This window comes from Nocardia sp. NPDC058176 (genome assembly GCF_042883805.1).
Lineage (GTDB): Bacteria > Actinomycetota > Actinomycetes > Mycobacteriales > Mycobacteriaceae > Nocardia.
The window spans coordinates 8,806-194,551 of the sequence record NZ_JBHVVA010000009.1; the positions used below are offsets into that span (position 1 = coordinate 8,806).

A 185,746-nucleotide genomic window follows, 5' to 3' on the forward strand; every position below is an offset into this window, starting at 1 on the left:
GAACTGCCGCCAGCGGGCTGTACGACCTGGACTGTTGATCACCAGGCGCTGGTGGTGTTCGCTTCTCTGCCGATGCTTGCATGGGAGCCTGGTGATCAACGGTCCAACTCGTGGCGGACCAGCGTTCGGGCGGACTTATCCCACCGAGAACGTGGCGAAGCCGGGGGTGATTGTTCCGCCGCTGACCGAGGTGAGCACGAGGGCGATCTGGCCGGGGCCCGGTTCGATGACGGCTCGGGGTGGGAAGCCGTGGAGGCCGTCGGAGAGTTGGGCGGCGCCGGTGGTGCCGGTGGTCAGGTTCAGCCATTGGATGTTGCCTGATACCAGGCAGCCCCAGCCGCCCTCTTTTCCGCCGGTGATCACGGCGGTGCCGGGGTGTTCGCCGAGGATGACGACGCAGCCGATCGGGGGGACGTCGAAGCTGCCGTTGGGGTTGCCGAAGGCGGCGGGGGCGATCTGGAAGGGGATGACCACGGGGTCCGCGTGCGCGAATCCGGTGGCGGACAGACCTGCCGCGACGAGTGCCGCCGCTCCGATACCAAGCCTACGAACGAGATTCATCACTGCGAACTCCTGCTGCGCTGAGGGACCCGACCGGACTGTGCCCGAGCATACGCCCGCGGAAAACTGGTCGGTTCGTTCGTGATTGCCCCGATATTCGTGGTCTGGCGGGGGAAATCCCGGCGAATCGGGTTTTGTGCTGGGTTCCGGCGTGAATACTGGACACTCGCAATACTTTTCGGAGAGTGGGATTCAACTGATGTTGTCCGGTCGTGAAATGTCCAAGTCGTACGCTGTGCGCGTCGCCCTCGCCGGGGTGGCCGTGACGATCGGACTGCTCGGGTCGGCGGCACCGGCGGCGGCGCTGCCGGGTTCGGGATCGGCGAGCGGGTCGGCTACCGGATCCGCCAGCGGTTCTGCGGATCTGGCTTCGGGCTCGGCGGCAGCGGCGGGACCGGCGAGCGCCTACCTGACGTGGCAGTCGGCGCAGTTCATCCACAACACGCTGCGCATGCTGCTCTCGGTGCCGATGCGTCTGGGCTAGGCGCTCTTCCACATCTGCTGCCAGCGTTCCGCGGCCCAGTCGCGGACATAGGGACTGACCAGGATCGCGGGCAGCAGCAGCGCGAAGCCCACCAGCATCACCGCCAAGCGCACCCACACACTCAGCTCGACCACCGCGCGCAGCAGCGCGGGCAGGAGGCAGAGTCCGGCGAGCACCACCAGGACGATTGCCGCGAGATTGCGGCCGGGGCCGGCGATCAGCGCGGCACAGGTGCCGAAGCACAGCCCGAGGACGAGTCCGCCGACGCCGACGAAGTAGTTGTCCCAGGCGAGCCAGCTCGGACGGGCAGACCGGTGAGTGACCACGCGCCGCAGCTTAGCGCGATCAGCTGTCGGTGTGCTGGGGTCTCGGCCACGGATTGTCTTCCATCCGTTCGACCGACCGGTTGAACTTGCGCATCAGCCTGCCCAGCTCGGCGATGTCGTCGTCGTCCCAGTCGGCGACGACGGCGCCGATCCCCTTGGCGCGGTACTTCTGTTCGGCGGCCAGCGCGGTCCGGCCATCGGCGGTCGCGCGGATCTTGCGGGCCACGCCACCCTCGGGATCGGGAACCCGTTCCACCAGTTGCTGTTTCAGCATCGCGCCGACCTGCCGGTTGATCGTGGAGATGTCGAGCCGGAACGCTTCCGACAGCTCGCGCAGGCTCAGGGGATCGCCCAGCTCGAGACGGGTGAGGATGAGGAACGCGGAGCGGTCGAGCGCGAAGCCCGGCACGCGGCGCGCGGTCGCCGGGTAGTGCCGGGCGATCAGGTTCAGCTCGAACACCAGGCGGGCGAACGGGGTGTCGTCGACGGAGCCGGAATCGGACATGCGCCCACTATGTCGTGTGGCTCGCCCCGGTGACAAATTGTGTACCATGCACATGCTGTGTACCGTGCATATTCGTGTCCCTAACTGCCGCCGACGTCCCGCCGGCCTCTCCTGAAATCCGGCGTCTCACCCCGGCCGTGCTCATCGCGGTGCTCAGCACGGTCGGCGTCGTCGTCTCGCTCATGCAGACGCTGGTCATCCCGCTCATCCCGTCGCTGCCCACCCTGCTGAACACCTCGGCGTCCAACGCCTCCTGGGTGATCACCGCGACCCTGCTCGCGGGCGCGGTCTCCACACCCATCTCCGGCCGGCTCGGCGACATGTTCGGCAAGCGCCTGGTGCTGGTGGCCAACCTCGGGTTCATGATCGTCGGCTCGGTGGTGTGCGCGAGCTTCTCGACGCTGGTACCCGAGATCGTCGGCCGCTCGCTGCAGGGCGCCGCGGTGGGCGCGATCCCGCTGGGCATCAGCATCATGCGTGACGAACTGCCCGCCGAGAAGGTCGGCGCCGCCATGGCGGTGATGAGCGCGACGCTCGGCGTCGGTGGCGCCATCGGCCTGCCCTTCGCCGCGGTGATCGCACAGAACGCGGACTGGCACGTGCTGTTCTGGACCGCCGCCGGACTCGGCATCGTGTGCGCGGCGCTGGTGCTGTTCTTCGTGCCGGAATCGCCGGTGCGCACGCCGTCGCGCTTCGATTTCGGTGGCGCGCTCGGCCTGTCGATCGCGCTGCTCGCGCTGCTGGTCGGCATCACCAAGGGCGCCGACTGGGGCTGGGCGAGCGCCTCGATCATCACCCTGTTCGCGGTCTCACTGTTCAGCTTCCTGGCCTGGGGCGCCTATGAACTGCGCCAGGCCGCGCCGCTGGTCGACCTGCGGGTCTCGGCGCGCCCGCGCGTGCTGTTCACCAACATCGCCTCGATCGCGGTCGGCTTCTCGCTCTACGGCATGTCGCTGACCTTCCCGCAGCTGCTGATGGCGCCGAAGGAGACCGGCTACGGTTTCGGCCTGTCGATGGTGGTCGCCGGCCTGGCGATGGCGCCGACCGGCCTGGTCATGATGCTGCTCTCGCCGGTCTCGGCCCGGCTCTCGGCGAAGAAGGGCCCCAAGCTGACCCTCGGCCTCGGCTCGGCGGTGATCGGCCTCGGTTACCTGTGCGCGGTGGTCATGATGGACAGCGTCTGGCAGATCATGCTGGCCTCGGTGATCGTCGCCGGTGGTGTCGGCCTCGCCTACGCCGCCATGCCCGCGCTGATCATGGGCGCGGTGCCGATCACCGAGACCGGCGCCGCCAACGGCCTGAACTCGCTGATGCGCTCGATCGGCACCTCCACCTCGGCCGCGGTGATGGGCGTGGTGCTCGCGCACATGACGATGCAGGTCGGCGCGTACACGCTGCCCTCGCGCGCGGGTTTCCACACCGCCTTCTTCATCGCGATGGCGGGCGCGGTCGTCGCGATCGTGCTCACCGCCTGCATCCCGGTCCGCAAGTCCGACTAGCTCAGTCCGGCACGGGGGAGAACACCACCAGCGACCATTCCCGGCGCGGAATGGTGTAGTCGAGCGCGTGCATGGTCATGGTGACCGCCGCGCCCGTCTCCGGGTGCCGGATCCGCTGGACCGGGGAGTCGAGGTGGGTGGGCGCGTCGGGTTCGGTGGTCCAGAACTCGGTCCACTCCGCGCCCTGGGAGCAGGCCGCCACCAGTTCGTCTATCCGGCGCTGTGGCACCACGCCCGGGCTCATCACCCGGAATCCGTAGACGCACAGGTGCACCTGTTTGTGCCAGTCGAGCATCGCCACCCGCGAGCGGGGGTCCAGCATCATCCACTCGAGCAGGGTGGTGCCCGCGTGCAGGCCGGGGAAGTACTGTTCCCAGGCCGCGTTGGCCGCGACGATGTCGAAGGTCGAGTACACCTGCAGGCTGGCCGGGAACGGGATCGCGTCCAGCAGGGAGAGATCGGTGGCGGGCACGGTGCCGCTGGTGTCGGGCGCGGAGTTGTCGTAGCGCGCGGCGTAGGACAGCGACACCAGGTGGTCGCGGAACAGATCGGGCACCTCGAGCACGTCGAACAGGGAGTTGAGCGCCTCCACGGTGGGGGTGCGGGTGCCCTGTTCGATCTTCTGGATGAGGGCGGGCGAGATGCCGGCGGCGGCGCTGAGCGCGGCGCGGGTCAGGCCCGCCGATTCACGGCGATCGCGCAGGTAGCGCGCGATCGAGGCGTGTGGATCGTCCTTCACGGTCGCTCCTCCTGCGCGGTGCCGGTGGTTCGGGACGCCACGGCGACCAGGGCATCGATCCTCGCCACGTTCCTCCGCTGCTCGATGGGACAAATTGGGACAGTCGTCTAACTTGACCGACAGTAAAGCGTTCGCAAAAATTCTCACAGCCGGGCGGGTCACCGCGCCTCGGTGCGCGGACGTCGCCGGAGGGGATGGCACGCACTCAGCTGCGCGCCGAGTGCGCGGTTCGCGAGCCGACACCCGGGTGGCGCAGGGGTCCACCCGGTGGTCGTGCTCCCGCCCGGCCCGCTCCGGCCGATTGTCCCGTGATCCGGGGAACCCGGAGCGCCTCCGGTTCGTCTGAGAAGGTAGAGGCACAACGGAAGTGGGGGGCGATGACGCAGCTTCAGGAAGAACGGACCGGACGAAAAGGTAGATGGATCGCCGGGATCTCCGGCGCGCTCGCGGTCGCCACGCTGGTGGTGGTCGGTGTCGTCTGGTGGCAGCACGACTGGGGCGAGCCGTTTCCCGCGCTGGACAGCGAGTATCTCGACGAACAGCAGGTCGCCCTGGTAGACGTGCTGCGCCGCGAATACGAGAACCCCGGCGACGGCCCGAAGTACGCCGAGGGCGTCCAGGAAGCCTGGTGCGCGGACTTCGTCAGCTGGACGATGCGCGCGGCGGGCAGGCCGCTGGCCAACCCGAACTCCGGTTCCTGGCGCATTCCCGGCGTCTACACGCTGACCGAGTACTACCAGAGCGTCGGCCGGTTCACCCCCGGTGGCGTCGACTACCGGCCGCGCACCGGCGACGTGGTGCTCTACGGCCCGAACAGTCCACTCGGCCAGCACACCAACATCGTGCTGAAGGCCGAGGGCGCGACGATCACCACCATCGGCGGCAACGAGATGGGCGGAATCCGGGTCAGGACAATCACCCCGGCCGAGACGGCCGACCTGGTCGGCTACGGGCGCTTCTGAAATCGATTGTCGCTCAACACAACTGCGGGGAACCTGGACGGCGGTACCACGCCGGTGCCCGTACGATGGGAGGCGGCGGCGCCCGGCAGCGCCCCGGCCGGCCCCTCCGTCCTGCTTCCCCCTCATCGGCAGGACGGGGGGTTGTGCCACCACCTGGGGATTTCCCGGCATCCCGTACCGTGTTCGATGTGCGTGTGAAGGTGAGCGACGAAGCACGTCGAGACAGTCCGAGGTGGATCGAGTACGCCGATTTCGGTGAGCGCTTCGTCACCTACGCGGTGACCGAGGAGCGGATCGCCGCCGCGGTGGCGGGGATGACCGGGCGCGGAGTGCAGATCGGGCCGTTCTCGCTCGGCCCCGCCGGACTGGCCGGATTCGTCGCCGAGGGCACACTGGGCACGCCCGTGGTCACCCGCACGCCCGGTGACGCGCTGAGCTTCGGAGTCCGTATCCCGCTGACCCTGGCGGTGAACGTGGTGCTCGGCGGTCGCAAGCTGGGCCTGGCCGCCGTCGTGGAGATCGGGCTGCGGCTGCACGCCCGCACCGCCCCGCCCCTGCTGGTGGTGATCGACGTGGCCCCGGTGAGCGCGCGCGACGTCAGCTTCACGCTGCGGGCCGAGGCCATCGACACCGCGTGGGAGATGCTGCTCGACCCGATCGCCGGGCTGGTACAGCGCGAGGTCGCCAACCGGGTCAACGCCATCGTGGGCGACCCGAAGGTCCGCTCGGAACGCGTCTTCGACATCGAGGCGATCCTCGACGGCTACCGCTCCCCGCATCGCCACGACACCGTCTTCGAGTGGATCGACTACCGCGAGTTCGGTTTGCGCTTCTTCACCACCATCGTCACCAGGGATCGGGTGCACAGCGTCGTGGCGCAGATGGCGGGTAGCGAGATCGAGGTCGGCCCGCTGTCGGAGGGCCCGCGCGGCGCGGCGACGGTGACCGTGCGCGGCGCGATCGAGCAGCCGCGCGTGATCGATCGCGGACTGGGTGAGCCCGGCGCGCCGCGGGTGTTCGACATGACGCTGCCGGTGGGCCTCGACATCACCGTCGACGTGCTCAAGGCCAATCACTACCGCGCCGACCTGGAGATTCCGCTGGTCCTCACGGCCAGGGCGGCCGAACCGCTGCAGATCGTGATCGATGTGCCGCCGCCCGCGCTCGAGGACATCTCGATGGAGTTCACCGCGAAGGGCCTGCGCGCGGCCACCCTGGCCCGGCTGGCCGGGATCAAGAAGCAGGTGGTGGCGCAGGTGGTCGCGGTGGTCAGCACCGAACTGGCCGATCCCACCGGCCGCACCATCGACGTGGGTGCGGCGATCGACGGCGCCACCTGATCCGATCCGGCGCGGTGAATCCGGCCGTGGCGGCCGTGCGCGCATCCGTGTGACCAATGGTGCGAATGTGGCGTTTGGTTCTGGCGGTTCCCGTGGGGTTGTGGTGAAATGAGTCGCACGTTCTGAGGCTCCCGGCGCGCGAGATTCGGGGAAGGCGCGTCGGGCCTGCCACCTGGTCGAGAAGTCGGGTTGCGCGAAGGAGTCCTGCGATGCGTTCTGTTCCGGTGACCCGGCGAGAGTTCTTCGGATTCGCCGCCGCGGCAGCCACTGTCGGCGTCGGCCTGTCCGCCGCACCGGCCGCGGCCCAATCCTTCGGCACCATGGTCGACTACGCCGCGGGCGTGCCCTCGGCCGCCGCGATCAAGGCCGCCGGGCACATCGGCGTGATCCGTTACGTCTCCGACCGCAGGCCCGGCGCCGAATGGATGGCGGGCAAGCCGCTGCGCGCCGCCGAGGTCGAAGACCTGCGGGCACACGGGTTGTCGATCGTGTCGAATTATCAGTTCGGCAAGGCCGACACGGCCGACTGGCGTGGCGGGCGGGAAGCGGGCAAACGCCACGCCGACCGCGGCTGGGCCCTGCACACCGCCGCGGGCGGCCCCGACTCCGCGCCGATCTACGCCTCCATCGACGACAACCCGTCCCAGCGCGAGTTCGACGAGATGATCGCGCCCTATATCGAGGGCTGGGAATCGGTGCTCGGCGCCGATCTGGTCGGCATCTACGCCAACACCCCGACCATCGATCGCGCCATCCACGCGGGCCTGGGTTCCTGGTTCTGGCAGCACAATTGGGGCACGCCCAGGGGATACGTGCACGGCGAGGCGCACCTGCACCAGTTCGAGATCGACAAGCGCGCGATCGACGGCGTCGGCGTGGACCTCAACCGGGTACTGGCCGAGGACTACGGCCAGTGGTGACCCGCTAGGTCTGGCAGTGGCAGGTCGGCGCGAGCCGCAGTTCCGGCTCGTCGTCGGGCACCACGCGCAGTGCGGTCCTGCTCTCGGGAGCGGCGTGATCGCCGAGCCAGGACAGCAACGACCAGCGCGACAGGCCCGACAGTGCCGAGCCGAGGCTCAGGAACGAGCCGGAGGAAATGGCCGACCCGAACGAGCCGACCGACCCGATGGACAGCACCGACCCGACGCTGCCGATCGACAGCACCGAGTACGCCGACCCGATCGACAGAATCGACCCTTCCGAGCGCCAGGACAGGATCGAGCGCCGCGAACGCCGACTCCGAATCGACCGAGCGTCGCCAGGGGAAACTCGTGTGGTCGCCATGAATTCCGGTCTACCACACCGCACAGTCTTTGAACACGGTGTGCGGTGGCTATTTCAGCGCGGTTCCGGCGGTTCGGCGGGCTGCGGCGCTGAGGTCGGAGCCGTGGTGGGTGAGGAAGGTTTCGAGGCGGGCGCGGTCCTTGCGGCCGATTTCGCGCAGGGCCACGCCGACGTTGGTTTGGACCAGGTGTTCGGGGTCGGCGGCGAGGATTTCGCAGAGGGCGAGCGGGTCGTCCAGGTCGCCCGCGCGGATGATCCAGAAGGCCGCGGTGACGGCGGCGCGGCGATGCCAGCGGTTCGGGGAGCGGGCCCAGTCGAAGAGGATCGCACGTGGCTTGTCCAGCAGGTACCAGCCGACGACGCGGGGTGCGGAGCGATCGATGAAGTCCCAGGTGTCGATCCGGTCGAGGCGCGAGACCCAGAGGTCGTAGAGCGCTTCGCGATCGGTGCCGGTGATGCCGCGTGCCCGGGCCTTGAAGTCGAGGATGCTCACCGCCACCATCCGCATCTCGTAGACCTCGGAATCGAGCAGCCGGTGCACTTCGGCGAGCGGCATCGCGGCATTGGTTTTCGCGATGTCGAACACCGTGCGCATGCGAACCCCGATGACGTCGATCCCCGGATCGGGCAGTCGTTTACGGATCTTCGCCTGTTCGGCCTCGTCCGTCGCCTCGGTCAACGCGGCCAGCACGGCTTCGGCGGTCGGTTCCTGCGCCATCGCCACATCCTCTCGCCGAACAACGAAAACCTCCCCGCGCCTCAGGGCAGGCCTGAAGTCACGGGGAGGTGGGAGAAACTCTAGACCGTGAAGAAGCCGAGGGTCGGCATGAACGAGCAGGTGCGCGGGGCCTCGCCGTCGACCTGCGTGGTCAGCGAACCGGAGACCACGGCGACGACGCGGCCGTGGCCGGTGTTGGCGATGGTCGACAGGGTGGCCGGGCCGTCGGGGTTGATCCTGGCCTCGCCGGTCAGGGTCTGCACCGCGGACTGCCGGGTGTCGAGGTTGAGCCACTGCACGGTCATCGGCGGGTTCTGTTCGGCGGTCGGCGCCTTGGTGCCCAGCGCGGTGAACACGAAACCGGCCTGACCGGCGGCGGGTCCGGGCGGGGGCAGCTGGGCCGGGCCCGGCACCGCGAGCGCGGTACCGACCGAGTCGGCGCCGTCACCGATGCAGCCCTGGCCGATCGTCGGGTAGAGGAACTGCGCGATCACCGGGCCGTCCTCGGGGATCTCCGGTCCACCGCCGCCACTGCCGTCGAGGAAGGTGATGATCCGCTCCAGCGTCGACTTGATGGCGGGCGGCAGGTTCAGCGTGGCCAGCAGGGCGCGGGCCTGGTCGATCAGGGCCTGCTGCGGGCTGGCGATGTCGGCGGGTCCGGCGATCAGTCCGGCGACCGCGGGCGCGAAGGCGGCCAGCGCGTCGACGGGGACGCCCTCGGGCACCATCGGAACGCTGATCGGCGCGGCCTGGGGGGCAGGCGCGGGAGCGGCACTGGTGGATGCCGGCGCGGCGAGCATGGCGCTGGCCGCGATGGCGAGAGCGGTCGTTGCGATCCGCGATCCTCGGCTACGAAGCACTTGTCTAGCCGTCCTTACCTCGGTGTTGCGATGGGACGAGGGTGTCGAGCCCTACATGTCGGGGTCACTCTAAGGACAACGCTGCCGTGTTGTACAGCCGCCGGGCCCGTGGCGGCGCACCGGCCGAATCATGTTCATCGACGCTAGCCCCAGGTGCTGTTACACGTGGGGATGTTGATGCAACTGTTACCGGTGGTGTCGTGTCGCTGCGTGCTGCGCTCTCCCCCGTGCGCGCGGTCGCGCGCGAGGGCCCGGTTAAGGTGATCTCGCATCGCGAAACTCGCCCATACGACGGAAAGCCTGGCATTGAACCGACATCTCCGATGGGCTCTCGCGCTGCTCGGATTGTCCGTGCTCGCCAGGCTGGGCTGGATGCTGTTCGCCGAGAACGGCCTCAATGTCGTCGATCTGCACGTCTACGTCGACGGCTCGGCCGCGCTGCTCACCGACCGGCTCTACGACTTCACCTACGCGGAGGAGACGCCGGACTTCCCGCTGCCGTTCACCTATCCGCCCTTCGCCGCGCTGGTGTTCTTCCCACTGCACTATCTGCCGTTCACGCTGGTGGCGGTCGGCTGGATGCTGGCGACGGTGGCCGCGCTCTACGGCGTCATCCGGATCAGCCTCGAACTGCTCCTCGGCGCCGAGGCCAAGCGGACGCGCTGGATCACCACGGCGGTCGCCTGGACCGCGCTCGGCGTCTGGCTCGAGCCGGTGCGCACCACGATCGACTACGGCCAGGTCAATGTCTTCCTGGTCTTCGGCGCGATGCTCGCCGTGCGCAGCGCGCGCTGGTGGATCTCGGGCACGCTGGTCGGTTTCATCGCCGGCATCAAGCTGACGCCGGCGATCACCGGCCTCTACTTCGTGGCCCGGCGGTGCTGGGCCACGGTGCTGTGGTCGGCGGCGGCGTTCGGGCTCACCGTGGCTGTGAGCTTTCTCATCAACGCGAGCGAGGCGCGCCGCTACTTCGGCACGCTGCTGGGCGATGCCGACCGGATCGGCCCGGTCGGCTCGGTCTGGAATCAGTCCCTGCGCGGGGCATTGAGCCGCATCCTGGGTCGTGACGTGGAGTCGGGGGCGTGGTGGATCGCGGCGGTGGTGCTCACCGCGGTGCTGGCCTTCCTCGCCTGGCGCACGCTGGGGCCCGACGACCGGCTCGGCACGCTGGTCCTGGTGCAGCTGTTCGGGCTGATGATCTCGCCGATCTCCTGGTCGCATCACTGGGTGTGGCTGATCCCGACCGTGCTGTGGCTGCTCTACGGACCGCTGCGCGATCAGCGCGTCGCGCGGTTCATCGCCGGGTTCTGGGTGCTGACGATGCTGGTCGGCGTGCCGTGGGTGCTCTCGTTCGCCCAGCCGACGATCTGGACCATCCCGCGGCCGTGGCCGCTGGCCTGGCTCGGCGCGGTCGACGTGATCGGCGTGTTCGTCCTGCTCGGCTGGTTGATCTGGCACGGGCGCGACACCCTGCGCGCGCAGCTGGGCAAGCGGCGTCGCGCCGCCGAGGTGCCCGCGAACTGACGGCTCAGCCGACGATCTCGTCGATGGTGTGCGCCAGCGCGGTGTCGAGCGCGGTGAGCCCGCCCGCCGAATGCGTACTGAGCGTGAATGTCAGTGTGCGCCAACGGATATCGATGTCGGGATGATGATCGGCCGCCTCGGCCGCCGTGGCGACCTTGCGGACCAGCTCGATGCCCGCCAGGAAACTCGGCGCCTTGACCGTGCGGGTGATCGCGGCACCCTCGCGTGACCATTCCGGCAGGGTGGCCAGGGCGATGGTGATCTCGGGATCGGAGAGCAACGAAGTACCCATGACTCGGTTGTACTCCTGCTCGGGACAGCACGCATCGCCCGACGTCACAGCGGTCAGGCGGCGCGCGCCTTCTTCAAAGCCTTCTTCAGATCCTTACCGCTCACACCGGCGGCCTCGGCCTTCTTCATCCGCATGATGACGACGGGACATTTGAAGCACCGCGTCTTCTTCCGGCAGCACTTTTTCTTAGGCTTGAGGCTCGATACCTTCTTCGCCTTCACCTTGCCCACGCGAGCCACCCTATCGTCAGTACAAAGGCTGACACGTGCGTGCCACTCCGGTACCGGTAGGGTGTAACAGGCCGCGATGCCAGATGAATGCGCGCCAATACATCAACAGCAGGAGGATTGAGGCGTGTCGTCTACACGCGATTTTCGCAACGTCGCCATCGTGGCCCACGTCGACCACGGCAAGACGACGCTGGTCGACGCCATGCTTCGTCAGTCGGGCGCGTTCGCAGAGCGAGCCGAGCTGGTCGACCGAGTCATGGACTCCGGTGACCTCGAGCGCGAGAAGGGCATCACCATTCTCGCGAAGAACACCGCAGTACATCGTCACCACCCCGACGGTTCCGTCACCGTCATCAATGTCATCGACACCCCCGGCCACGCCGACTTCGGTGGTGAGGTCGAACGTGGCCTCTCCATGGTCGACGGTGTCGTGCTGCTCGTCGACGCGTCCGAGGGCCCGCTGCCCCAGACCCGCTTCGTGCTGCGCAAGGCACTGGCCGCCAAGCTGCCGGTGATCCTGGTCGTCAACAAGACCGACCGCCCCGACGCCCGGATCGCCGAGGTCGTCGAGGAATCGCACGACCTGCTGCTCGACCTGGCATCCGATCTCGACGACGAGGCCGCCGAAGCCGCCGAGCTGGCGCTGGACCTGCCGGTCCTCTACGCCTCGGGTCGCGAGGGCAAGGCGTCCAAGGAGCAGCCGGAGAACGGTTCCGCTCCCGCCGCCGAGAATCTCGACGCCCTGTTCGACGTGCTGCTCAACAACATCCCGGCGCCCAAGGGCAACGTGGACGCGCCGCTGCAGGCCCATGTCACCAACCTCGACGCCTCGGCCTTCCTCGGCCGTCTCGCCCTGGTTCGCGTGCACAACGGCGAGCTGCGCAAGGGTCAGAACGTCACCTGGATCAACGCCGAGGGCGCCAAGCAGGTCAAGATCACCGAGCTGCTGCAGACCATCGGTGTGGAGCGTCAGCCGGGCGAGGTCGCCGTCGCCGGTGACATCGTCGCCATCGCCGGTATCCCCGACATCATGATCGGCGACACCCTCGCCGACGTGGAGAACCCGGTCGCGCTGCCGCGCATCTCGGTCGACGAGCCCGCCATCTCGGTGGTCATCGGCACCAACACCTCGCCGCTGGTCGGCCGGGTGCAGGGCCACAAGCTGACCGCCCGCATGGTGAAGTCGCGGCTGGATCAGGAACTGATCGGCAACGTCTCGCTGCGCGTGCTCGACATCGGTCGTCCCGATGCCTGGGAGGTGCAGGGCCGCGGTGAGCTGGCGCTGGCCATCCTGGTCGAGCAGATGCGTCGCGAGGGCTTCGAGCTGACCGTCGGCAAGCCGCAGGTGGTCACCAAGACCGTCGACGGCAAGGTGCACGAGCCGTTCGAAGAGCTGACCATCGACTGCCCCGACGAGTACCTGGGTGCCATCACCCAGCTGCTGGCCGCCCGCAAGGGCAAGATGGTGCAGATGAGCAACCACGCCGCCGGCTGGGTGCGCATGGAGTTCATCGTCCCCTCGCGTGGCCTGATCGGCTTCCGCACGGTGTTCCTCACCGAGACCCGCGGCACCGGCATCGCCAACGCCGTCTCCCACGGCTACGCGCCGTGGGCCGGTGAGATCCGCGCTCGCCACACCGGTTCGCTGGTGTCGGACCGCGCGGGCACCGTCACCCCGTTCGCGATGATCCAGCTGGCCGACCGTGGTCAGTTCTTCGTCGAGCCGGGTGCCGACACCTACGAGGGCATGGTCGTCGGCATCAACCCCCGCGCCGAGGATCTCGACATCAACGTGACCCGCGAGAAGAAGCTGACGAACATGCGCAGCGCGACCGCGGACACCTTCGAGACCATGGCCAAGCCTCTGCAGCTCGACCTGGAACTGGCGATGGAGTTCTGCGCCGGTGACGAGTGCGTCGAGGTCACCCCGGAGGTGGTCCGCGTGCGCAAGGTGGTGCTCGGCGCCAACGAGCGTGCCCGCGACCTGTCGCGTCGCAAGGCGCGTGACCGTGCGGTGAGCAACTCCTAGAAAGTGCTCGACACGATGGGACGGTGCCTCGGTGCCGTCCCATCGTTCGTTTCGCTGGGCTCGCACCAGTGCGGCCAGGACAGAGAGGCACGGTAGAGTGCCGGACGTGAGTTCGGGGGTTCGACGCGCGAAGTGGCGCGCGATGTTTGTGGCGATGACCGCGTCGGTGGTCCTCGCCGGTTGCACCGCGAATCCACCACCGCCGATCGAGAGCACCGATTCGCCCAAGACCACCCAGGCCAAGCCGGGGAAGAACACCGTCGTCGTCGCGATCGACGACATCGGCATCGGCTTCAATCCGCATCTGCGCTCGGACCAGTCGCCCGCCACCAACGCGGTGAGTTCGATGGTGCTGCCCAGTCCGTTCCGGCCGGTGCCGAATCCGGCGCTGCCGGGGGTGGTCGACCGGGTGCCCGACGCGGCGCTGATCGAGTCGGCGGAGGTGACCTCCGAAGCGCCGTTCACCATCACCTACACGCTGCGCAATCAGGCGAACTGGTCCGACGGCGCGCCGATCGCCGCCGAGGACTTCCGGTTCCTGTGGCAGCAGATGATCACCCAGCCCGGCGTGGTGGATCCGGCGGGCTACCGGTTGATCTCGGATGTGGCCTCCTCCGGCGGCGGCAAGACCGTCACCGTGACACTGACCCAGCCCTACCCCGCCTGGCGGGAGATGTTCGCGAATCTGCTGCCCTCGCACCTGGTGAAGGATTCGCCGGGCGGGTTCGCCAGCGGGCTGGTCGACCGGATTCCGGTCTCGGGCGGCAACTTCACCATCAAGTCGGTCGACCGTGGGCGCGACGAGATCCTGCTCGAACGCAACGACCGGTTCTGGGGCACGCCCGCGGCACCGGATCAGATCCTGTTGCGCCGCGGCGGAACTCCTTCGCAGCTGGCCGAGTCCCTGCGCACCGGGGACGCGCAGATGGCGCTGGTGCACGGTGGCGTGGCGACCCAGGCCCAGCTGGCCGCGATCCCGTCGGTGCGGACCACGATCATGCCGCAGGCCCGCGAACTGCAGCTCACGCTCAACGGCCGCTCCGGCGACCTCGCCGATGTGCGGGTGCGCAAGGCGGTGCTCGGATTGCTCGATCCCGCGCTGCTCGCCACGGTCGGCGCGCAGACCGGCGGCTGGGTGGAACCCGCACGCGCCCAGGTACTTCCGCCGTCGAGCCCCGGCTATCTGCCGACCGCGCCGCCCGCGCCGAACACCGAGGAGGCCTTCGCGCTGCTGGCCGAGGCCGGGTTCGGCCGGGCGCCGGAGACCCCGCAGACCGGTTCGCCCACTTCGCCGGCGCCGCAGCCACGTTCGGTCGCGCGCAACGGCAAGGGGCTGTCGGTGCGGATCGGTGCCGTCATCGAGGACGCGACGGCGCTGGCGGTCGCCAACACCGCCGCCGACCAATTGCGCAGTGCCGGAATCGATGCCACTGTGCGCGGCCTGCCCGCCGACGAGCTGTACGGCAAGAATCTCACCGAGTCCTCGATCGACGCGATCGTCGGCTGGGAGCTGGCGGGCGACGATCCGGCCACGGTGCTGGCTTCGCGCTACGGCTGCGAGCCGGTGGCGCCGCCCGAGGCCGAGGACGAGGTGCGGACCGCGGTGGAGGCCTACCGCAAGGCGCCGAGCAATATCGGCGGTGTGTGCGATCCGGCGCTGCAGCCTTCGATCGACGAGGCCCTGCGCGGGATCGATGTGCCGCGGATCCTGGCCGAGGCCGAACCGCGGCTGTGGGAGCTGTCGACGGTGCTGCCGATCGTGCAGGACAACGTCGTCGCGGCGGCCGGGCCGCGGGTGGACGGCGCGTCGCTGTCGGGCGCCATCCAGGTGGGCATCTTCGGTGACACGGCGCAGTGGCGGAGGATCCCGTGACGCGGGCGACCGGTGGCCTGCTGCTCGTGCACGCCCACCCCGACGACGAAACCCTCACCACCGGTGGCACGATCGCGCACTACCGTCGCCGCGGTGTACCGGTGACGGTGGTGACCTGCACCCTCGGTGAGGAGGGTGAGGTCATCGGCGAGCGGTGGTCGCGGCTGATCGCGGCCGAGGCCGATCAGCTCGGCGGCTACCGCATCGGTGAACTCACCGCCGCGCTGGCCGCCCTGGACGCGGGCGAGCCGTGGTTCCTCGGCGGACCCGGCCGCTGGCGCGATTCCGGAATGGCGGGCACGCCGTCGGCGGCGAATCCGCGCGCTTTCGTGAACTCCGGTGACGCGGCGGTCGAGGCGCTCGTCGAGGTGCTGCTGGAACTTCGGCCCCGCGTGGTGGTGACCTACGACCCGCGCGGCGGCTACGGCCATCCCGACCACATTCGCGCGCACGAGATCACCACCGCCGCGGTGGCGGCCGCCGCCGAACGGGGCTGGGACGTGCCGAAGTTCTACTGGACCGTCACCGACGCGAGCCTGCTGCGCGAGCACACCGCCGCGCTGGCCCGCCGCACGGTCGACGAGCTGCCCGGCGCGCTGCCCAAGGGCTGGCGGTTGCCGGTCGAGCCCGAGCTGGCCGCGATGTCGACGACCGGGGTGACCACCGAGGTCGACGTCTCCGATGTGGTCTCGGCCAAGCGGGCCGCCATGCGCGCGCACGCCACCCAGGTCACCGTCGCGCCCAGTGGCCGGGAGTTCGCGCTGTCGAACAACATCGCCCTGCCGGTGCTGCCGGTGGAGCATTTCCGGCTGGTGCGCGGCGCGCGCGGCCAGGTCGGCGCGGACGGGCTCGAACACGATCTGTTCGCCGGTCTCGACTGAGCGCGGTCGGCCGGCTCCGGCCGAATAGACTCGCCCACATGGTGACCGACCGCGAACAGCCCACCGCCGTGCTGCGGCGCCTGCCCGGCCTGCCCTCCCCGCTGCTCTCGGGCCTGATCGTGGCGCTGCTGCTGGTCGACGCGCTGATCACCCTGTTCCTCGAGGTGATGTTCCTGCCGCTGTACCTCGGGGCGGTGGCGTTTCCGGTGACGGCGCTGCTGGCCGCGCCGATCAATGTCGCCCTGGTCTACGGCATGGAATCGGTGACCTCGCGCCTCGGCTTCCTCTTCGCGCCGATCGTGGTGTGGGTGTTCGGGTTCCTGGTCTTCGCCTCGCGCGGACCCGGCGGCGACGTCATGCTCGGCAGTAACGGGAGCACCCTGCTGCTGCTGGCCTGCGGTGTCCTCGCGCCCGCGGCCTATCTGTACTACCGGTCCAACGTCGGGGTGTACCGGTCGAGCTAGGTGCTCGTGGTCGTCGAACTCTGCCACGGCCAGCGCCCGGTCAGCTCGAGTTCGAGTGAGTAGCTGAGGAATGTCCGGACCAGCACGATCAGGGCGAGGACGCCGACGCTGGTGAAGGTCGGCGAGATGGCGACGGTGCGGATGATGTCGGCCGCGACGAGGAACTCCAGGCCGAGCAGGATGGCCCGGCCCAGACCACGCCGGTAGGTGCCGTAGGCCAGTTCGAAGTCCGTACGCCGGACCAACGCGGTGGCGAAGCGGACCGTGCCGATCAACGCGCCGATGACGATCGCCGCGACACCGGCGCCGTCGAGGACCTTGCCCGCTGTTTCGATCACCTCGGTGAACTCCACATCGGGAAGGCTACGCCGCGAGTGCGCTGGGAGTTGGCCGCGTCAGCCGCGCCGCGCGTCGACGCCGTCGAGGATGAGGTCGAGTTCGAGGGTGAACTTCTCCGGCACCCGCGCGCTTGTCGCGGCGGCGGATCGCGCCAACTGCCCGGCGTAGCGCCGATGTTGCCGGCTGACCCACTGTTCGGCGGGTAGTCCGCCGCGGGCGATCGTCATCAGCACCGCGGCCTCGCTGGAGCACGAGCCGACGATGAACCGGAAGATCGCGTCGGCCGCGAGGTCGACCACCTCGTCGGTGATGTCGGCGACCTCGAGGATGGCGATCAGCGAGTCGGTCAGCCGCATCATGTTGGGGCCGAGGTAGCTCAGCGCCGCACTGCTGAGCACCACTGTGATCCACGGGTGCGCCAGCATCGTCGCGCGCACCCCGGCCGCTTGCTCGTGCATCACCGCCCGCCAGCGCAGCGCGTCCGGCGCGGGGACCGGGATCTCGCCGATGACCCGGTCGACGACGAGTTCGAGCAGCTCGTCCTTGTTCGCGACGTGGGTGTAGAGCGAGGTCGCGCCCGCGTCGAGCCGGGCACCGAGCTTGCGCATGCTCAGCGCGTCGAAGCCCTCCTCGTCGAGCAGCCGGATGGCCTCGGCCACGATCTGATCGCGGCTGAGCGGGGACTGGTCACCGCGTTCGTGCGGTGACCTCGTCGTGCTGCCCGCCGCCATCCCTGCCTCCTCGCGTGTGCTGTCCCGGTACATCGGGTTCGGTTCGGGCTCCTGTGGTCTCACCGGTGGCCGAGGCGGCCGGGCGTCACCGCCTCGATGAGGGCGAGTGCCTGGTCGTGGGGGATGTCGTCGACGAGGTAGGCCTTCTTGCCCGCGGCGGTGGCCGCGACGACGCTGGCCAGGCCGGAGCGGCGCTGCCAGAAGGTCTGGCGGACGGTCCAGCCGATGATGCCGGGCGCCTCGAGGCAGTCGCGGTTGCGGTCGAGGCTGCCGCGGCGGGTGATCAGCCAGGTGGGGCCGGTGGTGCCGGGTAGGACGCGGTGGCCGAGGCCCCGGTAGCGGTCCTCGGCGAGGATGGCCATGACGATCGCGAGAGACACCGGGAGAGTCCACGTCCAGCCCGGCAGGTCGACTCCCGTGAACACCAGTACGAGCATGGCGGTGAGGAGGATGATGACCGGCCACGCGGCCTTGGTGTACCGGCGGCGACGGGCGGCCGGGCCGTGCCGATACAGCTCGATCGTGCCGAGCGTCGCCCCGGAGATCGGTTGTGGTGCGGCTGATTCCGTCGATGCCTTCGTCAACGAAGGGCTGGTGAAGGGTGGCGGAGTGTCCCCGGGGCGGCGGCGGGTGCGCAGGAGTTCGTCGAGGGTGCGTTCGACGGCGGTGCGTGGGGCCTGGGGGAGGATCTTCTGGCGTGGGTTCTCGCCGGTCATGATCATTTCCAGCTGGGCGGCGCGGGCCGCGCGCAGCAGGAGGGGTTCGCTGAGGGTGGCGCCGCGGAAGCGGGCCAGATCGAGGGTGATCTGGCGGGTGGTGAACAGGCCGTGGCGCAGGTGCAGGGTGGTGCCGTTGTCGAGGACCCGCAGGCCGAACCAGGTGGCGAGGTACTGCCCGCAGGCGGCCAGGCTGACCAGTGCCAGCGACAGCAGGGTCAGCCCGGCGATGATGATCACCACGACGGGCGTGCTGTCGTCGTCGATGTGCTCCACGGGCGCCGAGGACGAGAGCACGTCGATGAGCCCGTACTGCGCGCCGAGACCCGCGATCGGCGCGATGATGGCGAGCCCGGTCAGCGACAGCGGCGCGTAGCGCACCCAAGCGGCCCGCCAGTGCCCGATCTCCACACCCGACTCGGTGGAGTCGGACGGTGAAACATGATGCGCTACAACGGGGTCGGTCGACCCGGGCGCGTAACTTCCGGTGTGCGCGAGCAATTCGGCGCGCAGCGCGGGAATCCGGCTGGTGTCGAGGGCGTCGAGCTTGAACTCCTCGCCCTTGGCGGTCTGGTTGCCGGTCCCGATCGCGAGCACCGCGAGCCCGAGGATCCGGTGCAGCAGATCGGCTTCCACGTCCACCGACCTGATCCGTGGCCGCGGCACCGACAGCGTCCGCCGCTGCACGATGCCGGTGCGCAACTGCACATGATCGGCATCGATGCGATAGGAGGTGGTGAAGAAGCGCGCCACACCGAACCCGGCGATCAGCACGACCGGGATCAGGCTCCACAGCGGATTACCGCTGGTGGTGCCGACGATCAGCGTGCCGAGCAGCACCGGGATGTACTTCACGATCTCGGTGATCGGATAGACCACCAGCATGCGCGGATCGAGCCGCTGCCAGTCGTCGACCGCCACCGGTGCGCTCAGCTGCTGCTCGCCGGGCTCGCTCACGTCGCGTCCCCGCGGTGCTGTGCCGCGATCCCGGCCAGCCGGGTGACGGTCTGCTCGGCGACCGGCAGATCCAGCGCGCCGATCGTCACCGCACCCGCCGAGGACGCCGTGGTGACCGTGACGGTGGCGAGTCCGAGGATGCGTTCCAGCGGCCCGCGCTCGGTGTCCACGGTCTGCACCCGCGAGATCGGCGCGACCCGCGACTCCTGATCCAGCCAGCCCACCCGGGTGTAGACGGCCTCGTCGGTCACTTCCCAGCGATGCACCGCGAACCGCCACAGCGGCACGACGACCACCCCGAGCACGGCCAGGACCAGCACCGCGAGACCCGCGAGCGCCTGCCAGCCGCGGTGCTGCGCGTCGAGCACGACCCACACCACCAGGCCCGCGCACAGCACGAGCACTCCGATCGCGTTCTCCAACGCCCACAGGAGTTTGGCCTTGGAACTCGGACGCCAGGCCGGTTCGGCCAGGATGGTGGAGCGCGGCAACGACATGAGGCCATCGTGGCATGCCGGGACCGCGAGTTCACCCCCTCGGGAATACGCGCGGTCCCGGGGAGGGTTGTCGACCTACTAGACGACTCGCCTGCCCCGGTCCGGGGCGGGTGACCAGCCAATCGCACGTTCCGGAAGGAAGTAGCGCATGATCGACGGGGTGAGCGACCTTCCGAAGCCGAGCGTTCCGCTACCGCCGCCGAGTCCCGCCGCCATGCGCCGGGCGCTGCGCCGGGCCCGCGACGGCGTCACGCTGAACGTCGACGAAGCCACCGTCCTGCTGCACGCCACCGGCGACGACCTCACCGATCTGTGTGCCAGCGCGGCCAGGGTCCGCGACGCCGGCCTGGAATCGGCGGGCAGGCCGGGCACGATCAGCTATTCGCGCAATGTCTTCATCCCGCTGACCAAGCTGTGCCGGGACAAGTGTCACTACTGCACCTTCGTCACCGTGCCCGGCAAGCTGCGCGCCGAGGGCAAGGGCATGTTCCTCGAACCCGACGAGGTGCTCGAGATCGCCCGCCAGGGCGCCGCGCTGGGCTGCAAGGAAGCGCTGTTCACCCTCGGTGACCGGCCGGAGGACCGCTGGCCCGAGGCCGCGCAGTGGCTCGACGAACGCGGCTACGACTCCACCCTCGACTACCTGCGCGCCGTCTCGATCCTGGTGCTCGAGGAGACCGGCCTGCTGCCGCATCTCAATCCCGGCGTGATGAGCTGGGCCGAGATCGCCCGGCTCAAGCCGGTGGCCCAGTCCATGGGCATGATGCTCGAGACCACCTCCACCCGGCTGTTCACCGAGAAGGGGCAGTGCCATTACGGCAGCCCCGACAAGGACCCGGCGGTCCGGCTGCGCGCGATCACCGACGCGGGCAGGCTCTCGGTGCCCTACACCACCGGCATCCTGGTCGGCATCGGCGAGACGCTCACCGAGCGCGCCGAGTCGATCATGGCGATTCGCAAGCAGCACCGCGAGTTCGGGCACATCCAGGAGGTGATCGTGCAGAACTTCCGGGCCAAGTCCGACACCGCCATGCGCGATTCCCCCGACGCCGATGTCGCCGAATTCCTGGCCGCCGTCGCGGTGACGAGATTGCTGCTGGGCCCGGATGTTCCGGTGCAGGCGCCACCGAACCTGGTCTCGCACAGCGATTGCCGCGCCCTGATCGACGCGGGCATCGACGACTGGGGCGGGGTCTCGCCGGTGACGGTGGACCACGTGAACCCCGAGCGCCCCTGGCCCAACCTCGACACCCTGCGCGAGATCACCGAGGCGGCCGGATTCACCCTGGTGGAGCGCACCTCCGCGCATCCGAAGTACGTGCGGGCCGGACACCCGTGGATCGACCCGCGCATCGGCGCGCACGTCGACGCGCTCTCCGACCCGGCCACCGGTCTGGCCCGGCCCGACGCCATGCCGGTCGGGCTGCCCTGGCAGGAACCCGACGAGTCGTGGGACTCGGTGGGTCGCGTCGACCTCAACACCGCTATCGACACCCAGGGCCGAAACACCGAGAGCCGCAGCGATTCCGGCCTCGACCAGGAGTCGCTCGGCGCGTTCGGCGACTGGGAGACCGTCCGCGAGAACGCCCGCGGTCTCGCCGTCACCGCACCGGCCCGGCTGGACTCCGAGGTCGCCGAGGCCCTGCGCGCGGCCGAGAAGGACCCGGCCGGACTCACCGACGACCAGTACCTCGCCCTGGCCACCGCCGACGGCGCGGGCCTGGAAGCCGTTGCGGCACTGGCCGATCAGCTGCGCCGCGAGGTCAACGGCGACGAGGTCACCTACGTGGTGAACCGCAACATCAACTTCACCAACATCTGCTACACCGGCTGCCGGTTCTGCGCGTTCGCCCAGCGCAAGGGTGATGCCGACGCGTTCACCCTGAGCACCGACGAGGTCGCCGACCGTGCCTGGGAGGCCCACGTCGACGGTGCCACCGAGATCTGCATGCAGGGCGGCATCGATCCCGAACTGCCCGTCACCGGCTATGCCGACCTGGTGCGCGCCATCAAGGCCAAGGTGCCCTCGATGCACGTGCACGCGTTCTCGCCGATGGAGATCGTCAACGGTGCTTCACGCGGCGGCCAGAGCATCCGCGACTGGCTCGCGGCGCTGAAAGAGGCCGGGCTGGGCAGTATTCCGGGCACCGCCGCGGAGATCCTCGACGACGAGGTGCGCTGGGTGCTCACCAAGGGCAAGCTGCCCACCTCGGCCTGGATCGAGGTCGTCACCACCGCGCACCAGCTGGGCATCCCGTCGAGCTCGACGATGATGTACGGCCACGTCGACAACCCCAAGCACTGGGTGGGCCACCTGCGGGTGCTGCGTGGCATCCAGGACGAGACCGGCGGCTTCACCGAGTTCGTCCCGCTGCCGTTCGTGCACCAGAGCGCCCCGCTCTACCTGGCGGGCGCCGCGCGGCCGGGGCCGACCAACCGCGACAACCGCGCGGTGCACGCCCTGGCCCGCATCATGCTGCACGGGCGCATCGACAACATCCAGACCAGCTGGGTCAAGCTCGGCACCATTGGCACCCAGGCCATGCTCACCGGTGGCGCCAACGATCTCGGCGGCACCTTGATGGAGGAAACGATCTCCCGGATGGCCGGTTCGCAGCACGGCTCGGCCAAGACTGTGGCCGAGCTCACCGAGATCGCGAACGGCATCGCTCGTCCGGTGCGCGAGCGCACGACGGTCTACGGTCGAGTGGAGGCGAAACCGGTTCCGCTGCCCCTGTCGATCGGGTGATCTCCGCGTAGAGTTAGGGCAGGCTGACCTGGGGGTAACGTGGGGACTCGGGATATCGTTCCGTGTGGCGGAGTAACCCCGCAGGTGAGGACAGACTAGGAGAACGGCAGTGCCGTACATCATCGCTGAACCGTGCGTTGACGTGAAGGACAAGGCGTGCATCGAGGAATGCCCCGTGGATTGCATCTACGAGGGTGGCCGCATGCTCTACATCCAACCGGACGAGTGCGTTGACTGTGGTGCGTGTGAGCCGGTCTGCCCCGTGGAGGCGATCTTCTACGAGGACGACACTCCGGACCAGTGGAGCGGTTACATCAACGCCAATGTCGACTTCTTCGACGAGCTGGGTTCGCCCGGTGGCGCGACCAAGGTGGGCAAGGTCGACTTCGACCCGGCCTTCATCGCGGCGCTGCCCCCCATGGCCGAAGAATGAGGGTCAGCAGCCTGCTGCCCGACTTTCCCTGGGACACCATCGCCGCGGTCAGGAAGAAGGCCGCGGCGCACCCGGGGGGACTGGTCGATCTGTCGGTCGGCACGCCGGTCGACCCGGTCGATCCGCTGATCCAGGCGGCCTTGAACTCGGTCGCGGACGTGCCCGGCTACCCGACCACGCACGGCACCCCTGAGCTGCGGGCCGCCGCCGTCGCGGCCATGACGCGCCGGTTCGGGATCACCGGTGTCGACCCGGCCGCGGTGCTGCCGGTGATCGGCACCAAGGAACTGATCGCCGGACTCCCGCGCCTGCTCGGCCTCGGCCCCGATGATCTGGTGGTGATCCCCGAGATCGCCTACCCCACTTACGAAGTCGGTGCGCTGCTGGTGGGCGCGAAGCCGTGGCGCGCGGACGGTCTCACCCAGATCGGCCCGCAGAACCCGGCGCTGATCTACGTGAACTCGCCGTCGAACCCGACCGGCAAGGTGCTCGGTATCGACCACCTGCGCAAGGTCGTCGCCTTCGCTCGTGAGCGTGGCGCGATCGTCGCCTCCGACGAGTGCTACCTGGGCCTGACCTGGGAGGGCGAGGCCGTCTCCATCCTCGACCCGCGCGTGAGCGACGGCGACCACACCGGCCTGCTGGCGATCCACTCGCTGTCGAAGACCTCGAACCTGGCCAGCTACCGCGCCGGTTTCGTCGCCGGTGATCCCGAGCTGGTCGCCGAACTGCTCGAGGTGCGCAAGCACTCCGGCATGATGCTGCCGTTCCCGATCCAGGCCGCCATGACCGCCGCCCTCGGCGACGACACCCACGAGGCCCAGCAGCGCGAACGCTACCGCGCCCGCCGCGAAATCCTCCGAAAAGCCTTGCATCAGGCCGGTTTCCGCATCGACTTCTCCGACGCGGGCCTGTACCTGTGGGCCACCCGCGGCGAACCCTGCCGGGTCACCCTCGCCTGGCTCGCCGACCGCGGAATCCTCGCCGCCCCAGGCGATTTCTACGGCCCCCGCTCCCCGGAACACGTCCGCATCGCCCTCACCGCCACCGACGAACGCATCGCCGAGGCCGCCAACCGCCTGGCCTGAGCGGTGCGAGACCGTGGCTCGCGCTGAAGGCTGCCGTATCGGATTCAGGGGAAGTCGGGCGCCTGGGGAGACTGCGATACAACCGGGTGTCGATGTTCCGATGCCGAAGGGGCGGTGAGGTCATGCGAATCCGCTCGCTCGGAGTGGCTGTTGCGGTAGCTGTGGTTGTCCTGGCCGGATGCTCGGGGCCGGGTCGGCAGGCGATCGAACCTTGTTCGTCCGATGAGGTTCTCGACCTGGTTCGGATGAGTGAGTCGCTGGGCTCCAGCGATCGGCTGGTAGCGGAGTTCGCGACGGCGGCGGAGCAGCGAACCGAATCTGTGACCATGGGTGAAATGACGGTGCGGGCGGGATGGTCATCGGGGTGGGACCGCGCGGTGTGGGTGGGTCCTGGTTCGACGGCGGACTCCGTGAATGCCGATGCGGGAACAGACATCGGCTCGAACTGTCTGCAAGGACTGCCACAAGGCGGTTCGGATTCCAACGGCCCGGCCTATCCCACCTACACCCTGTTCGTCAGTCAAGGGGTGCCGGTTCAGGCCGTCATGTGGCGGGAGCCCAATCCTGATTTGCGGATCGGCAGGGCCTACCTCGTGCCGGACTCCGAACTGAAGTACGTCGAGACGATCAGAGCGATGAGCGGTAAGTGATCGCACGCGCCTCGGGTGCCCGGCCGCTGGGTCCGAGATCCGCTGTTGGGCAAGGTGGTCGACTAGGGTCGTAGGGGCGTGGTATTGATCGAAAGGCTCGACACGGATGCACGGGGTGAAGTTCGGCGCTGGCACGGTGTTCGCCGGATATCGGATCGAGCGGATGCTCGGTCGGGGTGGGATGGGGACCGTGTATCTGGCGGCGCATCCGCGGCTGCCTCGGCAGGTGGCGCTGAAACTGCTGAATCGCGAACTGTATTCCGATGACGAGGTGCGCGGGCGGTTCGAGCGTGAGGCCGATGTCTCGGCCCATCTCGACCATCCCGGTGTCGTCACGGTGCTCGACCGCGGGGTCGAGAACGGGCTGATGTGGATCTCCATGCAGTACGTGGACGGCACCGACGCCTCGGTGTTCCGTGGGACGCCGATGGATCCGGCGCGCGCGGTGAACATCATCGCCCAGACGGCGGAGGCGCTGGACTACGCCCACGAGCGGGGCGTGCTGCACCGAGACATCAAGCCCGCCAACATCTTGCTGGCCCCGGCGCGGGACGGTGACCGGGTGGTGCTCACCGACTTCGGGATCGCGCGGCTGCGCGGCGACTCCCGCGAGCTCACCCGCACCGGTGCCTTCCTCGCCACGCTGGCCTATGCGGCGCCCGAACAGTTGTCGGGCGAGACGGTCGATCATCGCTGCGATCAGTATTCACTCGGCTGCACCCTGTTCACTCTGCTCACGGGTGAAAGTCCTTTCCCCGCAGACAATCCCGGTGCTGTCGTGGCCGCCCACCTGACCAAGCCGGTGCCCCGCGCTTCCTCTGACGTCCCCGGCCTGCCCCTGGCCATCGACGCCGTGCTGGCGCGCGTGATGGCGAAGGAGCGGTCCGAAAGGTTCGGCAGCTGCGCGGAATTCGCCCATGCGGCGGCCGCGGCACTGTCGGTTCCAGGCTTCGATCACCTGGTTCTCACCCCTGACCCCGTGTCATCGCCCCGGCCCGCCTCCATCGATCCCGGCGCGCCGACGCCGACGCTGATCGGTCCGCCGCTCGAGATTCCTGGTTCGTCGGCCGACGAGGCGCACACAGCCACCTCGGTCACCGTGACGGACGGCACCGACCCGCGCCTCGGTGGATTCACCCCCGCCTCGACACCGTCCGCCACCTCGGCGCCGCACCCCATGGCCTCGCCGCCCATCGCCGGTTCGCCGCACGCCGCCTCGACACCGTCCGCCGCCTCGGCATCCCATGCGGTGGCCCCACCACACGCCGCTGGTTCGCTGCACGCCGCGTCGCACATAGCCGCCTCGCCGCACGTCGTCGACTCATCGCACCTGTCCGCCGCACCGCACCTCGCTGGTTCGCCGCACGCCGCCGCACCGCACCTGTCCGCCTCGCCGCACGTCGCTGCCTCGCCGCACGTCGTCGGCTCATCGCACCCAGCCGCCGCGTCGCACATCGCAGGTTCGCCGCACGCGGCTGCCTCGCACTCGGCTACCTCGCACGTGGCTGGTTCTCCGAATGCAGCTGCGTCGCACGTGGCAGGTTCGCCGCACGTCGCTGCCTCGCACGTCGCTGCCTCGCACGTCGCTGCCTCGCACGCGGCTGCCTCGCACGCGGCTGTCTCGCCGCACGTCGCGGGTTCGCCGCACTTCGTCTCGGCCCCCCACCTCGCCGGCCCTCCGCACAACGCTGTGTCGGCGCGCTGGCGGGTGCTCGCCGTGAGCCTGCTCGTACTCGCCGGGATCGGGTTCGTCGGTGCGGGTGCCGTCTACTGGAAGTTCGTGCGCGCACCCGCCCCGACCTGGGGTGCGCACGAGTCGGTCGCCGTCGGGTTCACCGAGCTGATCCCCGCGGGCCCGAGCGGTCGCGGCTGGCGCGACGCCGCCTGCTTCGCCACCCCCGCACTGGTGGTCATGCCCGGTGACCCGGTCCCGACCCGGCAGATCACCTGCAACGACGCCACCGGCATCCAGCTCTGGTACACCGAGTTCCGCACCCCCGCCGACGCCGAGGCCTACCTCGCCCGCCACACCGTCCAGGACACCACCCGCCAACTCCCCGGCACCACCCTCACCGCCTACCGCCCCCTCGACCCCGCCGCCCCCTTCACCCTGGCAGCCAGGGAGGTCGGCGACATCCGCAACGAGAACTCGGTCGTCGAGGTCTCCTGGCCCGACCACACCTTCGAAGAGACCCGCGACGACTGGTGGCAACAGGCACCCTTCTGAGCACGGATGCCGCCGAGCACCGCTGCGCGCCGAGCACCGCTGCGCGCCGAGCACCGCTGCGCGCCGAGCACCGCTGCGCGCCGAGCATGGCCGAGTGCTGAGCATGGCCGCGCGCTGAGCATGGCCGCGGGCGGAGCACGGCCGTGGGCGGAGCACCGCTGCGTGCCGAGGCTGGTCGCGGGCGGAGCACCGCTGCGTGCCGAGCACGACTGTGCGCTGGGTACCGCTGCGCGCTGAGGCCCGGCTGCGCGCTTGGTACCGCCGTGCGGTCGACCGGCGAACGCATCGCCACCGCGGCCGGACAACGGCGCAGCGGTGGCGAGGGTGCGTAGGTAGTGCGTAGCGAGGGTGTCACGCGGAGCCGGCAGGCGCCGCCACGCGTGCCGGGGCGGATTACTGGATCCAGACGCTGAGGTAGTAGGTGGCGTTGCCGCGGGTCGGGGAGACGACGATGAAGTAGTCGCCGGATTCGGGGAGGACGGCGCGGTCGTAGCCGGGGAACCACTGGCCGCTGGGGGTGTAGATGTCGAAGGCGGCGTTGTCTTCGACGGAGTTGATGGCGACGGTGATCCGTTGGCCCGCACGGGCTTCCAGGACGTAGGTGTCGGCGGTGCCGCGGACGACGGCGCCGGAGACGGTGGCGCCGTCGGTGCCGGGGGCGAAGCGGATGCGTTCGGGGGATTGGGCGCCCGCGGTGGCGCTGAACGCCGACAGGGCGAAGAGGGCGGCGAGGACGGTGCAGGCGATGAGCAGGGGGCGGAGTGCGCGAGTCATGTCGCCAGCGTGAGCTCGCGTCCTTGTCGAGCGATTAACAACCGCTGATGATCCTGTCCAGGCGGGTTCACGGGCCGCCGCACGTCGACAACCGCGTCGAGCAGGAAGCGGGCACGCGCCGAGCGGCCCGCTGGTCCGGGCGATCTTGGTGCGACGGCGATAGCCTCGGGGTATGGACGCTGTCACGGTCGTTCCGGAGCCGGTGAATGAGCCCCCGCAGTCCTACGCGCCGGGGACGGCGGGCCGGGAGCGGCTGGTGGCGCGGTTGGCGGAGATCGCGGGGGAGTGCGTCGATGTGCCGCTGGTGATCGGCGGGCGGGAGTGGAGCGGGGCGGGGGAACGGCACGGGATCGTCGCGCCGCATCGGCGGGCGCTGGTGCTGGGGACCTACACCGACACCACACACGAGGAGGCCAGCGGCGCTGTCGAGGCGGCAGTCGCGGCGGCGCCGGGTTGGCGGGACCTCTCGTTCGACGCGCGGGCGGCGATCTTCCTGCGGGCCGCGGACCTGATGGCGGGGCCGTGGCGAGAGCGGGTGGCAGCGGCCACGATGCTCGGGCAGTCGAAGTCGGCGGTGCAGGCCGAGATCGACGCGCCCTGCGAACTGGTCGACTTCTGGCGATTCAACGTCTCCTACGCGCGCCAGATCTTCGAGGGCCAGCCGCGGTCGAGCGCCGGGGTGTGGAACCGGATGGACTACCGCCCGCTGGAGGGCTTCGTCTACGCGATCACCCCGTTCAACTTCACCGCCATCGCCGGAAATCTGCCCACCGCGCCCGCGCTGATGGGCAACACCGTCGTGTGGAAACCCGCACCGACACAAACACTCTCGGCGCTGGTGATCATGCGCATTCTGTTGGCAGCGGGCCTGCCGCCCGGGGTGATCAATCTGGTCACCGGGGACGGCAAGAACCTCTCGGAGGTGGCGCTGGCCGACCCGCGCCTGGCCGGTATCCACTTCACCGGCTCGACCCGGACCTTCCAGCATCTGTGGCAGCAGGTCGGCGCGAACATCGGTGACTACCATGCCTATCCGCGTCTGGTCGGGGAGACCGGCGGCAAGGATTTCATCCTCGCGCACCCGTCGGCCGATCCGGAAGCCTTGTCCACCGCCATGATTCGCGGCGCCTTCGAATATCAAGGCCAGAAATGCTCGGCGGCCTCACGTGCCTATGTGCCGCGTTCGCTGTGGCGGGTGATGGGCGAGCAGTTCCTGGACGCCATCAACGAGGTCAGCTACGGCGACATCACCGACCTGACGAATTTCGGTGGCGCGCTGATCGATCAGCGCGCCTACGACAAGGCCGTCACCGCCATCGAACGCGCCAGGGACGCCGGCCTCACCATCGCCGCGGGCGGTGGTTACGACGACAGCGTCGGCTGGTTCGTCCGTCCGACCGTCCTGATCGCCGACGATCCGCGCGACGAGATGTTCCGCACCGAGTACTTCGCGCCGATCCTGTCGGTCTACGTCTACGACGACGATGCTCCCGACGCCTTCGACGTCCTGCTGACCGAAGTGGACTCCGCCGCCCCCTACGCCCTCACCGGCGCGGTCTTCGCCCAGGACCGCGACATCATCGAAAAGGCCAGCAGTGCACTGCGATTCGCCGCGGGCAATTTCTACATCAACGACAAACCGACGGGCGCGGTGGTCGGTCAGCAACCTTTCGGTGGCGCCAGAGCTTCCGGCACCGACGACAAAGCGGGCTCGCCCCTGAACCTTCTACGCTGGGTGGCACCCCGCGCGATCAAGGAAACCTTCGTCCCACCCACCGACTACCGCTACCCCCACATGGATTAGATGAGCGGCTTGCCCTTGCGGTGGCGCCTGCGCATGTCGGCCAGGGTGAGGTTGAAGGGGAAGTTGCGGATGACCCGCGGCATCCGGCCGGAGACCGCGCCGGTGGCTCGCATCAGGCGGTTGAGGCGGGCTTCGTCACGGTCGTTCCAGGTGAGGCCGAGTTCGTCGCGCAGGTGCTGGGGGAGCAGTCCGGTGGTGAACCAGCGGTGGAAGCGGGCGAAGGGGACGCGCAGCGGTGCGCTGAGCATCCGCAGGTCGAGCAGCTTGTCGAAGTAGGCCTTGATCGTGGGGTCGATGCTGGTGCGCGCCAGGTGCTCGGTCCAGTACGCGGCGAACGCCGTGCGATCGGCGGGCCACATCTCCCGTGGCACCTGCAACGTGGTGCCCAGGTAGTGGGCGTATTCGTAGAAGGCGTCGGCGATCGACTCGTCGACGGGGCCGTGCAGGCGGCGCATCACGTCCTCGGAGCCCCAGAACAGGCACGCCGCGACCCACATCTGCAGGTTCTTGTCGAAGGCGTTGTACTTGACCGGGCTGTCGGCGGTGGAGTGCACGTGGCGGTGCGCGCCGTTGACGGCGGTGCGATAGACCGCGCGATCGGCGTCGGTGCCCATCAGGGCCACCGCCAGGTAGGTGAGGGTGGTGCGGGTCCGCTTGATCGGGTGCAGCATGATGCTGCCGCTGTGTACCCGCGATTCCGCGACGCCGTAGCCGACGGGGGGAAGGCTGAGCTGCATGATCACATTGGCGGTCGCGCCGTAGAAGGCTGCGGCACCGTCGATGTGGTCGCGAATGTCGAATTCCGCTGGTTCGGTCCGCTGTGTACGCGACCGAGCGAGGATGGTCATCGTTGACCCCGTTCTCGTCATTGAGAGAGTTATACGTTGAATGTCTCATCCTGTCGCCAGGGTGTCAACGCACGGCGGCGGCCACCGCCGAACCTCGTCGCGTTAGCGTGGACGGATGTCCTACGGTCCGCCGCTGCTGCTCGCCTCGTTGAATCCGATCGCCGTCGCCGCCGGGGCCGACATTCCCGACGCCGTCACCATCGATGATGCCACTTTGTCGCGCAGCGATCTGCTGGGTGCGGCGACTTCGGTGGCCGAACGGGTCGCCCGGGCCCAGCGGGTCGCGGTGCTGGCCGAACCGACCGTGCGTACGGTCCTCGCGGTGGTCGGCTGCCTGATCGCCGGGGTGACCGTGGTGCCGGTGCCGCCGGACTCCGGTGCGGCCGAACGCGAGCACATCCTGCGCGATTCGGGTGCGCAGGCCTGGCTGGGCGTGGCCCCCGAAGGTACTGCGCTGCCGGTGATTCCGGTGCGATTGCACGCGCGGTCCTGGCACACCTACCCCGAACCCGATCCGGCGGCCATCGCCTTCATCCTCTACACCTCCGGGACCACGGGCGCGCCGAAGGGCGTGATGCTCAGCCGCGGCGCCATCGCGGCCGGGCTCGACGCGCTGGCCGAGGCGTGGGCGTGGACCTGGAAAGACACACTGGTGCACGGACTTCCGCTGTTCCACGTGCACGGGCTGATCCTGGGACTGCTCGGCCCGCTGCGGGTAGGCAGCCCGGTGATCCACACCGGCAAGCCGACCCCGGAGGCGTACGCGGCGGCGGGCGGCACCCTGTACTTCGGGGTACCGACGGTGTGGTCGCGGATCGTCGAACAGCCCGAGCTCGCAAGGCAATTGGGCAAGGCACGGCTGCTGGTTTCGGGCAGCGCGCCGCTGCCGGTGCCGGTGTTCGAGAAGCTGGCCGAGCTCACCGGGCAGGCGCCGGTCGAGCGGTACGGCATGAGCGAAACCATGATCACGCTGTCCACCCGCGCCGACGGCGAGCGCAGGCCCGGCTGGGTCGGAACGCCGGTACGCGGGGTGCAAACCCGCCTGCGCGACGAATCCGGCGCACCCGTCCCGCACGACGGCACGAGCATCGGCGGCCTGCAGGTGCGCGGCCCGATGCTGTTCGACGGCTATCTGAACCGCCCCGACGCGACCGCGCTGGACTGGACCGAGGACGGCTGGTTCCGCACCGGCGACGTCGCCGTCATCGATGCCGAGGGCTTCCACCGCATCGTCGGCCGCGAGTCCATCGACCTCATCAAATCCGGTGGCTACCGCATCGGCGCGGGCGAGATCGAGACCGCGCTGCTCGGCCATCCCGCCGTCGGTGAGGTCGCGGTGGTCGGACTGCCCGACGACGATCTCGGCCAGCGGATCGTGGCCTTCGTGATCGCCCGCGAGCCGGGTTCCGCCGAACTCGCCGCCGCGCTGATCGCGCATGTCGGCGACCAGCTGTCGGCACACAAGCGGCCACGTGAGGTCCGTTTCGTCGACGCGCTGCCGCGCAACGCGATGGGAAAGGTCCAGAAGAAGCTGCTCGGCTGACCCGCGCGCCGGTGACGGCTACCGCGGCCGGGTGCGGCTTCCCCGCGCGCTCAGTGCTCGGATCGGCCGGACCAGCGAATGGTAGATCGGCCGTACCGCGCGTCCGGGCAGATAGCGGTGACGTTCCTCCGCCCACACCCGCGCCCGCGGGTGCGCGGCCAGCGGGGAGAACCGGTCGGGATCGGGCGGTGCGCTGGTGTGGAATTCGATGCGGCACAGGTGTTTCGTGTTGACGAAGCCGTATTGGTGTGGGCTCACCAGCCGGATCGGCGCGCCGTGGTCGCTGTCGAGCGGCCGGCCGTCGAGCCGGTCGGCGATGAGCACGTCCTCGGCCAAGGCGTCCTCGAGCAACACGATCGACCGGTAGTCGTCGAGACCCGTGAAGACGACATGGCTGATCGCCGTGCCGGGCGCGAGCAGTGGTTCGATTCGCGCGCGGTAGAGGGCCGCGAACGAGGTTCCCTCCCACCGCAGATCGGTGGCCGACCATCCGGCGACGCAATGGAAGTCGGCGTCGACCTGCCGCCGCGGCAGTGCCCCGAGGTCGGCCATCGACAGTGTGACGGCTTCGGAGACGGCGCCGCCGATCTCGATCACCGGGTCGGCGGGGATCGGTGGCGGCGGGTGGTGGAGGTGGGTGCCGAATCGGGGAAAGCCTTCGATCGCGCGTTGACCAGGGGGAAGTGGCATGCCGACCCTCCTAATATTCGGTTGCGTATATTCAATGAGCGTAACGCGGGGCGATCCGTGCGTCCATGGTGTAGCTGACCACACCATGGATGCGGCGGCCTGCTCCCTCGAAAAGCCGTTCCACCTCGACAAACATGGACGACATGACCGAATCGTCAACTGAAGTGCTCGACGTGGCGCCGAGTCCCGCACCGGCGGCCACCGGATCGGTGCTGCGCGCCGTCGCGCTCGCCCCGTTCCAGGCCAGGACCTGGAAGGAACTCGGCTACCTGATCGCGGCCTACCTGGTCGGTGCCCTCGGGATCTGCTACCTGTTCTTCGGGCTCGGCGGCGGGCTGCTCGTCGCCGTACTCGTGGTCGGCGTCCCGGTGCTCGCGCTGGTGATCCTCGGTAGCCGGGTCTGGGGAACGGTGTACCGGGCGCTGGTGCGCACCCTGCTCGACACCCCGCTGGAATCGCCGCCGCCGTTTCGTCCGAAGCGTGGCCTGATCGGGTTCCTGACCGGGGCGTTCACCGATCTGGCCGCGTGGCGGGCGCTGGCCTTCCTGATCGTGCAGGCGGTGCTCGGCGTCATCGTCGGGTACTTCGTCCTCGTGGCGATCGCCGTCGCCGTCTTCACCGCGATCTCGCCGGTCTTCTGGGCGATCGGGCGGCCGATGAACGTCGACGCCGACGGTGTCGAACGCCAGTCGATGGTGCAGTTCGACGATTTCTACTTCGACACCTGGCCGCGGGTGCTCGGACTCGGCGCGGTCGGTGTGCTCGGCTGTTTCGTGCTGCCGTGGCTGATCCGGGTGGTCTGCCTGGCGCACCGGCAGGTGGCGATCTGGTTGCTCACCCCGACCGACCGGGAGCGGATGGCGCACCTGCGGGAGAGCAGGCGGGTCGCGGTCGAGGATTCCGCCGCCACCCTGCGCCGGGTGGAACGCGATCTGCACGACGGCGCCCAGGCACGGCTGGTGACCATCGCGATGGCACTCGGCCGGGCCGAGGACCGGGTCGCGCGCGGCGACGATGCGAGTGACCTGATCGCCGACGCGCACAGCAGCTCCAAGGAGGCGCTGGTCGAATTGCGCGAGCTCGTGCGCGGAATCCACCCGCCCGCACTGGAACTCGGCCTCGAACCCGCCCTGGAGACGCTGTCCGCACGCTGCGCGGTGCCGGTGGAACTGCGGTACGAACTCATCGCGCGGCCGAGTCCGGCGATCGAGGCCATCGCCTACTTCTCGGTGGCCGAGCTGCTCACCAACGTCGTGCGCCACGCCGACGCGAATCATGTGCTGGTGTCGGTGGTTCCGACCGGTGCCCGGCTCCTCACGGTGACCGTGCGTGACAACGGGATCGGCGGTGCGCCGCGCCCGGATGCCGGAATACCCGGTGCCGGAAGCGGTCTGGCCGGTCTGGCCGCGCGGGCCGGTACGGTCGACGGCACCATGACCGTGGACAGCGCACCCGGCGGACCGACCGTCATCACCCTGACCCTGCCGCTCGTGGAGCCCCGATGAGCGCGCCCGGCTCGTTGCGCATCGTGATCGCCGAGGACAACGCCATCCTGCGGGACGGGCTGGCCGGGCTGCTCGCCGAGCGTGGGCACGAGGTGGTCGCCATGGTGGGCGACGCCACCGACCTGTCGACGGTGGTCGGCACCCACGCACCGGATGTCGCGGTGGTCGATGTGCGGATGCCGCCGTCGTTCACCGACGAGGGCCTGCTCGCCGCCATCGAACTGCGCCGCAAGTACCCGCGAACCGGGGTGCTCGTGTTCTCCCAGTGGGTCGAGACCCGCTACGCCACCGAACTGCTCGCCGACGGTGCCGGCGGGGTGGGGTATCTGCTCAAGGACCGGGTGGCCGATGTCGGGGACTTCATGGACGCGCTCGGCCGGGTCGCCACCGGCGGCACGGCACTGGACCCGGAGGTGGTGAGTCAGCTGATGGGTGCCGCCCGCCAGCAGGACAGTCTGGACCGGCTCACCCCGCGTGAGCGCGAGGTGCTCGAGCTCATGGCCCAGGGCCTGACCAATGCCGCCATCGCCCGCGCCCTCACGGTCACCGAACGCGCCGTGGAGAAGCACATCGGCAACATCTTCACCAAGCTCGATCTGCCGCCCTCGGACACCCACCATCGCCGCGTGCTCGCCGTCCTGCGCCTGAAAGGGTGATTCTTGACCTCGAGCGTGGTCGAGGTCCTACCGTCGAAGTCATGAGCGCAGCACTGACCGCCGAACAGATCGCCTACCTGTCGACCCAGAAGCTGGGCCGCCTGGCCACCGTCCGCCCCGACGGCACACCCCAGAACAATCCCGTCGGCTTCCGCTACAACGCCGACCTCGGCACCATCGACATCGCGGGCTGGAAACTGGCCGCCTCCAAGAAGTTCCGCAATCTCGCGACCAACCCCCACGTCTCCTTCGTCGTCGACGACATCGCCTCGGTCCAACCCTGGCGCGTCCGCTGCGTCGAGATCCGCGGCACCGCGGAAGCTCTGACCGAGGTCGAGTCCTACATCTCCGAAAACCCCGACGCCCTCATCCGCATCCACCCCACCCGCATCATCGCCTTCGGCCTCACCCCGGAACCACCCCAGCTCTGAGCCGGCGACAGCGCGACGGCGAAGGCCCCGCGCTCGGGTGAGTGCGGGGCCTTCGTCGGAACAGGTCAGTCGTTGGCGTGCAGGGCGGCGTTGAGTTCGACGCCGGTGCCCTTGCGGTTGACCACCTCGACGGCGCCGGTGGTGGAGTTGCGGCGGAACAGGAGGTTGTTCTGGCCAGAGAGGGTCGAGGCCTTGACGACGGTGCCGTCGGGGGTCGTGACCTTGGTGCCCGCGGTGACGTAGAGGCCCGCTTCGATGACGCAGTCGTCGCCGAGGGAGATGCCGAGGCCGGAGTTGGCGCCGAGCAGGGAACGCTCGCCGACCGAGATGACCTGGGTGCCGCCGCCGGAGAGGGTGCCCATGATGGAGGCGCCGCCGCCGACATCGGAGCCGTCGCCGACCACGACGCCCGCCGAGATGCGGCCCTCGACCATCGAGTTGCCCAGGGTGCCCGCGTTGAAGTTGACGAAGCCCTCGTGCATGACGGTGGTCCCGGAGGCGAGGTGCGCGCCGAGACGGACCCGGTCGGCGTCGCCGATGCGCACACCGGAAGGCACCACGTAGTCGACCAGGCGGGGGAACTTGTCGATGCTGAGCACGGTCACCGGGCCGCGGGCGCGCAGCTTCAGGCGGGTCTGCTCGAAGCCCTCCACCGCGCACGGGCCGTGATTGGTCCACACGACATTGCTGAGCAGACCGAACTGGCCGTCCAGGCTCAGGCCGTGCGGCGGCACGAGGCGGCGCGAGAGCAGGTGCAGGCGCAGGTAGACGTCGTGCGCGTCGACGGGGGCGGCCGAGAGGTCTGCGATGGTGGTGCGCACCGCGATCACCTCAACCCCGCGCGCGGCGTCGACGCCGAGCAGCTCGGCGAACTCGGCGACCTCGCCCGCCTCGAGCCGCTTGGAGCCGGTCTCGGTGAACGCGCCCAGCTCCGGGCTCGGGTACCAGGTGTCGAGGACGGTCCCGTCCGCGGTCACGTTGGCGATACCGACTGCGCTTGCTCCCTGAATACTCACGGTCCTCATTTTGCCCGTTCCGCGCGCACTTGTGTGCGCCACCCCCTCAACGCGCGAAGGTGCGCGGGCAATCGCCCGCGCACCTTCGTGGTGTTGCCGGATCAGATCAGGGCTGGCCGGTCGCGAACGCGGTCAGCGCGTCCAGGAACTCCTGGCCACCCATCACGTAACCACCGATCACGGCACCGGCCGGAATGGTGATCAGCCACAGGAACGGGATGAACGCACCGATGACAGCGCCGATGACGATGCCGGGCATGTTCTTGTTGACCTGGTACATCAGCCGGTCGTAGGAGCTGATGTCCTTGGCCTCGGCGATGGCCGCGGCCTTCGCCGAATCCTGCGGGCTCATCGACGCGGCCAGCTGCACGGTGCGGCCGTCGGCGCTGATCTTCGGCTCCACCGAGATCGGCAGACCCGCGAGCTCCGAGCGCAGCGGGGTGGAGTCGACGGTGGCGCCGTCCTCGGTCTTGAGCGCGACGGCGGTGCCGTCCGCGGTGACCTCGAACCGGCCACTGTCCACAGCCCAGGTAATGGTCTTGTCAGCCGGGGAGACGGTGGTGTGGTAGTTGATGCCGCTCACCACACCCGAAGTCGCGCCCCCCGAAGCCACTACAGCAGGCTGCTCGGTCGCCACAGCGGGCTGACCGTTGGCGGTGGCAGCGGTAATCCCCACCGCGGCGACGGCCATGAAAACAGCAGTAGTGATCTTTCCGAACTTCATTCTTTGTGAATCCCTCCGTTTTTTCTGCCCCGGTGAGGGCAGCGCGCAAAACCTATCGAATGCCGAATTCGTTGCCGCGCACAGGGGTTCATTGTCATGAAGTCGCAATATTTGCTGGAGTGTGAATGGCGGCGGCGCATCGTACTACGCTCGAGATGTGACTCTCGATTTGCGCGCCGACCCCATTCAGCTGACCGCCGCCCTGGTCGATGTCCCCAGCGTGTCGCGGGACGAGGCCAAGATCGCGGACCTGGTCGAGCAGGCCCTGCGGGAGCAGACCACCGGCTTCGAGGTGCTGCGGCACGGCAATGTGGTGCTGGCCCGCACCCATCGCGGCCTGCCGACCCGGGTGATCCTGGCCGGTCACCTCGACACGGTGCCGATCGCCGACAATGTGCCGAGCAGGCCCGCCAGGGTCGAGGGCCAGGCGGTGCTGTTCGGTTGCGGCACCGTCGACATGAAGTCCGGCGACGCGGTATTCCTGCACCTGGCCGCCACCATCACCGACCCCGCGCACGATCTGACGCTGATCTTCTACGACGGTGAGGAGATCGCCGCCGAATTCAACGGCCTCGCCCACATCGAGCGCGACCTCCCGGAATGGCTCGAGGGCGACCTCGCCATCCTCGGCGAGCCCTCGGCGGGCTGGATCGAGGCCGGTTGCCAGGGCACCCTGCGGGTCCGGCTGACCACCGAGGGGGTGCGGGCGCACTCGGCCCGCGCCTGGCTGGGTGACAACGCCATCCACGCGCTGGCGCCGGTGCTGGCCCGCCTGACCGCCTACCACGCGCGCAAGGTCGACATCGACGGCTGCGTCTACCGCGAGGGACTCTCGGCCGTGCGCGTCTCCGGCGGCGTCGCGGGCAATGTGGTGCCCGATGTGGGCGAGGTGGATGTGAACTTCCGTTTCGCCCCCGATCGCACCGTCGAGCAGGCGATCGAGCACGTCCGCGAGGTCTTCGCCGGCCTCGACCTCACCTTCGAGGTCACCGACTCCTCACCCGGCGCCCTGCCCGGCCTGACCGCGCCCGCCGCGCGCACCCTCATCGACTCGGTCAACGCCCACGGGGGCGGCGGCGTGCGCGCCAAGTTCGGCTGGACCGACGTCTCCCGGTTCGCCGCCCGCGGCATTCCCGCCGTCAACTTCGGCCCCGGCGACCCCAACCTCGCCCACAAGCGCGACGAACACGTCCCGCTCGCCCAGATCAGCGCCGTGACGGCCATGCTGCGGACCTATCTGTCGCGCGGGTGAGATCGACAGCGACCGGCTGCCCGCCGGAACGGACCCAGTAGCGTGGGGGCCATGTCTACCGATTCCGCGGATGAGCAGGTTGGGAAGGTCAAGTCGGCACCGAAATTCCGGGGACCGGTGATGTTCCGGCGCAAGCGCAAGACCGGTGTCGGCACCGCGGACCGGAACCTGCTCGACACGCGGCAGGACAGCGATTGGGTGCACACCGATCCGTGGCGGGTGCTGCGGATCCAGGCCGAATTCGTCGAGGGCTTCGGTGCGCTGGCCGAGGTACCGCCCGCGGTGACGGTGTTCGGCTCGGCACGCACGCCACCCGATCACCCCGAGTACGCGGCCGCGCGCGCGATCGGCGCCGCGCTCAGCGGGGCGGGCTACGCCGTGATCACCGGCGGCGGACCCGGTGCGATGGAGGCCGCCAACCGCGGCTCCTCGGAGGCGGGCGGCTATTCGATCGGGCTCGGGATCGAGCTGCCGTTCGAACAGGGTCTCAACGACTGGGTCGACCTCGGCATCAACTTCCGGTACTTCTTCGTCCGCAAGACGATGTTCGTGAAGTACTCGCGCGCCTTCGTCTGCCTGCCCGGTGGCTTCGGCACCCTCGACGAACTGTTCGAGGCGCTCACCCTGGTGCAGACCCGCAAGATCACCCGCTTCCCGATCATCCTGTTCGGCACCGAGTACTGGTCGGGCCTGGTCACCTGGCTGCGCGAATCGATGGCGACCGCGGGCAAGATCTCGCCCGAGGACCTGGACCTGATCCAGGTCACCGACAGCGTCGAGGAGGTCGTGCGGATCATCCAGGGCGAATCGGGCGACAAGGGTGACATCGAACGGCTCGGCACCGAGGACGAGTGGTGAGCGCGCCCTACTCCGTCTGCGTCTATTGCTCGTCGAGCACCACCGACCCCGACCTGATCAGCCTGGCCGCCCGGGTCGGCACCGAGATCGCCCGGCGCGGTTGGCAACTGGTCTCCGGCGGCGGTCACGTGTCGATGATGGGCGCGGTCGCCACCGCGGCCCGCGCCGGTGGCGCGCACACCGTCGGCGTGATTCCCAAGCACCTGGTGCACCGCGAGGTCGCCGATGTGGATGCCGACGAACTGCTGGTCACCGACACCATGCGCCAGCGCAAACAGCTGATGGAGGCGCGCGCCGACGCCTTCCTCACCCTGCCCGGCGGCATCGGCACGCTCGAGGAGTTCTTCGAGACGTGGACCGGCGGCTACCTCGGCGAACACACCAAACCCGTGGTCGTCCTCGACGCCGACGGGTTCTACGACGGACTGTTTCGCTGGATCGACGGGATGTCCGAGCGCAGAATTGTGGCGCGGGAGGCGCGCGACCGGATCACCGTGGTCGCCGACCTGCCCGCCGCGTTCGCCGCGCTGCGACCGGCCGCGGCCACAGGGGTAGGAGAATCGACGTGAGCACTGACGCCCGCGACACGGTGCGCGTGACCGACCTGGCACGCGCGCTGCCGAGCATGGCCAAGGATGTCCCCGGCATGCTGCGCAACGCGCGCGGAATGCTGGTCGGCCCCAAGGACAAGGCCTCCATCGGCCTGTACTTCCAGCGGGTCGCCCACCGCAGGCCCGATCGTGTGTTCCTGCGGTTCGAGGGCCGTTCCTACACCTACCGCGCGGCCAACAGCGAGGTGAACCGGTACGCGGCAGTGCTTTCCGCGCGCGGGGTGAGCCGCGGTGACGTGGTCGGCGTGCTGATAACCAACCGGCCAGAGACCCTGTTCACCGTGCTCGCGGTGCTCAAGCTCGGCGCCACCGTCGGCCTGCTCAACTACAACCAGCGCGACGAGGTGCTCGCGCACAGTATCGGCCTGCTGAACGCGGTGCTGACCGTCGTCGGCGCGGAGTGCGCCGAGGCGCTGGACTCGCTGCCCGAGCCCGCCGAGAACGTGCTCGCTGCCGAGGAACTGGCCGAAACCGCCCGTACCGCAACCGATGCCGATCCGGCGGTGTGCGCGCAGGTCACCGCGGGCGAGCGGGCGTTCCTGATCTTCACCTCCGGCACCACCGGCCTGCCCAAGGCCAGCGTGATGACCCATCACCGCTGGACCAAGAGCATGGCGGGCCTCGGTGGGCTCGGCGTCCGGCTGCACGGCGGCGACGGCATGTACTGCTGTCTGCCGCTGTATCACAACAACGCGCTCACGGTCGCGCTGTCGTCGGTGCTCGCCGGCGAGGCCACCTACGTGCTCTCGCGCAAGTTCTCCGCCTCGGGCTTCTGGGACGAGATCGCCCGCGAGCGCGCGACCGCGTTCATCTACATCGGCGAACTGTGCCGGTACCTGCTCAACCAGCCGGTGGGGCCCGCCGAGCAGGACAACCGGATCCGGCTCGTCGTCGGCAACGGTTTGCGCCCTGAACTGTGGGACGAGTTCCGTCGCCGGTTCCGGATCGGGCGGGTCGTCGAGTTCTACGGGTCGAGCGAGGCGCCGCTGGCCTTCGTCAACGCGTTCGGCCTCGACCGCACCGCCGGACTGTGCCCGCTGCCCTATGCCGTCGTCGAATACGACGACGAGACCGGCAAGGCCAAGCGCGGGCCCGACGGCAAGCTGCGCCGGGTCTCGCGCGGCGGGGTCGGGCTGCTGCTGGCGAAAGTGAACGACCGGCAGCCCTTCGACGGCTACACCGACAAGCGCGCCTCGGAATCGAAACTCGTCCGCGACGGCTTCAAGTCCGGCGACAGCTGGTTCGACACCGGCGACCTCGTGCGCGATCAGCACTTCTGGCACATCGCCTTCGTCGACCGGCTCGGTGACACCTTCCGCTGGAAGGGCGAGAACGTGGCGACCACCGAGGTCGAGGGCGCGCTCGGGCACGATCCGGGCATCGAGCAGGCCGTCGTCTACGGCGTCGACATCCCCGGCACCGACGGCAAGGCGGGCATGGCCGCGATCACCCTGCATCCCGATACCGAGTTCGACGGCAAGGCGCTGGCCGCGACCGTCTACGAGCGGCTGCCGCTGTACGCGATCCCGCTGTTCGTGCGGGTGGTCGGCGAGCTGGAACAGACCTCCACGTTCAAGAGCCGGAAGGTGGAACTGCGCAAGCAGGGCTACGCGCCCGATGCCGAGGGCGAGCTGTACGTGCTGTCCGGTCCGTCGAACGGCTATGTTCCCGCCTACGACGACTACGCCGCCGACGTCGCCAACGGTAAGGCCCCGAGATAGTGCTGCCCACCTTCTGCGGGCGCCCGGTCGCCACCGACCGGGCGCTGGTGATGGCCATCGTCAACCGCACGCCCGACTCCTTCTACGACCGCGGCGCCACCTTCAGTGACGAAGCCGCGATGGAACGGGTCGCGCGCGCGGTCGACGAGGGCGCGGATCTGGTCGACATCGGCGGGGTGAAGGCCGGGCCCGGCGCCACCGTGGACGCGGCCGAGGAAACGCAGCGGGTGGTGCCGTTCGTCGCGGCGATCCGGACGAAGTATCCCGAGCTGTTGATCAGTGTGGACACCTGGCGCGGCGATGTCGCCCGCGCGGCCGTCGCGGCGGGCGCCGACCTGATCAACGACACCTGGGCAGGCGCCGATCCCGATCTGGTGCACGTGGCCGCCGAGACCGGCGCCGGGATCGTCTGCAGCCACACCGGCGGCGCCGTTCCGCGCACCAGGCCGCACCGGGTGCGCTACACCGACGTGGTGGCCGAGGTGACCGCGACGGTGGTCGCCGCGGCCGAAAATGCTGCGGCGGCCGGGGTGCGCCGGGACGGGATAGTGATAGATCCCACCCATGATTTCGGAAAAAACACCTATCACGGGCTCGAGTTGTTGCGCGGAATCGACGGTCTTGTAAAAACCGGATGGCCAGTACTGATGGCACTGAGTAACAAGGATTTTATCGGGGAGACTCTAGGTGTAGGTCTCACCGAAAGGGTCGAGGGCACACTGGCGGCAACCGCATGGGCGGCCGCCGCGGGCGCTCGGCTCTTCCGGGTTCACGAAGTCGCCGAAACCCGGCGGGTCGTGGACATGATCGCCGCGATCCAGGGCATCCGGCCCCCCGCACGAACTCTGCGAGGTCTGGCATGAAAATCCAACACCGCGAGCCCGCCTGGGCCACTACCCACACCTGGGACACCCCGGACTGGGCGGTGCGTGAACTCGTCGCCGCCAAGGCAGGCCGCACCGTCTCGGTGGTGCTGCCCGCACTGAACGAGGAAGAGACCGTCGCCGCCGTGGTGGCCAGTATCCGGCCGCTGCTCGGCACGCTCGTCGACGAACTGATCGTGCTCGACTCCGGCTCCACCGACGCCACCGCCGAACGGGCACGCGCCGCCGGTGCCGAGGTGATCACCCGCGAGGAAGCCGTCCCCGAACTCGAACCGCTGCCCGGCAAGGGCGAGGTGCTGTGGCGCTCGCTGGCCTGCACCACCGGTGATCTCATCGCCTTCGTCGACTCCGACCTGATCGACCCCGATCCGGCCTTCGTGCCCAAGCTGCTCGGCCCGCTGCTGACCACACCCGGCACGCACCTGTCGAAGGCCTACTACCGGCGCCCGCTGCGCCAGGGCGAGTCCGTCGACGCCAACGGCGGCGGCCGGGTCACCGAGCTCGTCGCCCGGCCCCTGCTGGCCGCCCTGCGCCCCGAACTGGCCCAGGTCCTGCAGCCGCTCGGCGGTGAGTACGCGGGCAGCCGCGAACTGCTGACCTCCGTTCCCTTCGCGCCCGGCTACGGCGTGGAGATCGGCCTGCTGCTCGACACCTACGACCAGCTGGGCATGGACGCCATCACCCAGGTCAACCTGGGCGTGCGCACCCACCGCAATCGCCCGCTGTCCGATCTGGGCGTGATGAGCCGCCAGATCCTCGGCACGGCCCTGCGCCGCAGCGGGGTCGCCGACTCCGGTGCGGCGCTGACCCAGTTCCCGATGATCGGCGGCGAGTTCATCGCTCACTCCACCGAGGTCTCTCTCGAAGACCGTCCGCCGATGAAGACCCTGCGTCCCGAACAGGTCGCGGCGTAACCGAGCCCCGCGACGGGTGCCCGCCGGTACCGGTGGGCACCCGTCGTCGTATTCCCCAGTAGCGCAACACTGTTCGGGCACTCCAGCACCGTGGAGTCGGATATGGTGTGCGCAGTTGCCGGAATGTCGCCAGTGGGGGATCAGTGGAAAACGTTCGACCGACCGTGTACGCCGAGCTGAAACCTCGATGGCGCAAGCGATTCGAGTTCTTCGACGCGCACGGTGCGCCCGCGAGCCGGGAGTTCCAGAACGCGATGCGGCAGAAGCCGTTCGTGGAGCGGATGTTCTGGAACTACAACGTGCTCGCGTTCCTCTTCGGTCCGATCTACTTCCTCGTCCTCGGGATGTGGCGCAAGGCGCTGACGATGCTGGCCCTCGCCACCGCCGTGATCCTGCTGCTCAACGTGGTGGATTTCGCGATGCGCGACGGCGAGATCCCCGACTTCGTCTGGCGCGTGGTCCCGCTGTTCCTCGCGGGCATCTACGCGGCCTCCGCCGACTACGCGTACTACCTGCACGTGGTGCGCCGCTCGCCGAGCTGGAACCCGTTCGAGGGGATCTTCCGCGCCTGAGCCCGCGCGCGGTTCAGCGGGCGTGGATCGGCCCGGTCAGCGCCGAAAGCGCACGCGCCGAGGACTTTCCGCGCTCGGCGAGGATCTGGGCCAGGATCGAGATCGCCGTCTCCTCCGGCGTGTGGGCGCCCAGGTCGAGGCCGAGCGGGCTGTGGACCCTGGCGATCTCGCTCGCGGACAGGCCCGCTTCGCGCAGCCGTCGGGTGCGGTCGGTGTGGGCCTTGCGCGAGCCCAGTGCGCCGAGAAAGCCGATCGAGGGTTGGCGCAGCGCGGAAACCAGCATCGGGACATCGAATTTCGGGTCATGGGTGAGGACGCAGACCACCGTGCGCTCGTCGACGCGGCCCGCGCGCTGCTCGGCCTCGAGATAGCGGTGCGGCCAGTCGACCACGACCGCGTCGGCGGCGGGGAAACGAGCCGGGGTGGTGAAGGTTTCGCGGGCGTCGACGACGGTGACGTGGTAGCCGAGCTGGGCCGCGGCGACGGTGAGGGCGCGGGTGTAGTCGTTGGCGCCCGCCAGGATCATCCGGGCGGGGGAGCGGAAGACCTGGACGAAGGTGCGGGGGCGGGTCGCGGCGACCGGCGTACAGTCCTGGGCTCCGATGAGCCCGCTGTGGCCCGCGGCCAGCAGGGCGGCGGCATCCTGGTCCAGTTCACGCCACGGCGCGCTGTGGCCGGGATACAGGAGTTTCCGGTCGGGCGTGGATTCCAGGGTGGTGGCGTAGGCGACCGGGCGGTACGAGGTGAGCGCGGCGGCCAGCTCGCGCAGGCGGGGCAGATCGGTGTGGTCGAGGCGTTCGACGAAGACCTCGATCTCGCCGCCGCAGGGCAGGCCGACCGCGAGTTCGTCGGCCGCGGCGAAACGCTCCAGGCTCGATCGGCCGTCGAGCAGCACCTGGGCGGCGGTGGTGAGGACCGCCGATTCGACGCAGCCGCCCGACAGCGAGCCGATGATCCGGCCGTCGGTGCCCACCGCCATGGCGGCGCCGGTGTCGCGGGGACTCGCGCCGGTCCGGTCGACGATCCTGGCCAGCGCCACCGGTTGATCGGTGAGTAGATCGAGCACCTGCCCGAGTACATCGCGCATCGCGCACCGGCCTCTCCCCAGTCACCGTCGAGGCGTTGTGACTGTCCTGACCAGCCTAGCTATCGCCGAGCATGCGCGCGCGCCGAGCGCGGGTCAGTCGAGGATCTCGCGCTGCAGCAGCCCCGCGGACACCGTGCCGTCGCGGAAGAAGTCGCGGAAGATCGCGGCCGCGTGGTCGGCGGTGAAGACCTCTTCGGGGTAGACGTAGGTGTCGTCGTCGCCGTGCGGCAGGTACACCGTCGGCAGGCCGAGGCGGTGGCCGGGGAACCCGAGGGTGAAGCGCCGGGTGACGTGATCGACCGTCGTGCGCAGCTGCAGGGTCATCGCGTCGGCCGAACCGGCGCACTGCAGGGCGAGATCGCCACGGGCCGCGCTCACCGCCGTGGTGACCTCGGTGGCGGGCATCGGCTCGGGGAGCACGGTCAGATCGAGCGCGTAGCGCTGGTGGCCGTCCATGCGGCGTAAGGGGCGTAGGAAGCTGTCCACGTCCTCGTGCGGGCCGATGAAGACCTTCAACCGGTCGCTGTAGGTGACCCGATGAGTGGCGAGGATGACCTCGCCCGCGGTCGGTTCGGTATCGAACGAGGGAACGGTCCGTGGATCCGGTGTACCTGCCGCGCGGACGGGCAGGACCCGGCACGCGCTGGCCTCGGGAGACGAGGACATCTGAAGCTCACCTACTCACACTCGGTTACTCGCTAGCAATCTAACCATCGCGGGCGACTTGTGATCCATAACAATAGCGTGATGGAGATCACAAAGTGTGGTTAGTTTAGATCAGACTATGGACGAACGCGGGTCGTAGCCAACCGCGAGTCGGTTTCGTGGCGATAGACCGGGGTGAGCAAGTCCGCGTCGATCGGTTCGCCGGTGGTCCGGTCGTATCGCACGGCGATGAGAACCGAGAACAAATGCGTGCTCGCCCGCTCGTGCAGGGTGGCGAGCCGGGTGGCCAGCAACCGGATCGCACCCAGCGAGCCCGGCGGGTGCAGGCCGTCGATCACCATGACGCTGCCACGCCGGTCGGGTCGGGGCAGGCGGGCCAGGTAGGCGATGTCGTGCGGTTCGGCGCCGCCGGGCCGGTAGACCCGGCGCGCGGCCCGGTCCTCGATCCCGCGGCGGGTGTCGCCCGCCCTGGTGACGGTCCGGCGCAGGCGCGGATCGGCCACCACGAGCTGGCGCAGGCTCGGCGAGAGCTCGGGGCCGCCCAGGATCACCAGACCGTCGCGATTGAGGTCGACCGGCCTGCCGGGCAGGAAGGTCTCCACGGTGGCGGCGAAGCCCAGCTGACGCAGCAGCTCGGCCAGGCGCTCGGCCGCCGCGGGGTCGGGTGCGCCGAGCAGCCTGCCCGCGCGGACCTCGGGGGCGAGGACGGTCAGCGAACCGTGCCCGAAGAACAGCCCCTCGGGGACGGGTCCCTGGGTGCTCACCTGGTGGATGCGCGCGCGGGACAGTCCCGCCGCGGCGCCGATCCGGGCGAACGTCCAGCCGTCGGCATGGAGTTCGCGGATCACGGCGCGCCTGATCCGGGTGAGTTCGTTGATGGTCTGCTGAGCAGCCGCCACCCCGTCGGTGGCCGCCTTGAGTCTCTCGACCTTGTCTTCGATCGCGAATACTCGTGCCACGTCATCGGCCGACATGTGCGAAGTCTAGACAGCTCGACAGCGTTCCGTGTCTATAACGCTTGACATCCAACTGTCTTGCGCCACAAGGGCTGTCATGCCCGGATTGTCGGCAATCACCATCGGGCGAGGTCGTCGCGCCATCTCGACGGTGCGCGATCATGTGGCAAATGACGACCGTGCGGTGTGTTCTGTGGTCAGGTCGCGTCGAAGTCGATCGGGGGGCGCTCGTTGCGGTCGAGCGGCTTCTGCAGCGAGGGCGTCGACGAGGTGTCCGGCATGCCACTGCTGGTGCCGAACAGTTGCTGCTTGTCCGGCACGGCGCTCTCGATGTCGCGCAGCACCGAATCGTCACCGCCGAGCAGATGCTTGGTCACCGCGGCGCGCGGGGTCATGCCGCGCAGCTCGTTCAGCTGGGCCAGCGGCTTGCGCAGATCGTCGAATTCCGGGCCGAGCTCCTGCTTCAGCTGGGTGGTCGCGCCGCTGGCGTAGTCGCGGACCTGACGCAGCGAATCGACAGTCCAGCGGACAGCGCCGGGCAGGCGCTCCGGGCCGAGGATCACGAGGGCGGCGACGAGCAGGATCATCATCTCGCTCCACCCGATGTTGCTGAACACGGATCCAGGCTACCCGGAACGCGCCGCCGCAGCTCAGTCGGATTCGAGCGTGACCGGCACGTCTACCTGCCTGCCATCGCGGATCAACCGCACGTTCACCGTCTCACCGATCTGGTGGGCCTGCACCGCGACGACCAGTTCGTCGGGGTTGGTGACCTCGCGCGCGCCGATCTTCACGACCACATCGCCCTCGACGATGCCCGCCTTGTCGGCCGGGCTGCCCGGGGTCACATCGGCGACCGCGGCACCGCTCATCACCTCGTTGGCGACGGTCTTGGTGCGCGCGCTCAGGCCGATCACCGGGTGGTGCATCTGCCCGTCGCGGATCAGGGCCTGGGTGACGGTGGTCATCACGTCGACCGGGATGGCGAAGCCGAGGCCCACCGAACCGCCGGTCTCGCTGCGGATGGCGGTGTTGATGCCGATCACCCGGCCCTGCATGTCCACCAGGGCGCCACCGGAGTTACCGGGGTTGATCGCGGCATCGGTCTGCACGGCGTCGATCACGGCATTGGTGTCGCTGCCCTCGCCCGCCAGCTTCACCGGGCGGTGCTGGGCGCTGACGATGCCGGAGGTGACGGTCTTGCTCAGGCCCAGCGGCGAACCGATCGCCAGCACGTCGTCGCCGACCTGGACATCGTCGGAGGAGCCCAGCTCGGCCACGGTCAGGTTCTTGGCGTCGACCTTGAGCACGGCGAGGTCGGTCTTGGGGTCGCGGCCGACGATCTCGGCGGGCACCCGGTTGCCGTCGGAGAACTGCACCTGGATGGCGGCCCGGTCGGACTTGTCGGTCGCGGCCATCGAGATCACGTGGTTGTTGGTGACCACGTAGCCCGCGCCGTCGATCACCACGCCGGAACCGGTGGCGCCGTTGTCGCCCACGGTGACCCGGATCGAGACGACCGAGGGCAGCACCGCGTCGGCGACGGCGGCGATCGGGCTGCGCGGGGCATCGATGCCCGAGCTCTGGTCCAGGGTCACCTTGCGTGAGGTGAGCGTGGAGGCGGTCTCGGCGGTGATCCGCCCGACCAGCCCACCGACGAGGGCGATGGCCAGCGCGAGCACGGCCAGCAGGGCCAGCGCCTTGGGCGCGACCCGGGAACCGAACAGCACCTCGCGCGCGGTCAGCTTGGGGGCGACGGGCAGGCGGGCCGCGGGCGCGGTCTCCACCGCGGGAGCGCCGAGCCGGGCGCCTGCCTCGGGATCACGCCACGGGTCGACCGGACCGGCGATGGCGGTGTGCGACCGGTCGGCGCCGGGTTCGCGCTGCAGGAGTTCGTCGGAGCCGTCGGGCCGGGCGAAGGCCTCGGCCAGGACGCCGTCGGGCGGGCGCTGGGTGATCGACTGATCGGCGGGCGTCGCGCCCGGCCGCTGCGGGTCGTGCGGTGCGAACGAACCGGACTGGCCGTTCGGGCGACGGAACGCGCGCGCGGTATGGCTGTCGATGTGGGGCCGGTACACCGGGCGCGGGCCGAGGGTCGGCGCGTCGGAGGGCCGCAGATTGCCTCGGTTGTCCCCCGAATCCGAGTGCTCGGCCGATCCGGAATTCGTCGATTCGCCTGTCACGTCCGTGACTCTACTTGCGCCGCCAGGTTGTCCACCGGGTCGCGGTGAAGGAATCGGTGAGGAAACCGAGAAAAGCCTCGTTACGGCGCGGCGGTTCGGCGCCGGGGAGCTCGGCCAGCGGGATCCGGGTGAGGCTGTCGTGCAGGCTGCGCGGTACGTCGACCTGGGCGGCCCGGCGCAGCGCGATGCGCGCCTGCTGCTGGGCATCGACCTCGGCCGCGCACTCGGGGCAGACCGAGATGTGCTGGGCGGCGCGCAGATACGCGTTCATGCGCAACTCACCGTCGACATAGGCCGCGATCGCCTCGCTGGCCAGATGCTCGGTGGGCTGAAAGCGCGGGGTCCGACCCGAGGCACTGGGTTCCACGCTCATACGGAGTTTTCCCTTCCGACCGACATCAACCGAGAGCCCCGATGACGCCGAACCCGGCATCACCCTGCGAAGGCGTCAGCGGAGTACCGCTGCTCAGTTCCATTATGCGCAAGGTACTCGCGCAATGCCTGCCGCCCACGATGGATCCGGCTGCGCACGGTCCCCAGCTTCACGCCGAGCGTCGCGCCGATCTCCTCGTAGGACAGGCCCTCGATGTCACACAGGACCACCGCGGCGCGGAACTCCGGCGCCAGCGCGTCGAGCGCTTTCTGCAGGTCGGGGTCGAGGCGCGCGTCGTGGTAGGCGTCCTCGGGGGTCGGCCCCTCGGCGGGGACGCGGTCGTAGTCCTCGGGCAGCGCTTCCATCCGGATGCGGTTGCGACGGCGGACCATGTCGAGGAAGAGATTGGTGGTGATGCGGTGCAGCCAGCCCTCGAAGGTGCCGGGCTGGTAGTTCTGCAGCGAACGGAACACCCGGATGAAGGTTTCCTGGGTGAGGTCCTCGGCGTCCTGCGCGTCGCCGGAGAGGCGGTAGGCCAGCCGGTACACCCGGTCGGCGTGTTCGCGGACCAATTCGTCCCAGGAGGGCATGACCGTGCGATCGCCGGTCGCGTCGAAGGCGGCGGTGCCGGTGAGCTCGTCGAGCTGTTCGGCTTCGGCCGCGGCGTCGAGATCGGCGGGGAGAGTGTGGTCGGGCAGTGGAGCGTTCGGACGCGCCGTGTCTACCATCGGGATGGGACACCTCCTACTCGGGACCGCTGGCACGAAACGTGGCGGTCCGGGTCAGCGAACCTTGCTATCGGAATCAACCAGCAACTGTGTGAGGTTGTTCCCGGGTCTCGTGCCCGCCGCGATCGGCTGGCCTTGCGTAGGGCAACTATTTCCTGCCCTGATATGGGTCAGGTGTGGAGATCCTGAGTGGGACCTGAGAATCCTGTCCGGCCTCGAGCCTAAACCGGCCTGCTGGGGAAAAGCAGCAGTTCGGGGCGGGTTGTGACCGATTCGCAAACTCTGGGCAATTTTTCGGACGGAGTACGACACTTGCCCCGATCGGCGCCTTCGCTGAATACACAGACGGTGTCGGTGGCCTAGCCTCATAGCTGTGGCATCGAACGTGGAGCGGAATCTGGCCTATGTGGAGGAGTCCGTCGTCGAGGACGAGGTCCTCCTCGACGCGCGCGAGCGGGCCGTCGAGCTGGGCGCCGCGCCCGTCCCGGCCTCGGTCGGGGCCCTGCTGAGCATGTACGCGCAGATGCTCGGCGCGCGAGCGGTCGTCGAGGTGGGTACCGGCGCCGGCATCAGCGGGTTGTGGCTGCTCGACGGCATGCGCGAGGACGGCACCCTCACCACGATCGACTCCGAGCCCGAGCATCAGCGCGCGGCCAGGGAGGCCTTCCGCACCGCCGAGATCGCCCCCGCGCGCACCCGGCTGATCAACGGGCGCGCCCTTGACGTGCTACCCCGGCTGGCCGACGGCGCCTACGACCTGGTCTTCATCGACGCCGCGCCGATGGAACACCCGCATTACGTGGAGCAGGGCGTGCGCTTGCTGCGCGAGGGCGGTGCCTTCATCCTCAACAACGCGCTGCTCGGCGGGCGCGTGCCGGATCAGTCCCAGCGCGATCCGGCCACCCAGGCGGTGCGCGCGGCCACCCGTGCCATCGCCGAGAACCCCGAACTCACCAGCGTGCTGATCCCGATCGGCGACGGCCTGCTCTGCGCCTCGCGCGGTTAACCGACCCAGATTCCCTTGCCGACGGTGACCACACCGCCGTTGCTGACCGCGAAACGGTCGCGGTCGCGGTCCAGGTCGACGCCGATGATCTCGCCCTCGCCGACCACCACGTTCTTGTCCAGGATCGCGTGGCGCACCACCGCGCCGCGCCCGATGCGCACACCCGGCATGAGCACACTGCCCTCGACGGTGGCGCCGTCGTCGATCACCACGTTCGAGCTGAGCACCGAATTGCGGACGGTGGCCGCGGACAGGATCGAGCCCGCGCCGACGATCGATTCCTGCGCGAGGCCGCCCTGGGCGAACTTGGCAGGCGGCAGGTTCTCGGCGGCGCCGCGGATCGGCCAGTGCTTGTTGTAGAGGTTGAACACCGGGTGCACCGAGACCAGGTCCATGTGCGCCTCGTAGAAGGCGTCGATGGTGCCGACGTCGCGCCAGTAGCCGCGGTCGCGTTCGGTGGCGCCGGGCACCTCGTTGTCGGCGAAGTCGTAGACCGCGGCCTGGCCCGCCGCGACCAGCGACGGGATGATGTCGCCGCCCATGTCGTGATCGGAGTCGGAGTTCTCGGCGTCGGCGCGGATCGCGTCGACGAGCACGCGGGTGGTGAACACGTAGTTGCCCATCGACGCGAACGTCACGTTCGGATCGTCGGGGGTGCCGGGCGGATGCGCGGGCTTCTCCAGGAACTGGGTGATCCGGCCGGACTCGTCGGAGTCGATGCACCCGAAGGCACTGGCCTCGCTGCGCGGCACCCGGATCCCGGCCACGGTGACGCCGGCACCGGAGGCGATGTGGCTGGCGACCATCTGCTCCGGGTCCATCCGGTACACGTGGTCGGCGCCGAAGACCACGATGTAGTCCGGGTCCTCGTCGTAGATCAGGTTGAGCGACTGCATGATCGCGTCGGCGCTGCCGGTGTACCAGCGCGGCCCGAGCCGCTGCTGGGCGGGTACCGGGGTGATGTACTCCCCGGTGAATCCGGACAGCCGCCAGGTCTGCGAGATGTGGCGATCCAGCGAGTGCGACTTGTACTGGGTGAGCACGCACAGCCGCAGATAGCCCGCGTTCACCAGATTGCTGAGTACGAAATCGATCAGTCGGTAGGCGCCACCGAACGGAACCGCGGGCTTGGCGCGGTCTGCCGTGAGCGGAAACAGTCGTTTGCCCTCGCCACCGGCGAGCACGATCCCGAGTACGTGCGGCTGGCTCCTCACATGCTCAAAGTACAGGTCCGCCAGCACTACGGTGGCCCATGCCGACCCGAGGGTCTAATTTGGACCAGTGAGTTATGGCACCGACGGCGACGAGGCGCGGGTGGATCCGCTGCGGGTCGCCATGCTGACCCGGGAGTATCCGCCCGAGGTGTACGGCGGTGCGGGGGTGCATGTCACCGAACTCACGGCTCGGTTGCGGGCGCTGTGTGAAGTGACGGTGCACTGTATGGGGGCGCCGCGTAATGGTGCCGTGGTGCATCGGCCCGATCCCGAGCTCTACGCCGCCAATGCGGCGCTGCAGATGATGTCGGCACAGTTGCGGATGGCCGACGCGGTGGGCGGGGTGGACGTGGTGCACTCGCACACCTGGTACGCGGGACTGGCCGGGCACCTCGCGGCGACGCTGTACGGGATTCCGCATGTGCTCACGGCACATTCGCTGGAGCCGCGGCGGCCGTGGAAGGCCGAGCAGCTCGGCGGCGGATACCGGCTCTCGTCGTGGTCGGAACGCAATGCCATGGAGCACGCCGACGCCGTCATCGCGGTGAGCGAGGGCATGCGCCACGACGTGCTCGACGCCTATCCCGCGATCGACCCGGACCGGGTCCACGTGGTGCACAACGGGATCGACGCGACGGTCTGGCATCCCGGCCCGCCCGCCGGGACCGAGCAGCCGGTGCTGGAGCGGCTCGGGGTGCGCGCCGACCGGCCGATCGTCTCGTTCGTCGGGCGGATCACCCGGCAGAAGGGCGTCGGGCACCTGCTCGCCGCGGCCGCCGACTTCGACCCCGAGATCCAGCTGGTGTTGTGCGCCGGCGCGGCTGATACCAGGGAACTCGAACTCGAGGTGGCCGCCGCCGTCGACGGGCTGCAGCGGGAACGCGGGAACGTGTTCTGGGTCAAGGAGATGCTGCCCACCGAGCAGGTGCGCCAGATCCTGGCCGCCTCGGCGGTCTTCGTGTGCCCCTCGGTGTACGAGCCGCTCGGCATCGTCAATCTGGAGGCCATGGCGTGTGCGACGGCGGTCGTGGCTTCCGATGTGGGCGGGATTCCCGAGGTCGTCGACGACGGCGTCACCGGTCGCCTCGTCCACTACGACCCGACCGCACCGGGCGACTACGAGCGCACCTTGGCCGCCGCGGTGAACGAGGTGGCGAGCGATCCGGACCTGGCCTGGCGTTACGGCGAAGCAGGCAGGGCCCGGGCGATCGCCGAATTCGACTGGTCCCGCATCGCCGAACGCACCGTCGAGGTCTACCGCACCGTCCTCCGTCCTTAGGCCCCGGCCAGCCGTCTCACCGAATCCGGCCGCTCAGCGCACCGATCGCCCGAACCGAAGCCGCCGCACCGAGCTGGACGCTCGATCACCAGGCGCTGGTGGGTAGCGCTTCTCGGCCGATACTCACCTGGGAGCCTGGTAATCAACGGTCCAACTCGACGCGGCTTGTGGTCGTCGGGGCGCCGCGACTTCGCAGCGGCCGTGGTCAAGGTGTGGGTAGGTAGACCGAGACCGTCACCGACGCGGTGACCTCGGTGATGTCCGGGAGTGCGACGATGCGTGGGTCGTCGGCGGGGGTGCCGTGGAAGGCGGACGGGCCCATGGCGATCACCTTGGTGACATCGGTGCGCGAGAGCTTCATCGGGAACTCGACGAGGGTGTGTTCGGCGCAGGTGAAGGTGTCGGCCAGTGAGTCCGCGAGGCGACGGTCCTTGTCGGGGTCGACGCGAACCATGTCGAGCGGGCCGACCAGCTCGCCCAGGTGCCGAGCGGTGGGGGTGACCACGACGAAACGACCACCGGGCGCGAGGACCCGGGCGATCTCGGCGGGGTTGCGTGGAGCGAAGACCGAGAGGACGCCGGTGAGGGTGTTGTCGCGGAGCGGAAGTCCGCGCCAGGCGTCGGCGAGGATCGAGGCCATGCGGGGATGCGCGCGAGCGGCTCTGCGGGCAGCTGGTTTGGCCACGTCCAGGGCGACGCCGAGTGCGTCCGGTGCCGCGTCGAGGACCTCTGCCAGGTAGTAACCGGTACCGGCGCCGACCTCGAGGAACGCACGGGCGCCGGTCGGGGCAGGCTCGGCGCAGGCGCGGGCGGCCGCGGTGGCGATGGGCGCGAAATGCCCGGCGCCCTGGAAAGCCGCGCGGGCGTCGAGCATGTCGGCGGTGTCGCCGGTCATCTTCGTCGACGCGCCGGTCAGTAGTCCGACATAACCCTGCCGGGCGATGTCGAAGCTGTGTCCGTTCGCGCAGCGCAGGCTGCGTTCGGACGACTGCAGGGCGTGGCCGCACTCCGGACAGGCCAGGAGTGCGGCCACCTCGGACAGTGCCGTCAGCTGGTGACGCTCTTCAGTTCGTCACCGAGCGCCGCAGCCTCGTCCGGTGTGAGTTCGACGACCAGACGCCCGCCACCCTCGAGTGGAACCCGCATGACGATTCCACGACCTTCCTTGGTTGCCTCGAGGGGACCGTCCCCGGTACGGGGCTTCATGGCCGCCATCCTCTGCTCCCTCCAGATCTGCGCGGTGGAGTGCGCACCTGTTCTCTGGCCCGCCGGGTGTTCGGCGAGCCACACCGGTCCTATTCTTCCCTATTGCCGTCGCGGGCGGACACCTGAGTACGAAATGTGACTGGTGAGTCGGTTCCGTTCGGGGCGGCTTTCACCCAGCAAACCGCCAGGTGATCGTCGACCATCCCGGTCGCCTGCATGAGGGCATAGGCCGTCGTCGGGCCGACGAAAGCGAAGCCCCGGCGCTTCAATTCCTTTGCCAGAGCAATGGATTCGGTTGTGGTGGCCGGTACCTCGGCGATCGTGGCCGGGCGCGGGCGCGCCGGGGGTGCGAACGACCACACCAGCTCGTCGAGGCCGATCGGCAGGTCACGAGCAACCCGGGCGTTGTTGATCGCCGCGTCGATCTTGGCGCGATTGCGCACGATGCCCGCGTCGGCCAGCAGCCGCGCGCGGTCGTCGGCGCCGAATTCGGCGACTTTCGCGATCTCGAAACCGGCGAACGCTGCCCGGAACGCGGGGCGCTTGCGCAGGATGGTGATCCAGGCCAGCCCGGACTGGAACGCCTCGAGACACAGCCGCTCGAACAGGGCGTCGTCGCCGTGCAGGGGCTGCCCCCACTCGGTGTCGTGGTACTCGCGGTAGAGCTGGGAACCGGTCGACCAGGGGCAGCGGACGAGCCCGTCGTCGGCGAGTTCGGTCACGGGCGGTCCTGTCCCGCGATCACCTGCGCCTGCCACTGGCGCGCCTGGGCCAGTTCGAGCTCGAGCTCGTCGATCCGCTCGGCGAGCCTGCCCAGCGCCCAGTCCACCTCACCGGCCTTGTATCCGCGCACCACCTGCTGGAATCGCAGCGCCCGCACATCGGCCCCCGTGACACCGTGGGCGGGCAGCACCGTCGCGGTCGTGCCCTCCGGCAACGGCCCGAGCTCCTCGGACCGGCCGAACACCGCACTCGCGACAAGGAACAGCATCGCCGCGACCAACCCGACGATGAGCACATAGAGAAGCAGCGTCAGCATGCATCCACCTTAGGTAATACCTCCGACACAACCCGACACCCGATTTCGCAAGGACATGGGTAACTCGCCGGGTACGGGCCAACCCGCCCACCACCCCAGAGCTTGCCGCCGACGCATCCCACCTCGCACCTGAGTCCGGCCTGAATTCTCGGGGAGGCGGACCAGCTCAGAGATGCCTGGTGGTGTCGATACCCAGGGACATGCCCGCGAGGCCGCGCTTGCGGATGGCGAGTTTGTCGGCCACGCCCTGCAGGGCCTTGGCGGCCGGGTTGTCCGGGTCGCCAAGGATGATGGGGGTGCCCTCGTCGCCGCCTTCACGCAGGGCCTGCTCGATCGGGATCTGACCGAGCAGTGGAACGTTCGCGCCGACCGCTCGGGTGAGACTGTCGGCGACGACCTGGCCGCCGCCGGTGCCGTAGAGGTCCATCCGGGAGCCGTCGGGCAGGTCGAGCCAGGACATGTTCTCGACCACGCCGGCGATGCGCTGGCGGGTCTGCAGGGCGATCGCGCCGGCCCGTTCGGCCACCTCGGCCGCAGCCACCTGCGGGGTGGTGACGACCAGGATCTCGGCGTTCGGGATCAGCTGGGCGATGGAGATCGCGACGTCGCCGGTGCCGGGCGGCAGATCGAGCAGCAGCACGTCCAGGTCGCCCCAGAACACATCGGCCAGGAACTGCTGCAGCGCGCGGTGCAGCATCGGGCCGCGCCACACCACCGGCGTGTTGCCCTGGGTGAACTGCGCGATCGAGATCATCTTCACGTTGTGCGCGACCGGCGGGATGATCATCCGCTCGACCTGGGTCGGCTTGGCATCCGAGCCCAGCATGCGGGGGATGGAGTGGCCGTAGATGTCGGCGTCGAGCACGCCGACCGAGAGGCCGCGTTCGGCGAGCGCCACCGCGAGGTTGGCGGTGACGCTGGACTTGCCGACCCCGCCCTTGCCGGAGGCGACGGCGTAGACACGGGTCAGTGAACCGGGCTGGGCGAACGGGATGACCGGCTCGGCCGAGTCGCCGCGCAGCGACTTGCGCAGCTCGGTGCGCTGCTCGTCGCTCATCACATCGAGATCGACCGACACGGCGCCGGCACCGGGCACGTCGGCGACGGCCTTGGTGACCCGCTGGATGATCTCGGTGCGTAGCGGGCACCCCGAGGTCGTCAGGTAGATCTCGACGTGCACGTCACCGCTGTCGGCGATGGCGATGCTCTTGACCATGCCCAACTCGGTGATCGGCTTGCGGATCTCCGGATCGTCGACCTTCGCGAGCGCGGCCCGCACATCCGCTTCCGTAATCACTGGCATACATCCGATGTTAGGCGTGCCCCGATCGGTCGCTGACCCGGGGACGACAGTCCCCGCCCGGCGAGGCGGATTCCTAGTGGATCCGCGGCAGATCCTGTGGCTTCGGGGCCAGGCCGCTCGAGTAGGAGCCCGACCACGCCATCACATTGGCGACGTAGGCCATCGAGTTGTTGTAGCGCAGGATCGCCTTGGACTGCTGGGACAGATCGCGCATGTTCAGGCCGCCGTCGCACAGGTACCGGCCCGCGGTGAGTGCCGCGTCGAAGAGGTTCTGCGGATCGGAGATGCCGTCGGCGTTGCCGTCGGCGGCGTAGCGCTGCCAGGTCTCGGGCAGGAACTGCATCGGGCCGACGGCGCGGTCGTAGCCGCCGATGCCGTCGAGCACGCCGCCGTCGCTGTCATGGATGACATTGTTGCCCGCGAGGCTGCCGTCGAGGACCGGTCCGTAGACCGCCTTGATCGGGTTGCCGTCCGCGTCGGCCTTGCCGAAGGCATGGGTGGACTCGACGCGACCGATGCCGGCCAGCAGCGACCAGGACATCCCGCAGTGCGGATTCTCCACGGCCAGTTGCTCTTCGGCGCTCTGGTAGGCGGCGACCGCGATACCGGGAATGCCGAGCGGCCCCGCGGGGATGTCGGCGGCGATGCGATCACCCGGCAGCGCAACGGTTTTCACGACCGGCGTCGCCGAGGGGGACTGACGCGCCTCCGCATGAGCGACCTCGGCGATGTCGGCCAGCGGCGAGGCGGCCAGCTCGGGCCCGGCCTCGTCGGGATCGATATCGGGCAACAGGTCGTGCTCGACCGCCGCGGTGGCTGTGCTGGTCGCCTCGGTCGAGGCCGCGGTAACGGCGACGAGTCCGGCGGGGACCAATCCGGTCAGTGCGATGAGCGAGCTACGACGAACCGTTGTAGCAGGCTGTTTCCGATGACGACCCACTGTGTGGTGCCCTCCTCAACCGTGTTGGATGAGAAGAGATTACCGCACCCGAGATCTTTTTGTTACCCCTCTGTGATCTGAATTTCGGTTTGATTTCTAGGGAACCGCGGGGGCGGGCGGCAGCGGGATGACGATGTTGAACGGCAGCGTGATCGCGGGCGGCGCGGGGGGCTCGACCGGCGCAGGCGGGGCGGGCTCCTCGGTCGGCGCGATGCCGGGCTCCGGCGTCTTCTGCGGCGCGGCGGGCGCCGGGGGACCGGCCGGGGGCGCGGGCTCCTCCTCGGTCACCGCGGGGGTGCACGCGGCCGCCTCGGTCTGCTCGCCGGGTGCCGCCGGATCCTGCGCCGCCGGGTCTTTCGGTGCCTCGGCGCCGAAGGTCTGCTCGACCGGTGCGCGGCCCGGTTCGAGCGGGTTCGGCATCACCGCGGGCTGCGGGGCGCTCGCGCACGTCTCCGGCTCGGGCGGGGGCGGCGGGCAGAAGATGCCGCAGGGGATCGGCGGCAGGCCGGGCAGGGTGATCATCACCTGCGTCGGTGTGGTGGTCTTCGGCGTGTTCGGCGGCAGCTGGGCCGCCGTCGACGGCGGTGCCGCGGTGGGCGCGTCGGTCGAGGCGGCGAGGACGTTCGGCGAGACCATCGGGGCGCTGCCCGGCGGCACGATCTCGGGCGAGATGGCCACCTGGCTCGGCGCGCCACCGTTGCGATACGCGGCCGACCAGCTCAGCACATTGGCCGCGTAGGACATGGAGTTGTTGTAGCGCAGCACCGCCCGCAGTTCCTGGGCGGCCTCGCGCAGGTTCATCCCGCCCGAACACAGGTACTTGCCCGCCGCGAGCGCGGCGTCGAAGACGTTGTGCGGGTCGGCCGTGCCGTCGCCGTTGCCGTCGGCGGCGTAGTGCACCCAGGTGGTCGGCAGGAACTGCATGGGACCGACCGCCCGCATGAACCCGCCGTCGGCTTCCTTGATGATCTCGTTGCCGGGCAGGGTGCCGTCGAGTGCCGGACCGAAGATTGGGGTGGTCGTCGTGCCCGCGGCGTCGGTGCGGCCGCTGCTGGCGTGCCCGGATTCGATGCGGCCGATCCCGGCCAGCAGGTTCCAGGTGAGCCCGCAGCCCGGCTGCGCGGTCTCCAGCGCGAGTTCGGCATTGCGGTAGGCGGCCAGCACGATCTCCGGGATGCCGAGCGCACCGCTACCGGGTGGAAGCGAGATGCTCTGCAGCGGAACGGTTCCGGCGAACGGCGCCAGGCTGTTCGCCGAGGGGGAGAGGGCGCGCAGCTTGCGCGGCGCCTCCTGGGAGACCGGCAGCAGGCCGACGACCTCGGAGGGGTCGGTGTCGGCCGGGTCGTCGGTGGTGCTCGCCGAGGCGGCGAGCAGGGCCTCCGGTGCGGTCGGCGCGGTGCTCGGGGTCGAGGTGTGCGCCGCCGACCCGGACGCGACGAGTCCTGCGACGACGAGGGCCGACATCGTTATCGGAGCAGAGATTCGCATTGCGGCCACACCCTTTACGTCGAAGCAGCGGCACCGCAGAGTCCCCCCTCCGGCCCGCCCGGAACAACGTGATCCAGGTTACCTACCGGTCAGGTAGTTATAGAGCATTTCCGGTCACTCGTCTGGAGTACCTGGCGAAATGGGGGCGCCGGAGGGTGTTTGACCGGAGGTTTTCTTGCGCGCGACCTTCCGCTTCTTCTCCGTCTTCGGCGCGCCGTCGGGCGTGGTGACCGCGTCGATGCGGTCGAGCACCTCTCTGATCTCCTCCAGTTCGCGGCGCAGGTAGTCGCGGGTGGCGACCTCGCCGACCGCGAGCCGCAGCGAGGCGAGTTCCCTGGCGAGGAACTCGGTGTCGGCCTTGGTCTGCGCCGCGCGGGTCCGGTCCTCCTCGAGCGAGACCTTGTCCCGGTTGTCCTGGCGGTTCTGGGCCAGCAGGATCAGCGGCGCGGCGTAGGCGGCCTGGGTGGAGAAGGCCAGATTGAGCAGGATGAACGGGTAGGGGTCCCACTGCAGGGCGACCGCGAAGACATTGAGCAGGATCCACACGATGACGATCACCGTCTGGATCGCCAGGTAGCGCCCGGTGCCGAGGAACCGGGCGACCCGCTCGCTGAACTTCGCGACCGCCTCGGAGTCCCAGTCGAAGCTGAAGCGCGAGCCCGACGGCGTCTCCAGCCGCTGGCGCGACGGGTTCTTCTCGCTCACGCCGTGCCTCCGGTCGCGGGGATCGACTCGGCCGCCACGGGTGCGAGCGGCGGTGCCTCTTCTTCGCGCCAGTCCTCGGGCAGCAGGTGATCGAGGACGTCGTCGACGGTCACCGCGCCGAGCAGATGGTTCTCGGCGTCGACGACCGGACCGCACACCAGGTTGTAAGTGGCGAAATAGCGGGTCACCGCCGAGAGCGGCAGGTCCGGTGACAGCGGCGACAGATCGGCGTCGACGATGCCGCCGACCAGGTGCGCGGGTGGTTCGCGCAGCAGCTGCTGGATGTGTACGCAGCCGAGGTAGCGGCCGGTGGGGGTGGCGGTCGGCGGCCGGACGACGAAGGCCATCGAGGCCAGCGCGGGGGTGAGGTCGGGGTCGCGGACCCTGGCCAGCGCCTCGGCGACGGTGGTCGAGGGACTGAGCACGACCGGTTTGGGCGTCATCAGACCGCCCGCGGTGTCGGGGGAGTGCGCGAGCAGCCGGCGCACCGGCTCGGATTCCTCCGGGTCCATCAGCGCCAGCAGGGATTCGGCTTCGCTCTCGGGCAGCTCGCCGAGCAGGTCGGCGGCGTCGTCGGGGTCCATCGCCTCGAGCACGTCGGCGGCGCGGCGCACCTCGAGATGGCCGAGCAGGTCGACTTGGTCGTCGTCGGGCAGTTCCTGGACCACGTCGGCGAGGCGTTCGTCGTCGAGGGCAAGCGCCACCTCGATGCGGCGCTTCTCGGGCAGTTCGCGCAACCGGTGCGCCACATCGGCGGCGCGCAGTCCCTCGAACTGCGCGAGCAGACTGGTGACGTCCTGTCCCGGCTTGCCCACCTCCGACGGCGTCAGCCCGCTGACCTGCGACCAGTCGACCACGTGCACCGTCCGCCTGCGCCCGAGCCGCCGGTGCCCGCGCACCGCGACCCGGCCGACGACCCAGTCCCTGGTCCTGGTCTGCTCGATCCCGAGGTCGGTGACATAGACGTCGACGCCGTCGAGATCGGGCAGGTCGGGATCGTGCACCCGCACAGCTGTGTCGACGACCTGGTCCAGTGCCAGCAATTCCCCGGCGCGCTGGGCGAATCGGCGCAGGCTGACGGTCCCGGTGTTGAGCGTGACCATCCCGGGTTCGATCGCCGTGACCCGCAGCATCGGCACGAAAATCCGCTGCCGGGTGAGCAGTTGGACGACCAGACCGTGCACCCTGGGTTGCTGGCGACCGTAGCGGACGGCCACGACGACATCGCGGACCCGGCCGATAGACTCCCCGTCCGGACCCAGCACCGTCAGTCCGGCGAGTCGGGCGACGTACACCCTGGTGGTTGCCATGACCCTCAGGCTAGGCGGTCCGCTACGGCCGGGCACGCCACGCCACGGCCGGTGTGACGAACAACAGGAGGAGCGCCGATGAAGCCCCGCCGTTCGGTACTGGCCGTGCCAGGCAGCAATCCGAAGATGATCGCCAAGGCCAAGGGCCTGCCGGTCGACGAGGTGTTCCTCGATCTCGAGGACGCGGTGGCGCCCGGCGCGAAGGCCACCGCCCGGGCCAACATCGTGGCCGCGCTCAACGAGTCGGGCTGGGGCGCCCAGCTGCGGGTGGTGCGGGTCAACGACTGGTCGACCGAGTGGACCTACGCCGATGTGATCAGCGTCGTCGAGGGCGCGGGCGCCTACATCGATGCGATCCTGCTGCCCAAGGTGATCGACGCCGGTCAGGTGCGGGCGCTGGATCTGCTGCTGACCCAGCTGGAGAAGGCGAGCGGGCTCGAGGTGGGCCGCATCGGCATCGAACCGCAGATCGAGAACGCGCGCGGCCTGCGCGCGATCGACGAGATCGCCACCGCGAGCCCACGGGTGCAGGCGCTGGTGTTCGGTCCGGCCGATTTCATGGCCAGCATCAACATGCGCACCCTGGTGGTCGGCGAGCAGCCCGACGGCTACGACGTCGGCGACGCCTACCACCACATCCTGATGACCATCCTGCTCACCGCTCGCGCGCACGGCCTGCAGGCGATCGACGGTCCGTACCTGCAGATCCGCGATGTCGACGGGTTCCGCCGGGCCGCCGCCCGCACGGCCGCACTGGGTTTCGACGGCAAATGGGTGCTGCACCCCGGTCAGGTCGACGCCGCCAACGAGATCTTCAGTCCCCGGCAGAGCGACTACGACCGGGCCGAGGAGATCCTCGACGCCTACGCCTTCCACACCTCCGCCGCGGGTGGCGCGCGTGGCGCGGTGATGTTGGGAGATGAGATGATCGATGAAGCCAGCGCGAAAATGGCTCAGGTGATTGCTGACAAGGGTCGCGCTGCCGGAATGACGCGCACGACGCGTTTCACTCCGCCATCGCCGGACCAGGAATAGCAGAATGGGACTATGACGAATCCCTTGGGCAACCCGAATCGCGGACGGCAGGCGTTGCCGACGCCGCCGACGGGCTGGCCGGTCGGCTCGTATCCGACCTATGCCGAGGCACAGCGCGCCGTCGACTACCTGGCCGACGGGCAGTTCCCGGTGGGCGACGTGACCATCGTCGGCGTGGACCTGATGCAGGTCGAGCGGGTGCTGTACCGGCTGACCTGGGGCAAGGTCATCGGCGGCGGCGTGGTGTCGGGCGCGTGGCTCGGCCTGTTCCTCGGTCTGCTGCTGAGCCTGTTCACCACCACCGGTGGGGCGCTGGGTCCGCTGGTCGTCGGTCTGCTCGGTGGCATCGTCTTCGGCGTCATCACCACCTCGATCCCGTACGCGGCCACCAAGGGCCAGCGCGACTTCGCCTCGACGATGCAGCTCGTCGCCGGCCGCTACGACGTGCTGTGCGATCCCAAGTCCGCCGAACGCGCCCGCGACATGCTGGCCCGATTGGCCCTGTGAGCCAATGGATGTGGTGAACACGGTCCGCACCGCGGTGCTGGACCACTACGGCGTCGAGCGCGCGCGGATCGACTCGGCCTCGGTCACCTTCCTCGGCCTCGAGCCGATCGAGATCCTGCGCATCCCCGGTGACGGCGCGGTGCACTACGCGACCCTGGGCGGGTCACGGCATCCGATGGGCGATCCGGCCGACCTGCTGGCCGACCCCGTGCGCGGCCCGCGCGCCGAACTGGTGCTGACCCTGCTGCTGAGCGCGGGACCGCAGGCAGGCGTGGCCCGGTCGCTGGGCGTGCTCGTCGCCACGCCGTCGGTGGAAGGCGTTGTGCTGCAAGCCGACGCACTGCTCGACCTGGGAGAACCGCTGTGGCACAACGCGAAGTTCACCGCGGTGCTGCTCGGCGAGAGCGAGGTCCCCGAGGTGGAACTGCCCGACCCCGCCGAGCCGGTGCGCTATCTGAGCGTCACCCCGGTGACCGCGACCGAGGCCGCCTGGGTGCGGGTGCGCGGTGCGCAGGCCCTGCGCGAGGCCTGGGCCGAGGCCGGGATCGATGTGCGTGATCCCGCCCGCGGTGCGGTGAACCTCTAGAGCCACTTGTTGCGGCGGAAACTGCGGAACAGCAGCCCGCACAGCACCGCCATCAGCAGCAGCACCGCGGGATAGGCCCACGGCTGGTGCAGCTCCCACATGATGTCGAAGTTCATGCCGTAGATCCCGGCGATCAGCGTGGGCACGGCGGCCATCGCGGCATAAGCCGAGATCTTGCGCATGTCGGTGTTCTGCTGGACGCTGATCTTGGCCAGCGCCGCGTTCACCAGGCCGCTGAGCGATTCGTCGAAATAGGTGATGTGCTCGGAGACGCTGGTGTGATGGTCGGCGACATCGCGCATGTAGCGCCGGATCTCGGTGGGCACCGGCAGGATCTGGTCGTTGGCCAGCCGCTCGAGCGGCAGCGCCAGCGGGGAGACCGCGCGGCGCAGTTCCACCACTTCGCGTTTGAGCTGGTAGATCGAGCCGATGCCGATCTTCGACGACGGCGTGAACACCGCCTCCTCCATCTCGGCGATGTCCTGCTCGATCGACTCCGAGACCTCGACATAGGAGTCGACGACGTGATCGGCGACGGCGTGCAGCACCGAGTACGGGCCGAAGGCCACCTGGTCGGGACGCTGTTCCAGGTCGTGCCGCACCCCGGCGAGCCCGGTGTGCTCGCCGTGGCGCACGGTGATCGCGAAATGCGGTCCGGTGAAGACCATGATGTCGCCGGTCTCGACGATCTCGCTGGTCGATTCCAGGTCGTGCTCGACGTAGGAGACCGTGCGCAGCACCAGGAACAGGGTGTCGTCGTAGCGTTCGAGTTTGGGGCGCTGGCGGCCCTGCACCGCGTCGACGACGGTGTCCTCCACCGCCAGCGGGTGCAGGCCGAAGATCTCGGCGATGTCGTTCATCTGGGACTCGTCGGGATCGTGCAGGCCGACCCAGACGAAACCCGCCTCGGACTCGCTCGCTCCGGCGAGCGCCTCGCGTGGCGTGAAGTGCCCCGGTTGCCGTTTCCCGTCGACGTAGACCGCGCAGTCGACGATCGCCCGCGCGGTCGGCACGGGGATCCGCGGCAGCGGCGCCGCCGGGCGGCCTGACCCGCGAAACGACGGCATGGACGGCAGAGAGGGCACCTCTGGATGCTACGGGCCCGTACCGTCTCGGTGGACGAGCGCGCGGACGGCGAGACCGCACTGTAAGACTGAGGGTGTGCGCATCGACCTGCATACCCATTCCACCGCCTCCGACGGCACCGATACACCGGCCGAGCTGGTGCGGCACGCCGCGGCCGCCGGGCTCGACGTCGTCGCGATCACCGATCACGACACCACCGGCGGCTGGGCCGAGGCCGAGGCGGCGCGTCCGTCCGGCCTGACCCTGGTGCGTGGCATGGAGATGTCGTGTACGGGCATGGGCGAGGACGGCTACCCGGTCCCGGTGCACCTGCTGGCCTACCTGTTCGACCCCGCCGATCCCGGCTTCGCCGAGGAGCGCGAGCGGCTGCGCGCCGAACGGGTGGCCAGGGTGCGGGCGATGGCCGACAAGATGGTGGCCGACGGACTGCCGATCGATCCCGACGCGGTCCTCGCGGGCGCCGGTCCGGCGGCGGGCCGTCCGCATCTGGCGCGGGCGCTGGTCGCGGCCGGGGTGGTCGACAGTGTCGACGCGGCCTTCGTCGACCTGCTCGCCCCGCACGGCCCGTACTACGCGGAGAAGGTCGACACCCCGCTGACCACCGCGGTGCAGCTGATCGCCGCCGCGGGCGGGGTCAGCGTGCTGGCGCACGTGCGAGCCCGCAAGCGTGGCCGTCTGCTCGCGCTCGACGACATCCGGGTGCTGGCCGGGCTCGGCCTCGGCGGGCTCGAGATCGACCACCCCGACCACAGCGCGGCCGATCGCGCGGTGCTGACCGACCTGTCCGCCGAACTCGGTCTGCTGCGCACCGGCTCCTCGGACTATCACGGGGCCAACAAGACCATCGAGATCGGTGCGTGCGGAACCGATCCCGAGCAGTTCGAGGCGCTGATCGGCAAGGCGAGCGGGGTGCCGGTGATCGCCCCGTGACGCTGGTTCGTGGCATCAGCGGGATCATGGCGGGCGGGGTCCTCGTCCTGCTGTGCGTGGTGATCGGCGCCGCGGTGATGGGATCGCGCCGGGACTTTCCCGGGCCGGGTGCCGAATCGCTGAGCTGGCATGTCGTCGCGGCGCTCGTGGTGGTGGCGGCGCAGCTCGTGGCCGACCGCGGGCGGGGGTTCGCGGCGCTCTCGGGCTCGGCGATCGTTCTGGTCACGACCGGTGTACTGCTTTGGACACAATGGTGGGGTTGATGGCCTCGTAATGGTTGCGGTCGGGTGAACGGTGCCCGAATATTTGTTCTTGTGAGCAGCATCGAGACCGATGTCCTGATCCTCGGCGGCGGGCCCGCCGGACTCTGGGCCGCCGTCTCGGCCGCGGCCGCCGGAGCCAGGGTGGTGCTGATCGACAAGAGCCGGTGCGGTTCCAGCGGCCCCACCGTCTACGGCACGACCACCCTGTGGGACATCCCGGCCGGACCGGCCAGGGCCGCCGCGGTCGAACGCGCGCTGGTGCACGGCGGCGGGCTCGGTGATCCGGCCTGGTTGCACCGGGTCGTCGAGGAGACCAACCACCGGTTGCGCGACTGGTCGGGCACCAGGGTCACCGAGGCCGGTGGCGACCCGCCGCGGGTGCACCTCGACGGCGCGAGCTATCTGCGCAGACTGCGCCGCGGGGCGCTCGAGGTCGGCGTGCGCATCTTCGATCACCATCCCGCGCTGAACCTGCTGGCCGATCCGGCGGGCACGGTCGTCGGGGCCGCGGGCGTCCAGCGCCACAACAGATTTCGGCCGTGGACCGTGCGCGCGGGCGCGGTCGTGATCGCCACCGGCGGCTGCGCGTTCCTGTCCGGCGGTGCCGGTACCGAGACGAGCACCGGCGAGGGCCTGCTGATGGCGGTCGAGGCGGGCGCCGAACTGGCGGGCATGGAATTCTCCAGCGCCTACGGACTCGCCCCGGTGCTGTCGCGGGTACGCCCGCACCCGACCGTCGCGCCGGGACTGTCGATGCGCTTCGCCACCCTCTACGACGAATCGGGCGCCGAACTGCCCGACCGCTACCCGGCGGCACTGTCCGCCATCGCCGACGGCCGCCGGGTCTTCGCGGCGCTGCACGAGGTCCCCGACACGGTCCGGCACTGGCTGAGCCGGCACGGCGCCGTCGACGCCGCGGGCCGGGTGCCGGTGCGGGCGGTGCTGGAGGGCACGGTGCGCGGTGCGGGTGGTCTGGCGCTGGCCGGTCCCGATTGCGCCACCACGGTGCGCGGGCTGTTCGTCGCGGGGGATGCCGCGGGCCGCGAGGTCGTCGTCGGGGCGGCGGGCGCGGCCGGTGGCCTCAGCGGCGCGTGGGCGCTGTCGTCCGGTTCCTGGGCCGGGACGGGTGCGGCCGCCTTCGCCGCGACCGCCGAGCGCGCGAGCGTGGCGCGTCCGCTGGCCGGGGCGGGTCTCGGCCCGCACGCCCACATCGATCCGCGCTCGGTGATCGGCCTGGTGCAGGAACACACCCTGCCGCTGCGGCGCAGTTACCGGCGCAGCGCGGGCAGCCTCGCCGACAGCATCGCCGAGCTGGACACGATGTGGCCGGGCGCGCAGTTCGAACTCGGCGGGATCGGCGCGGGCCAGGTGCGGGCCCGCCAGGCCGCCGCGCTGCTCGCGGTCGCCCGCTGGGCGGGCTACAGTGCGCTCGAGCGCGCCGAGAGTCGCGGCATCCACCGGCGCATCGACCATCCCGAGCCGGTCGCCGACTGGCGGGTGCGGCTGCGCTGTGGTGGGCTCGACGAGGTGTGGGTGCGCCGCGAGGAGCACCGGGAACCGCTGGGCGCCGAGCTCACCGCGACCCGACCGGCCGCGGTGTGATTGTTCACCGGATGTTCCCCCTCAACTGCGAGTTTTCTCTTACGCCTCGGCAATTCGGCGCGGTTACCCTCGATGGATGACACGCGGCCAGATGACATCGGCGACCGGTTTGGCAACTGGTCTGCCGGGCTGGCAGAATGTTGCGGATTCCCTTCCCACGCCACCGCCGGGTTCGGGGACCAAGGTTTCCTTCCGCTTCGCGACGCACCGTCGTAGCCGAGGGCCGACCCGTTTACCCGCCGGACCACCCGTCCGGCTCCGCTCGGCGGATCAGTGCCGCACCACGCGACCCGGACTTCCGGGGAAACGCGAGCGCCTGCGCACCCGATGAGCGTTCTGTAATTCCGTAGTTCCGACATACCCGGCGGTAACCGTCCCCCGGTTGAGCCCGATTCGAGCAGGAGTGAAATCGTGTCACCTGTGACTGACGCACCGAATGCCACCGCGGCGCCCAAGGCCGATGACGCAGCGAGCCTCGCTGCCATCACCAACGACGAGATCTTCGCGGGTCATCTCGGCGGCAAGCTGTCGGTCGAGCTGGCCGCGCCGCTCGAGACCCAGCGCGATCTGTCCATCGCCTACACCCCCGGCGTCGCCCAGGTCAGCCGTGCGATCGCCGAGGACGCGGCGCTCACCAAGCGCTACACCTGGACCGACCGCCTCGTCGTCGTGGTCAGCGACGGCACCGCCGTGCTCGGCCTCGGTGACATCGGCCCGCGCGCCTCGCTGCCGGTGATGGAGGGCAAGGCCGCGCTGTTCAAGAAGTTCGCCGGGCTGAACTCGATCCCGCTGGTGCTCGACACCACCGATCCCGACGCGATCGTGGAGACCCTGATCCGCCTGCGCCCGAGCTTCGGCGCGGTGAACCTGGAGGACATCTCCGCTCCCCGCTGCTTCGAGATCGAGCGTCGCGTCATCGAGGCGCTGGACTGCCCGGTCATGCACGACGACCAGCACGGCACCGCCATCGTGGTGCTGGCCGCCCTCAAGGGTGCGGCCGCGCAGCAGGGCCGGGACATGTCGGCGCTGAAGGTCGTCGTCTCCGGTGCCGGTGCGGCGGGTGTGGCCTGCGCCAACATCCTGCTCGCCGCCGGTGTGCCCGATGTGGTCGTGCTCGACTCCAAGGGCATCGTGAGCACGGGTCGCGACAACCTCAACGGCGTGAAGGCCGATCTGGCCGCGCGCAGCAACCCGCGTGGTCTCGTCGGCGGTGCCGCCGAGGCGCTGGCCGGGGCCGACGTGTTCCTCGGCCTGTCCGCGGGCACGATCCCCGAGGCGCTCATCGCCTCGATGGCGCCGGAGTCGATCGTGTTCGCCATGTCGAACCCGGACCCGGAGATCCACCCCGAGGTGGCCGCCAAGTACGCCGCCATCGTGGCGACCGGCCGCAGCGACTTCCCGAACCAGATCAACAATGTGCTCGCCTTCCCCGGCGTGTTCAAGGGCGCGCTGGACGCGGGCGCCCGCCGCATCACCGAGCGCATGAAGGTGGCCGCCGCCGACGCGATCTTCGGCGTGGTCGCCGACGAACTCGCCGTCGACCGGATCATCCCGAGCCCGCTCGACCCGCGCGTCGCCCCGGCCGTCGCCGAGGCCGTCGCGGAGACCGCGCGCGCCGAGGGCGTCGCCCAGTAATTCGCAGCACCACCGCAGCGCCTCGTTCCCACCGGGAGCGGGGCGCTGTCGCGTTGTCTGGGATCATCGGGCGATGACGACGATCACCGTGCAACTCCCCGACGAGGTCCACGCGCAGCTCACCGCCGCGGCCGCCACCGAGGGTGTCGGGGTGAATGCGGTCGTCGTGTCGGCGGTCCAGGATTGGCTGCACGCCCAGGCCCAGCGCGCCAACGAGCGCGCCCGGGTGCAAGCCGCCTTGGCCGACGACCCCCACCTGCGCGCTCTCCTCGGTGATGAGTGAGGGCAGGCCGTCGATGCCACCGGTTTGATCATCGGTGCCGACCGCGCGGCGGCGTGCGCGACTGTCGTCGGTGCCGCCGAATCTCTCGGCGGGGTCGTCCGCGTCCCTGCTGAGACGGGTGGCCTACTCGGCGACCGGTAGCGCACCGGTGCCGACGATCGACCCGCGCGCGAGCCGTCCCGTGCCGGGCACGCTGGCCCACACGGCTGCGGCCAGGAGCCCATCGAGCGTCAGCGCCCCGGGTGACCTACTTCGCGACCGGCACCACGTCAGTGCTGACAATCGACCCACGGGCCAGCCGTCCCGTGCCGGGCACGCTCGCCCACACCGCCGCGGCCAGCAACCCGTCGAGCACCAGCGCGAGCACCGCCACCAGCAGTGCGCCGACCAGCACCAGGTCGTAGCGATACAGTCCGATGCCGTCGAAGATGTAGCGGCCGAGCCCGCCCAGGTTGACGTAGGCGGCGATGGTCGCGGTGGCGACCACCTGCAGTGTGGCGCCGCGGAGGCCGCCGAGCAGCACCGGCATGGCATTGGGCAGTTCGACGCGGAACAGGATCTGCCGCTCGGTCATCCCCATCGCGCGCGAGGCGTCGACGACGTCGGCGTCCACATTCGCGATACCGGCGTACGCACCGGCCAGCAGCGGTGGAATGCCGACGGTGATCAGCGCGAGCAGCGGCGGAATCAGCCCGAGACCGAGCAGCAGCACCAGGAAGGTGAGCAGGCCCAGGGTCGGCAGCGCTCGCATGGCGTTGGCGAACCCGACCAGCACCGCACTACCGCGCCGGGTGTGCCCGATGACCAGCCCGAGCGGCATCGCGATGACCGCCGACAGCGCGACGGCCAGGAAGCTGTACCAGAGATGTTGCAGCAGACGGTGTTCGACTCCCGACGATCCACCCCAGTTCGCGCCGTCACTCAGGTAGTGCCAGGCGTCGATGAACAGATTCACGCCGGGTCCTCCCGACCGGACAACGCGCCCCGTCGCGCCCCGCCCGCCCACTTGCTCCCGCGCCCATCGACGCGAGTCCAGGGAGTCGCGAGCTTGCCCAGCGCGAAGACCACCCGATCGAAGATCAACGCCAACGCCAGCGTGACGATGATGCCCGCGATGATCTGATCCGGATAGTCGCGCTGATACCCCTGCGTGAACAGCTTGCCGAGCCCACCCACCCCGATCAGCGCGCCCACCGACACCATCGCGATATTGGTGACCACCACCACCCGCAGCGTCGAGACGAAAACCGGCAGCGCCAAGGGCAAGTCGACGGTGAGGGTGCGCCGCAGCCGTCCGAACCCGATCGCGTCGGCGGCATCGGTCACCTCGGCGGGCACGGTGTCCAGCGCGGCGGGCACCGCGATCACCAGCAGCGCGGTGGAATACACGGTCAGCGCGATGATCACGTTCAACGGATCGATCGCCGAGAGCCCGACCAGCGGCGGGATGATCACGAACAGCGCGATCGAGGGAATCGTGTAGGCCAGGCTCGACGCCGTAGTCACGACCTTGCGGGCCAACCCTTTTCCGCGCAGCAACGCGCCCACCGGCACGGCGATCGCCAGCCCGAGCAGCAGCGGCACCAGCGACAGCACCAGGTGCGTCCGGGTGATCGCCATGATCTCGGCGAAGTTGTCGATCAGATATCTCACGAGGTGCCCTGGTCGAAGAACTCCTGATTGCGTCGCGCGTCCTCGGCGGCGCGCTGCTCGGCGAGCCGGGTCAGCACCTCGGTGGCGAGCACCCCGCCACGCACCGCGCCGCCCTCGTCGACGGCCACCCCGATCCCCGACGGCGAGGAGATCGCGGCATCCAGCGCCTGACGCAGATCACCGCCGGGCGCGAACAGCGAGCCACCCGCGGACAGGCTCTCGCCCAGCGGTTTCCCGCCGCGCACCGCCTCGACACCGGTCACATCCACCCAGCCGCCGGGCTTGCCGTCACCGTCCACGATCAGCGCCCATTCGCCCTGTTCGAGCCGGAGCTCGGCGATCCGTTCGGCCGCGACCGTCCGGATGTCGTGCAGCGCGACGGTATCGGCGCTGCGGAACGACAAGCCGCGATAACCGCGATCCCGCCCGACGAATCCCGCGACGAAATCGGTGGCGGGCTGGGCCAGCACCCGCTCCGGCGCATCGAACTGCTGCAGCACCCCGCCCCGCCCGAACACCGCGATCTTGTCGCCGAGGGTGATCGCCTCATCGATGTCGTGGGTCACGAACACGATCGTCTTGTGCAGCTGCGCCTGCAACCGCTGCATCTCGACCTGCAATTCGGCGCGCACCACCGGGTCGACCGCGCTGAACGGCTCGTCCATCAACAGCACCGGCGGATCCGCCGCCAAGGCCCGCGCCACCCCGACGCGCTGCTGCTGACCACCCGAGAGCTGCGCCGGATACCGGTCGGCCAGACCGCGATCCAGCCCGACCCGGTCGAGCACCTCCAGCGCGGCCGCCCGAGCCGCCTTGCGGGATTGACCGAGCAGCATCGGCACGGTCGCCACATTGTCGAGCACCCGGCGATTGGGCAGCAGCCCACCGCTCTGGATCACGTAACCGATGCCCAACCGCAGTTTTACGGGATCGACCGTCGAGATATCGCGCCCGTCCAGCGTGATGGTGCCCGAGGTCGGGTTCACCATCCGGTTGATCATCCGCATCGAGGTGGTCTTGCCGCAGCCGGAGGGTCCGACGAACACGGTGAACGATCCCGAGTCGATCCGCAGATTCAGCTCGCGGACCGCCTCGGTGCCGTTCGGGTAGGTCTTGGCGATCCCGCGGAATTCGATGTCGGACACGGGTTCTCCTAGCCGATGGGGGAGTTGAGCCCCTGCGCGGTGATCCAGGCGAGCGCGGCCGCCTTCGGTTCGATCTTGGCGTCACCGGACACGGCCGTGTTCAGCGAGATCAGTTCGGTGGTGGTGAGCTTGGCCGACACGGCATCGAGCACGGCGACGGCCTTGTCGGTCTTCTTCTCCGCGTTGAACAGCGGCACCACGTTCTGCGCGGCGAAGTTGTGCGCCGGATCGGTGAGCACCACCAGATCGTTCTCCGCGATCGCCTGCGAGGTGGTGAAGATGTTCGCGGCGCGCACCTGCCCGTTGACCAGCGCGTCGACCGTCGCCGGTCCGCCGCCGTCGGCGATCGGGACGAAGTTGGCCTCGCTGATGTCGAGTCCGTAGTTCTTCTTCAAGCCGGGCAGCCCGCCGGGACGCTGCGCGAATTCCGCGGGGGCGCCGAACTTCACCTCGTCCGAATGCGGTGCCAGATCGGCGATACTGGTGAGATTCCACTCCTCGGCCGTCGCGCGGGTGACCACCACGGCATCGGAATCCTCACCGGGGGCGGGCGTGGCGATGGCGAGATCGTCGCCGAGTGCGGGCGTCAGCGCCTTGTTCACGTCGATGGCGGCGGTGGCGGTGGCCTCGGGGTCCAGGTATTGCAGCAGGTTGCCGGTGTATTCGGGGATCAGCGAGATCGCGCACTGGCGTAGCGCGGGGATGTAGGCCTCGCGGCTGCCGATGCCGAAGTTGGTGTCGACCTTGAAGCCGTTGATCCGCAGGACCTCGGTGTAGATGTTGGCCACCGTCTCGGACTCGGGGAAGTTGGCCGAGCCGATGATCAGCGCGTCGCTGGCGCAGTCGCCCTTGGCGGCCAGCGGATCGGAGTTTCCACAGGCGGCCATCACCATGGCGGCGGCCAACGCGACAGCGGCTGCGAGTACCCGGCCTGCCCGCACCGCGAGACGGCGTGCCGGTCGAGGTTGTCCGTGCGGAGAAGAGGTGAAGGTGGTTTTCACTGGTGTCCTTCCGGCAAGGCGGGCAGTGCGCTGTGCGTGCGACGCGGGGGCCGCAGGTACATTCTGGGTGTTCATACTGCCCGCGTCGCGCCGAATTGCGCGGGTTGACCGCAAATACGGGAAGTTGGTGTCGTCGAGGATGGTGCCGGGCGCCCTGCGACGGAGTGCGGCCGCGATACTGGTCGCCACCTGCTCGTTAGCTGCCGTGGCCTGCGCGGATGACGATGCGCGCGCGGTGGTCGCGGTCGGTGCGGATTCCTCGACCGAGTCCGTTCTGCTCGCCGAGATCTATTCGCAGGCACTGTCTCGAACCGGCACCGACACCACGGTCCTGACCGGCCTCGACACCCCCACCGCCGACCTCGATGCCGGCCGGATCGCCGTCCTGCCCGCCCGCAACGGCAGCCTGCTCGACCGCTGGAATCCGTCCGCCGCCGCCCGCGCCCCCGAGGATGTCCTCGCCGCGGTCAATGCCGCCCTGCCCCAGGGACTGTCGGTCTCCGACGCCGCCGACGGCACCGACCTGCGCCCCCGCCTGCTGGTCACCGAGGACTTCGCCACCCGCGAGAACCTGCGTACCGTCGCCGCCCTAACCTGCCCCGAATTGACCGCCGGCTACACCGAACTCCCCGGCCTCGCCCCCACCGCCATCGGCCCCGACCTCGTCGCCGACTGCGCCTTCGCCGCGACCAGCCACTACCCCGACACCGAAGCACTGCGAAACGCCCTGCGCGACGGCCAGATCCAGGTCGGCATCGTCAACGGCCCGCCCACCGGCGAGAACCCCGCCGACCTGATCACCCTCGACGACGAGGACTACGCCCTGCGCACCCAGAACATCCTGGCCCTGCACCGCACCGGCATCTTCGACCGCCGCCAGACCAAGAAACTCAACTACGTCGCGGGCGAACTCACCACCGAGGAACTGATCGACCTGATCACCCAGGTCGAATCCGGCGCCGCCCCCGCGATTGTCGCCCGCACCTGGCTCGACGACCACGGTCTGTAGCCCCCTTGCCCTTTCGCGGCCTTTCCGCGCGAGATGGTTAGATGTCGATGGCAACGACGCGGTACCGGGTGGGGGAGAACATGATCGACAGCACCGGAATCCGCGCGTCCCTCCGCCTCGCCGGGCTCTCGCTCGTCGTCGGCGTGGTCGCGGCCTGCGGTGGGTCGACCGTGCCGATCGACCCGATCGACGCACTACCGCCGCTGTCGGAATTTCCCGCCGGGTATCGCCTGATCGGTGAACCGCGCGAGTACGACGGAACCGAGAAGGTGGACGTCCCAGGGCTGGACCTGGACGTGCGCTACACCGACGAATCCTGCCGGGTACTGATCGATACACCGATCGGCGCCGGCGCCGGTGAATCCGTCTCCAGCGTGCATCGGGCGGTGTATCTGGTGCAGGTCACCGCCGCGGATCTCGACCCGGCCGAGCTCGGCTCCGCTGTCGACCGCTGCGCGACCGTCGAGGGAGAATCCTCCAACTACTCACTCCACATGGCAATCACCAAGATCGATTCCCCGGGCGCCGACACCGTCGGCTTCCGCGCGTCGGGTGTACAGACCGTGCGCAGCCCCAGCGGCACCCTCACCGAAACAGTCGTCGTCCAGGACCGCCTCGTCGGCCGCGTCGGCGAATACGTACTCACCGCCGCGGTCTCACTGAACCCCATCACCGGCACCACCGTGACCGACGACGAGATCGCCGCCGAATCCCCAGTCCTACGCTCGATTTTCGACCAGACCATGCGGCGACTGAGCGGAGAGACCGAGTGAGCATCGAGTCGAGACTCCGAACCATCGCCCCGCACCGTTCGGTTCGCCTGCGCGCAATAGCCGGTGCCGTTGCCATCTCGACCGCGGCGCTGGTGTTGTCGGCATGCGCGGAGACGTCGAACTGGGGGACGATACAACTCGGCGACTGCGGATACTTTGCCGAGGTTCCCGGACCCGAGCCGTGGAAGCTGGAGCACCGCGACTGCACCGACCCCGAGGCTGCGCTGGTCGTCGTGCGCGGCGCGTCGACCGAGAGGTGCGCTGACGAACCCTTCAGCTCGCACCGGATCTCGACGCGAGGCGCGACCCGCAATCTCTGTACCCAGCTGAATGCGCAGGTGGGTGACTGCTATAACGACATCAAGAACCGATACGCGCACTTGGTCAAGCTACGCAAGGTTCCGTGTTCGACCCCACAGGCTCACCAGGTCAACACCCGCGTCGACAGTGACGACTACGGGGTCTGCGACAACGCGAAGCTCGAGTACGGAGAGACAGAGAAGGTCCAGCACAAGCAGCCCCCGGCGTCCTTCTGCCTGCACCGAATCGGAACATAGTCGGCCGTTGGATCACGCGGCGACCCAACGGCCGCTGAATTCGCTACTGCACGTTGGCCGTTGCCGCGGTGAGCTGTGGGGTGATGCGGTCGAGGGCGAAGCGGAGGGACTTCGGGGTGCCCGCGGCGAGGGCTTGGATGGCCGGGTCGTCTTCGGGGAGGCGGACGGCGCGGTCTTCGCGGACGACGGCGAGGGAATTGATCAGGGTGTCGTTCTCGAGTTCGGTGAAGGGCAGGCCGATGGTGGTGAAGACGGCTACCTGGGCGTCGAGGTCGCCGACGCGTTCGACAGGGACCTGGGCGAAGAAGCCGGAGCTCTGCAGCTGGGTGACCGGGGGATTCTGGACGAAGCCGAGTTCGCTGAAGAAGTCGAAACGGGCATCGCCGGCGAGGTAGGCGCCGTAGGCGGTGCCGAACTTGGCGCCGTAGACGAAGCGTTTGTCGGCGAACTCCGGGTGTTCGCTGCGGACGGTCTGCTGCGCGTCGGTGGTCTCGGTGACGAGTGTGTCGGCCTCGTCGCTCTTGCCGAGCGCGGCACCGATCAGTTCGGTCTGGGTCTTCCAGTTGACGGCGTAGTCGCCGGTGCCTTCGGGGGCGGTCACCACGGGCGCGATCTTGCGCAGGTTGGCGGTGATGTCGCTGTCGGCCTTGGCGCGCACGTTCAGGATCAGATCGGGGTCGAATTCCTCGATCTCCTGCATGTTGAAGTCACCGGCGCTCTGCGCGGAGATCAGCTGCGGGGTGGTGCCGACGGCCGCCGCGTCCCACTCGCCGACGCCCTTGCTCGCCTCGCCGAAGCCCATCCAGTCGTAGATGGCGACGGGCGTGACGCCGAGTTCAACCGCGATCGCCCCGTCGGACCAGCCCAACGCGACCACCCGCGGCTGGTCCGGCAGCGAGAAGCCGGGCGTGCTGTCGGGGTTGTCGAACACGTCGTGGGTGGTTTCGTCGGATTGCACGCAGGACGTCGTTGCCAGGATCATGCTCGCCAGCACCGCGACGACCACACTGATGCGTCTTGTCGACATGGGGTTCCTTCCGGGGTTGTGTCGCACGGGTTCACACGTCTTCGGCGGCGCGCAGATTCGCGGTGTCACCGGGCACGCTGTCGAAGCGCACCGCGCCCTGGGCCAGGGGGACGATCAGCGGGGTTCCGGTCTGTGGGTCGGCGATGACCTCGCAGTTCACCCCGAATACCTGTTCGACCAGGTCCTCGGTGATGATCTCGCCCGGCGGCCCGACCGCGATGATCTCGCCACTGCGCATGGCGATGATGTGACTGGCGTAGCGGGCGGCCTGGTTGAGATCGTGCAGCACCGCCACCAGCGTGGTGCCGCGCCGATTGAGTTCGGTGCACAGTTCGAGCACCTCGATCTGATGACCGAGGTCGAGATAGGTGGTCGGCTCGTCGAGCAGCAGGATCGGCGTTTCCTGGGCCAGCGCCATCGCGATCCACACCCGCTGCCGCTGACCACCCGAGAGCGCCTCGACCGGTCGCGTCGACAGCTCCGTGAGCCGGGTGACCTGCAGCGCGAAGTCGACCGCGCGCTGATCGTCATCGGTCCACTGCCGGAACATCTTCTGATACGGGAAGCGCCCGCGCGAGACCAGATCGATGATGGTGATGCCCTCGGGTGCGATCGACTGCTGCGGCAGCAGACCCACCTCGCGCGCGAATTCCTTGCCGCCGAAGGACGCCACGTCGCGCCCGTCGAGCACCACCGCGCCCTGCTGTGGTTTGAGCAGTCGCGACAGCGCGCGCAACAGGGTCGACTTGCCGCAGGCGTTGGGTCCGACGATGACGGTGAACGAGCCGTCCGGCACGACGACGTCGAGATCGGCGATGACGGTGCGCTCGCCGTAGCCGACCCGCAGGCCCGTGCCGGTGAGCCGCCCGGTGGCGTTGCTGGTCATGGCCTGGCCTTTCGGGACTGGGCGAGCAGGAGGAACAGCAGGTAGATCCCGCCGAGCGAGGTGGTGACCACGCCGACGGGCAGCTGGGTCTGCGGCGCGAGGATGGTGCGGGCCACCGCCTCGCTCGAGACCAGCAGCGTCGCGCCGACCGCGGCCGAGGTGACCAGCGGGATGCCGGGACTCGGGGTGATCCGCGCGGCGACCTGCGGGGCGACCAGGGCGACGAAGGCGATCGGCCCCGCGATCGCGGTGGTCGCCGCCGCGAAACCGACCCCGATCACCAGCAGGACCAGCTGGGTGGACCCGGTGTCGACGCCCTTGCTGCGCGCGGAGTCGGTGCCGAGCTCGAACATCCGCATCCGGGGCGCCACGATGATCAGCGCGGGGACCAGCACGGCCAGCGTCACGAACACCGGAATGGTGTCGGTCATGGTCAGATTGCGCAGGTTGCCCATGCCCCACGCGGCCGCAACGCCCGCGTTCTGCACATCGGCGGTGGCGACCAGATATCCGTTGAACGACAACAGCATCGCCGAGATGCCGATGCCGACGATGATGAACCGGTAGTTGCCGGTGCCGCCGCGCATGCCGAGGAAATACACCGCCACACCGGTGAGCAGACAGCCGATCAGCGCGCCGATCGTGGCGCCGCCGGAGCCGAGGCCGAGGACCAGCATCGCCACCAGCGCACCGGTGTTGGCGCCGGTGGTGAAGCCGATGATGTCCGGGCTGCCCAGTGGATTGCGGGTGATGGTCTGGAAGATCGCGCCCGACAAGGCCAGTGACGCGCCACCGAGCGCGGCGGTCACGACGACCGGCAGCCAGGTCGCCACATGATTGGCGGGCGCGCCACCGAGCTGGCCGGTCAGGACCCGGATGACCTCGAAGAAGCCGAGTCCCGGCGTGCGGGTGGTGCTCGCGCCGAGCGACCAGATGCCCACCGCCGCCGTGACCAGCAGCAGCGCGCAGGTGATCGCCACCGAGACGATGTCCACCCGCATGCTCAGCCCGATCCGGGGCACCCGCAGGAAGCGCACCCGCTTCGGCCAGCGTGCCGACGCGACGGGGATCGCGGGCGTCACCATTGCGATCCCTTCTCCCGGCGGGCCAGCCAGATCAGCACCGGCGCCCCGAGGAACGCGGTGACCATGCCCACCGGCAGTTCACTCGCCGTGGCGACCCGGGCGATCAGATCCGAGCCCACCAGCACGATCGGTCCCACCACCAGGCACAGCGGGATCATCCACCGGTGATCCGGCCCGACCACCATGCGCACCGCGTGCGGCACCATCAGCCCGACGAAGGTGATCGGCCCGACCGCCGCGGTCGCCGCACCACACAGCACCGTCACGACCACGAACCCGCCAACGCGCACCCAACGCACCGGCACACCGAGCGCGCTGGCGCGATCGTCGCCGAGGGCGAGTGCGTTGAGATAGCCCGTCAGTGCCAGCGCGCCGATCGAGCCGAGCAGCACCAGCAGCCAGGTCGACGAGAGCTGGTCCCAGCCGCGCCCGTCCAGGGTGCCGATCAGCAGTCCGCGGATGGTGTCGAAGGTCTTGGGGTGAATCATGGTGAGCGCGAACGCGAGTCCGCTCAGCGCCGAGGCGATCGCGACACCGGTGAGCACCAGCTTGGCCGGACTGGCCCCGCCCACGCCGCGGGAGCCGACGAAGTACACGAGCACCGAGGCCGCGAAGGCCCCACCCAGCGCCCACCACGTGTAGTCGGCGCTGGTGGCACCCACCAGCACCGACCCGAGCACCATCGCGAAGTACGCGCCCGCGTTCACCCCGAGAATGCCCGGATCGGCCAGCGGATTCCGCGTCAACCCCTGCATCACCGCTCCGGCCACCCCCAGCGCCGCCCCCACCACCGCCGCCAGCAGTGTGCGTGGAATTCGCTGCTCCCTGATCACCCCGAGCGTCGTCGGATCCCCCTCGCCGAACAGCGCCCCCCACGCCTGTCCCACCGTGAAGTCACCACTGCCGACGAACAACCCACCGGCCAGCAGCGCGACCAGCAGAACCACGAGCGATACCAGCACCACGGTCCGCGACAACACCGCCCGCGGCGCGGTCATGGTTGCTTGGGACACGGCGGTTCACCCTCGATTCACAACGCTCCGGTTGGTGGCCGAGGACACGGTGCCACCGCTGCCGGTTAGCTTAGCCTCAGGTTAGCTACCGGCACCAGAATTCCCGGGCGTGTTCTGCTTCGGAACGCACCGTTCTCCGTGTTTCCGCCGTCCGGTCGGTCCTGATCGGTGCAGAATCTGTGGCTCTGAAGTTGTTAGGGGTCAACGGATCTGGTTGGATCCGTGCTGGATCGGCTGTACCTGCAGCGAACCAGGCTTGGACGGAGATTCGGATGCACCCGGTGAGCCCGGAACAGCGGCAGCAAATGCTCAACATGGCTGTGAACAGCGAAGTCGCTCGAGGTGCTCAGGTTTTGGAGATGAACCAAACCTCTGCCGTGCTCTCTGAGGTCGATGCCATCAATCACGTCCTGCACCTGATGATAACGGTGTTCACCTGCGGTTTCTGGGTGCTCGTGTGGCTCCTGGTTGCAGCGACTGCGCGGCCCCGATCGTTTCGGCTGACCGTTGACGAGTTCGGAATTGTTCAACGATCGAGTTCGCCCAAGTTGGTGACGGCCGGCGGCTGGGAACCCCACGACGGCCTGTGGTGGCGGAGGCCGACCGACCGGCGGTGAACTCGCCGCGCGGTTCCTCTGGAACACCCAGTCCCTGCCTAGCTGGGAATTTCGGGCGAGAGCGGGCGAGATCGGCCCGCGATGCTGTGGGTTGAGCGGTGTGCCATTCTCGGGCCATGTGAAAAGCGAGGATCTGGGCGGTTGTCACGGCAGCGGCCCCGATCGCCTTGCCGCTGCTCGCGATCGGCGTGGTTGCCCTCGGCGGCGCGGTCGTTGGGTTCGATTCCGAAGGGCTGGTCTGGTACTGGGTGTTCGTGCTGATGTTCGGCAGTGTCGTGTTCGTTCCCGGCATCGCGGTGACGCTCGTCGGCGCGGCCCGGCTCGGGCGTCGCGGCGGAACCACCACCACCGTCATCGGTGCGGTCCTGCTGGCCGTCGCCGCGGTGCTGATGATCCTGGCCGGTTTCGAAGACGCCCATCTCGGCGCCGAGAACCCCGATCTTCCGCGCATGGTCGCGGTCCTGTCGATGCCGGAAACGGTCGCGTTCTCGGTGCCGTACCTGCTCGTCGTCCTCAGCGTTGTGTACGCCTGCTGGCACTTGGTCGTGGCAGGCCGGTCGCGCCCCGAGACGGCGCCGGTGCCTTCCTAGTCGTTCGGGACGGTCTTGCCGACCTCTGTTCCACTCCGTATATTCCTACTGGAATATTTGGTTCGGAACATGGTGGAGGTCGGTGTGGGGCAGATCGGGCGGGGGAAGCTGACGCCGCTGGCGATCGCGGTGTTGGCGCTGCTGGATGAGCGGCCGATGCATCCGTATGAGATGTATCAGTTGCTGATCGCGCGGCGGGAGGATCTGCTGGTCAAGGTGCGGCCGGGGTCGCTGTATCACGCGGTGGCCAGGCTCGCCGACGAGGAGATGGTGCGGGCGGAGGGGACGGAGCGGGCGGGGAATCGGCCCGAGCGCACCACGTACCGGATCACCGAGGTGGGGGTGGACGCGCTGCGGGGGCGGATCGGTGAGCTGTTGCGGGCGCCGGTGCAGGAGTTCCCGATCTTTCGGCTGGCGCTGGCCGAAGCGCATTCGCTGCCCATGGAGCAGGTCGTCGAGCTGCTCCACGAGCGGGCCGGGCACCTGAATCAGGACCTAACCGATATGGACGCGATGCTCGACTGGACGCGGGCGCGGGAGATGCCGCGCCGGTACTGCGTCCACCTCGAATACATCCGCGCCACCATCGGGGCCGAGCTGGCCTGGGTCGAACAGTTCGCCGCCGAACTCGGCAGCGGCGCCGTGGCGTGGGAGGAGTTCGACCCGAGCACCGGTGAGCGCCTCACCGACCACAACATCGCCACCCACGAGTGGCCCGCCGGTGACGATCCCGACGCCGTGCCGCGGCCGCGCTGGGCCACCGGAACCGACTCCCGCCTTCGATAGGAACGAATTCGATGACCACCCAACGTAATCCGTGGCTGGCGCTGTTCGCGCTGGTGGTCGGCTTCTTCATGATCCTGCTGGACATGACGATCGTCGCCGTCGCCAATCCGGCGATCATGACCGAGTTGAGCACCGACATCTCCAGCGTCATCTGGGTCACCAGCGCCTACCTGCTCACCTACGCGGTGCCGCTGCTGGTGACCGGCCGCCTCGGTGACCGGTTCGGCCCCAAGAACATCTATCTGATCGGCCTGGCGATCTTCACCGGCGCCTCGCTGTGGTGCGGCCTGTCGGGCAGCATCGGCATGCTGATCGCCGCCCGCGCCGCGCAGGGCATCGGCGCCGCGCTGATGACGCCGCAGACGATGGCCGTGATCACCCGCACCTTCCCGCCGAACAAGCGCGGCGCCGCGATGGGCCTGTGGGGCGGGGTCGCCGGGCTGGCGACGCTGGTCGGGCCGATTCTGGGTGGTGTGCTGGTCGACAGCCTCGGCTGGGAGTGGATCTTCTTCGTGAACGTGCCGGTCGGCATCATCGCCTTCGCCCTGGCGGTGTGGCTGGTGCCCGCGCTGCCGACCACCGACCACAAGTTCGACTTCGTCGGCGTGATCCTCAGCGGGGTCGGCATGCTGGCGCTGGTGTTCGGCATCCAGGAGGGCAATGCGCAGGACTGGTCGTTGCGGATCTGGTTGCTGATCGGCTTCGGCGCGGTCATGCTCGTGGTGTTCGTGATCAATCAGTCCCGCAACACCGGCGAACCGCTGGTGCCGCTGAGTCTGTTCCGCGACCGCAACTTCGCGCTGTCGAACCTGGCGATCGCCGCGATGGGCGCCGCGGTCACCTCGATGATGGTGCCCTCGTACTTCTACCTGCAGGCGGTGCGGGAGATGTCGCCGACCAGCTCGGCGCTGGTGTTCGCGCCGATGGCGCTGATGACCGGTTTCACCGCGCCGTTCATCGGCAAGTTCTCCGACCGGCTCCCGCCGCGCCTGGTGCCGACCATCGGCTTCGTGCTGTTCGCCGCCTCGGTGTTCGCCTTCGCCGAGCTGATGACCCCCGATTCCTCGATCGGGTTCTTCCTGGCGGCGGCCGCCGTCGCCGGTCTGGCCAACGCCTGCATCTGGGCGCCGCTGGCCTCGACCGCCACGCACAATCTGCCGGTCGCCAAGGCCGGTGCGGGCGCCGGTGTCTACAACACCACCCGTCAGGTCGGGTCGGTGCTCGGCAGCGCGGCCATCAGCGCGCTCATCGCCGCCCGGCTCACCGCCAACGGTCTCGGCGGTGGGGCGCCGATCGGCGAGGGCACGGCCACCGGGCCGCTGCCCCCGCAGGTCGTCGACGAGTTCAGCAGTTCGCTGGCGCAGTCGATGCTGTTGCCCGCCGCCATCCTGGTCATCGGCATCATCGCCTCGGCGCTGTTCGTCGGTCACGGGAAGTCCGGTGCTGCCAACGCCCCGGAGCGGGCGAAAGCCGACGCGAGCGCCTGACCTCGTCGCGATCGTCGACCCGGCCTCCCGGTCGGGTCGACGGGGGCACGAGCTGTCCGGCAGCCCGCCAGGGCGAAGTTGGCGGCGCGTCGGGCGCCGTGCGGGCGGCGTGGTCGGTGGCGGTGGGTAGTCTGCGCGGCATGACAGCACGTTCCCTCTCGCGTTTCGTGTCTGCAGTCTTCGTGGCAGCCGCGATTCCCCTGGTCTCGCCCATGCACTCCGCCGTCGCGGCGCCCTGTGCCGATATCGAGGTGGTGTTCGCCCGTGGCACCGCCGAGCCCGGTGGCGCCATCGGGTACACCGGTGTGTCCTTCGTCGAAGCGATCCGCGCGAACGCGCAGGGCCGCTCGGTCGGCGCGTACGGGGTCGCCTACCCAGCGAGCAGCGACTTCACCGACCGGCTCGCCTTCGCCCACACGGTCCTGCAGGGGATCGGCGACGCTCAGCGCCGGGTCGAGTTCATCGCGGCGAACTGCCCCGGCACCCGGATCGTCCTCGGCGGCTACTCCCAGGGCGCGGCGCTGATCGGATTCGCCACCGGCACCGAGGAACCCGACGGCGTCCCCGCGGAATACCGCTCGTACCTGCCCGTGCCGATGGCACCGGAGATCGCCGAGCGCGTCGCGGCGGTCGCCCTGTTCGGCAAGCCCTCGGACCGCTTCATGGCCGACGCCGGTGCCCCGCCGGTGGTGGTCGGCACCCCGTACCGGGACAAGACCATCGACCTGTGCATCGCCGCCGACACGGTCTGCGACGGCTCCCCCCTCGCCCAGCCCAACGGCCTGCACGTCCTCTACGGCGTCAACGGAATGACCCTCACCGCAGCCCAATTCGCGGCACAGCGGTTCTAGGCGACCACACCGAACACCGCGAACACGACCGGCCCGATCGGTCTGGCCGGGGCGTTCGAGCGCCCTCGGGACCTTGTGGCCGACCGGTCCGAGGGCGCGACTCAGTGGCGCAGCTGGGCGATCAGCGCGTCGAGCGAGAGGTCGCCCGGTCCGAAGCAGACGATGACGCCCGAGAGGGTGAACAGCATCAGGTCGTACTCCCAGCCGCCTTCGCTCGCCCAATACGGGCTGCGCCAGCGGAAGATGTGGATCGACATCGTGCCGAGCATGAGCAGCATCAGGCCCGCGGCGGGCAGGGGGCTGAGCAGGCCGAGCAGCACGCCGATTCCGCCGAGCAACTCGGCGGTGCCCACGAAATAGGCCAGGGGGAGCGGTAGGGAATTGCGTGTCGCGAACTTGCGCGTATCCGTGAACGCCGTGCGCGCGCCGGCGACGAAGGCCGCGCCGACGACGATCCGGACCAGCAGCAGGAGCAAGTCGTGCGCGGCTGTCGCCATCCGCGCGACGCTACCGGGCGATCCGGGCGGCGCCGCCATCGGTGACCGATTCGTGACGGCGAAAGCGCAGACGGATGGCGGTGTTGAAAACTACACTACGTAGTAGACATTCCCGCTCGGTAGGAGGGTTCCATGACCGAGACGACCACACCGGAATCGACACTGCGCATCGCCACGGGCGTCTTCGCCGTCGCCTTGTTCGTCCACGGGGCCGACCACATGCGCCGGGGAATGAACGTCACCTCGGCACTGGTGAACGCCCTTGGCACCCTGCAGATCCTGTTCGCCCTGCTGACCGTGTTCCTGGTGTTCCGCCGCCATCCGGCCGCGCCACGAGCCGCCATGCTGATCGGCTTCGCCAGCGCCATCGGCTTCACCGTCGTGCACTTGCTCCCCGACTGGTTCGGCCCGCTCAGTGACAGCTTCATCAACGCCCCGCCCGAGGCTCGCGTCATCGGATTCTCCTGGTTCGCCGCCCTGTTCGAGGTCGCGGCCGGGCTCGCCATCGGCATCGCGGGCGCCCGCGCCCTCCGCGCCAGGCAACTGCGTCCAGCCTGACGAACCCGCCGGATCGCCACCTGGACGGTCGATCATCAGGCACTGGTGGTTTTTGCTTCTCGGCCGATGCTTGCGTGAGTGCCTGGTGATCGACCGTCCAACATCGCACCGGGGCGGTCCCGTCGAGGGATCGGGTCAGGGCTGCACGTCTTTGTGGCGCTGGTAGTAGCGGGCGACGCGGGCGCGGTTGCCGCAGCGGGTGGGGGAGCACCACTGGCGGCGGGGGTGGGTGGGGACGAACAGGAGGACGCAGTCCTCGGCCGCGCAACGGCGCAGTTTGCCGATCGCCGGATCGGTGAGGAATTCGGCGGCGGCTTCGGCGAGTGCGGCCGCGACTCGGATGCCCGCCGTGCCCTCGCGGTGTCGCGTCGCGACGACCGTGGCCCCGTCCCAGCCCAGGCGCTGGATCGCGGGGGCGGCTGCCTGGGCTGAGGTGAGGCCACGCAGCGCGGATTCGGGTGGACGTCGGTGCTCGAGGAGTGCGTCGAGCACGGTTGCGGTGTGAGCGCGGACTTCGTGGACCGCCGCGAGATCGGCGGGGGACGGGTCGGTGATCGCCAGGTCCGGGAATCGGTCGGCCTGCGCGGACAGCCAGCTCGACAACGCCGAGGGTGTCGCGAGCAGGTCGGCGCCCAGCGGGCGGGTGTTGACCAGGTCCACGGCGAGGGGTTCGCCGATCAGCGATGCGGTCATCTTCTAATGGTACATCGAAGCATTGACACATTAGTGAGAGTGGGTCTAAAACTAATGCATCAACCACGGATGAAAGCATGTGAAATGAGCGAGTCGCCCCGCATCGAGCATCACACCGTCGACATCGACGGCGTCGAGGTCTTCTATCGCGAATCCGTCCCGGCCGACCCGGAAGCCCCGGTTCTGCTTCTGCTGCACGGTTTTCCGTCGGCCTCGCACCAGTTCCGCACCCTGCTGCAGACCCTCGGCGCCCGCTACCGGCTGATCGCCCCCGACTACCCGGGCTTCGGATACACCAGCGCGCCTGCCGATTTCGACTACACCTTCGACCGGCTCGCCGAGACGATCGCGGGCTTCGTCGAGCACCTCGGCCTGGTCCGCTTCGCCATGTACCTGTTCGACTTCGGCGCACCCGTCGGCTTCCGGCTCGCCCGGCGCTTCCCGGACCGTATCGCCGGGCTCGTGGTGCAGAACGGCAATGCCTACGAGGCCGGATTGTCCGACGGCGCCCGCGAATTCGTCGCACTGAGCCCCGAACAGTCCGGCGCGGAGGACACCATCCGCGGCCTGCTCACCCCGGCGGGCACCCGGGGCCAGTACGAGCACGGCGTCGGTGACCCCGCCCTGCTCGCACCCGACAGCTGGACCCTGGACCAGCACTTCCTCGACCTGCCCGGCCGCAAGAACGCCCAGGTCTCGCTGGCCTTCGACTACAAGTCCAATGTCGCGGCCTACCCCGGCTGGCAGGCCTGGTTGCGCGACCACACCCCGCCGACGCTGATCGTCTGGGGCGCCAACGACCCGTTCTTCCCCGAACCGGGCGCCAAGGCCTACCTGGCCGACCTCCCCGCCGCCGAACTCCACCTGTTCGACACCGGCCACTTCGCCCTGGAGACCCACCTGCCCGAGATCGCCCCGCTGATCGCGGACTTCCTCGACCGGACATGACAAAAGGGCGGTGCCGACGGGGATGAACCCGCCGACACCGCCCTCAGGCGCTACGACTCAGCTGTAGATCTTGTCGACCTCGCCGGCGTACTGCTTCATCACGACGGCGCGCTTGAGCGACATCTTCGGGGTGAGCTCGCCACCCTCCTGGGTCCAGTCGACCGGGAGGATGCGGATCTTCTTGATCGCCTCGGCCTTGGAGACCTTCTTGTTGGTCTCGGCGACCGCGGCGTCGATCTCGGCGATCAGCGCCTCGTTCTCGATCAGCTTCTCGATCGCGGTGTCGGCGGCGACGCCGTTGCGCTCCTTCCAACCCGGCAGAGCCTCCGGGTCGAGGGTGATCAGCGCGCCGATGAACGGCTGGCCGTCACCGACCGCCATCACCTGGCTGATCAGCGGGTGCGCGCGCAGGGAGTCCTCGAGCACGGCGGGGGAGACGTTCTTGCCGCCCGCGGTGACCAGGATTTCCTTCTTGCGACCGGTGATGGTGACGAAGCCGTCGGCGTCGATGGCGCCCAGGTCGCCGGTCTTGAACCAGCCGTCCTCGAACGCCTCGTCGGTGGCCTCGGCATTGCCCCAGTAGCCGTCGAACACGACCGAGCCCTTGAGCAGCAGCTCGCCGTCCTCGGCGATCTTGGCCGCGTGGCCCTGGATCGGGCGACCGACCGAGCCGACCCGGATGAACTGCGGGGTGTTCACCGTGAACGCGGCGGTGGTCTCGGTCAGACCGTAGCCCTCGTAGATGGTGACGCCCGCGCCACGGAAGAAGTGGCCCAGGCGCGCGCCCAGCGGGCCGCCGCCGGAGACCGCGGCCAGGCACTGCCCGCCGAGGGCCGCGCGCAGCTTGCTGTAGACCAGCTTGTCGAAGACGAAGTGCTTGACCTTGAGACCGAGGCCGGCACCACCGTTCTCGAGCGCCTCGCTGTAGGCGATGGCGGTATCGGCCGCGGCGTCGAAGATCTTGCCCTTGCCCGCGTCGTGCGCCTTCTGCTTGGCGGAGTTGAACACCTTCTCGAACACGCGCGGCACCGAGAGGATGAAGTCCGGCTTGAAGTCGCCGAACTGCTCGACCAGGGTCGTCCAGTCCGAGCTGTGGCGGATGGTCACCTTGGAATCGAAGGCGATCAGCGCGACCGCGCGGGCGAACACGTGCGCCAGCGGCAGGAACAGCAGCGTCTTCTGGCCCTCGGAGACGAACGCCGACAGCTCGATGCCGCCCGAGCGCGACTCCGCGTAGAGGTTCGCGTGGGTCAGCTGCACGCCCTTGGGCTTGCCGGTGGTACCCGAGGTGTAGATCAGGGTCGCGGGCGAGGCCGCGCCGACCTGCTTGCGACGCTCGTGCACGACCGAGTCGTCGAGGTCGGCGCCACGCTCGAGCAGCGTGTCGATCGCACCCTTGTCGATCTGCAGGGTCTCGGTGAGCGCGGTCAGCGCGCCCGCCTCGATCTCCTCGATCGTGGCGCGGTGCTTGTCGTTCTCGACGACGAGCACCTTGGTCTCGGAATCCTGCAGGATCCACTTGGCCTGCTCGGCGGCCGAGCTGTCGTAGATCGCGACGGTCACGCCACCGGCGGCCCAGATCGCGAAGTCGAGCAGCGTCCACTCGTAGCGGGTGGCGGCCATGATCGCGACGCGGTCGCCCAGTTCGATGCCGGAGGCGATGAGCCCCTTGGCAACGCCGGTGACGGCTTTCGCGAACTCTGCCGCCGTGACGTCATTCCAGCCGCCGCTGCCGTTCGGGACGTTGAACAAGACCGTGTTCGGCGTCTCCTCGGCGAAACGGAAGACGTTGTCGGAATTGTTCGCGTCGTCCGGGATGGTGTAGGAAGCCGGAACTTCGAACTCTCGCATCTGTGCCCTTCCAGTGGGTTCTACTCGCCAGTAATCTACGACACGTTTGGACGGCACGCGATATCGCCGTCCAAAAAATCTGTCACCAGGACTTATCGTAAGTCGTCGATCGATACGGGCTGGATTGCTTCTCGCAGGAATTCTGCGAGTTCGCTGAGTGCCAGTGCGGCCTCGGTGACCAGCGCTGCCTGTAGTTGCGCGACATGCCACAGACCGCGGGTCTCGGTGAATCGGACATGCACGCCCGCTCCACGCAGTGCTGTGACGAGCGTCGTGCACTGGTTGTGCAGGAGCTCGCTCACATCGACCTGCACGTAGGTGGGCGGCAGGCCGATCAGGTTTCCGGCGAGAGGCGCGTATCCTGCCTCGTTCGCGTCGCCGTCGCCCAGGTACATGGCGGCGCACGCGAGCGACCACGGCCGGTTGATCACCAGATCGCGCTCCCGGTCCGGCACGAGCCGCGGATCGACCCAGGGGGCGATCAGGCCGAGTGCGGCCGGGGTCATCTGGTGTCGCTCGATCAGCCGCTGCGCCAGTGCCAGCGACAGGCCGCCGCCCGCCGAGTCACCGGCGATACAGATCTGGTCGGGCCGGTAGCCCACGTTGTCCACCAGATCCAGGAACGCGGCCTCGGCATCGTCGAGGCCGGCCGGGAACGGGTGTTCGGGGGCGAGCCGGTAGTCCAGCGAGTACACCGCGCAGGAGGTCTCCTGGGCGAGCCGGGCCACCAGCGAACGGTGCGTGGTCAGCGAACCGACCACGTAACCGCCGCCGTGCAGATACAGGATCGCGCCCGCGGCACGCTCCGGCGGGACCGCCCGGGTACGCGAACCCGGGATGGCCGCCTCGGCGATGATCCGCTCGGCCGGGCGGCCGCCCAGCTGCAGGTGCTGCACGACCGAACCGTCGGGCATCAGCTGCAGCAGGGAGACCGCGTCGAGCAGGGTGCGCTGCACCGCGACCGGCAGCCGCGAGTTGAGTACCACCCGGAACACCGGGTCGAGTACCGCGCGGGCGATCGGCAGCGGAATCTTGAAGTCGCGCATGGCGTTTTCCTGGTCCGGTCAGTTCGGCATGAAGCGGCCGTTGACCACGGCCGAGATCCGGTTGTAGCCCGAGGCGAGGAAGCGCACGCTCACATCGAGCACCTTGGCCTCCCAGCCGATCAGCACGCGCGCGTGACCCTTGCGCACACCCTCGGTGATGGTCTGCGCGGCCATCTCCGGGCTGTGGATCGCCAGGTACTTGTCGAACAGCGAGGCGGTGTTGGCGCCGTCGATGCCCTCGGCGTAGGTGGCGTTGCGGGCCACCGCGGTCTTGATGCCGCCGGGGTGCACACAGGTGACCTTGACCGGCGCCTTGGAGATCTTCATCTCCTGGTAGAGCGCCTCGGTGAAGCCGCGCACCGCGAACTTGGCCGAGTTGTAGGCGGCCTGACCGGGCACGGTGACCAGGCCGAACAGGCTGGAGACGTTGACGACGTGGCCGTCGCCGGACTCGATCAGCATCGGCAGGAACGCCTTGGTGCCGTTGACGACGCCCCAGAAGTCGACGTCCATGATGCGTTCGATGTCTTTGAAGTCGGTCTTCACGACGTCACCGTGGTAGGCGATGCCCGCGTTGTTGTACACCTGGTGCACGACGCCGAAGTGCGCCTTCACCGAGTCGGCGTAGACCAGGAAGGCCTCGCGCTCGGCCACGTTGAGGCGGTCGGACTTCACCTGCGCGCCCAGCGCCTCGGCCAGCCGCACGGTCTCGGCCAGGCCCTCGGCGTCGATGTCGGAGAGCGCGAGCTTGGCGCCACGACGGGCCAGGTTCTCGGCCAGTGCCCGGCCGATGCCGGAACCGGCACCGGTGATCACGCACACCTTGTTCGTGAAGTAAGCATCTTTGCTCACTGAGCTGCCACCACTTTCAGATCGGCTTCTGCGGTTGTCGTGTCGTAGGCGGAGACATCGAAATGCTTGGTGAGCCTACGGAATTCGAAGGTGAAATCGGGCCACAACGTGGTGTTGTTGCCGTGCTTGTCCATGTACCAGCTGGCGCAGCCGCCAGTGTTCCAGACGGTCTTTTCCATCTTCTTCTTCAGGTCGACGTTGTAGGCGCGCTGGGCGGCCTCGCGGACCTCGACCGTGCGCAGGCCCAGCTTGTCGACGGTGGCCAGCGCGTCGCTGATGTAGTTGATCTGCGATTCGATCATGAACACCATCGAGGTGTGGCCGAGGCCCACGTTCGGGCCGAGCAGGAAGAACATGTTCGGGAAGTTGGCGATCGTGGAGCCCTTGTAGCCCTGCTGGCCGCCCTCGTCGAACACCTCGGCCAGCGTGCGGCCGTCCTTGCCCACCACGACGTTGTAGGTGGGCGAGTCGGTGACGTGGAAGCCGGTGGCCACGATCAGCGCGTCGATCTCGCGCTCGGTGCCGTCCTCGGTGACGATCGAACCGGCCTTGACCTCGGCGATGCCGTCGGTGACCACGTCGACGTTGTCGCGGTCCAGCGCGGGGTAGTACTCGTTGGAGATCAGCATGCGCTTGCAGCCGATCCGGTAGTTCGGGGTGACCTTCTTGCGCAGCTCCGGATCGCGGATCTCGAACTGCAGCTTGGCGCGCGAGATGGCCTCGAAGCCCTTCATCAGCACCGGGAACTTGGCCAGGCCGACGACCTGGGTCTCGCGGATGGCGTAGATGGCCGAGCGCGACAGTCGCTGCACGATGGGCAGGTGCTTGAAGGCCAGGCGCTCGGGCAGCAGGTAGGGGCGGTCCATGCGCGGCAGCAGCCACGGCGCGGTGCGCTGGTAGACGTCGAGCGAGGCGACCTTGTCGGCGATGGCGGGCACGATCTGGATCGAGGAGGCGCCGGTGCCGATCACGGCGACGCGCTTGCCGGTCAGGTCAACATCGTGGTCCCAGCGGGCCGAGTGGAAGATCTCGCCGGTGAAGTCGTTGATGCCCTTGATGTCGGGCAGTGCGGGCTCGCAGAGCGCGCCGACCGCGGAGACCACGGTGTCGGCGGTGAAATCGCCCTTGCTGGAGCCGATCTCCCACCGCGCGTCGTCGTTGTTCCAGCGGATGCTGGTGACATCGCAGTCGAAGATGTGGCGGTCGAGCACGTTGGCGCGCTCGGCGACGCCGCGGATGTAGGACTGGATCTCGCCCTGCTTGGAGAACGACCGCGACCAGTTCGGGTTGGGGGCGAACGAGTACGAGTACAGGTGCGAGGGCACATCGCAGGCAGCACCGGGGTAGGTGTTGTCCCGCCAGGTGCCGCCGACATCGCTGCCGCGCTCGAGGACGAGGAAATCGCCACGACCCTGCTCGCTCAACCGGATGGCCAGCCCGAGGCCCGCGAACCCGCTGCCGACGATGATCGTCTTGACGTGGCGGGTGCCGCGGTTGTCGACGACTTTGTCTGTAACCTTGCGACTCATGTAATGCAGACTACGGTCTTATTGAGGCGGAGTCAACAGTTATTGAACCAGACTCAGTAGTGGCTAGGATGGCTGACGTGAGTATCAGGAGTTCAGCAGGGACCAAGCGTGTCCGGCTCAGTCCCGAGGAGCGTCGGCTGCAGCTGATCACCCTCGGCGCGGAGATGCTGGCCGATCGGTCGCTCGAGGACGTCTCGGTCGACGACATCGCCAAGCAGGCCGGTATCTCGCGCGGTCTGCTCTTCCACTACTTCGCCTCCAAACAGGAGTTCCACGAGGCGATCGCGCGGCACGTGAGCACCGAGTTCTTCACCGCGATCATGCCCAATCGCGAGCTGTCGCTGTTCGACATGCTGCGCGATTCGATCGAACGATTCGTCGACTACGCCACCGAGCACTCCGCGTCCTACCGCTCCGTGCTGCGCGGGCCGGCCAGCGTCACCCCCGACATGGCCGACTATGTCAACGAAACCCGCGGCGCCATCGCCGATCTCATCGTCAGCGAGCTGCCGCTGCCGCCGGAGGATCCCGATCTCGCGCGGCTCACCCTCGCCATCCGCGGCTGGATCGCGTTCGTGGAGGAAACGATTCTCACCTGGATGGTCGAGAAGCCGATCGGGCGGGAGGATCTGGTCGATCTGCTGGTCGAATCCCTGCCCGCGCTCGCACTGAGTCCGGCGCTGATCGCGGCGCTGCGGGGCTGATCGAGACTGTCTCCGCTGCCGGGTTCAGCGGACGCGCGCGGGCCGGGCCACCGCCTGGATCGCCAGCAGCGCCACCACCGCGACTCCCGCGACGACCACGACGACGATCGGCGTCGGCGCGGACCAGAACACGAGGGTCAGGGCCGCGACCAGCAGCACGCCCCAGCTCAGCGCCCGCGCATTGCGGTCGACGGCGCGCGAGACCGAACCCGCCGAATCCGGGCCGACGTGGCCGAGCGCGGTCGCGGCGCCCGAACGCAGGGCCGTGGCCAGTCGTGACGGACCGGCCAGAATCGCGCCGAGGGTGAGCACGAGCCCGAGCACGGCGACCGCGCGCAGTCCGACGCGCAGGGGGTCGACGAGGGTGTCGAAGAGGGTGCGCGCGACCGCCGGGTCGAGTGGGACCGCGTCCAGATAGCGGTGACGGCCGAAGGCGATCGCCAGCGCGAGCAGGGTCATGGTGCCGAGCAGGACGGCGCCCAGCAGTGCGATGGCCTGGCGTCGTCTGGTCGCCGGGGCGATGGCGATCGCGGCGGTGGCGGTGAGCAGCGCGGCCAGTGGGAGCAGGTCGTCGGCGCGGTCGAGTACGCGGGTGAGCCGCTGGGCCTGCGCGATGCGCGGGTCCTCGAAGACGACGAGTTCCACGCGGGGCGTGGGTATTTCGTCGGCGAGGGTGAAGCCGCGATCGTGCAGCCGGGTGCGGACCTCGGCCGCCACCTGGTCGAGCGGGACCCGGACGGTGCCCTCGGCGTCGACCTCGAGTGGGCCGGAGCCGGTGAGCACGCCGGACACGGCGGTGTGCGCGGCCCGGTTGGCGGTGGTCCACAGCTGGGCGAATCGGTCGCCGCGCACCACCGATTCGGTGGTCTCGCGCACCAGGTCCTCGGTCTGCGCGGTGAGCAGGACCGGCAGGCTGGCCAGCGCGGCCCGCACGCGCGGCGAGGCGTTGTCGGCCCGGTCCTCGGCGAGGGTGTCGGCGAGGTCGGTGGTCAGGCCCGCGACATCGAGCTGGGCCATGATCGCGGCGGTGACGCGGTCGGTGATGGCGTCCTGGACGGTGGGATCGGTGGCCAGCGGGGCCACGGTCGCGACATAGCGCTCGGTGTCGAGCAGCTCCGAGCGGACGTAGCGGGCCGCGACCGTGCCGAGCACGAGGACGCCGGTGAGCACCAGCAGCAGGATCGCCGCCACGAATCGCGCCCGGCTCGCGCGTGGGGACTGCTCTGCGACCATCTGCCCTCCTCGGTGGCAGTGCTGGATCGGCCCAGGATACGACCGTCGGCGGTGATCGCGGCGACCTCGGCGCGCCGGGCGCGTTGCGGGATCGATACCGCGGCTGTGTTAACAGTCCGTGGTGATCTTGCGATCATCGAAATCTGTTGTGCGACTTGATATTTCGTATGCCGAATTGAGACCATTACGGTCGCTAACGACCTTGGGGGGCGGCGCGAATTACCAGGCATGAGTCTGATGAAGAGCACTGTTCGCAAGTCCTCGCTGCGTCGCGCGGGGATCGCCACCATGGCCGCCACGGCCGCGCTGATCGGGTTCTCCGGCCCCGCCACGGCGCTGCCCTCCGATCCCACGGTCCAGTTCACGCCCGCGGTCAGCCTGACCCCCGGCGCCAACTGCGCGGCCATCATCCACGCGTGGACCGTTCCGCAGCCGAAGTCCGGTGAGTTCGGCGTCAAGGTGAAGATCACCCAGACCGGGGACTTCTGCCAGACCTACATGGTCGCCGTGCACTGGCGGAACCTGGACACCGGCCGAACCCTCAGTCAGGCGCACCGGGTCGTGAACGGCGAGCTCCAGCACGCGCCGGACGGTGTGATCACCGGAATGGGCATGGGTCCCGGTGCGGGCCGGGTCGAGGCGTGGATCGTGACCACCGACGAAACCCTGCCCCAGCATCAGGAATTGGAGCACATCTCCGGGCGCGCGAACTTCACCCTCGGCTGATCCCGCCTCAGTCGGTTCGCTTCGGGCGGGCGCGCAGATGAGCGCGCTCGCCCTGCTTGCCGAAGAGGCTGAGGAGTTCGACGGGCTGGTCGTCGACGGCGCCGAACCAATGCGGGACGTGGGTGTCGAATTCGGCGGCCTCGCCCGCGGTGAGGACGATGTCGTTGCTGCCGAGGATTAGACGCAACCGGCCGTTGAGGACGTAGAGCCATTCGTAGCCCTCGTGCACCTGCGGATCGGGCCGGTTGCGCGCGCCGGGCGCGATGATCATCTTGAACGCCTGGATACCGCCCGCGCGTTTGGTGAGCGGGAGCATGGTAAGGCCGTTGCGGGTGACCGGGCGCAGGTGGATGCGGGGATCGCCGGTGGGCGGGGCGTCGACCAGCTCGTCGAGGGTGACGCCGTGTGCCTTGGCCAGCGGGAGCAGCAATTCGAGGGTGGGTTTGCGGTCACCCGATTCGAGGCGCGAGAGGGTGCTGACCGAGATGCCGGTCTCCGTCGACAGGTCGGCCAGGGTGGTCTGGCGTTGTCTGCGCAGGGCGCGCAGGCGCGGTCCGACCGAGTCCAGGGTCGCGTCGAGGTCGTCCATGTCGGCCAGTTTGCCATAACAGCAATTTTGCTTGCCGGTTTGCTGGGTTCGCGTGCACCGTGGTCTTTCGAAGGAGGTCGAGATGACTGAGTTGAACGACAGGTACGACGTGGTGGTGCTCGGCGGCGGGGCGGCCGGGTTGAGCGCGGCGCTCATGCTGGTCAGATCCCGGCGATCGGTCGCCGTGATCGACGCGGGCTCCCCGCGCAACGCCCCCGCCGACGGGGTGCACGGACTGCTGGCGCGCGATGGGACGCCGCCCGCGGAACTGGTCGAGCAGGGGCGCGCGGAGGTGCGCGGGTACGGCGGGCATGTGGTGACCGGCGAGGTCGTGGCGGTCGATCGGATCGACGAGGGTGGCGCGGCGGTGTCCGGTGGCCCGGTCGGCGCGGATCTCGGTGATCCGATCGGTCTGGGCGGGGCCGATTCGGCGCGTCGGTACGGGTTCCGGGTGCGCCTCGCTGACGGCCGCACTGTGCTGGCCCGGCGCGTTCTCGTCACCACCGGTATCACCGATGTACTCCCCGAGATCCCCGGACTGCGCGAGCACTGGGGACACGATGTGCTGCACTGCCCCTACTGTCACGGCTGGGAGGTGCGCGATCGGCGCATCGCCGTGCTGGCGAGCGGGCCGATGTCGGTGCACCAGGCACTGCTGTTCACCCAGCTCAGCGACGATGTGGTGTTCCTGGCCCACACCGCGCCCGCGCTGGGCGCCGAGGACACCGAAAAGCTTGTCGCCCGCGGGGTTCGGATCGTCGACGGCGAGGTCGTGGAGGTCACGTCCACCGCCGCCCGCCTCACCGGCGTCCGCCTGGCCGACGGCACGACCATCGACCGCGACGCCCTGGTGGTGGCACCTCGCTCGAGCATCCGCGCCACGTTCCTCACCGACCTCGGACTCCCACCCCAACCGCACGCCTCGGGCATCGGCGACCACATCCCGGCCGACCCGGTCGGCCGCACCGCCGTCCCCGGCGTGTGGGTCGCGGGCAATGTCACCGAGCCCACCGCCCAGGTCGGCGCGGCTGCGGCGGCGGGCGCGATGGCGGGTGCTCAGATCAACGCCGAACTGGTGATGGCGGAAACCGTCGACGCCGTGGCCGCCCGTCGCACCGCGTTCCCGGCGGGCGTCGTGTCCTGACCGTCCGGCCCGGGGCAGTGGCCGGTCCGCAGTGCCTTCCCGGCCCGGCGGACCGGCTGCGGTACTGCGTCTGATCAGCGCCGATGCCCGCCAGGGCAGGTTCTCGATGTGCCATACTTGGCGATGTCAGATGATCGCCGTACGACGAGCGAGGAACCGATGACAGCGGAACCGATACCACCGGGGGGAAGCCCGCTGGGCTGGCCGGTACCGCCACCGGGGGGATATTTCGCCGAGGACCTGGACCATCTGAGTGAACTGCCGCCGCACACTCAGTTGATCGACGGGAGCTTGGTTTTCGTGAGTCCGCAGATGAGGTTCCATCTGTTCGTCGTCACCTTCCTGCACCTGCAGCTCATGCGTCAGGTTCCGGAAGGCTATGAGGTCGCTCGGGAGATGACGGTGACGTTGGGTCCGCGGCAACGCCCGGAACCCGATGTGATGGTGGTCGATGCGGCGGGCGTGCTCGGCTTGGACCAGACCACGTATCAGCCCGGCGATGTCCTGCTCGCGATCGAGGTCGTCTCACCCGATTCCGTCGTACGCGACCGCCACCGCAAACCCCAGCTCTACGCCGAGGCCGGCATCCCACACTTCTGGCGCGTCGAGAATGTCGACGGTCGCGCCGTCCTCTACACCTACCAACTCGATCCGGCGACCGGAAAGTACTCGACCGCCGGTATTCACCACGGTCGCATGAAGGTCGACCTGCCCTTCGCCCTCGATCTGGATCTCGATCGCGCGATCGATCCGAAGGGCTCGGCGAGCTGACGCCGCGGCTCGGACCGGCTACGGCTGCCGATGACGTTGCGCGGCTTCCGCTTCGGCGAGGACACCGTCGATCGCGGCGGTCAGGTGGGCGCGGGCCCGGGCGGCGGGGAGTTGGCCGACGGTGACGTGCAGGGCCAGGCCGTCGAGTAGCGCCAGCAGGGTGTCGGCGGCGGTGGTCGGGTCGGGGTGGGCGGCGATCATGCCGGCGATGTGGTCGCGGAAACCGCGGCCGTTGGTGGCCAGGGTGTCGGCGATCTGCGGGCGGACCGAGGCGAAAGCCAGGTAGCCGATCAGGCTGCGGGTGTCGGTGGCCGAGTCGGCGTCGGTGGGGAGCAGGGCGGTCAGGATCTGGTGCAGGTCGGGGTCGGGGCCCGCGGTGGCGATGCGGGCAGCGATCCGATCGGCGATGGCACCCGCCGCGTACTCCATCATCGCTTCCTTGCTGGGGAAGTAGTGCTGGACCTGACCCGCGGAAACGCCCGCTTCGGCGGCGACGTGGCGCAGGCTGATGGCTTCCAGTCCGTCGCGGGCGAGTAGTCGCATCACCGCGTCGCTGATCGTCGCCCGTCGAGACTCGTGGTCCACCCGCTTCGGCATCCGCCCATCTTTTCACGATGCGTTCGTATTGCCATAGCGGGTCGCCGCTCTTTACAATGCATTTGTATTGTGAAGGAGGGTTCGATGCGCCCGATCATGCGGCTCGGACGGGGATTCGTCCGGCTCGAAATCGACATCTGGGTGAGCCTCGCGCGGGCGATCACCCGAAGACCCGACACCGACGGTGGCACGCCGATCCGCTACGCGGGCGCGGAATCCGCTGTGCTGTGGGCATTTCTGGTGGTCAGTGCCATCGAGATCCCGGCCGTGCACTTCCTGATCCCGTGGGCGCCGGTGCGGCTGGTCGCGCTGGTGCTCGGCGTGTGGGGAGTGCTGTGGATGCTCGGCATGATCGCCGCGCACCACGTGTACCCGCACGTGCTCACCCGGGAGTGCCTCCGAGTGCGCCACCTGCGCCGGACCCGGCTCGACATCGCGCTGACCGATGTCCGCGCGGTGCGCCACGAGCTGCGTGCCTACGACGGCGGAAAGTCGGTGCAGCTCAGCGGCGTCGACGGCAAGACCGCGGCCGTCGTGGTCGGCAGTTCGACCAATGTGCGCGTCGAGCTCATCGAGCCCCGAGCTTTCACCACCCCGCACGGTGACCACACGGTGTCGGCCGTCGCGTTCTGGGCCGACGATCCCGGTACCGCGGTGTCGTCGATCCGCGCGGCGATCGCGGGTGATCGAACAGGGGCCTGAACTTCCGCCCGTCAGTTCTCGCGGGAAAAGGCTGTGCTGTCGAAGGATTCGAGGCCGGTGACGCGGAGCAGATCGAGCGCCGAGGCGGTCGGGGTGCTGGGCGCCGCGGAGTAGATGATGACGGTCTGGTCGGTGTCGGGCACGTGCATGGCATCGCAGTCGAGGGTGAGCGTGCCCAGGTGCGGATGGGCGATGGTCTTGGTGAGGCTGTACATGGCACTGGACCGGCCCGCCTGCCAGTGCGCCTCGAATTCCGCGCTGCCGGTGCGGAGTTCGGTGAGCAGCCGGGTCAGATCGGGGTCGTCTGGGTAGGCGGCCTTGACCGCGCGCACGCAGCCCACACAGGCCGCGGCATTGTCGTCGGCCTCCTCCGGCGTCATGACGATGCGACCCGTACCGGAGCCGAGGAAACGCTGCCACATGATGTTGCGCTCGCGGGGCGGGATCGCGGAGTAGTCACCGAACAGTGCCGCCGACAATGGATTCCAGGCCAGGACATCGGATTTGGCGGACAGGACCAGGACGGGCAGATCGGCCAGCCGGTCCAGCAGCCGCAGCACGCTGGGGCGGATCAGCATCGGGATGCGGCCCGCCTGCGGTGGCTCGGATCCGGCCAGGCGGTACACCAGATCGCGGTCGACATCGGTGAGCCGCAACGCCCTGGTCAGCGCGCCGAGCACCTGCTCGGAGGGCTTGGGTCCGCGCCCCTGCTCGAGCCGCACGATGTAGTCGACGCTGACGCCCGCCAGATTCGCCACCTCCTCGCGCCGCAGCCCGGGTACCTGCCTGCGTGAACCGCTCGGCAGGCCCGCGTCGGCGGGGGTGATCCGGGAGCGTGCGGTGCGCAGGACCGTCGCCAATTCCGCTCTGTCCACCACTCCATCGTGCCGCAGCCCGCGCGAGCCGGGGTGGTACCTCGAGTCCTATGCCCCGGCGGCACTGGAGGTGGCGCCGGGGCGGCGGGACTCTTGCCCTATGACAACGACGATTGCCCTGGTCACCGGGGCGAACAAGGGGCTCGGTCGCGAAACGGTGCGCAGGCTCGCCGCCCAGGGCTGGCAGGTGTTCCTCGCGGCCCGCGACCGCCCGCGGGGCGAGGCGGCGGTGGCGGACCTGGTCGCCGACGGGCTCGACGTGCGGTTCGTCGAACTCGACGTGACCTCCGACGATTCCGTGGCCGCGGCCGCCGACACGGTGCGGACCGCGACCGGCCGTCTCGACGTGCTGATCAACAACGCGGGCATCGGTGGCCCGCGCACCGCCCCGTCCGGCACCCGCCCCGGCGACCTGCGCGAGGTGTTCGAGACCAACGTCTTCGGACCCGTCCGGGTGACCAACGCCTTCCTGCCGCTGCTGCGCACCTCCGGCCACCCGCGGATCGTCATGGTCTCCAGCGGAGTCGGCTCGATCGCGACGATCACCGACCCGAAATGGGCGGGCCTGCTGCCACCCGCCCTCGGCTACCCGAGCACCAAGGCCGCGCTGAACATGCTCACCGTCATGTACGCGAGCGAACTCGCCGAGATGAAGGTGAACGCGGTCGATCCCGGGTACACCGCCACCGACCTCAACGGGCACAGTGGTTTCCAGACCCTCGCCGAGGGCACCGACGCGATCGTGGCCATGGCGACGGTCGACCGCGACGGACCGACCGGCGGCTTCGCCGACCGCGCAGGCACCGCACCGTGGTGAAAGTGAGCGCCGTGCTCGCCGCCCTGCTCTTGGCACTCGGCGGGGCCGCCTATCTGATGACAACGGAGGACGCAGTGGCACAACAGAACCCGGACACCGTGCTCTCGATCGGCCTGCACCCGAGCGCCGTCGACTACTCGCGCTACCCCGGGCTCGACGAGGCCACCCTCACCGCCCGCATCGCCGCGGGCGAATCCGCCCTCCGCGACGCGGGTTTCGACATCGTCTCCTGCCAGGTCCCCGCCGACCCCGACGCCGCCGAGGCCACCCTGCGCGAGTGCGCCGCGCACGCGAACTTCCGCGTGGCGATGATCGGCGCCGGCGTCCGCATGGCCCCCGAACACACCCTGCTGTTCGAACGCCTGATCAACGTCGCCACCGACCTCGCCCCCGGAATCCGGTTCTGCTTCAACACTTCCCCGGAAACCACCATCGATGCCCTCCGCCGCTGGGTCCAGCCGAACTGAGCACGGGCGACCTTCGACTCAGGTGGGAACAGAAGATCGGCTGATCGGGCAGTCGTGGTGGCCACGCCAGCCACCCGGTCGCGGCGACCAGCGCCAGCTCCTCGGGTCCGGTCGGCCGCCACAGGGTCGTGGTGCGCGGTGGGGTGCTCATCGGTCCTCCTTCTGGAGGCCCGAACCGTAGTCGAGCACGCACGTCCGAGGCCAGAAGATTTCGTGCCATCGCCCCTCCTGTGATGCGCGAGTGATGTAAATTGTGATTCTGCTTACTGATGATACTCAGTAGTATCCCTGGTGAAAGGTAGTTTCCACATGCGCATCGACTTCTCCGGCAGGGTCGCCGGGAGACCATTCGCTTCGAAGCCGACCGGGTGGGTGGCGGCCGCGTGATCGCCATGAAACGCCTTGTCGCCGCACTTCTCGGCGGCGTGCTCGCCGCGGGGCTCGCCACCGGGGTGACGGCCGCGGAGCCGCCCGGCGCATCGCTCGTGCGCACTACGGACCTCGGGCCCGTCCGGGGAATCGACCGCAGTCAGGATTCCGGAACTCACTCCTGGTTGGGGATCCCCTACGCGGAACCGCCTGTCGGGCAACTGCGCTGGCAGCCAACGGTGACCCATCGGCCGTGGACCGATGTCCGCGAGACGACCAGCTATGGGGACGGCTGTGTCCAGCAGGGCAGGATGTTCAGTCCGGCGCCGAGCGGTCCGCATTACGGGCTGGACGTCCGGGATGGCTTGGGTCAACCGGTCGGGGCCGAGGACTGCTTGACGCTCAACGTCTTTCGTCCGTCGAACGCGGCGGCCGATCTGCCGGTCATCGTGTTCATCCACGGTGGCAGCAATGTGGTCGGCTACTCGGCCGATCCCATGTACGACGGCAGCGCGCTGGCGCGCGAGGCCAATGCCGTTGTGGTGACGGTGAATTACCGGCTCGGTGTGTTCGGATGGCTCGATCTGCCCGGCCTCAAGACCGGTGATCCGATCGCCGACTCCGGCAACTTCGGCACCTTGGATCAACTCGAGGCGCTGCGTTTCGTGAACCGCAACGCCACCGCATTCGGCGGTGACCCGTCGAATGTGACGGTGATGGGGGAGTCCGCGGGTGCGGTGAATGTGTGGGCGCTGCTGGTCTCGCCGTTGAGTGCGGGCCTGGTGCACAAAGCGATTCCGCTCAGCGGCGGCCTGCTGTTCGCCGCGCCGGAGAAGGCGCGCACCTACGCCGAGGAGTTTCTCGCCGAAGCGACCGGCGGCGCGTTCACCGGCAGCGGCGACGCCGTCGGCCGGCTGCGCACGATGTCTGCCGAGGACATCGTTCGCGCTCAGATCCGGCGCGGCGCCGTGGTCGGCGATCCGCCGGCGGTGATCCCGGACGGCACCGTGCTGCCGGTCGACTACCACGCCGCGATCCAGGCGGGCAGCGCACGCGACATCCCCATCCTCGCGGGCAACACCCTCGAGGAGGGCAAGCTGTTCGGCTCGGTCATCGGTGCGCACCGGCCCAACGATTACGACCGCTTCACCCTGCAGTACTTCTTCGACCCGGACCAGCCGTCGGAACTGACGGTCAGTGACCTCATCGCCGACGACTTCCTCCCGGTCGACGGTCCCGGTGGGTGGAACGAGGCGGCGCAGGGACTGACCGACGCCATCTTCACCGGAATCGTTCGTGACTCGATGGATTCGCTGCGCGCCGCGGGCAACAACCGCCTGTTCTATTACCAGTTCGCCTGGGATCGGGAGCCCGCCCCGTTCGACGTGGTGTACGGCTCGGCGCACGCCATGGATCTGCCGTTCGTGTTCCACACCTTCGACGAGGGCCTGTTCACGTTCGCCTACAGCCGGCGGAACGAACCCGGTCGGCTCCAGCTGGCGGATCTCATGATCGACAGCATCGCCGCGTTCGTGCGCACCGGCAGTCCCCAGCACGCCGATCTCGGTGTGCGGTGGGACCAGTGGCCGCGCAGCGTGGTCCTCGACGCCGAGGACGACAGCGCGACCGTGCGCCCCGGCGCCTTCAACCCGTAGCCCGGATTCATTGCCGGTTGACAGGCATGTGTGATCTGCGCCATGCTGATACTCGGTAGTATTGCTGGTCAGGAGGATTTCAAGTGATCGAGTTCGATAATCGGGTGGCGATCGTCACCGGTGCGGGCGGCGGCCTCGGACGGGCGCATGCCCTCGCGCTCGCCGCGCGCGGCGCCAAGGTCGTCGTCAACGACGTGGGGACGACCGGGGGTGTGGTGGGTGCCGACAGCCCGGCCGCGCGGGTGGTGGCCGAGATCGAGGACGCGGGCGGCGAGGCGTTCGCGTACCTGTGCGATGTCGGTGACTTCGACAGTGTCGAGCAGCTGGTCGCCGCGACCGTGCAGCGCTGGGGACGGATCGACATCCTGGTGAACAATGCCGGGATCCTGCGGGACAAGTCGTTCGCGAAGGTCTCCCTGGACGAATTCCGCCAGGTGCTCGATGTGCATCTGATGGGTTCGGTGCACTGCACGAAGGCGGTCTGGCCGCACATGGTCGCCCAGGGCTACGGACGAATCCTGATGACCACCTCGGCCTCGGGCATCTACGGCAACTTCGGTCAGGCCAACTACGGCGCGGCCAAGTCCGCCCTGGTCGGTCTGATGAACGTGCTCGCGATCGAAGGTGAGCGCAAGGGGATCCGGGTCAACGCGCTCGCGCCGACCGCCGCGACCCAGATGACCGACGGCCTGATCGACGAGGACATCCTCGGTCTGCTCACACCGGAGTCGATCGCCCCCGGCGCGGTGTTCCTGGTCAGTGAGCGGGCACCGACCAAGACGATCCTCGCCGCCGGCGCGGGCGTGTTCGCCGTCGCGCACATGAAGGAGACCGCGGGCGTGTACCTCGCCGAGGACGCACGCTCGCCCGAGGCCGTCGCGGCGCGATGGGCCGAGATCAGTGACACGAGCGAACAAGTGTCGACCGCGTCGGCCTTCGATCAGACCAAGCGCTACGCCGAGATCGCCTCCGCCGAGATCGGGCTGGCGCTGTGAGGGAAGCCGTCATCGTCTCGACCGCCCGCACCCCGATCGGGAAGGCGTATCGCGGTGCGTTCAACGACACCTCCGGTCAGCAGCTGGCTGCGCACGCGATCACCGCGGCGGTCGACCGCGCGGGTCTCGACGCCGCCGAGGTCGAAGACGTGGTGTTCGGGTGCGCGATGCAGGAAGGGTCGACGGGGTTCAACGTCGCCCGGCAGGCGGCGCTGCGGGCCGGTCTCGCGGTGTCGGTGCCGGGAATGTCGATCGACCGGCAGTGCGCTTCGGGCCTGATGGCCGTCGCGACCGCGGCCAAGCAGGTCATCGCCGATGGCATGGACATCGTGATCGGCGGGGGAGTCGAGTCGATTTCGCTGGTCCAGAACGCGCACCGGAACACTCATCGCACGAGTGACCCGTGGCTGGCGCTGAAGATGCCCGCCACGTACATGCCGATGCTCGAGACCGCGGAGGTCGTGGCCGAACGCTACGGCGTCAGCCGTGAGCGGCAGGACGAGTTCGCGCTGTTGTCGCAGCAACGCGTGGCCTCCGCACAGCGGGACGGACTGTTCGCCGAGGAGATCGTCGCGTTCTCCGGTTCCCGGCTGGTCACCGACGCCGAGACCGGTGAGGTCACCGCCGTCGACTTCACCCTCGAGACCGACGAGGGCAACCGCCCGTCCACCACGCTCGACGGCCTGGCCGGACTGCGCCCGGTACTGGCGGACGGCACTGTCACCGCGGGCAATTCCTCCCAGCTCTCCGACGGCGCGGCCGCGCTCGTCGTGATGGAGGCAGGCGTCGCCGCCCGGCGCGGACTCACGCCCCTCGGGTCCTACCGGGGGATGACGGTGACCGGTTGCCAACCCGACGAGATGGGCATCGGCCCGGTGTCCGCCGTTCCCCGGCTCCTGCGCAAGCACGGGCTCACGGTCGACGACATCGACCTGTGGGAGCTCAACGAGGCCTTCGCCGCGCAGGCGGTGTACTGCCGCGACGAGCTCGGCATCGACCCGGACCGGGTCAATGTCAACGGCGGCGCCATCGCGATCGGCCATCCCTATGGGATGTCTGGCGCCCGGCTGATCGGCCACGCCCTGCTCGAAGGACGTCGGCGCGACGCCCGTTTCGCCGTGATCACGATGTGCGTCGGCGGCGGGATGGGCGCGGCCGGACTGTTCGAAATCTACTGAATCCACTGATGATTTTCCTGGAAGGCCCCCGATGAGTATCGGATCGGATCTCGCGTCGAACGCGTTCCACGCGCGCGCCACCCGCAAAGTGATGTTCAGGCTGCTGCCGGTGATGTGCGCCGCCTACTTCATGGCCTACATCGACCGCACCAATGTCGCGCTGGCCAAGACCAACCTGCAGGCCGACATCGGCATCAGCGTCACCGCCTTCGGCCTGGGCGCAGGCCTGTTCTTCCTCAGCTACGCCTTCTTCGAAGTGCCGAGCAACCTGATCATGCACCGCGTCGGCGCCCGCCGATGGATCACCAGGATCGCGTTGACCTGGGGTGCGCTGTCGGCGGCGATGATGTTCGTGCAGAACGACCTGTCGTTCTACCTCCTGCGATTCCTGCTCGGCATCGCCGAAGCCGGTCTGTATCCGGCGCTGATGTACACCGTCACGCTGTGGTTCTCGCAGAAGGACCGAGCCACGGTCGTCGGCTTCATCTACCTGGCGCCGACGGTGGCCCTGATCGTCGGCAGCCCGATGGGCGGGGCGCTGATGGAACTCGACGGCCTGCTCGGTCTGCACGGCTGGCAGTGGATGTTCCTGATCGAAGGCCTGATCACCATGCTCGTCGGTGTCCTGGTCTGGTTCAAACTGCCCGAGGTCCCGCAGGACGCGAAGTGGCTGACCGCCGAGGAAGCCGAGGTGCTCTCGGCGCGGGCGGCGGCGGGTGCCGGTGATCACGAGACCACGATCCGCGGCAACATGCGCAAGGCGTTCGGTCGCCCGTTCATCGTGATCGTGGCCCTGATCTACATGTTCAACCAGATCACCAATGTCGGCATCGTCTTCAATGTCCCCTCGATCATCGAGGACCTCGACATCCACGGCGCGTTCCTCATCGGGCTGCTGTCCGGTGTGGCCGGGATCGGCGCGACCATCGGTGTCGTCCTGATTCCGATCGTGCACCGCCGCTTCGACAACGAGGTCGCGCTCATCGGGATCCTCGCCGGGGCAACGGCGGTCACCTCGGTGGCGTTCCTGCTCGCGTCGAGCCCGGTCGTCAAGATCGTGCTCATCGCGGTGTCGATGATCTTCGTGTTCGGCACGCTGCCGCTGTTCTGGTCGGTGGCGATGGCCCGGATGTCGGGCCTGATCGCGGCCGCCGGCCTCGCGTTCATCAACACCATCGGCCTGATCGGTGGCTTCATCGGCCCCTACGCCTTCGGCCTCGTCGAGGACGCCACCGGAAACCCGGCCGCCGGGTTCTACGTGGTCATCGCCGCCTCGCTGGTCGGCGTCGCCCTCGCGCCGATGCTCGGCAGCGCCATCCGCCGGGAAGACGCCACGCGCGCCGAGGAAACGCCGACCGCCCCCTCGACGGTCCACTGACCCGACCCAAGGAATCGCTCATGCACGGCCTCATGCAAGACCGACCCCTCTCGCTGCCCCTGCTCATGGACGGCATCGAGACCCGGTTCGGCCGCAAACACGTCACCACCACCGCGGCGACCGGACCGACGACCACCCCCTACCGCGAGGTGGCCGCTCGAATCCGGCGGCTGGCCGGACTTCTCGACGAGCTCGAGGTACCCGCAGGCGCCCGGGTGGGCAGCTTCGGCTGGAACTCGCAGCGGCACCTCGAGCTGTACATGGCCGTCCCGTGCTCGGGGCGGGTGCTGCACACCATCAACCATCGCCTGTTCGCCGACGACATCGCCTACATCGTCGACGACGCCGCCGACGACGTGCTCTTCGTCGACCGGTCGCTGCTCGACGTCGTCGGACCGCTGCTACGCACCTGTCCGAGCATCCGCCACGTCATCGTGATGGACGACGGCGCCGCGGTGCCGCTGCCCGACGACCCACGGATCCACGACTACGAAACCCTGCTCGCCACCGCGACTTCCGTGCCGGACTTCGAGATCCCCGACGAGCGCACCGCGGCCGCGCTCTGCTACACCTCGGGCACCACCGGACGTCCCAAAGGTGTTCTCTACGATCACCGTTCGATCGTGCTGCACGCCATGACCCTGCTGATGAGTGACACCTTCGGTATCGGCGAGAACGACACCGTGATGCCGATCGTGCCGATGTTCCACGTCAACGCCTGGGGATTGCCGTACGCGGCACTGATGTCGGGCGCGAACCTGGTCCTGCCCGGCTCGCTCATGGCACCGGGCCGGCTCGTCGAGGCGATGAGCACCCACCGGGTGACCCTCGCCGCCGCGGTCACGACGATCTGGCGCGGTGCCGTGCCCCATCTCGACACCGTGGACCTGAGCGCGCTGCGCAAGATCGTCAGTGGCGGTGGCGCACTGCCGGTGTCGCTGTCGGCGCAGATCCACGCCGAGATCGGGCTGCCGGTGTCGAGCTCGTGGGGGATGACCGAAACCAGTCCGCTGGTGTGCAGCGCGCGCGTCGCCAGTGGGGGCGAGCCGGACGACACGCTCGCGATCCTGGCCGCGCCCGGACCGCCCACGCCCCTGTGCTCGGTGCGCCTCATCGCCGACGACGGCACGCGGGCACCGCACGACGGGACGAGCCGGGGCGAACTCCAGGTGGCCGGACCGACCATCGCCGCAGGCTATTTCGGTGCCTCGGCCGATACCTCGGCCTTCACCGCGGACGGCTGGCTGCGTACCGGTGACGTCGCCACCATCGACGAGGTCGGCGTCGTCCGGATCGTCGACCGCACCAAGGATCTGATCAAATCCGGCGGTGAATGGATCTCCTCGGTCGAGCTGGAGAACGAGATCATGGCCATGCCCGAGGTCGCCGAAGCCGCGGTCATCGCGGTTCCGCACGACACCTGGGGCGAGCGGCCGGTCGCGTGTGTGGTCCCGCGGGCAGGGACGGAGGTCACCGCCGAGGAGGTGCGGGCGCACCTCGGCGGGCGGGTCGCCAAGTGGTGGCTACCCGATCGCGTCCTGATCATCGGTGAGATACCCAAGACCGCGACCGGCAAGTTCGCCAAAATCGCGCTGCGGGAACAGGTCTCGGCCATGGTGCCCTAGGGCTTCCCGGCTCGGCTCGACGGCCCCGCGTCGGCGAGCCGAGCCGGCATGTCATTTCGCCGGACTCGGCATCAATCCGCCGATGACGATGTCGACGACATCGGCGGCGAGCTTCTCCAGATCCTCCGCCGGTTGCCCCTCGATCTGGTGGAACCAGACGTCGACCGCGTTGAGGCTGCTCAGCAGTGTTCGCGTGGCGAGAGACGCACGGACCTGGCGGATCGATCCGTCGGCAATGCCCTCCTCGACGACCCGCAGAAACAGCTCCTCGTACTCGGCGCGCAAGGTGTTGAGCGCCGCCAGCGCGTCCCGCTGGCGCGGCTTGAGCGCCGCCGACGCTTGCTCCCGCACACCCAGGTGCACCACATGGTGATAGGCGAGATCGTTCATCAGATTCACCACGTGCTGGGTCGACATCGCCAGCAGCCGCTCGAAACCGGTCCCCGGCATGCTCGCCAGCGGCTTCACCTGGCTGCGCACCTGCAGCATCCCTCGCTCGTACGCGGCGAGGAAGAGATCGAACTTGGACCGGAAGTGGTAGTAGATGAGCCCTTTGGTGGCCCCCACACTGTCGGCGATGTCGTCGACAGTCGTCGTACTGAACCCCTGATTCATGAACGCCTCGGCCGCGGCATCCAGGATGCGGCGCTTGATGATCTCCGCCTCGTCCCCGCTAACGGCGGTCATCGCACCTTCTTCCGGTCGGCATTCGTGGAGGCCCTGCTAGCCATACTACTTGGTAGTACCGCGATCGCCCGACAGCCCGCTCCGGCGATCGAGTACACGGCATCCGCCGAGTGCTCTGACCGGGGTACCGGCGGATGTTGTTGCGCGGCCGGTGATTTCGTGATTTGCTGTGCGGTTCCGATTTTCGGAACTGCTTGCAAGAGGAGATCTTTCGAATGAGTTTCATGAGTAAGGCCGGGCTCGCCGTGGCGGCGTTGGGTCTTGCGGCCGGGTCGGTGGTCGGTGCCGGGTCGGCGAACGCGGCGGGCGACCTGTTCGGCGCGATCGGGTTCAGCCCGCAACTGTGGGAGAGCTGGTCGACGGTGAACTGGGATACCGTCGACGGCGCCCGCGCGTCCGTTCTCGACGGCTGCACCGCCGCGGGCGCGGACGACTGCGGCGTCATGGCCACCTGGGCCAACGGCTGCGGCGCGCTGGTGTACAACGATCAGGGCTGGGTGGCCGCGGCCTCGGGTCCTGACCGGAGTGAAGCCATCCGCAAGGCCATCGACCGGCTCTCCGAGGGAGTCCCGGTCGCTCGACTGGCCAACTTCGGGTCCTCCGACCTCAGTGGCACCGAGGTCATCGACGTGGTCTGCACCGCGAACGTGCGCTGACATGTGACCGGAAACGGCGAACGCCGGGTGGATCGTGGTGATCCGCCCGGCGTTCGGCGTTGTGTGCGAAGAACTTACGTGGTCGGTTCGAAGGCCTCGGCGATGATCTCGGCCTGTTCCACGGCGTGGACCTTCGACGAACCCGAGGACGGGGCCGACATGGCGCGCCGGGAGACGCGGCGGAGCTTGCCCAGGTGGTCGGGGAGGACCTCGGGGAGGTTGAGGCCGAAGAAGGGCCAGGCGCCCTGGTTGGCCGGTTCCTCCTGGACCCAGGCGATGTCGGTCGCGTTGGGGTACTTGGCCAGTGCCTCGTTGAGGCGGTACGTCGGGATCGGGTAGAGCTGTTCGATCCGGACGATGGCCACGTCCTCGCGCTTGTGCTTGGCCTTCTCCGCGGCGAGCTCGTAGTAGAGCTTGCCCGAGGTCAGCAGGATGCGCTTGACCTTGGCGGTGTCGCCGATGCCCTGCTCGTAGGTGGGCTCGTCGAACACCGAGCGGAACTTCGACTCGGTGAAGTCCTTGACGTCGGAGACCACGGCCTTGTTGCGCAGCATCGACTTCGGGGTGAAGACGATCAGCGGACGACGGATGCCGTCCAGGGCGTGGCGGCGCAGCAGGTGGAAGTAGTTCGCCGGAGTCGAGGGCACCGCGACGGTCATCGAACCCTCGGCGCACAGCTGCAGGAAGCGCTCGATGCGGCCCGAGGTGTGGTCGGGACCCTGACCCTCGTGGCCGTGCGGCAGCAGCAGCACCACGTCGGAGAGCTGGCCCCACTTGGCCTCACCGGAGGAGATGAACTCGTCGATGATCGACTGCGCGCCGTTGACGAAGTCACCGAACTGGGCTTCCCACAGCACCAGGGCGTTCGGATTGCCCAGGGAGTAGCCGTATTCGAAGCCCACGGCGGCGAACTCGCTCAGCGCCGAGTCGTGCACCGCGAACCAGCCCGGCTTCTCCGAGCCGATGTTGTGCAGCGGGGTGTACTCGTCGGCGTTGATCCGGTCGATGATGACCGAGTGCCGCTGGGTGAACGTGCCACGACGCGAATCCTGACCGGTCAGGCGCACATCGTGGCCCTGATCGATCAGCGAACCGAAGGCCAGCAGTTCGGCGAAGGCCCAGTCGACCTTGCCCTCGTAGGCCATCTCGCGACGCTTCTCCAGCACCGGCTTCACGCGCGGGTGCACGTTGAAACCGTCGGGAGTGTTCAGGAAGGCGTCACCGATGCGCTGCAGGACCGACTTGTCGACCGCGGTCTGCACGGTGGCAGGCACCTTCTGGTCGTCCTCGACGGACTCCGACGGCTCGGGAATGTACTTCTCCAGCTCGCGGACCTCGTTGAACACGCGCTCGAGCTGACCCTGGTAGTCGCGCAGCGCGTCCTCGGCCTCCTTCATGGAGATGTCGCCACGGCCGATCAGCGATTCGGTGTAGGCCTTGCGGACCGAACGCTTGGTGTCGATGACGTCGTACATCTCCGGCTGGGTCATCGAGGGGTCGTCGCCCTCGTTGTGCCCGCGGCGGCGGTAGCAGACGAGGTCGATGACGACGTCCTTGCGGAACTTCTGCCGGAAATCGACAGCCTGCCTGGCGACCCAGTCGCAGGCCTCCGGGTCGTCACCGTTGACGTGGAAGATCGGCGCGCCGATGAACTTCGCGATGTCGGTGGAGTATTCGGTGGAGCGGCTGTTCTCCGGCGCCGTGGTGAAGCCGATCTGGTTGTTCACCACGATGTGGATGGTGCCGCCCACGCGGTAACCACGCAGACCCGACAGGTTCAGCGTCTCGGCGACCACGCCCTGACCGGCGAACGCGGCGTCACCGTGCAGCATCAGCGGCATCACCGAGAAGCCCTCGGGGCCGTCGCCCTTGTCGAGCAGGTCCTGCTTGGCGCGGACCAGACCCTCGAGGACCGGATCGACCGCTTCCAGGTGCGAGGGGTTCGCGGTGAGCGAGACCTCGATCTCGTTCTCGCCGAACATCTGCAGGTACTGGCCGTGCGCGCCGAGGTGGTACTTCACGTCACCGGAGCCGTGGGTGGCCGCCGGGTTCATGTTGCCCTCGAACTCGGTGAAGATCTTCGAGTACGGCTTGCCGACGATGTTGGCCAGCACATTGAGGCGACCACGGTGCGGCATGCCGATGACGACCTCGTCGAGCGCGTGCTCGGCGCACTGGTCGATGGTGGCGTCCATCATCGGGATCACGGCCTCGGCACCCTCGAGCGAGAAGCGCTTCTGGCCGACGTACTTGGTCTGCAGGAAGGTCTCGAACGCCTCGGCCGCGTTGAGCCGGTTCAGGATGTACTTCTGCTGCGCGACAGTCGGTTTGACGTGCTTCTGCTCGACCCGCTCCTGGATCCAGCGCAGCTGGTCGGTCTCGAGGATGTGGGTGTACTCCACGCCGACGTGGCGGCAGTACGCGTCGCGCAGGATCGAGAGCACATCGCGCAGCTTCATCCGCTCCTGGCCGTGGAAGCCGGCCACGTTGAAGGTGCGGTCCAGGTCCCACAGGGTGAGCCCGTGCTGGGTGACGTCGAGGTCGGGATGGCTGCGGAACTTGTCCTTGACCAGGCGCAGCGGGTCGGTGTCGGCCATCAGGTGACCGCGGTTGCGGTAGGCCGCGATCAGCTCGAGCACGCGGGCGCTCTTGTCGACGCCGCGCTCGCTGATGTCCTTGCGCCAGCGGACCGGCTCGTACGGCACGCCGAGGCCGTGGAAGATCTCGTCGTAGAACTCGTCGGAGATCAGCAGGTTGTGGATCGTGCGCAGGAAGTCGCCGGACTCGGCGCCCTGGATGATCCGGTGATCGTAGGTGGAGGTGAGCGTCATCAGCTTGCCAACGCCGATGTCGGCGAGGCGCTCGTCGCTCATGCCCTGGAACTCGGCCGGGTACTCCATGGCGCCCGCGCCGATGATCGCGCCCTGGCCCGGCATCAGCCGCGGCACCGAGTGGACGGTGCCGATGGTGCCGGGGTTGGTCAGCGAGATGGTGACACCGGCGAAGTCGTCGGCACCGAGCTTGCCCTCGCGGGCGCGGCGCACGACATCCTCGTAGGCGGCGTGGAACTGGCCGAAGCTCATGTCCTCGGTGCCCTTGATGGCGGCGACCACCAGCGAGCGGGTGCCGTTCTTGCCCGCGAGGTCGATCGCCAGGCCCAGGTTGGTGTGCGCCGGGGTGACCGCGTTGGGCTTGCCGTCGATCTCGGCGAAGTGGCGGTTCAGGTTCGGGAACGCCTTGACCGCCTGCACGATCGCGTAGCCGAGCAGGTGGGTGAAGGAGATCTTGCCGCCGCGGGTGCGCGCCAGGTGGTTGTTGATCACCAGGCGGTTGTCGATCATCAGCTTGGCCGGGATCGCGCGCACCGAGGTGGCGGTGGGGATGGTCAGCGAGGCCGACATGTTCTTGGCGATGGCCGCGGCGGGACCGCGCAGCACCTTGGACTCGTCGGCGACGGGAGCGGCCTTCGGCGCGGAGGTGGCCGGTGCGTTCGACACCGGTGCAGGTGTGGTCTGCGGCGCGCGGACGGTCGCGGCGGGCTTGGGAGCCGGTGCCGGAGCGGGTGCGGGCTTGGGGGCCGGTGCGGGAGCCGGGGCCGGAGCGGGCTTCGGCGCCGTCGCCACGGCGGGCTTTGCTGCTGCGGGTGCGGCCGGGGCCGCGGCGGGGACCGGAGACTGGTTGTTACCTGTTTCGGCGACCGCGTCGGGTGCGGGGGTGTAATCCGCGAGGAACTCGTGCCAACTCGCGTCGACCGAGGAAGGGTCCTGTTTGAACTTCTGATACATCTCGTCGACTAGCCACTGGTTCTGTCCGAACTGGGAAGTTGAGCTGCTCACAGCTGGTGTTCGCCTCATTTCGTTCTTCGCGCTGCGACGTTTGTGACGTGCCCGGCAGGGGTATCAGCGGATGGCTGCCGATGCGCCCTCACCGAGCATATGCCCAGCGGCATGCCCGTGTTGCTACTGACCCGATCTCCTCAGCTACGACCCGTCACGTGCCGAGACTATTCCCTGTGCTTCGATGCCCGCCGCCCAGAGTCGCGCGTAACGTCCGCCGGCCGCGAGCAGTTCCCGCGGCGGACCGAATTCCACGATCCGGCCGTGCTCGACCACGCCGACCAGATCCGCGCGGGCGGCGGTGGCCAGCCGGTGCGCCACCACGACGGTGGTCCGGCCCCGCGCCAGCGATCGGCTCGCTACCAGCACCGACGCCTCGGCGTCCGGATCGAGCGTGGAGGTGGCCTCGTCGAGCAGGAGCAGGTCGGGGTCGACCAGTTCGGCGCGGGCCAGCGCGACCAGCTGACGCTGACCGGCCGATAATCCACGCCCTCGTTCACCGACCGGTTGGTTCATTTTTCGGGGCAATCCGGCGATCATCGCCGCCGCGCCGACATTTTCGGCCGCGGTGCCGATTTGTACCGGTGTGGCGTCCGGTTGCCCGAATGCAATGTTGCTGGCCACGTCGCCGGTGAACAAGTGAGCTTCCTGGGGCACAATTCCCAGCCGCGACCGGTACTCGGTGAGCACAAATTTACGTAACTCGACCCCGTCGACCCGGATCGCGCCCGCCGCGGGGTCGGCGGGGAGGTCGTAGAGGCGCGCGAGCAGCTTCACGATCGTCGACTTGCCCGCGCCGGTCGGACCGACCAGCGCCAGCGTGGCGCCCGCCGGGACGGTGAACGACACCCCGTCCAGCGCGGGGGCGCTCGCGCCCGGATAGCGGAAGGTGACCTCGTCGAAGTCGATCTGCCCGCCCAACCGGTCGACGTGCACGGCATCGGGCGGATCGGCGGCGATCGAGGACTCGGTGCGCAGCAGCTCGCCGATCCGCCGCAAGCCCACCTTGGCCTGCTGATAGCCGTCGAAGACCTGCGAGAGCTCCTGGATCGGGCTGAACAGCAGACCGAGATAGAGGACGAAGGCGACGAGCGTGCCGGTGGTCGTCGTGCCGTCGGCCACCGCGTTGGCGCCGAGGTAGACCACCACCGCCAGCGACAGGTCGGCCCAGGCCAGCCCGAAGGAGAAATAGGCCGCGATCGCGCGCTGGGCGCGGATGCGGGCGTCGCGGTACCGGTGCGAGTACTCGGCGAAACGGCGGGCCGCGGTCGGCTCGTTGCGCGCGGCCTGCACGGCCCGCAGACCCGCGATGTTCTCCTGGAAATCGGCGTTGACCGCGGAGACCCGCTCGCGCGAGAGGGTGTAGGCCACCGAGGACACCCGGCGGAAGGCGAGGGTGGCCAGCAGCATCGGCGGCACCGTCGCCAGCACGATCAGCGCCAGCGCGGCGTCGATGTAGATCAGGCCGATGGCCACGCCGATCAGGGTGATCAGCGCGACCAGGCCCGTCGCGACGCCGGTCTGCAGGAACGTCGAGAGCGCGTCGACGTCGGTGGTCATCCGCGTCATGATCCGGCCGGAGAGCTCGCGCTCGTAGAAGTCGAGGCCGAGGCGCTGCAGCTGGGCGTAGCTGCGCACCCGCAGGCCGAACAGCACGCGCTCGCCGGTGCGCGCGGTGAGCACGGTGACCGCGGCGCCGACCACCAGCCCGCCGAGCACGAGCCCGATCCCGATCACCGCGGCACGCACGAGGGCGCCGCTGTCGCCACCGGTGACACCGGTGTCGATGGCATAGCGCACCAGCGGCGGGAACGCGATGCCGAGCACGGCATCGACGACGAGCAGCGCGACTACCACGCACACCAGGCCGCGCACCGGGCGCAGCAGGGCGCGCAGGCCGAACCCGGGCTGGGGTGCGCGCAGGTCGCCGGGCAGGCCGGGCGGTTCGGTGGCGGCGGGCAGGGCGTCGACGGCGGCGCGTAGCTCGGGCGTTTCACTGAGGTCGTGCGCCGCCGACATCGCGCGTGATCTGCCCTCGGCGTCGGCCTTGACGGTGGTGGGCGCGGCCGTCACGGTCGGCACCACCGAACCGGCGGGCGCGGGCAGCCGGATGACGCGGTCGGCCTGGGCCAGCGTCGATTCGCGGTGGGCCAGGATCAGCGTGGTCCGCCCGCCCGGATCGGGGAGTCTGCGGAAGATCTCCGCCTCGGTGACGGCGTCGACAGCCGAGGTGGCGTCGTCGAGGACCAGGACGCGGGGCCGGGTGAGCAGCACCCTGGCCAGGGCGATGCGCTGCCGCTGCCCGCCGGAGAGCGTGAGCCCGCGCTCGCCGATCACCGTGTCGTAGCCCTCGGGCAGCGCGGTGACGAACTCGTCGGCGGCGGCCGCGGTCGCGGCGGCCCTGATCTCGGCGTCGGTGGCCTCGGGACGGCCGAGCGCGATATTGGCGGCGATGGTGTCGGAGAAGAGAAAGGGATCGTCGAAGACCACCCCGAGCGCGCCGCGCAACTCCTCGGCCCGCAGGTCGGCCAGGTCGACGCGGGTGCCGTCGGCGCCGACCAGGCTGATCCGGCCCGCGTCGGGGGCGTAGAAGCGCGGCAGCAACAGCGACAACGTCGACTTGCCCGACCCGGCCGGGCCGATCACGGCGACGGTCTCACCGGGCCGCACGGTGAGGTCGAGGTCGTGCAGCACCGGTTGATCGGCCGCGAAACCGAAGCTCACCGCCTCGAATTCGATGCCGAGCGGGCCGGGCGGCAGTTCGACGGGCCGGTCGGGGTCGACCAGCACGGGCGCGGCGTCGATGACGCCGAATACCCGGTCGGCGGCGGCCTTGGTGAGCTGGGCCATGATCACCACCGAGGTGATCGTGCGCGCCGAGGCGGTCATCGTGGCCAGGTAGGCGGTGAACGCGAGGAAGGTGCCGATGCCGATCGTGCCGCGCGCGGCCAGCAGCCCGCCGACGACGATCACCGCGACCAGTCCGGCCTGCGGCAGCGCGGCGACGACCGGCGCGAATCTGGCATTGATCTTCGCCGCGCGCATCCGTTCGGCGAACAGGGTGCGGCTGTGGTCCTCCAGCAGGTCGACCATCCGGGCTTCCTGCCCGAAGCCCTTGACCACCCGAACCCCGGTGACGGTCTGCTCGACGTGTTCGGCCAGGTCGGCCGCGCGCTGCTGCGCCGACCAGGTGGCCGCGTAGAGCCGGGGCCGCAACCGCCAGACCACCGCCGCCATCATCGGGGCGACCAGCAGCGCGGCCAGGGCCAGCGGCGGGCTCAGCCACACCATCACCACCGCCGACAGCACGAACTGCAGCACCGCAAGACCCGACCACGGCACCATCGACAGCAGGCCCTGCACCAGCTGCAGATCGGTGATCGAGCGCGACACCACCTGCCCGGTGCGGATCGCGTCCTGCCCGGCACCGTCGAGGCGTTGCAGCGCGGCCAGCAGCGAGATCCGCAGGTTGTGCTGCACTTCCAGCGACAGCTTGCCCGCCCACAGTCGGCGGGCGAAGGTGGCGATGAACCGGGCCACCGCGAGCACGGCCAGCAGCGCGGCAGCTCCACCGATCACCGAGGTGTCGCCCGCTTGGGCGGCGTCGACGGCGCGTTTGGTGGCCAGCGGTGCGGCGATCGCGACGGCCGCACCGGCCAGGATCGAGAACGCGATGCCGGTCAGCAGCCGCGGATGGCCGAGGCACAGTCGCCAGAGTCTGCGAATCCAGCCCGGTCGGGCGGCGCCGACCGGCACTACAGGTCTCGGGTGCGCAGGTCCCACCAGCCCGCGACGCCGACGGCGGCGGCCCACAGCACCAGCACGACCAGGGCGGCCGGGGTCGGCGCGAACACCTCGGCCTCCTGGAACGAGCCCGCGCTCACCCCGGCCACGGTCGCCGAGACGGGCAGCACGGTGGCGAGTCCGCCCGCGCCGAAGCCCTTGGCGACCACCCAGATCAGCGGTTCGATCGCGAAGGCCCAGCCGAGAATCAGCCAGACCGCCCCGCTGAAGGTGCGCAGCAGCAGCCCGATCCCGGCGCCGAGCACCGCCCAGCACGCGGCCACCAGCAGCCCGGCGGCCAGCACCTCGCTCAGCCGCAGCCCGAATTCGAACTTGCCGCGGCCCGCCGCCAGCAGCACCAGCACGCTGACCAGTTCGGCGACCAGGGCAACGGCGACGGCGATGGCCGCGGTCGCGGCGTATTTCGCGGTGACCAGCCGGTCGCGATCGGGCGCGAAAAGCACGGTCGTCGCCATGGTCTCGCGGCGGTACTCCCCGCCGGTCGCGGCGATGCCGAGCAGCGCGGCCACCACGCACACCGCGCCCATCCCGAGATAGAGCCCGATGGTGGCGGCGCCGGTGGCGGGCTGACCCAGCGGGTCGAACGGCCCCGCCATGAGCGCGGTGACCAGCGTCGCGACCAGTGCCAGCGCGACGGGCGCGGCGAGCAGCAGGCGGTTCGGGCGCACGGCGACGACCTTGCGCGCCTCGGCATCGATACCGGGCACGAGATCGGCGGGCAGCACAGAGGTCATCGAGGCATCCCATAGGAGGTCGGCGCGGGGGCGTAGGCGGCGGGCGCGGGCGTGGTGTGCCGGTGCCTGCGCGGTTTGGTCAGCGAGGCGAGGACCCGGTCGGGGTGGATGGGATCGGCGGCGATGTCGGCGATGCGCACCTTGGCGGCCTCGGCGATCGCCCGGATGGTCGGTTCGTCGGCCTCCGCGACCGCGAGGCGGCCGTCGGGGCGCATCACCGCGTCGGTGAAGCCCTGCGCGGCGAGTGCGGTCGCCAGCGCGATCGAGGGCGCCGCGGCGACCACGAGCCGATCGGGATGACCGCGCCGCAGTTTGGCCGGGGTGCCCTGCCAGACCACGCTGCCCTCGCTCAGCACCACGAGCTGATCGGCCGCCGACACCACGTCGGCGAGGGTGTCGGCACTGACCAGTACCGTGCCGCCCCGGTCGACGTGGCGGCGCAGCAGAGCCTGCAGCCAGCCGCGTTCGACGCCGTCGGCACCGGCGAACAGATCGTCGAGCACGAGCAGCGGGGGATCGGCCAGCAGCGCGGTCGCCAGGGCGAGCCGGGTCTGCTGACTCGGATGCAGCTGGGCGACAACGACATCGGCGAGCGGGCTCATCCCGGTCTCGGCCAGCACCGCGTCCACCCGGCGCCGCGACACCCCGGCGACCGGCGCGTGACACCACAGGTGATCGCGCACCGTGCGTGCCGGATGCAGGCCGCGCGGACTCAGCACCGCGCCGATCGCGGCGGGACCGCGTTCGCCGACCTCGACACTGCCGGTGCCCGCGCTCCGCAGGCCGAGCACGATCCGCAGCACCGTCGACTTGCCCGCTCCCGTCGGTCCGACGAGCGCGGTGACCGCACCTCTCGGCACCGCGAAATCGACCCCTTCGACCGCGCTGACCAGCTCGTACTGTTTGCCGACACCGCGCACCCGCACGGCGTCACCGCGGCCCCCGCTCACTGCTTGGTCACCGGCGCCGCATCGAGCGCGGGGAGCGGATCGGCATCGATCACGTTGTGCAGCGGGGTCGCCCACAGGGCCGGTGCGGGCCCGAAAGCCTTGCGCGCGTTCTCGATCGTCACCTTGCCCAGTGCCCGGTTGCCCGCGCCACCGATCGCGGCGCCGATGCCCGCGGGCAGGATCTTGCCCGCCATCAGGGCCGCCCGCTTGGTGATGAAGCGCTTGATGAACTGTTGCAGCAGTGAGCTGTTGATCGCGCCGAGCCCGGGAACCTTGCCCGCCAGCGCGCCCGCCCAGTTCTTCGACGAGGTACGCAGGCCCTTCTGCACGATCGCCATGCCGGTGTCGCCGAGCACGACCGCGAGCACCATGGCGCGCCGCGCTTCCTTGTTCTCGGGCTCGATGCCGTGGACGTAGGCGCGGGCGAGGGTGAACAGGGCGGAGGCCTCCATGAAGAAGGCGGTCTCCGCGCCGACGGCGCCGAGCGCGGCGACGGTGCCGATCCCGGGGACCGCCGCGGTCGCGCCGACCGCCGCGCCGCTACCGGTGACCGCGAGCAGGTACTGCTTCTCCAACCGCGCGACGATCTGCGCCGGATTCTCGCCGGGATGACGCTCGCGTAGATACGCGACGTAGCGGCGCACGGCGGGCGCCTGCAGCTTGGAACCGGTGTCGAGAACATCGACCACGGCCTTCTCGATCGCACTCTTGAACACGGCGTCGTCCTCCTCTTCGCCCGACGAGTCGAACTGTAGGGCACCGCGGTGCCCGACGACTCATCATGTCAACGAGCACCGACACCCCCGTGGTTCCGCGATGTGGGCGCCATCTCGCGCGCTGTCACGCTGGTCTCGGCCCGGCGCCTGGTTCTACGCTGACCGGATGAGTGCAACGCTGCCCACCCGGTTGATCCGGGACTTCACCGACGCCGGTGCCGAGATCGCGACGATCACCCTGGCCCATCCGCCGCTGAATCTGTTCGATCACCAGCTCATGACCTCGTTGACCGCCGATATCGCCGCGGTGAGCAAGCAGCCGCCACGGGCACTGCTGATCAACGCCGAGGGCAAGGTCGTCTCGGGTGGCGTCGACGTCAACGTCTTCGCGGGGCGCAGTGCCGAGGAGGGCGCGCAGCTGTGGCGCGACCTGTTCGCGCGGATCATCCACCCGATCGAGGCGCTGCCGTGCCCGGTGGTGTTCGCCGCGCACGGCCTCACCCTGACCGCCGCCTTCGAGCTGTCGCTGGCCTGCGACATCATCCTGGCCGCACCGAAGGCGAAGTTCGGCCTGGTCGAGACCGTCGTCGGGCTGACCCCCTCGATGGGCGGCCCGCAGCGGCTGGCCGAGCGGGCCGGTTCGGGCCGGGCCCGGGAATTCGTGATGACCGGTGACCTCTACGACGCGCAGACCATGGCCGACTGGGGCGTGGTCAACGCCATCCACGACGACCTGCCCACCGCGGCCGCCCAGCTCGTCACCCGGCTGGCCGAGGGCCCGACCCGCGCGCACGCGGCCACCAAGCAGATCATCGAGGCGTGGCGCTCCGGCGGTGTGGCACACGCGGATTCGGTCACCCCCGAGGTCTCGGGCGAGCTGTTCGCGACCGCCGACCTGCGCGGCGCGGTGCGCAGTTTCCTCGAGGTCGGACCGGGGAAGGCGACCTATCGCGGCGAGTGAACGCGCTGAGCGCCTGACAGCAGTGTGATCCACGTCATATAGTCGGTGGTGCGGTGCCGCATCGACGTACGTGGAGGTCTTGATGGGTCATACCGAGCGCGAACCGGACGCGACCATCATCGAGTTCCCCACCAACGGCGTGGCCGGGCCGCTGCGGCGCGGCGCCGACGGCGTGCTGCGCTACGGCGATCTCAACCCGGCGCTCACCGAGCTGCTCGATCTGCGGGTGCACTCGTTCACGAATCGGGAGGCGGTCGTCGAGGTCGGCGGCCCTCGCCTGACCTATCGCGAACTGTGGCACAGCGCCTCCCGGATCGCCGGTGGCCTGCAGGATCGCGGCATCGGCTACGGCGACCGCGTCGCGGTGCACATGCCGACCGGTGCGCGCTGGGTGCAGGCGTTCCTGGGCGCGCTGCTCTCGGGCGCGGTGCCGGTCCTGGTCCCCGACGCGTTGCCCGCCGCCGTGGCCGATCGCGTGATCGCCGACAGCAGCGCCGATTTCGTGCTCGGCCCCGACGGCCCGCTGCCCGACAGCACCGCCTACATCGATGACGGTGCGGCACTGGCCGATCCGGCGCTGCTCTGCTACACCGGCACCGCCGCGCGCCAGCCCGTGCCCGCCGGGGTCGAGCTGACCAACGAGAACCTGCTCTCGGCGGTGTCCTCGGTGGTCGGCGCGCTCGGCCTGCCCGTCGACGGGATGCGCAATCTGGTGCTGCTGCCGCTGGCCCACGCCAGCGGGTGCGTCGACCAGTTGCTGCCGACCTTCGCCGTCGGCGGCACGGTCGTGCTCGCGCCGGGCGCGCGCAGCCTCGCCGAGGTACTGCTGGCCGAGCGCATCGACACCGTGTCGGCGACGCCGCGGATCTTCGCCGGGCTGGTGCCGGAACTGCTCGCCCGCCCGGCCGGTGCCGGGGTGCGGCGGATCAGCAAGGCGTGTCATCGCTCCGAACGCGCCGCCGCCGCGGCGCCCGCCACCCTCACCGCGGCCCTGCGCGGGCTGTTCCCCGGTGCGCGGCAGTGGTCGGTGTGGGGCGCCACCGAGACCAGCGGGATCGGTTTGATGGTCGACGACACCGAACTCGCCGATGCCGAATCCACGCTGGGATTCGCGTTCGGTGGCACGGAATTGGCGCTGGCCGGTCCGCGGGCCGACGCGGGTCGCGGCGAATTGTTGTGCCGCGGCCCGAATGTGAGCCGTCGCTATTGGAACGATCCCGGCGCCTCGGCAGCCCGATTCAGCGGTAGCTGGTTCCATACCGGTGATCTGGTGAGTATCGACGCCGACGGTCTGGTCCGCGCCGACCCGGTTCGCCGGGTCAGCGGTTGGTGAGGATCACAGCAATCGGGTGCGCAGGGCTTCGCGGAGGTCGCCGGTGAGGCCGATCGCGGCCAGGTAGCCTTCGGTGCCGCCGTACTGCTCGTGCACGGTGGCGTCGGCGGTGCGCAGGTATTCGGGGTGCACGCCGAGCAGGTCGTCCGAGAGCGCTTCGCCGCGGCCGATCTTCGGCTCCAGCAGCACGCGCAGCGGCGCGACGGCGGCATTGCTGGCCAGGAAGTCGGCGTACACGTCGTCCTCGGTGACGCCGACCGCGCGCAGCAGGGTCGCCACCGCCCAGCCGGTGCGGTCCTTGCCCGCCGCGCAGTGCACCAGCACCGCGCCCTGACCACCGGCGATCGAGCCGGCCAGGCCGGTGATCGCGGTGTGTGCCTCCGGGAGCAGGGGGAACTGCCGGTAGACCTCGGTCATGTGGGCCCGCGCCGAGGTGGTCTGCGCCTCGTGCGGCGGTGCCTCCTCCATCCGGGAGTCGAACGGCGTGATGTGCAGGCGCACGTCATCGGGCAGGGTGTCGTGGCCGATGTGGTCGATTTCGGTGCGGCCACGCAGATCGTGCACGTCGGTCACCCGCAGCTGGCGCAGCATGTCGTGGCCCTGCGCGTCGAGGCCGCTCAGCTGGGCCGAGCGCAGCAGCACCCCGGGGCGGGTCACGGCGCCGTCGGCGCGGCGCAGCCCGCCCACATCGCGGAAATTGAAGGTGCCGCTGAGGGCGAACTGATCGGCAGGAGGCGAGAGAGTCACTTGACCAGGTTATCGGCGACCGCGCGCGGGCCGTGGCCGAGTTGGCACAACGGCCATCCACTGTGCGATGTCCGTTTCGTCGGGTGCCACTGTGCCGTCGCCCACATGCGCGGAAGGTGCTCGGAGCCGACTTGTACAATTGACCAGTACGTGCATTCCGGCATGGGGGTCGCTGGATGTATTGGAATGCGGACTAATTCAGGCCGTATGGTCTGTTTTACACAAGGTCGCATTCGGATAACAAAACAATCTTTCAGTCTGAAAAGGATGGCTGAAGCAGTTCGTGATTCCAGAAAACCTTCTAAGATCGAGCTCGCTGGATAGGTTGAACCATCTATGGCCGACCGATCCGCAGAGCTCGCATCGCCGCGGGCAGCGAAATTTGTTGCCGAGGAGTTGTCGTTGAGCGTCAGTCGTGAACTTACCGAAACCTCGTTGCGACCGGCTGTATGCCGGGCCATCGAGCAAGCCGCCGCGAACTCGGATGCCACCGGGGTGCGGGCGCTGCGGGTGCTGCTGCATGCCGGGATGAGCGCCTACTGGCCGCTGGTGAAGGCCGCGCCCGCCCGACGGGTCGACGCCTACGAGTCCGCGGTGCAGACCCTGCGTGAGCGGTGGTCCTCGCCCTCGGGTGAGTGCGTCGTCGATCCGAACGCCGCCGCGGTGTTCCGGGAGATGGACGAAGAAGCCGTCGTCTTCCTCGGGCTGTGCGCCCGGCTGTCCGGCACCGAATGGCTCGAACCGCTCGACTCCGTGGCCACCTATCTCGTCTCGGTGCTCTACGGCACGGTCCTGCGCTGGCTGGCCGACGGCAACGACGAGACCACCCTCGTGGTGATCGACGACCTGGTCGGCTGCCTGACCCTCAAGGCCGTCGAGGTCTGACACCTGCCGAATACTGGACGACTGACCAAATAGGTGGTTCAGTAGAGGAGTGACCCAGACGACATCGCTGCACGATCTGCACGCGGCGACCGCCGACCTCGACCCGCCGCTGGCCGCGCTCGACCTGGCCACCCTCGATGCCAATGCCGCCGACCTGGTCCGCCGGGCGAACGGTGTCGCGGTGCGCGTGGCCAGCAAGTCGGTGCGCTGCCGCGCGGTACTGGAGCGCGTCCTCGGCGCCGAACTCACCGCGGCGGGCGGATTCGCCGGGATCATGGCCTACTCGCTGCGCGAGGCCATCTGGCTGACCCGTCTCGGCGCCCGCGACGTCCTGCTCGGCTATCCGACGCTGGACCGGGCCGCCCTGGCCGAACTCGCCGCCGATCCGGTCCTGCAGCGCGCGATCACCCTGATGGTCGACGACGTCGACCAGCTCGAACTCACCCGCGCCGCGCTCGGCACCGATCTGGTCCGCCCCCGCGTCTGCCTCGACGTCGACGCCGCCCTGCGCATCGGCCCACTGCACCTGGGCGCCCGCCGCTCGCCGGTGCGCAGCCCCGAGCAGGCCGCCGCGCTCGCCTCTCACGCCGCCCGCTGCGGCTTCGACGTGGTCGGCGTGATGACCTACGAGGCCCAGATCGCCGGACTGCCCGACAGCAACCCCGCCGTGCGCGTGGTGAAGCGGCTCTCGGCCATCGAGATCGGGCGCAGGCGCACCCGGGTGCTCGACGCGGTGCGCGCGGTGACCGGCCCGCTCGAGATCGTCAACAGCGGCGGCACCGGTTCGATCGAGGTCTCCATCACCGATCCCGACGTCACCGAGGTCACCGCGGGTTCGGGCCTGTACGTGCCGACGCTGTTCGACCACTACCGCTCGTTCACCCCGCGCCCCGCCCTGTTCTTCGCCACCCCGGTCCTGCGCAAGCCGACGCCGAGCATCGCCACCGTGTTCGCGGGCGGCTACATCGCCTCCGGACCCACCGGCCCCAGCCGCGTCCCGATCCCCGTGTGGCCCGCCGGGCTGAAACTGCTCGGTTCCGAAGGCGCGGGCGAGGTGCAGACCCCCCTGGCCGGCGGTGCCGAACTCGAGATCGGCGACCGCGTCTGGTTCCGCCATGCCAAGGCGGGCGAACTGTGCGAACGCTTCACCGAGATCCACCTCGTCGACGAATCCGGCACCCGCACAACCGTCCCCACGTATCGCGGCGAAGGCCAGTGCTTCGGCTGAACCCGGCTCAGCGCAGGAGTGCGACCACTTCCTCGTCGGCCAGCTGGTGGAAGTCGTTGTAGGCCATGCCGACTCCGCCGAGGTCTTCGGGCGCCCAGGCACAGACGAGGTCGTCGCATTCGCGTCCGACGCGTCGCACGGCCTCGGGGGAGGACACCGGCATGGCGACAACGAGGCGGTGTGGGTTCTGGGCGCGGGCCACCCGGCAGGCCGCCACCACGGTCGCGCCGGTGGCCATGCCGTCGTCGACGATCACCACGGTGCGCCCGGTCAGTGGAATCGGCGCGCGCTCGCGCAGCACCGCTTGCCGTCGCTCGAGTTCGGCGCGCTCGGCCCGCTCGACGTCGGCGAAGTCCTCCGCGCTCACCCCGGCCCGGTCGATGACATCCTGATTCAGCACGAGCACCCCGCCCTCGCCGAGCGCGCCCATCGCCAGCTCCGGCTGCCACGGCAGACCCAGCTTGCGCACCAGCAGCACATCGAGTTCCCCGCCGATCGCCGCACTCACCGCCGCCGCCACCGGCACGCCGCCGCGCGGCAGTCCGAGCACCAGCGGACGACTCGCCCGTAGGTGTTCCAGGGCCGTGCCCAGGACGCGGCCCGCCGCTGCGCGATCGGGATAGACCATTGCCTCGAACGCTACTCCGCTGACCACGGTCGGCGATACGACCGTGGCTCCCGACAGCTCGCGTCACCACCCGGCGTCGACGCACTGCCGCACTGGCTCGTGCGAGCACCGATGCCCGGCGGCGGCACGGCTGGGACCGGCGGTGCGGGCGTTCAGGGCTCGGTGATCGCGAAGCGGCGCAGCGACAGGCTGGGGTTGGCGGTGCGAACCCTGGCCAGGTGTGCCGGGTCGATCGAAGCCGTGAGCACGCCGGGCTCGTCACCGAGCTGGGCCAGAATCGTGCCCGCCGGGTCGACGATCATCGAGGCGCCCGCACCGCGCGGCGCGCACTGATCGGCGGCCGCGACGTACACCGTGTTCTCGATGGCGCGGGCCCGCAGCAGGGTGGTCCACTGGTCGACCTTGGCCGGGCCGGGAATCCACTGCGCGGGCAGCAGCAGCACGTGCGCGCCCGCCGCCGCGACACGCCGACACCCCTCCGGGAATCGGAGATCGAAGCAGGTCTGCATGCCGAACACCACACCGTCGACGGCGAAGGTCGCGGGCTCCACGAGCGGACCGGCTTCGACCACGTCGGACTCCACGTGCCCGAACGCGTCGTAGAGGTGCACCTTGCGATACACCGCGATCCGCGAGCCGTCAGGCCCGTGCGCGACGAGGGTGTTGCTGATCCGCGCCGCGTCCGGCTCGGGTCGCTCCACCACACCGGCCACCAGGAACACGCCGAATTCGGCCGCCAGCGCGCCGAGTCCGGTGGTGAACGGGCCGTCGAGCGGCTCGGCGATCGCGACCACCCGCTCGTCGAGGCGGGTCACCGCAAACATCGAGTATTCGGGTGCGAGCACCAGTCGGGCCCCGGCCTCGGCGGCGGTGCGCACGTGCTCGCGCAGGGTGGCCAGATTGGCGAGGGGCTCGGTCTCCGGGGCGAATTGGACGACGGCGATCGGCACGGCCGGGGACGGCTGTTCCTGATGCGCTGACCCGTTCTGCAGTTGCATAGGTCTCACCGTATTCACCCGGTGGCAAGGACAGCTACCGCCAGGCAGTAAACTGCTGGTCAATGAGTACCAATGAGGTCGACAGCGTTCCTGCCGACGACGACAGGCACGACGACGGCCCGACCTTCGCCGATCTCGGGATCGATGACCGCGTTCTCGCGGCCATCGCCGATGTGGGCTACGAGTCGCCGTCCCCGATTCAGGCGGCGACGATTCCCCCGCTGCTGTCCGGCGCCGATGTGGTCGGCCTCGCCCAGACCGGCACCGGCAAAACCGCGGCATTCGCGATCCCGATCCTGATGGGTCTGGACACCGCGCAGAAGAAGCCGAGCGCCCTGGTGCTCGCGCCGACTCGCGAGCTCGCCATCCAGGTGGCCGAGGCGTTCGGCAAGTACTCCTCGCACATCCCCGGTCTGCACGTGCTGCCCATCTACGGCGGGCAGAGCTACGGCGTGCAGCTGTCGGGTCTGCGCCGCGGCGCGCATGTCGTGGTCGGCACGCCGGGTCGCGTGATCGATCACCTGGAGAAGGGCACGCTGGATCTGACCCAGCTGCGCTACCTGGTGCTCGACGAGGCCGACGAGATGCTCAAGATGGGCTTCCAGGAGGACGTGGAGCGCATCCTGCGCGATACGCCCAAGGACAAGCAGGTCGCGCTGTTCTCGGCGACCATGCCGGGCGCGATCCGCAAGATCTCCAAGCAGTACCTCAACGATCCGGTCGAGATCACGGTCAAGTCCAAGACCACGACCAACACCAACATCACCCAGCGCTACGTGCAGGTGTCGCATCAGCGCAAGCTCGATGCCCTCACGCGCGTCCTCGAGGTCGAGGACTTCGAGGCGATGATCATCTTCGTGCGCACCAAGCAGGCCACCGAGGAGCTGGCCGAGAAGCTGCGCTCGCGTGGTTTCTCCGCCGCCGCGATCAACGGTGACATCGCGCAGAACCAGCGTGAGCGCACCATCGGTCAGCTCAAGTCGGGCGCGCTCGACATCCTGGTCGCCACCGATGTCGCGGCTCGTGGCCTGGACGTGGACCGCATCTCCCATGTCGTGAACTACGACATCCCGCACGACACCGAGTCCTATGTGCACCGCATCGGCCGCACCGGTCGCGCGGGCCGTTCGGGTCAGGCGCTGCTGTTCGTCGCGCCGCGTGAGCGCCACCTGCTCAAGGCGATCGAGCGCGCCACCCGGCATCCGCTCACCGAGATGCAGCTGCCCAGCGTCGACGATGTGAACGCCACGCGCGCGGCCAAGTTCGGTGACTCGATCACCGAGAACCTGGCCTCGGACAACATCGCGCTGTTCCGCAAGCTGATCGAGGACTACGAGGCCGAGCACAACACCCCGCTCGCCGACATCGCCGCGGCACTGGCCGTCGGTGGGTACGACGGGGACAACTTCTTCATGTCGCCCGAGCCGGAGCCCGCGCCCCGCCGCGAGCGCGACCGGGATCGCGAGCGGGCCCCGCGTCGCTTCGACGACGAGGAGCGCGGTCCGCGGCCGCCGTCGTTCTCCCGCGAGAACGGCGAGGAGCTGGCGACCTACCGGATCAGCGTCGGCAAGCGCCACCGTGTGGTGCCCGGCGCGATCGTCGGCGCCATCGCCAACGAGGGCGGGCTGCGCCGCAGCGACTTCGGCCATATCAGCATCCGCCCCGACTACAGCCTCGTCGAGCTGCCGGCCAACCTGCCGAACGAGACGCTGGAAGCGTTGCGGCGCACCAGGATCAGCGGTGTGCTGATCCAGCTGCAGCTCGATCAGGGTCCGCCCGCGCAGCGGCTGAACTCGCGCGGCCCGCGTCGTGATCGCGAGCCGCGTCCGCGCACGGAGCGGCGCAAGCCGCGTTCCTGACGGAGTCGCGTTCGCCGGGCGGGAAGGTCTGCCCGGCGCGGATGTGCCTGGGTAGCGCGCTGGGCGCTCGCGGCGCTGGTTAAGGTGTTTGCCGTCGGGTGTGCGTGAACACAGGAGGACCGCGTTTGTTCGTGTCCGGTGATCGGGTGGTCGGTGCCGTCGGCGATCTCGCACGCGCGGCGGACTGTGAGTTCGCGCTGCTGCGTGCGATCGACGCCGCCCTCGGCAACCTTCCGGGCGCCCCCGACACCGCACCCCTGCTCCGCGCGCCCGAGCCGTCCACGGATCTGCTGCACCACTTCGGCGAGTCCCTGACCCGCATCCCGTCGCCCGACGCCGCCGGTGCCGACCCGGCCGCCCGGATCGCCGCCCTCACCGCCGCCGCAGAGGCCACCACCGCAGCTCTGCACGCCGGCGCCCCCGCCATTTACGGCGCGGTCTTCTTCGACGGCCGATTCGCCTGCGGGGTCGACCTTCTCGTCCGGTCCGCCGACGGCACGCGCTACACCTTGCACACGGGTGCCCCGACCCCGGTGCGCCCACCGATCACACCGCGAGGTTCGGTCGATCCGCTGGGGTCGCTCGTCGATGTGCCCACCGCGCAGACCGACGGGCCGTCGGGATGGATCACCGACCCGGTGGGTACTGCCTCGCCGGCCGAGACGGTCGCGTCTGATCACGGCGACGACATCGAGGGTCCGGGCTTACCGCCGGAGGACATTCGGGTGTTGCGGCGAGAATTGGCCGCGGGGCGTACGCCGTTCGAGCGGGTCGCCGCGTCGGTGAACGCGATCAAGGTCGACGCGGTGCGGGAATCGCTGTGTGCTCGGCTCGAATTCGCGGCTGCCGCGCGCGCCTTGGCGGCGGCGGGGGTGGCGGTCGATCCGTCGGCGTATCTGTCGGTGCTCGGCGGGGTGCGGCGGGAATCGGCCGGGGAGCTCGCGCCGCTGTACCTGGCCCGGCGGGCGCGGGTGGAGTGGATCATCGAGGAGAAGCTGGCCGAACTGCTGCCGGTGCAGTGGGGCGATCCCCGCTATCTGGCCTGCGGCCGCTGCGCTACCTGTCGTGCCGCGGCGGCCAACGCGCGGGATCTGCTGCTGGTGGCGGGTATTCGCGCCACGCAGCGCGCCCGCCTGCGGGAAGCGGGCGTCCTGACCATCGACCGCCTCGCCACCACGAGCACCCCGGTCCCCGGCCTCGCGCCCCGCACGGTCACCGCCCTGCGCCACCAGGCCGAGATCCAACTTGACCGCGAACGCACCGGCACCCCCACCTTCGCCCTCCGCGACGCCACCGCCCTCGGCTCCCTTCCCGCCCCCACCCCCGGCGACCTCGCCCTGATCATCGACCTCGACCACCACGGCACCATCACCGCCGTCGAACTGTCGACCGCCGACACCGTCGTCTTCCGAACCGCCGCGGTCACCGTCGAACAAACCACCGGCCACGACGCCCTCACCACGGCAACGAGCTATCGACCCGTCGATCCGATGTCAGCGGACACGAATGCCGTCGTCTTCGGATCATCGACCCTCGGCACCGATCCCACCGCCGCCGCCCACCGGCGCGGTGCCACTCCGGCCGAGCACCCAGACGCGGCGCCGCCCCGGCCGGGTGCCGGCCCCGCGCATCCGGACACGCCTGTCAGCCGCGATCGATCCGATGACGGCCGCGACCGGTCAGCCGAGGCGACCGCTGCGGACGGTTGGACCGCGCACGCCGACCTCGGTTCGGCGGATACCGTGCGGAATCGTCCGACGGCCACCAGTCCCGACTCGGTGGAATCGCGTTCTGTGCGTGACGGATTCGGTCCCGAGGGAGCGGACAGGTTCGGCTACCGGCCTGTGGGTGATGTCGAGTCCGTGGACGTGAACGTCGAGCGGTCCGGTCGCGCGGTGAGCTGTCCGCCGATGCACGACGGGGGAGTGCTCGACGAGCTGCTCGACATCATCGGTGAGCATCGGGCAGCGGATCCGAATGTGCGGGTGTATCACTACGGTTCGGGTGTGCGGACCGCGCTGCTGGATTGGGCGGGGCGGCTCGGGACCGGGGCGGATCTGCTCGACGAGTTGCTGGCCGATGGCGCCCTGGTCGACCTCGCGCCGGTGGTGCGCACGGCGTTGCTGATCGGCGAACAGTCCTATGACGTTGCGGGTTTGGCGGCGCTCGTGCCGGGTGCGGCCGGGCGTGCGGCGACGGTGCTCGGGATCCGTGACTGGCTGCTCGATCGGGCCGCCGAGGCCGGGGTCGAGGTGCCGGGCACCCGGTTCGCCGTCGCCGAATCCGATGCGCCGCCGTCACTTCGGCCCGGTTCGCTCGAAGCCGCGCTGGCCGAGTTCGCCGCCGACGCCGCGGGCGATGCCGCCTGCGCCGCCGCGCTCATGGCGGCGATCCTCGGCTATCACCGCCGGGAACGTCAGCCGCGCTGGTGGGCGCACATCGACCGGCTCGGTCATCCCGTCGGCGAATGGGCCGACGCGCCAGGGGTGCTCGTGGCCGAGTGGGGCACCGTCGACACCAAATGGCATCGCACGCCGCAACTTCCGACGATGCGCCGCTACCTCACCCTCACCGGTCGGCTCGGCACCGGCGCCACCCTCACCCCGGGCACCCAGATGGTCACCATCTACGACGGCGCCGCCGCCGCGGGCATGACCCAGACCCTCGGCCGCCGCGCCACCGCCACCGCCACCGTGCTCGGCTGCGCCGTCGACGCCGACTTCGACGACACCGTCCGCCTGGAAGAACTGCTCCCCGCGGGCTGCCCGCCCTACGACGACCTGCCCGCCGCCATCGCCCCCGGCCCGCCCGACGGCGAGGCCGAAATCGAGGCGGCCCTGGAGTTCACCGCCCAGGACCTGCTGATGACGCTGCCCTCGGTCCCCGAGGACGCCGTCTACGACCTGCTGCTGCGCCGCGCCCCCCGGCTGCGCGACGGCCGGGAACTGCCCCCGGCCCACGGCGACATCGCCACCGCCCTCGCCACCGCCGCCGGTGCGCTCGACGCCTCGTACCTGGCCGTGCACGGCCCGCCCGGCACCGGCAAGACCGGCACCACCGGGCGTGCCATCGAACGCCTCGTCACCCGCCATCGCTGGCGGATCGGTGTGGTGGCGCAGTCACACGCGGTGATCGAGCGGATCTTCGACGCGGTCGTGGAGGCCGGGTTGCTGCCCGAACTCGTGGCGAAGAAGGATGTCGCCTCGGTCGGACCGGACTGGTCGGCCATCGACGCCTCCCGGTACCCGCGCTTTCTCGACAACGCGGTCAACGGCTGCGTGATCGGCGGTACCGCAGCCGATTTCGTCGACGACGCCCTCATCGCACCGGGCTCACTCGACCTGCTGGTGATCGCCGACGCGGGCGATTTCTCCCTGGCCGACACCGTCGCCGTCGCCGTCAGCGCGCGCAACCTCCTGCTGATCGGTGACCCCGTTCCGGCCCGCGCGCTGGCCGCGCATTCACAGCCGGTGCAGGTCTCGGCACTGGAATGGCTGCTCGAGGGCGCGCCCACCCTGCCCGCCGAACGCGGCTACTTCCTCGACCGCACCTGGCGCATGCACCCCGCGCTGTGCGAGCCGGTGTCGGCGAGCTGTTACGGCGGTCGCCTGCGCGCCGCTGAAAGCACCACGCGCGCACGCGATCTCGCCGGGATCTCGCCCGGTGTGAGCACCGTGCTGGTCGAACATCGCGGCAGCGCCACCGAATCCGATGCCGAGGCGCGCGAAGTCGTGCGCCGGGTCCGCGCCCTGCTCGGCCAGACCTGGACCGCAGACGGCCGCGCCCACAAACTGCACCCGCACGACGTCTTCGTCGTCGCCCCCTATGCCGCCCAGGTCGCCCGCATCCGAACCCTGTTGGCGCGCGCCAAGATCGAAGACGTCCTCGTCGGCACCCCCGACCGCTTCCGCGGCCGCGAAGCCGCCGTCGTCCTGCTGTCGATGACCACCTCGACCCCCGCCGACGCCCCCTTCGGCATGCGCCCCCTGCTCTCGCGCACCGTCATCCACGCCACCCTGTGCCGGGCCATGTGGAAGGCGATCGTGATCCGTTCGCCGCTGCTCACCGAATACCTGCCGGACACACCGGAGGAACTGGCCGCCCTGGTCGGCTTCCTCCGCCTCGACACCTGACCGGCCCGCGGGGCTAGCCGCCGTTCACGTTGCGCAGCAGCCTGCGCAACCAGTCGGTCGCGGACTGCGGGGTGGCGGGGGTGATGTCGACGTGGCGGGCCGCGTGCAGCAGATAGCGCCCGTCGCCGGTGACATCGATCCACGACAGCACCCCGGTCGGCGCCTCGTCGGCACCCGCGCCGACCAGGATCTGCCCGATGCCACAGCGCGGCCGCTGCAGCAGTTTGCGGACCCGCGCGGCCTCGGAAGGTCCGGCGACGGGCGCGGTCACCAGGTCGCGGCTGTCCTCGCGCACCCTGGCCGCGGGCGCGGACAATGCGGGACCGGTGCCGATCGGGTGCGCCGGCATGCGCGTGAACACCTGGGCGGCGAAACGTTTCGTGCTGCCTACCTGGACATGGACCGGGCCGCCCCGGTCCTCGGCGGTGCCGGGGGCCTGCACGGCGAGCACGGCCACGTCACCGGTGACGGCCCCGAGCATCCGGACCGGCCCGCCGGCCTGTCCGCGCACCTCGACCCGGATCTCCGGCTTGGCCAGCACCCGCAGCGCCGCCGACAGATCGGCGTCGAGGGTGGCGGCACACCAGGCGTCCAGCGCGGGCTGCTGGGCGGCGCGTTCGAGGGTGTCGCGGGCGGACGCACGGACGGCGAGCGGATACGGGATCCGGTCGCCGTCGGTGCGGGCCCAGGCCAGCGCGAACTGGTCCGGGCTGAGATGCCAGTTCACTCCCGCTCTGACCATTCACCGAGCACCGGGGGACTGGTCGGCTCCAGCTTGCCGATCAGCGCGTTCACCTCGTCGGCGGGCTCCAGATAGGTCGGCTCCTCGTCGAGGAATCGCAGGAACTCGTCGTCCTCGTCCTCGGGTTCCGGCTCCGGCGGGGGCTTGCGCGGACCACCCGGCTGCCGTGTCTGATCGCCCGCGGCGAGCGCGCCGCCCACGAGTCCGCCCATGGCGCCGGCGCCCATCCCCGCGGCGACCTCGCCTCCGGCGGCACCGCGCCCGTCCGCCATCGAATCCGTGGTGCTCGCCGCGGTCTCGGTGCCCGATGCGGTGTCGGTCGTGCTCGCCGAGGTGGTCGCGTCGACGGCGGAGCGGTCGGCGGTGCTCGCTGCCGTAGTCGAGTTCGAACCGGTGCCGGGCCCGGTGGCCTGGTTGGGACTCGTGCCCTGCCCGGAGTCCGGTGCGGTGCCGGGGTGTGCGGAGTTGGTTCCGGTACCGCCGCGGCGGTTGCGCGGGTCGGTGGCAGACGGCTTGGCGTAGCCGACCGGAGCTGCCGTGCTGGACGCGCCCGCACCGCTCGTCACCGAAGTGCCCTGCGCGGGACGGCTCGGATCTCCGGTGCGGGTCGAAGTCGCCACAGTGGGGGCGGTTGCTGCCCCGGCCGATGCCGTGGAAGTGCTTGTGCCCGTGCTGTTTCCACTACCAGCCTGGCCACTACCGGCTGACGCCGACGCGGTATCGGGCCCGACGACACCCGGCACGAATCCGGCCGCGACGGTGGCGCCGGGATCGGTCGCCGATGTCGTAGCCGACAGAATCGGATCGCCGGGAATCGTGGTGGACGGCGCGCCACCTACGGCGCCGGGCGCGGTCGATCCAGCGACAGCGCCTGTCACCGTGTCGATCCCGGGGAACGCGGGAACTCCCGAACCGGTCGGCAGGAAGACCCCGGCGTAGACCGACTCCATGGCCTGGACCGCGTCGAGGCGCGCGTTCTCGGCCTGCCGCACGATCGCGGCATTGTCGGCGGCCTGCCCGCTGTCGAGCAGTGCCGCGGCCGGATCCGGTTGTGTGCCATCGGGTTCGGCGATGGCGGCGCGAAGGGATTCCGCGGCGTCGCCCGCCTGGCTGAGCCGGACACCGACCGCGGTGAGCACGTCCGCGATCTTGCGCCCCGCCTGTTCGAAATCGCGCACCGCGTCGGAGGCCTGCTGGGCGGCCGTGCCGCGCCAGCCGTCGGCGATGGCGGCGCGGATCTCGCCGTGCGCGCTGTCCACGCTGTCACCGAGTCCGGTCGAGGTCGTGAGGAACACCTCGCCCGCGCTCGCCAGGGCGGCCGGATCGAGTTGGCCGACGGCCTGGTGGATCTCGGCGTGCGAGAGATTGTCGAAGACCTCGACGACGGACACGTAGTCCGGGTCGGTACGGCCGGAAAGGCTACGCATCGCCCGCACCCGCCCTGTTGATCGCACCGGCCAGCGCCTGATCGCTGTCCTGATAGGCCGTGCCCGCCGCGCGGAACAGGGCCGCGAGATCACGCGCGGCGCTCGCGTACGCGCGCAGCTGATCGAGCGCGTCGCCCGCCTTGGTTTCGAATCCGGTGCGCAGGGCCGCGCCCGAGGCGAGCCCGCCGAACCCGGGGAGCACCGCCGCCTGGCTCAGTACCCGGAGTTGGGCCTCGGCCTCGTCGGCCAGCCGCTCGTAGCGCTGGGCACAGCGCTCGGGCGCGCCGTCGGCGACCAGCACTCCGTCTATCCACAGTCCGCCCTCCTCGACCGCCTGGCCGAGTGCCGCCGTGTTCGGCAGCCCCGTTCGATTCGGTTGCACCGTTTCCCCCTTCGTCGTTCATCGCACCGCGGCGCGTACCCACGCCGCGATGTCGGCCGCCACCCGATGCTGCACCGGTTCGTGCAACAGGTCGTGTCCGGCGTCGGCGTACTCGCGCAAATCTACCGATCGGTGGCGCGCTGTCCATAGCCGGATCGCATCGATGGGTGCCCGCCGGTCATCGATTCCATGCACCGCGAGCACCGAAAGGCCCAGGTCGGGCAGGTTGTCGAGGGCTCGGCGCGGGGTGCCGCAGACGACGAGACCACCCAGTCCACCCGGGTTCTCCGCCGCGACAGCCAGCGCTGTGACCGCACCGAGCGAATGCCCCATCAACACCGGCGCCGCGCCGGCCTCGGACCGAACCAGCTCGAGCAGTCCGCGCGCGTCGCCGGCGAGCTCGGCCACCGTCCCCGGCGCGTCGGGATCCCCTTCACTCAAGCCCTGCCCGGACGTGTCCAACGTCCACAGCTCGATCCCCGCCGACCGCAGCGCCGCGGCGAACCGGTGATAGTGCCCGCTGTGCTGTCCGGTCCCCGGGAGCAACACGATCACCGCCGCGTCGTCCTCGACCGGCCACCGCCGGTAATGCAGTCGCCCACGCGGACCGTCGAAGTAAGGCACCGGCCGATTATCGCCGCCGCACGCGCTGTCGCGCTGTCGGATGTTTCCACGACCGGTAGGGCGCCGCGGTTCCACCGCTGACCTGGTGAGCGGCGAATTGTCGTGTGGGACAGGGGCGGAGCCGGGGCGTTCGCCGAGCGAGCGGAATCGGCGGCGCGACGCGGTGGTGGGTGACGGGCGCATTCCGTCGCCGGGGGTCAGCCGTTAGACTTCGCGCGTCGAACTGGTCGAGCAGAGTCGAGGTTTGTGCATGTTGTCGTTCCGTCGTTGCGTCGCCCACGTTGTCGTCGGTGCGGCCGTCGCGACCACCACGTCACTGGGCACGGCCGTCGTCGCCGGTGCGGAGCCGCTCGCGGCGTGCGGGCAGGCGAGCCAGAACGTCGCGATCCGGTCGACGGTGCCGCTGCTGGACTGGTCGGAGAACTTCGGCATCGACGGGCAAGGGGACCTGTGGGTTTCGCGGGTCATGCGCGGTGAGGTACAGCGCTACGACCGCGCGGGCAGGTTGACCGCCACCGTCGCCGTCGCGGCCCCCGGCGCGGTCCGGCTCGGGCCCGACGGGCTGCTGTACGTGGTCACCGGGAACTCGCCGCTGGCCGGTTCCGGCGGGATCCTCCGCTTCGACCCGGCCGCGGCCGACCCCGTCCTCGAAACCTTCGCCACCGGCTTCCCGCATCCCAACGGCGCCGCCTTCGACGACGAGGGCAACCTCTACGTCGCCACCGGCAACGGCCTGCACCGCCTGCGCCCCGACGGCAGCGAGGACATGGACTGGTGGTCCGCGGTGAGCGTTGAGGGACCCAATGGTGTTGTGGTCTCCGGTGATTCGGTCTACGTCACGGCGAACTTCGTCGCCGACAGCGGACCGGTGGGCCGCGTGCTCCGCCTGTCGCGCACGAATCCGGCGCAGGCCACCACGATCGCCGACCTGACCTCCTTCGGCAGCCTCCCCGACTTCGTCGACGACCTGGTCGTGCGCGACGGCGCCCTCTACGTCACCACCCTCGCCGGACAACTCGTCCGCGTCGACCCCACCACGGGCGCCACCTGCACGGTCCTGTCCACCCAGCCCCTCACCGCCGTCGTCGCCGACCCGGCCGATCCCGCAGCCCTGCTCGCGGGCTCCGAGGAGGGCACCGTCCTTCGCATCCACCCGGCCGACTGAACCAACATCGCGGCGACCCTGCCGTGTCGGTGCCGCACCTGGCCGCGGCGACGGACAGATACGAGGCGCCGACCGGGATCCACCGTGTCGCAGCGGAACGAACTCGGCGTTGCACGAGCTGGACGGCTGATCACCAAGCGCTGGTGGCGTTTCGCTCTCGGCCGATGCTCACATGAGGGCGTGGTGATCAACCGTCCAACATCGTCGAGAACGCGTGCTGTGCTTCTCGCGTGTGTGGAGGCACGCGCTGTCGGCTGAACTCGGGGCGTGCGGACCCGAGGTACCCGTGTGTCGGTATCGGTCGAGCCGCGTGAGCTGGTGGTGGATCAGCCGCCGACGGTGACCGCGGCCGGCGGGGCAGGCGGCGCGGGGGCCGGTGCGGGCGGCGGGGTTTCGGCGGGTGCGGGGGCCGGAGCCGGTGCGGGGGCCGCGCTCTGGGGTGCGGGGGCCTGTGACCGCGGTGTACCCGAGGAGGATTCGCCCGAGCCGGGGCTGGTGCCCTCGGGCTCGGTGGGCGCGGCGGGTGCCTCGGGCACCGCGACCGGCAGGTCGGGGATGACGAAAGTGCCTACGGTGGGCGTCATCACGCAGCGCGAGCCGGGGTAGTCGATGGTGCCCCACATCGAGGCGACCACGGTGCCCGCCCCGCTGTGCACGGTCTTCGACAGTGAGGGCATGTGGTATTCGGTCTGGTCGTCGAGCGGGACGACGCCGCTGTGCCCGGTGTTGATGTTCACCCAGGCCACGCTCAGGCCCGAGGACAGTGGCACGCCGCTGTGGCGGGGGCTGGCGCTGAACCGGATGTCACCGGGGTCGAGGCTGTTCTCGGTGCGCGGACCGGGGCCCTCGAAGGTGGCGGCGGCGATGATCGTGGTGATCGGGCCGTTGCTGCCGCAGCCGAAGGTCGGGGCGGCGTAGGTGAACGGGGTGAACTCCGTGGCGATGTCGCGCAGCGTGTCGGGCCCGACGATCTTGGTGAAGCTGTCGATCGCGCCGACTCCGGCCTTGGTCGCGGCGTCGTCGCCGGCGATCTCGGTGAGCTGGGCGATGCCGTCTTCCAGTGGCGTCGGCGCGGCGCTCGCGGTTGCCGCCAGCAGCGCCAGCGCACCGATGCTCGCCGCGGTGACCGTCGCCGCCCTGCCTGCGATGGATCTGCCGTTCACCCGAAAACTCCTCGATGGCTCCTCGCCGGTCACCCGGCTCGCTTTTGGCAACGTACCAGGTCGTCGGCCGGGTCGCCGAGCTGGCGCCGGTGCCACGCGAACGGTCGAGTGTGATGTAGTCGACACCGAGGAAGGGTAGGTTGCTGACGACGGCTACTAGACGCTGGGAGACCCGTATGAAGTTGGCCCTGTCCCCTGAAGAGCTCTCCTTCCGCGACGAGCTCCGGCACTTCTATCGCACCGAGATCCCGGTCGAGATCCGGGACCGCGTGAAATACGGCCACGAACTGTCCCGCGACGACATCGTCACCGCGAACAAGATCCTCAACGACAACGGTCTCGCCGTGCCGAACTGGCCTGTTGCCTGGGGCGGCAAGGACTGGACGCCGATGCAGCGCCACCTCTGGCTCGACGAGATGCAGCTGGCCTCGGTCCCCGAACCGCTCACCTTCAACGCCTCCATGGTCGGCCCGGTGATCGCCCAGTTCGGTTCCGAGGAACTCAAACAGCGCTTCCTCCCGCCCACCGCCGCGCTCGACATCTGGTGGTGCCAGGGCTTTTCCGAGCCCGACGCCGGTTCGGACCTGGCCTCGCTGCGCACCACCGCCGTGCGCGACGGCGACTCCTACATCGTCAACGGCCAGAAGATCTGGACCACCCTCGGCCAGTACGCCGACTGGATCTTCTGCCTCGTGCGCACCGATCCGAACGCGCCGAAGAAGCAGGCGGGCATCTCCTTCCTGCTCTTCGACGTGAAGACCCCCGGTGTCACCATGCGCCCGATCAAGCTGATCGACGGCAGCTACGAGGTGAACGAGGTGTTCTTCGAGAACGTCCGGGTGCCCGCCGATCAGCTCGTCGGCGAGGAGAACCAGGGCTGGACCTACGCGAAGTTCCTGCTCGGCAACGAACGGACCTCCATCACTGGGATCGGCAAGACCAAGGTCAAGATCGGCCTGGCCAAGGACTACGCGCGCGGCACCAGGACCGGGCACGGCACGCTGCTCGATGACCCGGTGTTCGCCGCGCGGGTGGCCGAGCTGGAGAACGAACTGCTTGCCCTGGAGCTGACCCAGCTGCGCGTGGTCTCCAATTCCGTGGACGGCAAGCCGAATCCGGCGTCCTCGGTGCTCAAGCTGCGCGGCTCGGAACTGCAGCAGGCGGCCACCGAACTGCTGCTCGAGACCGCGGGCCCCGACGCGCTGCCGGTCGACGCCGACGGCATCGCCTCACCCGGCTGGGCCCAGCACACCGGCCCCGGCTACCTGAACTACCGCAAGGTGACCATCTACGGAGGCTCGAGCGAGGTCCAGCGCTCGATCATTTCCTCCACGATCCTCGGATTGTGAGGCGCTGACATGGATCTCGCACTGACCGACGAACAGACGATGCTGCGCGACACCGTGCGCGAGCTACTACACCGCTTCTACGACGGCGAGGCACTGGCCAAGGTGGGCGAGACCGACCCCGGCTGGAATCGCACGGTCTGGAAGCAGCTCGCCGATCTGGGCGTGCTCGGCCTGACCATCCCCGAGGACGACGGCGGCGTCGGCGCGGGCCCGGTCGAGGTGATGCTGGTGCAGGAGGAACTCGGCCGCGCCCTCGCCCCGGAACCGGTGCTCGACGCGGTGGTGATCCCGGCCGAGCTGCTGAAACTGACCGGCAGCGCGGAGCAGAAGCAACGCCTGCTGCCCGCCCTGGCCGCGGGCACGACCCTGCTCGCCTTCGCGCACAACGAGCCGGGCCAGCGCTGGCCATCGACCGAACTCACCACTACGGCGGCGGCCGACGGCGACGGTTACGCCCTGACCGGCGTGAAGAATCCGGTGCTGCACGGTGACGTGGCCGACGAGCTGATCGTCAGCGCGGTGCTGCCCGGCGGCGGCGTCGGGCTGTTCCTGGTCGACCCGGATCAGACCGGCGTGCACCGGCGCGCCTACCGCACCTTCGACGGCCGCCGCGGCGCGCAGTTCGATTTCGACGGCGCCACCGCCACGCTGCTCGGTGACACCATCGACGCGGCCGAGCAGATCGCGCTCGCCCAGGGGTACGCGCAGGCGGCGCTGTGCGCGGAATCGGTCGGGGCGATGGAGGTGGCGCTCACGCTGACCACCGAGTACCTCAAGACCCGCAAGCAGTTCGGCGTCACGCTGTCGAAGTTCCAGACGCTCACCCAGCGCGCGGCCGACTGCTACGTCTCGCTGGAACTGGCCCGCAGCGTGAGCCTCTACGCCACCGCGGCGCTGGCCGACGGCGGCAACGATCCGGTGGTGGCCTCGCGGGCGCGGCTGCAGGTCGGCAAGTCGGCCGAGCACATCGGGCAGGAAGCGATCCAGATGCACGGCGGCATCGGCGTCACCGCGGAGTACCCGGTGAGCCACTATGTCGCGCGGTTGACCGCGATCGGGCAGATCCTCGGCGGTGCGCTCGAGCATCGCCGGGTGCTGGCCGATCGGGTCGGCGAGTACGACCTGCCGGAGCTGTAGGGCTGTTTTGGCGATGGCGCGTGTCCCTCGGGGTGCGCGCCATCGTCACCGCTCAGGCCGATCGGAGAAGTCGGCTCAGCCGACCGGCTCGGTGGCGGTGGTCGTCGGGGTCGGGACGGCGTCGGCGGTCGGGGTGGTCGCCGTGGCGGTGGGCTGCGCGGTGGTGGTCAGCCGGTCGTAGGCCTGAGTCGGGGAATAGCCCGGGTCCTCGGTTTCCTCGGTCTCCTCAACCGGCGGGCTGGTGCGCGGGGGAGCGACGGTGCGGGTCGGGACGGGGCGCGTGGTGGTGCGGGCGGGCTGGGTGGTGGTCGTTCGCTCGACGGTGGTCGGTTCCGGGGTCGGTTCCGGTGCGGTCGTCGAGTCGTCGGTGGTCTCGGGGGTCCGCGGCTCGTCGGCGGCGGCCTCGGGTGGCCTCGACTCGGTGCTCTCCTCGTCCTCGGCCGGTGGCTTCGGCGTGGTCTCGGTGGAGCTGAGGCTGAACGGTTTCCGCGGCGACATGTACGGCGCGACCCGCCAGCTCGGTGAGGGCGGGATCTCGATGCGGTAGGTGGTCGCGGTGGGTTCCTCGGGGAGCCGAGTCGGCGCCGCGGCCAGATCGGCGCTCAGTGGCGGCGCCGGTACGTACACCTCCTGCTGGCCGACACCGCACGCACCGATGACGATCAGTCCGAGCGACACCGCGCCTGCAGCGATTGCCGGACCTATGACCTTGGCCCTGCCTTCATCCATCGCCTGCTACTCCTCGTCGGCTTCGAGTCGCCTCACAGTAGTGCAGGACCGGCGAAAGAGCGCATTTTAAATGCTCATGGGTCAGATATCGGATTGATCTCTTCAGCGTGTCGTGGGGACGTGTCGCGCGCACCGGGCGTCGCCGAGTCGTAGCGTGTGTGAGCAAAGTTACGCATGAGACGCCCGAACCGAACCCTGACGCGCGAGGTGTGCGCGACGCAAGAATCTGATCGGCGTCATGAGGAGAATCTGATGGGAGCTTATTCGACACCCCGGCTGGAAACCGTGACGGCGAAACTCGATTCGGCCACCGCGGCACAATTCCAGCACGCACTGTCGACCCCGCCGGACAACCGCGCTTTCGCGGTCGTCGCGCGGGTGATGGGCTGGTTGTTCTTCGTCGGCGGACTCGTCGGCGCCGGGCTCGGCATCGCGGGCCTGCACGTGGAGATCGCGGTCGCCGGGCTGATCCTGGCCTGCACCGCGGGTCTGATCCTGCTGAAGCTGCGCACCGACCGGGAAGCGCGCGAAACGACCTGAGGCACCGGAAAACCCGCTGCGTCCACTGTCGTGAACGCTTACCGTCGATGCCGTGCGCATCGACATCACCAGTGACGCCGCCCGGTTCCTCGCCGAGGCCGGACCGCTCCTGCGCCGGGACCCCCTGCGCCATACGGTGATCGCCACGACCGCCGTCAACCAGGCCGAGGGGCGTTCCGGCGCGATGGCGACGCGATTGCTGACCGTCCGCGACGGCGCGACCGTCGGTCTGGCGATGTGCACCCAGGGTTCGGTGTACCTGGGTGAGCTTCCCGCCGACAGCGTGCCCGCGGTCGCCGACGCGTTCGTCGCGGACGGCGTGGCCCTGCGCAGCGTGGAGGGCGCCGTCGCGGACGCCGATGCCTTCGCCGCGCACTGGTCGAGGGTCGGTGACGGCAGCTACCGATGGAAATACTCGACCCGTCTGTTCCGGCTCGGCGACCTGCGCGTGCCAGGGGCCACGGGTGCGCTGCAAGTATCAGGGGCCGACGGCTCGCTGCGGGTGCCAGGGGCTGACGGCGCGCTGCCGGTGTCAGAGTCCGCGGAAGCGTCGCAGCTATCAGGGGCCGCGGGCGCGCTGCGGGTGCCTGCGGTCGAGGGGGCGGCTCGCCGGGCGACCGTGGCCGATACCGCCGTTTGCCTCGAGCTGGTCAGGGCGTTCGCGGCGGAGAGCGGTGCGCCGCTGCGCCTGGACGAGGCGGCGGTGCGCAGGCGGGTCGAGGCCGGACTGTGGTGGCTGTGGGAACGTGACGGCGCTCCGGTCGCCCTCGTCGCTCGGCAGCCCGCGGTTCTCGGCTGGGCCAGGATCGGCCCGGTCTACACACCACCCGACCTGCGCGGCAACGGCTTCGCGAGCGCGCTCACCGCCACCGTCGCCGCCGGGATCCGTGCCGAGGGTGCCGACGCCTGCCTGTTCACCGACCTCGCCAACCCCACCTCGAACAAGATCTACCAGGCCATCGGATTCGAACCGGTCCGCGATTTCGTCCACCACACCCTGTCCCAGCCCGATCCGGACCGCTGATCACCAGGCACTGGTGGCGTTCGCCTCTCGGCCGATACTCACCTGAGTGCCTGGTGATCAGCCGTCCAGGTACCTAGGCCAAGGGGGCGGAGTGCCACCAGTCGAGGAGCTGGGTTTCGGTGGCGATGAAGCCGCGGTTGTACATGAGGATGGCGGCGTGGGCGGGCTCGGAGTCGAAGCGGGTGACCATGCGCGGGGATCGGGCCTGGCTGCCGTGCAGGACGAAGTTCGTGTAGTCGCGGCCGTTGTGCACGGCGGGGCGTGCGTCGTTGGCGGGCAGGCCCGCGACGGCTTGGGCGGCCTGGGCGGCCGACGGGTAGAGGAAGAACTCGTAGGTCGCCTTGTTGCCGCCGCCGAAGCAGCGCCACATGACCAGCCAGTCGCCCATGTCGGCGTCATCGGAGTCGCGGTTGGCGGTGGCACGGTCGTAGGCGAAGCAGCCCGCGCCGCCCAGCCCCGAACCCGCGTGCACCAGGGTGTCGGCCGTGGTGTGCGGCAGCATGCGCGGGAACTGATCGCTGAGCTTGGCGGCATTGGCGCCGATGGTCTGCCGGTCGGTCGTCGGTACCGTGGTGGTGGTCGAGGGGCTCTGCGCGGCGGATGTCGTTGTGCCAGGGCCGGCTTCCTGACCGCCCTGCGTCGTCGAGCCGTCGGCCGGACTGGTGACCAGGCTGACGATCAGCCAGCCGACCAGCCCGAGCAGCAGGAGCAACGCGACCCACGCGATCGGTGACGCCTGCCAACGGGAGTCACGTTTGGGTCCGAGATACGCCTCGGCGACCGAGGAGCGCTCGCCCGCGGCGCGGGGTGCGGAGGCATCACGGGGACGCTCGGCGTTCCGCGCGGATGCGTGGTTCGAATAGGCGCCGCGGTCGTGTGGTTGCGCGGTGCCCCCGGGCCACGAAGGAGCGGAGCCGGGTGTGTTGCCGGAATGGCTCGGTGCGTTTCCCACCGGCCAAGAGGGTGCGGAGTTGGGCGTGCCCGCCGCCCACGCAGGGCTGGACGCATGGCCCGCCGGCCAGGACGGTGCCTCGCCGGGCCCGCCGCCCGCCGCCCACCCGGATCCGGGTGCCCACGACGGTGTGGCGCCGGACGCGTTGCCTCCCATCGGCGATGGCGTGGAACCCATGACACCTGCGGGCCAAGACGGCGCGAATCCGCCTTGCGGGGTGCCCGCCGGGCCGCTACCCGACGGCCAGGACGGGTTCCCTGCCAGTGGGTAGCCCGGGGCGGGGGTGTAGGGCGAGTTCGGCGGGTAGGTCATGGTTGCCGGTGCGCCCGGGAACGACTGTGGCGGAGCGGAATCGGTCAGGGCATGGGCTGCGGCGGCAGCGAATTCGGCGCAGGAGCCGAAGCGGTCGTGCGGGCGTTTGGCCATGGCGCGGGCCAGGACCGCATCCAGTGCGGCGGGGAGTCCGGGGCGGGCGGCGCTGGCTCGGGGTGGTGGCTGTTGCAGGTGGCCCTGGATCACCGTGACCGGATTGGCTGCTTCGAAAGGGGTTGTGCCGGTGAGCAATCGGTAGAGGGTGCAGGCCAGGGAGTACTGATCGGCGCGGCCGTCCAGGGCGATACCCGAGAGTTGTTCGGGGGAGGCGAAAGCCAGGGTGGCGGTGAAGGTTCCGGTCTGGGTGAGCTTGGCGGCACTGTCGTCGTGCAGGCGGGCGATGCCGAAGTCGGTGAGATAGACCCGCTCGCCGCCCTCGATCGGCTCGATCAGGATGTTGGCCGGTTTCACGTCGCGGTGCAGCACGCCCCGGCTGTGCGCGAAGTCCAGCGCCGCGGCGGTTTCGGCGACGATGCGCACCGCCCGTGCCGGGTCGACCGGGGCGGGCAGCGAGGACGCGTCGGAACCGTCGATGTAGCGCATCGAGATCCACAGCTGATCGTCCTCGACACCGCGGTCGTAGACGGTGACGATGTTCGGATGCTCGAGCTGCGCCACCAGATCGGCCTCGCGCTCGAACCGCGCGCGGATCTCGTTGTCGAAGAACAACTCCCGGTTCAGCAGCTTCATCGCGGTGCGCCGGGGCAGCCGGGGATGGCGCGCCAGGTACACCGAGCCCATCCCGCCACGGCCGAGCAGCCGCTCGATGGTGTATCCGGCGAAGACGCCGCCCTCGTCGATCATCGGGTCAGTTCAGCGGTGCCGAGCGCCACCAGCGCAGCACCTCGTCGGCCTCACCGTAACCATCGGTGAACATCAGGAACTGGGCACGGTCGGGCTCGCCGGTGAACACCGTGAGGATCTTGTTCCCGTTGTCGGTGTACTTGTAGTTGGTGTATTGCTTGCCGCCGTTGGTGTCGGTGGACTTGGTGTTGGCGGGCAGCCCGTCGATCACGGCCTGCACGTCAGCGGCGGAGTTGTAGACGTAGAACCGGTAGAACGGGTCGTCGCTTGAGCTGCCGCCGCCGTCGTAGCACCGCCACTGCCAGACCCAGGCGCCGAAATCGGGGTCGCCACGATTGGCCGAGGGCGTGTAGCTGGTGTCGGTCTCCCAGCACTTGGCGCTGTTGTAGCCGGTCTCGCCGTCGGTGTCGGCGGGCACCATCCGGCCGAACGCCGCGCTGATCGCATCGGCGTCCGGGGTGACGGGCGCGGCCGCCGCCGCGCTGGTCGACGTGGTCGTGGTGGTGCCACCCCCGGAATCGTCACCGCTGGCGGCGATGCCGATGGCGATCAACAGGACGATCACCAGGACCACGGCGACGACGATGCCGATGATCAGCCCGGTATTGGACTTCGACGGCGGGCGCGGCCCCTGCGCGTACTGGCCGTACGGTGCGCTCACCGGCGGCCGCGGCGGGGCGGGCGGGGTGGGGTACTGCGGCCGGGACTGCTGGGTGTACGGGTTCTGGGTCGGTGCGCCACCGGTGAGCGGGGAGGGCGTCTGGTTGGCGGTCATCGGACCGGCCGTCATCGGTCCACCGGTCAGCGGGCCCTGGGTGCCCGTGTGCCCCATCGGCCCGACGGTGCCCATCGGCCCACCGGTCATCGGACCCTGTGCCGCAAGGGGATACGGCGAACCGGTCTGCGGCATCGCGCCACCCGTGATCGGTCGCGGACCGCCGGTGATCGGCATCGCGCCGCCGGTGGTCGGCCGGGGCCCGGCCAGCGGCTGACCCGGCGTGCTCTGGTTGTTCAGCGCGGCGATCGCGGCGTTCGCGAAATCCGAACAGGTGTCGAAGCGATCGTCGGGACGCTTTGCCATCGCCTTGGCCAGCACGCTGTCGAGGCCGTACGGCAGGCCCGGTCGCACAGTGCTCAGCGGCGGCGGTGGTTGCTGCAGGTGGCCCTGGATGACGGCGGCCGGATTGGTCGCGGTGAACGGACCCGACCCGGTGAACAGCCAGAACAGCGTGCACGCCAGCGAATACTGATCGGAACGGTGATCGAGCGAGGCGCCGGTGAGCTGCTCGGGCGAGGCGTAGGCCAGGGTCGCGGTGAAGGTGCCGGTCTGGGTGAGATGACCGGTGTCGTCACGCAATCGGGCGATGCCGAAGTCGGTGAGATAGACGCGCTCGCCGCGTCCGGCACCCGAGCGGGCCAGCAGGATGTTGGCCGGTTTCACGTCGCGGTGCAGCACGCCCATGCCGTGCGCGTAGTCCAGCGCGTCGGCGGTTTCCTTGACGATCTGCAGCGCGCGGGCGGGCGGCAGCGTCTGCGGGTCCACCGAGGCGGCGTCGATCCCGTCGATGAACTGCATGGAGATCCACAACTGTTCGTCGTCGAGACCGCGGTCGTAGACGGTGACGATGTTCGGGTGATCCAGGCGCGAGACCAGGTCCGCCTCCCGTTCGAACCGCGCCCGCACCTCCTGATCGAAGAACATCTCGCGGTTGAGCAGCTTGAGCGCGGTCATCCGCGGTAGGCGAGGATGCTTGGCGAGATAGACCGAACCCATGCCACCACGGCCGAGCTGCCGTTCGATGACGTAGCCGGCGAAGACATCTCCGTTGGCCAGCATGTCTGCTCCACTTCCCGCCGTGCGCCGGGACCCACCAGCACACGCGCGTACAGCATGAAAAAGCCGCGGCCGCCGGTGGCCCGCCACGGGAAAATCTACGAAACCTTAGCAGTCGCCGGGGTTACGGACGGCTGCCTGCTGGACGGGCGAACAGCCCACCGCGATCACGGTGGTCGCCGCTGTTGGGGCGGCACGACATAGCCGGGATGGTTGCGCCCACCGGGGAAATCGATGGTCCCCGGACGTGGTGCGCCCCGCCGCGCCGGGATCGGTGTCGCGCCGGTGCCCGGGCGCGGTGCGTGCGGATGCGGCTGCGCGGGCGTGGGCGGCGGGGTGTGCGGATAGCCCTGCGGCGGCGTCGCGGGCCGGGCGTAGGGCTCGCGAGCGCGCAGCACGACACCGGCGGCCGTCGGCTGCTCGTGGTGCCACGGGCCGGGGACCGCGAGCAGCGCGGACCTGGCGGCCGCGGCGAACTCCGCGCAGCTGGCGAACCGCCCGTCGGGATGTTTGGCGGTGGCCCTGGCCAGCACCGCGTCCAGCGTCGGAGGCAGGTCGGGGCGCAGGCTGCGCAGCGGTGGCACCGGCTTGCTCAGGTGGGCCTGGATGACCGTGGCCGGGCTGGGACCGGGGAAGGGGACCGAGCCGGTCAGCATCCAGAACAGGGTGCAGGCCAGGGAGTACTGGTCGGCGCGATGATCCAGCGGGGCGCCGGTCAGGTGCTCGGGCGCGGCGTAGGCGAGGGTGGCGGTGATCGAACCCGCCGAGGCCAGCGTGGTCTCGCTGTCGCGGACGGCCGCGATGCCGAAGTCGGTGAGCACCACCCGCTCCGGGCGCCCGATCGGCGGCTTCGCGAGCAGGATGTTGGCCGGTTTCACATCGCGGTGCAGCACGCCGCTGGCATGCGCGAAGTCCAGCGCGGTGGCGGTCTCGGCGAGGATCTGCACCGCCCGGCCCGGCGTCAGCACGTTCACATCCGCGGTCGCGACATCGGTGCCCGCCACGAACTGCATGGAGATCCACAACTGGCCCTCGTCGGTGCCGCGGTCGTAGACATTGACGATGTTGGGGTGCTCGAGCTGGGCGACCAGATCGGCCTCGCGCTCGAAGCGGCGGCAGCTCTCCTGATCGGCGGTCAGCTCGCGGCTGAGCAGTTTCAGCGCGGTCAACCGGGGCAGCCGCGGGTGCCTGGCCAGGTACACCACGCCCATGCCGCCCTGGCCCAGCACGCGCCGGATCGTGTACCCGGCGAACACGTCGCCTTTGCGCAACACGCGAAGTCACCCCCTCCAGGGCAGAGCACCCGTCCGAATTCTACCGATGTATCTCCTGAAGTCCCCGCGGTGCAACAGTCATCGATCCTGTCGGTGCCCGGCACTAGGGTGGCCTCATGCGCATTGGAGCACACGTTCGCGACGAGGGCGATCCGATCGGGTTCGCCGAGCAGCTCGGCGCCGAGGTCATCCAGATGTTCGTGGTCGATCCGCAGAGCTGGGACAAACCCCAGCCGCATCCCAAGGCGGCCGAGATCCTGGCGAGCCCGATCGACGTGGTCGTGCACTCCTCCTATCAGATCAATGTGGCCAGCCTGAACAATCGGCTGCGCATGCCCTCGCGCAATGCCGTCGCCCAGCAGGCCAAGGCCGCCGCCGAACTCGGCGCGTTCGGTCTGGTCGTGCACGGCGGGCACGTGCGTTCCGACGCCGAGCTCGACACCGGAGTCGACAACTGGCGCAAGCTGTTCGAACGTCAGCAGGACAAGGGCGGATTCGCCGTGCCGATCCTGATCGAGAACACCGCGGGCGGCAATCACGCGATGGCGCGGCACTTCGATGCCATCGCCCGGCTCTGGGACGCGGTCGGCGAGTACGGGGCCGGGTTCTGTCTGGACACCTGTCACGCCTGGGCGGGCGGGGAGGAACTCGTCGGCGTGGTCGAGCGGATCAAGGCCATCACCGGCCGCATCGATCTGGTGCACCTGAACTCCTCGCGCGACGAGTTCGATTCCGGCGCCGACCGGCACGCCAACTTCGCCGACGGCACCATCGACCCGCAGCTGCTGGTCGAGGTCTGCCGCACCGCCGACGCCCCGGTGATCCTGGAGACGCCCGTCGGTGGCGTCGCCGAGGACCTCGCCTACCTGCGGGAGAACCTCGGCTGAGCCCCGCGGTGGTCGTTGCGATCACCGCGAACGAAAACCTGGGGTAGCAACCGTTTTCGCGGTGTTCTTGATGCACACAACCGATCGAGAACGAAGTGAAGGTGATCCCCATGACGGTCGACCACGCCACCCCCGCCACCGTGACGGTGACCAAGCTCGGCGCGCACATCGGCGCCCAGGTCGACGGCGTCCGGCTCGGTGGTGATCTGGACGCGGCGACCGTCGCGACGATCCGCCGCGCGATCAACGAGCACAAGGTGATCTTCTTCCGTGGCCAGCAGCACCTCACCGAGGACGGTCAGCACGAGTTCGCGCAGCTGCTCGGCAGCCCGACCACCCCGCACCCGACCGTGAAGTCGCAGGGTGTGAAGAGCCTGGCCATCGATTCCGAGAACGGGCGCGCCAACTCCTGGCACACCGACGTCACCTTCGTCGACCGGGTGCCGAAGGCCTCGATCCTGCGCGCCGAGTACCTGCCGACCTACGGCGGCTCCACCACCTGGGCCTCCACCGTCGCCGCCTACAACTCGCTGCCCGATTCGCTCAAGGTCCTCGCCGAGAACCTGCGGGCGGTGCACACCAATGTCTACGACTACGCCGCGCGCAATGTGGAGCCGATCCGCCCGAAGTCCGAGCAGTACCGGGCGGAGTTCCAGTCGACCTACTTCGAGACCGAGCACCCGGTGGTGCGGGTGCACCCCGAGACCGGCGAGCGCGCGCTGCTGCTCGGGCATTTCGTGAAGAACTTCGTCGGGCTGTCCACGAGTGAGTCGCAGGCGCTGTTCCGGCTGTTCCAGGATCGGGTCACCCGCTTGGAGAACACGACCCGGTGGAACTGGGCCGACGGTGACGTGGCGATCTGGGACAACCGGGCCACCCAGCACTACGCGATCGACGACTACGACAACCAGCCCCGCCGGCTGACCCGGATCACGCTGGCCGGCGACATCCCGGTGGGTGTCGACGGGCGCAGCAGCACGGTCGTCGCGGGTAACGCGGAGGACTACTCGATCGTGGAGGAAGTGGAGTTGCTCGCCAGCTGAGTACAGGGTGCTCGATCAGGACTCGCGAACGAAGTCGTCGATGTGGTCGCGGATGTAGGCCAGGACCCGGTCTTCGAAGTCGTCGGGTTCGTTGATGTCGTAGATCTCGTCGGGGTCGTCGGCCCTGGCACCGGTGGGGCGGCGGATCTGGGCGGGGTTGGCGATGACGTGGTGTTCGTCGTCGAAGAAGCGGTCGAGGTCGTCGTCAGGGGAGCTCGCCGAGGCGTCACGCGCGGCGAGGACGGCGGCCGCGGCCAGTCGGGGCATGCCCGCGGCGCGTAAACCTCTGGTGGCCCAGGGCAGTTCGCTGCGGCGGGTGCGCAGGTAGCTGCCGAAACCGGTGTCGAGGACGGTCGTGTGCAGGCTCGACAGGGCCAGCAGGTGGGCGAAGGCGGGCGGGAGCTGGGTGAAGGCGCCGATGCCCTGACGCTGGAGATCGTCGGTGGCCGAGTTGGACCAGAAGACGATGTCGGCGGCGTCGTGGATGTTGTCGACCTCGGCGAGGGCCTTGATCACCGCGGGTCGGGCCTGCGCCGGGAATCGGTAGTCCATGGGGGAAGTATCGCGACCGGCCCGACACCCGGTGTTCGGCGGGTCGCGGTGGACTAGGCCGGGTGGAGGTGGACTCCCGCGTCGCGCAGGGTGGTCAGGGCGGTTTCGGTGGTTTCGGGGGAGACGCCCGCGGTGAGGTGGAGCAGGACGCGGGTGTCGAAGCCTGCCTTGTTCGCGTCGAGGGCGGTGGCGCGGACGCAGTGGTCGGTGGCGATGCCGACGATGTCGACGGTGTCGATGTCGCGGGCGCGCAGCCAGGTGGTGAGGGTGGTGCCGTCGGGGGCGGCGCCTTCGAAGCCGGAGTAGGCGGCGGTGTACTCGCCCTTGGCGAAGGTCTCGTGGATGGCGGTGGTGTCGAGGTTGGGGTGGAACTCGGCGCCGGGGGTGCCGACGCGGCAGTGCGGCGGCCAGGTGTCGACGTAGTCGGGGGTGTCGGAGAAGTGGGCGCCGGGGTCGATGTGCCAGTCCCGGGTGGCGACCACCGCGTCGTAGTTCTCGCGAGCGACGAACTCACTGATCGCCGTCGCGACCGCCGCCCCACCCGCGACCGCGAGCGAACCGCCCTCGCAGAAGTCGTTCTGTACATCCACGATCACCAAGGCGCGCGCCATAGTTCGTTCCTCCCGTTTGCTCGGCCCTATTCTCCGCCCGCACCGAGTCGGCGCGCTAGGCGAGGAAGGTGGTGGGGATGGCGGGTTCGCCCGCGGAGAGTTTCAGGCCCTCCCACGGGAGGCTGACCAGGCCGCGGGCGACGAGGTCGCGGCTCTGGGAGAGCGTGGCGACCTCGTCGACGACCTGGCCCGCGCGGACCAGGGGGACTTGGAGTTCACGCACCTGGAAGCCGTTGGTCGCGGGCGCGGGGCCCTCGGCCGGGTAGACGATCTCCTCGACGATGGTGCCGGTGGCCCTGGCCAGGCGGATCGCCTTCTTGGTCCCGCCGCGCGACTCCTTATGACTGCTGCGCTTGGCCACCGGGATGCCGTCGACCTCGACCAGCTTGTAGACCATGCCCGCGGTCGGCGCGCCGGACCCGGTGACCACCGAGGTCCCGACGCCGTACACGTCGACCGGCTCGGCACGCAGGGCCGCGATCGCGTACTCGTCCAGATCACCGGAGACCACGATCCTGGTGCCGGTGGCGCCGAGCGCGTCGAGCTGCTCGCGGACCTGCCTGGCCAGCACGCCGAGATCACCGGAGTCGATCCGCACCCCACCCAGTTCGGGACCGGCCACCTCGATGGCGGTGGCGACACCCCTGGTGATGTCGAAGGTGTCCACCAGCAGGGTGGTGCCGACACCGAGCGCGGCGATCTGGCTGCGGAACGCCTCGGCCTCGTGCTCGCCGTCGGCGCCGCTGTGCAGCAGGGTGAACGCGTGCGCGCTGGTGCCCGCGCCCGGCACGCCGAAGCTGCGCACGGCCTCGAGGTTGGAGGTCGCGTCGAAACCGGCCAGGTAGGCGGCGCGGGAACTCGACGGCGCGGCCAGTTCGTGGGTGCGCCGCGAACCCATCTCGATCGTCCGCCGACCGGCCGCCGCGCTCACCATGCGCGCGGCCGCCGAGGCGATGGCGCTGTCGTGATTGAGGATCGACAGGGCCAGCGTCTCGAGGACGACGCACTCGGCGAAACTGCCGCGCACGGTGAGGACCGGCGAGCCGGGGAAGTACAGCTCACCCTCGGCATAGCCGTCGATCTCGCCGGTGAAGCGATATTCGCGCAACCAGTCGACGGTGCCCGAATCGAGGAATTTCGCCGCAATGTCCAGTTCGGCGGGACCGAAGCGGAAACGGGTCAGCGCGTCGAGCAGCCTGCCGGTCCCCGCGACGACACCGTAGCGGCGGCCACCCGGCAAACGCCTGGCGAACACCTCGAAGGTGCATCGGCGGGCCGCCGAACCGTCCGCGAGGGCGGCGGCCAGCATGGTCAGCTCGTACTGGTCGGTCAGCAGCGCGGTGCTGGCGAACTCGTCACGGATCTGCACACCCGAAACTGTAGTCACCGCGGGTGTTGTTTCTGTGTGGCCGCGTCGTACCCTGGGTTTTATGGCCGAGTGCAATACCGTTCGAGCCGTCGCCGACCCCGACGTCGTGAACGCCACACTGTCGGCGCCGCAGGCGACGCCGGAGGCTACCGAATACACCGAGATCCTGGAGGCCGAAGACCGGCCCTGGGTGACCGTCGTCTGGGACGACCCGGTGAACCTCATGCATTACGTCACCTACATCTTCCAGAAGCTCTTCGGCTACAGCAAAGCCAAGGCGACCGAGCTGATGCTGCAGGTGCACAACGAGGGCAAGGCCGTGGTGTCGTCGGGTTCGCGCGACAAGATGGAACAGGACGTGCGCCGACTGCACGCCGCCGGACTCTGGGCAACCATGCAGCGCGACGACTGAGCCGCTGGGTACGCTGGCGCTGTGCGCAAGTGGAGCAGGAAGAACTCGCTGAGTGGCCCCAAGCTTCGATCCGAGATGGACGAGCACGAGGCCACCGTCCTGCGTTCCCTGATCGGGGCGGTCTCCGGTCTGCTCAGCGACCGCGCGGCCGAGACACCCGAGGACGAACTGGCCGCGCTCACCGGCCTGCGCACCGGCAACTCCACCCCGCCCGACGACCCGCAGCTGCTGCGCCTGCTGCCCGATTTCCACCGCGCCGAGCCCGGTTCCCCCGACGCCAAGCGCGCCGATCTCAACAGTGCCCTGCGCAGCCTGCACGAGCCCGAGATCATCGACGCGAAACTGGCCGCGGGCCGGGCCGTGCTCGACAGCTGTCCCGAGACCGGCGGCAAGATCGTGCTCACCCCGGAGCAGGCCGATGCCTGGCTGGCCGCGCTGACCGATGTCCGCCTTGCGCTGGGCACCCTGCTCGACATCGACGACGAGACCCCCGATCACTTCGATCCGAGCGATCCGCGCGCCCCGCATCTCGACGTCTACCACTGGTTGACCTGGATGCAGGATTCGATGCTGCAGGCCCTCGCGCCCTGACCAGCTGATCGAGAGGCGAGACGATGCGCAGCACGCCAGGAAAACGGAACTCGATCACCGACGTCGCCGGTGTGCTGGTCGGGCACCATCACGTCCTCGACGCCGAAGTCGCCCTCGGCACCGGCGCCGCCACCGGCAGCACGGTCGTGCGTGTCCCCGGCGGCGCGACCGCCTCGGTCGACGTGCGCGGTGGCGGGCCCGGCACCAGGGAGACCGACCTGCTCGACCCGGCCAACACGGTCCGGCAGGTGCACTCGGTACTGCTCACCGGCGGCAGCGCATACGGACTGGCCGCCGCCGACGGCGTGATGCGCTGGCTGGAGGAACACGGCGAGGGCATCCCGATGGATCCGGCCGACCCGGGCAAGGTGGTCCCGATCGTGCCGGGCGCGGTGATCTTCGACCTGCCGCTCGGGGCATGGGACATCCGGCCCGATACCGAGTTCGGGTACCGCGCGGCCGCCGCGGCCGACGTCGAGTTCGCCCGCGGCACGGCGGGGGCGGGCGTCGGTGCGCAGGCGGGTTCGCTCAAGGGCGGAATCGGTTCGGCGAGCGTGGTTCTCGGAGACGGACCCGGCGCCGGAGTCACCGTCGGCGCCCTGATCGTGGCCAACCCGGTCGGTTCGGTGGCCGACCCGCGCACCGGCCTGCTGTGGGGCGCGGGCACCGACGGCCCCGATTTCTTCGGGCTGCGGCACGGCACCCCGGCCGAACTGGCGGCGCTCGCGACCCTCCCAGCCAAGAGCACCCAGCTCAACACCACGATCGGCGTGATCGCCACCGACGCCGCCCTCGACCCGGTCGGCTGCCGCAGGCTCGCCGCCACCGCACACGACGGTCTGGCCCGCGCCATCCGCCCGGTGCACTCCCCGCTCGACGGCGACACCCTGTTCGCGCTCGCGACCGGCACGGTCGAGGTCGCACCGCTGCCACTGCCGCCCGCCTTCCCCGGCGACCTCATGCTGCTCGACCAACTGTGTACCGCCGCCGCGGTGGTGGTCGAACGCGCCGTCGTCGACGCCATCCGCAACGCCACCGCCATCGCCGGAATCCCCGCCTACCACGACCTTTTCCCGCGCTGACCCGCTCAGCTCACCGGTGCTCCGGCCGTCCCGGCGACCGACCCGCGGGGACCGGGATGCACGTCCGGCGGAATAGCCGAATAGGGTGGGTCGTTGTCGAGGTTGGTGCTCGACAGCACGAACGCAGGATGTGGAAAGGGTCGACAAGTGCTGGTGATCAGGGCCGATCTCGTTGACGCGATGGTGGCGCACGCCCGCGCCGACCACCCCGACGAGGCCTGCGGGATCATCGCCGGACCCGAGGGCAGCGACCGGCCGGAACGCTTCGTGGCCATGGTCAACGCCGAACGCTCGCCCACCTTCTACCGGTTCGACTCCGGTGAACAGCTGCGGGTGTGGCGCGCGATGGACGACGCCGACGAGGTGCCGGTCGTGGTCTACCACTCGCACACCGCCACCGAGGCCTACCCCAGCCGCACCGACGTCTCCTACGCCGCCGAACCGGACGCGCACTACGTGCTGGTCTCCACCCGCGACCCGCACGAGCACGAACTGCGCAGCTACCGCATCGTCGACGGCGAGGTCACCGAGGAACCGGTGCGCATCGTCGAGTCCTACTGAACCCCCAGATCACCACCCCGACCGAGGAGTCCCCATGCCGGTAACCGTGTCCATTCCGACCATCATGCGTGGTCTCACCGGAGGCGAGAAGCGAGTCCAGGGCGAGGGCGCCACCCTGTCCGCGCTAATCGACGACCTCGAGGCCAACCACCCCGGGCTCGCCGAGCGCCTGCTCAAGGACGGCAAGCTCAACCGCTACGTCAACATCTACGTCGACGACGAGGACGTGCGCTTCTCCGGTGGCCTCGACGCCGAGGTGCCCGCGGGCGCGTCGGTCACCATCCTGCCCGCCGTGGCAGGCGGCGCGTAACACCGTGGCCCGCTACGAATCGCTGATCGCGACCCTCGGCAACACCCCGCTCGTCGGCCTGCGCACGCTGTCCCCGCAGTGGGACGGCGAGGATCACGTGCGACTGTGGGCCAAGCTCGAGGACCGCAACCCGACCGGCTCGATCAAGGACCGGCCCGCGCTGCGGATGATCGAACAGGCCGAGGCCGACGGCCTGCTCACCCCCGGCTGCACGATCCTGGAGCCGACCAGCGGCAACACCGGGATCTCGCTGGCCATGGCCGCCAAGCTCAAGGGCTACCGGCTGGTGTGCGTGATGCCGGAGAACACCTCGGTGGAGCGACGTCAGCTGCTCACCATGTTCGGCGCCGAGATCATCGATTCCCCCGCCGCCGGTGGCTCGAATCAGGCTGTGGCGCTGGCCAAGCAGATCGCGGCCGAGAATCCGGACTGGGTGATGCTGTATCAATACGGCAACCCGGCCAACGCGCTCGCGCACTACGAGACCACCGGCCCCGAACTGCTGGCCGACCTGCCCGAGATCACCCACTTCGTCGCCGGGCTCGGCACCACCGGCACCCTGATGGGCACCGGCCGGTACCTGCGCGAGAAGGTGCCCGGCATCGAGATCGTGGCGGCCGAACCGCGCTACGGCGAGCTGGTCTACGGCCTGCGCAACATCGACGAGGGCTTCATTCCCGAGCTCTACGACGAGCAGGTGCTCACCACCCGCTTCTCCGTCGGCCCCTACGACGCGGTCAAGCGCACCAGGGAACTGGTCGGTGAGGAAGGGATCTTCGCCGGGATCTCCACCGGCGCGATCCTGCACGCCGCGCTCGGCATCGCCAAGAAGGCGCACAAGGCCGGTAAACGCGCCGACATCGCCTTCGTCGTCGCCGACGGCGGCTGGAAATACCTCTCGACCGGCGCCTACGACGGCACCCTCGACGAGGCCGAGGAGAAGCTGGACGGCCAGCTCTGGGCCTGAGTCCCGGTGCGAGCCCGGTGCGCCAAGTACTCTCGATAGCGCGAGGTTCTCGCGGCTAGGAGGGTGTCATGACCGGCGGCTCGGGGCTGGGACCATCGTTCGATCCGGCACGGATCGGCAGACCAGGCGGACAGGACGTCCCCGTGCGCGGGGCCAAGCAGACCTGGCTCACGGCGGGCGCGGTGATCGTCACGTTCACCGCGCTGCTGTATCTGATCGAGGGCATCGACGCGATCCTCTCGCGCGACCGCCCGGACTGGGCGGGCGGCGAACTGGACGCGGCGGGAATCGCGCCGCGCTCGGTGGACGGGCTCGACGGCATCCTGTGGGCGCCGTTCCTGCACGGCGGCTGGGACCATCTGTTCGCCAACACCCTGCCGCTGCTGATCCTGGGATTCCTCGTGCTCGCCTCGGGGATCGCCCGCGGTCTCGCGGCGACGGCGATCATCTGGATCGTGGCCGGTGTCGGCACCTGGCTCATCGCCTCCTCGGGCAGCGTGCACATCGGCGCCTCCTCGCTGGTGTTCGGCTGGCTCACCTATCTGATCTGTCGCGGCTGGTTCGCCCGCAACGGCATCGAGATCCTGATCGGGCTGGTGATCCTGGTTTTCTACGGCTCGATGCTGTGGGGAGTGCTGCCCAGCGACCCCCGAATTTCTTGGCAGGGGCATCTTTTCGGGGCGGTGGGTGGAGTGCTCGCGGGCTGGGTACTCTCTGGTGATGAACGTCGACGCCGCCGTGGAGCATCGGTCGGCCGCGCACCAACTACGCGGTAGCCGGGGATCCGGTCTGGAAAATGGGGGGATCCTGCAGTGAGCACCAGCACGTCGTGGCAGCATGGGGGCATGCGCCTTACCGTCCTCGGGTGCTCGGGCAGCGTGTCCGGCCCGGACAGCCCAGCGTCGGGCTACCTGCTGACGGGCCCGGATATGCGGCCGATCGTCATCGACTTCGGGCCCGGCGTGTTCGGCGCGTTGCAGAAGCACATGAACCCCGCCGACGTCGACATCTTCCTCACCCACCTGCACGCGGATCACTGCCTCGATCTGCCCGCCCTGCTGGTGTGGCGGCGCTACCACCCCAACCCACCGACCGGCCACGCGCTCGTGCGCGGCCCGTCCGACGCGCCGCTGCGCATCGGCAACGCCTCCGCCGAGGTCGGCGGTGAGACCGACGACTGGTCCGACGTGATCGACGCCCAGCCGTGGGCCGAGGGCGTCGCCGTCCCGTTCGGCCCCGGCCACACCGTCGAGGCCCGGCGCATGTTCCACCCGCCGGAGTCCTACGGCCTGCGGATCACCGCCGCCGACGGCCGCGTCTTCGTCTACACCGGCGACACCGCCATGTGCGATGCCGTGGTCGACCTGGCCCAGGGTGCCGATGTCCTGATGTCGGAAGCCTCCTGGACCCACGACCCCGCCAATCGCCCACCCGGCATTCATCTTTCGGGTACCGAGGCGGGCGAGATCGCGACCCGCGCCGGCGCGAAAGAACTCCTGCTCACCCACATCCCCCCGTGGACTTCGCGCGAAGACGTGATCGCGGAGGCGAAGGCGGCCTTCTCCGGGCCCGTCCATGCCGTCTCCCCAGGGGAAACCTTCGACCTGTAGTCCCGGCATCGGGCGAATCGGTGCTCCGAATACACTCACTCGTGTGTCGAGACGAGCCGATGGCAGGGCGGATGACGAACTCCGCGAGGTAAGGATCACCCGGGGCTTCACCGCGCATCCCGCGGGATCGGTGCTGGTCGAGTTCGGGCAGACCAGGGTGATGTGCACGGCCAGCGTCACCGAGGGGGTGCCGCCGTGGCGTCGCGATTCGGGGCTCGGCTGGCTCACCGCCGAGTACGCGATGCTGCCCGCCGCCACCCACACCCGGAGCGGCCGCGAGTCGGTCAAGGGCAAGGTCGGCGGCCGCACCCAGGAGATCAGCAGGCTGATCGGGCGTTCGCTGCGGGCCTGTATCGACCTGGCCGCGCTCGGCGAGAACACCATCGCGCTGGACTGCGATGTGCTGCAGGCCGACGGCGGTACCCGCACCGCCGCGATCACCGGCGCCTACGTCGCGCTCTCCGACGCGGTGACCTACCTGGCCGCCGCGGGCAAACTCGCTGACCCGCAGCCGATTTCGTGCATGATCGCCGCGGTGAGCGTCGGCGTGGTCGACGGCAGGGTCCGGCTGGACCTGCCCTATGAGGAGGACTCGCGCGCCGAGGTCGACATGAACGTCGTCGCCACCGACACCGGCACCCTGGTCGAGATCCAGGGCACCGGCGAGGGCGCCACCTTCCCGCGCTCCACCCTGGACAAACTGCTGGATTCGGCGCTGGCCGGGTGTGAGCAGCTGTTCGCCGTCCAGAAGGAAGCCCTCGCGCTGCCCTATCCCGGCGTGCTGCCCGAACCGGCGGGCAAGAAGTAGCGATGACCGTGCGCGTGCTCGTCGCCAGCCGAAATGCCAAGAAGCTGAAGGAACTCCGCCGCATCCTCGACGAGGCCGGGGTCGCCGGAATCGAATTGGTGAGCCTGAACGAGGTACCGCCCTACGAGGAGGCGCCCGAAACCGGCGCCACCTTCGAGGAGAACGCCGTCGCCAAGGCGCGCGACGGCGCGGTCGCCACCGGATTGCCCTGTGTGGCAGACGATTCCGGCATCGAAGTGGACGCGCTGAACGGCATGCCCGGCGTGCTCTCCGCGCGCTGGGCGGGCGTCCACGGCGACGACGCCGCGAACAACGCCCTGCTCCTGGCCCAGCTCGGTGACGTCCCCGACGAGCGCCGCGGCGCCAGCTTCGTCTCCACCTGCGCCCTCGTCCTCCCCGACGGCACCGCCACCGTGGTCCGCGGCGAATGGCCCGGCACCATCGCCCGCGAACCCGCCGGCGAGGGCGGCTTCGGCTACGACCCGCTCTTCCACCCCGACGGCGGCCCCGTCAGCGCCGCCGAACTCACCCCCGCAGAGAAGGACGCCGCCTCCCACCGCGGCCGCGCCCTCACCCAGCTCATCCCCACCCTCGCCGCCCTGGCCTGATCGGCGGTCCAGAACGACGAACGCCGCCGGTCCGGGATTCCCGGGCGGCGGCGTTCGGTGTATCGGCGGTCAGAGGTTGTACTGCTCCTTGACGTCCTTGGCATTGCGGTGCTCCACGAAGAAGGAGAGCAGCGGGATGGTGCCGGCGAGGAGGGTGCCGACGGTGCGGCCGATCGGCCAGCGGACCTTGACCGCGAGGTCGGCGGTGACCAGCAGGTAGGCGAAGTAGACCCAGCCGTGCACGACCGCGACCCAGCTCGGGGTGTCGGCGCCGAAGCCGTACTTGGCGATCATCTCGACGGTCAGCAGCAGCAGCCACAGGCCGGTGAACCAGGCCAGGGCGCGGTAGCGCAGCAGGGCCGAGGCGATCTTGGCGGTGTCGGGCGCGGTCTTCTCGAGCGACGGTGCGGTGGTGTTCTCGTCGGTGGTCACCCGGCGTTCCTCTCAGGGGTCGGCAGACCGGCCGTGCGGACCTGCGCATCGATGTCGCTGGCGTGCAGGTGCGCCAGGTACTGGTTGTAGGCGGCCGTCTCCGGATCGTCGGCGGGCGCGGCCTTCGGTCGTTCCGGCAGGATGCCCGCGGGAATCTCGCGCGGCGCCTCCGCCTTGCGTTCGCGCGGGTTCCGCGGCTGCTCGGCCTCGCGTTCCAGCCGCACGAACCGGACGTAGGCGAACACCGCGAACGCGGCGAACAGCGGCCACTGCATGGCGTAGCCGAGATTGCGCCCGGAACCCGAGGTCGACTCGAACTGCTCCCACTGCCACCAGGCCAGCGCCAGACAGCCCAGCGCGACGACGATGACCAGCACGATCAGAGCCGGTCGGTTGTGCGCCGGGCGGTGTGGTGATGCGGACACGCGCTCCACGGTACCCGCCTACTACACGCGACGTAGGACCAGGTCGCGAGCTCAGAACTTGTAGGTGATCCCGGTCATCCGCTCCGATTCCTCCCACAGCCTGCGCAGCAGTTCCGGATCGCGCGAGATCTTGCTCGACGGGCAAGCCTCGACCGGGCCCTGCGACTGCATCCACCGGTTGGGACCCCAGTAGACGGTGGGATCGGCGTCCGGTTCGGTGGCGGCGAACAGGGTGGAGTGCGCGGCCTTGTGCGGCGGATGGCCGATGAGCTTGATGAACGGCTTGCTCACCCGGTCGATCGGGGTCTCGGTGCGCGCGAACAGGTCGGTGGCCGAGACGCCGGGGTGCACGGCGTAGGACTTCTTGGCCGAGCCTGCCTCGGTGAGCCTGCGCTGCAGTTCGCGGCCGAACATCAGATTGGCGAGCTTGGCCTGGGCGTAGGCGAGATTGCGCTGGTAGCGGCGGTTCTCGTAGTTGAGGTCGTCGATCCACAGCTTGGGGGTCTGCTTGTGGGCGATGCTGGCGATCGAGACCACCCGATCGCCGATGCGGTCGAGCAGCAGCGCGGTGAGCGCGAAGTGGCCGAGGTGGTTGACGCCGAACTGGGTCTCGAACCCGTCGGCGGTGCGGGAGAACGGGATGTTCATCAGGCCCGCGTTGTTGATCAGCACATCGAATTCGCCCTGCTGTTCGGCGAACGCGCGCACCGAGGCCAGGTCGGCGAGGTCGAGCGCGGCCACCCGCACGTCGCCGGGGATGGCGTCGGCGATCGGCTGTGCCTTGGCGGCGTTGCGGCAGGCCATGATCACGGTGGCGCCCTTGCCCGCCAGCACCTTCGTGGTCTCGGCGCCGAGGCCGCCATTGGCCCCGGTGATCACGAAGGTGCGCCCGCTCTGGTCCGCGATGTCAGTTGGTTTCCATGCCATGCACCGACCTTACTCCGGAGTAAGATAGGAGGGAAGTGGTCAGCCCAGCAGTCCTGCCAGCGTACGGGCGCAGCCGGGCCTGCGCAGCTTCGTCATCGCCTTCGCCTCGATCTGGCGGGCCCGCTCGCGCGAGACGCCGAGCGCGGACCCGACCTCCTCGAGCGTGCGGCCCTCGCCGCGGTCGAGACCGAAGCGCAGGCGGATGACGGCGGCCTCGCGCTCGGACAGCACCGCCATCGCGGTATCGACATAACCGCGCAGCATGCGCCCTGCGACCACTTCGGCCGGGGCGGGCGCGGCATCCGGGAGCAGGGCGCCCAGCTCGGTGTCCGCGCCGACCGGCGCGTGCAGCGAGACCGGTTCGGCCTCGTAGCCGAGCATGGCCTCGACCTGCGGCACCGTCAGTTCCGCGGCGGCCGCCAGCTCCTCGGTCGTGGCCGCGCGACCCAGCTGATGGGCGAGCTCGCGCCGCACGCGGACCACCCGGTACAGGACCTCGGCCACGTTCGACGGCAGCCGGATGGTGCGGCCCTGATCGCTGAGCGCGCGCCCGATCGACTGCCGGATCCAGTACGTCGCGTAGGTGGAGAGCTTGATGCCGCGCCGGTGGTCGAACTTCTCGACCGCCCTGATCAGGCCGAGCGTGCCCTCCTGGATCAGGTCCAGCAGGGACATGCCGGTGTTGGTCGGGAACCGGCGCGCGATCGAGACGACCAGGCGCAGATTCGCCCGCACCATCTGGTCTTTCGCGCGCGATCCGTCGAGTGCGGTGCGCCGCAGGAGTTCTCGGCGATCCGCGGTGAGCTCACCGCCCGCCTCGGTGAGCTGGGTGTGTGCCTCGGTCCCGGCGGCGATGCGGGCGCCGAGGGCGTATTCCTGCTCGGCGGTCAGCAGGGGAGTGCGGCCGATGGCGGTCAGGTAGTCGCGAATGGGATCGGTGGTGACGGTCAAGAGGACTCCCGTTCGGTCGTGGTGTGAACACAAACTTATGCTCGACATAAAAATATGTCAAGAACAAATTTGGGACGAGTTCAGATATGCTGGTCGCCATGACGACGCAGCAGGGGCTCCGGGCCAGGAAGAAGCAGCAGACGAGGGAACACATCTCGCACCGGGCGACCGAACTGTTCCTGGAACGCGGCTTCGACCGGGTCACCATCGCCGAGGTGGCCGCCGCCGCCGACGTCGCCAAGATGACCGTCACCAACTACTTCCCGCGCAAGGAAGACCTCGCCCTCGACCTGGGCGCGGTCTTCACCGAGCAACTCGCCGCGGTGGTCCGCGACCGCGCGCCGGGCCAGTCGGCGCTGGCCGCGCTCCGCGAGGCGTACCTGTCGGCGGTGGCCGCGCAGGACCAGGTGATCGGCTTCAGCGGTGCGTCGTTCGCGAAGATGATCACCGACAGCCCCGCCCTGGTGACGCGGCTGCGCGACTTCCACGACGACCGCCAGGCGGCACTGGCCCGCGCGCTGGCCGCCGAGACCGGCGCCGCCGACGACGACATCACCCCGCGCGTCGCCGCGGCCCAGCTCGCCGGTGTGCACCGGGTGCTGTTCGACGAGATCATGGCCCGCACCCTCGCCGGCGAATCCGGCGACGAGATCGCCGCCGCGCTGACCATCGCCGCCACCACCGCCTTCGACGCACTCGCTCCCGGCCTGGCCGACTACGCCGTGCGCTGACACATCGGCGGCGATTGCTGCCGTGTCACTGGGGGTCCCGGTACGACCCGAACGCCCATACTGGGCCAATGCCGGATGGTGTTGCTGTAGACGAGCCCGCCGCGCCGATGAGCAAGGCCAAGATCAACATAATCTTCGCCACGGTCGTTCTCGGCATGCTCATGGCCGCCCTCGATCAGACCATCGTCTCGGCCGCGCTGCCCTCGATCGTCGCCGATCTCGGCAGCGCCGGGCACATGGCCTGGGTGGTGACCGCGTATCTGCTCGCCGAGGCCGTCGCGACCGTGCTCGCGGGCAAACTCGGTGACCTGTTCGGCCGCAAACTGCTGTTCCAGCTCAGCGGGATCATCTTCATCGCGGGCTCGGCGCTGGCCGGGGTGGCCAACGGCATGGTCGTGCTCATCATCGCCCGCGGCATCCAGGGCATCGGCGCGGGCGGCTTGATGGTCACCTCGATGGCGCTGATCGCCGACACCATCCCGCTGCGCGAACGCGGCAAGTATCAGGGCGCGCTCGGCGCGGTGTTCGGCGTGACCACCGTCATCGGCCCCACCCTGGGCGGGCTGTTCACCGATCACGCGAGCTGGCGCTGGTGCTTCTACGTCAATGTGCCGCTGGCGATCCTCATGGTGCTGATGGCGGCGCGCACGCTGCCGAAGGTGCGTTCGGTGGCCCGGCCGGTGATCGACTACCTCGGCATCGGCCTGATCGCCATCGGTGTCTCGGCGCTGATCCTGGCCCTCGAGTTCGGTGGCAACGAGTATCCGTGGGGCTCCTGGCAGATCATCGGGCTGTTCCTGCTCGCGGTGGCGTTGATCTTCGCCTTCGTTCGCGTCGAGCTTCGGGCGAAGGAACCGATGCTCCCGATGCGGTTGTTCAGCAGCCGGGTGTTCACCGTGTCGTCGGTGCTCAGCTTCATCGTCGGCTTCGCCATGCTCGGCTCGATGACCTATCTGCCCGCGTATCTGCAGTACGTCGACGGGGAGACCGCGACGCTCTCGGGCGTACGAACCCTGCCGCTGGTCGTCGGGCTGTTCGTCACCTCGATCTTCTCCGGGCAGGTGGTCGGCCGGACCGGGCAGTACCGGTACTTCCCGATCGTCGGCATGGCGGTGATGGCGGTCGGCCTCGCCCTGATGTCGACGATGGGCGCGGCCACCAGCGTGTGGCTGGAATCGCTGTACATGCTCATCCTCGGCGCCGGGCTCGGATTGTCGATGCAGGTGCTGACCATCGTCGTGCAGAACACCGTGCCCTACGCCGACCTCGGCACCGCGACCTCGGGCGTCACCTTCTTCCGCACCCTGGGCAGCGCCTTCGGCACCGCGGTCTTCGGCACGCTCTACAGCAACGAGAGCAAGACGGCACTGGCCGAGGCGCTGCGGGAGTCGCCGGGAGTTTCCCCGGAAGCGGCGGCGGATCCGAAGCTGCTGCGGGAACTGCCGCCGGAGCAGGCCGCGCCCCTGGTCGACGCCTACGCGACCTCGATCGATCACGTGTTCCGCTGGGTCGTCCCGGTGGCGGTGATCGGCTTCGTCGTCGCCTGGTTCCTGCCGCAGGTGCGCCTGCGCGACAGCGCCCGCCACGGCGCCGCCGATATCGGCGAGGGCTTCTCGATGCCCGATTCCGACGACCGGGTGGTGCAGCTGGAACGCGCGGTCGCCGCGACCGTGCGCAAGGCCAGGGCGCAGAAACCGCTCATCCCCGAACTCATCGCGGCCTCGGGGAGCACGCTGAGCCCGGATGCCGCGTGGGCGCTGGGCCAGGTGTATCTGCACCAGAAGGAGGGCGTCCCGGCCAAGGTGCACAGCATCGCCTACCGGCACCGGCTGCCCGTGGAGGTCCTCTCGCCGATCTTCCGGCAGGGCGCCGAGTCGGGTCTGCTGCACGACGACGGCGGCACCCTGACGCTGACCGAGCGCGGCAACACCGAGGTCGACCTGTTGCGGGCGGGCTGGCGCCGCTGGCTGGGCGACCGCCTCGACGACTGGAATTCCGACGATCCCGTCGACCGGGCACTGCTCGACGAGGCGCTGTCGAACATCGCGGGCAAGCTGCTCGATCAGGGCGCTGATAGCGCCGAGGTATCGAAGGCCTGAGGTCGCACCGTCCAGCCCGCTGGAAACACCTTGCCGCCGAATACTCGCAGACGTATTTTCGTAGACGAGTAAGGAGGTGGTCGTGGCTACCAAGCGCAAGGTGAACAACCTGCTGGCGCTGGCCGTGCTGTCGGTGATCGTGCAGCGTCCGATGCACCGCTACGAGATCGCCACCGCCCTGCGGGCACACGGCAAAGACCAGGACATGGACATCAAGTGGGGTTCGCTCTACACCGTCGTCCAGAACATGGCCAAGGCCGGTTTCCTCGAGGTCGTCGGCAGCGAGCGCGCCGGCGCGCGTCCCGAACGCGTGATCTACCGGATCACCGACGCGGGCCGCGCCGAGATGGCCGACTGGACCAGGGAACTGCTCGCCTCGCCCGAACCCGAGCACCGCCGGTTCACCGCGGGCCTCTCGGTGCTCGCCGTGCTCCCACCGGCGGAGGTGATCGAGCTGCTCGGCGTCCGGATCGCCGCGCTGGACCGGATCATCGACACGACGAGACAAGAGATGGACGCGCTGGCGGGCACCCTGCCCCGGCTGTTCCTGATCGAGACCGAATACGGCCTGGCGATGCTGGTGGCCGAGGCCGAGTGGGCGCGCTCGCTGCGCGCGGAACTGCGGGCGGGCACCTTCGACGGCCTCGACACCTGGCGGCAGTGGCATGCCGACGGCATGCCGACCGATCGGATTCCCGAGCTCGGCGAAAGGGGGAACGACCAGCTCCCGCGATAGACCCCGGACCCGGTGGTGTGCGGCAACACCCCACCGAGTCCGAGTAACCGTCCCGAAAACCGTGTTCACACGCATGCGCACCCGGTCACGAGGCTGGCAACCACAGGATAGCTGGGTGGCGCACCGTTCAGATCTGGAGATCACCCATGTCCATCACCCGTTCCGCCCTGGTCATCGGCGGCGGCATCGCCGGACCCGTCGTCGCCACCGCCCTGCGCAAGGCGGGGATCGAATCCCACGTGTACGAGGCCTATTCCGGGCCGTCCGACGGCATCGGCTCCGGGCTCGCCCTCGCCCCCAACGGTGTCGCCGCGCTCGACATCATCGACGCCGGTGACGCCGTGCGCCGGATCGCGTTGCCGGTCGCCCACATGCGACTCGCGGTCGGCGGTCGCGAACACATCCTGCCGGTCCTGGCCGATCAGCCGCCGCTGCAGGCCGTCGACCGCGGCGAACTGCACCGCACGCTGCACGATCACGCGGTCGCCGCCGGGGTGCCGTTCCACTACGACCAGCGGCTGGTGCGCGTCGATGAGCACGCCGACGGCGTCACCGCCCACTTCGCCGACGGGTCCACCGCGACCGCCGACATCCTGATCGGCGCGGACGGAATCCGTTCCACCGTGCGCGGTCTCATCGATCCCGCGGCGCCGGGCCCCGGCTACACCGGCATGCTCGGATTCGGCGCGCGGCTCGACTACGAGCTGGACCTGCCCGACGACACGATGGTCTTCGCCTTCGGCAGCAACGCCTACTACCTGTACTGGAAGGAGGCCGAAGGGCGGGTGACCTGGGGCGCGAATCTGCCCAGCAAGCAGTACTTCTCGCTGACCGAGGCCCGCGCGGTCCCGGCCGAACACTGGCTGCGGATCCTGCGCGAGACCTACGGGCCCGACACCCCCGGCGGCGAGTTCGCCCGGCGCACCACCGCGGCGAACCTGGAAACCACCGGCGCGCTGCACATCATGCCGCCGGTCCCGCACTGGTACCGGGATCGGCTGGTGCTGGTGGGGGATTCGGTGCACGCACCGTCCAACAGCTCCGGCCAGGGCGCCTCGCTGGCGATCGAGAGCGCCGTGCAACTGGCCCGCTGCCTGCGCGATTTCGCCACGCCCACCGAGGCTTTCGCCGCCTACGAGCGCCTGCGGCGTGACCGTGTCGAAGGGATCGCGGCGCGCGCGGCCAAGATCAACCACAGCAAGACGCCCGGCCCGTTCGCCCGCAAGTTGATGAACGCGCTGATGCCGTTGATGGTGAAGACGGTGATGAATCCGGAGAAGACGATGGGCGCCGAACGCCGCTACCGCATCGATTGGGACGCGCCGGTCCAGCGCGAATTGGCCGTACTCACTCGGTGATCCGGGCCCGAGCCCAGCCGAAGACGGTGACGCACACCGTCACCCAGAGCAGGCCGATCAACCACCCCGCCAGCACATCGGTACTCCAGTGCACACCGAGGTAGACCCGTGACAGGCCGACGGCGATCGCGAACAGCACGGCGATCACCGCGGCGGTCCGGCGAACCCAGCGTCGGCGCACGTGGGGGAGCACGGTGAGCGCGACGATCCCGACCACCGCGGTGGTGCCGAGGGTGTGCCCCGACGGGTAGGACAGGCTCGGTTCGACGACCAGGCGGGTGAGCTCGGGCGGACGCTGCCGGTCGACCAGGGGCTTGATCACCCGGACCAGCACCCCGGCGCCCAGGGAGGTGACGCCGACCAGCACCGCGGTGCGCGGGGCACCGCGCAGGACGAAGCCGATCACGACGATCACCGCGAGCACTGTCATCGACAGGGTGTCGCCCAGGTCGGTGATCACCTCGGTCACCGTCGTGAGGGGTTCGCCGCGGTGCGCGATCATCCAGTCCAGGATGCGCTGGTCGATCACGGTGATACCGGTATCGGCGCACACCTGCCAGGTGAGTGCGATGACCACGGCGGTGAGCGCCGCGATCAGTCCCGCCGCACGCGGCAGCTGTCGTCCCAGCCCGGACCACGCGACATCGTCGGGCGGGGGTCGTCGAGTGGCAATCGGCATGGCTTCCAGATTGCCAGCTCGCCGGTTCAGGCCTCGAACACCACCGTGTTCCCGGCGACATCGCGCGTGCCCTGGTCCTTCTTGATGGCTTTGACCAGCTCGTCGAGGCCGGTCCAGGTGCGCGGGGGCTCGGCGTCGATGTTGCCGATGGTGTACCAGGTGTCGGTGCCGCGGTAGCGGACGAGCCCGTGGCCCTCGTCGTCGAGCATGACGTCGAGGTCGCCGGACACCGTCCCTTCCTCTTCGGTCATGACGGCACTGTGTGCGGTGATCTCGATGTACTCGCTTATTTGAACTCTCCTCGGCGGAGGCAGTCGTCGACTGCGGTGCGCAACGCGGTGTGCTCGGCGGAATCGATCGTCAGTGCGTACTTTACTTTCACTTTCACGTAGTGCTCCACATAGGCGCACCGGAAGTTGCCGGGTGGCAGGTAGTTCGCCGGGTCCAGGTCACCCTTGGAACGGTTGGCCGAGGGGTCGGCGGCGACCAGGTTCAGCGAGTCGTTGGCGATGCGGCGGCGGGTGTCGGTGTCGCGGTCGGCGGCGCCGGAGCGCCAGGCCTCGGCCAGCGGGACGATGTGTTCGGCGTCGACCTTGGACGGATCGGTCATGAACTTGTACGGATTGAGCTCACCGGTCTTGCGGTCGATGAACCCGTAGTGATCCTGCCAGCCCGCACCGTCGGGCACGTTCAGATCGCAGGTCTTGGGATCGAGGGTGACCTCGCCGGTCGCGTCGCGCAGCATCATCACGTCCCGGCTGGTGCATTTGGCGTACTGGGTGAGGTCGCCGCCGAACCCGTGCTCGGGCTTGTTGGTGTCCCAGTGCGGGAACTTCTCGCGGTCGTAGCCCGTCATCGGGCCTTCCTTCGCGACGACGAGCGTCGCGACCAGATCGGCGATCTCCTTGCCCGAGACCGTCACCGCGCTCGCCGAGCCGGGGCCGGGGGCCGTCGGACTCACCTTGTCCAGCAACGAGTTCGCGACGGTGAGCGCCACCGCGAACACCACCGCCGCGGCGACGGCGAGCAGGGTGCGCCCGATCCGAGAGCCGCTGATCGTGGACCACTTCATGCCCGTACCACCCACATGCCTTCGTCGAAAATGAACCGGCACAACCTAACGGCCGTACCGGATGTCGTAAGTGATTGTCCGCTATGAGCTTCCGCACATGGTAGGGCAATCCGGTTGCGGCTCAATAGCGTCCACCTATCGACGGAGGTGGACCATGGCGGGGCCGCGCAAACGAAAGGTGACCTACATCACCGCGACGATGTCGCTCAGTCCGGTAGCGAACCGGTCTCCGGCGGAATTCCGGTGTCCAGGAAGCGGATCAGCCGTGCGATCCGGGCGGCGTGTTCGACGCAGCGCTGGAATTGACTGCCCAGCAAGGCCAGATCGATCGCGGTGCCGGTGTCCACGTCGGCACCGGGTGCGGTGAGGGTGGTGTGCAACCGGGCGCACAGTGCCGCGACGGCGTCGCTGTCGGTGTCGTCGTCGGTGACGAAACGGCCGGTCGCGACCGCGGCGCCGACCCGGGCGACGCACTCGGCGGCCAGCGTGCCGAGCGCTACCAGCGCGGCGACCACCGGTGCGGGCGCGACCGGCCGGGGATGGGCGCGATACACGTACTGGCCTGCGGTTTCGGTGCGCCTGCCGATTCGGGAGAGCTCGCCGGCGATCTGGATCGCGGTCACCACGTGCCGCAGATCGCGCGCGACCGGTGCCTGCAGCGCCAGCAGTGCCATGGTGCGGGACTCGCAGGCGGCGAACATCTGCTGTAGTCGCTCGTCGAGTGCGAAGACCTCATAGGTGGCCGCCAGGTCCGCCCCGGCCACCGCCTCGGTGATCCGCTCGGTCGCGTCGTGGGCCAGGCGCGACATCAGGGTGAGATCGTTCGACAGTCCGACGAGCTCGAGGGTGAACTGGGTCCGCACGCGCTGAATTGTTCCCCATCGGGGCGGTGCGAGTGAATCCATCGGCGGATCTGTCCGCCGGCGAAGAGGGTGGATCGGCGGCGGTGTCGCGGATCACACAAGTCGGGTAGCTGTCATGGAAATGGCGGAAAAGCGACGAGGGTCACCACCCGGAAATTTTGTTGTGACGCAGAGTACCGGTTAGCTTGCTGGCGTGACCCACTCCATGTCCCGCGCTTCGCGAGCGGGCCGGGGGCATCGCTGATGTCCACCGACTTACATTCCGCGAAGCCGGATTCCGCCGCCCAGATCGTCCGCAAGAACTTCACCGACACCGTGGTGTCGTCGTTGCGGACCTTCGGCCGCGCGGTCGACCTCGCACAGGAGTCGGTCACCGGCACCGTCGCCGATGTCGCCCGCCGCCAGTTCCAATGGCGCGAAACCCTGATCCAGGCCTGGCGCCTGATCACGGTCACCGCGATCCCGGCCGTGCTGATGGCGATCCCGTTCGGCGTGATCGTCTCGGTCCAGGTCGGCAACCTGATCCACAGCCTCGGCGCCGACTCCATGCTCGGCGCGACCGGCGGCCTCGGCGTGATCAAACAGGGCGCGCCGATCGCCACCGGCTTCCTGTTGGGCGGCGCGGGCGCCGCGGCCATCGCGGCCGACCTCGGCGCGCGCACCATCCGCGAGGAGATCGATGCGCTGAACACCATGGGCATCAGCCCGGTGCACCGCCTGGTCATCCCGCGGATGATGGCGATGCTGATCGTCGCCCCCATGCTCAATGTGCTGATCATCTTCGTGGGCGTGCTGGCCGGCTACGCGGTCGCCGTCGGCGGTCAGGGCGTGACGCCGGGCAGCTACTGGTCGACCTTCGGTTCGTTCGCCACCGCCGGTGACGTGTGGGTCTCGCTGCTCAAGGCCCTGATCTTCGGCTTCCTCGTCGTCGTCATCTCCTGCCAGCGCGGCCTCGAGGCCAAGGGCGGACCGCGCGGCGTGGCCGACGCGGTGAACGCGGCCGTGGTGCTCTCGGTGGTCTCGATCGCCATCGTGAACCTGCTGGCCACCCAGATCAGCGCCATGTTCCTGCCGACGAAGCTGGCGTGATGGCTGCTTCCTCCTATCTCCCCACTTCACTGCACTGGCTGCGCAGGCCCGCCCGGCTCGGCAAGCGGATCGGCTCGGCCGGTGAATCGCTCGGCTTCGTCGCGGTGTTCGTCTGGCAGGTGCTGTCCTCGATCCCGCTGACGCTGCGCCGCTATCGCACCGAGACGCTGCGCGCGGTCACCGACATGACCTGGGGCCGCGGCTCGATCATCGTCGGCGGCGGCACCGTGCCGATGATGATCGTGCTCGGCCTGGTGATGGGCGCCTCGGTCGGCGTGGAATCGTTCGCCTCCCTCGACATGCTCGGCATGGGCCCGGTGACCGGCGTGATCTCGGCCTACGCCACCACCCGCGAGCTGGCCCCGATCGCCGCGGCCATCGGCTTCGCCGCCCAGGCGGGCTGCCGGATCACCGCCGAGATCGGCTCGATGCGCATCTCCGAGGAGATCGACGCGATCGAGGCGCTCGGCCTGCGCTCGGTGCCGTTCGTGGTCACCACCCGCGTCATCGCGGGCGCCATCGCCATCGTGCCGACCTTCCTGATCGCGCTGATCCTGTCCTACGGCGCCTGCCGCGGCCTGCTCACGATGGTCTACGGACAGTCGGCCGGCGTCTACGACCACTACTTCTTCCAGTTCATCTCCGGGTTCGACATGATCGCCGCGGTCATCAAGGTCGCCGTGTTCGGCATCGTGGTGATCCTGGTGCACAGCTTCTTCGGGTTCTTCGCCACCGGCGGCCCCGAGGGCGTCGGCATCGCCTCCGGCCGCGCGGTGCGGGCCAGCTCGGTGGCCATCGTCGCCATCGACATGGTGCTGTCGATCATGCTCTGGGGCTTCAACTCGGCGATCAGTTTTACGGGGTGAGCTAGTGCCTGCTTACGGAATGCCCGGCGTCGCGGCCGATCGGCGCACCTCGCGCCTGACCGGTGCGATCATCCTGGGGGTCATCGCGGCCGTGCTGCTCGCGACTGTTGCCTATCGCCATCTGCGGACCGATGAGGGGTTGCGGATCGCGTTGCACACCGAACATCTCGGTGACGGCATCAGCGCGGGCAGTCAGGTCCGCATCGACGGGGTCACCGTCGGCGAAGTCGCCGCGGTGACCCCGGGCGAGCGTGGCACCCAGCAGATCTCGCTGCTGCTCGACGAGCACCGCCTGCACGGCATCGACGACAGCCTCGCCGTCGACTACGCGCCGACCAACCTGTTCGGCATCGCCGAACTGGAACTGCTGCGTGGTACCGGTGGTTCTCCGCTGCGCGCCGGCGCGGTGCTCGACCTGACCGGCCCCAATGCCGACCGGGTCTACGACGCGACGATGAGCGCGATCCTGCGCAGCCTGTCCCAGGTCGGGATGACGGTGACCAGCCCGCAGATGGCGACCGTCGTCTCCCAGCTGGCCGCCGACTTCAAGGCGTTCACCCCGCTGGTCCAGGCCCTGATCACGGTCGCCAAGACCATCGCCGACAACCAGGACGTCGCGCCCTCGGAGCTGTTCGGCCGCCTCGGCCCCGCTTTCGACGGCGGCGGCCAGTTCGCCGGCGCCACCATGCAGGTGATCGACACGCTCAGCGAGATCCGGGTGACCCAGGTCGACAAGGACCGCTACGACATCGGCGTCGGCGTGATCGGCGGCTCGATCCTGCCCGCCCTGACCACCACGCTGAACACCGCGGGCGGCCACTTCGCCGAGACCACCGACATGCTCGCGCCGATGCTGCTCGCGCTGGCCCAGATGTCGCCGAGCCCGCAGCGCACCGGCGCCGAACTCACCGCCCTGCTGCAGAATCTGCGCGGCGCCATGCCCGACGGCCCCGACGGCCCGGTGCTGAACCTCGACGTCGAACTCAGCGGCGTGCCCGGTATCGCGGTGCCGCTGTTCGGAAAGGCCGGTGCGTGATGAAGATTCGCGGAGTGGCCCTGCGCCTCGGCGTGTTCTCGCTGGTGATGCTCGCCGTGCTCGGACTCGTGTTCACGCTGATCAAGCGCCCGGTCTCCGGTGACACCGAGGCACACGACGCGCTGTTCACCGACGCCAACGGCCTCAAGGTCGGCAACGACGTGCGGATGTTCGGCGTGCAGGTCGGCAAGATCGAGAAGATCAGCCTCGAGGGCGACAAGGCCAAGGTCTCGCTCACGGTCAAGACCGACACCCCGATCTACGACAACAGCACCCTCGCCATCCGGTACCAGAACCTCACCGGCCAGCGCTATGTCGACCTGCAGCAGCCGCCGAACCCGGGTACCAGGATCGCGGCCGATGCCAGGATCGGCGCGCACATGACCGTCCCGTCCTTCGATGTGACGAGCCTGTTCAGCGGCCTGAAGCCGGTGCTGGCGACGCTGTCGCCGGAGGCGATCAACCAGTTCACCGCCAGCCTGCTCGCCGTCATCGAGGGTGACGGCAGCGGCCTTGGCCCCGCGCTGACCGCGATCGACGAGCTCGCGAGCTACGCCGAGGACCGCCAGCAGGTGATCAGCACGCTGATCCGCAACCTGTCCGACATGGCCGACCGCCACGGCGGCCGGGTCGGGCACCTGCTGCCGCTGCTGGCCCGGCTCACCGACATCTTCGAGGCGATGCAGCGCAATATCGGCGGCGTCGCGCAGTTCGCGATGACCGCGCCCTCGGTGCTCGCGCCGGTGGACCGGCTGCTCGCCTCGCTGGGCCTGGTCGAGGGCGGCGGCGCCGATGTCGACGCGATGATCCGCGGGCTGTTCCCGAATCCGCAGGAGGCGGTCGCGGTGTTCGGGCGCCTGCCCGGCCTGCTGGCCACCGTCGACGCCTCGCTCTCGCGCGAGTTCACCGACTTCACGCCGACCTGCAGCAACGGTGCCGCCGAGGTGCCCGCGCCGCTGCAGGTGCTGATCGCCGGACAGAAGGTGACGATATGCAACGGCTGACGAAGTTCTTCTCCGGTGAGCGCCCGATCCTGGACGAGGCGGGCAAACGCGCGCGCGAGATCCGGATGGGCATCATCGGCGTGAGCCTGGTGGTCCTGTTCATCCTGGGTGCGGGCGTGCTCTATGTCGTTCCGCTGGGCAAGCACACCTACACCGCCGAACTGAGCGAGGCGCAGTCGGTGCGCGAGGGCGACGACGTGCGCCTGGCCGGGATCTCGGTCGGCAGCGTCACCGATCTCGAACTGAAGCCGGACAAGGTCGTCATGCGCTTCACCGTGAACAACGACGTGTTCGTCGGCGACAAGACCTCCCTCGACATCCGCATGCTCACCGTGGTCGGCGGTCACTATGTCGCCCTCTATCCCGCCGGAACCGCACCGCTGGGCGAGCAGCCGATCCCCGCCGACCGGATTCGCCTGCCCTACAGCCTGATCGAGACCTTCCAGGACGCGACCGCGCCGCTGGCCGCCGTCGACGGCGACACCGTGCGCGAGAACCTGGCCGCCGCGAACTCCGCCATCGAGTCCTCGCCCGAGGCGCTGCGCACCACCCTCGACACCGTCGGCAAGTACGTCGACATGCTCGATCGCCAGCGTTCGCAGGTGTCGAAGTCGATCGCGATCCTCGACGAGTACATCACCATGTACGACGGCGCCAAGTCCGATCTCGGCAGGCTGATGGACAACGTCAACCTGCTCGAAGACCTGCTGCTGAGCAAGAAGGCCGAACTGGCCGAAGCGGTCCGGCTGCTGGTCTCGGTGGTGAACCGCCTCGCCGGTCTCGCCCCCAGCTGGGACTCCACCCTGAAACCACAGGTGCAGGCGCTCGCCGACGCGCTGCCGCGGATGAGCGAACTCGGCGACCAGCTCGAGCCGGTCATCGGGACCGTGCAGGACCTGCAGACCAGGCTCGCGCAGCTGGTCACCCCCGAGGCCGGTGTCGTGGTCGACCAGTCCGGGTCGCGCGTGTGCGTGCCGCTGCCAGGGAAGGCCTGCTGATGCTGAAACGACTGCTCGGATCCCAGGCGTTCATGTCGATCGCCGGGGTCGCGGTGCTCGTCGCCCTGGTGACCGGCGGCTACTTCATCGCCTTCGATCCGCTGAAGAAGACCGAATCCTATTGCGCGATCATGCCCGACGCGATCGGGCTCTACCCGGGCAATCACGTGACGATGCGCGGCATCGATGTCGGCGAGGTGACCGCGGTGCGCAACGAGGGCGCCACGGTCCGCGTCGAATTCGAGGTCGACGCCCAATACCCGGTCCTCGCCGACTCTTCCGCGACCACCGTCGCGTATTCCGTTGCCGCCGACCGCAATCTGGCCGTGCTGAGCAGCGGCGAGGACACCACCGAGCTCACCGAAGGCTGCATCACCAAGACGCTCACCCCCAAGAGCATCACCGAGACGCTCACCGCGCTGGCGAGCCTGTCCGACCAGCTCTCCGGCGGCGAGGCCGGTCAGCCGACCGCGCTGGCCGACGGCCTGTCCGCGCTGGACCGCGCCACCGTCGGCACCGGGCCGACGGTCAACGAACTCGTGCACAAGCTCGGCTCGGCGATGAACAAGCCCGACGCCGACATCGGCCACCTGGCAGGGCTTTTCGACGCCTTCGCCTCGGTGTCGAACCGGGTCGCCGCCAACTGGGGCGACCTGCAGACGATGCTCGTTCGCCTCGCCCCGCTGCTGAACATGGCCTCCGACGATCTGCTCGGCCCGGCGACCTCGCTGTTCGACGGACTGAGCGAGCTGCTGCCGATGCTCAACGACATCGCCGTGATCCTCGGCGACCCGCTGATCGGCGCTCTCGACGAGACGGTCCCGCTGGTGAAGTTGTTGCGCGCCAACGTCGGCTCGCTCAGCGAAGTGGTCGAGAAGATGCCCGCGCTCGCCTCGGCGTTCCGCGGCGTCACCGATCCCGCGGGCGGCACCGCGATCACCTACGCCCCGCCGAAGGCGGCGCTGCCCGGTGGCGAGGCCGACCAGGTGTGCACCGCGCTCAACGCGCTGATCCCGGGGCAGTGCCCCGATCCGGCGCAGGGGCTGACCGATGTGAACCTCGTGCAGGTCGTGCTGGGAATGGCAGGTGCCCGATGAACACACAGCGACGAAAGTCCCTGCGGCGCGGCGTGATCGCGCTGGTGGCCGCGGCCGGACTCGCGGTCGGCGGCTGCGGCTTCGACCCCGCCGACGTGCCGGTGCCCGGCTCCGGCGTGAGCGGGCCGACCTACCGCGTGCAGATCGAGTTCAGCAGCGCGCTGAACCTGCCCGCCAAGTCGAAGGTGATCGCCAACGGCGCCCAGATCGGCGTCGTCGACGCGGTGCGCGTGGTCCAGCCCGCCGACGCCCCCGCCGGTCGCGGCGGTTACGTGGTCGTCGAGACCGAGATCATGGATTCGGTGCAACTGCCGGCCACCACCATCGCCGAACTGCGCCAGGACACCATCCTCGGCGACATCCACGTCTCGCTCACCACCCCGAAGGACGGCTTCGGCGCGCTGCTGCGCGACGGCGGCACCATCGGCATCGACCGCACCAAGACCCCGGTCCAGCTCGAGGACACGATGGCCACCATGGCCCTGTTCGTGCAGGGCGGCGCGATCGGTCAGTTGCAGGAGATGATCGGCCGGGTGAACTCGGTGATGCCGCAGGATCCGCGTGAGACCGCGCGCATCTCCGCGGTGATGGGCGCCGATGCCGCCGACCTGGCCGCGAACCTGGACCAGGTGGACCTGCTGGTCAACGGCCTCGCCCTCAACGCCGAGATCATGCACGACATCGAGCCGGAACTGACCAACATCCTCACCCCCGAGGCCATCGCCTCGCTGACCGGCACCCAGGACTCGATCGCCAAGACCATGGCGATCTTCGACGCGCTCGGCCCGGTCGGCTCCTCGCTGACCTGGTTGGCTCCCGTCGCGAGCTCCGGCGACGCCGCCGCGTCCGCTTTCCTGCCGCTGGCCACCGGCGGCTCGGCCGACCTGCGCACCCCGTCGAACATGGCCCTTCTGACCGCCCTGCTCACCGACAAGATCATCCCCTTCGCCGAACGCGGGCCGAAGGTGAACGTCACCGGAGTCCAGGTGTCCGAACAAGACCAGCTGGCGCAGATCGTCACCGCGCTGCGGATGATCGGAATGGTGCGATGAAGATCGGTGCACTGGCCTCCCTCGGCGGCATCGCCGCCATCACCGTGCTCGGCGCGAGCTACCTGACCTTCGGGGTGGTGCGGCTCGACCCGTTCGCCGACTACACCGCGGCCTCGATCGAGGTGGCGAACTCCGGCGGCCTCAGCGTCGGCTCGCCGATCCTGCTGACCGGCATCGAGATCGGCGAGGTCACCGCCGTGGACACGGCCTCGACCGGCGGCGTCGAAGTCGGCTTCCGGTTCGGCGCCGAGCACAAGGTGCCGATGAGCAGCATCGTCACCATCGAGCACCTGTCCTCCCTCGGTGAGCCGTACGTGCAGTTCGTCCCGCGCAGTGCCGACGGGCCGTATCTGACCGACGGCCAGCGCCTGGCCGGGGAGAACGTGCAGACCCCGATGTCGATTCCCGAGGTCGCGCGCCTGGTCACCAAGACCGTCGAGCAGCTCGATCCCACCGTGGTCGGCTCGCTGGTCGACACGCTCGGCCAGTCGATGGCAGGCACCGAGAACGTGATCCCGGAACTGGCACGGGCGGGCGATCTGCTCGCCGCGGCCATCATGAGCCGCGCGCCGCAGATCGCCGAACTGCAGAACAACTTCGAATTCGTCTCCGGCGACATCGCCTGGGCCGGCCCCGCCACCAGCGCGGCCGCGCCCGCGTTCGTCCGCCTGAGCCAGGTGATCGACGAGTTCGTCGAATCGGTCGGCCGGGCCACCGCCGCCGGTACGGGCGACCCGCAGGTGTACCTGCGCGACGGCGGTCTGGTGCCGCTGCTCGAGCGGCTCTCCGTCGCGCTCGACGAGCTCGGTCCCGAGCTGTCCACCCTGCTGCCCGGACTGCGCCCGCTCACCGAATCGGTCACCGCGAGCGCACCGCAACTCGATCTGAGCGCCCTGATCGCCCAGGCGCTGCACGACACCGATGCCGACTCGGTGAAGGTGCGGGTCGCGATCAAGTAAATTTCTGGCAACCACTGGATATAGGTATTCGCCCTGGCCAGTGGTTGTGCGCCCGAGCCGACCGGACTTCGAGCAACCGTGCGGTAGCCTGCTGGACGAGGGGGAGAGTCCAGGGTCCGCGGCGAAGGCGGTGCGATGGCAGAGAGCAGCGAGGGTCGCGAGGAACGGACCCGCAGCAGTACTCGGATGATCGCGATCGCGGCCGTGCTCGCCGCCCTGCTCGCGTTGGTCGTCGCGCTCGGCCTGGTGCTGCGCGCGAGCCAGGGCGACAAGGACGATCCGCCGGTGAATCCACTGGGCGCCAACGGTCTGCCGATCTCCGGCGACGGTGTCAGCACGGTCGACCAGGAGGTCAGCGACACGGGAGAGGGCTTCGCCCCACCGTGGCCCGCGCGGCGAGTCGGCGGGAACTGCTCTGCGGGCGGCATCGTCGCGCACTGGCTCGTCGACGATGACGGCCAGTGGCAGTGCACGGTGACCACTCCCGACAACCAACCCCCGCCCACCGAAGCGCCCCCGCCGCCCCCACCCGCCGAACCCGCCCCCGGACCGGAACCCGCGCCCGTCGAGGCACCCCCGCCCCCGGCCTTCGAGCCCCCGCCGCCGCCTCCTCCGCCACCGGCCTACGAGCCGCCGGTCTACGCCCCGCCGCCACCACCACCTCCGCCGCCGCCCGCGCCCGAGCCCGAACCGGCGCCGCCCCCACCTCCTCCGCCCCCGCCACCTCCGCCGCCGATCCTGGAGCTGCCCTTCCCGCTGCCGCCGATCGTCCTCCCGCCCGCGGTCGCCGTTCGGCCGTGACCAGCGGCGGGTCGGCCGCGCCGTCCCCGCGCCGTCGGTGAGACTGGTCAGCTATGGACCAGTTGGTGCTGACCCTGGTGATCCTGGTCGCGGCCGTTCTCGCCGAACCACTCGGTGAGCGGATCGGTCTCGCGCCATCGATCCTGATGACCTTGTTCGGCTGCGCGCTCGCGCTGATCCCGGCCGTCCCGAGCCTGAACATCCCGCCCGAGCTGATTCTTCCGCTGGTCCTGCCGCCCCTGCTCTACGCCGCTGCCCGCCGCACCTCCTGGCGCCAGTTCGCCGAGAACTGGCAGGTCATCGCCCTGCGCGCGGTGGGTCTGGTGATCGTCACCGCCATCGCGGTGGCCGCGGTGTTCCACGCCTGGAATCCGGCGACCGCGGTGGCGGCGGGTGTGGTGCTCGGTGCCCTCGTCGCCCCGCCCGATCCGGTCGCGGCCACCTCGATGGCGGGCAGGCTCGGCCTGCCGCGGCGACTGATCGTCACCCTGGGCGGGGAGGGCCTGTTCAACGACGTCACCGCGATCGTCATCTACACCGTCGGCATCCAGGCCGTGGTGACCGGCCTGTTCTCGCCGTGGCACGCCCTGGGTGACTTCGTGATCGCCGCGGTGGTCGGCCTCGGCGTCGGCCTGCTGCTGGGCTGGCTCGGCGGCAAACTCACCAAGTACCTCGACAACGCGACCTGGCAGGTGGCGCTGAGCCTGCTGCTGCCGTTCATCGCCTACGGCGTCGCCGAACACTGGGAGGGCTCGGCCGTCCTCGCGGTGCTGGTGTGCGCGCTCTATCTCACCGACGCCGTCACCGAGATTGGCGACCGCGAATACCGCCTGGTCGCCGACTCGTTCTGGGACATCGCCGAAATGCTCATCACCGGTTTCGCGTTCGCGCTGATCGGCTTGGAACTGCGGGTGGTCATCGAGGCGACGACGGACTGGTCCGCGCTGGCCGGGGTGACCGCCGCGGTGATCGCGGTCGTCGTGCTGCTGCGGCTGGTCTGGCTGCTGGTGACCCTCGGGGTGAGCACGAAGCTGTGGCCCGACACCGACGAACCGTTCACCTGGCGCGAGGTGATCGTCACCTGGTGGGCGGGGATGCGCGGGGTGGCGACGGTCGCGCTGGCGCTGGCCGTGCCGTTCACCATCGCCTCCGGCGAGGATTTTCCCGCCCGCTCGGAGATCCTGTTCGTCGCCTTCGCGGTGGTGCTGTTCACGCTGCTCGTGCAGGGCCCCACGCTGCCGTTGGTCGTCAAGATCACCGGGGTGCACGCCGACACCCGGCTCGAACGCGCCGTCGAACAGGAACTGTGGACCAGGGTGGTGCGCGCCCAACTGGCCGAGCTCAAGATGATCGCCGCCCGCGACGACCTGCCCGAAGACGTCTACGAGGACCTCAAGGACACCCTGCGCCACCTCTCCGCCAAGGCCGATCCCGAAGCGGCGGACGCCGATGCCAAGGCCACCTTGGACAAGGAACGCACGCTCGGCGCCAAGCTGCGCGCGGTCCGCGGCGCCGTCATCGAGGCGGGCCGCCGCGAAGCCCAGGCCGCCCGCCGCGAACCCGGCATCCCACCCGATGTCGTCGACCGCGTCATCCGCCGCCTCGACCTCGGCCCCTCCCGCTGACGCGCGTCGATCCCGTCTGTGATCGCCGCACCGCTCGGGCCGGCCGGCCTCATCCGCCGATGGCGTCAGCGAGCGAACCGATCACGTTCGCAGTCGCCGCACCGCTCGGGCCACCGGCCTCATCCGCCGAAGGAGTCGGCGAGCGAACCGATCGCGTAGACGCTCGCTGTCCCGTTCCACTCCCTGACCGGTCTCGGTGACCGCTGGCGTCAACCGCTGATCGTGTCGGCGAGCGAACCGATCGCATAGGTGATCGCCATGGCCAGCGCCCCGCCGACCACCACGCGCAGCACCGCCCGGCCCCGCTTGCCACCGCCGAGGCGCGCGCTCACCGAACCGGTGATCGCCAGGGCCACCAGCACCGCCACGACGGTGACCGGCACCCGCCACGACGCGGGTGGCAGCACGATCGCCAGCAGCGGCAGCAGCGCGCCACAGGTGAACGCGAGCGCCGAGGAACCCGCGGCCGCCCAGGGGTTGGTCAGCTCGCGCGGATCGAGCCGGAGTTCGGCCTCGGCGTGCGCGGTGAACGCGTCGTGGGCGGTGAGCTCCGCGGCCACCGTGCGCGCGGTCGCCGGGCTGAGCCCCTTCTGCTCGTAGATCCCGGCCAGCTCGGCCAGCTCGTATTCGGGATCCTCGGCCAGCTCCCTGCGTTCCTGCGCGAGCACCGCCTGCTCGGAATCACGCTGTGTACTCACCGACACGTATTCACCCGCGGCCATCGAGATCGCCCCGGCGACCAGCCCCGCCAGCCCCGCCGCCAGAATCGTCTGCGCGTTGTTCGTCGTCGCGGCCACACCCACAACCAGACCAGCGGTGGACACGATGCCGTCATTGGCACCGAGCACCCCCGCGCGCAACCAGTTCAACCGAGCGGCCAACCCCTCGGCATGCGGTTCGTGCGGCGGAACGATCGAAGACGAGTCCGACACCCGCCCAGCCTAATCCCGCCACTCACCGATCCAGCGCACCTGGCGCCCGGCGCCGCCCGGTGAGACTCTCCCGTCCGCCGGAGGGTGCCCGGCTGGTGGGACGCTTCCGTCCGCCGGGGGGTGCCTGGCTGGTGGGACGCTTCCGTCCGCCGGAGGTGCCTGGCCGGCGAGACGGTCCCGCCCACCGATCAGGCTCGGGTGACGACGAGTCCGCTGATCAAACCCGCGCGCCGAACACCTCGCGCAGCGTGTCGGCCAGGCGCACCGCCAGCGCGAGCACGGTAAGCATCGGATCGACATGCCCGTTGGTCGGAAACACCGATCCACCTGCGATGTAGAGGTTGTCCACCCCGTGCACCCGGCAGTGCTGGTCGACCACCCCGTGCCGCGGATCGGCCGACATCCGCGTGGTGCCACCGGGGTGCGCCGAGTCGGTCAGCACCACCCCCGCGGTGCCGTCCGCGAGCATGGCGGGCGCCACCTCGGGCGCGGGCAGCCCGAGCTGGGCGAACTCGCCGACCAGCAGTGCGAGCGCCCGTCGCACGGTTCGGTCCTCGTGTGCGCTGATCCGCCAATCCACCTGCGGCAGCGGCATTCCCCTCGGGTCGGTGCGGGTCGAGAGCCGGACCCGGCTGTCCGGGTCGGGCGCCTGCTCCACCATCGCCCGCACCTCGACATGGGTCAGCCGATGCGGCAGCCCGACCCCGTCGATCAGCCTGCGCCGCGCCCCGGCGAACAGAAGCCGGGTGTCCGCCAGCATGATTCGCGCATCCTGCAACCCACCTCGTCCGCGCAGCACCCGCTTCACCGCGTCCCACGGATCGTCGGGCGCGGTCACCTCCTGCAACCACAGCGCGCAGTTCAACAGCGACTCCCGGCGCTGCAGGCCGGGGGACAGGGCCAGCCCGTGCAGAAAGGTGTGCTTGCCCCGCGCGCTCTTGACCACGTACTTGCCGAACCGCGCCAGCGCCGCCCCGGCCGCCGCGGGCCCCAGCGTCGCCACCACTCCGCACCGATGATCGTGCAGATACCGCCCGACCTGGTCGTAGCGGTTGCCGATCCCGCCCGCGACCGCACGTCGCGAGGCCAGCAGCAGCCGCGGAGTATCGATACCACCCGCCGCCAGCACGAAGATCCGCGCTTCGACGGTGCGCACCCGCCCACCGGCACCGGTGACCTCGACCGAGTTCACATGCGCGCCGGTGGCATCGGTGTCGATATGGGTGACCGTCGCGTTCACCAGCACCCGCGCGGTCGGCGCCACGATCTCACGTACCCGAGGACCCCAGCGCTTGCAGTCGAACCGGTTGGTCGCGTCCCGGCTGATCTGCCAGAAGCACGGGCGCAGCACCGAGGTGTCGAGTCCGTCCGCGGGAGCGACGCGCCCGGCCAGCGGCCAGAACTCGGTCTCGGTGAACCCCGAACCGTGCCCGAGCCCCGCGTGCTCGGCGGCCCGATCGGCATAGGGGCGAAGCGCACGGGCATCGATCGGCCAGCCCGACCGCTTGACCCAGGGCCGGTGCGCGAAGTCGAGATCGTCGAGCACACCACAGCGTCCGCTCCACGAATGCGAACTGCCACCGAGCACCCGGTTGCCCGCGATCCGGTCCGGCGGTACCCGAGGCGCGCCGACGCTGTCCACGGCGGCGAATTCCGCTTCCCCCGCACCGATCTGGTGATCGCCGCTCTCCAGCACGAGCACCCGCAACCCCGCGGCGGCCAGTTCGGTGGCGACCGTGAGCCCGGCGGGCCCCGAGCCGATGACGCAGATCTGGGTGCGCAGCGCGTCGTCACCGACCGTGCGCAGATCCTCCACCAGCATCGGCGGTCCTCTCGCCCGTGCCCGAGGCGCGGTCGAGCACCCGGCCGCGCTTGGTGACACTCTAGAAGCCGCGGCCCCTAATTTCCGGCGGTCTCACAATGCTGGTTGACGAAAGCCCGGACGTATCCGGCGGATTGACGCACATACATCCACGCCCAAAACTCCAGGCCCGATTCGGTGGGGCTGGCCACCATGGTGATCTCGCCGTCGTAGCACTTGTCCACGATGTAGCGGGCGCGCGAGATGTGCGGGGTGAAGGTGACCACGATGATGTGGCGCCAGCCGTAGATCGTTGCGCGCCGGACGATTTCGCGCGCCTCGCCGTCGGTGGTCCACGGGTCGGGCACGAAACACGAGACCCGGAAGGCGAATCGGCCGCCGCAGTACTTGTTCATCAGCGGATCGTCGGGTCCGGTGGACTGCGAGATCAGCACCTCGGGGGCGTAGCCGCGCTCGGCGAGTTCGATGCCGAGGTCGAACCGTTCGTAGGGGGTGCCGCCGAGCACCACGATCACATCGGCGGGCCGCAGCGGGTCCAGTTGGGGGTGCACGAAGACCGGCAACCCGGCGAACGCGGCAGCCAGCGCGGTGACCAGTGCGCCGACGAGCAACCATCCCGCACGCCGAAAGAACGACACCGCATCGACGATACCGAAACGATGTCTTCTCCCTTCGGCCCTCGACAGGCACACTGGTGCCCATGACCGACACCGCCGTTGTCCCCGAACACCTCGACGTCGTCATCGTCGGCGCCGGACTGTCCGGCATCGGGGCCGCTTACCGGCTGCAGACCGAACACCCGCACCGCAGCTACGCCGTGCTCGAGGCCCGCGCCGACCTGGGCGGCACCTGGGACCTGTTCCGCTATCCGGGCATCCGCTCCGACTCGGACATGTTCACCCTCGGCTATCCGTTCAAGCCGTGGCGCGCGGCCCGCTCCATCGCCGACGGCGCCTCGATCCTGGACTACATCCGCGAGACCGCCGAGGAGAACGGCATCGACCGCCGCATCCGGTACAGCTCCCGGGTGATCGGCGCCGACTGGTCATCGGCGCGGGCGCACTGGCGGCTCACCATAGCCCACGACGGGCCAGACGGCCCCGAGCTGAGCACCCTGACCTGCGCTTTCCTCTACGCCTGCGCCGGCTACTACGACTACCAGCAGCCGCACGACCCCGCCTTCACCGGCCGTGACGACTTCGCGGGCACCGTCGTGCACCCGCAGTTCTGGCCCGCCGACCTGGACGTGCGCGACAAGCGCGTCGTGGTGATCGGCAGCGGCGCCACCGCGGTGACCCTGGTGCCCAACCTCGCCCCCGAGGCCGCCCACGTCACCATGCTGCAGCGCACACCCACCTGGATCAGCGCCGTCCCCGGCCGCGACAAGCAGGCCGACAAGATCCGCGACCTGCTCCCCGCCGGACTCGCACACCGGCTGATCCGCACCAAGAACATCCTGTTCAACATCGGTTTCTACCAGTACTGCCGCCGTCGCCCCGCCGCCGCGCGCAAGCTGCTCACCGGTCTCACCACCCGCATCCTCAAAGACGACAAACTCGTCGCCGAGCACTTCACCCCCGACTACGACCCCTGGGACCAGCGTCTGTGCGCCGCCCCCGACGCCGACTTCTTCAAGGCGATGAAGAAGGGCAAGGCCTCGGTGGTCACCGAGCGCATCGACACCTTCGTCCCCGAGGGCATCCGCCTGGAATCGGGCCGGACCCTGCCCGCCGACATCATCGTCACCGCCACCGGCCTGCGCCTGCTCGCCTTCGGTGGCATCGCCCCCTCGGTCGACGGCACCCAGGTCGAACTGTCCGAACAGTTCGTCTGGCAGGGCGCGATGCTCACCGGCCTGCCCAATTTCGCGATCTGCGTCGGCTACACCAACGCGTCCTGGACCCTGCGCGCCGACCTCACCTCGCGCCTGGTCTGCAAGGTCCTCACCCACCTCGACCGCACCGGCGCCCCCGCCGTCGTCCCCGAACCGAAGGGCGCGCTCACCGAACGTCCGCTGCTCGACCTGAACGCGGGCTATGTCCTGCGCTCGATCGCCGCGTTCCCCCGCCAGGGCAACCGGCATCCGTGGCGGGTCAGGCAGAACTACCTGCTCGACGCGCTGATCACGCTGCGCACCGATCTCGGCAAGACCCTGCGACCGGTCCACCGCGTGCGCGAGTTCACCCGCAACGGGTGAGGCGGAGGCGAGTATCGGCTTCCTACCGTTGGTCTGTGCCGCGGTGGCACGTCCGTTGACCCGACGGGAAAGGCCGAGCGATGACAACCCAGAATCAACACCCGGTTCGCGAGGGAATCGCGGCAGGAACCTCCATCGGCGCAGGCATCCTGTTGGCGGTGGTCGGTGTTCTGCAGATCTTCCAGGGGATCTCCGCCGTTGCCAACGACGACCTCATCGTCGTCGGCCCGGAATACGCCTACCAGTTCGACCTGACGAGCTGGGGCTGGTGGCACATCGTCATCGGCGCCATCGCGGTGATCATCGCGATCGGCCTGCTCGCCGGTCAGACGTGGGGCCGGGTGGCGGCCATGGTGATCGCCGCGCTGTCGATCATCGCGAACTTCCTCTGGCTGCCGTACTACCCGTGGTGGTCGATCCTGATCATCGCCGTCGACATCGTGGTGATCTGGGCGGTCGCCACCTGGCGGCCACACAACGCCTGAGGCGCCGAGCACGCGAACGCCGCTCCGGCCGGGGCGGCGTTCGTCATGTCCGGTCGGTGTCCGCGACACCGAGGGTGCCGCCGAGATGATCCGAGAGCCGCTCACCGAGCACGGCCAGTTCGGCCTTCTGCGGTCCGTCGAGCCCGTCGAGCACGAGCCGGCGCACCGCGACCAGGTAGTCCGGCGTCGCCTCCACCACCTTGGCCGCCCCGGTCGCGGTGAGCACGGCATCGATACCGCGCCCCGATTCCGCCGCCACACGCCGCGCCCACCCGACCCGCTCGAGTTTCGACACGACATGGGAGAGCCGGGAAATGGACCCGTGTCCGCGCGCGGCCAGCACGCTCAGCCGCATCCGCTGCTCCGGCGCCTCGTGCAGCAGCGTCAACACCCGGTACTCGAAGTGCGTCACCCCGAATTCGCGCTGTAACCGGGAGTCGAGCGCACTCGGCACCCGCATGGCCAGGGTGACCACCGCGCTCCACGCCCGTCGCTCGACCGAATCGAGATCCTCTGCCACCACACCCCCTGAAGTTAGCCGAAGAATTGCTGAATGTCGGCAAACTGTATATCGGAGGGTGGTCGGTGTCTACGTGTGTCACGTCATGTCACCAGGTGGGGCGCCATATGTCGGACATCCGAAGCTAGGACGCCCGATCGGTTAGCCACCGGATCGCCATCGCGAACCGCCTGCTGATCGGGCATGTCATAACCGCCCCCGCGGCCCGGATCGCGCGTACTGTGGGTGCCACGACCTGGGAAAACGTCCGATTTTCCAGGCGATTTGACTTCGTGTTCTCGGCTGCGTAACTTTATTCGAGTCAGAGCGACACGGACACCAACCCGGTGCCGAGGAGCAGCCCGCCAGGGCCGCTACGGTACAGGGAAACGAGGTAGGACGATGAGCGCCTGACTGATCATGTGTTCAGGGTCATCGAGCCGGGATTTGCTTCTGGTGGATGGTCTGAGCTACAGT

At 69.5% G+C, this 185,746-nt stretch carries 186 protein-coding genes; 99 read left to right on the forward strand and 87 right to left on the reverse strand.

Annotation, left to right across the window (positions count from 1 at the left end; all coding sequences use genetic code 11):
- Positions 1 to 135: 135 nt before the first annotated feature.
- Positions 136 to 561 carry a hypothetical protein gene (locus ACFVVM_RS30770; protein ID WP_387625480.1) on the reverse strand — a complete coding sequence of 142 codons (426 nt, stop codon included), beginning with the start codon at positions 559 to 561 and terminating at the stop codon, positions 136 to 138.
- 217 nt (positions 562 to 778) lie between these two features.
- Between ACFVVM_RS30770 and ACFVVM_RS30775 the strand changes: the two genes are divergently transcribed.
- A complete protein-coding gene (locus ACFVVM_RS30775) occupies positions 779 to 1,045 on the forward strand; it encodes a hypothetical protein (protein ID WP_387625482.1) in 267 nt (88 codons plus the stop codon).
- Here the strand turns inward: ACFVVM_RS30775 and ACFVVM_RS30780 are convergent.
- Together ACFVVM_RS30780 and ACFVVM_RS30785 are read right to left on the reverse strand one after the other, a co-directional pair.
- Positions 1,042 to 1,371 carry a hypothetical protein gene (locus tag ACFVVM_RS30780; protein WP_387625484.1) on the reverse strand — a complete coding sequence of 110 codons (330 nt, stop codon included), beginning with the start codon at positions 1,369 to 1,371 and terminating at the stop codon, positions 1,042 to 1,044. The two genes, ACFVVM_RS30775 and ACFVVM_RS30780, sit on opposite strands and share 4 nt — an antisense overlap.
- Positions 1,372 to 1,390: 19 nt before the next feature.
- Positions 1,391 to 1,876: a MarR family winged helix-turn-helix transcriptional regulator gene (locus ACFVVM_RS30785; protein WP_387625486.1), complete on the reverse strand. Its 486-nt coding sequence runs from the start codon at positions 1,874 to 1,876 to the stop codon at positions 1,391 to 1,393.
- A 68-nt stretch (positions 1,877 to 1,944) separates the two neighbouring features.
- Here ACFVVM_RS30785 and ACFVVM_RS30790 point away from each other — a divergent pair, with 68 nt between their 5' ends.
- Positions 1,945 to 3,375: an MFS transporter gene (locus ACFVVM_RS30790; protein WP_387625832.1), complete on the forward strand. Its 1,431-nt coding sequence runs from the start codon at positions 1,945 to 1,947 to the stop codon at positions 3,373 to 3,375.
- 1 nt (position 3,376) lies between these two features.
- On the opposite strand, the gene ACFVVM_RS30795 is transcribed toward ACFVVM_RS30790, so the two are convergent.
- On the reverse strand, positions 3,377 to 4,114 hold the full coding sequence (locus tag ACFVVM_RS30795) for a helix-turn-helix domain-containing protein (protein WP_387625488.1): 738 nt from the start codon (positions 4,112 to 4,114) through the stop codon (positions 3,377 to 3,379).
- A 377-nt stretch (positions 4,115 to 4,491) separates the two neighbouring features.
- Here ACFVVM_RS30795 and ACFVVM_RS30800 point away from each other — a divergent pair, with 377 nt between their 5' ends.
- The 3 genes from ACFVVM_RS30800 to ACFVVM_RS30810 all read left to right on the forward strand — a co-directional run bounded on the left by ACFVVM_RS30800 (position 4,492) and on the right by ACFVVM_RS30810 (position 7,336).
- Positions 4,492 to 5,076 carry a CHAP domain-containing protein gene (locus ACFVVM_RS30800; protein WP_387625490.1) on the forward strand — a complete coding sequence of 195 codons (585 nt, stop codon included), beginning with the start codon at positions 4,492 to 4,494 and terminating at the stop codon, positions 5,074 to 5,076.
- 188 nt (positions 5,077 to 5,264) lie between these two features.
- Positions 5,265 to 6,416, forward strand: coding sequence for a hypothetical protein (locus ACFVVM_RS30805; protein ID WP_387625492.1), 1,152 nt, complete (start codon positions 5,265 to 5,267; stop codon positions 6,414 to 6,416).
- Positions 6,417 to 6,625: 209 nt separating this feature from the next.
- Positions 6,626 to 7,336 (forward strand): DUF1906 domain-containing protein, encoded by a 711-nt coding sequence (locus ACFVVM_RS30810; RefSeq protein WP_387625494.1) that lies wholly within the window; start codon positions 6,626 to 6,628, stop codon positions 7,334 to 7,336.
- Positions 7,337 to 7,340: 4 nt separating this feature from the next.
- Here the strand turns inward: ACFVVM_RS30810 and ACFVVM_RS30815 are convergent, their stop codons facing one another.
- The 3 genes from ACFVVM_RS30815 to ACFVVM_RS30825 all read right to left on the reverse strand — a co-directional run bounded on the left by ACFVVM_RS30815 (position 7,341) and on the right by ACFVVM_RS30825 (position 9,278).
- The gene (locus ACFVVM_RS30815) at positions 7,341 to 7,700 is read right to left on the reverse strand and encodes a hypothetical protein (RefSeq protein WP_387625496.1); all 360 of its coding nucleotides are present in this window, start codon (positions 7,698 to 7,700) and stop codon (positions 7,341 to 7,343) included.
- Between the two features lie 49 nt (positions 7,701 to 7,749).
- The gene (locus ACFVVM_RS30820; RefSeq protein ID WP_387625498.1) at positions 7,750 to 8,418 is read right to left on the reverse strand and encodes a DNA alkylation repair protein; all 669 of its coding nucleotides are present in this window, start codon (positions 8,416 to 8,418) and stop codon (positions 7,750 to 7,752) included.
- A gap of 80 nt (positions 8,419 to 8,498) precedes the next feature.
- Entirely contained in the window at positions 8,499 to 9,278 is a 780-nt protein-coding gene (locus tag ACFVVM_RS30825; RefSeq protein WP_387625500.1) for a hypothetical protein, read from the reverse strand.
- Positions 9,279 to 9,578: 300 nt separating this feature from the next.
- Here ACFVVM_RS30825 and ACFVVM_RS30830 point away from each other — a divergent pair, with 300 nt between their 5' ends.
- Positions 9,579 to 10,802, forward strand: coding sequence for a mannosyltransferase (locus ACFVVM_RS30830; protein WP_387625834.1), 1,224 nt, complete (start codon positions 9,579 to 9,581; stop codon positions 10,800 to 10,802).
- Between the two features lie 4 nt (positions 10,803 to 10,806).
- On the opposite strand, the gene ACFVVM_RS30835 is transcribed toward ACFVVM_RS30830, so the two are convergent.
- Both ACFVVM_RS30835 and ACFVVM_RS30840 read right to left on the reverse strand, forming a co-directional pair.
- The gene (locus tag ACFVVM_RS30835; protein WP_387625502.1) at positions 10,807 to 11,094 is read right to left on the reverse strand and encodes a 4a-hydroxytetrahydrobiopterin dehydratase; all 288 of its coding nucleotides are present in this window, start codon (positions 11,092 to 11,094) and stop codon (positions 10,807 to 10,809) included.
- Positions 11,095 to 11,147: 53 nt separating this feature from the next.
- Positions 11,148 to 11,324: a hypothetical protein gene (locus ACFVVM_RS30840; protein WP_387625504.1), complete on the reverse strand. Its 177-nt coding sequence runs from the start codon at positions 11,322 to 11,324 to the stop codon at positions 11,148 to 11,150.
- Positions 11,325 to 11,448: 124 nt separating this feature from the next.
- Here ACFVVM_RS30840 and typA point away from each other — a divergent pair, with 124 nt between their 5' ends.
- From typA to ACFVVM_RS30860, 4 genes are all read left to right on the forward strand, one after another.
- Positions 11,449 to 13,353: a translational GTPase TypA gene (typA, locus tag ACFVVM_RS30845; RefSeq protein WP_071929922.1), complete on the forward strand. Its 1,905-nt coding sequence runs from the start codon at positions 11,449 to 11,451 to the stop codon at positions 13,351 to 13,353.
- A 154-nt stretch (positions 13,354 to 13,507) separates the two neighbouring features.
- Entirely contained in the window at positions 13,508 to 15,226 is a 1,719-nt protein-coding gene (locus ACFVVM_RS30850; RefSeq protein ID WP_387625506.1) for an ABC transporter family substrate-binding protein, read from the forward strand.
- Entirely contained in the window at positions 15,223 to 16,107 is an 885-nt protein-coding gene (gene mshB, locus ACFVVM_RS30855) for an N-acetyl-1-D-myo-inositol-2-amino-2-deoxy-alpha-D-glucopyranoside deacetylase (RefSeq protein ID WP_387625508.1), read from the forward strand. The genes ACFVVM_RS30850 and mshB overlap by 4 nt, the downstream gene beginning before the upstream one ends.
- A gap of 38 nt (positions 16,108 to 16,145) precedes the next feature.
- Complete coding sequence (locus ACFVVM_RS30860; protein ID WP_387625510.1) at positions 16,146 to 16,571, forward strand: hypothetical protein; 426 nt, start codon at positions 16,146 to 16,148, stop codon at positions 16,569 to 16,571.
- On the opposite strand, the gene ACFVVM_RS30865 is transcribed toward ACFVVM_RS30860, so the two are convergent.
- The 4 genes from ACFVVM_RS30865 to ACFVVM_RS30880 form a co-directional block, all read right to left on the reverse strand.
- Positions 16,568 to 16,924 carry a DUF1622 domain-containing protein gene (locus ACFVVM_RS30865; RefSeq protein ID WP_387625512.1) on the reverse strand — a complete coding sequence of 119 codons (357 nt, stop codon included), beginning with the start codon at positions 16,922 to 16,924 and terminating at the stop codon, positions 16,568 to 16,570. The genes ACFVVM_RS30860 and ACFVVM_RS30865 overlap by 4 nt on opposite strands.
- Before the next feature lie 42 nt (positions 16,925 to 16,966).
- Positions 16,967 to 17,641: a TetR/AcrR family transcriptional regulator gene (locus ACFVVM_RS30870; protein WP_387625514.1), complete on the reverse strand. Its 675-nt coding sequence runs from the start codon at positions 17,639 to 17,641 to the stop codon at positions 16,967 to 16,969.
- A gap of 59 nt (positions 17,642 to 17,700) precedes the next feature.
- On the reverse strand, positions 17,701 to 19,242 hold the full coding sequence (locus ACFVVM_RS30875) for a PH domain-containing protein (RefSeq protein WP_387625836.1): 1,542 nt from the start codon (positions 19,240 to 19,242) through the stop codon (positions 17,701 to 17,703).
- A 68-nt stretch (positions 19,243 to 19,310) separates the two neighbouring features.
- Positions 19,311 to 19,811, reverse strand: coding sequence for a PH domain-containing protein (locus tag ACFVVM_RS30880; protein ID WP_387625516.1), 501 nt, complete (start codon positions 19,809 to 19,811; stop codon positions 19,311 to 19,313).
- A 148-nt stretch (positions 19,812 to 19,959) separates the two neighbouring features.
- Between ACFVVM_RS30880 and ACFVVM_RS30885 the strand changes: the two genes are divergently transcribed.
- From ACFVVM_RS30885 to ACFVVM_RS30905, 5 genes are all read left to right on the forward strand, one after another.
- Positions 19,960 to 22,560 carry a bifunctional FO biosynthesis protein CofGH gene (locus ACFVVM_RS30885; RefSeq protein WP_387625518.1) on the forward strand — a complete coding sequence of 867 codons (2,601 nt, stop codon included), beginning with the start codon at positions 19,960 to 19,962 and terminating at the stop codon, positions 22,558 to 22,560.
- Positions 22,561 to 22,669: 109 nt separating this feature from the next.
- Positions 22,670 to 22,993, forward strand: coding sequence for a ferredoxin (fdxA, locus tag ACFVVM_RS30890; RefSeq protein ID WP_387625520.1), 324 nt, complete (start codon positions 22,670 to 22,672; stop codon positions 22,991 to 22,993).
- Positions 22,990 to 24,081: a succinyldiaminopimelate transaminase gene (dapC, locus tag ACFVVM_RS30895; protein WP_387625522.1), complete on the forward strand. Its 1,092-nt coding sequence runs from the start codon at positions 22,990 to 22,992 to the stop codon at positions 24,079 to 24,081. The genes fdxA and dapC overlap by 4 nt, the downstream gene beginning before the upstream one ends.
- Before the next feature lie 122 nt (positions 24,082 to 24,203).
- Positions 24,204 to 24,731 (forward strand): hypothetical protein, encoded by a 528-nt coding sequence (locus tag ACFVVM_RS30900; RefSeq protein ID WP_387625524.1) that lies wholly within the window; start codon positions 24,204 to 24,206, stop codon positions 24,729 to 24,731.
- A 115-nt stretch (positions 24,732 to 24,846) separates the two neighbouring features.
- Positions 24,847 to 26,958, forward strand: a complete 2,112-nt coding sequence (locus ACFVVM_RS30905) for a protein kinase (protein WP_387625526.1) — start codon at positions 24,847 to 24,849, stop codon at positions 26,956 to 26,958.
- 393 nt (positions 26,959 to 27,351) lie between these two features.
- Here the strand turns inward: ACFVVM_RS30905 and ACFVVM_RS30910 are convergent, their stop codons facing one another.
- Positions 27,352 to 27,732, reverse strand: a complete 381-nt coding sequence (locus ACFVVM_RS30910) for a hypothetical protein (protein WP_387625528.1) — start codon at positions 27,730 to 27,732, stop codon at positions 27,352 to 27,354.
- A gap of 172 nt (positions 27,733 to 27,904) precedes the next feature.
- Here ACFVVM_RS30910 and pruA point away from each other — a divergent pair, with 172 nt between their 5' ends.
- Positions 27,905 to 29,536: an L-glutamate gamma-semialdehyde dehydrogenase gene (gene pruA, locus ACFVVM_RS30915; protein ID WP_387625530.1), complete on the forward strand. Its 1,632-nt coding sequence runs from the start codon at positions 27,905 to 27,907 to the stop codon at positions 29,534 to 29,536.
- Here the strand turns inward: pruA and ACFVVM_RS30920 are convergent.
- Entirely contained in the window at positions 29,533 to 30,384 is an 852-nt protein-coding gene (locus tag ACFVVM_RS30920; protein WP_387625532.1) for an oxygenase MpaB family protein, read from the reverse strand. The two genes, pruA and ACFVVM_RS30920, sit on opposite strands and share 4 nt — an antisense overlap.
- A gap of 115 nt (positions 30,385 to 30,499) precedes the next feature.
- Here ACFVVM_RS30920 and ACFVVM_RS30925 point away from each other — a divergent pair, with 115 nt between their 5' ends.
- Positions 30,500 to 31,927: an acyl-CoA synthetase gene (locus ACFVVM_RS30925; RefSeq protein WP_387625534.1), complete on the forward strand. Its 1,428-nt coding sequence runs from the start codon at positions 30,500 to 30,502 to the stop codon at positions 31,925 to 31,927.
- An 18-nt stretch (positions 31,928 to 31,945) separates the two neighbouring features.
- On the opposite strand, the gene ACFVVM_RS30930 is transcribed toward ACFVVM_RS30925, so the two are convergent.
- Positions 31,946 to 32,617 carry a molybdopterin-dependent oxidoreductase gene (locus tag ACFVVM_RS30930; RefSeq protein ID WP_387625536.1) on the reverse strand — a complete coding sequence of 224 codons (672 nt, stop codon included), beginning with the start codon at positions 32,615 to 32,617 and terminating at the stop codon, positions 31,946 to 31,948.
- Between the two features lie 143 nt (positions 32,618 to 32,760).
- Here ACFVVM_RS30930 and ACFVVM_RS30935 point away from each other — a divergent pair, with 143 nt between their 5' ends.
- Genes ACFVVM_RS30935 through ACFVVM_RS30945 form a run of 3 tightly spaced genes read left to right on the forward strand, consistent with a single transcriptional unit; the run spans position 32,761 to position 35,209 of the window.
- A complete protein-coding gene (locus ACFVVM_RS30935; RefSeq protein WP_387625538.1) occupies positions 32,761 to 34,122 on the forward strand; it encodes a sensor histidine kinase in 1,362 nt (453 codons plus the stop codon).
- Positions 34,119 to 34,778, forward strand: coding sequence for a LuxR C-terminal-related transcriptional regulator (locus ACFVVM_RS30940; protein WP_387625540.1), 660 nt, complete (start codon positions 34,119 to 34,121; stop codon positions 34,776 to 34,778). Before ACFVVM_RS30935 ends, ACFVVM_RS30940 begins: the two co-directional genes overlap by 4 nt.
- 41 nt (positions 34,779 to 34,819) lie before the next feature.
- The gene (locus ACFVVM_RS30945) at positions 34,820 to 35,209 is read left to right on the forward strand and encodes a PPOX class F420-dependent oxidoreductase (RefSeq protein ID WP_387625542.1); all 390 of its coding nucleotides are present in this window, start codon (positions 34,820 to 34,822) and stop codon (positions 35,207 to 35,209) included.
- 65 nt (positions 35,210 to 35,274) lie between these two features.
- On the opposite strand, the gene dapD is transcribed toward ACFVVM_RS30945, so the two are convergent.
- Together dapD and ACFVVM_RS30955 are read right to left on the reverse strand one after the other, a co-directional pair.
- Positions 35,275 to 36,225 carry a 2,3,4,5-tetrahydropyridine-2,6-dicarboxylate N-succinyltransferase gene (gene dapD / locus ACFVVM_RS30950; RefSeq protein WP_387625545.1) on the reverse strand — a complete coding sequence of 317 codons (951 nt, stop codon included), beginning with the start codon at positions 36,223 to 36,225 and terminating at the stop codon, positions 35,275 to 35,277.
- 106 nt (positions 36,226 to 36,331) lie between these two features.
- On the reverse strand, positions 36,332 to 36,949 hold the full coding sequence (locus ACFVVM_RS30955; RefSeq protein ID WP_387625547.1) for a hypothetical protein: 618 nt from the start codon (positions 36,947 to 36,949) through the stop codon (positions 36,332 to 36,334).
- A gap of 157 nt (positions 36,950 to 37,106) precedes the next feature.
- Here ACFVVM_RS30955 and dapE point away from each other — a divergent pair, with 157 nt between their 5' ends.
- From dapE to ACFVVM_RS30990, 7 genes are all read left to right on the forward strand, one after another.
- Complete coding sequence (gene dapE, locus ACFVVM_RS30960; protein ID WP_387625549.1) at positions 37,107 to 38,201, forward strand: succinyl-diaminopimelate desuccinylase; 1,095 nt, start codon at positions 37,107 to 37,109, stop codon at positions 38,199 to 38,201.
- A 51-nt stretch (positions 38,202 to 38,252) separates the two neighbouring features.
- On the forward strand, positions 38,253 to 39,059 hold the full coding sequence (locus ACFVVM_RS30965) for a TIGR00730 family Rossman fold protein (protein ID WP_387625551.1): 807 nt from the start codon (positions 38,253 to 38,255) through the stop codon (positions 39,057 to 39,059).
- The gene (locus tag ACFVVM_RS30970; protein ID WP_387625553.1) at positions 39,053 to 39,628 is read left to right on the forward strand and encodes a TIGR00730 family Rossman fold protein; all 576 of its coding nucleotides are present in this window, start codon (positions 39,053 to 39,055) and stop codon (positions 39,626 to 39,628) included. The genes ACFVVM_RS30965 and ACFVVM_RS30970 overlap by 7 nt, the downstream gene beginning before the upstream one ends.
- The gene (locus ACFVVM_RS30975) at positions 39,625 to 41,391 is read left to right on the forward strand and encodes a long-chain-acyl-CoA synthetase (protein ID WP_387625555.1); all 1,767 of its coding nucleotides are present in this window, start codon (positions 39,625 to 39,627) and stop codon (positions 41,389 to 41,391) included. Before ACFVVM_RS30970 ends, ACFVVM_RS30975 begins: the two co-directional genes overlap by 4 nt.
- Entirely contained in the window at positions 41,388 to 42,254 is an 867-nt protein-coding gene (folP, locus tag ACFVVM_RS30980; protein WP_387625838.1) for a dihydropteroate synthase, read from the forward strand. The genes ACFVVM_RS30975 and folP overlap by 4 nt, the downstream gene beginning before the upstream one ends.
- Positions 42,251 to 43,189, forward strand: coding sequence for a glucosyl-3-phosphoglycerate synthase (locus ACFVVM_RS30985; protein WP_387625557.1), 939 nt, complete (start codon positions 42,251 to 42,253; stop codon positions 43,187 to 43,189). The genes folP and ACFVVM_RS30985 overlap by 4 nt, the downstream gene beginning before the upstream one ends.
- Positions 43,190 to 43,332: 143 nt before the next feature.
- A complete protein-coding gene (locus tag ACFVVM_RS30990) occupies positions 43,333 to 43,761 on the forward strand; it encodes a DUF2628 domain-containing protein (RefSeq protein WP_387625559.1) in 429 nt (142 codons plus the stop codon).
- Between the two features lie 13 nt (positions 43,762 to 43,774).
- Here ACFVVM_RS30990 and ACFVVM_RS30995 read toward each other — a convergent pair whose 3' ends face one another.
- The 7 genes from ACFVVM_RS30995 to sigE form a co-directional block, all read right to left on the reverse strand.
- The gene (locus ACFVVM_RS30995; protein ID WP_387625561.1) at positions 43,775 to 44,848 is read right to left on the reverse strand and encodes an XdhC family protein; all 1,074 of its coding nucleotides are present in this window, start codon (positions 44,846 to 44,848) and stop codon (positions 43,775 to 43,777) included.
- Positions 44,849 to 44,941: 93 nt separating this feature from the next.
- Positions 44,942 to 45,514 (reverse strand): hypothetical protein, encoded by a 573-nt coding sequence (locus tag ACFVVM_RS31000; RefSeq protein ID WP_387625563.1) that lies wholly within the window; start codon positions 45,512 to 45,514, stop codon positions 44,942 to 44,944.
- 116 nt (positions 45,515 to 45,630) lie between these two features.
- The gene (locus ACFVVM_RS31005; protein ID WP_387625565.1) at positions 45,631 to 46,488 is read right to left on the reverse strand and encodes a hypothetical protein; all 858 of its coding nucleotides are present in this window, start codon (positions 46,486 to 46,488) and stop codon (positions 45,631 to 45,633) included.
- A 179-nt stretch (positions 46,489 to 46,667) separates the two neighbouring features.
- Entirely contained in the window at positions 46,668 to 47,087 is a 420-nt protein-coding gene (gene tatB, locus ACFVVM_RS31010) for a Sec-independent protein translocase protein TatB (RefSeq protein ID WP_387625567.1), read from the reverse strand.
- Positions 47,088 to 47,120: 33 nt separating this feature from the next.
- Positions 47,121 to 48,653 (reverse strand): trypsin-like peptidase domain-containing protein, encoded by a 1,533-nt coding sequence (locus ACFVVM_RS31015; RefSeq protein WP_387625569.1) that lies wholly within the window; start codon positions 48,651 to 48,653, stop codon positions 47,121 to 47,123.
- A 10-nt stretch (positions 48,654 to 48,663) separates the two neighbouring features.
- Entirely contained in the window at positions 48,664 to 49,026 is a 363-nt protein-coding gene (locus tag ACFVVM_RS31020; protein ID WP_387625571.1) for a hypothetical protein, read from the reverse strand.
- A gap of 59 nt (positions 49,027 to 49,085) precedes the next feature.
- Complete coding sequence (sigE, locus tag ACFVVM_RS31025; protein WP_387625573.1) at positions 49,086 to 49,754, reverse strand: RNA polymerase sigma factor SigE; 669 nt, start codon at positions 49,752 to 49,754, stop codon at positions 49,086 to 49,088.
- A gap of 373 nt (positions 49,755 to 50,127) precedes the next feature.
- Between sigE and ACFVVM_RS31030 the strand changes: the two genes are divergently transcribed.
- Entirely contained in the window at positions 50,128 to 50,760 is a 633-nt protein-coding gene (locus ACFVVM_RS31030) for an O-methyltransferase (RefSeq protein ID WP_387625575.1), read from the forward strand.
- On the opposite strand, the gene glgC is transcribed toward ACFVVM_RS31030, so the two are convergent.
- The gene (gene glgC, locus ACFVVM_RS31035; protein WP_387625577.1) at positions 50,757 to 51,974 is read right to left on the reverse strand and encodes a glucose-1-phosphate adenylyltransferase; all 1,218 of its coding nucleotides are present in this window, start codon (positions 51,972 to 51,974) and stop codon (positions 50,757 to 50,759) included. The two genes, ACFVVM_RS31030 and glgC, sit on opposite strands and share 4 nt — an antisense overlap.
- Before the next feature lie 109 nt (positions 51,975 to 52,083).
- Between glgC and glgA the strand changes: the two genes are divergently transcribed.
- The gene (glgA, locus tag ACFVVM_RS31040) at positions 52,084 to 53,253 is read left to right on the forward strand and encodes a glycogen synthase (RefSeq protein WP_387625840.1); all 1,170 of its coding nucleotides are present in this window, start codon (positions 52,084 to 52,086) and stop codon (positions 53,251 to 53,253) included.
- 205 nt (positions 53,254 to 53,458) lie between these two features.
- On the opposite strand, the gene ACFVVM_RS31045 is transcribed toward glgA, so the two are convergent.
- The 9 genes from ACFVVM_RS31045 to ACFVVM_RS31085 all read right to left on the reverse strand — a co-directional run bounded on the left by ACFVVM_RS31045 (position 53,459) and on the right by ACFVVM_RS31085 (position 61,244).
- Positions 53,459 to 54,286 carry a putative RNA methyltransferase gene (locus tag ACFVVM_RS31045; protein WP_387625579.1) on the reverse strand — a complete coding sequence of 276 codons (828 nt, stop codon included), beginning with the start codon at positions 54,284 to 54,286 and terminating at the stop codon, positions 53,459 to 53,461.
- Between the two features lie 14 nt (positions 54,287 to 54,300).
- Entirely contained in the window at positions 54,301 to 54,468 is a 168-nt protein-coding gene (locus ACFVVM_RS31050; RefSeq protein ID WP_011211259.1) for a DUF3117 domain-containing protein, read from the reverse strand.
- Positions 54,469 to 54,548: 80 nt separating this feature from the next.
- A complete protein-coding gene (locus ACFVVM_RS31055) occupies positions 54,549 to 55,181 on the reverse strand; it encodes a DNA-3-methyladenine glycosylase I (RefSeq protein WP_387625581.1) in 633 nt (210 codons plus the stop codon).
- A complete protein-coding gene (locus tag ACFVVM_RS31060; protein ID WP_387625583.1) occupies positions 55,178 to 55,498 on the reverse strand; it encodes a DivIVA domain-containing protein in 321 nt (106 codons plus the stop codon). Before ACFVVM_RS31060 ends, ACFVVM_RS31055 begins: the two co-directional genes overlap by 4 nt.
- Before the next feature lie 166 nt (positions 55,499 to 55,664).
- A complete protein-coding gene (locus ACFVVM_RS31065; protein WP_387625585.1) occupies positions 55,665 to 56,801 on the reverse strand; it encodes an Mrp/NBP35 family ATP-binding protein in 1,137 nt (378 codons plus the stop codon).
- A gap of 73 nt (positions 56,802 to 56,874) precedes the next feature.
- Positions 56,875 to 57,741: a lytic transglycosylase domain-containing protein gene (locus tag ACFVVM_RS31070; RefSeq protein WP_387625587.1), complete on the reverse strand. Its 867-nt coding sequence runs from the start codon at positions 57,739 to 57,741 to the stop codon at positions 56,875 to 56,877.
- A 96-nt stretch (positions 57,742 to 57,837) separates the two neighbouring features.
- Positions 57,838 to 59,229: a lytic transglycosylase domain-containing protein gene (locus ACFVVM_RS31075; RefSeq protein ID WP_387625589.1), complete on the reverse strand. Its 1,392-nt coding sequence runs from the start codon at positions 59,227 to 59,229 to the stop codon at positions 57,838 to 57,840.
- A gap of 114 nt (positions 59,230 to 59,343) precedes the next feature.
- Positions 59,344 to 59,934, reverse strand: a complete 591-nt coding sequence (locus ACFVVM_RS31080) for a DUF1003 domain-containing protein (RefSeq protein WP_387625591.1) — start codon at positions 59,932 to 59,934, stop codon at positions 59,344 to 59,346.
- A complete protein-coding gene (locus tag ACFVVM_RS31085) occupies positions 59,931 to 61,244 on the reverse strand; it encodes a magnesium transporter MgtE N-terminal domain-containing protein (protein WP_387625593.1) in 1,314 nt (437 codons plus the stop codon). The genes ACFVVM_RS31080 and ACFVVM_RS31085 overlap by 4 nt, the downstream gene beginning before the upstream one ends.
- Positions 61,245 to 61,322: 78 nt before the next feature.
- Here ACFVVM_RS31085 and ACFVVM_RS31090 point away from each other — a divergent pair, with 78 nt between their 5' ends.
- Genes ACFVVM_RS31090 through ACFVVM_RS31100 form a run of 3 tightly spaced genes read left to right on the forward strand, consistent with a single transcriptional unit; the run spans position 61,323 to position 63,372 of the window.
- Positions 61,323 to 62,279, forward strand: a complete 957-nt coding sequence (locus tag ACFVVM_RS31090) for an HpcH/HpaI aldolase/citrate lyase family protein (protein WP_387625595.1) — start codon at positions 61,323 to 61,325, stop codon at positions 62,277 to 62,279.
- 12 nt (positions 62,280 to 62,291) lie between these two features.
- On the forward strand, positions 62,292 to 62,786 hold the full coding sequence (locus ACFVVM_RS31095; protein WP_302869043.1) for a general stress protein: 495 nt from the start codon (positions 62,292 to 62,294) through the stop codon (positions 62,784 to 62,786).
- A 4-nt stretch (positions 62,787 to 62,790) separates the two neighbouring features.
- The gene (locus ACFVVM_RS31100; protein ID WP_387625598.1) at positions 62,791 to 63,372 is read left to right on the forward strand and encodes a suppressor of fused domain protein; all 582 of its coding nucleotides are present in this window, start codon (positions 62,791 to 62,793) and stop codon (positions 63,370 to 63,372) included.
- On the opposite strand, the gene ACFVVM_RS31105 is transcribed toward ACFVVM_RS31100, so the two are convergent.
- Positions 63,369 to 64,457 carry a magnesium and cobalt transport protein CorA gene (locus ACFVVM_RS31105; RefSeq protein WP_387625600.1) on the reverse strand — a complete coding sequence of 363 codons (1,089 nt, stop codon included), beginning with the start codon at positions 64,455 to 64,457 and terminating at the stop codon, positions 63,369 to 63,371. The two genes, ACFVVM_RS31100 and ACFVVM_RS31105, sit on opposite strands and share 4 nt — an antisense overlap.
- A 76-nt stretch (positions 64,458 to 64,533) precedes the next feature.
- Here ACFVVM_RS31105 and ACFVVM_RS31110 point away from each other — a divergent pair, with 76 nt between their 5' ends.
- The 5 genes from ACFVVM_RS31110 to ACFVVM_RS31130 all read left to right on the forward strand — a co-directional run bounded on the left by ACFVVM_RS31110 (position 64,534) and on the right by ACFVVM_RS31130 (position 69,171).
- A complete protein-coding gene (locus tag ACFVVM_RS31110; protein ID WP_387625602.1) occupies positions 64,534 to 65,388 on the forward strand; it encodes a PHP domain-containing protein in 855 nt (284 codons plus the stop codon).
- Positions 65,385 to 65,651 carry a hypothetical protein gene (locus ACFVVM_RS31115; RefSeq protein WP_387625604.1) on the forward strand — a complete coding sequence of 89 codons (267 nt, stop codon included), beginning with the start codon at positions 65,385 to 65,387 and terminating at the stop codon, positions 65,649 to 65,651. Before ACFVVM_RS31110 ends, ACFVVM_RS31115 begins: the two co-directional genes overlap by 4 nt.
- A gap of 51 nt (positions 65,652 to 65,702) precedes the next feature.
- Positions 65,703 to 67,253 (forward strand): FAD-binding protein, encoded by a 1,551-nt coding sequence (locus ACFVVM_RS31120; RefSeq protein ID WP_387625606.1) that lies wholly within the window; start codon positions 65,703 to 65,705, stop codon positions 67,251 to 67,253.
- Positions 67,254 to 67,664: 411 nt separating this feature from the next.
- Complete coding sequence (locus tag ACFVVM_RS31125; protein WP_387625608.1) at positions 67,665 to 68,888, forward strand: NADP-dependent malic enzyme; 1,224 nt, start codon at positions 67,665 to 67,667, stop codon at positions 68,886 to 68,888.
- Positions 68,889 to 68,961: 73 nt separating this feature from the next.
- Positions 68,962 to 69,171: a hypothetical protein gene (locus tag ACFVVM_RS31130; protein WP_387625610.1), complete on the forward strand. Its 210-nt coding sequence runs from the start codon at positions 68,962 to 68,964 to the stop codon at positions 69,169 to 69,171.
- A 247-nt stretch (positions 69,172 to 69,418) separates the two neighbouring features.
- Here the strand turns inward: ACFVVM_RS31130 and ACFVVM_RS31135 are convergent, their stop codons facing one another.
- The 4 genes from ACFVVM_RS31135 to ACFVVM_RS31150 are packed head-to-tail and all read right to left on the reverse strand — an operon-like array spanning position 69,419 to position 72,862.
- Complete coding sequence (locus ACFVVM_RS31135) at positions 69,419 to 70,126, reverse strand: ABC transporter permease (protein ID WP_387625612.1); 708 nt, start codon at positions 70,124 to 70,126, stop codon at positions 69,419 to 69,421.
- Positions 70,123 to 70,824 carry an ABC transporter permease gene (locus tag ACFVVM_RS31140; protein WP_387625614.1) on the reverse strand — a complete coding sequence of 234 codons (702 nt, stop codon included), beginning with the start codon at positions 70,822 to 70,824 and terminating at the stop codon, positions 70,123 to 70,125. The genes ACFVVM_RS31135 and ACFVVM_RS31140 overlap by 4 nt, the downstream gene beginning before the upstream one ends.
- Positions 70,821 to 71,969: an ABC transporter ATP-binding protein gene (locus ACFVVM_RS31145; RefSeq protein ID WP_387625616.1), complete on the reverse strand. Its 1,149-nt coding sequence runs from the start codon at positions 71,967 to 71,969 to the stop codon at positions 70,821 to 70,823. Before ACFVVM_RS31145 ends, ACFVVM_RS31140 begins: the two co-directional genes overlap by 4 nt.
- Positions 71,970 to 71,977: 8 nt before the next feature.
- Complete coding sequence (locus ACFVVM_RS31150) at positions 71,978 to 72,862, reverse strand: ABC transporter substrate-binding protein (protein WP_387625842.1); 885 nt, start codon at positions 72,860 to 72,862, stop codon at positions 71,978 to 71,980.
- Positions 72,863 to 73,097: 235 nt separating this feature from the next.
- On the opposite strand from ACFVVM_RS31150, the gene ACFVVM_RS31155 reads away from it, so the two are divergent.
- The 3 genes from ACFVVM_RS31155 to ACFVVM_RS31165 are packed head-to-tail and all read left to right on the forward strand — an operon-like array spanning position 73,098 to position 75,309.
- Complete coding sequence (locus tag ACFVVM_RS31155) at positions 73,098 to 73,979, forward strand: glycine betaine ABC transporter substrate-binding protein (protein ID WP_387625619.1); 882 nt, start codon at positions 73,098 to 73,100, stop codon at positions 73,977 to 73,979.
- Between the two features lie 47 nt (positions 73,980 to 74,026).
- On the forward strand, positions 74,027 to 74,752 hold the full coding sequence (locus ACFVVM_RS31160; protein WP_387625621.1) for a hypothetical protein: 726 nt from the start codon (positions 74,027 to 74,029) through the stop codon (positions 74,750 to 74,752).
- The gene (locus tag ACFVVM_RS31165; RefSeq protein ID WP_387625623.1) at positions 74,749 to 75,309 is read left to right on the forward strand and encodes a hypothetical protein; all 561 of its coding nucleotides are present in this window, start codon (positions 74,749 to 74,751) and stop codon (positions 75,307 to 75,309) included. The genes ACFVVM_RS31160 and ACFVVM_RS31165 overlap by 4 nt, the downstream gene beginning before the upstream one ends.
- Positions 75,310 to 75,352: 43 nt before the next feature.
- On the opposite strand, the gene ACFVVM_RS31170 is transcribed toward ACFVVM_RS31165, so the two are convergent.
- The 4 genes from ACFVVM_RS31170 to ACFVVM_RS31185 are packed head-to-tail and all read right to left on the reverse strand — an operon-like array spanning position 75,353 to position 79,320.
- Positions 75,353 to 76,336 (reverse strand): ABC transporter substrate-binding protein, encoded by a 984-nt coding sequence (locus ACFVVM_RS31170; protein WP_387625625.1) that lies wholly within the window; start codon positions 76,334 to 76,336, stop codon positions 75,353 to 75,355.
- Between the two features lie 31 nt (positions 76,337 to 76,367).
- Positions 76,368 to 77,222, reverse strand: coding sequence for an ABC transporter ATP-binding protein (locus ACFVVM_RS31175; protein ID WP_387625627.1), 855 nt, complete (start codon positions 77,220 to 77,222; stop codon positions 76,368 to 76,370).
- Positions 77,219 to 78,307, reverse strand: coding sequence for a FecCD family ABC transporter permease (locus ACFVVM_RS31180; RefSeq protein ID WP_387625629.1), 1,089 nt, complete (start codon positions 78,305 to 78,307; stop codon positions 77,219 to 77,221). Before ACFVVM_RS31180 ends, ACFVVM_RS31175 begins: the two co-directional genes overlap by 4 nt.
- Positions 78,301 to 79,320, reverse strand: a complete 1,020-nt coding sequence (locus ACFVVM_RS31185; protein WP_387625631.1) for a FecCD family ABC transporter permease — start codon at positions 79,318 to 79,320, stop codon at positions 78,301 to 78,303. Before ACFVVM_RS31185 ends, ACFVVM_RS31180 begins: the two co-directional genes overlap by 7 nt.
- Positions 79,321 to 79,592: 272 nt before the next feature.
- Between ACFVVM_RS31185 and ACFVVM_RS31190 the strand changes: the two genes are divergently transcribed.
- From ACFVVM_RS31190 to ACFVVM_RS31210, 5 genes are all read left to right on the forward strand, one after another.
- Positions 79,593 to 79,937 carry a hypothetical protein gene (locus ACFVVM_RS31190; RefSeq protein ID WP_387625633.1) on the forward strand — a complete coding sequence of 115 codons (345 nt, stop codon included), beginning with the start codon at positions 79,593 to 79,595 and terminating at the stop codon, positions 79,935 to 79,937.
- A gap of 167 nt (positions 79,938 to 80,104) precedes the next feature.
- Complete coding sequence (locus tag ACFVVM_RS31195; protein WP_387625635.1) at positions 80,105 to 80,527, forward strand: hypothetical protein; 423 nt, start codon at positions 80,105 to 80,107, stop codon at positions 80,525 to 80,527.
- A 69-nt stretch (positions 80,528 to 80,596) separates the two neighbouring features.
- Positions 80,597 to 81,313 (forward strand): PadR family transcriptional regulator, encoded by a 717-nt coding sequence (locus ACFVVM_RS31200; protein WP_387625637.1) that lies wholly within the window; start codon positions 80,597 to 80,599, stop codon positions 81,311 to 81,313.
- An 11-nt stretch (positions 81,314 to 81,324) separates the two neighbouring features.
- A complete protein-coding gene (locus ACFVVM_RS31205) occupies positions 81,325 to 82,800 on the forward strand; it encodes a DHA2 family efflux MFS transporter permease subunit (protein WP_387625639.1) in 1,476 nt (491 codons plus the stop codon).
- Between the two features lie 140 nt (positions 82,801 to 82,940).
- Positions 82,941 to 83,651 (forward strand): cutinase family protein, encoded by a 711-nt coding sequence (locus ACFVVM_RS31210; RefSeq protein WP_387625641.1) that lies wholly within the window; start codon positions 82,941 to 82,943, stop codon positions 83,649 to 83,651.
- 101 nt (positions 83,652 to 83,752) lie between these two features.
- On the opposite strand, the gene ACFVVM_RS31215 is transcribed toward ACFVVM_RS31210, so the two are convergent.
- Positions 83,753 to 84,148: a DoxX family protein gene (locus ACFVVM_RS31215; RefSeq protein ID WP_387625643.1), complete on the reverse strand. Its 396-nt coding sequence runs from the start codon at positions 84,146 to 84,148 to the stop codon at positions 83,753 to 83,755.
- 132 nt (positions 84,149 to 84,280) lie between these two features.
- Here ACFVVM_RS31215 and ACFVVM_RS31220 point away from each other — a divergent pair, with 132 nt between their 5' ends.
- The gene (locus tag ACFVVM_RS31220; protein WP_387625645.1) at positions 84,281 to 84,706 is read left to right on the forward strand and encodes a hypothetical protein; all 426 of its coding nucleotides are present in this window, start codon (positions 84,281 to 84,283) and stop codon (positions 84,704 to 84,706) included.
- A 135-nt stretch (positions 84,707 to 84,841) separates the two neighbouring features.
- Here ACFVVM_RS31220 and ACFVVM_RS31225 read toward each other — a convergent pair whose 3' ends face one another.
- The gene (locus ACFVVM_RS31225) at positions 84,842 to 85,399 is read right to left on the reverse strand and encodes a CGNR zinc finger domain-containing protein (RefSeq protein WP_387625647.1); all 558 of its coding nucleotides are present in this window, start codon (positions 85,397 to 85,399) and stop codon (positions 84,842 to 84,844) included.
- Positions 85,400 to 85,483: 84 nt separating this feature from the next.
- Here ACFVVM_RS31225 and ACFVVM_RS31230 point away from each other — a divergent pair, with 84 nt between their 5' ends.
- On the forward strand, positions 85,484 to 86,347 hold the full coding sequence (locus ACFVVM_RS31230) for an alpha/beta fold hydrolase (protein ID WP_387625649.1): 864 nt from the start codon (positions 85,484 to 85,486) through the stop codon (positions 86,345 to 86,347).
- A gap of 57 nt (positions 86,348 to 86,404) precedes the next feature.
- On the opposite strand, the gene ACFVVM_RS31235 is transcribed toward ACFVVM_RS31230, so the two are convergent.
- The 4 genes from ACFVVM_RS31235 to ACFVVM_RS31250 all read right to left on the reverse strand — a co-directional run bounded on the left by ACFVVM_RS31235 (position 86,405) and on the right by ACFVVM_RS31250 (position 91,625).
- Complete coding sequence (locus tag ACFVVM_RS31235; RefSeq protein WP_387625651.1) at positions 86,405 to 88,198, reverse strand: AMP-dependent synthetase/ligase; 1,794 nt, start codon at positions 88,196 to 88,198, stop codon at positions 86,405 to 86,407.
- Positions 88,199 to 88,290: 92 nt separating this feature from the next.
- On the reverse strand, positions 88,291 to 89,244 hold the full coding sequence (locus ACFVVM_RS31240; RefSeq protein ID WP_387625653.1) for an alpha/beta hydrolase: 954 nt from the start codon (positions 89,242 to 89,244) through the stop codon (positions 88,291 to 88,293).
- An 18-nt stretch (positions 89,245 to 89,262) separates the two neighbouring features.
- Entirely contained in the window at positions 89,263 to 90,096 is an 834-nt protein-coding gene (locus ACFVVM_RS31245; protein ID WP_387625655.1) for an SDR family NAD(P)-dependent oxidoreductase, read from the reverse strand.
- Positions 90,093 to 91,625 (reverse strand): flavin-containing monooxygenase, encoded by a 1,533-nt coding sequence (locus ACFVVM_RS31250; protein WP_387625657.1) that lies wholly within the window; start codon positions 91,623 to 91,625, stop codon positions 90,093 to 90,095. Before ACFVVM_RS31250 ends, ACFVVM_RS31245 begins: the two co-directional genes overlap by 4 nt.
- 68 nt (positions 91,626 to 91,693) lie before the next feature.
- Here ACFVVM_RS31250 and ACFVVM_RS31255 point away from each other — a divergent pair, with 68 nt between their 5' ends.
- Positions 91,694 to 92,329, forward strand: a complete 636-nt coding sequence (locus ACFVVM_RS31255) for a TetR/AcrR family transcriptional regulator (RefSeq protein ID WP_387625659.1) — start codon at positions 91,694 to 91,696, stop codon at positions 92,327 to 92,329.
- 24 nt (positions 92,330 to 92,353) lie between these two features.
- Here the strand turns inward: ACFVVM_RS31255 and ACFVVM_RS31260 are convergent, their stop codons facing one another.
- Positions 92,354 to 93,562 carry a hypothetical protein gene (locus ACFVVM_RS31260; protein ID WP_387625661.1) on the reverse strand — a complete coding sequence of 403 codons (1,209 nt, stop codon included), beginning with the start codon at positions 93,560 to 93,562 and terminating at the stop codon, positions 92,354 to 92,356.
- A gap of 237 nt (positions 93,563 to 93,799) precedes the next feature.
- Between ACFVVM_RS31260 and ACFVVM_RS31265 the strand changes: the two genes are divergently transcribed.
- Positions 93,800 to 94,288, forward strand: coding sequence for a hypothetical protein (locus ACFVVM_RS31265; RefSeq protein ID WP_387625663.1), 489 nt, complete (start codon positions 93,800 to 93,802; stop codon positions 94,286 to 94,288).
- Between the two features lie 7 nt (positions 94,289 to 94,295).
- On the opposite strand, the gene ACFVVM_RS31270 is transcribed toward ACFVVM_RS31265, so the two are convergent.
- The gene (locus ACFVVM_RS31270) at positions 94,296 to 94,877 is read right to left on the reverse strand and encodes a helix-turn-helix domain-containing protein (RefSeq protein ID WP_387625665.1); all 582 of its coding nucleotides are present in this window, start codon (positions 94,875 to 94,877) and stop codon (positions 94,296 to 94,298) included.
- A gap of 82 nt (positions 94,878 to 94,959) precedes the next feature.
- Between ACFVVM_RS31270 and ACFVVM_RS31275 the strand changes: the two genes are divergently transcribed.
- On the forward strand, positions 94,960 to 96,021 hold the full coding sequence (locus tag ACFVVM_RS31275) for an NAD(P)/FAD-dependent oxidoreductase (protein ID WP_387625667.1): 1,062 nt from the start codon (positions 94,960 to 94,962) through the stop codon (positions 96,019 to 96,021).
- 159 nt (positions 96,022 to 96,180) lie between these two features.
- A complete protein-coding gene (locus ACFVVM_RS31280; RefSeq protein ID WP_387625669.1) occupies positions 96,181 to 96,792 on the forward strand; it encodes a Uma2 family endonuclease in 612 nt (203 codons plus the stop codon).
- Between the two features lie 18 nt (positions 96,793 to 96,810).
- Here the strand turns inward: ACFVVM_RS31280 and ACFVVM_RS31285 are convergent, their stop codons facing one another.
- On the reverse strand, positions 96,811 to 97,389 hold the full coding sequence (locus ACFVVM_RS31285) for a TetR/AcrR family transcriptional regulator (RefSeq protein WP_387625671.1): 579 nt from the start codon (positions 97,387 to 97,389) through the stop codon (positions 96,811 to 96,813).
- Positions 97,390 to 97,473: 84 nt separating this feature from the next.
- On the opposite strand from ACFVVM_RS31285, the gene ACFVVM_RS31290 reads away from it, so the two are divergent.
- Complete coding sequence (locus ACFVVM_RS31290; RefSeq protein WP_387625673.1) at positions 97,474 to 98,091, forward strand: hypothetical protein; 618 nt, start codon at positions 97,474 to 97,476, stop codon at positions 98,089 to 98,091.
- A gap of 11 nt (positions 98,092 to 98,102) precedes the next feature.
- Here the strand turns inward: ACFVVM_RS31290 and ACFVVM_RS31295 are convergent, their stop codons facing one another.
- Positions 98,103 to 98,966 (reverse strand): helix-turn-helix transcriptional regulator, encoded by an 864-nt coding sequence (locus ACFVVM_RS31295; RefSeq protein ID WP_387625675.1) that lies wholly within the window; start codon positions 98,964 to 98,966, stop codon positions 98,103 to 98,105.
- A gap of 100 nt (positions 98,967 to 99,066) precedes the next feature.
- Between ACFVVM_RS31295 and ACFVVM_RS31300 the strand changes: the two genes are divergently transcribed.
- The 7 genes from ACFVVM_RS31300 to ACFVVM_RS31330 all read left to right on the forward strand — a co-directional run bounded on the left by ACFVVM_RS31300 (position 99,067) and on the right by ACFVVM_RS31330 (position 107,450).
- Positions 99,067 to 99,783 (forward strand): SDR family oxidoreductase, encoded by a 717-nt coding sequence (locus ACFVVM_RS31300; RefSeq protein WP_387625677.1) that lies wholly within the window; start codon positions 99,067 to 99,069, stop codon positions 99,781 to 99,783.
- A gap of 2 nt (positions 99,784 to 99,785) precedes the next feature.
- Positions 99,786 to 100,250 (forward strand): hypothetical protein, encoded by a 465-nt coding sequence (locus tag ACFVVM_RS31305; protein WP_387625679.1) that lies wholly within the window; start codon positions 99,786 to 99,788, stop codon positions 100,248 to 100,250.
- A 392-nt stretch (positions 100,251 to 100,642) separates the two neighbouring features.
- Entirely contained in the window at positions 100,643 to 102,274 is a 1,632-nt protein-coding gene (locus tag ACFVVM_RS31310) for a carboxylesterase/lipase family protein (RefSeq protein WP_387625844.1), read from the forward strand.
- A gap of 83 nt (positions 102,275 to 102,357) precedes the next feature.
- Positions 102,358 to 103,269, forward strand: coding sequence for an SDR family NAD(P)-dependent oxidoreductase (locus tag ACFVVM_RS31315; RefSeq protein WP_387625681.1), 912 nt, complete (start codon positions 102,358 to 102,360; stop codon positions 103,267 to 103,269).
- The gene (locus tag ACFVVM_RS31320) at positions 103,266 to 104,447 is read left to right on the forward strand and encodes an acetyl-CoA C-acyltransferase (protein ID WP_387625683.1); all 1,182 of its coding nucleotides are present in this window, start codon (positions 103,266 to 103,268) and stop codon (positions 104,445 to 104,447) included. Before ACFVVM_RS31315 ends, ACFVVM_RS31320 begins: the two co-directional genes overlap by 4 nt.
- Before the next feature lie 31 nt (positions 104,448 to 104,478).
- The gene (locus tag ACFVVM_RS31325; protein WP_387625685.1) at positions 104,479 to 105,825 is read left to right on the forward strand and encodes an MFS transporter; all 1,347 of its coding nucleotides are present in this window, start codon (positions 104,479 to 104,481) and stop codon (positions 105,823 to 105,825) included.
- A 32-nt stretch (positions 105,826 to 105,857) separates the two neighbouring features.
- Positions 105,858 to 107,450, forward strand: coding sequence for a long-chain fatty acid--CoA ligase (locus tag ACFVVM_RS31330; RefSeq protein WP_387625687.1), 1,593 nt, complete (start codon positions 105,858 to 105,860; stop codon positions 107,448 to 107,450).
- 51 nt (positions 107,451 to 107,501) lie between these two features.
- Here ACFVVM_RS31330 and ACFVVM_RS31335 read toward each other — a convergent pair whose 3' ends face one another.
- Positions 107,502 to 108,137, reverse strand: a complete 636-nt coding sequence (locus ACFVVM_RS31335; protein WP_387625689.1) for a TetR/AcrR family transcriptional regulator — start codon at positions 108,135 to 108,137, stop codon at positions 107,502 to 107,504.
- A gap of 215 nt (positions 108,138 to 108,352) precedes the next feature.
- Between ACFVVM_RS31335 and ACFVVM_RS31340 the strand changes: the two genes are divergently transcribed.
- Positions 108,353 to 108,793 carry a DUF4189 domain-containing protein gene (locus ACFVVM_RS31340; RefSeq protein WP_387625691.1) on the forward strand — a complete coding sequence of 147 codons (441 nt, stop codon included), beginning with the start codon at positions 108,353 to 108,355 and terminating at the stop codon, positions 108,791 to 108,793.
- A 74-nt stretch (positions 108,794 to 108,867) separates the two neighbouring features.
- On the opposite strand, the gene ACFVVM_RS31345 is transcribed toward ACFVVM_RS31340, so the two are convergent.
- The 5 genes from ACFVVM_RS31345 to ACFVVM_RS31365 all read right to left on the reverse strand — a co-directional run bounded on the left by ACFVVM_RS31345 (position 108,868) and on the right by ACFVVM_RS31365 (position 118,833).
- Complete coding sequence (locus tag ACFVVM_RS31345; protein WP_387625693.1) at positions 108,868 to 112,647, reverse strand: multifunctional oxoglutarate decarboxylase/oxoglutarate dehydrogenase thiamine pyrophosphate-binding subunit/dihydrolipoyllysine-residue succinyltransferase subunit; 3,780 nt, start codon at positions 112,645 to 112,647, stop codon at positions 108,868 to 108,870.
- Positions 112,648 to 112,773: 126 nt separating this feature from the next.
- Entirely contained in the window at positions 112,774 to 116,385 is a 3,612-nt protein-coding gene (locus ACFVVM_RS31350) for an ABC transporter ATP-binding protein (protein WP_387625695.1), read from the reverse strand.
- Positions 116,385 to 117,167: an ABC transporter permease gene (locus tag ACFVVM_RS31355; RefSeq protein WP_387625697.1), complete on the reverse strand. Its 783-nt coding sequence runs from the start codon at positions 117,165 to 117,167 to the stop codon at positions 116,385 to 116,387. The genes ACFVVM_RS31350 and ACFVVM_RS31355 overlap by 1 nt, the downstream gene beginning before the upstream one ends.
- A complete protein-coding gene (locus ACFVVM_RS31360) occupies positions 117,164 to 118,117 on the reverse strand; it encodes an ATP-binding cassette domain-containing protein (RefSeq protein ID WP_387625700.1) in 954 nt (317 codons plus the stop codon). The genes ACFVVM_RS31355 and ACFVVM_RS31360 overlap by 4 nt, the downstream gene beginning before the upstream one ends.
- Positions 118,114 to 118,833, reverse strand: a complete 720-nt coding sequence (locus ACFVVM_RS31365) for a hypothetical protein (RefSeq protein ID WP_387625702.1) — start codon at positions 118,831 to 118,833, stop codon at positions 118,114 to 118,116. Before ACFVVM_RS31365 ends, ACFVVM_RS31360 begins: the two co-directional genes overlap by 4 nt.
- A gap of 166 nt (positions 118,834 to 118,999) precedes the next feature.
- Here ACFVVM_RS31365 and ACFVVM_RS31370 point away from each other — a divergent pair, with 166 nt between their 5' ends.
- Both ACFVVM_RS31370 and ACFVVM_RS31375 read left to right on the forward strand, forming a co-directional pair.
- A complete protein-coding gene (locus tag ACFVVM_RS31370) occupies positions 119,000 to 119,794 on the forward strand; it encodes an enoyl-CoA hydratase/isomerase family protein (protein WP_387625704.1) in 795 nt (264 codons plus the stop codon).
- Between the two features lie 82 nt (positions 119,795 to 119,876).
- Positions 119,877 to 121,127 carry a class I adenylate-forming enzyme family protein gene (locus ACFVVM_RS31375; RefSeq protein WP_387625706.1) on the forward strand — a complete coding sequence of 417 codons (1,251 nt, stop codon included), beginning with the start codon at positions 119,877 to 119,879 and terminating at the stop codon, positions 121,125 to 121,127.
- Positions 121,128 to 121,130: 3 nt separating this feature from the next.
- Here the strand turns inward: ACFVVM_RS31375 and ACFVVM_RS31380 are convergent, their stop codons facing one another.
- The gene (locus ACFVVM_RS31380; protein WP_387625708.1) at positions 121,131 to 121,874 is read right to left on the reverse strand and encodes a tyrosine-protein phosphatase; all 744 of its coding nucleotides are present in this window, start codon (positions 121,872 to 121,874) and stop codon (positions 121,131 to 121,133) included.
- Between the two features lie 402 nt (positions 121,875 to 122,276).
- Between ACFVVM_RS31380 and ACFVVM_RS31385 the strand changes: the two genes are divergently transcribed.
- Both ACFVVM_RS31385 and ACFVVM_RS31390 read left to right on the forward strand, forming a co-directional pair.
- Positions 122,277 to 122,759, forward strand: a complete 483-nt coding sequence (locus ACFVVM_RS31385; protein ID WP_387625710.1) for a TetR family transcriptional regulator — start codon at positions 122,277 to 122,279, stop codon at positions 122,757 to 122,759.
- 49 nt (positions 122,760 to 122,808) lie between these two features.
- Complete coding sequence (locus tag ACFVVM_RS31390) at positions 122,809 to 123,987, forward strand: amino acid deaminase/aldolase (RefSeq protein WP_387625712.1); 1,179 nt, start codon at positions 122,809 to 122,811, stop codon at positions 123,985 to 123,987.
- 7 nt (positions 123,988 to 123,994) lie between these two features.
- On the opposite strand, the gene ACFVVM_RS31395 is transcribed toward ACFVVM_RS31390, so the two are convergent.
- Together ACFVVM_RS31395 and ACFVVM_RS31400 are read right to left on the reverse strand one after the other, a co-directional pair.
- The gene (locus ACFVVM_RS31395; RefSeq protein ID WP_387625714.1) at positions 123,995 to 124,615 is read right to left on the reverse strand and encodes a phosphoribosyltransferase; all 621 of its coding nucleotides are present in this window, start codon (positions 124,613 to 124,615) and stop codon (positions 123,995 to 123,997) included.
- Positions 124,616 to 124,767: 152 nt separating this feature from the next.
- Positions 124,768 to 125,613: a carbon-nitrogen hydrolase family protein gene (locus ACFVVM_RS31400; protein ID WP_387625716.1), complete on the reverse strand. Its 846-nt coding sequence runs from the start codon at positions 125,611 to 125,613 to the stop codon at positions 124,768 to 124,770.
- 62 nt (positions 125,614 to 125,675) lie between these two features.
- Between ACFVVM_RS31400 and ACFVVM_RS31405 the strand changes: the two genes are divergently transcribed.
- Both ACFVVM_RS31405 and ACFVVM_RS31410 read left to right on the forward strand, forming a co-directional pair.
- Entirely contained in the window at positions 125,676 to 127,472 is a 1,797-nt protein-coding gene (locus tag ACFVVM_RS31405) for a DEAD/DEAH box helicase (protein ID WP_387625718.1), read from the forward strand.
- Between the two features lie 131 nt (positions 127,473 to 127,603).
- A complete protein-coding gene (locus tag ACFVVM_RS31410) occupies positions 127,604 to 131,605 on the forward strand; it encodes an AAA domain-containing protein (RefSeq protein WP_387625720.1) in 4,002 nt (1,333 codons plus the stop codon).
- 13 nt (positions 131,606 to 131,618) lie between these two features.
- On the opposite strand, the gene ACFVVM_RS31415 is transcribed toward ACFVVM_RS31410, so the two are convergent.
- Genes ACFVVM_RS31415 through ACFVVM_RS31430 form a run of 4 tightly spaced genes read right to left on the reverse strand, consistent with a single transcriptional unit; the run spans position 131,619 to position 134,780 of the window.
- Positions 131,619 to 132,347 carry an ESX secretion-associated protein EspG gene (locus ACFVVM_RS31415; RefSeq protein ID WP_387625722.1) on the reverse strand — a complete coding sequence of 243 codons (729 nt, stop codon included), beginning with the start codon at positions 132,345 to 132,347 and terminating at the stop codon, positions 131,619 to 131,621.
- The gene (locus ACFVVM_RS31420; RefSeq protein WP_387625724.1) at positions 132,329 to 133,774 is read right to left on the reverse strand and encodes a WXG100 family type VII secretion target; all 1,446 of its coding nucleotides are present in this window, start codon (positions 133,772 to 133,774) and stop codon (positions 132,329 to 132,331) included. Before ACFVVM_RS31420 ends, ACFVVM_RS31415 begins: the two co-directional genes overlap by 19 nt.
- Entirely contained in the window at positions 133,767 to 134,156 is a 390-nt protein-coding gene (locus tag ACFVVM_RS31425; protein ID WP_387625726.1) for a hypothetical protein, read from the reverse strand. Before ACFVVM_RS31425 ends, ACFVVM_RS31420 begins: the two co-directional genes overlap by 8 nt.
- Before the next feature lie 18 nt (positions 134,157 to 134,174).
- Positions 134,175 to 134,780 (reverse strand): alpha/beta hydrolase, encoded by a 606-nt coding sequence (locus ACFVVM_RS31430; protein ID WP_387625728.1) that lies wholly within the window; start codon positions 134,778 to 134,780, stop codon positions 134,175 to 134,177.
- A gap of 250 nt (positions 134,781 to 135,030) precedes the next feature.
- Here ACFVVM_RS31430 and ACFVVM_RS31435 point away from each other — a divergent pair, with 250 nt between their 5' ends.
- A complete protein-coding gene (locus ACFVVM_RS31435; protein WP_387625730.1) occupies positions 135,031 to 135,945 on the forward strand; it encodes an SMP-30/gluconolactonase/LRE family protein in 915 nt (304 codons plus the stop codon).
- A gap of 326 nt (positions 135,946 to 136,271) precedes the next feature.
- Here ACFVVM_RS31435 and ACFVVM_RS31440 read toward each other — a convergent pair whose 3' ends face one another.
- A complete protein-coding gene (locus ACFVVM_RS31440; RefSeq protein WP_387625732.1) occupies positions 136,272 to 137,108 on the reverse strand; it encodes a hypothetical protein in 837 nt (278 codons plus the stop codon).
- A 176-nt stretch (positions 137,109 to 137,284) separates the two neighbouring features.
- Between ACFVVM_RS31440 and ACFVVM_RS31445 the strand changes: the two genes are divergently transcribed.
- A complete protein-coding gene (locus tag ACFVVM_RS31445) occupies positions 137,285 to 138,457 on the forward strand; it encodes an acyl-CoA dehydrogenase family protein (RefSeq protein ID WP_387625734.1) in 1,173 nt (390 codons plus the stop codon).
- A 9-nt stretch (positions 138,458 to 138,466) separates the two neighbouring features.
- Positions 138,467 to 139,594: an acyl-CoA dehydrogenase family protein gene (locus tag ACFVVM_RS31450; protein WP_387625735.1), complete on the forward strand. Its 1,128-nt coding sequence runs from the start codon at positions 138,467 to 138,469 to the stop codon at positions 139,592 to 139,594.
- A 75-nt stretch (positions 139,595 to 139,669) separates the two neighbouring features.
- On the opposite strand, the gene ACFVVM_RS31455 is transcribed toward ACFVVM_RS31450, so the two are convergent.
- Positions 139,670 to 140,323, reverse strand: a complete 654-nt coding sequence (locus ACFVVM_RS31455; protein ID WP_387625737.1) for a hypothetical protein — start codon at positions 140,321 to 140,323, stop codon at positions 139,670 to 139,672.
- 252 nt (positions 140,324 to 140,575) lie between these two features.
- Between ACFVVM_RS31455 and ACFVVM_RS31460 the strand changes: the two genes are divergently transcribed.
- Together ACFVVM_RS31460 and ACFVVM_RS31465 are read left to right on the forward strand one after the other, a co-directional pair.
- Positions 140,576 to 140,863 carry a hypothetical protein gene (locus tag ACFVVM_RS31460; protein WP_387625739.1) on the forward strand — a complete coding sequence of 96 codons (288 nt, stop codon included), beginning with the start codon at positions 140,576 to 140,578 and terminating at the stop codon, positions 140,861 to 140,863.
- A gap of 52 nt (positions 140,864 to 140,915) precedes the next feature.
- A complete protein-coding gene (locus ACFVVM_RS31465) occupies positions 140,916 to 141,887 on the forward strand; it encodes a GNAT family N-acetyltransferase (RefSeq protein WP_387625741.1) in 972 nt (323 codons plus the stop codon).
- A gap of 73 nt (positions 141,888 to 141,960) precedes the next feature.
- Here ACFVVM_RS31465 and ACFVVM_RS31470 read toward each other — a convergent pair whose 3' ends face one another.
- The 3 genes from ACFVVM_RS31470 to ACFVVM_RS31480 form a co-directional block, all read right to left on the reverse strand.
- Positions 141,961 to 144,015 carry a protein kinase gene (locus ACFVVM_RS31470; RefSeq protein WP_387625743.1) on the reverse strand — a complete coding sequence of 685 codons (2,055 nt, stop codon included), beginning with the start codon at positions 144,013 to 144,015 and terminating at the stop codon, positions 141,961 to 141,963.
- 4 nt (positions 144,016 to 144,019) lie between these two features.
- Positions 144,020 to 145,852: a serine/threonine-protein kinase gene (locus tag ACFVVM_RS31475; RefSeq protein WP_387625745.1), complete on the reverse strand. Its 1,833-nt coding sequence runs from the start codon at positions 145,850 to 145,852 to the stop codon at positions 144,020 to 144,022.
- A 164-nt stretch (positions 145,853 to 146,016) separates the two neighbouring features.
- Positions 146,017 to 147,123, reverse strand: a complete 1,107-nt coding sequence (locus ACFVVM_RS31480) for a serine/threonine-protein kinase (protein ID WP_387625747.1) — start codon at positions 147,121 to 147,123, stop codon at positions 146,017 to 146,019.
- A 116-nt stretch (positions 147,124 to 147,239) separates the two neighbouring features.
- Between ACFVVM_RS31480 and ACFVVM_RS31485 the strand changes: the two genes are divergently transcribed.
- Together ACFVVM_RS31485 and ACFVVM_RS31490 are read left to right on the forward strand one after the other, a co-directional pair.
- Entirely contained in the window at positions 147,240 to 148,010 is a 771-nt protein-coding gene (locus ACFVVM_RS31485) for a deoxyribonuclease IV (RefSeq protein ID WP_387625749.1), read from the forward strand.
- A gap of 110 nt (positions 148,011 to 148,120) precedes the next feature.
- A complete protein-coding gene (locus tag ACFVVM_RS31490) occupies positions 148,121 to 149,053 on the forward strand; it encodes a TauD/TfdA dioxygenase family protein (protein WP_387625751.1) in 933 nt (310 codons plus the stop codon).
- 15 nt (positions 149,054 to 149,068) lie between these two features.
- On the opposite strand, the gene ACFVVM_RS31495 is transcribed toward ACFVVM_RS31490, so the two are convergent.
- From ACFVVM_RS31495 to ACFVVM_RS31505, 3 genes are read right to left on the reverse strand one after another with little or no spacing between them, the layout of a single operon-like run.
- Positions 149,069 to 149,605 (reverse strand): hypothetical protein, encoded by a 537-nt coding sequence (locus ACFVVM_RS31495; protein WP_387625753.1) that lies wholly within the window; start codon positions 149,603 to 149,605, stop codon positions 149,069 to 149,071.
- Between the two features lie 53 nt (positions 149,606 to 149,658).
- Positions 149,659 to 150,216, reverse strand: coding sequence for an isochorismatase family protein (locus ACFVVM_RS31500; protein ID WP_387625755.1), 558 nt, complete (start codon positions 150,214 to 150,216; stop codon positions 149,659 to 149,661).
- A 55-nt stretch (positions 150,217 to 150,271) separates the two neighbouring features.
- A complete protein-coding gene (locus tag ACFVVM_RS31505; RefSeq protein ID WP_387625756.1) occupies positions 150,272 to 151,585 on the reverse strand; it encodes a nicotinate phosphoribosyltransferase in 1,314 nt (437 codons plus the stop codon).
- A 61-nt stretch (positions 151,586 to 151,646) separates the two neighbouring features.
- Here ACFVVM_RS31505 and clpS point away from each other — a divergent pair, with 61 nt between their 5' ends.
- The 10 genes from clpS (at position 151,647) to rdgB (ending at position 158,534) form a co-directional block, all read left to right on the forward strand.
- Positions 151,647 to 151,997 carry an ATP-dependent Clp protease adapter ClpS gene (gene clpS, locus ACFVVM_RS31510; RefSeq protein WP_071929878.1) on the forward strand — a complete coding sequence of 117 codons (351 nt, stop codon included), beginning with the start codon at positions 151,647 to 151,649 and terminating at the stop codon, positions 151,995 to 151,997.
- A gap of 21 nt (positions 151,998 to 152,018) precedes the next feature.
- Complete coding sequence (locus tag ACFVVM_RS31515; RefSeq protein WP_387625759.1) at positions 152,019 to 152,588, forward strand: DUF2017 domain-containing protein; 570 nt, start codon at positions 152,019 to 152,021, stop codon at positions 152,586 to 152,588.
- Between the two features lie 23 nt (positions 152,589 to 152,611).
- Positions 152,612 to 153,670 (forward strand): P1 family peptidase, encoded by a 1,059-nt coding sequence (locus tag ACFVVM_RS31520; protein WP_387625761.1) that lies wholly within the window; start codon positions 152,612 to 152,614, stop codon positions 153,668 to 153,670.
- Positions 153,671 to 153,817: 147 nt separating this feature from the next.
- On the forward strand, positions 153,818 to 154,231 hold the full coding sequence (locus ACFVVM_RS31525) for a Mov34/MPN/PAD-1 family protein (RefSeq protein ID WP_387625763.1): 414 nt from the start codon (positions 153,818 to 153,820) through the stop codon (positions 154,229 to 154,231).
- Positions 154,232 to 154,265: 34 nt separating this feature from the next.
- Positions 154,266 to 154,541, forward strand: a complete 276-nt coding sequence (locus ACFVVM_RS31530) for a MoaD/ThiS family protein (RefSeq protein WP_387625765.1) — start codon at positions 154,266 to 154,268, stop codon at positions 154,539 to 154,541.
- 4 nt (positions 154,542 to 154,545) lie between these two features.
- A complete protein-coding gene (locus ACFVVM_RS31535) occupies positions 154,546 to 155,508 on the forward strand; it encodes a PLP-dependent cysteine synthase family protein (RefSeq protein WP_387625767.1) in 963 nt (320 codons plus the stop codon).
- A gap of 68 nt (positions 155,509 to 155,576) precedes the next feature.
- Positions 155,577 to 156,284, forward strand: coding sequence for a rhomboid family intramembrane serine protease (locus tag ACFVVM_RS31540; RefSeq protein ID WP_387625769.1), 708 nt, complete (start codon positions 155,577 to 155,579; stop codon positions 156,282 to 156,284).
- 69 nt (positions 156,285 to 156,353) lie between these two features.
- Positions 156,354 to 157,118 (forward strand): cyclic nucleotide-degrading phosphodiesterase, encoded by a 765-nt coding sequence (locus tag ACFVVM_RS31545; RefSeq protein WP_387625771.1) that lies wholly within the window; start codon positions 156,354 to 156,356, stop codon positions 157,116 to 157,118.
- A 43-nt stretch (positions 157,119 to 157,161) separates the two neighbouring features.
- Positions 157,162 to 157,926, forward strand: a complete 765-nt coding sequence (rph, locus tag ACFVVM_RS31550; protein WP_302872397.1) for a ribonuclease PH — start codon at positions 157,162 to 157,164, stop codon at positions 157,924 to 157,926.
- Between the two features lie 2 nt (positions 157,927 to 157,928).
- Positions 157,929 to 158,534 carry an RdgB/HAM1 family non-canonical purine NTP pyrophosphatase gene (gene rdgB, locus ACFVVM_RS31555; protein ID WP_387625774.1) on the forward strand — a complete coding sequence of 202 codons (606 nt, stop codon included), beginning with the start codon at positions 157,929 to 157,931 and terminating at the stop codon, positions 158,532 to 158,534.
- Between the two features lie 69 nt (positions 158,535 to 158,603).
- Here the strand turns inward: rdgB and ACFVVM_RS31560 are convergent, their stop codons facing one another.
- From ACFVVM_RS31560 to ACFVVM_RS31575, 4 genes are read right to left on the reverse strand one after another with little or no spacing between them, the layout of a single operon-like run.
- Complete coding sequence (locus ACFVVM_RS31560) at positions 158,604 to 158,966, reverse strand: DUF3817 domain-containing protein (protein WP_387625776.1); 363 nt, start codon at positions 158,964 to 158,966, stop codon at positions 158,604 to 158,606.
- Positions 158,963 to 159,391 (reverse strand): transcriptional regulator, encoded by a 429-nt coding sequence (locus tag ACFVVM_RS31565; RefSeq protein WP_387625778.1) that lies wholly within the window; start codon positions 159,389 to 159,391, stop codon positions 158,963 to 158,965. The genes ACFVVM_RS31560 and ACFVVM_RS31565 overlap by 4 nt, the downstream gene beginning before the upstream one ends.
- Before the next feature lie 51 nt (positions 159,392 to 159,442).
- Entirely contained in the window at positions 159,443 to 160,318 is an 876-nt protein-coding gene (locus tag ACFVVM_RS31570) for an oxidoreductase (RefSeq protein WP_387625780.1), read from the reverse strand.
- Between the two features lie 39 nt (positions 160,319 to 160,357).
- A complete protein-coding gene (locus ACFVVM_RS31575; protein ID WP_387625782.1) occupies positions 160,358 to 161,269 on the reverse strand; it encodes an RNA polymerase sigma factor RpoD/SigA in 912 nt (303 codons plus the stop codon).
- A 98-nt stretch (positions 161,270 to 161,367) separates the two neighbouring features.
- On the opposite strand from ACFVVM_RS31575, the gene ACFVVM_RS31580 reads away from it, so the two are divergent.
- The 4 genes from ACFVVM_RS31580 (at position 161,368) to ACFVVM_RS31595 (ending at position 166,193) form a co-directional block, all read left to right on the forward strand.
- Positions 161,368 to 162,000 carry a TetR/AcrR family transcriptional regulator gene (locus ACFVVM_RS31580; protein ID WP_387625784.1) on the forward strand — a complete coding sequence of 211 codons (633 nt, stop codon included), beginning with the start codon at positions 161,368 to 161,370 and terminating at the stop codon, positions 161,998 to 162,000.
- A gap of 68 nt (positions 162,001 to 162,068) precedes the next feature.
- Positions 162,069 to 164,099 (forward strand): MDR family MFS transporter, encoded by a 2,031-nt coding sequence (locus ACFVVM_RS31585; RefSeq protein WP_387625786.1) that lies wholly within the window; start codon positions 162,069 to 162,071, stop codon positions 164,097 to 164,099.
- Positions 164,100 to 164,181: 82 nt separating this feature from the next.
- The gene (locus tag ACFVVM_RS31590) at positions 164,182 to 164,835 is read left to right on the forward strand and encodes a PadR family transcriptional regulator (protein WP_387625788.1); all 654 of its coding nucleotides are present in this window, start codon (positions 164,182 to 164,184) and stop codon (positions 164,833 to 164,835) included.
- A gap of 146 nt (positions 164,836 to 164,981) precedes the next feature.
- Positions 164,982 to 166,193 carry an FAD-dependent oxidoreductase gene (locus tag ACFVVM_RS31595; RefSeq protein WP_387625790.1) on the forward strand — a complete coding sequence of 404 codons (1,212 nt, stop codon included), beginning with the start codon at positions 164,982 to 164,984 and terminating at the stop codon, positions 166,191 to 166,193.
- On the opposite strand, the gene ACFVVM_RS31600 is transcribed toward ACFVVM_RS31595, so the two are convergent.
- The 4 genes from ACFVVM_RS31600 to ACFVVM_RS31615 form a co-directional block, all read right to left on the reverse strand.
- Positions 166,183 to 166,872, reverse strand: a complete 690-nt coding sequence (locus ACFVVM_RS31600; RefSeq protein WP_387625792.1) for a phosphatase PAP2 family protein — start codon at positions 166,870 to 166,872, stop codon at positions 166,183 to 166,185. The genes ACFVVM_RS31595 and ACFVVM_RS31600 overlap by 11 nt on opposite strands.
- 26 nt (positions 166,873 to 166,898) lie before the next feature.
- Positions 166,899 to 167,123, reverse strand: a complete 225-nt coding sequence (locus ACFVVM_RS31605; RefSeq protein WP_387625794.1) for a hypothetical protein — start codon at positions 167,121 to 167,123, stop codon at positions 166,899 to 166,901.
- Between the two features lie 35 nt (positions 167,124 to 167,158).
- Complete coding sequence (locus tag ACFVVM_RS31610) at positions 167,159 to 167,944, reverse strand: HNH endonuclease family protein (protein ID WP_387625796.1); 786 nt, start codon at positions 167,942 to 167,944, stop codon at positions 167,159 to 167,161.
- Between the two features lie 206 nt (positions 167,945 to 168,150).
- Positions 168,151 to 168,807: a phosphate uptake regulator PhoU gene (locus tag ACFVVM_RS31615; protein WP_387625798.1), complete on the reverse strand. Its 657-nt coding sequence runs from the start codon at positions 168,805 to 168,807 to the stop codon at positions 168,151 to 168,153.
- A gap of 243 nt (positions 168,808 to 169,050) precedes the next feature.
- Between ACFVVM_RS31615 and ACFVVM_RS31620 the strand changes: the two genes are divergently transcribed.
- The 10 genes from ACFVVM_RS31620 (at position 169,051) to ACFVVM_RS31665 (ending at position 179,334) form a co-directional block, all read left to right on the forward strand.
- A complete protein-coding gene (locus ACFVVM_RS31620) occupies positions 169,051 to 169,896 on the forward strand; it encodes an MlaE family ABC transporter permease (protein ID WP_387625800.1) in 846 nt (281 codons plus the stop codon).
- Positions 169,896 to 170,762: an MlaE family ABC transporter permease gene (locus ACFVVM_RS31625; protein ID WP_387625802.1), complete on the forward strand. Its 867-nt coding sequence runs from the start codon at positions 169,896 to 169,898 to the stop codon at positions 170,760 to 170,762. Before ACFVVM_RS31620 ends, ACFVVM_RS31625 begins: the two co-directional genes overlap by 1 nt.
- Positions 170,763 to 170,766: 4 nt before the next feature.
- Positions 170,767 to 171,798 carry an MlaD family protein gene (locus ACFVVM_RS31630; protein WP_387625804.1) on the forward strand — a complete coding sequence of 344 codons (1,032 nt, stop codon included), beginning with the start codon at positions 170,767 to 170,769 and terminating at the stop codon, positions 171,796 to 171,798.
- Positions 171,798 to 172,802 carry an MlaD family protein gene (locus ACFVVM_RS31635; protein ID WP_387625806.1) on the forward strand — a complete coding sequence of 335 codons (1,005 nt, stop codon included), beginning with the start codon at positions 171,798 to 171,800 and terminating at the stop codon, positions 172,800 to 172,802. The genes ACFVVM_RS31630 and ACFVVM_RS31635 overlap by 1 nt, the downstream gene beginning before the upstream one ends.
- On the forward strand, positions 172,790 to 173,800 hold the full coding sequence (locus tag ACFVVM_RS31640) for an MlaD family protein (protein ID WP_387625808.1): 1,011 nt from the start codon (positions 172,790 to 172,792) through the stop codon (positions 173,798 to 173,800). Before ACFVVM_RS31635 ends, ACFVVM_RS31640 begins: the two co-directional genes overlap by 13 nt.
- On the forward strand, positions 173,800 to 174,897 hold the full coding sequence (locus ACFVVM_RS31645; protein WP_387625810.1) for an MlaD family protein: 1,098 nt from the start codon (positions 173,800 to 173,802) through the stop codon (positions 174,895 to 174,897). Before ACFVVM_RS31640 ends, ACFVVM_RS31645 begins: the two co-directional genes overlap by 1 nt.
- Entirely contained in the window at positions 174,894 to 175,949 is a 1,056-nt protein-coding gene (locus tag ACFVVM_RS31650; protein WP_387625812.1) for an MlaD family protein, read from the forward strand. The genes ACFVVM_RS31645 and ACFVVM_RS31650 overlap by 4 nt, the downstream gene beginning before the upstream one ends.
- Positions 175,946 to 176,908, forward strand: a complete 963-nt coding sequence (locus ACFVVM_RS31655; protein WP_387625814.1) for an MlaD family protein — start codon at positions 175,946 to 175,948, stop codon at positions 176,906 to 176,908. Before ACFVVM_RS31650 ends, ACFVVM_RS31655 begins: the two co-directional genes overlap by 4 nt.
- A gap of 135 nt (positions 176,909 to 177,043) precedes the next feature.
- Positions 177,044 to 177,709, forward strand: a complete 666-nt coding sequence (locus tag ACFVVM_RS31660) for a hypothetical protein (protein WP_387625816.1) — start codon at positions 177,044 to 177,046, stop codon at positions 177,707 to 177,709.
- Positions 177,710 to 177,762: 53 nt separating this feature from the next.
- Positions 177,763 to 179,334: a Na+/H+ antiporter gene (locus ACFVVM_RS31665; RefSeq protein WP_387625818.1), complete on the forward strand. Its 1,572-nt coding sequence runs from the start codon at positions 177,763 to 177,765 to the stop codon at positions 179,332 to 179,334.
- Between the two features lie 209 nt (positions 179,335 to 179,543).
- Here ACFVVM_RS31665 and ACFVVM_RS31670 read toward each other — a convergent pair whose 3' ends face one another.
- From ACFVVM_RS31670 to ACFVVM_RS31680, 3 genes are all read right to left on the reverse strand, one after another.
- Entirely contained in the window at positions 179,544 to 180,266 is a 723-nt protein-coding gene (locus ACFVVM_RS31670) for a VIT family protein (RefSeq protein WP_387625820.1), read from the reverse strand.
- 217 nt (positions 180,267 to 180,483) lie between these two features.
- Positions 180,484 to 182,088 carry a GMC oxidoreductase gene (locus ACFVVM_RS31675; protein WP_387625822.1) on the reverse strand — a complete coding sequence of 535 codons (1,605 nt, stop codon included), beginning with the start codon at positions 182,086 to 182,088 and terminating at the stop codon, positions 180,484 to 180,486.
- Positions 182,089 to 182,165: 77 nt separating this feature from the next.
- Entirely contained in the window at positions 182,166 to 182,726 is a 561-nt protein-coding gene (locus ACFVVM_RS31680) for a YdcF family protein (RefSeq protein ID WP_387625824.1), read from the reverse strand.
- Between the two features lie 62 nt (positions 182,727 to 182,788).
- Between ACFVVM_RS31680 and ACFVVM_RS31685 the strand changes: the two genes are divergently transcribed.
- Together ACFVVM_RS31685 and ACFVVM_RS31690 are read left to right on the forward strand one after the other, a co-directional pair.
- Positions 182,789 to 184,285, forward strand: a complete 1,497-nt coding sequence (locus tag ACFVVM_RS31685; RefSeq protein ID WP_387625826.1) for a flavin-containing monooxygenase — start codon at positions 182,789 to 182,791, stop codon at positions 184,283 to 184,285.
- An 80-nt stretch (positions 184,286 to 184,365) separates the two neighbouring features.
- A complete protein-coding gene (locus ACFVVM_RS31690) occupies positions 184,366 to 184,770 on the forward strand; it encodes a hypothetical protein (RefSeq protein ID WP_387625828.1) in 405 nt (134 codons plus the stop codon).
- A 43-nt stretch (positions 184,771 to 184,813) separates the two neighbouring features.
- Here ACFVVM_RS31690 and ACFVVM_RS31695 read toward each other — a convergent pair whose 3' ends face one another.
- Positions 184,814 to 185,290, reverse strand: a complete 477-nt coding sequence (locus tag ACFVVM_RS31695) for a MarR family winged helix-turn-helix transcriptional regulator (RefSeq protein WP_387625830.1) — start codon at positions 185,288 to 185,290, stop codon at positions 184,814 to 184,816.
- Between the last annotated feature and the right edge of the window lie 456 nt (positions 185,291 to 185,746).

What these genes read in the sequence shown, in the direction of transcription:
- ACFVVM_RS30770 (WP_387625480.1), bottom strand. Translation starts at nt 561, where the DNA reads ATGAATCTCGTTCGTAGGCTTGGTATCGGAGCGGCGGCACTCGTCGCG.
- ACFVVM_RS30775 (WP_387625482.1), top strand. Translation starts at nt 779, where the DNA reads ATGTCCAAGTCGTACGCTGTGCGCGTCGCCCTCGCCGGGGTGGCCGTG.
- ACFVVM_RS30785 (WP_387625486.1), bottom strand. Translation starts at nt 1,876, where the DNA reads ATGTCCGATTCCGGCTCCGTCGACGACACCCCGTTCGCCCGCCTGGTG.
- ACFVVM_RS30800 (WP_387625490.1), top strand. Translation starts at nt 4,492, where the DNA reads ATGACGCAGCTTCAGGAAGAACGGACCGGACGAAAAGGTAGATGGATC.
- ACFVVM_RS30810 (WP_387625494.1), top strand. Translation starts at nt 6,626, where the DNA reads ATGCGTTCTGTTCCGGTGACCCGGCGAGAGTTCTTCGGATTCGCCGCC.
- ACFVVM_RS30815 (WP_387625496.1), bottom strand. Translation starts at nt 7,700, where the DNA reads ATGGCGACCACACGAGTTTCCCCTGGCGACGCTCGGTCGATTCGGAGT.
- ACFVVM_RS30820 (WP_387625498.1), bottom strand. Translation starts at nt 8,418, where the DNA reads ATGGCGCAGGAACCGACCGCCGAAGCCGTGCTGGCCGCGTTGACCGAG.
- ACFVVM_RS30835 (WP_387625502.1), bottom strand. Translation starts at nt 11,094, where the DNA reads ATGGGTACTTCGTTGCTCTCCGATCCCGAGATCACCATCGCCCTGGCC.
- ACFVVM_RS30850 (WP_387625506.1), top strand. Translation starts at nt 13,508, where the DNA reads ATGACCGCGTCGGTGGTCCTCGCCGGTTGCACCGCGAATCCACCACCG.
- ACFVVM_RS30860 (WP_387625510.1), top strand. Translation starts at nt 16,146, where the DNA reads ATGGTGACCGACCGCGAACAGCCCACCGCCGTGCTGCGGCGCCTGCCC.
- ACFVVM_RS30870 (WP_387625514.1), bottom strand. Translation starts at nt 17,641, where the DNA reads ATGGCGGCGGGCAGCACGACGAGGTCACCGCACGAACGCGGTGACCAG.
- ACFVVM_RS30875 (WP_387625836.1), bottom strand. Translation starts at nt 19,242, where the DNA reads ATGCTGGTGGTCTATCCGATCACCGAGATCGTGAAGTACATCCCGGTG.
- ACFVVM_RS30880 (WP_387625516.1), bottom strand. Translation starts at nt 19,811, where the DNA reads ATGTCGTTGCCGCGCTCCACCATCCTGGCCGAACCGGCCTGGCGTCCG.
- ACFVVM_RS30885 (WP_387625518.1), top strand. Translation starts at nt 19,960, where the DNA reads ATGATCGACGGGGTGAGCGACCTTCCGAAGCCGAGCGTTCCGCTACCG.
- dapC (WP_387625522.1), top strand. Translation starts at nt 22,990, where the DNA reads ATGAGGGTCAGCAGCCTGCTGCCCGACTTTCCCTGGGACACCATCGCC.
- ACFVVM_RS30900 (WP_387625524.1), top strand. Translation starts at nt 24,204, where the DNA reads ATGCGAATCCGCTCGCTCGGAGTGGCTGTTGCGGTAGCTGTGGTTGTC.
- ACFVVM_RS30910 (WP_387625528.1), bottom strand. Translation starts at nt 27,732, where the DNA reads ATGACTCGCGCACTCCGCCCCCTGCTCATCGCCTGCACCGTCCTCGCC.
- pruA (WP_387625530.1), top strand. Translation starts at nt 27,905, where the DNA reads ATGGACGCTGTCACGGTCGTTCCGGAGCCGGTGAATGAGCCCCCGCAG.
- ACFVVM_RS30920 (WP_387625532.1), bottom strand. Translation starts at nt 30,384, where the DNA reads ATGACCATCCTCGCTCGGTCGCGTACACAGCGGACCGAACCAGCGGAA.
- ACFVVM_RS30925 (WP_387625534.1), top strand. Translation starts at nt 30,500, where the DNA reads ATGTCCTACGGTCCGCCGCTGCTGCTCGCCTCGTTGAATCCGATCGCC.
- ACFVVM_RS30930 (WP_387625536.1), bottom strand. Translation starts at nt 32,617, where the DNA reads ATGCCACTTCCCCCTGGTCAACGCGCGATCGAAGGCTTTCCCCGATTC.
- ACFVVM_RS30935 (WP_387625538.1), top strand. Translation starts at nt 32,761, where the DNA reads ATGACCGAATCGTCAACTGAAGTGCTCGACGTGGCGCCGAGTCCCGCA.
- ACFVVM_RS30940 (WP_387625540.1), top strand. Translation starts at nt 34,119, where the DNA reads ATGAGCGCGCCCGGCTCGTTGCGCATCGTGATCGCCGAGGACAACGCC.
- ACFVVM_RS30945 (WP_387625542.1), top strand. Translation starts at nt 34,820, where the DNA reads ATGAGCGCAGCACTGACCGCCGAACAGATCGCCTACCTGTCGACCCAG.
- ACFVVM_RS30955 (WP_387625547.1), bottom strand. Translation starts at nt 36,949, where the DNA reads ATGAAGTTCGGAAAGATCACTACTGCTGTTTTCATGGCCGTCGCCGCG.
- ACFVVM_RS30965 (WP_387625551.1), top strand. Translation starts at nt 38,253, where the DNA reads ATGTCTACCGATTCCGCGGATGAGCAGGTTGGGAAGGTCAAGTCGGCA.
- ACFVVM_RS30985 (WP_387625557.1), top strand. Translation starts at nt 42,251, where the DNA reads ATGAAAATCCAACACCGCGAGCCCGCCTGGGCCACTACCCACACCTGG.
- ACFVVM_RS30995 (WP_387625561.1), bottom strand. Translation starts at nt 44,848, where the DNA reads ATGCGCGATGTACTCGGGCAGGTGCTCGATCTACTCACCGATCAACCG.
- ACFVVM_RS31000 (WP_387625563.1), bottom strand. Translation starts at nt 45,514, where the DNA reads ATGTCCTCGTCTCCCGAGGCCAGCGCGTGCCGGGTCCTGCCCGTCCGC.
- ACFVVM_RS31005 (WP_387625565.1), bottom strand. Translation starts at nt 46,488, where the DNA reads ATGTCGGCCGATGACGTGGCACGAGTATTCGCGATCGAAGACAAGGTC.
- ACFVVM_RS31020 (WP_387625571.1), bottom strand. Translation starts at nt 49,026, where the DNA reads ATGAGCGTGGAACCCAGTGCCTCGGGTCGGACCCCGCGCTTTCAGCCC.
- sigE (WP_387625573.1), bottom strand. Translation starts at nt 49,754, where the DNA reads ATGGTAGACACGGCGCGTCCGAACGCTCCACTGCCCGACCACACTCTC.
- ACFVVM_RS31050 (WP_011211259.1), bottom strand. Translation starts at nt 54,468, where the DNA reads ATGGCGGCCATGAAGCCCCGTACCGGGGACGGTCCCCTCGAGGCAACC.
- ACFVVM_RS31060 (WP_387625583.1), bottom strand. Translation starts at nt 55,498, where the DNA reads ATGCTGACGCTGCTTCTCTATGTGCTCATCGTCGGGTTGGTCGCGGCG.
- ACFVVM_RS31065 (WP_387625585.1), bottom strand. Translation starts at nt 56,801, where the DNA reads ATGCCAGTGATTACGGAAGCGGATGTGCGGGCCGCGCTCGCGAAGGTC.
- ACFVVM_RS31075 (WP_387625589.1), bottom strand. Translation starts at nt 59,229, where the DNA reads ATGCGAATCTCTGCTCCGATAACGATGTCGGCCCTCGTCGTCGCAGGA.
- ACFVVM_RS31085 (WP_387625593.1), bottom strand. Translation starts at nt 61,244, where the DNA reads ATGGCAACCACCAGGGTGTACGTCGCCCGACTCGCCGGACTGACGGTG.
- ACFVVM_RS31090 (WP_387625595.1), top strand. Translation starts at nt 61,323, where the DNA reads ATGAAGCCCCGCCGTTCGGTACTGGCCGTGCCAGGCAGCAATCCGAAG.
- ACFVVM_RS31095 (WP_302869043.1), top strand. Translation starts at nt 62,292, where the DNA reads ATGACGAATCCCTTGGGCAACCCGAATCGCGGACGGCAGGCGTTGCCG.
- ACFVVM_RS31100 (WP_387625598.1), top strand. Translation starts at nt 62,791, where the DNA reads ATGGATGTGGTGAACACGGTCCGCACCGCGGTGCTGGACCACTACGGC.
- ACFVVM_RS31130 (WP_387625610.1), top strand. Translation starts at nt 68,962, where the DNA reads ATGACGACGATCACCGTGCAACTCCCCGACGAGGTCCACGCGCAGCTC.
- ACFVVM_RS31150 (WP_387625842.1), bottom strand. Translation starts at nt 72,862, where the DNA reads ATGGTGATGGCCGCCTGTGGAAACTCCGATCCGCTGGCCGCCAAGGGC.
- ACFVVM_RS31160 (WP_387625621.1), top strand. Translation starts at nt 74,027, where the DNA reads ATGGCAACGACGCGGTACCGGGTGGGGGAGAACATGATCGACAGCACC.
- ACFVVM_RS31170 (WP_387625625.1), bottom strand. Translation starts at nt 76,336, where the DNA reads ATGTCGACAAGACGCATCAGTGTGGTCGTCGCGGTGCTGGCGAGCATG.
- ACFVVM_RS31175 (WP_387625627.1), bottom strand. Translation starts at nt 77,222, where the DNA reads ATGACCAGCAACGCCACCGGGCGGCTCACCGGCACGGGCCTGCGGGTC.
- ACFVVM_RS31180 (WP_387625629.1), bottom strand. Translation starts at nt 78,307, where the DNA reads ATGGTGACGCCCGCGATCCCCGTCGCGTCGGCACGCTGGCCGAAGCGG.
- ACFVVM_RS31190 (WP_387625633.1), top strand. Translation starts at nt 79,593, where the DNA reads ATGCACCCGGTGAGCCCGGAACAGCGGCAGCAAATGCTCAACATGGCT.
- ACFVVM_RS31200 (WP_387625637.1), top strand. Translation starts at nt 80,597, where the DNA reads ATGGTGGAGGTCGGTGTGGGGCAGATCGGGCGGGGGAAGCTGACGCCG.
- ACFVVM_RS31205 (WP_387625639.1), top strand. Translation starts at nt 81,325, where the DNA reads ATGACCACCCAACGTAATCCGTGGCTGGCGCTGTTCGCGCTGGTGGTC.
- ACFVVM_RS31210 (WP_387625641.1), top strand. Translation starts at nt 82,941, where the DNA reads ATGACAGCACGTTCCCTCTCGCGTTTCGTGTCTGCAGTCTTCGTGGCA.
- ACFVVM_RS31215 (WP_387625643.1), bottom strand. Translation starts at nt 84,148, where the DNA reads ATGGCGACAGCCGCGCACGACTTGCTCCTGCTGCTGGTCCGGATCGTC.
- ACFVVM_RS31220 (WP_387625645.1), top strand. Translation starts at nt 84,281, where the DNA reads ATGACCGAGACGACCACACCGGAATCGACACTGCGCATCGCCACGGGC.
- ACFVVM_RS31225 (WP_387625647.1), bottom strand. Translation starts at nt 85,399, where the DNA reads ATGACCGCATCGCTGATCGGCGAACCCCTCGCCGTGGACCTGGTCAAC.
- ACFVVM_RS31230 (WP_387625649.1), top strand. Translation starts at nt 85,484, where the DNA reads ATGAGCGAGTCGCCCCGCATCGAGCATCACACCGTCGACATCGACGGC.
- ACFVVM_RS31235 (WP_387625651.1), bottom strand. Translation starts at nt 88,198, where the DNA reads ATGCGAGAGTTCGAAGTTCCGGCTTCCTACACCATCCCGGACGACGCG.
- ACFVVM_RS31240 (WP_387625653.1), bottom strand. Translation starts at nt 89,244, where the DNA reads ATGCGCGACTTCAAGATTCCGCTGCCGATCGCCCGCGCGGTACTCGAC.
- ACFVVM_RS31250 (WP_387625657.1), bottom strand. Translation starts at nt 91,625, where the DNA reads ATGAGTCGCAAGGTTACAGACAAAGTCGTCGACAACCGCGGCACCCGC.
- ACFVVM_RS31255 (WP_387625659.1), top strand. Translation starts at nt 91,694, where the DNA reads ATGGCTGACGTGAGTATCAGGAGTTCAGCAGGGACCAAGCGTGTCCGG.
- ACFVVM_RS31260 (WP_387625661.1), bottom strand. Translation starts at nt 93,562, where the DNA reads ATGGTCGCAGAGCAGTCCCCACGCGCGAGCCGGGCGCGATTCGTGGCG.
- ACFVVM_RS31265 (WP_387625663.1), top strand. Translation starts at nt 93,800, where the DNA reads ATGAAGAGCACTGTTCGCAAGTCCTCGCTGCGTCGCGCGGGGATCGCC.
- ACFVVM_RS31270 (WP_387625665.1), bottom strand. Translation starts at nt 94,877, where the DNA reads ATGGACGACCTCGACGCGACCCTGGACTCGGTCGGACCGCGCCTGCGC.
- ACFVVM_RS31275 (WP_387625667.1), top strand. Translation starts at nt 94,960, where the DNA reads ATGACTGAGTTGAACGACAGGTACGACGTGGTGGTGCTCGGCGGCGGG.
- ACFVVM_RS31280 (WP_387625669.1), top strand. Translation starts at nt 96,181, where the DNA reads ATGACAGCGGAACCGATACCACCGGGGGGAAGCCCGCTGGGCTGGCCG.
- ACFVVM_RS31285 (WP_387625671.1), bottom strand. Translation starts at nt 97,389, where the DNA reads ATGCCGAAGCGGGTGGACCACGAGTCTCGACGGGCGACGATCAGCGAC.
- ACFVVM_RS31290 (WP_387625673.1), top strand. Translation starts at nt 97,474, where the DNA reads ATGCGCCCGATCATGCGGCTCGGACGGGGATTCGTCCGGCTCGAAATC.
- ACFVVM_RS31300 (WP_387625677.1), top strand. Translation starts at nt 99,067, where the DNA reads ATGACAACGACGATTGCCCTGGTCACCGGGGCGAACAAGGGGCTCGGT.
- ACFVVM_RS31310 (WP_387625844.1), top strand. Translation starts at nt 100,643, where the DNA reads ATGAAACGCCTTGTCGCCGCACTTCTCGGCGGCGTGCTCGCCGCGGGG.
- ACFVVM_RS31325 (WP_387625685.1), top strand. Translation starts at nt 104,479, where the DNA reads ATGAGTATCGGATCGGATCTCGCGTCGAACGCGTTCCACGCGCGCGCC.
- ACFVVM_RS31330 (WP_387625687.1), top strand. Translation starts at nt 105,858, where the DNA reads ATGCAAGACCGACCCCTCTCGCTGCCCCTGCTCATGGACGGCATCGAG.
- ACFVVM_RS31335 (WP_387625689.1), bottom strand. Translation starts at nt 108,137, where the DNA reads ATGACCGCCGTTAGCGGGGACGAGGCGGAGATCATCAAGCGCCGCATC.
- ACFVVM_RS31340 (WP_387625691.1), top strand. Translation starts at nt 108,353, where the DNA reads ATGAGTTTCATGAGTAAGGCCGGGCTCGCCGTGGCGGCGTTGGGTCTT.
- ACFVVM_RS31345 (WP_387625693.1), bottom strand. Translation starts at nt 112,647, where the DNA reads ATGAGGCGAACACCAGCTGTGAGCAGCTCAACTTCCCAGTTCGGACAG.
- ACFVVM_RS31355 (WP_387625697.1), bottom strand. Translation starts at nt 117,167, where the DNA reads ATGACCTCTGTGCTGCCCGCCGATCTCGTGCCCGGTATCGATGCCGAG.
- ACFVVM_RS31370 (WP_387625704.1), top strand. Translation starts at nt 119,000, where the DNA reads ATGAGTGCAACGCTGCCCACCCGGTTGATCCGGGACTTCACCGACGCC.
- ACFVVM_RS31375 (WP_387625706.1), top strand. Translation starts at nt 119,877, where the DNA reads ATGGGTCATACCGAGCGCGAACCGGACGCGACCATCATCGAGTTCCCC.
- ACFVVM_RS31395 (WP_387625714.1), bottom strand. Translation starts at nt 124,615, where the DNA reads ATGGTCTATCCCGATCGCGCAGCGGCGGGCCGCGTCCTGGGCACGGCC.
- ACFVVM_RS31400 (WP_387625716.1), bottom strand. Translation starts at nt 125,613, where the DNA reads ATGCAACTGCAGAACGGGTCAGCGCATCAGGAACAGCCGTCCCCGGCC.
- ACFVVM_RS31405 (WP_387625718.1), top strand. Translation starts at nt 125,676, where the DNA reads ATGAGTACCAATGAGGTCGACAGCGTTCCTGCCGACGACGACAGGCAC.
- ACFVVM_RS31415 (WP_387625722.1), bottom strand. Translation starts at nt 132,347, where the DNA reads ATGGTCAGAGCGGGAGTGAACTGGCATCTCAGCCCGGACCAGTTCGCG.
- ACFVVM_RS31420 (WP_387625724.1), bottom strand. Translation starts at nt 133,774, where the DNA reads ATGCGTAGCCTTTCCGGCCGTACCGACCCGGACTACGTGTCCGTCGTC.
- ACFVVM_RS31435 (WP_387625730.1), top strand. Translation starts at nt 135,031, where the DNA reads ATGTTGTCGTTCCGTCGTTGCGTCGCCCACGTTGTCGTCGGTGCGGCC.
- ACFVVM_RS31445 (WP_387625734.1), top strand. Translation starts at nt 137,285, where the DNA reads ATGAAGTTGGCCCTGTCCCCTGAAGAGCTCTCCTTCCGCGACGAGCTC.
- ACFVVM_RS31450 (WP_387625735.1), top strand. Translation starts at nt 138,467, where the DNA reads ATGGATCTCGCACTGACCGACGAACAGACGATGCTGCGCGACACCGTG.
- ACFVVM_RS31455 (WP_387625737.1), bottom strand. Translation starts at nt 140,323, where the DNA reads ATGGATGAAGGCAGGGCCAAGGTCATAGGTCCGGCAATCGCTGCAGGC.
- ACFVVM_RS31460 (WP_387625739.1), top strand. Translation starts at nt 140,576, where the DNA reads ATGGGAGCTTATTCGACACCCCGGCTGGAAACCGTGACGGCGAAACTC.
- ACFVVM_RS31470 (WP_387625743.1), bottom strand. Translation starts at nt 144,015, where the DNA reads ATGATCGACGAGGGCGGCGTCTTCGCCGGATACACCATCGAGCGGCTG.
- ACFVVM_RS31475 (WP_387625745.1), bottom strand. Translation starts at nt 145,852, where the DNA reads ATGCTGGCCAACGGAGATGTCTTCGCCGGCTACGTCATCGAACGGCAG.
- ACFVVM_RS31485 (WP_387625749.1), top strand. Translation starts at nt 147,240, where the DNA reads ATGCGCATTGGAGCACACGTTCGCGACGAGGGCGATCCGATCGGGTTC.
- ACFVVM_RS31490 (WP_387625751.1), top strand. Translation starts at nt 148,121, where the DNA reads ATGACGGTCGACCACGCCACCCCCGCCACCGTGACGGTGACCAAGCTC.
- ACFVVM_RS31495 (WP_387625753.1), bottom strand. Translation starts at nt 149,605, where the DNA reads ATGGACTACCGATTCCCGGCGCAGGCCCGACCCGCGGTGATCAAGGCC.
- ACFVVM_RS31500 (WP_387625755.1), bottom strand. Translation starts at nt 150,216, where the DNA reads ATGGCGCGCGCCTTGGTGATCGTGGATGTACAGAACGACTTCTGCGAG.
- clpS (WP_071929878.1), top strand. Translation starts at nt 151,647, where the DNA reads ATGGCCGAGTGCAATACCGTTCGAGCCGTCGCCGACCCCGACGTCGTG.
- ACFVVM_RS31520 (WP_387625761.1), top strand. Translation starts at nt 152,612, where the DNA reads ATGCGCAGCACGCCAGGAAAACGGAACTCGATCACCGACGTCGCCGGT.
- ACFVVM_RS31530 (WP_387625765.1), top strand. Translation starts at nt 154,266, where the DNA reads ATGCCGGTAACCGTGTCCATTCCGACCATCATGCGTGGTCTCACCGGA.
- ACFVVM_RS31540 (WP_387625769.1), top strand. Translation starts at nt 155,577, where the DNA reads ATGACCGGCGGCTCGGGGCTGGGACCATCGTTCGATCCGGCACGGATC.
- ACFVVM_RS31545 (WP_387625771.1), top strand. Translation starts at nt 156,354, where the DNA reads ATGCGCCTTACCGTCCTCGGGTGCTCGGGCAGCGTGTCCGGCCCGGAC.
- rdgB (WP_387625774.1), top strand. Translation starts at nt 157,929, where the DNA reads ATGACCGTGCGCGTGCTCGTCGCCAGCCGAAATGCCAAGAAGCTGAAG.
- ACFVVM_RS31570 (WP_387625780.1), bottom strand. Translation starts at nt 160,318, where the DNA reads ATGGCATGGAAACCAACTGACATCGCGGACCAGAGCGGGCGCACCTTC.
- ACFVVM_RS31580 (WP_387625784.1), top strand. Translation starts at nt 161,368, where the DNA reads ATGACGACGCAGCAGGGGCTCCGGGCCAGGAAGAAGCAGCAGACGAGG.
- ACFVVM_RS31585 (WP_387625786.1), top strand. Translation starts at nt 162,069, where the DNA reads ATGCCGGATGGTGTTGCTGTAGACGAGCCCGCCGCGCCGATGAGCAAG.
- ACFVVM_RS31595 (WP_387625790.1), top strand. Translation starts at nt 164,982, where the DNA reads ATGTCCATCACCCGTTCCGCCCTGGTCATCGGCGGCGGCATCGCCGGA.
- ACFVVM_RS31600 (WP_387625792.1), bottom strand. Translation starts at nt 166,872, where the DNA reads ATGCCGATTGCCACTCGACGACCCCCGCCCGACGATGTCGCGTGGTCC.
- ACFVVM_RS31605 (WP_387625794.1), bottom strand. Translation starts at nt 167,123, where the DNA reads ATGACCGAAGAGGAAGGGACGGTGTCCGGCGACCTCGACGTCATGCTC.
- ACFVVM_RS31610 (WP_387625796.1), bottom strand. Translation starts at nt 167,944, where the DNA reads ATGAAGTGGTCCACGATCAGCGGCTCTCGGATCGGGCGCACCCTGCTC.
- ACFVVM_RS31620 (WP_387625800.1), top strand. Translation starts at nt 169,051, where the DNA reads ATGTCCACCGACTTACATTCCGCGAAGCCGGATTCCGCCGCCCAGATC.
- ACFVVM_RS31625 (WP_387625802.1), top strand. Translation starts at nt 169,896, where the DNA reads ATGGCTGCTTCCTCCTATCTCCCCACTTCACTGCACTGGCTGCGCAGG.
- ACFVVM_RS31635 (WP_387625806.1), top strand. Translation starts at nt 171,798, where the DNA reads ATGAAGATTCGCGGAGTGGCCCTGCGCCTCGGCGTGTTCTCGCTGGTG.
- ACFVVM_RS31640 (WP_387625808.1), top strand. Translation starts at nt 172,790, where the DNA reads ATGCAACGGCTGACGAAGTTCTTCTCCGGTGAGCGCCCGATCCTGGAC.
- ACFVVM_RS31645 (WP_387625810.1), top strand. Translation starts at nt 173,800, where the DNA reads ATGCTGAAACGACTGCTCGGATCCCAGGCGTTCATGTCGATCGCCGGG.
- ACFVVM_RS31650 (WP_387625812.1), top strand. Translation starts at nt 174,894, where the DNA reads ATGAACACACAGCGACGAAAGTCCCTGCGGCGCGGCGTGATCGCGCTG.
- ACFVVM_RS31655 (WP_387625814.1), top strand. Translation starts at nt 175,946, where the DNA reads ATGAAGATCGGTGCACTGGCCTCCCTCGGCGGCATCGCCGCCATCACC.
- ACFVVM_RS31660 (WP_387625816.1), top strand. Translation starts at nt 177,044, where the DNA reads ATGGCAGAGAGCAGCGAGGGTCGCGAGGAACGGACCCGCAGCAGTACT.
- ACFVVM_RS31665 (WP_387625818.1), top strand. Translation starts at nt 177,763, where the DNA reads ATGGACCAGTTGGTGCTGACCCTGGTGATCCTGGTCGCGGCCGTTCTC.
- ACFVVM_RS31675 (WP_387625822.1), bottom strand. Translation starts at nt 182,088, where the DNA reads ATGCTGGTGGAGGATCTGCGCACGGTCGGTGACGACGCGCTGCGCACC.
- ACFVVM_RS31685 (WP_387625826.1), top strand. Translation starts at nt 182,789, where the DNA reads ATGACCGACACCGCCGTTGTCCCCGAACACCTCGACGTCGTCATCGTC.
- ACFVVM_RS31690 (WP_387625828.1), top strand. Translation starts at nt 184,366, where the DNA reads ATGACAACCCAGAATCAACACCCGGTTCGCGAGGGAATCGCGGCAGGA.